At 71.3% G+C, this 230,686-nt stretch carries 192 protein-coding genes, 1 tRNA gene, 2 pseudogenes and 1 riboswitch (1 of these 196 cut by a window edge); of the genes and pseudogenes, 131 read left to right on the top strand and 64 right to left on the bottom strand.

What is annotated here, in order from left to right:
- Positions 1-113 precede the first annotated feature (113 nt).
- Positions 114-776, top strand: a complete 663-nt coding sequence (locus K7G59_RS03185; protein WP_225830734.1) for a DegT/DnrJ/EryC1/StrS family aminotransferase — start codon at positions 114-116, stop codon at positions 774-776.
- A 95-nt stretch (positions 777-871) separates the two neighbouring features.
- Positions 872-944 (top strand) — tRNA-Thr (locus tag K7G59_RS03190).
- 76 nt (positions 945-1,020) lie between these two features.
- Here K7G59_RS03190 and K7G59_RS03195 read toward each other — a convergent pair.
- The gene (locus tag K7G59_RS03195) at positions 1,021-3,777 is read right to left on the bottom strand and encodes a SpoIIE family protein phosphatase (RefSeq protein ID WP_225830271.1); all 2,757 of its coding nucleotides are present in this window, start codon (positions 3,775-3,777) and stop codon (positions 1,021-1,023) included.
- A 408-nt stretch (positions 3,778-4,185) separates the two neighbouring features.
- Here K7G59_RS03195 and K7G59_RS03200 point away from each other — a divergent pair, with 408 nt between their 5' ends.
- The 10 genes from K7G59_RS03200 to K7G59_RS03245 all read left to right on the top strand — a co-directional run bounded on the left by K7G59_RS03200 (position 4,186) and on the right by K7G59_RS03245 (position 19,123).
- A complete protein-coding gene (locus tag K7G59_RS03200) occupies positions 4,186-9,642 on the top strand; it encodes a HAMP domain-containing protein (RefSeq protein ID WP_225830272.1) in 5,457 nt (1,818 codons plus the stop codon).
- Between the two features lie 297 nt (positions 9,643-9,939).
- Positions 9,940-10,620 (top strand): two-component system response regulator, encoded by a 681-nt coding sequence (locus tag K7G59_RS03205; RefSeq protein WP_225830273.1) that lies wholly within the window; start codon positions 9,940-9,942, stop codon positions 10,618-10,620.
- Between the two features lie 123 nt (positions 10,621-10,743).
- Positions 10,744-13,533 carry a DNA translocase FtsK gene (locus K7G59_RS03210; protein WP_225830274.1) on the top strand — a complete coding sequence of 930 codons (2,790 nt, stop codon included), beginning with the start codon at positions 10,744-10,746 and terminating at the stop codon, positions 13,531-13,533.
- Positions 13,534-13,837: 304 nt separating this feature from the next.
- Complete coding sequence (locus K7G59_RS03215) at positions 13,838-14,680, top strand: RodZ domain-containing protein (RefSeq protein ID WP_225830275.1); 843 nt, start codon at positions 13,838-13,840, stop codon at positions 14,678-14,680.
- Between the two features lie 90 nt (positions 14,681-14,770).
- Positions 14,771-16,249: a 30S ribosomal protein S12 methylthiotransferase RimO gene (rimO, locus tag K7G59_RS03220; RefSeq protein WP_225830276.1), complete on the top strand. Its 1,479-nt coding sequence runs from the start codon at positions 14,771-14,773 to the stop codon at positions 16,247-16,249.
- A complete protein-coding gene (gene pgsA, locus K7G59_RS03225) occupies positions 16,246-17,019 on the top strand; it encodes a CDP-diacylglycerol--glycerol-3-phosphate 3-phosphatidyltransferase (protein ID WP_225830277.1) in 774 nt (257 codons plus the stop codon). Before rimO ends, pgsA begins: the two co-directional genes overlap by 4 nt.
- On the top strand, positions 17,016-17,561 hold the full coding sequence (locus K7G59_RS03230; RefSeq protein ID WP_225830278.1) for a CinA family protein: 546 nt from the start codon (positions 17,016-17,018) through the stop codon (positions 17,559-17,561). The genes pgsA and K7G59_RS03230 overlap by 4 nt, the downstream gene beginning before the upstream one ends.
- Before the next feature lie 109 nt (positions 17,562-17,670).
- Positions 17,671-18,045, top strand: coding sequence for a helix-turn-helix domain-containing protein (locus K7G59_RS03235; protein ID WP_127177649.1), 375 nt, complete (start codon positions 17,671-17,673; stop codon positions 18,043-18,045).
- Positions 18,046-18,266: 221 nt separating this feature from the next.
- Entirely contained in the window at positions 18,267-18,737 is a 471-nt protein-coding gene (locus K7G59_RS03240; protein WP_225830279.1) for a Dps family protein, read from the top strand.
- Positions 18,738-18,844: 107 nt separating this feature from the next.
- Entirely contained in the window at positions 18,845-19,123 is a 279-nt protein-coding gene (locus K7G59_RS03245; protein ID WP_225830280.1) for a hypothetical protein, read from the top strand.
- On the opposite strand, the pseudogene K7G59_RS03250 reads toward K7G59_RS03245, so the two are convergent.
- From K7G59_RS03250 to K7G59_RS03260, 3 genes and pseudogenes are all read right to left on the bottom strand, one after another.
- Positions 19,071-19,875, bottom strand: a pseudogene (locus K7G59_RS03250) (SDR family NAD(P)-dependent oxidoreductase). The gene K7G59_RS03245 and the pseudogene K7G59_RS03250 sit on opposite strands and share 53 nt — an antisense overlap.
- Positions 19,872-20,717 (bottom strand): Fpg/Nei family DNA glycosylase, encoded by an 846-nt coding sequence (locus K7G59_RS03255; RefSeq protein ID WP_225830281.1) that lies wholly within the window; start codon positions 20,715-20,717, stop codon positions 19,872-19,874. The pseudogene K7G59_RS03250 and the gene K7G59_RS03255 overlap by 4 nt, the downstream one beginning before the upstream one ends.
- 67 nt (positions 20,718-20,784) lie before the next feature.
- Positions 20,785-25,824, bottom strand: a complete 5,040-nt coding sequence (locus K7G59_RS03260) for an ATP-dependent helicase (protein ID WP_225830282.1) — start codon at positions 25,822-25,824, stop codon at positions 20,785-20,787.
- Positions 25,825-25,948: 124 nt separating this feature from the next.
- On the opposite strand from K7G59_RS03260, the gene K7G59_RS03265 reads away from it, so the two are divergent.
- Genes K7G59_RS03265 through K7G59_RS03275 form a run of 3 tightly spaced genes read left to right on the top strand, consistent with a single transcriptional unit; the run spans position 25,949 to position 27,937 of the window.
- Positions 25,949-26,788, top strand: a complete 840-nt coding sequence (locus K7G59_RS03265) for an AraC family transcriptional regulator (protein WP_225830283.1) — start codon at positions 25,949-25,951, stop codon at positions 26,786-26,788.
- Between the two features lie 22 nt (positions 26,789-26,810).
- Entirely contained in the window at positions 26,811-27,632 is an 822-nt protein-coding gene (locus tag K7G59_RS03270) for an AzlC family ABC transporter permease (RefSeq protein ID WP_225830284.1), read from the top strand.
- Positions 27,629-27,937: an AzlD domain-containing protein gene (locus K7G59_RS03275; protein ID WP_225830285.1), complete on the top strand. Its 309-nt coding sequence runs from the start codon at positions 27,629-27,631 to the stop codon at positions 27,935-27,937. Before K7G59_RS03270 ends, K7G59_RS03275 begins: the two co-directional genes overlap by 4 nt.
- An 11-nt stretch (positions 27,938-27,948) precedes the next feature.
- On the opposite strand, the gene K7G59_RS03280 is transcribed toward K7G59_RS03275, so the two are convergent.
- Positions 27,949-28,893, bottom strand: a complete 945-nt coding sequence (locus tag K7G59_RS03280) for a hypothetical protein (protein ID WP_225830286.1) — start codon at positions 28,891-28,893, stop codon at positions 27,949-27,951.
- A gap of 81 nt (positions 28,894-28,974) precedes the next feature.
- Here K7G59_RS03280 and K7G59_RS03285 point away from each other — a divergent pair, with 81 nt between their 5' ends.
- Positions 28,975-29,169 carry a DUF3046 domain-containing protein gene (locus tag K7G59_RS03285; RefSeq protein WP_225830287.1) on the top strand — a complete coding sequence of 65 codons (195 nt, stop codon included), beginning with the start codon at positions 28,975-28,977 and terminating at the stop codon, positions 29,167-29,169.
- A 119-nt stretch (positions 29,170-29,288) separates the two neighbouring features.
- Positions 29,289-30,407, top strand: coding sequence for an AI-2E family transporter (locus tag K7G59_RS03290; protein WP_308294997.1), 1,119 nt, complete (start codon positions 29,289-29,291; stop codon positions 30,405-30,407).
- 79 nt (positions 30,408-30,486) lie between these two features.
- Here the strand turns inward: K7G59_RS03290 and K7G59_RS03295 are convergent, their stop codons facing one another.
- A complete protein-coding gene (locus tag K7G59_RS03295; RefSeq protein WP_225830289.1) occupies positions 30,487-31,230 on the bottom strand; it encodes a hypothetical protein in 744 nt (247 codons plus the stop codon).
- Between the two features lie 325 nt (positions 31,231-31,555).
- On the opposite strand from K7G59_RS03295, the gene recA reads away from it, so the two are divergent.
- Positions 31,556-32,680 carry a recombinase RecA gene (gene recA, locus K7G59_RS03300; protein ID WP_225830290.1) on the top strand — a complete coding sequence of 375 codons (1,125 nt, stop codon included), beginning with the start codon at positions 31,556-31,558 and terminating at the stop codon, positions 32,678-32,680.
- A gap of 3 nt (positions 32,681-32,683) precedes the next feature.
- Positions 32,684-33,532: a recombination regulator RecX gene (recX, locus tag K7G59_RS03305; protein WP_225830291.1), complete on the top strand. Its 849-nt coding sequence runs from the start codon at positions 32,684-32,686 to the stop codon at positions 33,530-33,532.
- A gap of 52 nt (positions 33,533-33,584) precedes the next feature.
- On the opposite strand, the gene K7G59_RS03310 is transcribed toward recX, so the two are convergent.
- From K7G59_RS03310 to K7G59_RS03340, 8 genes are all read right to left on the bottom strand, one after another.
- A complete protein-coding gene (locus K7G59_RS03310; RefSeq protein WP_225830735.1) occupies positions 33,585-34,001 on the bottom strand; it encodes a rhodanese-like domain-containing protein in 417 nt (138 codons plus the stop codon).
- A complete protein-coding gene (locus tag K7G59_RS03315; protein ID WP_225830292.1) occupies positions 33,992-34,549 on the bottom strand; it encodes a cysteine dioxygenase in 558 nt (185 codons plus the stop codon). Before K7G59_RS03315 ends, K7G59_RS03310 begins: the two co-directional genes overlap by 10 nt.
- A 70-nt stretch (positions 34,550-34,619) precedes the next feature.
- Positions 34,620-34,706 (bottom strand): putative leader peptide, encoded by an 87-nt coding sequence (locus K7G59_RS35240; protein WP_313960178.1) that lies wholly within the window; start codon positions 34,704-34,706, stop codon positions 34,620-34,622.
- A 75-nt stretch (positions 34,707-34,781) separates the two neighbouring features.
- The gene (locus tag K7G59_RS03320) at positions 34,782-36,398 is read right to left on the bottom strand and encodes an FAD-dependent monooxygenase (RefSeq protein WP_225830293.1); all 1,617 of its coding nucleotides are present in this window, start codon (positions 36,396-36,398) and stop codon (positions 34,782-34,784) included.
- Positions 36,399-36,580: 182 nt separating this feature from the next.
- Positions 36,581-37,492: an amino acid ABC transporter permease gene (locus K7G59_RS03325; RefSeq protein ID WP_225830294.1), complete on the bottom strand. Its 912-nt coding sequence runs from the start codon at positions 37,490-37,492 to the stop codon at positions 36,581-36,583.
- Positions 37,489-38,154 (bottom strand): amino acid ABC transporter permease, encoded by a 666-nt coding sequence (locus K7G59_RS03330; protein WP_308294983.1) that lies wholly within the window; start codon positions 38,152-38,154, stop codon positions 37,489-37,491. The genes K7G59_RS03325 and K7G59_RS03330 overlap by 4 nt, the downstream gene beginning before the upstream one ends.
- 125 nt (positions 38,155-38,279) lie before the next feature.
- A complete protein-coding gene (locus K7G59_RS03335) occupies positions 38,280-39,113 on the bottom strand; it encodes a glutamate ABC transporter substrate-binding protein (RefSeq protein WP_225830296.1) in 834 nt (277 codons plus the stop codon).
- A gap of 256 nt (positions 39,114-39,369) precedes the next feature.
- The gene (locus K7G59_RS03340; protein WP_225830297.1) at positions 39,370-40,146 is read right to left on the bottom strand and encodes an amino acid ABC transporter ATP-binding protein; all 777 of its coding nucleotides are present in this window, start codon (positions 40,144-40,146) and stop codon (positions 39,370-39,372) included.
- 294 nt (positions 40,147-40,440) lie between these two features.
- Between K7G59_RS03340 and K7G59_RS03345 the strand changes: the two genes are divergently transcribed.
- Together K7G59_RS03345 and K7G59_RS03350 are read left to right on the top strand one after the other, a co-directional pair.
- Positions 40,441-41,127 carry a response regulator transcription factor gene (locus K7G59_RS03345; RefSeq protein ID WP_225830298.1) on the top strand — a complete coding sequence of 229 codons (687 nt, stop codon included), beginning with the start codon at positions 40,441-40,443 and terminating at the stop codon, positions 41,125-41,127.
- A 9-nt stretch (positions 41,128-41,136) separates the two neighbouring features.
- Entirely contained in the window at positions 41,137-42,570 is a 1,434-nt protein-coding gene (locus K7G59_RS03350; protein ID WP_225830299.1) for a HAMP domain-containing sensor histidine kinase, read from the top strand.
- On the opposite strand, the gene K7G59_RS03355 is transcribed toward K7G59_RS03350, so the two are convergent.
- Complete coding sequence (locus K7G59_RS03355; RefSeq protein ID WP_225830300.1) at positions 42,549-43,547, bottom strand: TAXI family TRAP transporter solute-binding subunit; 999 nt, start codon at positions 43,545-43,547, stop codon at positions 42,549-42,551. The two genes, K7G59_RS03350 and K7G59_RS03355, sit on opposite strands and share 22 nt — an antisense overlap.
- Before the next feature lie 187 nt (positions 43,548-43,734).
- On the opposite strand from K7G59_RS03355, the gene K7G59_RS03360 reads away from it, so the two are divergent.
- A complete protein-coding gene (locus K7G59_RS03360) occupies positions 43,735-44,178 on the top strand; it encodes a MazG nucleotide pyrophosphohydrolase domain-containing protein (protein ID WP_225830301.1) in 444 nt (147 codons plus the stop codon).
- Positions 44,179-44,442: 264 nt separating this feature from the next.
- On the opposite strand, the gene K7G59_RS03365 is transcribed toward K7G59_RS03360, so the two are convergent.
- The 4 genes from K7G59_RS03365 to K7G59_RS03380 form a co-directional block, all read right to left on the bottom strand.
- Positions 44,443-44,895, bottom strand: coding sequence for a YbhB/YbcL family Raf kinase inhibitor-like protein (locus K7G59_RS03365; protein WP_225830302.1), 453 nt, complete (start codon positions 44,893-44,895; stop codon positions 44,443-44,445).
- Positions 44,896-45,088: 193 nt separating this feature from the next.
- Entirely contained in the window at positions 45,089-45,745 is a 657-nt protein-coding gene (locus K7G59_RS03370; protein WP_225830303.1) for a dienelactone hydrolase family protein, read from the bottom strand.
- Between the two features lie 394 nt (positions 45,746-46,139).
- On the bottom strand, positions 46,140-46,469 hold the full coding sequence (locus tag K7G59_RS03375; protein WP_225830736.1) for a hypothetical protein: 330 nt from the start codon (positions 46,467-46,469) through the stop codon (positions 46,140-46,142).
- A gap of 23 nt (positions 46,470-46,492) precedes the next feature.
- On the bottom strand, positions 46,493-47,083 hold the full coding sequence (locus K7G59_RS03380) for an RNA polymerase sigma factor (protein ID WP_225830304.1): 591 nt from the start codon (positions 47,081-47,083) through the stop codon (positions 46,493-46,495).
- Between the two features lie 302 nt (positions 47,084-47,385).
- On the opposite strand from K7G59_RS03380, the gene miaB reads away from it, so the two are divergent.
- Both miaB and K7G59_RS03390 read left to right on the top strand, forming a co-directional pair.
- Positions 47,386-48,903, top strand: a complete 1,518-nt coding sequence (gene miaB, locus K7G59_RS03385; RefSeq protein ID WP_225830305.1) for a tRNA (N6-isopentenyl adenosine(37)-C2)-methylthiotransferase MiaB — start codon at positions 47,386-47,388, stop codon at positions 48,901-48,903.
- Positions 48,904-48,988: 85 nt separating this feature from the next.
- Positions 48,989-49,702, top strand: coding sequence for a class III extradiol dioxygenase subunit B-like domain-containing protein (locus tag K7G59_RS03390; RefSeq protein ID WP_225830306.1), 714 nt, complete (start codon positions 48,989-48,991; stop codon positions 49,700-49,702).
- A gap of 186 nt (positions 49,703-49,888) precedes the next feature.
- Here K7G59_RS03390 and K7G59_RS03395 read toward each other — a convergent pair whose 3' ends face one another.
- The gene (locus K7G59_RS03395; protein ID WP_225830307.1) at positions 49,889-50,152 is read right to left on the bottom strand and encodes an antitoxin; all 264 of its coding nucleotides are present in this window, start codon (positions 50,150-50,152) and stop codon (positions 49,889-49,891) included.
- 476 nt (positions 50,153-50,628) lie between these two features.
- On the opposite strand from K7G59_RS03395, the gene miaA reads away from it, so the two are divergent.
- The 6 genes from miaA to hflX all read left to right on the top strand — a co-directional run bounded on the left by miaA (position 50,629) and on the right by hflX (position 58,973).
- On the top strand, positions 50,629-51,567 hold the full coding sequence (miaA, locus tag K7G59_RS03400) for a tRNA (adenosine(37)-N6)-dimethylallyltransferase MiaA (RefSeq protein WP_225830308.1): 939 nt from the start codon (positions 50,629-50,631) through the stop codon (positions 51,565-51,567).
- Positions 51,568-51,675: 108 nt separating this feature from the next.
- Positions 51,676-52,212, top strand: a complete 537-nt coding sequence (locus K7G59_RS03405; RefSeq protein WP_225830737.1) for a hypothetical protein — start codon at positions 51,676-51,678, stop codon at positions 52,210-52,212.
- Between the two features lie 102 nt (positions 52,213-52,314).
- Positions 52,315-53,184: a diaminopimelate epimerase gene (gene dapF / locus K7G59_RS03410; protein ID WP_225830309.1), complete on the top strand. Its 870-nt coding sequence runs from the start codon at positions 52,315-52,317 to the stop codon at positions 53,182-53,184.
- A gap of 242 nt (positions 53,185-53,426) precedes the next feature.
- Complete coding sequence (locus K7G59_RS03415; protein ID WP_225830310.1) at positions 53,427-55,688, top strand: bifunctional (p)ppGpp synthetase/guanosine-3',5'-bis(diphosphate) 3'-pyrophosphohydrolase; 2,262 nt, start codon at positions 53,427-53,429, stop codon at positions 55,686-55,688.
- Between the two features lie 114 nt (positions 55,689-55,802).
- Positions 55,803-57,290: a M1 family metallopeptidase gene (locus K7G59_RS03420; RefSeq protein WP_225830311.1), complete on the top strand. Its 1,488-nt coding sequence runs from the start codon at positions 55,803-55,805 to the stop codon at positions 57,288-57,290.
- A gap of 192 nt (positions 57,291-57,482) precedes the next feature.
- A complete protein-coding gene (hflX, locus tag K7G59_RS03425; protein WP_225830312.1) occupies positions 57,483-58,973 on the top strand; it encodes a GTPase HflX in 1,491 nt (496 codons plus the stop codon).
- 200 nt (positions 58,974-59,173) lie between these two features.
- Here hflX and K7G59_RS03430 read toward each other — a convergent pair whose 3' ends face one another.
- Complete coding sequence (locus tag K7G59_RS03430; RefSeq protein ID WP_225830313.1) at positions 59,174-60,400, bottom strand: serine protease; 1,227 nt, start codon at positions 60,398-60,400, stop codon at positions 59,174-59,176.
- A 239-nt stretch (positions 60,401-60,639) separates the two neighbouring features.
- Here K7G59_RS03430 and K7G59_RS03435 point away from each other — a divergent pair.
- Positions 60,640-60,810, top strand: a pseudogene (locus tag K7G59_RS03435) (TetR family transcriptional regulator); the annotation flags it as partial.
- On the opposite strand, the gene K7G59_RS03440 reads toward K7G59_RS03435, so the two are convergent.
- Positions 60,771-61,049, bottom strand: a complete 279-nt coding sequence (locus K7G59_RS03440; protein ID WP_225830758.1) for a hypothetical protein — start codon at positions 61,047-61,049, stop codon at positions 60,771-60,773. The pseudogene K7G59_RS03435 and the gene K7G59_RS03440 sit on opposite strands and share 40 nt — an antisense overlap.
- 6 nt (positions 61,050-61,055) lie before the next feature.
- Here K7G59_RS03440 and K7G59_RS03445 point away from each other — a divergent pair, with 6 nt between their 5' ends.
- Positions 61,056-61,277 (top strand): hypothetical protein, encoded by a 222-nt coding sequence (locus tag K7G59_RS03445; RefSeq protein ID WP_263975849.1) that lies wholly within the window; start codon positions 61,056-61,058, stop codon positions 61,275-61,277.
- A 173-nt stretch (positions 61,278-61,450) separates the two neighbouring features.
- Here K7G59_RS03445 and K7G59_RS03450 read toward each other — a convergent pair whose 3' ends face one another.
- Entirely contained in the window at positions 61,451-62,371 is a 921-nt protein-coding gene (locus tag K7G59_RS03450) for an NAD(P)-dependent oxidoreductase (RefSeq protein ID WP_225830315.1), read from the bottom strand.
- Positions 62,372-62,632: 261 nt separating this feature from the next.
- Between K7G59_RS03450 and K7G59_RS03455 the strand changes: the two genes are divergently transcribed.
- The 4 genes from K7G59_RS03455 (at position 62,633) to K7G59_RS03470 (ending at position 68,953) form a co-directional block, all read left to right on the top strand.
- Positions 62,633-64,168 (top strand): aminotransferase class III-fold pyridoxal phosphate-dependent enzyme, encoded by a 1,536-nt coding sequence (locus K7G59_RS03455; RefSeq protein WP_225830738.1) that lies wholly within the window; start codon positions 62,633-62,635, stop codon positions 64,166-64,168.
- Between the two features lie 64 nt (positions 64,169-64,232).
- On the top strand, positions 64,233-66,170 hold the full coding sequence (locus K7G59_RS03460; protein WP_225830316.1) for an IucA/IucC family siderophore biosynthesis protein: 1,938 nt from the start codon (positions 64,233-64,235) through the stop codon (positions 66,168-66,170).
- Positions 66,065-66,793: a GNAT family N-acetyltransferase gene (locus K7G59_RS03465; RefSeq protein WP_225830739.1), complete on the top strand. Its 729-nt coding sequence runs from the start codon at positions 66,065-66,067 to the stop codon at positions 66,791-66,793. Before K7G59_RS03460 ends, K7G59_RS03465 begins: the two co-directional genes overlap by 106 nt.
- Positions 66,794-66,976: 183 nt before the next feature.
- On the top strand, positions 66,977-68,953 hold the full coding sequence (locus K7G59_RS03470; RefSeq protein WP_225830317.1) for an ATP-dependent DNA helicase: 1,977 nt from the start codon (positions 66,977-66,979) through the stop codon (positions 68,951-68,953).
- A 91-nt stretch (positions 68,954-69,044) separates the two neighbouring features.
- Here the strand turns inward: K7G59_RS03470 and lexA are convergent, their stop codons facing one another.
- Complete coding sequence (lexA, locus tag K7G59_RS03475; RefSeq protein ID WP_225830318.1) at positions 69,045-69,824, bottom strand: transcriptional repressor LexA; 780 nt, start codon at positions 69,822-69,824, stop codon at positions 69,045-69,047.
- Between the two features lie 515 nt (positions 69,825-70,339).
- Between lexA and nrdR the strand changes: the two genes are divergently transcribed.
- Both nrdR and K7G59_RS03485 read left to right on the top strand, forming a co-directional pair.
- On the top strand, positions 70,340-70,888 hold the full coding sequence (nrdR, locus tag K7G59_RS03480) for a transcriptional regulator NrdR (RefSeq protein ID WP_225830319.1): 549 nt from the start codon (positions 70,340-70,342) through the stop codon (positions 70,886-70,888).
- 164 nt (positions 70,889-71,052) lie between these two features.
- The gene (locus K7G59_RS03485; protein WP_225830320.1) at positions 71,053-73,941 is read left to right on the top strand and encodes a vitamin B12-dependent ribonucleotide reductase; all 2,889 of its coding nucleotides are present in this window, start codon (positions 71,053-71,055) and stop codon (positions 73,939-73,941) included.
- Positions 73,942-74,005: 64 nt separating this feature from the next.
- Here the strand turns inward: K7G59_RS03485 and K7G59_RS03490 are convergent, their stop codons facing one another.
- Positions 74,006-74,539, bottom strand: coding sequence for a TerD family protein (locus K7G59_RS03490; RefSeq protein ID WP_374114186.1), 534 nt, complete (start codon positions 74,537-74,539; stop codon positions 74,006-74,008).
- Positions 74,540-74,690: 151 nt separating this feature from the next.
- On the opposite strand from K7G59_RS03490, the gene K7G59_RS03495 reads away from it, so the two are divergent.
- The 5 genes from K7G59_RS03495 to K7G59_RS03515 all read left to right on the top strand — a co-directional run bounded on the left by K7G59_RS03495 (position 74,691) and on the right by K7G59_RS03515 (position 78,466).
- Positions 74,691-75,296, top strand: a complete 606-nt coding sequence (locus K7G59_RS03495; protein WP_225830321.1) for a YdbC family protein — start codon at positions 74,691-74,693, stop codon at positions 75,294-75,296.
- A 74-nt stretch (positions 75,297-75,370) separates the two neighbouring features.
- Entirely contained in the window at positions 75,371-76,030 is a 660-nt protein-coding gene (locus K7G59_RS03500) for a histidine phosphatase family protein (RefSeq protein ID WP_225830322.1), read from the top strand.
- A gap of 12 nt (positions 76,031-76,042) precedes the next feature.
- Complete coding sequence (locus K7G59_RS03505; RefSeq protein ID WP_225830323.1) at positions 76,043-76,948, top strand: ADP-ribosylglycohydrolase family protein; 906 nt, start codon at positions 76,043-76,045, stop codon at positions 76,946-76,948.
- 118 nt (positions 76,949-77,066) lie between these two features.
- Complete coding sequence (locus K7G59_RS03510; protein ID WP_225830324.1) at positions 77,067-77,768, top strand: ribonuclease HII; 702 nt, start codon at positions 77,067-77,069, stop codon at positions 77,766-77,768.
- Positions 77,769-77,836: 68 nt separating this feature from the next.
- Positions 77,837-78,466: a hypothetical protein gene (locus K7G59_RS03515; protein WP_225830325.1), complete on the top strand. Its 630-nt coding sequence runs from the start codon at positions 77,837-77,839 to the stop codon at positions 78,464-78,466.
- Between the two features lie 218 nt (positions 78,467-78,684).
- Here K7G59_RS03515 and K7G59_RS03520 read toward each other — a convergent pair whose 3' ends face one another.
- Complete coding sequence (locus K7G59_RS03520; RefSeq protein ID WP_225830326.1) at positions 78,685-79,305, bottom strand: hypothetical protein; 621 nt, start codon at positions 79,303-79,305, stop codon at positions 78,685-78,687.
- A gap of 306 nt (positions 79,306-79,611) precedes the next feature.
- Between K7G59_RS03520 and K7G59_RS03525 the strand changes: the two genes are divergently transcribed.
- Both K7G59_RS03525 and K7G59_RS03530 read left to right on the top strand, forming a co-directional pair.
- A complete protein-coding gene (locus tag K7G59_RS03525; RefSeq protein ID WP_225830327.1) occupies positions 79,612-81,771 on the top strand; it encodes a RecQ family ATP-dependent DNA helicase in 2,160 nt (719 codons plus the stop codon).
- Positions 81,772-82,231: 460 nt separating this feature from the next.
- Positions 82,232-83,743: a DUF4192 domain-containing protein gene (locus K7G59_RS03530; RefSeq protein ID WP_225830328.1), complete on the top strand. Its 1,512-nt coding sequence runs from the start codon at positions 82,232-82,234 to the stop codon at positions 83,741-83,743.
- Between the two features lie 233 nt (positions 83,744-83,976).
- Here K7G59_RS03530 and K7G59_RS03535 read toward each other — a convergent pair whose 3' ends face one another.
- Complete coding sequence (locus K7G59_RS03535; protein ID WP_225830759.1) at positions 83,977-84,180, bottom strand: hypothetical protein; 204 nt, start codon at positions 84,178-84,180, stop codon at positions 83,977-83,979.
- Positions 84,181-84,703: 523 nt separating this feature from the next.
- On the opposite strand from K7G59_RS03535, the gene K7G59_RS03545 reads away from it, so the two are divergent.
- From K7G59_RS03545 to K7G59_RS03565, 5 genes are all read left to right on the top strand, one after another.
- Positions 84,704-85,462 (top strand): NUDIX domain-containing protein, encoded by a 759-nt coding sequence (locus tag K7G59_RS03545; protein WP_225830329.1) that lies wholly within the window; start codon positions 84,704-84,706, stop codon positions 85,460-85,462.
- A 69-nt stretch (positions 85,463-85,531) separates the two neighbouring features.
- Entirely contained in the window at positions 85,532-88,087 is a 2,556-nt protein-coding gene (locus tag K7G59_RS03550; protein WP_225830330.1) for an ATP-binding cassette domain-containing protein, read from the top strand.
- 162 nt (positions 88,088-88,249) lie between these two features.
- Positions 88,250-89,137: a FadR/GntR family transcriptional regulator gene (locus tag K7G59_RS03555; RefSeq protein WP_225830331.1), complete on the top strand. Its 888-nt coding sequence runs from the start codon at positions 88,250-88,252 to the stop codon at positions 89,135-89,137.
- A 466-nt stretch (positions 89,138-89,603) separates the two neighbouring features.
- Positions 89,604-91,148 carry an RNA polymerase sigma factor gene (locus tag K7G59_RS03560; protein WP_308294984.1) on the top strand — a complete coding sequence of 515 codons (1,545 nt, stop codon included), beginning with the start codon at positions 89,604-89,606 and terminating at the stop codon, positions 91,146-91,148.
- A gap of 120 nt (positions 91,149-91,268) precedes the next feature.
- Entirely contained in the window at positions 91,269-92,129 is an 861-nt protein-coding gene (locus tag K7G59_RS03565; RefSeq protein ID WP_225830332.1) for a serine protease, read from the top strand.
- A gap of 133 nt (positions 92,130-92,262) precedes the next feature.
- Here the strand turns inward: K7G59_RS03565 and K7G59_RS03570 are convergent, their stop codons facing one another.
- Positions 92,263-92,493, bottom strand: a complete 231-nt coding sequence (locus K7G59_RS03570) for a hypothetical protein (RefSeq protein WP_225830333.1) — start codon at positions 92,491-92,493, stop codon at positions 92,263-92,265.
- A gap of 440 nt (positions 92,494-92,933) precedes the next feature.
- Here K7G59_RS03570 and K7G59_RS03575 point away from each other — a divergent pair, with 440 nt between their 5' ends.
- The 6 genes from K7G59_RS03575 to K7G59_RS03600 all read left to right on the top strand — a co-directional run bounded on the left by K7G59_RS03575 (position 92,934) and on the right by K7G59_RS03600 (position 99,733).
- A complete protein-coding gene (locus K7G59_RS03575; protein ID WP_225830334.1) occupies positions 92,934-95,057 on the top strand; it encodes a type IIA DNA topoisomerase subunit B in 2,124 nt (707 codons plus the stop codon).
- Positions 95,058-95,227: 170 nt separating this feature from the next.
- Positions 95,228-95,749: a DUF1453 domain-containing protein gene (locus tag K7G59_RS03580; RefSeq protein ID WP_225830335.1), complete on the top strand. Its 522-nt coding sequence runs from the start codon at positions 95,228-95,230 to the stop codon at positions 95,747-95,749.
- Positions 95,746-96,897, top strand: a complete 1,152-nt coding sequence (locus K7G59_RS03585; RefSeq protein WP_225830336.1) for a histidine kinase — start codon at positions 95,746-95,748, stop codon at positions 96,895-96,897. Before K7G59_RS03580 ends, K7G59_RS03585 begins: the two co-directional genes overlap by 4 nt.
- A complete protein-coding gene (locus K7G59_RS03590; protein WP_225830337.1) occupies positions 96,894-97,577 on the top strand; it encodes a response regulator transcription factor in 684 nt (227 codons plus the stop codon). Before K7G59_RS03585 ends, K7G59_RS03590 begins: the two co-directional genes overlap by 4 nt.
- A gap of 69 nt (positions 97,578-97,646) precedes the next feature.
- Positions 97,647-98,144 (top strand): DUF485 domain-containing protein, encoded by a 498-nt coding sequence (locus K7G59_RS03595; RefSeq protein ID WP_225830338.1) that lies wholly within the window; start codon positions 97,647-97,649, stop codon positions 98,142-98,144.
- Complete coding sequence (locus tag K7G59_RS03600) at positions 98,141-99,733, top strand: cation acetate symporter (RefSeq protein ID WP_225830339.1); 1,593 nt, start codon at positions 98,141-98,143, stop codon at positions 99,731-99,733. The genes K7G59_RS03595 and K7G59_RS03600 overlap by 4 nt, the downstream gene beginning before the upstream one ends.
- A 66-nt stretch (positions 99,734-99,799) precedes the next feature.
- Here K7G59_RS03600 and K7G59_RS03605 read toward each other — a convergent pair whose 3' ends face one another.
- A complete protein-coding gene (locus tag K7G59_RS03605) occupies positions 99,800-100,492 on the bottom strand; it encodes a response regulator (RefSeq protein ID WP_225830340.1) in 693 nt (230 codons plus the stop codon).
- Between the two features lie 157 nt (positions 100,493-100,649).
- Here K7G59_RS03605 and K7G59_RS03610 point away from each other — a divergent pair, with 157 nt between their 5' ends.
- From K7G59_RS03610 to K7G59_RS03620, 3 genes are all read left to right on the top strand, one after another.
- Complete coding sequence (locus K7G59_RS03610; protein WP_225830341.1) at positions 100,650-101,465, top strand: ABC transporter ATP-binding protein; 816 nt, start codon at positions 100,650-100,652, stop codon at positions 101,463-101,465.
- The gene (locus tag K7G59_RS03615) at positions 101,455-102,336 is read left to right on the top strand and encodes an ABC transporter permease (protein ID WP_225830342.1); all 882 of its coding nucleotides are present in this window, start codon (positions 101,455-101,457) and stop codon (positions 102,334-102,336) included. Before K7G59_RS03610 ends, K7G59_RS03615 begins: the two co-directional genes overlap by 11 nt.
- A gap of 81 nt (positions 102,337-102,417) precedes the next feature.
- Entirely contained in the window at positions 102,418-103,479 is a 1,062-nt protein-coding gene (locus K7G59_RS03620; RefSeq protein ID WP_225830343.1) for an ABC transporter substrate-binding protein, read from the top strand.
- Positions 103,480-103,506: 27 nt separating this feature from the next.
- Here K7G59_RS03620 and K7G59_RS03625 read toward each other — a convergent pair whose 3' ends face one another.
- From K7G59_RS03625 to K7G59_RS03640, 4 genes are all read right to left on the bottom strand, one after another.
- Positions 103,507-104,187 (bottom strand): response regulator, encoded by a 681-nt coding sequence (locus tag K7G59_RS03625; RefSeq protein ID WP_225830344.1) that lies wholly within the window; start codon positions 104,185-104,187, stop codon positions 103,507-103,509.
- A complete protein-coding gene (locus tag K7G59_RS03630) occupies positions 104,184-105,857 on the bottom strand; it encodes a sensor histidine kinase (protein ID WP_225830345.1) in 1,674 nt (557 codons plus the stop codon). Before K7G59_RS03630 ends, K7G59_RS03625 begins: the two co-directional genes overlap by 4 nt.
- 168 nt (positions 105,858-106,025) lie before the next feature.
- A complete protein-coding gene (locus tag K7G59_RS03635) occupies positions 106,026-106,964 on the bottom strand; it encodes a sucrase ferredoxin (RefSeq protein ID WP_225830346.1) in 939 nt (312 codons plus the stop codon).
- Positions 106,965-106,974: 10 nt separating this feature from the next.
- Positions 106,975-108,297: a citrate synthase gene (locus K7G59_RS03640; RefSeq protein ID WP_225830347.1), complete on the bottom strand. Its 1,323-nt coding sequence runs from the start codon at positions 108,295-108,297 to the stop codon at positions 106,975-106,977.
- A 121-nt stretch (positions 108,298-108,418) separates the two neighbouring features.
- On the opposite strand from K7G59_RS03640, the gene K7G59_RS03645 reads away from it, so the two are divergent.
- Positions 108,419-109,600 carry a citrate synthase/methylcitrate synthase gene (locus K7G59_RS03645; RefSeq protein ID WP_225830348.1) on the top strand — a complete coding sequence of 394 codons (1,182 nt, stop codon included), beginning with the start codon at positions 108,419-108,421 and terminating at the stop codon, positions 109,598-109,600.
- Between the two features lie 66 nt (positions 109,601-109,666).
- Positions 109,667-110,731, top strand: a complete 1,065-nt coding sequence (locus K7G59_RS03650) for a GTP-binding protein (RefSeq protein ID WP_225830349.1) — start codon at positions 109,667-109,669, stop codon at positions 110,729-110,731.
- Here the strand turns inward: K7G59_RS03650 and K7G59_RS03655 are convergent.
- Positions 110,728-113,187: a DNA topoisomerase (ATP-hydrolyzing) subunit A gene (locus K7G59_RS03655; RefSeq protein WP_225830350.1), complete on the bottom strand. Its 2,460-nt coding sequence runs from the start codon at positions 113,185-113,187 to the stop codon at positions 110,728-110,730. The two genes, K7G59_RS03650 and K7G59_RS03655, sit on opposite strands and share 4 nt — an antisense overlap.
- A gap of 280 nt (positions 113,188-113,467) precedes the next feature.
- Between K7G59_RS03655 and K7G59_RS03660 the strand changes: the two genes are divergently transcribed.
- The 4 genes from K7G59_RS03660 (at position 113,468) to K7G59_RS03675 (ending at position 118,382) form a co-directional block, all read left to right on the top strand.
- On the top strand, positions 113,468-114,880 hold the full coding sequence (locus K7G59_RS03660) for a pitrilysin family protein (RefSeq protein WP_225830351.1): 1,413 nt from the start codon (positions 113,468-113,470) through the stop codon (positions 114,878-114,880).
- The gene (locus K7G59_RS03665) at positions 114,877-116,265 is read left to right on the top strand and encodes a pitrilysin family protein (RefSeq protein ID WP_225830352.1); all 1,389 of its coding nucleotides are present in this window, start codon (positions 114,877-114,879) and stop codon (positions 116,263-116,265) included. The genes K7G59_RS03660 and K7G59_RS03665 overlap by 4 nt, the downstream gene beginning before the upstream one ends.
- Positions 116,266-116,532: 267 nt before the next feature.
- A riboswitch (cyclic di-AMP (ydaO/yuaA leader) is annotated at positions 116,533-116,727 on the top strand.
- 12 nt (positions 116,728-116,739) lie between these two features.
- Positions 116,740-117,492, top strand: a complete 753-nt coding sequence (locus tag K7G59_RS03670; RefSeq protein WP_225830353.1) for a M23 family metallopeptidase — start codon at positions 116,740-116,742, stop codon at positions 117,490-117,492.
- A 194-nt stretch (positions 117,493-117,686) separates the two neighbouring features.
- The gene (locus tag K7G59_RS03675) at positions 117,687-118,382 is read left to right on the top strand and encodes a GntR family transcriptional regulator (RefSeq protein WP_225830354.1); all 696 of its coding nucleotides are present in this window, start codon (positions 117,687-117,689) and stop codon (positions 118,380-118,382) included.
- A 174-nt stretch (positions 118,383-118,556) separates the two neighbouring features.
- On the opposite strand, the gene K7G59_RS03680 is transcribed toward K7G59_RS03675, so the two are convergent.
- Positions 118,557-118,838, bottom strand: coding sequence for an HPr family phosphocarrier protein (locus tag K7G59_RS03680; protein WP_225830355.1), 282 nt, complete (start codon positions 118,836-118,838; stop codon positions 118,557-118,559).
- A gap of 179 nt (positions 118,839-119,017) precedes the next feature.
- Here K7G59_RS03680 and K7G59_RS03685 point away from each other — a divergent pair, with 179 nt between their 5' ends.
- Genes K7G59_RS03685 through K7G59_RS03705 form a run of 5 tightly spaced genes read left to right on the top strand, consistent with a single transcriptional unit; the run spans position 119,018 to position 124,815 of the window.
- On the top strand, positions 119,018-121,891 hold the full coding sequence (locus K7G59_RS03685; protein ID WP_225830356.1) for a GNAT family N-acetyltransferase: 2,874 nt from the start codon (positions 119,018-119,020) through the stop codon (positions 121,889-121,891).
- A gap of 17 nt (positions 121,892-121,908) precedes the next feature.
- On the top strand, positions 121,909-122,322 hold the full coding sequence (locus K7G59_RS03690; protein WP_225830357.1) for a hypothetical protein: 414 nt from the start codon (positions 121,909-121,911) through the stop codon (positions 122,320-122,322).
- A gap of 1 nt (position 122,323) precedes the next feature.
- The gene (locus K7G59_RS03695) at positions 122,324-122,920 is read left to right on the top strand and encodes a DUF5998 family protein (protein ID WP_225830358.1); all 597 of its coding nucleotides are present in this window, start codon (positions 122,324-122,326) and stop codon (positions 122,918-122,920) included.
- On the top strand, positions 122,920-124,110 hold the full coding sequence (locus K7G59_RS03700; protein WP_225830359.1) for an alkaline phosphatase family protein: 1,191 nt from the start codon (positions 122,920-122,922) through the stop codon (positions 124,108-124,110). Before K7G59_RS03695 ends, K7G59_RS03700 begins: the two co-directional genes overlap by 1 nt.
- A gap of 54 nt (positions 124,111-124,164) precedes the next feature.
- Positions 124,165-124,815: a thymidine kinase gene (locus K7G59_RS03705; RefSeq protein ID WP_225830360.1), complete on the top strand. Its 651-nt coding sequence runs from the start codon at positions 124,165-124,167 to the stop codon at positions 124,813-124,815.
- A 4-nt stretch (positions 124,816-124,819) separates the two neighbouring features.
- Here the strand turns inward: K7G59_RS03705 and K7G59_RS03710 are convergent, their stop codons facing one another.
- A complete protein-coding gene (locus tag K7G59_RS03710; RefSeq protein ID WP_225830361.1) occupies positions 124,820-125,611 on the bottom strand; it encodes a VOC family protein in 792 nt (263 codons plus the stop codon).
- Between the two features lie 321 nt (positions 125,612-125,932).
- Here K7G59_RS03710 and K7G59_RS03715 point away from each other — a divergent pair, with 321 nt between their 5' ends.
- The gene (locus tag K7G59_RS03715) at positions 125,933-126,784 is read left to right on the top strand and encodes a sulfurtransferase (protein WP_225830362.1); all 852 of its coding nucleotides are present in this window, start codon (positions 125,933-125,935) and stop codon (positions 126,782-126,784) included.
- A 91-nt stretch (positions 126,785-126,875) separates the two neighbouring features.
- On the opposite strand, the gene sepH is transcribed toward K7G59_RS03715, so the two are convergent.
- From sepH to K7G59_RS03730, 3 genes are all read right to left on the bottom strand, one after another.
- Positions 126,876-127,928 carry a septation protein SepH gene (sepH, locus tag K7G59_RS03720; protein ID WP_225830363.1) on the bottom strand — a complete coding sequence of 351 codons (1,053 nt, stop codon included), beginning with the start codon at positions 127,926-127,928 and terminating at the stop codon, positions 126,876-126,878.
- A gap of 439 nt (positions 127,929-128,367) precedes the next feature.
- Positions 128,368-129,696 carry a D-arabinono-1,4-lactone oxidase gene (locus K7G59_RS03725; RefSeq protein WP_225830364.1) on the bottom strand — a complete coding sequence of 443 codons (1,329 nt, stop codon included), beginning with the start codon at positions 129,694-129,696 and terminating at the stop codon, positions 128,368-128,370.
- Complete coding sequence (locus tag K7G59_RS03730; protein WP_225830365.1) at positions 129,656-130,894, bottom strand: MFS transporter; 1,239 nt, start codon at positions 130,892-130,894, stop codon at positions 129,656-129,658. The genes K7G59_RS03725 and K7G59_RS03730 overlap by 41 nt, the downstream gene beginning before the upstream one ends.
- A gap of 105 nt (positions 130,895-130,999) precedes the next feature.
- Between K7G59_RS03730 and K7G59_RS03735 the strand changes: the two genes are divergently transcribed.
- On the top strand, positions 131,000-132,127 hold the full coding sequence (locus K7G59_RS03735) for a ferrochelatase (protein ID WP_225830366.1): 1,128 nt from the start codon (positions 131,000-131,002) through the stop codon (positions 132,125-132,127).
- A gap of 11 nt (positions 132,128-132,138) precedes the next feature.
- Complete coding sequence (locus K7G59_RS03740; RefSeq protein ID WP_225830367.1) at positions 132,139-132,954, top strand: inositol monophosphatase family protein; 816 nt, start codon at positions 132,139-132,141, stop codon at positions 132,952-132,954.
- A gap of 147 nt (positions 132,955-133,101) precedes the next feature.
- On the opposite strand, the gene K7G59_RS03745 is transcribed toward K7G59_RS03740, so the two are convergent.
- A complete protein-coding gene (locus K7G59_RS03745; RefSeq protein WP_225830368.1) occupies positions 133,102-133,275 on the bottom strand; it encodes a hypothetical protein in 174 nt (57 codons plus the stop codon).
- A gap of 412 nt (positions 133,276-133,687) precedes the next feature.
- Here K7G59_RS03745 and K7G59_RS03750 point away from each other — a divergent pair, with 412 nt between their 5' ends.
- From K7G59_RS03750 to K7G59_RS03765, 4 genes are all read left to right on the top strand, one after another.
- Entirely contained in the window at positions 133,688-134,341 is a 654-nt protein-coding gene (locus K7G59_RS03750; RefSeq protein WP_161297296.1) for a response regulator transcription factor, read from the top strand.
- 5 nt (positions 134,342-134,346) lie between these two features.
- On the top strand, positions 134,347-135,594 hold the full coding sequence (locus K7G59_RS03755; RefSeq protein ID WP_225830369.1) for a HAMP domain-containing sensor histidine kinase: 1,248 nt from the start codon (positions 134,347-134,349) through the stop codon (positions 135,592-135,594).
- Between the two features lie 451 nt (positions 135,595-136,045).
- Positions 136,046-136,342 (top strand): DUF4193 domain-containing protein, encoded by a 297-nt coding sequence (locus K7G59_RS03760; protein WP_005481602.1) that lies wholly within the window; start codon positions 136,046-136,048, stop codon positions 136,340-136,342.
- A 13-nt stretch (positions 136,343-136,355) separates the two neighbouring features.
- A complete protein-coding gene (locus K7G59_RS03765) occupies positions 136,356-137,261 on the top strand; it encodes an EcsC family protein (RefSeq protein ID WP_225830370.1) in 906 nt (301 codons plus the stop codon).
- 8 nt (positions 137,262-137,269) lie between these two features.
- On the opposite strand, the gene K7G59_RS03770 is transcribed toward K7G59_RS03765, so the two are convergent.
- Entirely contained in the window at positions 137,270-137,734 is a 465-nt protein-coding gene (locus tag K7G59_RS03770; protein WP_225830371.1) for a DUF3093 domain-containing protein, read from the bottom strand.
- 112 nt (positions 137,735-137,846) lie between these two features.
- Here K7G59_RS03770 and K7G59_RS03775 point away from each other — a divergent pair, with 112 nt between their 5' ends.
- The 8 genes from K7G59_RS03775 (at position 137,847) to K7G59_RS03810 (ending at position 145,653) form a co-directional block, all read left to right on the top strand.
- Complete coding sequence (locus K7G59_RS03775) at positions 137,847-138,431, top strand: PaaI family thioesterase (protein ID WP_225830372.1); 585 nt, start codon at positions 137,847-137,849, stop codon at positions 138,429-138,431.
- Positions 138,428-138,979: a dUTP diphosphatase gene (dut, locus tag K7G59_RS03780; protein WP_225830373.1), complete on the top strand. Its 552-nt coding sequence runs from the start codon at positions 138,428-138,430 to the stop codon at positions 138,977-138,979. The genes K7G59_RS03775 and dut overlap by 4 nt, the downstream gene beginning before the upstream one ends.
- Position 138,980: 1 nt before the next feature.
- Positions 138,981-139,745 carry a DUF3710 domain-containing protein gene (locus K7G59_RS03785; protein ID WP_225830374.1) on the top strand — a complete coding sequence of 255 codons (765 nt, stop codon included), beginning with the start codon at positions 138,981-138,983 and terminating at the stop codon, positions 139,743-139,745.
- A 602-nt stretch (positions 139,746-140,347) separates the two neighbouring features.
- Positions 140,348-141,040 (top strand): ABC transporter ATP-binding protein, encoded by a 693-nt coding sequence (locus tag K7G59_RS03790; protein WP_225830375.1) that lies wholly within the window; start codon positions 140,348-140,350, stop codon positions 141,038-141,040.
- Positions 141,041-141,210: 170 nt separating this feature from the next.
- Positions 141,211-143,754 carry a sensor histidine kinase KdpD gene (locus K7G59_RS03795; protein ID WP_225830376.1) on the top strand — a complete coding sequence of 848 codons (2,544 nt, stop codon included), beginning with the start codon at positions 141,211-141,213 and terminating at the stop codon, positions 143,752-143,754.
- Entirely contained in the window at positions 143,751-144,440 is a 690-nt protein-coding gene (locus K7G59_RS03800) for a response regulator (protein WP_225830377.1), read from the top strand. The genes K7G59_RS03795 and K7G59_RS03800 overlap by 4 nt, the downstream gene beginning before the upstream one ends.
- Before the next feature lie 43 nt (positions 144,441-144,483).
- A complete protein-coding gene (locus tag K7G59_RS03805) occupies positions 144,484-144,882 on the top strand; it encodes an OB-fold nucleic acid binding domain-containing protein (RefSeq protein WP_225830378.1) in 399 nt (132 codons plus the stop codon).
- A gap of 3 nt (positions 144,883-144,885) precedes the next feature.
- A complete protein-coding gene (locus K7G59_RS03810; RefSeq protein ID WP_225830379.1) occupies positions 144,886-145,653 on the top strand; it encodes a DUF3159 domain-containing protein in 768 nt (255 codons plus the stop codon).
- A gap of 68 nt (positions 145,654-145,721) precedes the next feature.
- Here the strand turns inward: K7G59_RS03810 and K7G59_RS03815 are convergent, their stop codons facing one another.
- Entirely contained in the window at positions 145,722-146,393 is a 672-nt protein-coding gene (locus K7G59_RS03815; RefSeq protein ID WP_225830380.1) for a TrkA family potassium uptake protein, read from the bottom strand.
- A complete protein-coding gene (locus tag K7G59_RS03820; RefSeq protein WP_225830381.1) occupies positions 146,393-147,064 on the bottom strand; it encodes a TrkA family potassium uptake protein in 672 nt (223 codons plus the stop codon). The genes K7G59_RS03815 and K7G59_RS03820 overlap by 1 nt, the downstream gene beginning before the upstream one ends.
- Before the next feature lie 372 nt (positions 147,065-147,436).
- On the opposite strand from K7G59_RS03820, the gene K7G59_RS03825 reads away from it, so the two are divergent.
- From K7G59_RS03825 to K7G59_RS34925, 4 genes are all read left to right on the top strand, one after another.
- On the top strand, positions 147,437-149,488 hold the full coding sequence (locus K7G59_RS03825; protein ID WP_225830382.1) for an APC family permease: 2,052 nt from the start codon (positions 147,437-147,439) through the stop codon (positions 149,486-149,488).
- A 100-nt stretch (positions 149,489-149,588) separates the two neighbouring features.
- A complete protein-coding gene (locus K7G59_RS03830) occupies positions 149,589-150,920 on the top strand; it encodes a class I SAM-dependent RNA methyltransferase (protein WP_225830383.1) in 1,332 nt (443 codons plus the stop codon).
- 784 nt (positions 150,921-151,704) lie between these two features.
- The gene (locus K7G59_RS03840) at positions 151,705-152,028 is read left to right on the top strand and encodes an IPT/TIG domain-containing protein (protein ID WP_225830384.1); all 324 of its coding nucleotides are present in this window, start codon (positions 151,705-151,707) and stop codon (positions 152,026-152,028) included.
- A gap of 102 nt (positions 152,029-152,130) precedes the next feature.
- The gene (locus tag K7G59_RS34925; RefSeq protein WP_308294987.1) at positions 152,131-152,469 is read left to right on the top strand and encodes a sigma factor-like helix-turn-helix DNA-binding protein; all 339 of its coding nucleotides are present in this window, start codon (positions 152,131-152,133) and stop codon (positions 152,467-152,469) included.
- A gap of 41 nt (positions 152,470-152,510) precedes the next feature.
- Here the strand turns inward: K7G59_RS34925 and K7G59_RS03850 are convergent, their stop codons facing one another.
- Positions 152,511-153,854, bottom strand: a complete 1,344-nt coding sequence (locus K7G59_RS03850; protein ID WP_225830385.1) for a hydrolytic protein — start codon at positions 153,852-153,854, stop codon at positions 152,511-152,513.
- Between the two features lie 235 nt (positions 153,855-154,089).
- Between K7G59_RS03850 and K7G59_RS03855 the strand changes: the two genes are divergently transcribed.
- From K7G59_RS03855 to K7G59_RS03870, 4 genes are all read left to right on the top strand, one after another.
- Positions 154,090-154,782: a LuxR C-terminal-related transcriptional regulator gene (locus tag K7G59_RS03855; protein ID WP_225830386.1), complete on the top strand. Its 693-nt coding sequence runs from the start codon at positions 154,090-154,092 to the stop codon at positions 154,780-154,782.
- A gap of 169 nt (positions 154,783-154,951) precedes the next feature.
- On the top strand, positions 154,952-158,155 hold the full coding sequence (locus K7G59_RS03860) for a DUF11 domain-containing protein (protein ID WP_225830387.1): 3,204 nt from the start codon (positions 154,952-154,954) through the stop codon (positions 158,153-158,155).
- Positions 158,152-158,859 carry a DUF4255 domain-containing protein gene (locus K7G59_RS03865; protein WP_225830388.1) on the top strand — a complete coding sequence of 236 codons (708 nt, stop codon included), beginning with the start codon at positions 158,152-158,154 and terminating at the stop codon, positions 158,857-158,859. Before K7G59_RS03860 ends, K7G59_RS03865 begins: the two co-directional genes overlap by 4 nt.
- On the top strand, positions 158,856-160,952 hold the full coding sequence (locus K7G59_RS03870; protein WP_374114187.1) for an AAA family ATPase: 2,097 nt from the start codon (positions 158,856-158,858) through the stop codon (positions 160,950-160,952). Before K7G59_RS03865 ends, K7G59_RS03870 begins: the two co-directional genes overlap by 4 nt.
- A gap of 16 nt (positions 160,953-160,968) precedes the next feature.
- On the opposite strand, the gene K7G59_RS34930 is transcribed toward K7G59_RS03870, so the two are convergent.
- The gene (locus tag K7G59_RS34930) at positions 160,969-162,999 is read right to left on the bottom strand and encodes a DUF4157 domain-containing protein (protein ID WP_225830389.1); all 2,031 of its coding nucleotides are present in this window, start codon (positions 162,997-162,999) and stop codon (positions 160,969-160,971) included.
- Between the two features lie 244 nt (positions 163,000-163,243).
- Between K7G59_RS34930 and K7G59_RS03880 the strand changes: the two genes are divergently transcribed.
- From K7G59_RS03880 to K7G59_RS03945, 13 genes are all read left to right on the top strand, one after another.
- A complete protein-coding gene (locus tag K7G59_RS03880) occupies positions 163,244-164,797 on the top strand; it encodes a phage tail sheath family protein (protein ID WP_225830390.1) in 1,554 nt (517 codons plus the stop codon).
- Positions 164,798-164,838: 41 nt separating this feature from the next.
- A complete protein-coding gene (locus K7G59_RS03885; RefSeq protein WP_041127466.1) occupies positions 164,839-165,279 on the top strand; it encodes a phage tail protein in 441 nt (146 codons plus the stop codon).
- The gene (locus tag K7G59_RS03890; protein ID WP_225830391.1) at positions 165,276-165,776 is read left to right on the top strand and encodes a zinc-ribbon domain-containing protein; all 501 of its coding nucleotides are present in this window, start codon (positions 165,276-165,278) and stop codon (positions 165,774-165,776) included. The genes K7G59_RS03885 and K7G59_RS03890 overlap by 4 nt, the downstream gene beginning before the upstream one ends.
- Positions 165,773-165,931, top strand: coding sequence for a DUF6760 family protein (locus K7G59_RS03895; RefSeq protein ID WP_175439233.1), 159 nt, complete (start codon positions 165,773-165,775; stop codon positions 165,929-165,931). Before K7G59_RS03890 ends, K7G59_RS03895 begins: the two co-directional genes overlap by 4 nt.
- A 2,773-nt stretch (positions 165,932-168,704) precedes the next feature.
- Positions 168,705-169,001 carry a hypothetical protein gene (locus K7G59_RS03900; RefSeq protein WP_225830392.1) on the top strand — a complete coding sequence of 99 codons (297 nt, stop codon included), beginning with the start codon at positions 168,705-168,707 and terminating at the stop codon, positions 168,999-169,001.
- A gap of 29 nt (positions 169,002-169,030) precedes the next feature.
- Positions 169,031-169,456: a phage tail protein gene (locus tag K7G59_RS03905; RefSeq protein WP_137992814.1), complete on the top strand. Its 426-nt coding sequence runs from the start codon at positions 169,031-169,033 to the stop codon at positions 169,454-169,456.
- 52 nt (positions 169,457-169,508) lie between these two features.
- Positions 169,509-170,231 carry a LysM peptidoglycan-binding domain-containing protein gene (locus tag K7G59_RS03910; protein ID WP_225830393.1) on the top strand — a complete coding sequence of 241 codons (723 nt, stop codon included), beginning with the start codon at positions 169,509-169,511 and terminating at the stop codon, positions 170,229-170,231.
- The gene (locus tag K7G59_RS03915; RefSeq protein WP_225830394.1) at positions 170,228-172,051 is read left to right on the top strand and encodes a VgrG-related protein; all 1,824 of its coding nucleotides are present in this window, start codon (positions 170,228-170,230) and stop codon (positions 172,049-172,051) included. Before K7G59_RS03910 ends, K7G59_RS03915 begins: the two co-directional genes overlap by 4 nt.
- A 23-nt stretch (positions 172,052-172,074) precedes the next feature.
- A complete protein-coding gene (locus K7G59_RS03920) occupies positions 172,075-172,392 on the top strand; it encodes a PAAR domain-containing protein (RefSeq protein ID WP_225830395.1) in 318 nt (105 codons plus the stop codon).
- Positions 172,392-172,814 carry a GPW/gp25 family protein gene (locus tag K7G59_RS03925; RefSeq protein WP_041127460.1) on the top strand — a complete coding sequence of 141 codons (423 nt, stop codon included), beginning with the start codon at positions 172,392-172,394 and terminating at the stop codon, positions 172,812-172,814. The genes K7G59_RS03920 and K7G59_RS03925 overlap by 1 nt, the downstream gene beginning before the upstream one ends.
- Positions 172,814-174,775 carry a putative baseplate assembly protein gene (locus K7G59_RS03930; RefSeq protein ID WP_225830396.1) on the top strand — a complete coding sequence of 654 codons (1,962 nt, stop codon included), beginning with the start codon at positions 172,814-172,816 and terminating at the stop codon, positions 174,773-174,775. The genes K7G59_RS03925 and K7G59_RS03930 overlap by 1 nt, the downstream gene beginning before the upstream one ends.
- Entirely contained in the window at positions 174,772-175,344 is a 573-nt protein-coding gene (locus K7G59_RS03935; protein WP_225830397.1) for a phage tail protein, read from the top strand. Before K7G59_RS03930 ends, K7G59_RS03935 begins: the two co-directional genes overlap by 4 nt.
- A gap of 1,164 nt (positions 175,345-176,508) precedes the next feature.
- The gene (locus K7G59_RS03945; RefSeq protein ID WP_225830398.1) at positions 176,509-177,123 is read left to right on the top strand and encodes a zinc ribbon domain-containing protein; all 615 of its coding nucleotides are present in this window, start codon (positions 176,509-176,511) and stop codon (positions 177,121-177,123) included.
- Between the two features lie 179 nt (positions 177,124-177,302).
- On the opposite strand, the gene K7G59_RS03950 is transcribed toward K7G59_RS03945, so the two are convergent.
- Positions 177,303-177,602, bottom strand: a complete 300-nt coding sequence (locus K7G59_RS03950) for a cytochrome ubiquinol oxidase subunit I (RefSeq protein ID WP_374114188.1) — start codon at positions 177,600-177,602, stop codon at positions 177,303-177,305.
- Positions 177,603-177,847: 245 nt separating this feature from the next.
- Between K7G59_RS03950 and K7G59_RS03960 the strand changes: the two genes are divergently transcribed.
- The 8 genes from K7G59_RS03960 (at position 177,848) to K7G59_RS03995 (ending at position 187,598) form a co-directional block, all read left to right on the top strand.
- Positions 177,848-178,933 (top strand): LLM class flavin-dependent oxidoreductase, encoded by a 1,086-nt coding sequence (locus K7G59_RS03960; protein ID WP_225830399.1) that lies wholly within the window; start codon positions 177,848-177,850, stop codon positions 178,931-178,933.
- Positions 178,930-179,547, top strand: a complete 618-nt coding sequence (locus tag K7G59_RS03965) for an FMN reductase (protein ID WP_225830400.1) — start codon at positions 178,930-178,932, stop codon at positions 179,545-179,547. The genes K7G59_RS03960 and K7G59_RS03965 overlap by 4 nt, the downstream gene beginning before the upstream one ends.
- A 119-nt stretch (positions 179,548-179,666) precedes the next feature.
- Entirely contained in the window at positions 179,667-180,692 is a 1,026-nt protein-coding gene (locus K7G59_RS03970; protein WP_225830401.1) for a helix-turn-helix domain-containing protein, read from the top strand.
- A gap of 182 nt (positions 180,693-180,874) precedes the next feature.
- On the top strand, positions 180,875-183,619 hold the full coding sequence (locus K7G59_RS03975) for a LuxR family transcriptional regulator (protein ID WP_225830402.1): 2,745 nt from the start codon (positions 180,875-180,877) through the stop codon (positions 183,617-183,619).
- A gap of 107 nt (positions 183,620-183,726) precedes the next feature.
- Positions 183,727-184,491: an alpha/beta fold hydrolase gene (locus K7G59_RS03980; RefSeq protein ID WP_225830403.1), complete on the top strand. Its 765-nt coding sequence runs from the start codon at positions 183,727-183,729 to the stop codon at positions 184,489-184,491.
- A 118-nt stretch (positions 184,492-184,609) separates the two neighbouring features.
- Entirely contained in the window at positions 184,610-185,863 is a 1,254-nt protein-coding gene (locus tag K7G59_RS03985) for a sugar ABC transporter substrate-binding protein (RefSeq protein WP_225830404.1), read from the top strand.
- Positions 185,860-186,771 (top strand): carbohydrate ABC transporter permease, encoded by a 912-nt coding sequence (locus K7G59_RS03990; protein ID WP_225830405.1) that lies wholly within the window; start codon positions 185,860-185,862, stop codon positions 186,769-186,771. The genes K7G59_RS03985 and K7G59_RS03990 overlap by 4 nt, the downstream gene beginning before the upstream one ends.
- Positions 186,768-187,598, top strand: a complete 831-nt coding sequence (locus K7G59_RS03995) for a carbohydrate ABC transporter permease (protein ID WP_225830406.1) — start codon at positions 186,768-186,770, stop codon at positions 187,596-187,598. The genes K7G59_RS03990 and K7G59_RS03995 overlap by 4 nt, the downstream gene beginning before the upstream one ends.
- Here K7G59_RS03995 and K7G59_RS04000 read toward each other — a convergent pair.
- The 5 genes from K7G59_RS04000 to K7G59_RS04020 all read right to left on the bottom strand — a co-directional run bounded on the left by K7G59_RS04000 (position 187,591) and on the right by K7G59_RS04020 (position 191,987).
- Positions 187,591-187,938 (bottom strand): GNAT family N-acetyltransferase, encoded by a 348-nt coding sequence (locus K7G59_RS04000; protein ID WP_225830407.1) that lies wholly within the window; start codon positions 187,936-187,938, stop codon positions 187,591-187,593. The two genes, K7G59_RS03995 and K7G59_RS04000, sit on opposite strands and share 8 nt — an antisense overlap.
- 118 nt (positions 187,939-188,056) lie before the next feature.
- Positions 188,057-188,794, bottom strand: coding sequence for a YoaK family protein (locus K7G59_RS04005; RefSeq protein WP_225830408.1), 738 nt, complete (start codon positions 188,792-188,794; stop codon positions 188,057-188,059).
- Complete coding sequence (locus tag K7G59_RS04010) at positions 188,775-189,299, bottom strand: DoxX family protein (RefSeq protein WP_225830409.1); 525 nt, start codon at positions 189,297-189,299, stop codon at positions 188,775-188,777. The genes K7G59_RS04005 and K7G59_RS04010 overlap by 20 nt, the downstream gene beginning before the upstream one ends.
- A 37-nt stretch (positions 189,300-189,336) precedes the next feature.
- Positions 189,337-189,999: a hydrolase gene (locus K7G59_RS04015; RefSeq protein ID WP_225830410.1), complete on the bottom strand. Its 663-nt coding sequence runs from the start codon at positions 189,997-189,999 to the stop codon at positions 189,337-189,339.
- A gap of 101 nt (positions 190,000-190,100) precedes the next feature.
- The gene (locus K7G59_RS04020) at positions 190,101-191,987 is read right to left on the bottom strand and encodes an amidohydrolase (RefSeq protein ID WP_225830411.1); all 1,887 of its coding nucleotides are present in this window, start codon (positions 191,985-191,987) and stop codon (positions 190,101-190,103) included.
- Positions 191,988-192,348: 361 nt separating this feature from the next.
- Between K7G59_RS04020 and K7G59_RS04025 the strand changes: the two genes are divergently transcribed.
- Together K7G59_RS04025 and K7G59_RS04030 are read left to right on the top strand one after the other, a co-directional pair.
- Entirely contained in the window at positions 192,349-193,320 is a 972-nt protein-coding gene (locus K7G59_RS04025) for an alpha/beta hydrolase (protein WP_225830412.1), read from the top strand.
- Positions 193,321-193,341: 21 nt separating this feature from the next.
- On the top strand, positions 193,342-194,061 hold the full coding sequence (locus K7G59_RS04030; protein ID WP_225830413.1) for an alpha/beta fold hydrolase: 720 nt from the start codon (positions 193,342-193,344) through the stop codon (positions 194,059-194,061).
- A 55-nt stretch (positions 194,062-194,116) separates the two neighbouring features.
- Here K7G59_RS04030 and K7G59_RS04035 read toward each other — a convergent pair whose 3' ends face one another.
- Entirely contained in the window at positions 194,117-195,364 is a 1,248-nt protein-coding gene (locus tag K7G59_RS04035) for a low temperature requirement protein A (RefSeq protein WP_225830414.1), read from the bottom strand.
- Positions 195,365-195,562: 198 nt separating this feature from the next.
- On the opposite strand from K7G59_RS04035, the gene K7G59_RS04040 reads away from it, so the two are divergent.
- Positions 195,563-196,144, top strand: a complete 582-nt coding sequence (locus tag K7G59_RS04040; protein WP_225830415.1) for a Dps family protein — start codon at positions 195,563-195,565, stop codon at positions 196,142-196,144.
- A 412-nt stretch (positions 196,145-196,556) separates the two neighbouring features.
- Here K7G59_RS04040 and K7G59_RS04045 read toward each other — a convergent pair whose 3' ends face one another.
- Positions 196,557-197,516: a LysR family transcriptional regulator gene (locus tag K7G59_RS04045; protein ID WP_225830416.1), complete on the bottom strand. Its 960-nt coding sequence runs from the start codon at positions 197,514-197,516 to the stop codon at positions 196,557-196,559.
- 146 nt (positions 197,517-197,662) lie between these two features.
- Between K7G59_RS04045 and K7G59_RS04050 the strand changes: the two genes are divergently transcribed.
- Entirely contained in the window at positions 197,663-200,044 is a 2,382-nt protein-coding gene (locus K7G59_RS04050) for a M4 family metallopeptidase (RefSeq protein WP_225830417.1), read from the top strand.
- Between the two features lie 343 nt (positions 200,045-200,387).
- Positions 200,388-201,644, top strand: a complete 1,257-nt coding sequence (locus K7G59_RS04055; protein ID WP_225830418.1) for an ATP-grasp domain-containing protein — start codon at positions 200,388-200,390, stop codon at positions 201,642-201,644.
- Positions 201,645-202,296: 652 nt separating this feature from the next.
- Here K7G59_RS04055 and K7G59_RS04060 read toward each other — a convergent pair.
- On the bottom strand, positions 202,297-203,454 hold the full coding sequence (locus K7G59_RS04060) for a Dyp-type peroxidase (protein ID WP_225830419.1): 1,158 nt from the start codon (positions 203,452-203,454) through the stop codon (positions 202,297-202,299).
- Between the two features lie 87 nt (positions 203,455-203,541).
- On the opposite strand from K7G59_RS04060, the gene K7G59_RS04065 reads away from it, so the two are divergent.
- On the top strand, positions 203,542-204,879 hold the full coding sequence (locus tag K7G59_RS04065) for a nitrous oxide reductase family maturation protein NosD (RefSeq protein ID WP_225830743.1): 1,338 nt from the start codon (positions 203,542-203,544) through the stop codon (positions 204,877-204,879).
- 7 nt (positions 204,880-204,886) lie between these two features.
- Here K7G59_RS04065 and K7G59_RS04070 read toward each other — a convergent pair whose 3' ends face one another.
- From K7G59_RS04070 to K7G59_RS04080, 3 genes are all read right to left on the bottom strand, one after another.
- Complete coding sequence (locus tag K7G59_RS04070) at positions 204,887-205,567, bottom strand: hypothetical protein (protein ID WP_225830420.1); 681 nt, start codon at positions 205,565-205,567, stop codon at positions 204,887-204,889.
- 274 nt (positions 205,568-205,841) lie between these two features.
- Entirely contained in the window at positions 205,842-208,253 is a 2,412-nt protein-coding gene (locus tag K7G59_RS04075; RefSeq protein ID WP_225830421.1) for an SdrD B-like domain-containing protein, read from the bottom strand.
- Between the two features lie 1,485 nt (positions 208,254-209,738).
- Entirely contained in the window at positions 209,739-210,209 is a 471-nt protein-coding gene (locus tag K7G59_RS04080; protein ID WP_225830422.1) for an ATP-binding protein, read from the bottom strand.
- A gap of 146 nt (positions 210,210-210,355) precedes the next feature.
- On the opposite strand from K7G59_RS04080, the gene K7G59_RS04085 reads away from it, so the two are divergent.
- Together K7G59_RS04085 and K7G59_RS04090 are read left to right on the top strand one after the other, a co-directional pair.
- A complete protein-coding gene (locus tag K7G59_RS04085; protein ID WP_225830423.1) occupies positions 210,356-211,228 on the top strand; it encodes a helix-turn-helix transcriptional regulator in 873 nt (290 codons plus the stop codon).
- A complete protein-coding gene (locus K7G59_RS04090; protein ID WP_225830424.1) occupies positions 211,225-211,416 on the top strand; it encodes a DUF397 domain-containing protein in 192 nt (63 codons plus the stop codon). The genes K7G59_RS04085 and K7G59_RS04090 overlap by 4 nt, the downstream gene beginning before the upstream one ends.
- Before the next feature lie 137 nt (positions 211,417-211,553).
- Here K7G59_RS04090 and K7G59_RS04095 read toward each other — a convergent pair whose 3' ends face one another.
- Positions 211,554-212,147 (bottom strand): hypothetical protein, encoded by a 594-nt coding sequence (locus K7G59_RS04095; RefSeq protein WP_225830425.1) that lies wholly within the window; start codon positions 212,145-212,147, stop codon positions 211,554-211,556.
- Between the two features lie 402 nt (positions 212,148-212,549).
- Here K7G59_RS04095 and K7G59_RS04100 point away from each other — a divergent pair, with 402 nt between their 5' ends.
- The 3 genes from K7G59_RS04100 (at position 212,550) to K7G59_RS04110 (ending at position 217,014) form a co-directional block, all read left to right on the top strand.
- The gene (locus K7G59_RS04100; protein ID WP_225830426.1) at positions 212,550-214,406 is read left to right on the top strand and encodes a DUF4357 domain-containing protein; all 1,857 of its coding nucleotides are present in this window, start codon (positions 212,550-212,552) and stop codon (positions 214,404-214,406) included.
- On the top strand, positions 214,403-215,635 hold the full coding sequence (locus K7G59_RS04105; protein WP_225830427.1) for an McrC family protein: 1,233 nt from the start codon (positions 214,403-214,405) through the stop codon (positions 215,633-215,635). Before K7G59_RS04100 ends, K7G59_RS04105 begins: the two co-directional genes overlap by 4 nt.
- Before the next feature lie 425 nt (positions 215,636-216,060).
- Positions 216,061-217,014, top strand: a complete 954-nt coding sequence (locus tag K7G59_RS04110; protein ID WP_225830744.1) for an SDR family oxidoreductase — start codon at positions 216,061-216,063, stop codon at positions 217,012-217,014.
- Positions 217,015-217,026: 12 nt separating this feature from the next.
- Here the strand turns inward: K7G59_RS04110 and K7G59_RS04115 are convergent, their stop codons facing one another.
- Both K7G59_RS04115 and K7G59_RS04120 read right to left on the bottom strand, forming a co-directional pair.
- On the bottom strand, positions 217,027-217,533 hold the full coding sequence (locus K7G59_RS04115; RefSeq protein ID WP_225830428.1) for a TspO/MBR family protein: 507 nt from the start codon (positions 217,531-217,533) through the stop codon (positions 217,027-217,029).
- A 248-nt stretch (positions 217,534-217,781) separates the two neighbouring features.
- The gene (locus K7G59_RS04120) at positions 217,782-220,088 is read right to left on the bottom strand and encodes a helix-turn-helix domain-containing protein (protein WP_225830429.1); all 2,307 of its coding nucleotides are present in this window, start codon (positions 220,086-220,088) and stop codon (positions 217,782-217,784) included.
- 379 nt (positions 220,089-220,467) lie between these two features.
- Here K7G59_RS04120 and K7G59_RS04125 point away from each other — a divergent pair, with 379 nt between their 5' ends.
- Positions 220,468-221,202: a DUF4232 domain-containing protein gene (locus K7G59_RS04125; RefSeq protein WP_225830430.1), complete on the top strand. Its 735-nt coding sequence runs from the start codon at positions 220,468-220,470 to the stop codon at positions 221,200-221,202.
- A gap of 176 nt (positions 221,203-221,378) precedes the next feature.
- Positions 221,379-222,122: a FadR/GntR family transcriptional regulator gene (locus tag K7G59_RS04130; RefSeq protein WP_225830431.1), complete on the top strand. Its 744-nt coding sequence runs from the start codon at positions 221,379-221,381 to the stop codon at positions 222,120-222,122.
- A gap of 109 nt (positions 222,123-222,231) precedes the next feature.
- Here K7G59_RS04130 and K7G59_RS04135 read toward each other — a convergent pair whose 3' ends face one another.
- Positions 222,232-223,905 (bottom strand): L-lactate permease, encoded by a 1,674-nt coding sequence (locus tag K7G59_RS04135; protein ID WP_225830432.1) that lies wholly within the window; start codon positions 223,903-223,905, stop codon positions 222,232-222,234.
- 199 nt (positions 223,906-224,104) lie between these two features.
- Between K7G59_RS04135 and K7G59_RS04140 the strand changes: the two genes are divergently transcribed.
- From K7G59_RS04140 to K7G59_RS04150, 3 genes are read left to right on the top strand one after another with little or no spacing between them, the layout of a single operon-like run.
- A complete protein-coding gene (locus tag K7G59_RS04140) occupies positions 224,105-224,878 on the top strand; it encodes a (Fe-S)-binding protein (protein ID WP_225830433.1) in 774 nt (257 codons plus the stop codon).
- Positions 224,875-226,428: a LutB/LldF family L-lactate oxidation iron-sulfur protein gene (locus K7G59_RS04145; protein ID WP_225830434.1), complete on the top strand. Its 1,554-nt coding sequence runs from the start codon at positions 224,875-224,877 to the stop codon at positions 226,426-226,428. The genes K7G59_RS04140 and K7G59_RS04145 overlap by 4 nt, the downstream gene beginning before the upstream one ends.
- A complete protein-coding gene (locus K7G59_RS04150) occupies positions 226,425-227,060 on the top strand; it encodes an LUD domain-containing protein (RefSeq protein WP_225830435.1) in 636 nt (211 codons plus the stop codon). Before K7G59_RS04145 ends, K7G59_RS04150 begins: the two co-directional genes overlap by 4 nt.
- A gap of 333 nt (positions 227,061-227,393) precedes the next feature.
- On the opposite strand, the gene K7G59_RS04155 is transcribed toward K7G59_RS04150, so the two are convergent.
- Both K7G59_RS04155 and K7G59_RS04160 read right to left on the bottom strand, forming a co-directional pair.
- Positions 227,394-227,873, bottom strand: a complete 480-nt coding sequence (locus K7G59_RS04155; protein ID WP_225830436.1) for a hemerythrin domain-containing protein — start codon at positions 227,871-227,873, stop codon at positions 227,394-227,396.
- A gap of 334 nt (positions 227,874-228,207) precedes the next feature.
- A complete protein-coding gene (locus K7G59_RS04160; protein WP_225830437.1) occupies positions 228,208-228,693 on the bottom strand; it encodes a MarR family winged helix-turn-helix transcriptional regulator in 486 nt (161 codons plus the stop codon).
- 97 nt (positions 228,694-228,790) lie between these two features.
- On the opposite strand from K7G59_RS04160, the gene K7G59_RS04165 reads away from it, so the two are divergent.
- The gene (locus tag K7G59_RS04165) at positions 228,791-229,897 is read left to right on the top strand and encodes an epoxide hydrolase family protein (protein ID WP_225830745.1); all 1,107 of its coding nucleotides are present in this window, start codon (positions 228,791-228,793) and stop codon (positions 229,895-229,897) included.
- 98 nt (positions 229,898-229,995) lie between these two features.
- On the opposite strand, the gene K7G59_RS04170 is transcribed toward K7G59_RS04165, so the two are convergent.
- Positions 229,996-230,686 carry the end of a LamG-like jellyroll fold domain-containing protein gene (locus K7G59_RS04170; protein ID WP_225830438.1) on the bottom strand. 5,471 nt of this gene lie beyond the right edge of the window, so only the last 691 of its 6,162 coding nucleotides appear in the window; the start codon falls outside the window, past its right edge; its stop codon occupies positions 229,996-229,998.

The raw sequence follows: 230,686 nt of genomic DNA on the forward strand, positions 1-230,686 counted from the left end.
AAATTGTGAAAGGGCGGACCCTGAACTTCGGTTCATGGTCCGCCCTTTTTTTGGTTTGCGTAACGCGTCGTTCACGTTGCGCCCCGAGCATCCAGCACATGGGTACTGCTGCAATGCTCAGGGCCGCCGGCGTCGGAGTCGGTGACGAGGTCGTCGTACCAGCCTTCGGGAACGTCGAGATCGCCGAGGCCGTGACCCTGGCGGGCGCGCTCCCGGTGTTCGCCGACATAGATCCCGTCACCTACTGCCTGGACCCTTCCTCCGTGGAAGCGTCCATAACCTCCCACACAGCAGCCGTCGTTGTCGTACACCGCTTCGGACGGCGTGCGGACATCGGGCGGTTGCACGCACTCGGGCGGCGTCATGAGCTGCTGGTGCTGGAGCGGGGCGAGTCCGAGGCGCCGTACGACGAGATCGCCCAGCGCAGGGAGCGGGCCGCGTACCTCGACAGCAAGCTCAAGGGCGTACGGACACCGGACGGCGGCGACGGGCACACCTATCAGCAGTACGTCGTGCGTGTGTCCGGCAACGGCCGGCCGGACCGGGACGCCTTCGCTCGGGCCCTGCGCGCCAGGGGGGTCGAGTGTCGGGTGCCCGTGAAGACACCCGTGCACCGGTTGCCCGAGTTCCGGCGCTGTGTGACGCTGCCGGAAACGGAACAGGCCGCAGACGAGACGCTGGCCCTGCCCGTGGAGGCCACGCTCACGAAGCGGGAGATGCAGCGGATCGTGTCCGCCTGCAACGCCCTCGGAGGACTGCTCCAGCCCGCCTTCTGACCGTACACCGTCGGTCGCCGAACGAATTTGGGAAATCGCGCCTGTTCAGGGTATGGTTTTCCTGTCGCCGCGAGGGAAACCTCGAAAACGACAAGGCCCCTATAGCTCAGTCGGCAGAGCGTCTCCATGGTAAGGAGAAGGTCAACGGTTCGATTCCGTTTGGGGGCTCGACAAAAAGGCTCCACCCTAAAGGGTGGGGCCTTTTCGTATGCCCGGACGGACCCGGGCGGGCGAGCCCCGGGCCTCAGTCCGTGGGGAGGCCCGGAACGCGCATCGCCAGAATCGCCATGTCGTCCGAGGGGGCGTCCGACGCGAAGCGTTCCACCGCGCGCATGACGCGGGCCGCGACCGCACCGGCCGTCAGACCCGTACAGGTGGTGAGCACGTCGGCGAGGCCGTCGTCGCCCAACATACGCGTGCCCTCCCGACGCTCCGTCACGCCGTCGGTGACGCACAGCAGGACATCGCCCGGATCGAGCGTGACCGTCTGCTCGTACAGCTCCAGGTCCTCGATGACGCCGAGCAGCGGCTGTGGTTCGGCCGCCGCCATCACCGTGCCGTCCTGGCGCAGACGCAAGGGAAGCGGATGGCCGGCGCAGACCACCTTCAGCTCGGCACTGCCGTCCTCCTGCGTCCGCAACTCGCCGTACAGCAGGGTCAGGAAGCGGCTGCGGTCGCCCTCGTCGAGAATGGCGGAGTTCAGACGCTCCAGGACCGCCGGGCCGCTCAGCCCCTCGCGGGCCAGCAGACGCAGCGCGTGCCGGGCCAGGCCCGTGACCGCCGCGGCGTTCGGCCCCGTGCCGCAGACGTCGCCGATGGCGAAGCCGTAGGCCCCGTTGCCGATGGGGAAGACGTCGTAGAAGTCGCCGCCGACCTCGTTGCCCTCGCCTGCCGCGCGGTAGATGACTTCCACCTCGACACCGTCGATGTGCGGCGGGCCGGGCGGCAGCAGGCTGCGCTGGAGGGCCTGGCTGATGGCCGTGCGCTCCGAGTACAGGCGGGCGTTGTCCAGGGCCAGGGCGGCCCGGCGGGACAGGTCCTCGGCCAGTTCCAGGATTTCCTGCCGGAAGTGCTCGTCGGTGGGTTTGCCGAGGGTGAGCATGCCGATCACGCGGTTGCGCGCGACCAGCGGCAGGACGACCGTCTCGCCGCCGACCGCGGAGGCCGTGGCGAGGGTCGGACCGATACCCGAGGAGACCTGGTGCGTGGGCCCGCCGGTCAGGCCGAGACTGCGCATCGAGCTGCGCAGGGCCGCCTGGTGCGCCACCTCACCGGGGGCCGTCCACACCCGGGCGCCGGGCGTCGGAACCGGATCGGGCGGCGGGATCTTCGAGAGCAACGACTTGATGCCGTCGATGAGTTCCTCGTCCTCGTGCAGGACGTACGACAGATACGGGTCCGAGGCCTGGTCGGCGATCGTGTAGACAGCACACCAGGTGGCCAGGGTGGGCACCGTCATCTGGGCCATCAGGGCCAGCGTCTGGTCCCGGTCCAGGGTGCCGGCCAGCAGGTCGGAGGCCTCGACCAGGAAGCTGAGGGAGCCACGGCGCAGCCGCTCCAGCTCGCCCAGGCGGGCCGACTCGACAGCCAGGGCGATGCGGTCGGCGGCGAACTGCAGACGCAACGCCTCTTCGTTGGAGTACCGGCCGGGTGCCTCCGCGGCGACACCGAGGGAGCCGGTGAGGCGGCCCTCGACCTTCAGCGGGACGGTGACGACCGAGCGCATGCCGGTGCCTGACAGCAGGGGGACGGCTCCCGGTACGGCCGCGAGGTCGTCGTGGACGGCGGGCATGCGCGCGGAGCCGTAGCGGCCGGGGCCCGCCTCGACGGGGACGCGGGCGAAGCGCTGGCGGGCGGAGGGCAGGCCGGTGGAGGCCCGGACCTCCAGCTCCGTCTCGTCGTCGGTGGCCAGCAGCAGGAACGCGGAGTCGGCGTCGAGCATGTCGCGGGCGCGTTCCACCGTGCGCTGCAGGAGGCCGTCGAGATCGTCCGGGGCGGGGGAGCCGATGAACACCTCGAAGGGGTCGGCGCTCTGGCCGTCCGGGGACGGAGCCGGGTCGGTGGCCGGGACGCGCAACGGCGTCTGCAGAACGGCGCGTTCGTGGTCCCGTACCAGGAGACAGACGGTGGAGGGTTCGCCACCGGTGTCGCGGACCCTGAGATGGGAGGCGTACACCGGGGACACCCGGCCGTCGGCGCCGCGGATGCCGTAACTGCCCTCCCAGCGTGAGAGCTGGAGGGCCTCGGCGACGCCGGTGCCGGTGCCAGGGGTGTGCGGCCAGGCGGCGAGGTCGGTCAGGGGCTTGCCGATGACCTCGGGTGCGGGGTAGCCGAAGAGTTCCTCCGCGTCCTCGTTCCAAGCGGTGAGGGAGCCCTTCCGGTCGACCTGGAGGACGGCGACGCGGACCCGGCCGTCGGCCAGCGGGAGCAGGTCGGCGGGCAGGGAGGGGCCGGCGGCGCGGGTGCCCACGGGGCGCTCGGGCAGCGTGAGCTGGAACCAGACGTTCTTGTGGGTGGGCGTGTAGTCCACGCCCCAGCGGGAGGCGAGCGCCGCGCAGAGCTGGAGGCCGCGGCCACCCTCGCGGTCAGGGCTGCCCATGGTGGCGGGGGAGGACTGGAGCGGCACCTCGCGCTCCGGGTAGCGGTCGGAGACCTCGATGCGTACGCCGCTCTCGGTGCGCAGGCACAGCACCTCCGCGTGCGTGCCCGCGTGGACGACGGCGTTGGTCACCAGTTCGCTGGTGAGGACGACGGCGTCGTCGACGATGTCGGCGAACCCCCAGCCCTGGAGGGTGTCCCGGACGAAGGACCGGGCGGTCGCGACCGATCGCCCGACGGGCTCGAAGCTGGCAGCCGCGCGGGCGGTGATCACGGAACTCCTCGGCCGGTTGTCGACGTACAGGGCTGAGTGGCCGGCCGGCTCGCACCGCTGTTGCGGCATCAGCTCGCCCGTCGGCTGTGGCTCCGGGGGCTGTCCCCCGGGGATCAGTCCGGTGGTCATGGTCTGGGCCGCCCCTCCGATGCCCGCTCGTGCTCGTACCACCGCCCAGGCCGGACGGACCGGTGCAGCTGGACAGCCGCATGCAAGGTTACTTACCTTCACCGTCCGAGCGGACGCCGGTCGCCGGTGTTTACCCCCCAGGGTGTGCGGACGATGCGTGAAGCTGCCGAACTGTTATGGCCTGGTTCGGCGGGGGTGAAACACTGGGCAAGCTTCTGATGAAGGTCGGGTTGGCTTGCGTGTGTTCCGTGTAGGACGGGCAGCAGCACGTGGTGTGGCTGGATCTCGTCTGGCAGAAATACGCAGCAGTAACCGCTACCCGGAAGTAGCCGGTATGCCGAGTGAACGGCGTGCCGGGCCGAGTGGCCGAGCAGAGCCGTAACGGTCGACCCCTGCGGGAGGGACACAGTGGAGTCTGGCGCAGCGACGCGGGGCACGAGGACGCGCGCGAAAGGCGGACCGTCCCTGGGCAAGAGCGGTGGCACCACCGCCGTGGACACGGCTGCCCTGAACCGGCTGATGGCAGCTCTGGTGGCGATGCGCGACGGCAACTTCCGCAAGCGGCTCACGGTGTCCGGTGACGGCGTGATGTCGGAGATCGCGGCGGTCTTCAACGAAGTGGCCGACCGCAACATGCATCTGACGGGCGAGCTGTCGAGGGTGCGGCGCATGGTCGGGCGGGAGGGAAAGCTCACGGAGCGGCTGGAGACGGGCGTCTGCGAGGGTTCCTGGGCGGCTGCCATCGACGCCTCCAACGCGCTGGTCGACGATCTCGTATGGCCGGTTTCCGAGGTCAGTCGGGTGCTGACGGCGGTGGCCGAGGGTGATCTGTCGCCGCGGATGGACCTGCGTACGCAGGCCCCGGACGGCACCGGGCATCCGCTGCGCGGTGAGTTCCTGAAGGTCGGCCGTACCGTCAACAACCTGGTCGACCAGCTCTCGACGTTCACGGACGAGGTCACGCGCGTGGCCAGCGAGGTCGGCACCGAGGGCAAGCTCGGCGGTCAGGCGCGGGTGCGCGGGATGTCGGGTTCGTGGAAGGACCTGACCGAGTCCGTCAACACGATGGCGAACCGGCTGACGGCGCAGGTACGGGACATCGCCCTGGTGACGACAGCCGTGGCCCGGGGCGACCTGTCGCGCAAGGTGACCGTTCATGTCGCCGGCGAGATGCTGGAGCTGAAGAACACCGTCAACACGATGGTGGAGCAGCTGTCCTCGTTCTCGTCCGAGGTGACCCGGGTGGCCCGCGAGGTCGGCACCGAGGGCATCCTCGGCGGGCAGGCGCAAGTGCCCGGGGTCGCGGGCGTCTGGAAGGAACTGACCGACTCCGTCAACACGATGGCGGGCAACCTGACCGCTCAGGTGCGGGGGATCTCCCAGGTCACCACGGCGGTCGCCAACGGCGACCTGTCGCAGAAGGTGACGGTTCCGGCGCGCGGTGAGGTCGCGCAGCTCGCTGAGACGATCAACCAGATGACCGAGACGCTGCGGATCTTCGCGGACGAGGTCACGCGCGTGGCGAACGAGGTTGGCGGGGAGGGCCGGCTCGGCGGTCAGGCGAACGTGCCGGGCGCGGCGGGCACGTGGAAGGACCTGACCGACTCCGTCAACACGGTGTTCCGGAACCTGACCACGCAGGTGCGGGACATCGCGGCGGTGACGACGGCCGTGGCGAGCGGTGACCTGTCCCAGAAGGTCACCGTGGACGTGGCCGGCGAGATGCTGGAGCTGAAGAACACCGTCAACGGCATGGTGGACCAGCTGTCGGCGTTCGGTGCGGAGGTGACCCGGGTCGCGCGGGAGATCGGCGTCGAGGGCGAGCTCGGCGGCCAGGCGCAGGTGTCGGGCGCGGCCGGTACCTGGAAGGACCTGACGGACTCCGTCAACACTGCATTCCGCAACCTCACCGGTCAGGTGCGCAACATCGCCCAGGTGACGACGGCGGTGGCGAACGGCGACCTCTCCCAGAAGGTCACCGTGGACGTCTCCGGCGAGATGCTCCAGCTGAAGAACACCGTCAACACGATGGTGGACCAGCTGTCGAGCTTCGCCGACCAGGTGACCCGGATGGCGCGGGACGTGGGCACGGAGGGCCGACTGGGCGGTCAGGCCCGGGTGGACGGCGTGTCGGGCACCTGGAAGGAGCTGACGGACTCCGTCAACTTCATGGCCGGCAACCTGACTTCCCAGGTGCGGCAGATCGCCCAGGTGACGACGGCCGTGGCGCGCGGTGACCTGTCCCAGAAGATCGACGTCGACGCGCGCGGCGAGATTCTCGAGCTGAAGAACACCATCAACACGATGGTCGACCAGCTGTCCGCCTTCGCCGACCAGGTCACCCGGGTCGCCCGTGACGTGGGCACCGAGGGGCGGCTCGGCGGTCAGGCGCAGGTGCCGGGCGTGGCCGGTGTGTGGCGGGACCTGACCGACTCCGTGAACGGCATGGCGGGCAACCTGACCGCCCAGGTGCGCAACATCGCCCAGGTCGCCACCGCTGTGGCGCGCGGTGACCTGTCCCAGAAGATCACCGTGGACGCCCGCGGGGAGATCCTGGAGCTGAAGAACACCCTGAACACGATGGTCGACCAGCTGTCGTCGTTCGCCCAGGAGGTCACACGTGTGGCCCGTGAGGTGGGCACGGAGGGCATCCTCGGAGGTCAGGCCGAGGTCCAGGGCGTCTCCGGCACCTGGAAGGACCTCACGCAGTCCGTGAACTTCATGGCGAACAACCTGACGATCCAGGTGCGCAACATCGCCGAGGTCACGACCGCGGTCGCCAAGGGCGACCTGTCCAAGAAGATCACCGTTGACGCCAAGGGCGAGATTCTTGAGCTGGTCACGACGGTCAACACCATGGTTGATCAGCTGTCCAGCTTTGCCGAGCAGGTGCTCCGCGTGGCCCGTGAGGTGGGCACCGAGGGCATCCTGGGCGGACAGGCGCACGTGCCGGGCGTCACCGGCATCTGGAAGGACCTGAGCAACAACGTCAACCTGATGGCCAACAACCTGACCATGCAGGTGCGCAACATCTCGCAGGTGGCGGCGGCGGTCGCCAACGGCGACCTGACCCGGCAGGTGACGATCGAGGCCCGCGGCGAGGTCGCCCAGCTCGCCGACACCATCAACACGATGGTCAAGACGCTGAGTTCGTTCGCCGACCAGGTCACCAAGGTGGCCCGTGAGGTGGGCACGGACGGCATCCTGGGCGGGCAGGCGCACGTGCCGGGTGTGGCGGGCACGTGGAAGGACCTCACCGAGTCCGTGAACCAGATGGCGTCCAACCTGACCGGTCAGGTGCGCAACATCGCCATGGTCACCACGGCGATCGCCAAGGGTGACCTGACGAAGAAGATCGACATTGACGCGCGCGGTGAGATCCTTGAGCTGAAGACGACGATCAACACGATGGTTGACCAGCTGTCCAGCTTCGCCGAGGAGGTCACGCGCGTGGCCCGCGAGGTGGGCACCGAGGGGCAGCTCGGCGGCCAGGCACGCGTGCGTGACGTCGACGGCACCTGGCGCGACCTCACCGAGTCGGTGAACGAGATGGCCGGGAACCTGACCCGGCAGGTGCGTGCCATCGCGCGCGTGGCGACCGCGGTGACCCGCGGCGACCTGAACCTGAAGATCGACGTCGACGCGTCCGGCGAGATCCAGGAACTGCAGGACTACATCAACAAGATGATCGCCAACCTGCGCGACACCACGATCGCCAACAAGGAGCAGGACTGGCTCAAGGGCAACCTCGCCCGTATCTCGGCGCTGATGCAGGGCCGCCGCGACCTGGACGACGTCGCCTCCCTGATCATGAGCGAACTGACGCCGGTGGTCTCCGCGCAGCACGGCGCCTTCTTCCTGGCGATGCCGACCGTCGACGGCAAGGACGTGGGTGACGGCAAGGAGAGCTACGAGCTGCGGATGCTGGGCTCGTACGGCTATTCGATGGGTTCCATGCCGACGTCGTTCCGCCCCGGCGAGGCGCTGATCGGAACCGCCGCCCAGGAGAAGCGCACGATCCTGGTGGACAGGGCGCCCAGCGGTTACCTGAAGATCTCCTCGGGGCTCGGCGAGGCCCCGCCCGCGCAGGTGATCGTGCTGCCGGTGCTCTTCGAGGGCAAGGTGCTCGGCGTGATCGAGCTGGCTTCCTTCACGCCGTTCACGCAGATCCAGAAGGACTTCCTCAACCAGATCGCCGAGATGATCGCGACGAGCGTCAACACCATCTCGGTCAACACCAAGACCGAGCAGCTGCTGAAGCAGTCGCAGGAGCTGACCGAGCAGCTGCGTGAGCGATCCGCCGAGTTGGAGAACCGGCAGAAGGCCCTCCAGGCCTCCAACGCCGAACTGGAGGAGAAGGCCGAGCTGCTGGCCCGGCAGAACCGGGACATCGAGGTGAAGAACACCGAGATCGAGGAGGCCCGGCAGGTCCTGGAGGAGCGTGCCGAGCAGCTCGCGGTGTCGATGCGTTACAAGAGCGAGTTCCTCGCCAACATGTCGCACGAGCTGCGTACGCCGCTCAACTCGCTGCTGATCCTGGCCAAGCTGCTCGCCGACAACGCCGAGGGCAACCTCTCGCCGAAGCAGGTGGAGTTCGCCGAGACCATCCACGGCGCCGGCTCCGACCTGCTCCAGCTGATCAACGACATCCTGGACCTGTCGAAGGTCGAGGCGGGCAAGATGGACGTCTCCCCGACGCGCATCGCGCTCGTCCAGCTCGTGGACTACGTGGAGGCCACCTTCCGGCCGCTGACCGCGGAGAAGGGCCTGGACCTGTCCGTGCGCGTCTCCCCGGAGCTGCCCGCGACCCTGCACACCGACGAGCAGCGCCTCCTGCAGGTGCTGCGCAACCTGCTGTCCAACGCGGTGAAGTTCACCGACTCCGGGTCGGTGGAGCTGGTGATCCGGCCCGCGAGCGCGGATGTGCCGCAGACCATCCGGGAGCAGCTGCTCGAGGCCGGTTCGCTGACCGATCCGGACGCGCCGCTGATCGCCTTCTCGGTGACCGACACCGGCATCGGCATCGCGGCGGGCAAGATGCGGGTGATCTTCGAGGCGTTCAAGCAGGCGGACGGTACGACCAGCCGCAAGTACGGCGGCACCGGACTCGGCCTGTCGATCTCCCGGGAGATCGCGCAGCTGCTCGGCGGTGAGATCCACGCGCAGAGCGAGCCGGGCCGCGGTTCGACGTTCACGCTGTACCTGCCGCTGCACCCGAGCGAACTGCCGCCGCAGGGCTACCAGCAGTCCGTGCCGCCGCTGGAGGCCGGCGAGCTGGTCGCCTCCGAGACCCGGCTGTCCTCGGAGCTGTCCGCCGTGGAGATCGAGATGCCGGCCGAGGTGAAGTCGTACCGGGAGACGCAGAACGGTCCCGCCGCGCTCTTCAGGCGCCGCCGCCGGGGCCTGCCGCAGGGTGAGTACCGGCCCGAGCCGTGGTCGGCGCTGCCCGAGCAGGAGAGCGGACCGCAGCCGGGCCGCTCGGTGCGGTTCCACGGGGAGAAGGTGCTGATCGTCGACGACGACATCCGTAACGTCTTCGCGCTCACCAGCGTCCTGGAACAGCACGGGCTGTCGGTGCTGTACGCCGAGAACGGCCGTGAGGGCATCGAGGTGCTGGAGCAGCACGACGACGTGGCGGTCGTGCTGATGGACATCATGATGCCCGAGATGGACGGGTATGCCACGACCACGGCGATCCGCAGGATGCCGCAGTTCGCCGGGCTGCCGATCATCGCGCTGACCGCGAAGGCGATGAAGGGCGACCGGGAGAAGGCGATCGAGTCGGGCGCCTCCGACTACGTGACCAAGCCGGTCGACCCGGATCATCTGCTGACGGTCATGGGGCAGTGGATGGGGGCGGAGTGAGGGAAGCCGGTGAGGCGCCTGGGCGAGGGAACTTTCCGGCCGGCGGTGGACGTTGCCGGAACGCCGGGTGTGTGCGCAGCCGTCGGCGCGCAACCGCCGGAAGGGCGATGGAATCTGGCATTCCGGGAACCTTCGGGGCTCTGCCCCCGTTTCCCCTATGTGCACAGTGACATCGCGGTGACAGGGTGTGGCGACAGGCGGGGTGCGGCTACGATGACCGGCACAAGGACGGGCGGCGACAGGGAGTCGTCCCCTGGGGCGGCGCCCGGTGTACCGCCGGGGCGAGGAGGGCGGGCCATGGTGCAGAAGGCCAAGATCCTCCTGGTCGATGACCGGCCGGAGAATCTGCTGGCGCTGGAGGCCATCCTCTCTGCGCTCGATCAGACGCTGGTGCGGGCATCGTCCGGGGAGGAAGCGCTCAAAGCACTGCTCACGGACGATTTCGCGGTCATCCTGCTGGACGTCCAGATGCCGGGCATGGATGGTTTCGAGACCGCCGCCCACATCAAGCGGCGCGAGCGGACCCGGGACATCCCGATCATCTTCCTCACCGCGATCAACCACGGCCCGCACCACACGTTCCGGGGCTACGCGGCGGGCGCGGTCGACTACATCTCCAAGCCGTTCGACCCGTGGGTGCTGCGCGCGAAGGTCTCGGTGTTCGTCGAGCTCTACATGAAGAACTGCCAGCTGCGGGAGCAGGCGGCGCTGCTGCGGCTCCAGCTGGAGGGCGGCGGCAAGGGTGCGGTCGCCGGCAAGGAGTCGGCCGGGCTGCTCGCCGAGCTGTCCGCGCGGCTCGCGGCCGTCGAGGAGCAGGCCGAAGCGCTGTCCAAGCAGCTGGACGACGAGTCCGCCGACGCGGCGGCGGTCGCCACGGCGGCTCATCTGGAACGCAAGCTCACCGGGCTGCGCCGCGCGCTCGACGCCCTGGAGCCGGGTGCGGGCGGCAGCGGAGCGTCGGTGCCGACCCGGAACTGATGTGTGCAGCCGGCCCGTTGCCCATGAAGGTGCGTCAGTTCCACGCCCCGGCAAGGCCGACACGAACGGGTGAAGCCCTGGGCACACGTGTCCGCTGTCGTCTCCCCCGGTAACCTCACACCCATGGCCTCACGTCCCTCCGCAGCCAAGAAGCAGCCCGCGAAGAAGGCGGCCTCTCCCGCGAAGGGCCCGGCGAAGAAAGCCGCCGCGAAGAAGGCCCCGGCCAAGAAAGCGCCCGCCAAGAAGGCGCCCGCGAAGAAGGCCGCGCCGCCGGGCCCGGCCCCCAGCCCCACCGGGGGCATCTACCGGCTCGTGCGCGCCCTCTGGCTCGGCGTCGCACACGCGGTCGGCGCCGTCTTCCGCGGCATAGGGCAGGGCGCCAAGAACCTCGACCCGGCACACCGCAAGGACGGCGTCGCGCTGCTGCTGTTCGGTGTCGCGCTGATCGTCGCCGCCGGGACCTGGGCCGACCTGAAGGGCCCGGTCGGCGATCTGGTGGAGATCCTGGTCACCGGTGCCTTCGGCCGGCTCGACCTGCTGGTGCCGATACTGCTCGCGACGATCGCCGTACGGTTCATCCGGCACCCGGAGAAGCCGGAGGCCAACGGCCGGATCGTGATCGGCCTGTCCGCGCTCGTCATCGGCGTGCTCGGCCAGGTCCACATCGCCTGCGGCTCACCCGCCCGCAGCGATGGCATGCAGGGCATAAGGGACGCAGGCGGCCTCATCGGCTGGGCGGCGGCGACCCCGCTGACGTATGCCATGACCGAGGTGCTGGCCGTCCCCCTCCTGGTGCTGCTGACGGTCTTCGGGCTGCTCGTGGTCACCGCGACCCCGGTCAACGCCATCCCGCAACGGCTGCGCGCGCTCGGCGTGCGCCTGGGCGTCCTGCACGACCACGAGGCCGAGGAGTTCACCGAGGACGACGAGCGCTACGAGGATCAGTGGCGCGAGGCGCTGCCCGCGCGCCCCCGCCGACGCCGGAGCGCCCCCCAGGCGTACGACCCCGCAGACGCCGAGGAGGAGGCCCTCGCACAGCGCCGTGGCCGCCCCAGGCGCTCGGCCGTGCCGCAGCCCGACCCGCGACGGCAGATGGACGCCGTGGACGTCGCCGCCGCAGCCGCAGCCGCGCTCGACGGCGCCGTGCTGCACGGCATGCCGCCGTCCCCGCTCGTCGCCGACCTCACCCAGGGCGTCGCCGTGGGCGAGCGTGAGGACACCACCCCGGTGCCCGCGCCGCCCGCGGTGCCGGCCGCTCGCCCCCGGCAGGACATCCTCGACAAGGACGAGCTCGAGCAGGACCAGCGGGGGGAGAGCGCCCCCGCCCCGGCCAAGAACGTCCCGGACCTGACCAAGTCCGTTCCCGACCTCACCAAGAAGGCCCCCGAGCAACCGCGCGACCTGCCTCCGCGCGCGGAACAGCTCCAGCTGTCCGGGGACATCACCTACGCGCTGCCCTCCCTGGACCTGCTCACGCGCGGCGGCCCCGGCAAGGCCCGCAGCGCGGCCAACGACGCCGTCGTCGCCTCGCTCACCCAGGTCTTCTCCGAGTTCAAGGTCGACGCGGCCGTCACCGGCTTCACGCGCGGCCCGACGGTCACGCGCTACGAGGTCGAACTCGGCCCCGCCGTGAAAGTCGAGCGGATCACCGCGCTGACCAAGAACATCGCCTACGCGGTCGCCAGCCCTGATGTGCGGATCATCAGCCCCATCCCCGGCAAGTCCGCGGTGGGCATCGAGATCCCCAACACCGACCGGGAGATGGTCAACCTCGGGGACGTGCTGCGTCTCGCCGAGTCCGCCGAGGACGACGACCCGATGCTGGTCGCCTTCGGCAAGGACGTCGAGGGCGGGTACGTCATGCACTCACTGGCGAAGATGCCCCACATGCTGGTCGCCGGCGCCACCGGCTCCGGCAAGTCGTCGTGCATCAACTGCCTGATCACCTCGGTCATGATGCGGGCGACCCCGGAGGACGTCCGGTTGATCCTGGTCGACCCCAAGCGCGTCGAACTCACCGCCTACGAGGGCATCCCGCACCTGATCACGCCGATCATCACCAACCCCAAGCGGGCCGCCGAGGCGCTGCAGTGGGTCGTGCGCGAGATGGACCTCCGCTACGACGACCTGGCCGCCTATGGATACCGGCACATCGACGACTTCAACCGCGCGGTGCGCGAGGGCAAGGTCAAGCCGCCCGAGGGCAGCGAGCGGGAACTGCAGCCGTACCCGTACCTGCTGGTGATCGTGGACGAGCTGGCCGACCTGATGATGGTCGCCCCGCGCGACGTCGAGGACGCGATCGTGCGCATCACGCAGCTCGCGCGCGCGGCCGGCATCCACCTGGTGCTCGCCACCCAGCGCCCCTCCGTGGACGTCGTCACCGGCCTGATCAAGGCCAACGTGCCCTCGCGGCTGGCCTTCGCCACCTCCTCGCTCGCCGACTCCCGGGTCATCCTCGACCAGCCCGGCGCCGAGAAGCTGATCGGCAAGGGTGACGGCCTGTTCCTGCCGATGGGCGCGAACAAGCCGACCCGTATGCAGGGCGCGTTCGTCACCGAGGCCGAGGTCGCGGCCGTCGTACAGCACTGCAAGGACCAGATGGCGCCGGTCTTCCGGGACGACGTCACCGTGGGCAGCAAGCAGAAGAAGGAGATCGACGAGGACATCGGCGACGACCTCGACCTGCTGTGCCAGGCGGCAGAACTGGTCGTATCCACCCAGTTCGGTTCGACCTCCATGCTCCAGCGCAAGCTGCGCGTCGGCTTCGCCAAGGCCGGGCGGCTCATGGACCTCATGGAGTCCCGGAACATCGTCGGGCCGAGCGAGGGTTCCAAGGCGCGTGACGTCCTTGTGAAGCCCGACGAGTTGGACGGCGTGCTCGCTCTGATCCGCGGGGAGTCCGACGGGTAAGGGGGAGTCCGGCGGGTAGGCGAAGGACCGTGCGGCCGTCCGGCGCGCCTGGGTTACGCCGGGTGGCGGCACCGTCGTGATCCACCCGTTAGAGAGTGGTGAGCAACCGTTTCCCTTTGCCGTACGTCAAGTTGAGCGAAAGGAAAGGCACCTGTCCCATGCTGGGACGCGTGCCCGACCGGCCACCGGGATGACCGGCCATTCCGATGGCGTACAAAGTCCACCGCCCGGTTGCCCCACCCTTTCGCACCCCCCCTAGACTGAGCTTCCAGCACAGGTGGCTACACGCTCGAAAGGCGCCCCCGTGTCCATCGGCAACTCCCCTGAAGACGAGCGTCCGTTCCCCGACGAGTCCCAGGAGGCCCGCACCTCCGTGGGCCGCGCCCTGAAGGAGGCGCGGATCGCGGCCGGGCTCACGCTGGACGACGTCAGCAGTGCCACTCGTGTCCGTATCGCCATCGTGCACGCCATCGAGGCGGACGACTTCGCCCCCTGCGGCGGCGACGTGTACGCCCGCGGGCACATCCGGACCCTGGCCAGGGCCGTGCACCTGGATCCCGCTGAACTGATCGCGCAGTACGACGCCGAGCACGGCGGGCGTCCCGCCCCCACCCCGGCCGCGCCCCTGTTCGAGGCGGAGCGGATCCGTCCCGACCGGCGGGGGCCCAACTGGACCGCGGCCATGGTCGCCGCGATCGTCGTCGTGATCGGTTTCGTCGGGTTCACCGCGGTCAGGGGCGGCGACGACGGGGGCGACTCTAAGTCACAGCTCGCCGAGGGCAGCTCGCCCACGAAGACCAGGTCCGCCTCGGCGAGGCCGAAGAAGGACACGCCGGCCTCGCCGACCGCCGCGCCGTCCGACAGCGCCATCGCCGCCGCCCCGCAGGACAAGGTCACCGTCCAGGTCAGTGCGGCGAACGGACGCAGCTGGGTCTCCGCCAAGGATCACAACGGCCGGATGCTCTTCGACGGGCTGCTGAAGACGGGCGAGTCCAAGACCTTCCAGGACAGCTCGAAGATCAATCTCATCCTGGGCGACGCCGGCGCCATCCAGCTCTACGTCAACGGCAAGAAGATCGAGGACGACTTCCGGCCGGGCGCGGTGGAACGCCTCACCTACACCAAGGGCGACCCCGAGGTCGGATAGGGGACCTCCGGGAGCGAGTCCGACGGGGGTGGCCGGGACCGACAACCCCGTCGACGTCGGGTGTCGGACAGACAAAGTAGTCTTGAGCCCATGCCTGAACGCCGTACCGTCGCACTCGTCACTCTCGGCTGCGCCCGTAACGAGGTGGACTCGGAGGAGCTCGCAGGTCGTTTGGAGGCGGACGGCTGGCAGCTCGTCGAGGACGCCTCGGACGCCGATGTCGCCGTGGTCAACACCTGTGGCTTCGTGGAGGCCGCCAAGAAGGACTCCGTCGACGCCCTGCTCGAGGCCAATGACCTCAAGGGCCACGGCAGAACCCAGGCCGTCGTGGCGGTGGGCTGCATGGCCGAGCGGTACGGAAAGGAGCTCGCCGAGGCGCTGCCCGAGGCCGACGGCGTGCTCGGTTTCGACGACTACGCGGACATCTCCGACCGTCTGCAGACCATCCTGTCCGGCGGCATCCACGCCGCACACACCCCGCGCGACCGCCGCAAGCTGCTGCCGATCAGCCCGGCCGAGCGGCAGGAGTCCGCCGCGTCCGTGGCGTTGCCCGGCCACGCCCCCAGCGATCTCCCGGACGGCCTGGCGCCCGCCTCCGGCCCCCGCGCGCCCCTGCGCCGCCGGCTGGACGGCGCCCCGGTCGCCTCGGTCAAGCTCGCCTCCGGCTGCGACCGTCGCTGCTCGTTCTGCGCCATCCCGTCCTTCCGTGGCTCCTTCATCTCCCGCCGACCCAGCGACGTGCTCAACGAGACGCGCTGGCTCGCCGAGCAGGGCGTCAAGGAGATCATGCTGGTCTCCGAGAACAACACCTCCTACGGCAAGGACCTGGGCGACATCCGTCTGCTGGAGTCCCTGCTGCCCGAGCTGGCCGAGGTCGACGGCATCGAGCGGGTGCGCGTCAGCTACCTCCAGCCGGCCGAGATGCGCCCCGGCCTCATCGACGTACTGACCTCCACCCCGAAGGTCGCCCCGTACTTCGACCTGTCCTTCCAGCACTCCGCGCCCGGCGTGCTGCGCGCGATGCGCCGCTTCGGCGACACCGACCGCTTCCTTGAGCTGCTCGACACCATCCGGAGCAAGGCCCCCGAGGCCGGTGTGCGCTCCAACTTCATCGTCGGCTTCCCCGGCGAGACCGAGGCCGACCTCGCCGAACTGGAGCGCTTCCTGACCGGCGCCCGCCTGGACGCCGTCGGCGTCTTCGGATACTCGGACGAGGAGGGCACCGAGGCGGCGACCTACGACAACAAGCTCGACGAGGACGTCGTCGCCGAGCGCCTCGCCCACATCTCCCGGCTTGCCGAGGAACTGGTCTCGCAGCGCGCCGAGGAGCGCGTCGGGCAGACCGTGCGGGTCCTCGTGGAGTCCGTGGACGACGAGGACGAGGACGGCGTGTACGGCCGCGCGGCCCACCAGGCCCCGGAGACGGACGGCCAGGTGCTGTTCACGAGCGGCGAGGGCCTGAGCGTCGGACGTATGGTCGAGGCGAAGGTGGTCGGTACGCAAGGTGTCGACCTGGTGGCCGAGCCGCTCACCGGCTCGGCCGGGTGCAGTGAGGAGGCGGGCAGATGACCGGAGTCCCGGCATCCGCCGCGGGCGGCTCCTCCGGCGGGCAGGGCGCACGGGGCTCCGCCGCCGCTGCCGACGGTGCTCCCCAGGCCTCCGGTGCCGCTTCCGGTCCCGCCGGTCCGGCTCCCGACCCGCAGGCCGGCGGCCGGCCCGCGCGCGGCGGGAAGCTGGCCGCCGCGGCCGTCAACCAGGCCAGCGTGTGGAACGTCGCCAACCTGCTGACCATGCTCCGGCTGGTCCTGGTCCCCGGCTTCGTGGCGCTGATGCTGGCGGGCGGCGGCTATGACCCGGCCTGGCGCTCGCTGGCCTGGGCGGCGTTCGCCATCGCCATGATCACAGACCTGTTCGACGGGCACCTGGCGCGCACCTACAACCTGGTCACGGACTTCGGGAAGATCGCCGACCCCATCGCCGACAAGGCGATCATGGGGGCGGCGCTCATCTGTCTGTCCGCCCTGGATGACCTGCCGTGGTGGGTGACGACCGTGATCCTCGGCAGGGAACTCGGGATCACCCTGCTGCGTTTCCTGGTCATCCGCTACGGCGTGATCCCGGCGAGCCGGGGCGGCAAGCTCAAGACGCTCACCCAGGGCGTCGCCGTCGGAATGTACGTCCTGCCACTGACGGGGTGGCTGGCGACGCTGAGGTTCTGGGTGATGGCTGCGGCCGTCGTCCTGACCGTCGTCACCGGCCTCGACTATGTAAGACAGGCCATTGTGCTGCGGCGCCGGGGAATTGCCGAGCGCGCGGCAGCGTTGGAGGAGGAAGTGTGAGTTCCATGGCCACCGAACTGGTGCGGCTACTGACCGTGAGGGGCGAGACCCTCGCCGTCGCGGAGTCGCTCACCGGTGGCCTGGTCGCGGCTGAGATCACGGCGGTCCCCGGAGCGTCGAAGGTCCTCCAGGGTTCGGTCACCGCCTACGCCACCAGGCTGAAGCACGAGCTGCTGGGCGTCGACGCCGCCCTGCTGGCCGCGCACGGAGCGGTGGATCCGCAGGTCGCAGCCCAGATGGCGGCAGGAGTGCGCAAGGCGCTGGGCGCCGACTGGGGTATCGCGACGACCGGTGTCGCCGGCCCGGACCCACAGGACGGCAAGCCCGTCGGGACGGTGTTCGTGGCCGTCGACGGCCCGCTCACCGGGGGCCCCGGTTCTGCCGGTGGCGGAAAAGTCGAGGCCCTGCGGTTGAACGGCGGCCGTGCGGAAATCCGTATGGAGAGTGTACGGAGCGTACTCGCACTGCTTCTGAAGGAGCTTGCGGGCGAACAGACCGGAAATGAGCGGGCACAGGATACGGAACGGAACGGGGGGTTTTGATGTTTGCAGCCCTGAGTGAACACGACATCGCTCCCCGCACGGCCGCGGCGCAAGGCGGTACGGTGGGGCGAGAAGGATGCGGCTACGCGGTCCGAGGAGGGAGCCACCGATGATTCTGCTCCGTCGCCTGCTGGGTGACGTGCTGCGTCGGCAGCGCCAACGCCAGGGCCGTACTCTGCGCGAAGTCTCCTCGTCCGCCCGAGTCTCGCTCGGCTATCTCTCCGAGGTGGAGCGGGGGCAGAAGGAGGCTTCCTCCGAACTGCTCGCCGCCATCTGCGACGCGCTGGACGTACGGATGTCGGAACTCATGCGAGAGGTGAGCGACGAACTGGCGCTCGCCGAGCTGGCCCAGTCCGCCGCGGCCACCGAGCCCGTGCCCGCGCCGGTCCGTCCGATGCTGGGTTCTGTGTCGGTGACCGGTGTGCCACCGGAACGAGTGACCATCAAGGCGCCTGCCGAGGCGGTGGACGTCGTCGCCGCGTGAGGTTCGCCCGCGCGGCTCAACCGTCCGACAGCGGCCTGACGGCCCCATGTGAGTGAAGCCCTGGCCAGGCTCTCCGGGAAGACCCGGGGAGTCCGGCCAGGGCTTTCGTGTCGCTGCCGACACCTGCCCCGTTCAAACCCTTTGCGTCCGTTTGCTGGTATTCGGTGGGGCGGTCATCGTGAAAGGCGTCATGTGATGGCAGCGAGGTACGGAGGAAGCGGATGTACGTGGTGAAGAGCCCGTTGACCGATGCGGACCTGAAAACCGTGTCCGAGGCGCTGCAGGGCGCACTCGTGGACTTGGTGGACCTCGCCCTGGTCGCCAAGCAGATCCACTGGAACGTCGTCGGGCCCCGCTTCCGCTCCATCCACCTCCAGCTCGACGAGGTGGTCGACACTGCGCGTGGCTACTCCGACACGATGGCCGAGCGGGCCTCGGCGCTGGGGGTACCGCCCGACGGGCGCGCGGCGACGGTGTCCTCCAGCAGCGGCATCGGGAACACCCCGGCCGGCTGGATCAAGGACACCGACGCGGTCGGGACGATGGTGGAGGCGCTCGGCCTTGTGATCGTTCGGATGCGGGAGCGGGTGGCGGCGACCGCCGAGGCGGATCCGGTCTCCCAGGACATCTTCATCGGGGCCACGGCGGACCTGGAGAAGCATCACTGGATGTTCCAGGCCGAACACGCCTAGCGGTCCTGTCCCATGATCTGGCGTTGCACCGGTGAGCCGCTGGTGCGCCCTACGGGACGGGCGGGCGACCTCCTAGCGTCCGGGACTGGAGGGCTGGAGGTGGTGCCATGGTGGGGCGGACAGCGCGCTGGGGGGCCGGACTGACGCTGGGCGCGGTGTGGTGGTGGGCCGTGCTGCGCCTCGCACTGGGGGAGGGCGCGGGAGTGGTCGAGGGGGCCGTCGCCGTCGGCGGGTGGGGGCTGAGTCTGCTCCCCGTGCACTGTGTGCCCAAGGGGCGGGCGGCAGGGGCCGTGCAGACGGGGCGGTGGAAGGCCGCCTGGCGGGTGGGGGACGTCACCAGGGCATCGCCGCACCCCCGTTCGGGCGAAGCGTCTGGCCGGTCGTGAACGCCGACGCGCCCGACGCCAGAGACACCGACGCCAGAGACAGCACCGCGTGCGCCACGCCCCGGGCACGCCGGCCCGGTCCAGCGGCGACATCGGGGAAAGCGCCGCCTCTGGTGCGCGCACACCCTCGCGGTCGGGGCGGGTGGTCAGGGGGCGCACCCCGGCGTGATCGTGTTGAGCGGATGCCGTGCCGGCCGACCTCGATGGCCAGCGTGCTGGTCGGCTGTGCCACTGCCGCCTTCGCTGCGCCGTGGCAGAGCCGCCCGGCCGCCGGTGTCGATCGCGCCGGAGGCCATCGTGACGATGCTGTCCCGGGTGCCGCCGGCGGTCATCAGCGGGTCGCCTCCTGGCACGTGTACAGCAGGCCCTTGAAAATGATGTTCAGCACCCGGTCGAGATCCTCGTCCCGGGTCCTGACAACGGGGCTGCTGTGCATGGGCCCGACGACGGCCGCCGGCACGTCCAGGCGCCCGCGGGACCGCACGGCCTCGCCGGGCCGGGCCCGGTCGGTCACGTCGAGGACGGGCAGGTGTGCTGTGCCGCCGCGGTCCCGGACCGGCTCCGCCGTGCCGTGCAGGCTGTTCGCGTCCCGGTCGGCGCAGTGCACCGTAGCGCCCGCCTCGGCGAGCAGGACGGGGCAGGCCCGGCCGATGCCGCCGACGGCTCCGGTGACGAACGCGGTGCGCCCGGTGAGGTCGTACGCCGTGAGGGGCGTGCGGGGAACCGTACGGAGGTTTCTGACGGGACGTCAGTCAATGCGGCGGGGATACCGCTCCCGCCATCTCTGTGGTGCTCCCATCGCGGGAGCCGGGCCCGCCTGGCAGGCCGGGCACCAGTAGGTGGGGCGGTCCTGGGAGCCGTCTCCCTGGTCGGCCACCCGGACGGAGGTGCCACAGCGCAGGCAGGGGCGGGGTGCGCGGCCGTAGACGAACAGGTCGTGGCCGCGCAGGCCCGTCGTCTGCCGGACCGGGCGGTCGCGGTTGGTCTCCAGCAGTTTCCGGGCGAGGGCCGGCAATTTCCGGGCACGGTCCGCGGGCAGTGCGCCGACCGGCAGCCAGGGCGTCACGCCGAGAAGGAAGCACAGCTCGCTCTTGTAGACATTGCCGACGCCGGCCAGGTTGCGCTGGTCGAGCAGGGCCTCGCCGAGCGGGCGGACGGGGTCCGCGAGGAGGTTGGCCAGGGCGCGGTCGGGGTCCCAGTCCGGGCCGAGCAGGTCGGGGCCGAGATGGCCGACGGCACCCTCCTCCTCCGCGGTGCGCAGCAGCTCCAGCAGCTGAAGGCGGTAGCCGACGGCCGCGCGGTCGGCGGTGCCGAGGATCACGCGGATCTGGTGCGCCGGCCCGCCGCGCCAACGCTCGCCCGCGCCGTACACCTTCCACGACCCCTCCATCCGCAGGTGCGTGTGCAGCGTCAGGCCGCCCTCGAAGCGGGTGAGCAGGTGTTTACCGCGCGGCACCGTGTTCAGCACGGCCCGGCCGGTGAGGTCGACCGTCGCGTACTGCGGCACCCGGAAGTCGCTGCGGGTCAGCGACTTGCCCGCGAGGGCCTCGTGCAGCCGCCGCGCGGCCTGCCAGACCGTGTCACCTTCGGGCATGCGTCAAGGGTGCCACGTGCGGGTGACGCCCGCGGGGCCCCGGTGGACCGGCCGTGGCGCGCGCTCGTCACGGTCTGAGCCGCAGCCCGCGCGGGGTCGCCACGAAGCCCGCTCCCTCCAGGAGCGTGCCTATCGGCGAGGTCAGCGCCTGGACGCCGTTGATCCGCTCCACGGTGACCGTGCCGAGGGTGCCCGCCCGGGCGGCGGCTGCCAGGGCCTCCGCTGCCGTACGCAGGCGGAAGTCGTCGGTGACGGCGGTGTCCGGGGCGGCCGGCCAGGCCAGGAGTGTCTTGCCGCCGCGCTCCATGTACAGCGTGAGTTCGCCCTCCATCAGGACCACGAGCGAGCCCGCCTTGCGGCCCGGCTTGTGCCCCGCCCCGGTCGGTGGCTCGGGCCAGGGCAGGGCCGCGCCGTAGGCGTTCGCGGGGTCGGCCGCCGCGAGGACGACGGCGCGCGGGTCGGGGGACGAGCCATGGGTGCGGTGGCCGCCGACACCCCGGTGCGCGCCTGGGCCGTATGAGGAGGCAGCGCCGTAGGAGGAGGCGGCATTGTGGGAGGGGGCCGAGCCGTACGGGGAAGTGGGGCCGTACGCGGAGGTGGGGCCGGTGCCTCGGGGACCACCGTGGCCCGGGGAGGCGAAGGGGTCGGGGAGATCGCGCGGGGAGACGTGCTCGCCGGGGACGGTGGGCTGCTCCGGCGGCCAGGTGAAGTCGCCGTCGAGGCCGGGGTGGGCGAAACCGCCGGCGTCGTCGAGGACGCCGGGTGCCGTGTGGCCGTGGAGGCCGCCGCCGGCCGGTGCGAAGCCGTTTTCCGGGCCGCTCCCGTCGCCGAGGAAGGCCGGAGCAGGCAGGCCCTCGCCGCGGTCGCGGGCGTTGGACACCGCGCGGAGTCGGTCCACGGCGCCGTCCATCGCGAACTGGGCCGCGCCCAGCCCCTCGACCACGTAACCGCGCCGGGCCTGGCCGCTCTCCTCGAAGGCGGACAACACCCGGTACACCGCCGAGAATCCGCCCTCGACACCCTCTGCCGCCACCGCTCCCCGGGTGACCACGCCATGCCGGTCGAGGAGGATGCGGGCCAGCGCGTGCGCGCGCACGGTGGGGTCCGGCTCGGCCGCGGGCAGCAGCGACCAGCGGCCGGCCACGGTCGGCGGGCCGGTGCGGGAGGTGGCACGGGCGGCGGCCGTCAGGGAGCCGTAGCGCCCACGCGGCACGGAGCGTTTGGCGCGGTGGGCCGTCGACCCCGCCGTACGGCCGGAGCCCAGCAGCGAACGCATCGGTGCGAGGGTGTCGTTGGTGAGCCGGCCCGTCCAGGCCAGGTCCCAGAGCGCATCGGCCAGTTGGGGATCGGTGACATCGGGGTGCGTGGTGGCGCGTACCTGATCGGCTATCTGACGGAAGAACAGGCCGTAGCCGCCGGAGAGGGCGTCCAGGACGGACTGGTGGAGCGCGGTCTGCTCCAGCGGGTGCGGCGGCGGGAGCAGCAGCGGTGCGGCGTCCGCCAGATACAGCGACACCCAGCCGTCCTTGCCGGGCAGTGCGCCCGCGCCGGCCCACACCACCTCGCCGGCGGCGGTCAGTTCGTCGAGCATGGACGGCGTGTAGCCGGCCACGCGGGAGGGCAGGACCAGCTTCTCCAGTGCGGAGGCGGGCACGGACGCCCCCTGCAACTGCTCGATCGCGCGCACCAGTCCGTCGATGCCGCGCAGACCGTGTCCCTTGCCGATGTGCTGCCACTGCGGCAGGAACTGGGCGAGAGCGGGCGCGGGCACGGGCTCCAGCTCATGGCGCAGGGCCGCCAGGGAGCGGCGGCGCAGACGGCGCAGGACGGCCGCGTCGCACCACTCCTGGCCGATGCCCGCGGGATGGAACTCGCCCTGCACGACCCGGCCGCCCGCGGCCAGCCGCTGCAGGGCACCCTCGGTGACCGCCACGCCGAGGCCGAAGCGGGCCGCCGCCGTGGCCGACGTGAACGGGCCGTGAGTGCGGGCATAGCGCGCGAGGAGGTCACCGAGCGGGTCCTTCACCGGTTCGGTGAAGGCCTCGGGGACGCCCACCGGCAGCGCCGTGCCGAGCGCATCGCGCAGCCGGCCCGCGTCCTCGACGGCCGCCCAGTGGTCGGCGCCGGCGATACGCACCCGGATGGCCCGGCGGGCGGCGGCCAGCTCCCGCGCCCACCGCGGCTCGGCACCCCGCTCGGCCAGCTCGGTGTCGGTCAGCGGGCCGAGCAGCCGCAGGACGTCGGCGACACCCTCGACGTCCTTGACCCGCCTGTCCTCCGTCAGCCACTGCAGCTCGCGCTCCAGCTCGGCCAGGACGTCCGCGTCCAGCAGCTCCCGCAGCTCCGCCTGGCCCAGCAGCTCGGCCAGCAGCCGCGAGTCCAGGGACAGCGCGGCGGCGCGGCGCTCGGCGAGTGGGGAGTCGCCCTCGTACAGGAACTGGGCGACGTAGCCGAAGAGGAGGGAGCGGGCGAACGGCGACGGCTCCGGCGTGGTGACCTCGACCAGGCGCACCCTGCGGGACTCGATGTCCCCCATCAGCTCCACGAGACCGGGGACGTCGAAGACGTCCTGGAGGCACTCGCGGACCGCTTCCAGGACGATCGGGAACGAACCGTACTCGCTCGCCACCTGGAGCAGTTGCGCGGCCCGCTGGCGCTGCTGCCACAGCGGGGTGCGCCTGCCGGGGTTGCGGCGCGGCAGCAGCAGCGCGCGGGCGGCGCACTCGCGGAACCGGGAGGCGAACAGCGCGGAGCCACCGACCTGGTCGGTGACGATCTGGTCGACCTCGCCCTTGTCGAAGGCGACGTCCGCCGCGCCCACCGGCGCCTGCTCGCTGTCGGCCGCCGTGCCGAGGGGGCTGCCCGCCTTCATGGGCTCCTGGTCGAGGAGGTCCAGGCCCATCAGGTCGGCGTCGGGCAGGCGCAGCACGATGCCGTCGTCGGCGTGCATGACCTGCGCGTCCATGCCGTAGCGCTCGGAGAGGCGGGCGCCGAGGGCGAGTGCCCAGGGGGCGTGGACCTGGGCGCCGAACGGGGAGTGCACCACGACCCGCCAGTCACCCAGCTCGTCACGGAAGCGCTCGACCACGATCGTACGGTCGTCCGGGACATGGCCGCAGGCCTCGCGCTGCTCGTCCACATAAGACAGCACGTTGTCCGCCGCCCACGCGTCCAGACCCGCCGCGAGCAGACGCAGCCGGGCGTCGTCCCTGGCCAGCGCGCCGACCTCGCGCAGGAACGCACCCACCGCGCGGCCCAGCTCGAGCGGGCGGCCCAGCTGGTCGCCCTTCCAGAACGGCAACCGGCCCGGCACGCCAGGTGCAGGGGACACCAGGACGCGATCGCGCGTGATGTCCTCGATCCGCCAGGAGCTGGTGCCGAGCGTGAAGACGTCCCCGACCCGGGACTCGTACACCATCTCCTCGTCCAGCTCGCCGACCCGGCCACCGCCCTTCTTGGGGTCGGAACCGGCGAGGAACACCCCGAAGAGGCCGCGGTCCGGGATCGTGCCGCCGGAGGTGACGGCGAGGCGCTGGGCGCCCGGCCGGCCGGTGACGGTGCCCGCCACCCGGTCCCACACCACGCGCGGACGCAACTCCGCGAACGCGTCGGACGGGTAGCGGCCCGCGAGCATGTCCAGCACCGCCGTGAACGCGGACTCGGGGAGCGCGGCGAAGGGCGCCGCGCGGCGGACCGTGGCGAGCAGGTCGTCGAACTGCCAGGTGTCCAGTGCCGTCATGGCGACGAGCTGCTGCGCGAGCACGTCCAGTGGGTTGGCCGGCACCTTCAGGGACTCGATGGAGCCCGAGCGCATCCGCTCGGTGACCACGGCCGCCTGGACCAGGTCACCCCGGTACTTGGGGAAGACGACACCGGTGGACACGGCCCCCACCTGGTGCCCCGCGCGGCCCACGCGCTGGAGCCCGGAGGCGACCGAGGGCGGGGACTCGACCTGGACGACCAGGTCGACGGCGCCCATGTCGATGCCCAACTCGAGGCTGGAGGTGGCGACCACGGCGGGCAGCCGGCCCGCCTTCAGATCCTCCTCGACCAAGGCGCGCTGCTCCTTGGAGACCGAGCCGTGGTGCGCACGGGCGATCACCGGGGGTGCGCCCTGGGCGGCGCCCGAGCCGCCCATCAGCTGGGCGGGGGAGTGATGTTCCTGCAGCGTCTCGCCGGTCGCGCGTTCGTAGGCGATCTCGTTGAGCCGGTTGCACAGCCGCTCCGCGAGGCGCCGGGAGTTGGCGAACACGATCGTGGAGCGGTGCGCCTGCACCAGGTCGGTGATCCGCTCCTCCACATGCGGCCAGATCGACGGCCGCTGCGCGCCCTCGTCGGCCACGGGAGAACCGCCCAGCTCGCCCATGTCCTCGACCGGGACGACGACGGACAGGTCGAACTCCTTGCCGGACTCCGGCTGGACGATCTCCACCTTGCGGCGCGGCGAGAGATAGCGGGCGACCTCGTCCACCGGGCGCACGGTCGCCGACAGGCCGATCCGGCGGGCCGGCCTGGGCAGCAGCTCGTCCAGGCGTTCCAGGGAGAGCGCGAGATGGGCGCCGCGTTTGGTGCCCGCGACCGCGTGCACCTCGTCCAGGATCACCGTCTCCACGCCCGTCAGCGCGTCACGCGTGGCCGACGTGAGCATCAGGAAGAGCGACTCGGGGGTGGTGATCAGGATGTCCGGTGGCCGCGTGGACAGGGCACGGCGCTCGGCGGCCGGGGTGTCGCCGGAACGGATTCCGACCCGCACCTCGGGCTCCGGCAGGCCGAGGCGCACGGACTCCTGGCGGATGCCGGTCAGCGGGCTGCGCAGGTTGCGCTCGACATCCACCGCGAGGGCCTTCAGCGGGGACACGTACAGCACCCGGCAACGCTTCTTCGGATCGGCCGGGGGAGGGGTCGAGGCCAGCTGGTCCAGGGCGGCGAGGAACGCAGCCAGCGTCTTGCCCGAGCCGGTCGGGGCCACCACCAGCACGTCCGAGCCCTCCCGGATGGCCCGCCATGCGCCCGCCTGGGCCGCGGTGGGCGCGGAAAAGGCCCCCGTGAACCAGCCGCGGGTCGCGGGGGAGAAGCCGTCGAGGGCCCAGTGTGCGGAGCTGACCATGCGTCCATCCTGCACCCGGCCACTGACAATCGGTCCGACCTGGGGAAAGGGGGCGGTGCAGGGGCGGGGGCACCCCGAGGGGCCGACCGGTCACGGTCCGTCGGCGGGGCGGACAATGGACCGTATGGCGGGTTCAGCGGAGCGGGCACGGCACTGGCGGTACGAGGAGCTTCCCGGGGTCGACCTGCTGCGGGCCCGGTACGTCGGCAAGACCTTCTCCCGGCACACCCATGAGCACTTCGTGATCGCGGCCATCGCCGAAGGCGCCGAGGTCTTCGCCCACCGCGGCACCGACGTCTTCGCCGGTGCGGGCGCCCTCGCCCTGGTCAACCCGGACACCCCGCACACGGGCCGGGCCGGCGTCCCCGAGGGCTGGCGGTACGGTGCGCTCTACCCCTCGCCCGAGGTGGTCGGCGCGATAGCCGCCGAGATCACCACCCTGCGCGGCACCCCCGGTTTCGTCAGTCCCGTCCTGGACGATCCGTACACCGTCCGCCTGGTCCACCAGGTGCTGCGCGCCGCCGACGAGGGCAACGCGCTGGCCGCGGACACCCTGCTGCGGGTCGCCGTGACCAGGCTGCTGCGGCTGAACGGGGGCCCGCTGCCGCAGCGGCGGTCACGGACGGCCGGAGCCGTGATCGCCGCACGCGCGCGTGCGGTGCTGCAGGATCGGATGGCCGCCCCGCCGACCCTCGAGCAACTGGCCGGCGACCTCGGCACCAGCCCCTTCGCGCTACTGCGTGCCTTCCGCGCCGCGTACGGCATGCCGCCGCACACCTGGCTGACCGACGCGCGCGTGCGCCGCGCACGATTCCTCCTGGACGGCGGTACGGCCCCGGCGGAAGCTGCCGTCGCGGTCGGCTTCAGCGACCAGCCCCACCTCACCCGGCACTTCACCAGGATCGTCGGCGTGCCTCCGGGGGCCTATCAGCGCGAGCGCAAGAACGTACAAGACCCGAGGTGAGCGCCGCCCGTACGGTCCAGGCGTGACACAGCGGACACCCATCACGGACCGGGCAGGCGACGCGGCAGCGGGCAAGCCCGACGCAGCCGTCGTACGCGACGCCCTGGGAGTCGGAGTCGCCGTCGGGCTCTCCGGGCTCGCGTTCGGGGTGACCTCGGCCGGCAGCGGGCTCGGGCTGCTCCAGACCTGCGCCCTCAGCCTGCTGGTGTTCACCGGCGCCTCCCAGTTCGCCCTGGTGGGAGCGCTCGCCGCGGGCGGCAGCCCGTTCACGGCCGCCGCCGGTGCCTTCTTCCTGGGGGTGCGCAACGCGTTCTACGGGCTGCGTCTGTCCCAGTTGCTCGACGTCCCACGCGCGGTGCGGCCGTTCGCCGCGCAGTGGGTGATCGACGAGACCACGGCGGTCACCCTGGCCCAGCCCACCCGGCGCGCCGCCAGGATCGGCTTCACCGTGACCGGGCTCAGCCTGTACCTGCTGTGGAACCTCACCACGCTGCTCGGCGTGCTGGGCGCGAAGGCCATCGGGGACACCGGCGCCTGGGGCCTGGATGCGGCCGGTCCGGCCGTCTTCCTGGCCCTGCTCGCCCCCATGCTCAAGACACCCACCGAGCGCGCGGTCGCGGGCCTCGCCGTGCTGCTGGGGCTCGGGTCGCTGCCCGTGCTGCCGGCGGGCGTACCGGTCCTGGTGTCGGCCCTGGCGGCCCCGCTCGCGCTGTACGCCGAGGGCCGCCGCGGCGGTCGTACCCAGCCGGCGGCACAGGGTTCGACGGACCTGACGCACGCGGCGGAAATCACGGATACAGCGGATACGGCGGACATCGCGGACGGACGGGAGCAGGGCTGGTGAACACCTGGATCGCGATCGGCGTCACCGCCCTCGGCTGCTACGCCCTCAAGCTCGCCGGACTGCTCGTGCCCGCCGGCGCCGTGGAACGGCCGCTCGTCCGGCGACTCGCCGCGCTGCTGCCCGTCGCCCTCCTGGCCGCGCTGACGGCCCAGCAGACCTTCGCGCACGGCCAGAGCCTCGTCCTGGACGCCAGAGCCGCCGGGCTCGGCGCAGCCGCCGTGGCGCTGCTGCTGCGCGCACCGTTCCTGCTGGTCGTCACGGCGGCCGTGGTGGTCACGGCCGCGGTGCGCGCCCTCGGCGGTTGAGCGCGCCGGGGTCAGCCCACGAAGCGGCCGTACTCCCTGAGAGTGCGCAGCGCCTCGATCGTCACGATGGGACGCGATTCCAGGGTCGGCGCCGGTGCCCACTGGCGTCGGCGGACGGGCCAGCCGCCGTCATCGCGCTGCTCGGCGGCGAGGAAGTCCAGGGAGCGCTCCATCTCGTCGTCCGTGAACCACGCGCGAGCGAGCGACCGCGGGCTCTTCGCGAAGTCGTGCGGGAAGTGGTGCTCGCCCGGGGCATAACCGGGCGCGACCGGCCAGGCGTCGAGGTGCTCGGTGTCCAGGGCCGCGAGCCGCTGCTCGCGCACCAGCCGGCCGAGCCGGTCGGCGGCGGCCTCCGCGCGCGGGCGGTCGGGAGCGGAGTCCAGGAAGGCCACGGCGGCCTCGACCTCATAGGGGTGGGACTTCTCCAGGCACTCCACGGCCTGCCAGCAGAAGTCGGTGGCTCGGAACAGCCAGGCGTGCCACACCTCGTTGCGGTGCAGCAGCCCCACGACCGGACCGGTGGCGAGCAGCTCGCTGGGTGGGTCGTCCACGACCGGGACGAACGGCGCCGCCGGATGTCCGCGCCGGCCGGGACGGACCATGGGCAGCGCGCCGTCCGGGGCGGAGGCGGAGGTCAGATACCGGCACACGCGCTCCACGCGCTGTCCGGCGCAGCGTCCGACGGCGTCGAGCACGCGCAGCGCGTGACCGGTGTGCAGGGGCTGGCTCACGGGACCGCGCAGATCGGGCTCCAGCGCGTGACCGTACCCGCCGTCCTCGTTGCGGTAGGCGGCCAGCGCGGCCTCCACCGCGTCCGGTGCGCCGTTCAGGAAGTGGTACGCGAAGAGGCGTTGCTCCAGCACGCGCGCGGTGAGCCAGACGAACTGTTCGGCGCGGAAGAGCGCAGAGCGCGCCGGGGGCGTGGGGGGTGGTGGGGAAACTCCTGTTTCGGCCATGGGTGAGACCGTAGGACGCACGGCGGCCTCGGCGAGCGGGCCCCGGGCGGGTCCCACCCCCAGGGGCGGGATACTGAAGTCATGCGGTTGACGGTCTTCTGGCAGCGGATGGCGGAACACTTCGGTCCGGAGTACGCCGACACCTTCGCGCGCGATCACGTCATGACGGAGCTGGGCGGGCGCACGGTGCACGAGGCCCTGGACGCAGGCTGGGAGGCCAAGGACGTGTGGCGCGTGGTCTGCTCGGTCATGGACGTGCCGGGGGAGAAGCGCTGACCGTGACACCCGCTGACGACGACACCGAGCCGTTCCCCCCGAACTCGGCGCCGACCGGTGCGACGGCGCCCGCCGCAGCTCCGTCCGCCGCGCCTCCGCCCATCCTGGACGGCAGCCGCATGCCGCGCTGGCTGCCGCGTGCCATGGTGCTCGCGCTCGCACTGGTCGCAGCGTTCCAGCTGGGCATCTGGGCCTTCCACCAGCTGACCGGACTGTTGATCAACATATTGATCGCGTTCTTCCTGGCCCTCGCGATCGAGCCCGCGGTGAGCCGGATGGCCGCGCGCGGTATGCGCCGGGGGGGCGCGACCTTCCTGGTCTTCCTGGGTCTGGCGATCGTCACCGCCGGGTTCGTCACCCTGCTCGGCTCGATGCTGGCGGGCCAGATCATCAAGATGATCGAGGACTTCCCGGACTATCTGGACTCGGTCATCAACTGGATCAACCAGACCTTCCACTCGGACCTGAGAAGGGTCGACGTCCAGGAGGGCCTGCTCCACTCCGACTGGCTGCGCAAGTACGCGCAGAACAGCGCGGCCGGCGTGCTCGACGTGTCCGCGCAGGTGCTCGGGGGACTGTTCCAGCTGCTGACGGTCGTCCTGTTCTCGTTCTACTTCGCCGCGGACGGCCCGCGCCTGCGGCGCGCCCTGTGTTCCGTGCTGCCGCCCCAGCGTCAGGCCGAGGTGCTGCGCGCCTGGGAGATCGCAGTCGACAAGACGGGCGGCTACATGTACTCGCGCGGGCTGATGGCACTCATCTCCGGCGTTGCGCACTACATCCTGCTCCTGGCCCTGGGCGTGCCGTACGCGCCCGTGCTCGGTGTGTGGGTGGGGCTGGTCTCGCAGTTCATCCCGACCATCGGCACCTACCTGGCGGGCGCGCTGCCGATGCTGATCGCGTTCACCGTCGACCCCTGGTACGCGGTCTGGGTGCTGGTCTTCGTCGTGCTCTACGTGCTCCAGCCCAAGCTGACCTCCAAGACCGTCGACATCCACCCTGCCGTCGCCTTCGGCTCGGTCATCGCCGGCACCGCGCTGCTCGGCGCCGTCGGCGCGCTGATCGCCATCCCGGCCGTCGCCACGCTCCAGGCGTTCCTGGGGGCGTATGTCAAGCGGTACGCCGTCACGGACGACCCTCGGGTGCACGGCCACCGCGGCAGAGGGTCGGGTGGTCCCGGGACGTTCACCCGCATACGGCGGCGGCTGGACCGGCGGCCGGGCGCACAGGAGCACTCCTAGCACCCGCTTCGGTACGTCAGGGGCCGTCCCGTACGTCAAGGCCGCTCGGTATGTCGTGAACGCTCGGTCCCCGGACCGCTCAGTACGTCAACACCGCCCACACCCCGGCCCCGGCGACAGCCGTCGCGTAAAGGCCCACCGCCGCGGCCACGATCCGTTGGCGCGCGCCCTCGCTCCATGTGGTGCGCGACAGCAGCCAGGCCAGCAGCGGCAGAACCAGGACGGCGTGCAGGCTCACCCCGTGCAGTGGCTTCAGCGGGGCGGTCGAGTGGTAGGCGGCCTCCTGGTGGCCGGTCCGGGTCAGCACGACCCCGCGCGCGATCATCGCCGCGCCCGAGGCCAGTGCCACGAGCAGGATCGCGAAGCCGGAGCGCACCGCGAGAGCCATGCCCGCCGGACCTGTCGGCCGGTACCGGAAGGACGCGACGGCGAACACCGTGAGCAGCGTCACGAGCACCCCGCCGCCCATCGCGAGCGTCATGGACACCGCCGTGTCGAAGGGCGTCTCCATGTTCAGGTGTGAGGGCACCCGGCGCCATGCCTGAAGGGTGATGCCGCCGACCTCCACCAGGCAGTCGGCGGCGAGGACGACGAGCAGGACGGTGCGCAGCCGGGCTCCGACACGCAGGTACGACGTGACCCAGGTGACCGCGATCAGGGTCGCCCCGAAGGAGAGCCCGAACGTCACGGGCTTGCCCCAGGAGACGGGACCGTCCCAGGGGCCGCCGTCGACCGTGAACACCATCAGGTGCACGAGCCCGCTCAGGACGAGGAACAGCCCGACGGCATGGCAGAGCCGGTCGACGGCGCGCGGATTCTCCATGGCGCCAAGGTTTCCTGGACCGGCTGCCGCCGTCGTCGTCCGGCCGGAGACACCGGTGATACGCCCCTGGGAGTAGCGCCCGCGCCCCGTCCCGCCGATGCGGATGCGAAGCCCTGGGGGACGCCGGCGGTGCACTTGACACGAAAATCGAACATCTATTCTCATGAAGGCTCAGGCAAGGCCTACGGCGGAGATTTCGATCCGTTTTGGTGCGATAAGTTCCCTGGTTATCCACAGGCAGGGCCTGCGTCAGGGCGCATTGTCAGTGGTAGGCGTTAGCGTCTTTGACGTGAAGCGATCGACTCAAGCAAACCGGGTGGAACCCATGGCAGGAACCGACCGCGAGAAGGCGCTCGACGCCGCGCTCGCACAGATTGAGCGACAGTTCGGCAAGGGCGCGGTCATGCGCATGGGCGAGCGGTCGAAGGAGCCCATCGAGGTCATCCCGACCGGGTCGACCGCGCTCGACGTCGCCCTCGGCGTCGGCGGCCTGCCGCGCGGCCGTGTCGTGGAAATTTACGGGCCGGAGTCCTCCGGTAAGACCACGCTGACCCTGCACGCCGTGGCCAATGCCCAGAAGGCCGGCGGCCAGGTCGCCTTCGTGGACGCGGAGCACGCCCTCGACCCCGAGTACGCGCGCAAGCTGGGCGTCGACATCGACAACCTGATCCTCTCCCAGCCGGACAACGGCGAGCAGGCCCTGGAGATCGTGGACATGCTGGTCCGCTCCGGTGCCCTCGACCTCATCGTCATCGACTCCGTGGCCGCGCTCGTCCCGCGTGCGGAGATCGAGGGCGAGATGGGCGACAGCCACGTCGGTCTGCAGGCCCGCCTGATGAGCCAGGCGCTGCGGAAGATCACCAGCGCGCTCAACCAGTCCAAGACCACCGCGATCTTCATCAACCAGCTCCGCGAGAAGATCGGCGTGATGTTCGGCTCCCCGGAGACGACGACCGGTGGCCGGGCGCTGAAGTTCTATGCCTCGGTGCGCATCGACATCCGCCGCATCGAGACGCTGAAGGACGGCACGGAGGCGGTCGGTAACCGCACCCGTTGCAAGGTCGTCAAGAACAAGGTCGCCCCGCCCTTCAAGCAGGCCGAGTTCGACATCCTGTACGGCCAGGGCATCAGCCGTGAGGGCGGCCTGATCGACATGGGCGTGGAGCACGGCTTCGTCCGCAAGGCCGGCGCCTGGTACACGTACGAGGGCGACCAGCTCGGCCAGGGCAAGGAGAACGCCCGCAACTTCCTCAAGGACAACCCCGATCTGGCCAACGAGATCGAGAAGAAGATCAAGGAGAAGCTGGGCGTGGGTGTCCGGCCGGAGGAGCCCGCCGCCGAGCCGGGCGCGGACGCGGCGGTCACCACCGCCGGCGGCGACGCCAAGACGGCGACCGCCCCGGCCGCCGGCAAGGCCGCCAAGCCCAAGGCCGCCACGGCCAAGAGCTGACCCGTGACACGACGAACCGACTGGGCCGAGTACGAGTACGTCACTCCCGGTGCCCCACGGGGGAAGGGCGCCGATGGCGACACGGGCTTCGCTCCGGCCGGTGACGAGGGACACGGGACCGAGTACGGCGGGTACGGGGGCGACAGGTACGCCGGACACGGGGGGTCCGGCGGCCCCGGCGGCCCCGGCCGGTACGAGGACCGCGGTGGTCGCCCGGGCGGCGGCAGGAGCGACGAGCCCCACGGGGGTGGCTCGTACGGTCGTGGGCGGCGCGGATTCGGGGAGCCGCGCGGTGAGGACGAAGGCGCCCCCTCCTCGTCGAGGGCCGAGCGGGGGGAGTCTTCGGGGGACCCGGCTGAGCGGGCGCGGGCGATCTGTCTGCGCCTGCTCACCGGGACCCCACGCACCCGCAAGCAGCTCGCGGACGCCCTGCAGAAGCGGGACATCCCCGAGGACGTGACCGAGGAGGTGCTGTCGAGGTTCGAGGAGGTCGGACTGATCGACGACAGCGCCTTCGCGGACGCCTGGGTGGAGTCCCGGCACCACGGGCGGGGACTCGCCCGGCGTGCTCTCGCCCAGGAACTGCGCACCAAGGGCGTCGACTCAGCGCTGATCGACGAGGCCGTCGGTCGGCTCGACTCCGAGCAGGAGGAGACGACCGCCCGCGACCTCGTGGCCCGCAAGCTGCGTGCCACCCGCGGCCTGGACCGTGACAAGCGCATCCGCCGCCTCGCCGGCATGCTGGCTCGCAAGGGCTACCCCGAAGGCATGGCTCTCCGCGTAGTCCGCCGGGCACTGGAGGAGGAGGGCGAGGACACCGAGTTCCTCGGCGACGAGGGCGGGGACTTCTGACGGCCCATCCCCGGGACCCTGCGGATCGTCCGCGCCCGGGTCACCGGTCCGCTCAGGACACCGGCTCCACCGGCAACCCCGCCGCCCGCCAGGCCTGGAAGCCGCCCACCAGGTCCGTCGCCCGGTGCAGACCCAGTCGGTGGAGGGAGGCGGCGGCGAGGCTGGAGGCGTAACCCTCGTCGCAGACCACCACGACGGGCAGGTCGTGACCGGTGGCCTCGGGCACGCGGTGGCTGCCCTGCGGATCCAGGCGCCACTCCAGCTCATTGCGCTCGATGACGAGGGCGCCGGGGATCAGCCCATCCCGCTCGCGCAGGGCCGCGTACCGGATGTCCACCAGCAGGGCCGCGCCGGTGCGCGCCGCCGCGTACGCCTCCCGTGCCCCGATACGCCGGTATCCCGCGCGCACCCGCTCCAGCAACTCGTCCACACCGAGCGGCCGTTCGCCCGTCGCGCCGCTCACTGCCAGTCCTCCGCGTACTCGACCTGCTCCAGACGCAGCACCTGGCCCGTACGGCTGTACCGGCGGATGCGCGGCAGGGGCGGGTAATAGGCGTGGACCGAGATCGCGTGCCGGTCGGGAGACTCGTTGAACACCTCGTGCACATGATGGCGGCCGAAGGCCCGGCCCTGCCCCGCGGGCAGCCGGCGTTCGCGGTCCACACCCTCGGTCAGTTCCAGGGTCTTCCAGCCGTCGGTGGGCAGCCGGGCGGCGAGCGAGTACTCCCTGAGTTCGCCCGCCGCCGCGACGAACGCGCCGATCGAGTCGGCATGGTCGTGCCAGCCGGTGCCGGTGCCGGGCGGCCAGCCGATCAGCCAGGCCTCGCTGCCACCGGGCCCGTCGAGCCGCACCCAGGTACGGCCATCCGGGTCGAGCGGCAAGGAGGAGATCAGCGCGGTGTCGGCGGCCGAACGCCGGACGAAGTCGAGGAGTTCCGCCTGGGTCGGCGCGCAGCCGACGGCACCGGCGGAGGCATCGGGGGACGCCGAGGGGGGCCCAGCGGGGGAGACAGACACGTGCACCGTCCTGAAGAAGGTTCGCCGAACGGGCGCGCGACGACGCCCGGGGAAAGAAGGGGATGGGAACTCAGCAGGACGGACGACACACACAGCCCGCGTAGCGGACGAGGTCCATGTGGACCCGCCGCCACAGGCGCACACAGGTGTCGGTCATGGCCGGGAGTACAGCACGTCGGTGCGCGGTGGTCAACTCTCCGTCACCCTGCGGACAGGGCGACCGCAGCGGTGGTCAACGCGCGCTGGAGCCCGCCTCCGCGGCCTCCTCCGCCGTCTCCTCCTTCGCCGTGCCGCCCAGCGTGGCCTCGGCCGCCGCGTACAGGTCGGCCGGGCGGACCCCGCCGAACGCCGCGACCAGGTGGCCGTCGGGGCGCACGAGCAGCACGCTGTGCGCCGGTGCCCCCGGGTACTCCTCGGCGACCAGCAGCTCGGCGGGGTGCGGCAGTGCCGTCACCGCCGCCGCGAGCCGGGGCATCACCCCGGCCGACACCCAGTGCTTGCGGTCCCACACTCCCGTGCCCGGCGCGATCAGCACGACGAGCAGTGCCCCACGGCCGAGCCGGTCGTGCAGCCGTACGAAAGAGCCGTCCTCCGCGGTGACCCGCACATCGGTGACGGGCGCGCCCGGTGGGGTGGCGACCGGGATCGCACCCTCCAGCTGCCGGGGTGCGAGCGGCGAGTCGGCGTACGCCCCCGGCGCGCCCAGCGGGCCGCGCCCCAGGTGGCCGTCGACGAGGAGCGCGTCGTGGCCCCGGGCGGCGCCCGGGACGTAGTGGCGCAGGCCGCCGCCTCCGCGCAGCACCGGCAGCGCCTGGTCGGCGGCGCGCAGCCGGGCGGCGACGACCGCGCGTCGCTCGGCCTGATAACTGTCCAGCAGCGCCTCGTGCGGGCCGTGGTGCCAGGCCGGGGCCAGCTTCCAGGCTAGGTTGTCGGCGTCCCGCAGGCCCTCGTCGAGCCCCTGGGTGCCGAGTGCGCCGAGCAGGTGGGCCGCGTCCCCGGCGAGGAAGACCCGGCCGGCGCGCCACCGGCGGGCCAGCCGGTGGTGCACGGTGTGGACGCCGGTGTCGAGCAGGTCGTACGTCGCCGGGGTGCCGTCCGACCAGCCCGCGAGGGTCTCACGGATCCGGGCCACCAGGCTCTCGGGCGTGACCAGGTCCTTGCCCGGCGGCAGCAGCCAGTCCAGGCGCCACACGCCGTCCGGGAGGGGGCGGGCGGTCACCTCCCCGGCCGAGGGCACGGACGACCGCCACGGTGGCATCCGGTGGAGCAAGGCCCGGCCTTCCCACGTAAGTTCCGTGCGCAGCGCGGCGACCGCGTGCCGCTCCACCGCCGTACGGCCCGGGAAACGGATGTCCTGGAGCTTGCGCACGGTCGAGCGGGGGCCGTCGCAGCCGACCAGGTAACTGCCGCGCCACCAGGTGCCCTTGGGGCCCCGGGTGTGCGCGGTGACGCCGGAACGCTCCTGCTCGATCGAGTCGAGCCTGCTGTCCACGGCGACCTTGACGAGCGGCTCTCCCGCGACGGCCGCGCGCAGGGCGTTGGTGACGGCATGCTGGGTGATGTGCAGCGGGGCGTGGCCGGCCTCCTCGAAAGTGATGTCGCTCATCACCTGCCTGCGCCGCAGTGACCGCCATCCGGCCCAGCGGACGCCCAGGTTCCCGAGGGCCGCCCCGGTCAGCCGCTCCAGCAGGGCCGCCGTGTCCTCGTGGAGCACTATCGTGCGCGCCAGGCGTGCTTCCTCCTTGCCGGGGCCCTCGTCGAGGAGGACGGACGGCACCTCCTGGCGGGCCAGCGCCAGGGCGAGCGTGAGCCCGACGGGCCCCGCTCCGACGATGATCACCGGGTCCACGGCGCGGCGCCCTCTGCTCGCAGCGGTGCCCTGACGGGCCTGGGTGAACAGGAAGGTGGAGCGGGGTGCACGATCACAGAATGTATGCAACCCATTGGTGGAGTATGCGTCAAGTGACAAGGGGCAGTGGCGAACACGCCACTGCCCCGGTTGCCACACAGATGGCCTGACCGCTTGTCAGGTCAGAACGCCGTGTCGGAGGCTCCGGTCGCGAAGGTGCCGCCCACGGCCGCGGGGTTCAGCTCCTCCATGTCCTCGGCGCCGAGCACCGCACCCGTGCCGCGCTTGCTGCGCCGCAGCCGGCCCTCCAGCCAGCTCGCGAAGGAGGTCAGGGCGAAGTTGAGCACGATGTAGATGACCGCCACGCCGACGAAGCTGGCGAAGACGTTGGCGTAGTTCGCCGCGAACGTGCCGCGCTGGTTGAGCAGTTCCGTGAAACCGATCATCACGCCGCCCAGCGCGGTGTCCTTCACGATGACCACGAGCTGGCTGACGATCGCCGGCAGCATGGCGGTGACCGCCTGCGGGAGCAGGATGCTGGTCATCGTCTGGCCTTTGCGCAGGCCGATCGCGTACGCCGCCTCGGACTGGCCCCTGGGCAGGGCCAGGATGCCGGCCTGGACCACCTCGGCGAGCACCGACGCGTTGTAGAGCACCAGGGCGGTGACCACCGCGTAGAGGGGCCGGTCATCGCTGGTGACCTGGGTGTAGCGGCTGTAGAACTCGTTGGCGAACAGCATCAGCAGCAGCACCGGGATCGCCCGGAAGAACTCGACGACCACACCCGCCACGATCCGCACCGAACGGTGGTCGGACAGACGGGCGATGCCGAAGACGGCGCCGAGCGGAAGCGCGATGACCATGGACAGCGCCGCGGCCTTCAGGGTGTTGACAAGTCCCGGGAGAAGGTAGGTCGTCCAGGCCTCGGACGTGGTGAACGGCTGCCACAGGGACCACCGCAGCTGCTGCTTGTCGTCCAGTGTGCGCCACAGCCACCAGACCAGTGCGACGAGCGCGGCGAAGAAGACGACGGTGATGAGCACGTTGCGCCGCTTGGCGCGCGGGCCCGGCGTGTCGTACAGGACGGAACTCATCGCTTCACCGCCAGTCGCTTGGCGAGCCGGCCCAGGAGCAGGCCGGTGGGCAGGGTCAGGAGCACGAAGCCGAGGGCGAAGACGGCACCGATGGCCAGCGTCTGGGCCTCGTTCTCCATCATCGTCTTCATCAGGGTCGCGGCCTCGGCGACGCCGATGGCAGCCGCGACGGTGGTGTTCTTCGTCAGGGCGATCAGCACGTTGGCCAGCGGGCCGATGACCGCGCGGAACGCCTGGGGCAGCACGATCATGCGCAGCGTCTGGCTGAAGTTCAGCCCGATCGCGCGGGCGGCCTCGGCCTGGCCGAGCGGCACGGTGTTGATGCCGGCGCGGATCGCCTCGCAGACGAAGGCGGCCGTGTAGGCGACGAGACCGAGGACCGCCAGGCGGAAGCCCTGGGTCTTGAAGTCGGAGGTGCCCATCGTCACGCCGAAGACGTCGGCGAGCCCGAGGGAGCTGAACAGGATGATGATCGTCAGCGGGATGTTGCGGACGATGTTCACATAGACGGCACCGAATCCGCGCATGAGCGGGACGGGACTGACCCGCATCGCGGCCAGCAGGGTGCCCCAGACCAGGGAGCCGACGGCGGAGAGGGCGGTGAGTTTCACCGTCATCCAGAACGCCCCTAGGACGTCATAACCTTGAAGAAAGTCGAACACGATGTCCCGCGCTTCCGGGTGTGTGGTGTACGAGGAGGGCCGGGCGCGCCGCCGGGAAGGCGGTGGCGGCGCGCCGTGCGGAACCCTGCGTCACCCGCCGGAGTGAGCGCCGGCGGAGTTCCGCGTTACTTGGTGATCTGGCCGATCTTCGGCGCGGGCTCGTTCTTGTAGCTGGCGGGGCCGAAGTTCTTGTCGACCGCCTTCTGCCAGGAGCCGTCGCTCACCATCTGCTCCAGCGCCTTGTTGATCTTGTTGACCAGCTCGGTGTCGCCCTTCTTGACGCCGATGCCGTAGTTCTCGTTGCTCAGCTTCAGACCGGCGAGCTTGAACTGGCCCTTGTACTTGTCCTGTGCGGCGAAGCCCGCGAGGATCGAGTCGTCGGTGGTCACCGCGTTCACCGCGCCGCTCTGCAGGCCGGCGATGCACTCCGAGTAGGTGCTGTACTCGCGCAGGTTGGCCTTCGGGGCGATCGTCTTCTGGATGTTCTGCGCCGAGGTGGAGCCGGTCACGGAACACAGCTTCTTGCCGTTGAGGTCCGTGCCCTTGGAGATCGTCGAGTCCTTCTTGACCAGCAGGTCCTGGTGGGCCAGCAGGTAGGGGCCGCCGAAGTCGACCTTCTGCTGGCGCTCCGGGGTGATCGAGTAGGTGGCCGCGATGAACTTCACGTCCCCGCGCTGCAGCGCGTTCTCACGGTCGGCGCTCTTGGTCTCCACGAACTGGATCTGGTCCGGCTTGTAGCCGAGCTTGCCGGCGACATAGGTCGCCACGTCCACGTCGAAGCCCGAGAAGGAGCCGTCGGGCTGCTTCAGGCCGAGACCGGGCTGGTCGAACTTGATACCGATCTTGATCTTCTTGCCGCCGTCCGAGCTGTTGTCGGAGTCGCCGCCGCCGCACGCGGTGGCGCCCACCGTGAGGGCGATTACGGCGGCCGAGGCGGCGGTGACCTTGCGGAGCTTCATGGTGAACTTCCTTCGAGTGGTGAGAACGGCGGTCCGTGGCGGACGGCGCATACGGCTCGTGCGGGCGCCGGTGCCCTGCGCCGTCAGCCGGAGAGGTACCTGCCGTCGGTCGGGGCGGGACCCGCCGTCAGTGGGAGCGGGACCTGCCGGGAGATCGGGCGGGATCTGCAGTCGGTGGCGCAGGGACATGCCGTCGGTGGTGCGGGGATGTTCCGTCAGTGATGCAGGAACATGCCGTCGGCGGGCAGGGATACCGTCAGTGGTGCAGGATCTTGGACAGGAAGTCCTTGGCCCGGTCACTGCGCGGGTTGCTGAAGAACTGGTCCGGCGCAGCCTGTTCGACGATGCGGCCGTCGGCCATGAAGACCACGCGGTTCGCGGCCGAACGCGCGAAGCCCATCTCATGGGTGACGACGATCATCGTCATGCCCTCACGGGCGAGCTGCTGCATGACCTCGAGGACCTCGTTGATCATCTCGGGGTCGAGGGCGGAGGTCGGCTCGTCGAAGAGCATGACCTTCGGGTCCATCGCCAGCGCCCGGGCGATGGCGACGCGCTGCTGCTGGCCGCCGGACAGCTGTGCGGGGTACTTGTCGGCCTGGCTGCCCACACCGACGCGGTCGAGCAGGGTGCGGGCCTTCGCCTCGGCCTGCTTCTTGTCCGCCTTGCGGACCTTGACCTGGCCGAGCATCACATTGTCGAGCACGGTCTTGTGCGCGAAGAGATTGAAGGACTGGAAGACCATCCCGACGTCGGCGCGCAGCCGCGCCAGCTCCTTGCCCTCCTGGGGCAGGGGCCTGCCGTCGATCGTGATGCTGCCCGAGTCGATGGTCTCCAGGCGGTTGATGGTGCGGCACAGGGTCGACTTTCCGGACCCGGAGGGTCCGATGACCACGACGACCTCGCCGCGGGCGATCGTCAGGTCGATGTCCTGGAGCACATGCAACGCGCCGTAGTGCTTGTTGACGCTCTTCAGGACGACCAGTTCGTCGGATGCGGCCACGTTCTCCTTGGCCACCGATACTGCGGTCATCGCTCTCAGGCTCCGTCCTCCTCGGTTTCGGTGGACAGTAGTGAGGCGCGATGACCTGCGTCATCACATCTGAGGGGAATCTGAGCATCACGATCCGATAGCAATCGGACACGTGTCGTAACAGGGCCGCCCGGGAGCGTATCGGCCGGATAACGGAAGTCACGGGCAACCGGAAGCCTCTTGACGCCGTCCTTGTCCATCGGCGTCACTGCCATGGTGCACACCCGCGTGCACGTGATCCACAAAGCGAACGTAAACCGAGACCGTACGGACACCGAACCGGAGGGAGACGCGGTGAGGCTGCTGCTCGTCGAGGACGACAACCATGTCGCCGCCGCCCTGTCCGCGGTGCTCATGCGGCACGGATTCGACGTCACCCATGCGCGCAGCGGCGAGGAGGCCCTCCGGGCACTCGTCCCCGAGGGGCCCGGCTTCGGCGTGGTCCTGCTCGACCTCGGCCTGCCCGACCAGGACGGCTACGAGGTGTGCGGCAAGATCCGCAAGCGCACCAGCACCCCGGTGATCATGGTCACCGCGCGCTCCGACGTCCGCTCCCGCATCCACGGGCTCAACCTGGGCGCCGACGACTACGTGGTGAAGCCGTACGACACCGGGGAACTGCTCGCCCGGATCCACGCGGTCAGCCGGCGCACCGCCCACGAGGACGCCGGGGCCCGCGGTGAGAGCGCCCTGCGGCTCGGCCCCGTACGCATCGAACTGCCCACACGGCAGGTCACCGTCGAGGGTTCGGTCGTCCAACTGACCCGCAAGGAGTTCGACCTGCTCGCGCTGCTCGCCCAGCGCCCCGGGGTGGTCTTCCGCCGGGAACAGATCATCAGCGAGGTGTGGCGCACCAGCTGGGAGGGCACCGGACGCACCCTGGAGGTGCACGTCGCCTCCCTGCGCGCCAAGCTGCGCATGCCCGCGCTGATCGAGACCGTACGCGGCGTCGGCTACCGGCTCGTCGCCCCGGCCGCCTAGCGGGGACGGGTGCGCACCCGGCTCCTGCCGCTGCTCATCGTCCTGATGGCGGCCGTACTCCTCGCCCTCGGCGTCCCGCTCGCCGTCAGCGTGGCCGCCGCCCAGCAGCAGAAGGTCGTCGTCGACCGGATCGACGACACCGCGCGGTTCGCCGCCCTCGCCCAGTTCGTCGCCGACGGACCCAGCGGCTCCCGCCGTACCGCCCCGGACGAGCGCCTGGAGACGCTCCGCCGCGAACTGGACAGCTACTACGGCGTCTACGGCATACGCGCGGGCGTCTTCTACCGCAACGGGTCGGCGATGGCCAACGCCCCCGTCGACTGGTTCGTACCCACCACGGGGGAGATGCGGGGGGCCTTCGACGAGGCGCTGCTGAGCCGGCGCAGCCACGACCCGCGGCAGGTGTGGCCCTGGCAGCGCAGCCGGCTGATCGTGGCCTCGCCCGTGATCCGGGACGGGGATGTCGTGGCCGTCGTCGTCACCGACTCGCCCACCGGGCAGATGCGCTCGCGGACCCTGCGCGGCTGGCTGTTCATCGGCGCAGGCGAGATCGCCGCCATGCTGCTCGCCGTCGGCGCCGCGCTGCGGCTGACGGGTTGGGTTCTCAAACCCGTACGCATCCTCGACGCCACCACCCACGACATCGCCACCGGGCGCCTGAAGTCCCGGGTCGCGTTCGGCAGCGGGCCGCCGGAACTCAGACGCCTGGCCCGCTCGTTCAACGAGATGGCGGACAACGTCGAGGACGTGCTGGAGCAGCAGCGCGCCTTCGTCGCCGACGCCTCGCACCAGCTGCGCAACCCGCTCTCGGCGCTGCTGCTGCGCATCGAACTGCTCGCCCTGGAACTGCCCGAGGACAACGAGGAGATCGCCTCGGTGCGCACCGAGGGCAAGCGCCTCGCCCAGGTGCTGGACGACCTGCTCGACCTGGCGCTCGCCGAGCACGTCGAGGCCGACCTCGGACTGACCGACATCGGCGCCCTCGCCGAGGAGCGGGTGGCCGCCTGGTCACCGGCCGCCGGGGCCAAGGGCGTCCGGCTCACGGGCGACTGCCCGCCCACCACCGCCTGGGCCGACCCGATCACCCTGTCCAGCGCGCTGGACGCCGTCATCGACAACGCCGTGAAATTCACCCCCGAGGGGGGCACCGTCGAGGTCGCCGTCTCCGCCGACGGCGACACCTCCACGGTCGTGGTCACCGACACCGGCCCAGGCCTCACCGACGAGGAACTCGCGCGCGTGGGCGACCGTTTCTGGCGCAGCGGACGCCACCAGAACGTCAAGGGCTCCGGCCTGGGCCTGTCCATCACCCGGGCCCTGCTCGCGGCGGGCGGCGGCTCCATCGGCTACGCCCACCACGAGCCGCGCGGACTCCGGGTGACCGTCACCGTGCCCCGGCACGCGGAGACCGGCCAGGACGCTCAGGGCTTCACCGAACGGTAGTAACGCCGGGCGCCCTCGTGCAGGACCAGCGGGTCGGTGTAGATCGCGGTGCGCAGGTCGACCAGCTGCGCGGAGTGGACGTGCGCACCGATGCCGTCCCGGCTCTTGATCACCGTACGGGTCACCCACTCGGTCAGCCGCGGATCCATGTCCTTGCGGGTCATCAGCAGGTTGGCCACGGCGATCGTCGGCACGGCAGAGCCCTGCTGCACGGACGGATAGGCCGACTCGGGCATGTTCGTGGTCCGGTAGTAGCGCGCGGCATCCCCTTCGGAGTGCAGTCTGGTCACGAGTTCGCCCTCGATCGGCACGAACCTGACGGCGGATGTCCGCGCCAGCTCGACCAGGCCCTTGGTGGGCAGGCCGCCCGACCAGAAGAAGGCGTCGATCGTGCCCTGCCGCAGCTTGTCCGGCCCGGTGTCGATGCCCTCCGGCATCGGGCTGATGTCCTTGTGGGGATCGATCCCCGCGGCCTGAAGCACCCGGTTCGCGATCAGCCGCACCCCGGAGTCGGGCAGCCCGACGGCCACCCGCTTGTGCCGCAGGTCCGCGACGCTCCGGATGTCCGAGTCGCGTGCCACGACGAGCTGCACGTAGTCGTCGTAGAGCCGGGCCACCCCGCGCAGCCGGCCCGCACCGCGGCCGTGCCGCAGCTCGTACTCCTCCACCGCGTCGGCCGCCGCGATCGTGAAGTCGGCCTTGCCGGTCGCGACCCTCTGCACGTTCTCCTGGGAACCGTCGCTGTTGAGCAGTTTCACGCGCAGACCGGGCATGTCCCTGCCCAGCTCGGTGCGCAGCCGCTCCCCGTACTCCTGGTAGACGCCCCGGGGCGTACCGGTGCTGAAGACGATCGTCCCGCTCGGCGGCTTCTCGCCCAGCGGCAGCAGCCACCACAGCAGCAGGCCGAGGGCCACGACGCCGACGGCCGTGCCCTGGAGAGCCCGGTGCCTGCTGATACGGGGGAACGGTCTGGACATGCGGGCGATCCTGCCAGGCCGTGACCGGGGCTGACCAGGGCAGGGGGCGCCTCGGGCACGCTCAGGCTCGGGGACTTCTCCTGGACCGCTCCGACTCCTGAGCTGCCCTGTGGACAAGTCATGGGTCCATTCCTGGGCCCTGTGGACAACTCCGGGCGCTGTCGGCGCCCGCCGCTAGAGTCGCCGTATGAGCCACTCCTCCGCCGGTCACTCTCCCGCCGGCCTCGTCCGTGAGTTCCACCTCGCCTTCGGCCTCGACGCCCGCAGCACGCCGGCCGAGGTGTCCCCCGAACTGGCCGCGCATCGCGGGGAGCTGCTCGCCGAGGAGGCCGCGGAGGTGGCCGAGGTCGCGGTCGAGGGACCGCTGGACCGGCTCGCGCACGAGCTGGCGGACGTGGTCTACGTGGCGTACGGCACGGCCCTGGTGCACGGCATCGACCTCGACCAGGTGATCGCCGAGATCCACCGCGCCAACATGAGCAAGATCGGGCCGGACGGGCAGGTCGCCCGGCGGGCCGACGGCAAGGTCCTCAAGGGCGAGCATTACCGGGCGCCGGGCGTCGCCGCGGTGCTGCGCCGCCAAGGCTGGATACCGGCGGCTCGACCGGACGCCTCCGGACCGCGTGCGTAGGGTGACGCCGAGCAGGGGCGCTCCACAGGCTCCGCCGGGTCCACGCGGCGCACCCACGCCCACCGGGCGCCTGCCCGAGGCGCAATACCCCGTCCAGGCTGCTCATCCGCGCGGTGGACCGCAGGACAGGCGGAGCCTGGACGCGGACGAGCCTTCAGGCTACGTCCGGAGCCTCCAGCCCCCACCCGCGCGGCAGCGGCCAGACGTGCGGCAGCGGCCAGGCGTGCGGCGATCGGGTTCCGGGGCTGGGTGGGCGCCTGGGGGTCAGCGCCGGTAGAGGCCGACGATGGTGCCGCTGGCCAGCTCCTGCCGGTCGAGCGCCGCGTGTACCTCGGAGGCATCGGCCCGGTCCGGGAGGGACACGTGCGCGGGGAGGGCGTAGAGGCGGAAGACGTAGTGATGCGCGTCGTCGCCGACCGGGGGCCGCGGCCCGCCCCAGCCCTGTTCCCCGAAACCGTTGCGGTGCGAATGGCTGCCCGAGGGCGCCTCACCGGCGTCCAGCCCGCCGGTGTGCGGGTCGATGCCGGTGACGAGCCAGTGCACGAAGCTTCCCGAGGGCGCGTCGGGGTCTTCGCACAACAGGGCCAGCTCCGCGGTGCCGTCCGGCAGTCCGGACCAGCTCAGCGGCGGAGAGAGGTTCTCCGCGTCCTTGGCGTGGCGGCGCGGGATCATGCTGTGATCGTTGAACGCCGTGCTTCTGAGTTCGATACCGGCCATGCGCCCCGGAGTACCCCTCGCACAGGGGCTCACGCGCCCCCGAGGACGGCCTGCTGGCGGCTCGGCCGGATCCCGCGGCCTGACCCGTCGAGCCCCAAGAGCCACAGCGGCACGTCCAGCCAGGCTCCGCGGCGTGCAGCAGGCGCATGTTCCTCGACCAGGAACGGGCACCTCCTGGTCAACCCGGACCGTGTCACGCCGGCACCGTGCGCAGGCGTTCCTCGCACCACTCCCGGGCCGTCTCGGCGACCTGCTCCAGCGCGCCGGGCTCCTCGAAGAGATGCGTGGCTCCCGGGATCACCCGCAGCGAGTTGGCGGCGCGCATCCGCCGGGCGGCCTGCTCGTTGAGCCGGAGCACCTCCTGGTCCCGGCCGCCGACGATCAGCAGTACGGGGGCGCGTACCGCGGGGAGCGCGTCGTCCGCCAGATCGGGCCGTCCGCCGCGCGATATGACGGTCAGCACCCGGCCCGGGTGCTCGGCGGCGGCCACCAGGGCGGCAGCGGCGCCGGTGCTGGCGCCGAAGAGGACGACGGGCAGGTCACGGGTGCCGGGCCGAGCGCCGAGCCAGTCCAGCGTGGCCACGAGCCGGCGCCCCAGCAACGGAATGTCGAAACGGTGCTCGGCGGTGAGCACGTCCCGGCGCTCCTCCGCCTCGGTGAGCAGGTCGATCAGCAGGGTGCCCATCCCGGCGTCGCGCAACTCGGCTGCGACCGCCCGGTTCCGTGGGCTGTGCCGGGAGCTACCGCTGCCGTGCGCGAACAGCACCACGGCCCGCGCCTGCTCCGGCAGCACAAGATCCCCGGAGAGAACGGCGCCGTCGACAGGCACGTGTACGGATTCGGACTTCATCGCGATCAGCTTCTTCAACACGAGTCGAAAGAACTTCCGTCTCCCCAACCCGCGTACCCCGTGCTGGACGGACGTGCACGTCACGTCGATGGCATCGCTGGTGCTGTGACCGCAGGGGTTCACCGGACGGTGCCGGTGAACCCCACGCGTTGTGCCCGCGGCCGGCATCGGCTGCCTGCGCGCGGAACGTCACCAGCCCGACGTCTTGGGGGCGCCCCCGCTCTTTGAGCGCCCCCAAGTGCCCCGTGCCGCTGCGCGTCCAGGGTCCCTGGCGCCCCGACGGCAGCACGGCGAGAGCTGCCGGAGGTGGTACCGGGGGCGAGGAGTGCGCCGGAGGGAGCGGGGTGGGCCAGGCCCCGCCCGTTGCCCCGGCCCCGCTTGGCTGACGTGCCCCTCAACGGTGGTGTCGGCTGTCGGCACGTCCGCGGCCTTCTGCCTTGGCGAGGGTGCAGACGCCGGCCGCACACTTTCGCTCCAGGCGGCCACGGGAGACGGTCTGGGCCAGGCCGACCATCCAGCAGGTGGGGCAGCCGCGGAAGGCGATCAGGCCCAGGGGAGCCACCAGCAGGATCGCCGGGCCGGCGATGGGCACCAGGGCGATCGAGCCGATGATCAGCCCGAAGCCGATGACGCCGCGCGCCAGGTGGCGCGGGACGGACTTGCTCGCGAAGTTCCTCTCGGCGGCCGTGGGCACTTCGGTGGCCGGGGCGTCCTCGCTCTTCATGGACCTCACGGTGTTCACGGTCGTCACGCTCCTTTGACTGATTGATCCCCTGTGCCATCAGATGGTTGATCGGTCACTGCCAGCGAGTGACGCAGTGCCGCGCGGGCCCTGTGCAGCCGCGACTTCATCGCGGCGTTGCTCAGACCGAGTGACCGGGCGACGACATTGCCGGGCAGGCCCTGGACGTCCCGCATGATCAGGACCTGCCGCTGGTCACGGGCAAGGGCGCTGACCGCGGCCGCGATCCGCTCCGCCTGCATCCTGCGCAGCACCGCTTCCTCGGCGGACTGCTCCACACCTGCCTCCGGTTCGGCCGCGGCCTCGTCGCTCCGCGAGACGAGCAGCCGCACCTGCCGGAGGCATTCGTTGCGCACGATCCGGAACATCCATGAGGCGAGCGCGCCCGTGGCGCGCAGGGTGCCGATCTTCCGGTAGAGGATGATCAGCGCCTCCTGCGCCGCGTCCTCCGCGTCCTGCGGTGAAGCGCACAGCGATATGGCGAACTTGCGCACATGAGGCTGTGATTCCATGACGACGGCCGTGAGTGAAGCGAGATCGCCGTCCTGGGCAGCCTTGATCAGCCGCTCGTCCGGCCAGGGGAAGCGTCGCGTCATGTGTCCTCCTCGTATCCGGATGGCATCGTGCGTGACGTCACTCGTCAGTACGGCTCGTCAGCCACGGCTCCTCCTGCGCCTCATCAGGTGCACGCTGCACGCGCTCACCAGCAGCACGCCGATCACCACGGCGCCAATGATCATGGGATTCCTCCTGGTATCCGCCGGCTCAAGCGGCCGGTGCACGGATAAGAGGCGGGGAAGCCCCAAAAGGATTCGCCCCGGCCGGCTCCCGGTGGACCGGATCTTGCGTTGCGGCGACGGAGGCGAAGGCCGCCCGGCACACCCCCTACCCTTATGGCATGAGCAGCATCGACCGGAGCCAGCCCGTGGACGTCCAGCGAACATATGAGGTGCGCACCTACGGGTGCCAGATGAACGTTCACGATTCCGAGCGATTGGCCGGGCTGCTGGAAGATGCCGGGTACGTGCGGGCGCCCGAGGGGTCGGACGGGGACGCCGACGTCGTCGTCTTCAACACCTGCGCCGTGCGGGAGAACGCCGACAACCGGCTGTACGGCAACCTCGGCCACCTCGCGCCGAAGAAGGCGAGCCGGCCGGGCATGCAGATCGCGGTCGGTGGCTGTCTCGCGCAGAAGGACCGCGACACCATCGTGAAGAAGGCGCCCTGGGTGGACGTCGTCTTCGGCACGCACAACATCGGCAAGCTGCCGGTCCTGCTGGAGCGCGCCCGCGTCCAGGAGGAGGCGCAGGTCGAGATCGCCGAGTCGCTGGAGGAGTTTCCCTCCACGCTGCCGACGCGGCGCGAGAGCGCGTACGCGGCGTGGGTGTCGATCTCCGTCGGCTGCAACAACACCTGCACCTTCTGTATCGTCCCGGCCCTGCGTGGCAAGGAGAAGGACCGACGGCCGGGGGACATCCTCGCCGAGGTCGAGGCCCTGGTCGCCGAGGGCGTCTCCGAGATCACCCTGCTCGGGCAGAACGTGAACGCGTACGGCTCCGACATCGGCGACCGCGAGGCCTTCAGCAAGCTGCTGCGCGCCTGCGGGAACATCGAGGGCCTGGAGCGGGTCAGGTTCACCTCCCCGCACCCGCGCGACTTCACCGATGACGTCATCGCCGCCATGGCCGAGACGCCGAACGTCATGCCGCAGCTGCACATGCCGCTCCAGTCCGGTTCGGACACCGTCCTGAAGGCGATGCGCCGCTCCTACCGGCAGGACCGTTACCTCGGGATCATCGAGAAGGTGCGGGCCGCCATCCCGCACGCCGCGATCACCACCGACATCATCGTGGGCTTCCCCGGCGAGACCGAGGAGGACTTCGAGCAGACGCTGCACGTGGTGCGCGAGGCGCGGTTCGCGCAGGCGTTCACCTTCCAGTACTCCAAGCGGCCCGGCACCCCGGCCGCGACGATGGACAACCAGATCCCCAAGAAGGTCGTCCAGGCGCGCTACGAGCGGCTCGTCGCCCTCCAGGAGGAGATCTCCTGGGACGAGAACAAGAAGCAGGTCGGCCGCACGCTGGAGCTGATGGTCGCCGAAGGAGAGGGTCGCAAGGACGACGCCACGCACCGGCTGTCCGGGCGCGCCCCCGACAACCGGCTCGTCCACTTCACCAAGCCGGACCAGCACGTCCGGCCCGGCGACGTGGTCACCGTCGAGGTGACGTACGCCGCCCCGCACCATCTCCTCGCCGAGGGCCCGGTCCTCGACGTGCGCCGCACGCGTGCGGGGGATGCCTGGGAGAAGCGCCAGGCCGAGGCCGCGGCCAAGCCGGCGGGGGTCATGCTCGGCCTGCCGACGATCGGCGTGCCCGAGTCGCGGCCTGCCGCCGCGAGCGGCTGCGGCTGCGACTAGCGGCCCCCGCGGGGAGCCCCCGCAGGCCGCATGACGTTCGGCGTGGGGTGACGGCAGGGCGTCGTACGGCGTTACCCTGCCGATCATGCTTGTCGCCGCCGCTGTCTGCCCCTGCCCGCCGCTGCTCGTGCCCGAGGTCGCCGCGGGTGCCGCACCCGAGATGGATGCCGCACGCGCGGCCTGTGTGGACGCCCTCGGAGTGCTCGCCGCCGCCCGTCCCGGCAGGCTCGTGGTCGTCGGGCCTGCCGAAGAGAGCGGGCGCGGACCGCACCCGCAGGGCGCCCCGGGATCCTTCCGGGGCTTCGGCGTCGACCTGGACGTACGGCTGGGGCCCGCCACGGGCACCGTCCCCGAGCGCGAGCTGCCCCCGTCGCTGGCCGTCGCCGCCTGGCTGCTGCAGTGGACCGGCTGGGCGGACGCGCCGGTCGAGGGGCTCGGTGTCGGGGAGGCGCTGGCCCCCGAGCGGTGTGCCGAAACCGGGCGGGACATCGCCGCGCGGGCGGACCGGGTGGCGCTGCTGGTGATGGGAGACGCCAGCGCGTGCCGCACGCTCAAGGCACCGGGCTACCTGGACGAGCGGGCCGCCCCCTTCGACGCGGAGGCCGCGCGCGCGTTGGGCGCGGCGGACCTGGCGGCCGTCCGGGCGCTGGACGCCGAGCTGGCGTACGAGCTGAAGGCCTCCGGACGAGCGCCCTGGCAGATCCTCGCGGGCGCCGCGGAGGGAGCCGGCCTCGGCGGCAGCCTCCTCTACGACGACGCCCCGTACGGCGTGGGCTATCTCGTCGCCACCTGGTCCTAGCGGTGAACACGGCCGGCCGCGGGCGGCCGTAGCGTACGACGTCGTACGCTACGGCCGTACGCCGTCGTACGCCGTCGTACGCAGGCGTCGGCGCCGGTGGAAACGTGATCCGAACGGCGGACGGCCGGGAGCACTGTCGCTCTCGGCCGTCCGCCGATCCGTGTGCCGTCCGGCAGCCCAGGACGGTCAGGAAGCCGGAGGCGGGCCTTCCGGGTGCGTCGGGCCGCCGCGCTCCGGGCTCTGCATGTGCGCCAGGCGGTCCATCGCCTCCCTGGCCTTGCCCGTGCCCGCCTGGATCTTGTCGCTGTACTTGTGCTTGGTCCGGTCGTCGACGACCTTCGCGGCCCTGTCGATGCCGTGCTGCACCTTGTCCCCGTGCTGTCGCGCGAGGTCCGACACCTTGTCCTTGGCGGGGGCGAGCTTGGCCTTCACATTCTCGAACATACCCATGGTCCACCTTCCCTCACGGGACAGTTGCGTGCGGGCGCCCTCGCCGGTCTCGCTGTCGGCGGCCTCCGTGGCGGACTGCGGAAATGCCGGCACCGTCGGCCGCGCCGACGGAGGTGTCCGGATCCGTCACCACGCCTTCGCGCGCCTCCTGGACCGGGTCCGTCGCCTCCGCCTCCGCTGCCGTGTCCGCCGACTCGGCCGCTCCCGGGCTCGGGGCCGGCCTGAGCCTCGGCGGGCGATGCCTCCCGAACCGTCCCCGACCTGCCGAGGAGCCGTGCAATAACGCCCATATCCACTCCATACGGTACTCGTGCGGGCGAAATCCCGCGTCACCCGGTGCGTCGGGTTGCGCCGCACCGGGTCACCGTCTCCGGCGGTCCGGCGGGCCGCACCTCGCCCCGGGCGACGACCCGGGACCGGTCCCCTGGCACCTGACTCGTTCGAGGCCCCGCCCGGAGGTTTGCGAGACTGGTGGGATGAGCAGCGCAGCCCCCGCCCCCCGCGTCATCGCCGTCGTCGGACCCACCGCGGCCGGAAAGTCCGATCTCGGCGTCTTCCTGGCCCAGCGGCTCGGCGGTGAGGTCGTCAACGCCGACTCCATGCAGCTCTACCGTGGGATGGACATCGGCACCGCCAAGTTGACGCCCGAGGAGCGCGGCGGCGTCCCGCACCACCTGCTGGACATCTGGGACGTGACGGTCGCCGCCTCGGTCGCCGAGTACCAGAAGCTGGCCCGCGCACGGATCGATGCGCTGCTGGCCGAGGGCCGCTGGCCGATCCTGGTCGGCGGTTCCGGTCTGTACGTCCGCGGTGCGGTGGACAACCTGGAGTTCCCCGGCACCGACCCGGAGGTCAGGGCCCGGCTGGAGGGCGAGCTGGTGCTGCGCGGCCCGGGCGCCCTGCACGCCCGGCTGGCCGCCGCCGACCCCGAGGCCGGCCGCGCGATCCTGCCCAGCAACGGCCGCCGTATCGTCCGGGCCCTGGAGGTGATCGAGATCACCGGCCAGCCTTTCACCGCCAATCTGCCCGGCCACGACTCCGTGTACGACACCGTCCAGATCGGCGTCGACGTGGCCCGTCCGGAGCTGGACGAGCGCATCGCGAGGCGCGTCGACCGGATGTGGGAGGCCGGGCTCGTGGACGAGGTGCGCGCGCTGGAGGCGCAGGGGCTGCGCGAGGGGCGCACGGCGTCGCGCGCGCTGGGCTACCAGCAGGTGCTTGCGGCGCTCGCCGGTGAGTGCACCGAAGCGGAAGCCCGGGACGAGACCGTACGCGCCACCAAGCGCTTCGCGCGCCGCCAGGACTCATGGTTCAGACGTGATCCCCGGGTGCACTGGCTGAGTGGGGCACAGGCGGACCGCGGGGAACTTCCGCGGCTGGCTCTGGCGTTGGTCGAACGACCGGTTACAGCCTGATCACGTGATGGCATCGGGATGCGCCGCGGGTCATCGCGGCCATCGGCGGCGTGCCATCATCGAGCTTCGATCGACCAAGTGGAGTCCTAGTTGGGAGGGCGCGTGGCGATGGAGGCCGGCCCTCGCGACACCGCACAGAGCACCGAGCCCGTCACTGCCGACGGTCCTGTCGGCACGGACAGTGACGAGCTGGGCGGCCAGGCCGAGGAGCGCCTGGAGGACCGGCTGGCCGACGACGGGCCGGACGAGACGCCGGGCGGCGTGACCGCCGACGGGCCCGAGCCCGAGGAGATGTACGCGGGCGGACCGGAGGTCGAGGTCGAGCTGCGTCCGCAGCGGCGGCTGCGCATCTGGCAGCTCGCGCCGATCGTGGGACTGGCTGCCGTCGGCTCCCTGATGTTCGCCTTCCCACTCGCCTTCGACTTCGGCGACAGCGGCGCGGTCATCGCCATGCTGGGCCTGCTGATCTGTTCCTGCGCCGCGGGCTGGGGCATGATGGCCGCCCGCCGGGTGGGCTACACCTGGCCGGGGCTGCCCCCGCGCGGCTCCGGACGCCGGGCCGACTGGCGGGTCGTCCTCGCCTATGTGCTGCTCGTCGCCGTGGCGGTCGTCCTCGCCGTGTGGCGGGTGGCCCGGCTGCGCTGACGGCGCCGGGTGGGGCGAGGAGAGCGGCGCGGGGCCGGGCAGCGGCACGGCCGGACGCAGCCGGACGCAGAGCGTGTCGCAGCGACCCCGTACGATCGAGGCATGAGCACGCGGATCGCCTTCCTCAAGGGTCACGGCACCGAGAACGACTTCGTGATCGTCCCGGACCCCGAGAACGCCCTTGACCTGAGCCCGGCCGCCGTCGCCGCCCTGTGCGACCGCCGGGCCGGCATCGGCGCCGACGGCGTGCTGCACGTGGTGCGGTCCGCCGCGCACCCGGAGGCCCGGGAGATGGCCGCCGAGGCGGAGTGGTTCATGGACTACCGCAACGGCGACGGCTCGGTCGCGGAGATGTGCGGCAACGGCGTACGCGTGTTCGCTCGCTACCTCCAGCACGCCGGGCATGTGAGCGAAGGGGACACCGCGATCGCCACGCGCGGGGGCGTGAAGACCGTCCACATCGCCAAGGACGGCGACATCACCGTCGGCATGGGCCGTGCCCGCCTCCCCGAAGGGGACGTCACGGTGAGCGTCGGCGAGCGCAGTTGGCCCGCGCGCAACGTGAACATGGGCAACCCGCACGCCGTCGCCTTCGTGGACGACCTCGCCCATGCCGGCGACCTCTACGCCCCGCCGCCCGTCAGCCCGGCGACGTCCTACCCGGAAGGTGTCAACGTCGAGTTCGTCGTGGACCGCGGCCCACGCCACGTGGCCTTGCGCGTGCATGAGCGCGGCTCCGGCGAGACCCGCTCGTGCGGCACGGGCGCGTGCGCCGTCGCCGTGGCCACCGCCCGCCGCGACGGCGCCGACCCGGCCGTCACCGGCACCCCGGTGACGTACACCGTGGACGTGCCCGGCGGACGCCTCGTCATCACCGAACGCCCCGACGGCGAGATCGAGATGACCGGACCCGCCGTGCTCGTCGCCGAGGGCGAGATCGACGGCGAGTGGCTGGCAGCCGCGGTCCGCTGACCCGGCAGGAGCGCGCCGCGACGGCCCCGCGCGTCCGGGCGAGTCCAGGCCACGTGGCGCAAACCTTGCACCTTGTCACCATCGCTCGAATGGGTGATCCGTTTCACGCTCGGCGGGAGGCGGTCAGTCGCACGTGGTGGGCTCGGTAGCATCAAGCACCGGCACGGACGGGGGAACGTCGCCATCCCTGAGCCGCGTGTGCCCTGGAGCCCCGTCCGCCGGTCCACGAGCCGGAGGTGCCCATGAGTGCGGAGGCCACGAACCCTGCGACCCCTGGCCCGGTAGCGCCCACCGCGGCTGCAGCGCCCAAGACGGCCACAGGGCCCACAGCGTCAGCTTCCGCAGCGGCCACCGCGCCCCCGGCTTCCGCGGCGCCGACGGCCGTCCGCAGGAAGTCCCGGCCGCGTATCGACCTGCGCCGGCTGGGCCGGGCCGCGCTGCTGGGCCCCGCCGCCCGCGGCAGGCTGCCGGACGCGATCAGCCATGTCGTGGACGCGCACCGGGCCCACCACCCCGACGCGAACCTCGAACCCCTGCGCCGCGCCTACGTCCTCGCGGAGTCCTCGCACCGCGGCCAGATGCGCAAGAGCGGCGAGCCGTACATCACCCACCCCCTCGCCGTCACCCTCATCCTCGCCGAACTCGGCGCGGAGACCACCACCTTGACCGCGTCGCTGCTCCACGACACCGTCGAGGACACCGATGTGACGCTCGATCAGGTGGGGGAGCAGTTCGGCGAGGAGGTCCGTTACCTGGTCGACGGCGTCACGAAGCTGGAGAAGGTGGACTACGGAGCCGCTGCCGAGCCCGAGACCTTCCGCAAGATGCTCGTCGCCACGGGCAACGACGTGCGCGTGATGTCGATCAAACTCGCCGACCGCCTGCACAACATGCGCACCCTCGGCGTGATGCGCCCCGAGAAACAGGCCCGGATCGCCAAGGTCACCCGCGACGTCCTCATCCCGCTCGCCGAACGCCTCGGCGTACAGGCCCTGAAGACCGAACTCGAGGATCTCGTCTTCGCCATCCTCCACCCCGAGGAGTACGAGCACACGCGGGCACTCATCGCCGAGAACGCCGCCCGCCCCGACGACCCCCTCGCCGAGATCGCCGACGAGGTCCGCGGTGTGCTGCGCGAGGCCGATATCCCGGCCGAAGTCCTCATCCGGCCACGGCACTTCGTCTCCGTCCACCGCGTGGCCCGCAAACGCGGACAACTGCGCGGCGCCGACTTCGGCCGGCTGCTGGTACTCGTGAACGAGGACGCCGACTGCTACGGCGTGCTCGGCGAACTGCACACCTGTATGACGCCGGTGGTCTCGGAGTTCAAGGACTTCATCGCCGTACCGAAGTTCAACCTCTACCAGTCGCTGCACACCGCCGTCGCCCGCAAGGACGGGCAGGTGGCCGAAGTCCTCATCCGCACCCACCAGATGCACAGGGCCGCCGAAGCCGGCGTCATCGCGCTCGGCAATCCCTACGCCCCCGCCTCCGACGACCTGGCCGACGGCGAGCGCGCCGACCCGACCCGCCCCGGCTGGCTCTCCCGGCTGCTCGAATGGCAGCGGGCGGCCCCCGACCCCGACACCTTCTGGTCCACCCTGCGCGCGGACCTCGCCCAGGACCGCGAGATCACCGTCTTCCGCCCCGACGGCGGCACCCTGGGCCTGCCCGAGGGCGCCACCTGCGTCGACGCCGCCTATGCGCAGTACGGCGACGACGCGCACGCCTGCATCGGCGCGAGCGTCAACGGCCGCCTGGCCACCCTCAGCACCGTCCTGCGGGACGGCGACACCGTCCAACTCCTCATGGGCCAGGACCCGGCCTCCGAGCCCTCCCGCGAGTGGCTGGAGCACGCCCACACCCCGGCCGCCCGTATCGCCATCCAGCGCTGGCTGGCCGCACACCCCTTCGCCGGCGCGGAGGAGGCGAACGGGGAGACCTCCGCCGGTGCGGCCCACGGGACGGCGGCGACGAGCGGCACCCGCCTCGAACCCGCGCAGGGCCCCGCCGCCCGGCCCGCCGAGGGTGCCCCCGCACCCCGCCCGAGGGGCGCCGACGTCCTGGTGGACCGGCCCGGGGCCACCGTGCGGCTCGCCGGGTGCTGTACGCCGGTACCGCCCGACGCCATCACCGGCTTCGCCGTGCGCGGGGGAGCGGTCGCCGTGCACCGCGTGGAGTGCGCGGCGGTGGCGCACATGAAAGAGCGGGGGCGTGCGGAGATCGGCGTGCGCTGGGGGGACACCACCGAGTGCCGGGTCACGCTCGTCGCTGAATCGTTCGGCCGGCCCCACCTGCTCGCCGACCTCACCGAGGCGATCGCCCTCGCGGGCGTCGACATCGTCTCCGCCACCGTCGAACCGCCCACCCAGCAACGGGTCCGCCACACCTACACCCTCCAGCTCCCCGATGCGGCCCACCTGCCGGCACTCATGCGCGCCATGCGCGACGTGCCCGGCGTCTACGACGTGAGCCGCGCCCAGCACCAGACGCCGGCCTCCTGAAAGGCCCTGCACACCAGGCCCGCCATGCCCAGAAGGCCCCCCGGGCCAACCCGTTCGGGTGGGCCGGGCGCGCGCCGTCGCCGGGCGGCGCGGGTGCGCTGGTAGCGGTGGTGCATGCTGCTCAACTCGCGCCCCCGGCCAAGGCCAAGGCTCCTCCGGCACCGGAAGGCGGCCCTGCTCGCCTCCGCCGTCTCCCTCTGCCTCCTCGCCGCCGGTGCCCCGGCCGAGCCCCTGGGTGTCGGCGACCGGCTGTACCCGTACCTGGGCAACCCGGGATACGACGTGGCGTCGTACGACCTGTCCTTCACCTATTCCGGCTCCAACGACAAACCGCTGCAAGCCGTCACCACCATCGACGCCTGGACCACCACCGAACTTGACCGCCTCAACCTCGACTTCGCGCACGGCACCGTCGAGTCCGTCGAGGTCGACGGGCACCCCGCGGACTTCGCCCGTGCCGGTGACGATCTCGTCGTCACGCCGGACCACCCACTGCCCCCGGGCAGCTGGAACCGGATCACGGTCCGGCACACCAGTGACCCCGTACCCGCCAAGGGTCAGGACGGCGGCTGGGTGCGCACCTCCGACGGGCTCGCGATGGCCAACCAGGCCGACGCCGCCCACCTGGTCTTCCCCTGCAACGACCACCCGTCCGACAAGGCGAGGTTCACCTTCCGGATCACCGCCCCGAACGACTACGCCGTCGTCGCCAACGGACTGCCCTCGGGCGCGGAACGGGTCGGCCGCACCACCACGTGGACCTACCGCACCCAGCACCCCATGGCCACCGAACTCGCCCAGGTGTCCATCGGCCGCTCCGCCGTCCTGCACCGCACCGGACCGCACGGACTCCCCGTCCGTGACGTCGTACCCAGCTCCGACCGCAGGGCGCTCGAACCCTGGCTCGCCAGGACGCCCGACCAGATCGCCTGGCTGGAGAGCAAGATCGGGCCCTACCCGTTCGAGACGTACGGCCTGCTCATCGCCCAGGCGGAGACCGGATTCGAACTGGAGACACAGACCCTCTCGCTCTTCGAGAAGGATCTGTTCACCGAGCCCGCCTACCCCAAGTGGTACATCGAGTCGATCATGGTGCACGAGCTGTCCCACCAGTGGTTCGGCGACAGCGTCAGCCCGCGCACCTGGTCCGATGTGTGGCTGAACGAAGGGCACGCCACCTGGTACGAGGAGCTGTACGCGCAGGAGAAGGCGCACAAGCCCATGGAGGACCGGATGAAGGCCGCCTACAGCGCCTCCGACCGCTGGCGCGAGGACGGTGGGCCGCCCGCCCTGCCCAAGCCGCCGGCACCCGGCCGGAAGATCGGGATCTTCCGCCCCAACGTCTACGACGGCGCCGCGCTCGCGCTGTACGCCCTGCGCCAGGAGATCGGCCGGGAGAAGTTCGAGCGCCTGGAGCGGATCTGGATCCAGGAACACCGGGACTCCACGGCCGGCACCGCCGACTACGTCCGCCTCGCCTCGGCCGTCGCCGGGCGCGACCTGACCGGCTTCTTCAAGGGCTGGCTGTACGGCGAGAAGACACCGCCGATGCCCGGCCACCCGGAGTGGAAGACCAGGCACGCGTCCCATCACGCACGGTGACGGAGCCGGGCCAGGAACGGGAATAAGGCGGTGACGAGGCGGGCCGTGCCGTGCGACCATCTTCGGGTCGGCGCGGCGCGGGACGGCACGGCACGGCACGGCGCCCGGGAATCTCCCGGTCCGTTCGTGCGTTGCACATCACGAGCGATCCCCTCAAGGACCGCAAGGCTCATTCATCGACGTAAGGATCCAATGACCTCCTCTTCTTCCCCTTCCCAGGACACCAAGCGCCTCGCGCACGCCTATCCCGAGGGTCTTCGGGCCGATGCCCTGATGGAAGAGGACGTCGCCTGGAGCTACGAGATCGACGGCGAGCGGGACGGCGACCAGTTCGACCGCTCCGAGCGCGCGGCCCTGCGCCGCGTGGCCGGACTCTCCACGGAGCTGGAGGACGTCACCGAGGTCGAGTACCGACAGCTCCGCCTGGAGCGGGTCGTCCTCGTCGGCGTGTGGACCTCCGGCACCGCACAGGACGCCGACAACTCCCTCGCGGAACTGGCCGCTCTCGCGGAGACCGCGGGCGCCCTCGTGCTCGACGGCGTCATCCAGCGCCGCGACAAGCCCGACGCGGCCACCTATATCGGCTCCGGCAAGGCGGTCGAACTGCGGGACATCGTCCTCGAGACGGGCGCGGACACCGTCATCTGCGACGGTGAGCTGAGCCCCGGCCAGCTGATCCAGCTCGAGGACGTCGTCAAGGTCAAGGTCATCGACCGTACGGCCCTGATCCTCGACATCTTCGCCCAGCACGCCAAGTCCCGCGAGGGCAAGGCACAGGTCGCGCTCGCCCAGATGCAGTACATGCTGCCGCGGCTGCGCGGCTGGGGTCAGTCGCTGTCCCGGCAGATGGGTGGCGGTCGCGGCGGCCTCGCCACGCGTGGCCCCGGTGAGACCAAGATCGAGACGGACCGGCGCCGGATCCGCGAGAAGATGGCGAAGATGCGCCGGGAGATCGCGGAGATGAAGACCGGCCGCGAGGTCAAGCGCCAGGAGCGCCGACGCCACAAGGTGCCGTCCGTCGCCATCGCCGGCTACACCAACGCCGGCAAGTCCTCCCTGCTCAACCGCCTCACGGGCGCGGGCGTGCTGGTCGAGAACGCCCTGTTCGCGACCCTCGACCCGACCGTACGGCGCGCGCAGACCCCGAGCGGCCGGCTGTACACGCTGGCCGACACCGTGGGCTTCGTGCGGCACCTGCCGCACCACCTGGTCGAGGCGTTCCGCTCCACCATGGAGGAGGTCGGCGACTCCGACCTGATCCTGCACGTGGTGGACGGCTCGCACCCGGTGCCGGAGGAGCAGCTGGCCGCCGTGCGCGAGGTCATCCGGGACGTCGGCGCCACCGACGTACCCGAGATTGTCGTGATCAACAAGGCGGACGCGGCGGACCCGCTGGTCCTCCAGCGGCTGCTGCGCACCGAGAAGCGCTCCATCGCGGTCTCGGCCCGCACCGGCCAGGGCATCGACGAACTGCTCGCGCTCATCGACAACGAGCTGCCGCGGCCGGCGGTCGAGATCGAGGCACTCGTGCCGTACACGCACGGCAAGCTGGTCGCCCGCGCCCACACCGAAGGCGAGGTGATCTCCGAGGAGCACACCGCGGAGGGCACCCTGCTCAAGGTCCGGGTGCACGAGGAACTGGCGGCCGACCTGGCACCGTACGTTCCGGCACAGCTCGCCTGAGCCCCCTCAGAGAACAGGCCGAAGGCCCGCCCCTTTCGCAAGGGGTGGGCCTTCGGCCTGTGGGATCGGCACCCCGCGCTGCCCGGGGCCGGGGACGGACGGTGGCGAGACGGAAGAAGGCTCCCGTGAGACGCCCGGCCACCGCCCGTGACCCGTTGTGCATGGAGTCGGCCGTGCGGTGATGGTATGGCCGTCGCGGTCTACTGCCCGGCGAACTTCTTACTCACCGACAGGTACACGGCCTTGGCCACCGTGCCGAGCCGGGGACCGGCCAGCCAGCCCGAAGTCACCGGTCCGATGGAGGTGTTGGACACCAGAGCCGGCTTGCCGTCCGAGCCCGTCTCCACCCAGCCGCCGCCGGAGGAACCGCCGGTCATGGTGCACCCGATGCGGTACATCGTCGGGGCCGAGGCGTCGATGGACAGCCGGCCCGGCTTGTCCTGGCACTGGTACAGCAGCTGACCGTCGTACGGCGGTGCCGCCGGGTACCCGCTCGCCGTGATGCTCTGCACCTTCGGCACGGCCGGGGCGTCGAAGTTCACCGGCAGCGCGCCGCCGACCGTCTCCTCCAGCGACTTGCCGGCGTGACCCTGCTCCGGCGTCACGTGAATCACGGCGTAGTCGTACGACGCCCCGTTCCCGCCGGTCTCGCCGCCCTGGTCGATCCACTGCTGGGACGTCTTCGCCGCGTCGGCCCACCAGACGCCGTACGGGGCGATCTCGGACCGGGTGGCGTGCTGCAGATCATCGGCCGACTTCGCCGCGTTGTTGTACGACGGCACGAAGGCGAGGTTGCGGTACCAGCCGCCCTTCTTGCCGGCGTGCACGCAGTGGCCCGCCGTCCAGATGAGGTTGGACTTGCCCGGGTGCGCCGGGTCCTCGACGACCGTCGCCGAGCACACCATCGTGCCCTCGGGGGAGTCGAAGAACAGCTTGCCCGAGGTGGCCGCGCTGGTGTGGTACGGCGGCTGGACCGCCTTCGCCTGCACCACCGCCGGAGTCGGGTCCGTCACGCCCTGGTCACCGGAGATGTCGTTGTCGTCGACGCCCTTGTCCGGGTCGTTGGCGTGCCGCATCCGGTCCGGGTCCCACAAGCCCTTGATGATCGGGTTGATGAAGTCGTTGGCCTCGCGCAGCCAGTCCTTCTGGTTCCAGTTCTTCCAGGCGCCGTTCTTCCACTTGTCGATGTCGATCCCGTGCTCCTTGAGCCGCTGCCGGAGGTCGTCCGGGATCTTGAACTTGCCGTCGCTCGAGCCGGCCGCCGTCGCGGAGGCCGCCGGCTTGCCGTCGGCGTTGTCGTCGCCGTTGCAGGCGGTGGCGGTCAGCGCCAGCGCCGAGGCGAGGGCGACCGCCGCCAGCGCGGGGGAGGTCCTGCGAGACGCGCCCCTCCCTCGGCGAACGGTGAACGACGGTCGTATGGATCGCATGGTGTTGACTCCCCCTGCTATGAAGGAAACTTGGCGCTGGGCATGGGTCACCGGCGTTGGACCCCTGGAGAGTTCATGCCGGTCCCACTCCCGTTCGGGAACGGCATCACACACTATGCGCTCGCCGTGGGGGAGTTCCGATGGAACGGCAACGGTTCGGCTACAGCCGTCTGACCTGGCGACGGTGACGCCGTGGAGTCGGCCGACCCCATGGACCACCGCGCACGACACCGGCGGCCATGCCCCTTGCGGAACCGTCCGCACCACACCATCCGCCGCCGACGGCGGCTCTGAGCCTGCGTGAGCGCAGGAAGGTGCGCACCCAACGGACCATCCGCGCGTCGGCCTTCCGGCTCCTCGAGGAACAGGGCTACGAAACCACCGTCGAGCAGATCGCTGCGGGCGCGGAGGTCTCCCCGAGCACGGTGTTCGGGTACGTCGCCACCAAGGAGGACATCGTCCTCGAGGCCGCGTACGTCCCGGTGCCGGCCCAGGCAGTCCGGGACCGCCGCACCGGGGAGCCGCCGATGGTCGCCGTGCGCGAGGCGGTCGTCCGAGCGGTGCGCGGGCTGTGCCAGAAGCCGATCGCGAAGCTGCTGCTGCGGATGAGGCTCATCAGCGAGTGCCAGCGCTGCGGGCGCAGCTGCACCGGAGCATGGACCGGAACGTCGAGCCGGTCTGCCATGCGCTCGCGGAGCGGACCGGCCGGTCGGCGGACGGCCTGGAGTTGCGGGTCGTGGTCGGCGCGATCCTCGGTGGTCTCACCCGGGTGATGCTCGACTGGGCCGACCGCGGCCAGGAGGAGGGCCTGCTGGAGACCGTCGCCCGGGCGCCGGCGGCGGCACGGGAGCGCGGTCCGGCCGGCCTGGCGCTCTGAGCAGGCTCACGTACGTCTCGGCTTCCCTGCCGTGATCTTTTCCACCTGTGATCCCCCCGTGAGCACTCCCGGTCCTGATCTCCCGGTTCTGATATCTCTTCTCGCTCCTCGCCCGTGGCCTCCGCGATGTGTCCCTCCGCCATCTCCTCGGCTCGCCAACTCCTCGGCGCGCGTCAGCCGAAACTCTCCTGGAAACCCTGCCGCCACGACGGATAGCGCAGCTCCCAGCCGAGTTCCCGCTTGGCCTTGGCGTTGGAGAAGCCGCGGCCCTCGGTCATCATGATCACGGCCGTGTCCCCGGCCAGCAGCCGGGCCAGCCAGACCGGGATCCGCATCGGCCGCTTCGCCCCCGCGCACGCGGCCAGATGGGGCAGCCACTCACTGGCCGGGGCGGGTTCGTCGTCGACGATGTTGAACACGCCCCTGGCCTTCTGCTCCACGGCCAGGACCGTCGCGCCCGCCGCGTCGTCCAGATGCACCCACGAGGAGTAGCCGGTGCCGCGCCCGACGAGCGGGAACTGCCGCCTGCGCACGAGTTCGACCTGGTCGTCGGTGGCGCCTGGACCGTAGAGCCCGCCGTAGCGCAGGACCGCACCGTCGGCCTTGAGGACGACCTCCTCGACGTGGTGAATGGCCTGTGTCACCGTCTCCATCCTCGTCCCCTTCTCCAGGGGGAGCGGATCCTCCTCGGTCTTCACCCATCCGCCCTCGCGGATGCCGTTCCAACTGCCGTAACTCTGCGCGACGATGTGGGACACGCCGTTCGCCTCGGCAGCGGCCAGCAGATGATCCGTCCCCTCGGTGCGCAGCCTGTTGGTGAGGGCGAACCACTGGTCGATGTACTTCATGTCCGGATTGGCGGAGATCGCGGTCATCTGGTGCACGATCGTGTCCGGCCGGGCCTTCCCCACCGCCTCGTCGACCGAGGCCGCGTCCAGGCCGTCCATGACGACGCCCTCGGCGCCCAGCTCTTCGAGCAGGCCCAGCTTGGCCGCACTCGTCGTCGTCGCCGTCACCTGGTGGCCCCGGGCCACGAGCTGAGGCACCAGCCGCCGCCCCAAGACCCCGGTCCCACCCGCCACGAACACCCGCATGACGCTCACCTTCCCGATCCGGAAACCGGCTCCCGGCCCGAATCGGGCCAAAGCCATGCAGGTTGCTACCAGCAGGTTCCCGTCTTCACGCGTCCGCCACGGGAAAGATCACCCGATCCGGGATCCCTTCAAGGATCTGGAGGCAACCCGTAACCCGGTCGGCGGTCCGCTGTTGGTAGCGGTGGGGGGCCTGCTGCCCGTGTCCCGGTCCCCACGGATCAACTCGCCTCTGGACAGCAGGGAGGACAGCGAGCCGTGGCCATGACCGAATCGGTGGCCGAAGGCGCGTACCGAGGAGCGCGTGCCGTGCACGAGGGGATTCTGAGGCGCCAGTCGGCGCGCGAGTCGGCCGCGCGCACCTACGCCCGGGCCCTGCCCATCGTGCCGGTACGCGCGAGAGGGCTGACCATCGAGGGCGCCGACGGCCGCCGCTACCTGGACTGCCTCTCCAGCGCCGGCACCCTCGCCCTGGGCCACAACCACCCGGTCGTGCTGGAGGCCATCCGCAAGGTCCTCGACTCCGGCGCCCCACTGTCCGTCCTCGACCTGGCGACCCCGGTCAAGGACGCATTCCTCACCGAGCTGTTCCGCACGCTCCCGTCCGGCCTCGCCGAGCGCGCCCGCGTCCAGTTCTGCGGACCGGCCGGCACCGACGCCGTCGAGGCCGCGCTCAGGCTCGTGCGGGTTGCCACCGGGCGCACCGGCCTCCTCGCCTTCACCAGCGCCTACCGCGGCGTCACCGCCGACGGCGCCCGTGACGCACAGGTCGTCCGGCTGCCGTATCCGCAGGCCTACCGCTGCCCCTTCGGCGTGGACGGCCCGGCCGACGCCGAACGTGCCGCCCGCTGGGCCGAGTCCCTCCTGGACGACCCGAAGTCCGGTGTACCGCTGCCGGCCGGGCTGATCCTCGAGCCCGTCCAGGGTGAGGGCGGCGTGATTCCCGCGCCGGACGACTGGCTGCGCCGCATGCGGCGGCTCACGGCCGACCGGTCCATCCCGCTCGTCGTCGACGAGATCCAGACCGGCGTCGGCCGCACCGGCGCCTTCTGGGCCGTCGACCACAGCGGAATCACCCCCGACGTCATGGTTCTCTCCAAGGCCATCGGCGGCAGCCTTCCGCTCGCCGTGATGGTCTACCGCGACGATCTCGACATCGCGCCGCCCGGCACCCAGGAGGGCACCTTCCGAGGCAACCAGCTCGCCATGGCCGCCGGCACCGCCACCCTGGCCTACGTCCGTGAGCAGGGCCTCGCTGCACGAGCCGCCGACCTCGGCTCCCGCATGCTGTCCCGGCTCCGCGGCATCACGGAGGAGTTCTCCTGCGTGGGGGGCGTGCGGGGGCGCGGGCTGATGATCGGGGTCGAACTGGTGCAGCCCGAAGGACTGCAAGGGTCGGAAGGACTGCAGGAGCCAGGACCGGAAGGGCCTGAAGCGCAGGCTGGGCGGGGAGGGGCGCAAGCCGCACCGGGCGAAGGCGCCTGCCCCGGTGAACCCTTCCTCGCCGCATCCGGACGGGCGCTCACCCGCGTCCCACGTCCCGCCGCGCCCGAACTCGCCGCGGCCGTGCAGCGGGAGTGTCTGGAGCGCGGTCTGATCGTGGAACTCGGTGGCCGCCACGCCGGCGTCATCCGCCTGCTGCCCCCGCTCACGATCAGCGACGAACAGGCGGAGGCGGTACTGGACCGTCTGACCGACGCCATCGCAGCGGTGTCCCGCAACGCCGAGGACCGCAGACCACGGCAGGACCACGCCCTGCAGCGCCGCCGACACCATGGCCCTGCCGTAAGCACCGGCTGACCGCAACCGTGCCCCGTCTCCACCACACCTCCTTGCCTCTCGCACCACCACCCGAGGAGCCGCTTTGACCGCCACCCCCGCACCCGAGGGCCGTTCCGGGGCGCCCGACGGGCCGACAGACCCCGCCGGTTCAGCCGCTCCCGTGCCGGTCGCCGAGTCGCTGCCGCAGCAGAAGCGACGCGATCCCGCCACCGCGCGCCCCGCAGATCCCGGCCCCGACCCCCTGGAGCACCCCGACCCCCACACCGCGGCCCAGGCCGCCGCCGTGGAGAACCTCCTGCGCTGCTGGGCGCGCGAGACGAACCTTCCCGCGCCCGACTCCGGCGCCCTCCGCATCCCGCTGCCCGCCAGCGGCACCTCCTTGATCGCACCGGTCCGCACCTGGTCCCCGACCGGCTGGCACCGCTTCGGCCCGGTGCGCCTCGCCGACGCCCCCGAAGCCGCACCGCCCGTCGACGCCGTCACCCTCGCCGCCCTGCTCGCCAGGGAGAGGCCCGGCAACCCGGACGGCACCACCAGCGCCCCGCAGGCCACCTCCGCGGGCGACGGCGGCGACCTCGTGGCCCGAGTCGCCGACTCCCTCCGGCGCACCGTGACCTTCCTCCGCGACCGGCGGGCGCACCCTGCCGACGGTCCCGACCTCTTCCTCAGCGCCGAGCAGGCCCTCCTGCTCGGCCACCCGCTGCACCCGACCCCGAAGAGCCGCGAGGGTCTGACCGATGCCGAAGCCCGGCTCTGCTCACCGGAGTTGCGCGGCTCCTTTCCCCTGCACTGGCTGGCTGTCGCCCCCTCTGTGCTCGCGACCGACTCGGCCTGGACCGAGCGCGGCCGTCCGGTGCCCGCCGCCCACCTCACCCGGCAGCTCGCCGAAACCGAACTGCCGCTGCCCGACGGATACGTGGCCCTGCCACTGCACCCCTGGCAGGCGCGTGACGTCCGGCACCGCGAAGCCGTCGCCGCCCTGCTCGACTCCGGACTCCTGCGTGACCTCGGCCCCCTCGGCACTCGCTGGCACCCCACCTCCTCCGTACGAACCGTCCAGCGATCCGGCGCCCCCGCGATGCTCAAACTGTCGCTGGGGCTGCGCATCACCAACTCCCGCCGGGAGAACCTGCGCAAGGAACTCCACCGCGGAGTCGAGGTCCACCGGCTGCTGCGCGCGGGCCTGTCCGAGCAGTGGCAGGCCGTACACCCCCGCTTCGACATCGTCCGCGACCCGGCCTGGCTCGCCGTGGACACCCCGGACGGCCGGCCCGCGCTCGGACTCGACGTGGTGATCCGGCACAACCCGTTCGCCCCGGCCGACGACGTGAGCTGTGTCGCCGGGCTGGTCTCGCCCCGCCCTGTGCCAGGCCCCCGGACCCATGAGGACACCTGGCAGACCAAGTCCCGTCTCGCCCAGCTCGTCGAACGCCTCGCCGCCCACACCGGCCGCCCCGTCACCGCTGTCGCCGCCGAGTGGTTCCTGCGCTACCTCCAGCAGGTCGTCCGACCGGTGCTGTGGCTGGACGGCGAGGCCGGTGTCGCCCTGGAGGCCCACCAGCAGAACACGCTGGTCCTGCTGGACGGCGACGGCTGGCCCGTCGCCGGCCGCTACCGTGACAACCAGGGCTACTACTTCCGCGAATCCCGGCGGGACGAACTCGACGCCCGGCTGCCCGGCATCGGCGAGCGCAGCGACACCTTCGTCTCCGACGAGGTCATCGACGAACGCTTCACGTACTACCTCGCCATCAACAACGTGCTGGGCCTGATCGGCGCGTTCGGATCCCAGCGTCTCGCCGACGAGCGGCTGCTCCTCGCCGCCTTCCGCCGCTTTCTCACCGATGTGGTCTCGGGACCCGAGGCACTGCGCACCTCCCTGCCCGGCCTGCTGCTCGACTCACCCGACCTGCGCTGCAAGGCCAACATGCTGACCCGGCTGCACGGCCTGGACGAACTCGTCGGCCCGGTCGCCACACAGTCCGTCTACGTCACCATCGCCAACCCCCTTCTTCGCTGACCGAATCCCTTGACACATCCCTGAGCCGATCCCTGAGCCGAACTCTGAGCGATCCCCGAGAGGAGCGCACCGTGCCTGCCTGGGGGCCCTCCGCCACGCCCGTCGGCTCCTTCGAGCTGGTGCCCGTGTCCGTCGCGCGTGACCTGCCACTCATCCACCGGTGGATGAACGACCCCGCCGTCGCCGCGTACTGGGAGCTGGCCGGGCCCCAGGGCCGGACAGAGGACCATCTGCGGACTCAACTCGACGGTGACGGGCGCAGCATGCCGTGCCTCGGTGTCCTGGACGACACCCCGATGAGCTACTGGGAGATCTACCAGGCAAACCTGGACCCGTTGGCCCGCCACTATCCGGCCCGTCTGCACGACACCGGAATCCACCTCCTCATCGGCACTGCCGCGGACCGCGGGCGGGGGCTGGGCTCCGCCCTGCTCAGGGCCGTGGCCGACCTCGTCCTTGCCCGGCGCCCCGCCTCACGCGTCGTCGCCGAGCCTGATCTTCGCAACACCCCCTCCGTGGCCGCGTTCCTGAACGCCGGCTTTCGGTTCACGGCCGAGGTGGACCTTCCCGGCAAGCGGGCCGCCCTCATGATCCGGGACCGAGTCCTGCGTGATGTGTCGTAGCGCCGAGTGATTCCCTGTTCACAGTGAGATACGAACGATGGATCGCTGGTGTTCCCGTCGGCACCGAAAAACCCGATCGAGTTTCTCCACCCGTCCCGCCCCAGGAGTTCCGGCAGTGACCCCACCCCCTGTCCCCGCCTTGGTCGCCCGTTTGTCAGTCCCGGGTCGTAGGGTGGTCGGGCTATGACGAAGCCCTCCCTCTCCGAACTCCTGCATGCCGCCGTCGCAGCCGTCGGCGGTACGGAGCGCCCCGGCCAGGTGACCATGGCCGAATCCGTCGCCGAGGCGATCGACGACGGATCCCACCTGCTGGTCCAGGCCGGCACCGGCACCGGAAAGTCGCTGGGCTATCTCGTGCCCGCGCTCGCGCACGGAGAGCCTGTGGTGGTCGCGACGGCCACGCTCGCCCTGCAGCGCCAGCTCGTGGAGCGCGACCTGCCGCGCACGGTCGACGCCCTGCATCCGCTGCTGCGCCGCCGCCCGGAGTTCGCGATGCTCAAGGGCAGGTCGAACTATCTGTGTCTGCACCGCCTGCACGAAGGCATGCCGCAGGACGAGGAGGACGGTCTCTTCGACCAGTTCGAGGCCGCCGCCCCCACGAGCAGGCTCGGTCAGGATCTGCTGCGCATGCGGGACTGGGCGGACGAGACGGAGACCGGTGACCGCGACGACCTGACCCCCGGAGTCTCGGACCGTGCCTGGGCGCAGGTGTCGGTGTCGTCCCGGGAGTGCCTGGGCGCGTCGAAGTGCGCGTACGGCGCCGAGTGCTTCGCGGAGATGGCGCGCGAGCGGGCCAAGCTCGCCGAGGTCGTCGTCACCAACCACGCCCTGCTGGCCATCGACGCCATCGAAGGTGCCCCGGTGCTGCCGCAGCACGAGGTGCTGATCGTGGACGAGGCGCACGAACTCGTCTCGCGGGTCACCGGCGTCGCCACCGGGGAACTCACTCCCGGCCAGGTCAACCGCGCGGTGCGACGCGCCGCGAAGCTCGTGGACGAGAAGGCCGCCGACCAGCTCCAGACCGCTGCCGAGGGCTTCGAACGGCTGATGGAGCTGGCCCTGCCGGGTCGCCTGGAAGAGATCCCGGAAGACCTCGGCTACGCCCTGATGGCGCTGCGGGACGCCGCCCGTACGGTGATCACCGCGCTCGGCGCGACCCGTGACAAATCCGTGCAGGACGAGGACGCGGTCCGCAAGCAGGCGCTGGCCTCGGTGGAGACGGTGCACGAGGTGGCGGAGCGGATCCTGAACGGCTCGGAGTGGGACGTCGTCTGGTACGAGCGCCACGACCGGTTCGGCGCCTCGCTGCGCATCGCCCCCATGTCGGTGGCCGGGCTGCTCAGGGAGAAGCTCTTCGCGGACCGGTCCGTCGTCCTCGCCTCCGCGACCCTCAAGCTGGGCGGCGACTTCAACGGCGTCGGCGCCTCCCTGGGGCTCGGCCCCGAAGGAGCGGAGGGGGAGGACCTGCCGAAATGGAAGGGCGTCGACGTCGGCTCGCCCTTCGACTACCCCAAGCAGGGCATCCTGTACGTCGCCAAGCATCTGGCGCGCCCCGCACGGGACGGCGAGCGAGCCGACATGCTCGACGAGCTGACCGAGCTGATCCAGGCGGCCGGCGGCCGTACCCTCGGCCTGTTCTCGTCCATGCGGGCCGCCCAGCTCGCCGCGGAGGAACTGCGCTCCCGGATCCCCGAGTTCCCGATCCTGCTCCAGGGGGAGGAGACGCTCGGCGAACTGATCAAGAACTTCGCGGCCGATCCCAGGACGTGCCTGTTCGGCACCCTGTCGCTGTGGCAGGGCGTAGACGTCCCGGGTCCCAGCTGCCAGCTGGTCGTCATGGACAAGATCCCGTTCCCGCGTCCCGACGATCCACTGATGAGCGCGCGCCAGAAGGCGGTGGAGGAAGCAGGCGGCAACGGCTTCATGGCGGTGGCGGCAACCCACGCGGCCCTGCTCATGGCCCAGGGAGCCGGCCGTCTGGTGCGGGCGTCGGGGGACCGAGGAGTGGTCGCCGTACTGGATCAGCGGCTGGCCACCGCGCGCTACGGCGGCTATCTGAAGGCGTCGCTGCCCGACTTCTGGTACACGACGGACCGCAACCAGGTGCGCCGGTCGCTCGCGGCGATCGACGCGGCGGCGAAGCAGGCGGAAGCCCGCTAGGAGGCGCAGCGCATGCACAGGGCCCCGGAACCGGCGCAGAGGTTCCGGGGCCCGGTCAGGGGGGCGAGCCGTCCGGCTCGCCCGGCGGCCGTCACACGCGCCGCAGCACGGCGACGACTTTGCCCAGAATGGTCGCGTCGTCGCCGGGGATCGGCTCGTAGGCCGCGTTGTGCGGGAGAAGCCAGACGTGGCCGTCCTCGCGCTTGAAGCGCTTGACGGTGGCCTCGCCGTCGAGCATGGCCGCCACGATGTCGCCGTTCTCGGCGACGGGCTGGCGGCGGACGGTGACCCAGTCTCCGTCGCAGATCGCGGCCTCGATCATGGAGTCGCCGACGACCTTGAGGACGAACAGCTCGCCGTCACCGACGAGCTGGCGGGGGAGGGGGAAGACATCCTCGACGGACTCCTCCGCGAGGATCGGACCGCCGGCGGCGATCCGGCCGACCAGCGGGACGTACGACGCGGCGGGCTTGCCGGCGGTGTCCGTGGGCTGCACGCTCACGGCCTGGTCGGAGCCGCGCACCTCGTACGCGCGCGGCCGGTGCGGGTCGCGGCGCAGGAAGCCCTTGCGCTCCAGCGCCATCAGCTGGTGCGCCACGGAGGACGTGCTGGAGAGGCCGACGGCCTGGCCGATCTCCCGCATCGACGGCGGGTAGCCGCGCCGCTGCACCGAATCCCTGATGACCTCGATCACCCGGCGCTGCCGGTCGGTGAGCCCGGAGCTGTCCGCCCGGATACCTGGAGGTCGGCCCGGCAGGGAACGCTTGGGCCCCTCGGGATTCGTGGCTTCATTCATCGCATGTACCGGCTCGACTCGGCCCTGGGAGCGGTCCTGGGCAGTGATGGTGGCACTGTCTGCGGTGGTGGTCACGTCGGCCCCTCTCGATGGTCTCCCTGCTGGACAACGGTAGTTGCTTTCGAAAGGTTGCGCCAAACACACGTTCGAGTGAAAAAGTGCGTTTTGCCTGACGCGATCACGTGTCTAGGTGTATGGCTGACATGCGGCCCGGCGGACAAAAGTGACCATTGTTGTACTCTTCACCGCCGGTGCTGCCGCCTCGTGGGCGGCCTTCACAGTCTGCCATCCGGAGCCGCGCCGGCCGGGTTCCGGGTCGCGTTCTGCGCCGGAGTCGCACGCGTCCTCCCTGTGGCGCCCACGGTATCTCCGTAACCGCCCCGTGTACCTGCGGCGACACGCGTGTCCTTCTCGGCGTATGAGTCAATCCCTACATGTAGTGGTTGCATGGCTACCGCATCCCAGAAGTTGTGTTTTCGTGGTGCCCCCCGGTCTTCGGCACCTCCGCGATCGCCTATGCTTGAGGCTGCTTCGAGGGGCCCATGGGTCCAGCGAGGCTGTTGAGTCTGCTGTGAGGAGGGTTGGAGATCATGCACTGCCCCTTCTGCAGGCACCCCGACAGCCGCGTCGTCGACAGTCGTACGACCGACGACGGCACGTCGATCCGCAGGCGCCGCCAGTGTCCTGACTGCTCCCGTCGTTTCACGACCGTGGAGACGTGCTCGCTCATGGTGGTGAAGCGGTCCGGAGTCACCGAGCCGTTCAGTCGTACCAAGGTCATCAATGGTGTGCGGAAGGCATGCCAGGGGCGACCTGTCACCGAGGACGCACTCGCCCAGCTCGGCCAGCGGGTCGAGGAGGCGGTGCGGGCCACGGGAAGCGCCGAGCTGACCACCCATGACGTGGGTCTGGCCATACTCGGCCCGCTGCAGGAGCTGGACCTCGTCGCCTTTCTGCGGTTCGCCTCCGTCTATCGGGCGTTCGACTCGCTCGAGGACTTCGAGGCCGCCATCGCGGAGCTGAGGGAGGCGACGCGGGGCCCCGCCGCCGACGTGGAGGACGCGGGAGCGGGGAGCCGGGAAGACGAACACGGGCCCGGAGGGACCAAGGTCCCGGTGCCCGCTCACGCCGCCGACTGACCGGCGGGCCGGAACGGGTCGGAGCCCCGGGTTCCGGCCGGTAGGCGGCGAACGAAGACCTGTTGCGGGCGTGGCTGAGGGTGCCCGCAACGCCAGACAGAACACCGTGCCACGGGAACAAACGGGGCACTTCAGGGCGTTTTCGCCCGTATCAGGGAGGCGGCATGACAGAGACGGCGAGCGGTCCGGTACGAGGTTCCCGCACCAAGGGCGCCAAGGCCACCAAGGGGCTGCGTATCGAGCGCGTCCACACCACCCCCGGCGTACACCCGTACGACGAGGTGGCCTGGGAGCGCCGTGACGTCGTCATGACCAACTGGCGCGACGGCTCGGTCAACTTCGAGCAGCGTGGCGTCGAGTTCCCCGACTTCTGGTCGGTGAACGCGGTCAACATCGTCACCAGCAAGTACTTCCGCGGTGCCGTCGGCACCCCGCAGCGCGAGACCAGCCTCAAGCAGCTGATCGACCGCATCGTGAAGACGTACCGAAAGGCCGGTGAGGACTACAAGTACTTCGCCTCGCCCGCCGACGCGGAGATCTTCGAGCACGAGCTGGCCTACGCCCTTCTGCACCAGATCTTCAGCTTCAACAGCCCCGTCTGGTTCAACGTCGGCACCCCGCAGCCCCAGCAGGTCTCCGCCTGCTTCATCCTGTCCGTCGACGACTCCATGGAGTCGATCCTCGACTGGTACAAGGAAGAGGGCATGATCTTCAAGGGCGGCTCCGGCGCCGGCCTGAACCTCTCCCGCATCCGCTCCTCCAAGGAGCTGCTCTCCTCCGGGGGCAACGCCTCCGGCCCGGTCTCCTTCATGCGCGGCGCCGACGCCTCCGCCGGCACCATCAAGTCCGGTGGTGCCACCCGCCGCGCGGCCAAGATGGTCGTTCTCGACGTCGACCACCCCGACATCGAGGACTTCATCGAGACCAAGGTCAAGGAGGAGGAGAAGATCCGCGTCCTGCGTGACGCGGGCTTCGACATGGACCTGGGCGGCGACGACATCACGTCCGTCCAGTACCAGAACGCCAACAACTCGGTCCGCGTGAACGACGAGTTCATGAAGGCGGTCGAAGCGGGCGGCCAGTTCGGCCTGCGGGCCCGCATGACCGGCGAGGTCATCGAGGAGGTCGACGCCAAGGCGCTCTTCCGCAAGATCGCCGAGGCCGCCTGGGCCTGCGCCGACCCCGGCATCCAGTACGACGACACCATCAACAACTGGCACACCTGCCCCGAGTCCGGCCGGATCACCGCGTCGAACCCGTGCAGCGAGTACATGCACCTGGACAACACGTCCTGCAACCTGGCCTCGCTGAACCTGATGAAGTTCCTCAAGGACGACGGCAAGGGCAGCCAGTCCTTCGACGTCGAGCGCTTCCAGAAGGTCGTCGAGCTGGTCATCACCGCGATGGACATCTCCATCTGCTTCGCGGACTTCCCGACGCAGAAGATCGGCGAGAACACGCGCGCGTTCCGCCAGCTGGGCATCGGCTACGCCAACCTCGGCGCTCTGCTCATGGCCACCGGCCACGCCTACGACTCCGACGGCGGCCGTGCTCTGGCCGGCGCCATCACCTCCCTGATGACGGGCACGGCCTACCGGCGCTCCGCCGAACTCGCCGCGGTCGTCGGCTCGTACGACGGTTACGCCCGCAACGCCGAGGCCCACCAGCGCGTCATGAGCCAGCACGCGGACGCCAACGGCGCGGCCGTCCGCATGGACGACCTGGACACCCCGGTGTGGGCCGCCGCCACGGAGGCCTGGCAGGACGTGCTGCGCCTCGGCGAGCAGAACGGTTTCCGTAACTCCCAGGCGTCCGTCCTCGCCCCGACCGGCACCATCGGTCTGGCGATGTCCTGCGACACCACCGGTGTCGAGCCCGACCTCGCGCTGGTGAAGTTCAAGAAGCTCGTCGGCGGCGGCTCGATGCAGATCGTCAACGGCACCGTTCCGCAGGCCCTGCGCCGCCTGGGCTACCAGGAGGAGCAGATCGAGGCGATCGTCGCCCACATCGCCGAGCACGGCAACGTGATCGACGCTCCCGGCCTCAAGCACGAGCACTACGAGGTGTTCGACTGCGCCATGGGCGAGCGCGCCATCTCCCCGATGGGCCACGTCCGCATGATGGCCGCGATCCAGCCGTGGATCTCCGGCGCCATCTCCAAGACGGTCAACATGCCGGAGACGGCGACCGTCGAGGAGGTCGAGGAGATCTACTACGAGGCGTGGAAGCTGGGCGTCAAGGCGCTCGCGATCTACCGCGACAACTGCAAGGTCGGCCAGCCGCTCTCCGCCAAGAAGAAGGACTCCGCGCAGGAGAAGACCGAGACGCAGGCCGCCGTCGAGCCCAAGGTCGAGAAGGTCGTCGAGTACCGCCCGGTCCGCAAGCGCCTTCCCAAGGGCCGCCCGGGGATCACCACCTCCTTCACGGTGGGCGGTGCCGAGGGCTACATGACCGCCAACTCCTACCCGGACGACGGTCTCGGCGAGGTCTTCCTGAAGATGTCCAAGCAGGGTTCGACCCTCGCGGGCATGATGGACGCCTTCTCCATCGCGGTCTCCGTCGGCCTCCAGTACGGCGTGCCGCTGGAGACGTACGTCTCGAAGTTCACGAACATGCGCTTCGAGCCGGCCGGCATGACGGACGACCCGGACGTGCGGATGGCGCAGTCGATCGTCGACTACATCTTCCGCCGCCTGGCGCTGGACTTCCTGCCCTTCGAGACCCGCTCGGCGCTCGGCATCCACTCCGCCGAGGAACGCCAGCGCCACCTGGAGACGGGCTCGTACGAGCCGGCCGACGACGAGGTCGACGTCGAGGGCCTGGCCCAGTCCGCGCCGCGCGCCCAGGAGCTGAAGGCCGTCGCCACGCCGAAGGCCGAGCCCGAGGCGGCCAAGCCCGCTCCGAAGCAGGCGCACACCAGCGCCGAGCTGGTGGAGATGCAGCTGGGTATCCAGGCGGACGCCCCGCTGTGCTTCTCCTGCGGCACGAAGATGCAGCGCGCCGGTTCCTGCTACATCTGCGAGGGCTGCGGCTCGACCAGCGGCTGCAGCTGACGACTCGCGGCTCCTGAGTCACGCGGTTGCTGAAGCAAGGGGCGCCGGCAAAGGCCGGCGCCCCTCACGCGTGGCTTCTGCCCATGACCCGGGTGAAGGACGCCGGGTCCTCGTCGAAGCCGTGGACACCGGCCCGGAAGAGCCAGGCTCCGGACGCGTCCCGCGTGAACGTGGCGAACGTGGCCGCCGTCGCCTCGGGGACCGATGCGAAGTCGTCCTCGGCGAGTACGGTGTAGCGGCCTTCGCGGACGCGCATGGCCGGATTCAGTACGTCGGCGAACGTCTTGCGGGCGGCCTGCTGCTGGATGACGACACCCACCACCACGCGCGCGTACCGGCTGTCGAGGCGGTCCAGTTCGAGCGTCATGACCTCGTCCCAGCCGAATCCCCTGCCGTCCGTGCTGTCGCGGTTCAGGAAGATCGTGCCGTCCGGCGAGCGGCTGTCGAAGTGCACCAGGTAGGCGGGAGCCCCGTAGGGGTCGTCCACCGTGAACGTCGCCGCGATGATGTCCAGATCCGTCGGCGGCAGGCCGGCCGGACTGGGGTCCCATTTGAGCCCGACCTCGACCTTACCGATCCCCTTGCTGAAGTCGCCCACCGGGCTTCCCTCCCCCTTTGCAGACGCCTGTCCCCAACTCCGAAGCAGTCAGGGCTCCTTGTCCATCGTGCCATGTGCGCGGGGGTGCATGCGCGGGTGATCTCCGCCGGAGCGTGACCGGCGCCACGCCCGGTGGCCTTACGATGGCGCGGTGCTGGTCAAGTGGATTCGCTGCACCGTGGTGGACCGCCGCGCGTTCGAGCGGGGGCAGCGGAAATGGGCGGGGCTTCTGGGGGAGCCGGGTTTTCGCGGGCAGGGCGGAGGCTGGAGCCGGCGGCGGCCCGGCGTGGCGCACATCTTCGCCTTCTGGGAGAGCCGTGCCTTCTACGACTCCTTCATGGCCCGCTCCCACGACCGGCTCGCGGCGGCCCAGTCCGGCACGTTCAAGGATTCCCAGGTCAAGCTGTTCGAGTACCGCTTCGACGTGAAGACCGGGTTCGAGCCCCGGTTCACCGACGCAGATCTCGTCCGGGTGGCCCTGTGCCGCGTCCACGAGGAACGGATCGAGCACTTCACGCTCATGCAGGAGAAGGTCTGGAACCCCGCCATGGCCGGCTCGCCCGGCATGATCCGCGGCATGTTCGCCGAGGCGCCCGAGCAGGAGTTCCTGGTCCTGTCCATGTGGCGGTCGGCCGCGGAACACGGCAAGTACCGCACCGAGAGGGTGGAGCGGCTGGCCCTGCGGGCCCAGACCGAGGCCGACGTGGCCGCCCTGTCCGGAGACATCGTGGATCTGGAGCCGTCCTGGACGGTCTGACACCGACGGCGACGGCTCGAGAACCCGACCGGACGTGGATCGCATCCGTCGCATGCGCGAACTAGGGTTCTGGCATGGCGCGACCACGGCGAATCGTCCTTGTCCGGCACGGCGAGTCGACGGGCAACATCGACGACACCGTGTACGAGCGGGAGCCCGACCATGCGATCGGGCTGACCGAGCTCGGCATGCGGCAGGCGGAGGAGACCGGGAAGGCGCTCCGGGGGCTCTTCGGGCGGGAACGCGTGAGCGTGTACGTCTCCCCGTACCGTCGTACGCACGAGACCCTGCGCGCGTTCCACCTCGACCCCGAGCTGATACGGGTGCGGGAGGAGCCCAGACTGCGTGAGCAGGACTGGGGGAACTGGCAGGACCGCGAGGACGTCCGCCTGCAGAAGGCCTACCGGGACGCATACGGGCACTTCTTCTTCCGCTTCCCGCAAGGAGAGTCCGGCGCCGACGTGTACGACCGGGTCGGTGGCTTCCTGGAGAGCCTGTACCGCAGCTTCGAGGCTCCCGACCATCCGCCGAACGTGCTCCTGGTGACGCACGGGCTCGCGATGCGGTTGTTCTGCATGCGCTGGTTCCACTGGACGGTCGCGGAATTCGAGTCGCTGTCGAACCCCGGGAACGCGGAGATGCGGATGCTCGTTCTCGGGGAGGACGGCAGGTACACGCTCGACCGTCCTTTCGAGCGTTGGCGGGAGCCGCTGCCGTACTGGGTCACCGGATAAGGTGGGAGGGCGATGACCGCTGATTCCAGTTCTCTCGGGCGCCTTGACCGCGCCCTGGCCAGCCTGCGCGGCCTGGCGGTGGGCGACGCGCTGGGCTCTCAATTCTTCGTTCCGGCGAACTATCCCCTGCTGAAGCGGCGCGAGCTGCCCGCCGGCCCCTGGCAGTGGACCGACGACACCGAGATGGCCTGCTCCGTCGTGGCCGTCCTCGCCGCCCACCACCGCGTCGACCAGGACGCCCTGGCCCGCTCCTTCGCGGAACACCACGACTTCGACCGGGGCTACGGCCCTGCCGTCAACCGGCTGCTCCGCCTCGTCCGGGAGGGTGGCGACTGGCGCGAGCTGGCCGCCGGGCTCTTCAAGGGGCAGGGCTCCTGGGGCAACGGCGCGGCGATGCGGATCGCACCTCTGGGCGCCTGGTACGCGGACGATCCGGAGCAGGCGACCCACCAGGCGGAGATCTCCGCCTATCCCACGCACCAGCACCGTGAGGCCGTGGTCGGAGCCATGGCCGTCGCCGCCGCCGCGGCCTTCGTGGGCTCGCCGGACGGCCCGCCCCGCCCGGAGGTCCTTCTCGACGGCGTCGTCGCCCTGGTGCCGAAGAGCGCCGTCGGCCAGGGGCTGCGCCGCGCCCGGGACATGCTCGACTACGGCGACGCGGCCACCGTGGCGGCCGTTCTGGGCTGCGGACGCCGTACGACCGCCCATGACACGGTCCCCTTCGCCCTGTGGTCCGCCGCGCGCGCCCTCGGTGACTACGAGACGGCGTTCTGGACGACCGCCCAGGTGGGCGGCGACGTGGACACGACCTGTGCGATCGTCGGCGGCATCCTCGCCTCCGGCAAGGCCGGGGCGCCCCCCGGCGAGTGGGTGGAACGGACCGAGGAACTTCCTGGCTGGATACCCGTGGGGGGCTAGAAGAGCGTTCCGGCGCCGTCCCGATGGGGCCGCCGTACCGTTCGAGGACCTGCTCGGGGATACGCGCACCCCGCCGGGGTGTCGGAGGATGATCCCGGCGGCGTACGCTTAGGGCGCCATGCCGTACGAACCGCCTACCCACACCGTCGAGCGCTCCCTGCGCGCCACGACCGGAGCGAAGGTCATTGCCGGTCTCGACGAGGTGGGGCGCGGCGCCTGGGCCGGGCCTGTCACCGTCTGTGCCGCGATCACCGGACTCCGTCGTCCGCCCGAGGGGCTGACCGACTCCAAGCTGCTGACCGTCAAGCGTCGTACGGCGCTGGCCGAACTCCTGCGGGGGTGGGTGACGGCCTACGCGCTGGGGCATGCCTCCCCGGAGGAGATCGACGACCTGGGGATGACGGCGGCGCTTCGGCTCGCCGCGGTCCGTGCCCTGGACGCTCTGCCGATCCGCCCCGACGCCGTCATCCTCGACGGGAAGCACGACTACCTCGGTGCCCCCTGGAAGGTGCGCACGGTGATCAAGGGTGACCGGACCTGCGTCGCCGTCGCGGCGGCGTCGGTGATCGCCAAGGTTCAGCGAGACAAAATGATGGCCGAACTGGGTGTCGACCATGCAGACTTCGGGTTTGCGGACAATGCCGGGTATCCGTCGCCCGTGCACAAGGCCGCACTGGAGGAGCGGGGCCCCACCCCGTACCACCGATTGTCGTGGGCGTATCTTGATGCGCTGCCCCAGTGGCGGCACCTCAAGAAGGTCCGCAGCTGGGCGGACGGAAGCGTTCCGGAGATCGAGGGCCAGCTCGGCTTCGATTTCTGACGGTTCCGCTCGCACTGATGTGCCACCCGGTCATCCGCACCGCTCCAACGTTTGATAAAAATCAGCTCATGCCTCTCATTCCCGAGGAGCCTCAGATTCACGAGAGTGCCCAGGGTCCCCGCGCCACGCCGGCCAGCGGCCGTACCGCGCCGACCCCCCGCCCCGTACCCGGCCCCCGTCCTGCGGCTCCGTCCCGCCCCGGTCGTCCGGGCCCCCCGCGGCCCGCGCCGCCCGTGCAGCGCACGCCCCGTGACGCCGCTCCGGTCACTCCGGGCCCGTCGGGCCCGGCCTCTGCCGCCACCACGGCGACTCCGCAGATCCAGCTGATCCCGGCCTCGGCCGAGGGTGCCCTGGACGCCGCCGAGGAGGCCGTGGACCTCCTGCTGGAGTCGGGCCGCGCCCCCGGCGACGTGCTCGTGCTCACCACGGGCGCCCAGCACCCGTGGGCCGAACACGAGCTGTCCTTCGGCGAGGCCGCCTACTGGGCTCAGCACGACGCCGGCGACGACGTCTTCTACGCGGACGCCACCGTCGCCTCCCGCGCCGCGACCCGCCCCGTGGTCGTGGTGGCCGTCAACGGCGGTCCCGCCTCCGCTGCTGCCGCCGCCCTCCCGCTGGCCCACACGCGGGCCGCGGCCCTGCTGATCGTCTGCGGCGACCCGCAGCAGATCAACTCGCTGCTGGGCACGGGCGTCTGAGCCGCGTACGTCCCCCGGGACACCGGGGTGACGAAGGGAGCCGCGCCGACGGCATCGGTTGTTCGGTGCGGCTTTTGGCGTGCCCGGACGACTGACGGTGGCCGTCCCCGTAACGGGGCGGCCCTCCGGCCGTCGGGCGCACCGGCGGTCGCCTTCGCAGGAGGCGGCCGAGGGCGTCGTGGGCAGCGGACCTGCCGTCGACCCGTGGGCCGTGCGTGTCAGCGGGCCGCCGCGCGGCGCAGCACCTCCGAGACCGGGCCGCCGGTGCGAGGCGTCTGCGGCGGGGCCTGCGACAGGGCGAAGGGCTCCGGCGGCGAGCTGGCGCTCGGACGCCGCCCGCCACGCCCCTCACCGAGTACCTGCCACCCCTCATGGGTCAACGTGATGTACGCCCCGCAGCGCAGCCCGTGCAACGTGCAGGCGTCGCGCAGCCCCCACATCCAGGCTCCGTCCTCCTCCGTCCAGCGCGCGTCGCCCTCACGGCAGTACAGCAGGACAGCGGTGCGTATCGGAGTACGGCGGCGCAGGTCGTGCGGGATGACCCGGCGCAGCTGGTCCAGCAGCGCGTTGCGGAACATCCAGCCGTCGGCCGGGGCGGAGCGGCGCGTGAACGAGGCGCTCGCGCACAGCCGCTCCTCCGGATCGAGGACGGCCACGATCACGGTGGAGGGGCTGGGACGATGGCGGGCGTGCAGCCCGCTGACGACCTCACGAGGGTTGCGCAGCAGGGGGATTCCGGCGGCGGCCCACTCCGCGGGTTCGAGCAGGCGGCTGGCGGAAGCGGCGGACGCGGACGTCGACAAGGAGGCCGCCGAGGACGAGGTGAATCCGAAGGTCACGTTCCTCCCTTCGGCTACGCGCCCATACTTCGGGCGAGGTCGGATTCGGGGGGCGCGCACCACAGCAGAGCCCGGCAGTAATACGAACGAGCCGTGCGGGGAGCGGACCTCAATTCTTCCTCTCGAACTGGGATGCGGCAACGAGCAAATGGGCCCACCGGAAGTTATCTGACGGTGCGTGGCTTATATCCCTACCCGGAGGACCGGCGATCGACCCCTGGGCCGCCCGACGGTTCCGGTGCGGGCGGCAGCGGTGTCCGGCTGGGCGAATTGGTCGACAGACCTCGCATCGGGTTGCATGGAGGCATGGACAACCTGGAGCTTCGAGCCGAAGCCGATGCCCTCCTCGCCCAGCTGATCGGCGCCTCGGCGGGTTCGGCGCGGCTGCGGGAGGATCAGTGGCAGGCGGTGGCCGCCCTGGTGGAGGAGCGCCGGCGCGCCCTGGTGGTGCAGCGCACCGGCTGGGGCAAGTCGGCGGTGTACTTCGTCGCCACCGCTCTGCTGCGCCGGCGTGGATCGGGCCCCACCACCATCGTCTCGCCTTTGCTGGCGTTGATGCGCAATCAGGTCGAGGCGGCCCAGCGGGCCGGAATCCGGGCGCGCACCATCAACTCGGCCAATCCGGAGGAGTGGGAGGCCATTCACCAGGAGGTCGAGCGCGGCGAGACCGACGTTCTCCTCGTGAGTCCGGAACGCCTCAATTCCGTTGAGTTCCGTGAGCAGCTCCTGCCCCGGCTCGCGGCCACGACCGGTCTGCTGGTGGTCGACGAGGCGCACTGCATCTCCGACTGGGGGCACGACTTCCGCCCCGACTACCGACGGTTGCGCACGATGCTGGCGGAGCTGCCGGCGGATGTGCCGGTCCTGGCCACGACGGCGACCGCGAACGCGCGCGTGACCGCAGACGTGGCGGAGCAGCTGGGGACAGGGGTCGGGGACGCCCTGGTTCTACGGGGGCCGCTGGACCGGGAGAGCCTGCGGCTGGGGGTGCTGAAGTTGCCGGACGCGGCGCATCGGCTCGCGTGGCTGGGCGAGCGGCTGGAGGACCTGCCCGGTTCGGGGATCATCTACACACTCACGGTGGCGGCGGCGGAGGAGGTCGCGGGGTTCCTGCGGCAGCGCGGGTATCCGGTGGCCGCCTACACGGGTAAGACGGAGAACGCCGACAGATTGCAGGCGGAGGAGGACCTGCTGGCCAACCGGGTGAAGGCGCTGGTGGCGACCTCGGCGCTGGGCATGGGATTCGACAAGCCGGACCTCGGGTTCGTGGTGCACCTGGGGTCGCCCTCCTCGCCCATCGCCTACTACCAGCAGGTGGGGCGTGCGGGGCGTGGCGTGGACCACGCCGACGTGCTGCTGCTGCCCGGCCGGGAGGACGAGGCGATCTGGGCGTACTTCGCCTCCGTGGGCTTCCCGCCCGAGGAACAGGTGCGGCGCACCCTGGCCGTTCTGGAACAGTCGGACCGGCCGTTGTCGCTGCCGGCGCTGGAGCCGCTGGTGGACCTTCGGCGTTCGCGGCTGGAGACGATGCTGAAGGTCCTGGACGTGGACGGGGCGGTCAAGCGCGTCAAGGGCGGCTGGACCGCCACCGGGCGGCCGTGGGCGTACGACGCCGAGCGGTATGCGCGTGTGGCCCGGCAACGCGAGGAGGAGCAGCAGGCCATGCGGGACTACGCGGCGACCACCGGGTGCCGGATGGAGTTCCTGCGGCGGCAGCTCGACGACGAGAAGGCGGCGCCGTGCGGACGCTGCGACTCCTGTGCCGGGCCCTGGCTCGATCCCGCGGTCTCACCGGAGGCCCTCGCGGCGGCGACCGGCGCGCTGGACCGCCCTGGGGTCGAGGTCGAGCCGCGCCGCATGTGGCCCTCGGGCATGCCTGCGGTCGGGATCGATCTCAAGGGCCGTATCCCCGTGAACCAGCAGGCGGCCACCGGGCGTGCGCTGGGCAGGCTGTCCGACATCGGCTGGGGCAACCGCCTGCGTCCGCTCCTGTCGGCACAGGCCCCGGACGGCCCGGTTCCGGACGACGTGCTGGCCGCCGTCGTGACGGTGGTGGCCGACTGGGCACGCTCGCCCGGCGGCTGGGCGAGTGGCTCCCGCGACGCGGTGGCTCGGCCGGTCGGAGTCGTCGCCATGCCGTCCCGCAGCCACCCCCGGCTGGTGGCCTCACTGGCCGAAGGTCTGGCCCGGGTCGGCAGGCTCCCACTGCTGGGCGGCCTCGCCTACACCGCGCAGGCCGGCGAGCACGCGGCGCACCGCAGCAACTCCGCCCAGCGGCTGCGCGCCCTGGCCGCCTCGTTCACCGTGCCCGACGACCTCGCCGATGCCCTGGCCGGCAACCCCGGCCCGGTCCTGCTCGTCGACGACTACACCGAATCCGGCTGGACCCTGGCCGTAGCCGCACGCCTCCTGCGCCAGGCCGGGGCCGACCAGGTACTCCCGCTCGTCCTGGCTGTGGCCGGGTAGCAGCCGGCAGGGGCGAACGAGCCGGTCAGCACCCCCTGCCTGGTTCTTTGTCGCCAGCTGCACTCTGCGCCGGCTTCCTCACGGCACTGCTGGACGGCGATCGTCCATAGCGCCACCCCTGACGTGGCGGCAGGGCTCGCCGCGTTGCCGGCTCGCGGTCTTCACCACGGCCCGGCGGTGTCCGGCCAAGGCCTGAGCGCAGGCTGCAGGCGTGGCCCTTGCCCAGGTGTGCGTCAGCGCCGCGCAGGAGGAGATCTTGGTTCGGCTCCCTTGCCGCGCCGTGCCGTGGTGCACGGGGAGCGGGTCCCGCCCTGGACGGTCGACTACGCGAGCATGTCATGCGCATGCCGCGACCGGGAGAGCACGGTGCATCCTGGCGTGTGCCCGAGCCACATTGTCCACAGGGCTGAGTTATCCACAGCCTCAAGCGGAATTTCGTGATCCGCGAGATCGTCTGCACATGACGAATCACAGCGAAACGACTGGATCACCTGAAAACGGTGAATCCGCCGGACTCTCTGACCCCACCAGCGAAACGACCGAGCCCTGGGACAACGGCGACCTCGCGGATCACACCACCCAGGTCACTCTGCGCACCCCGGCCGAGCTGGCCGATGCCCTGCCCTATCTGCTCGGCTACCGGCCCGAGGACAGCATGGTGCTCGTCGGCCTCCATGACCGGGAAGGGCGGGGGAGGTTCGGCGGCCGGGCCCGGCTCGCAATCCCCGTCGACCAGGAGGACTGGAGGGCCGCCGCGGGTCAGCTGGTCCGCGGCCTCATCGCCGGCAGCGAGCGCCGAGGTGCCCGCCCCGAGCAGATCGTCGCCTATGTGTGCCAGGAACCGGCACCGGGGGAGTCGGGCCAGGACGTCATGCGCCGCCTCCAGCCGCTCGCCCAGCTGTTGCGCACCGAGTGCGGCGCTCTCGACGTGCCGGTGATCGAGGCACTGTGCATCTCGGACGGCCGTTTCTGGTCGTACTGCTGCCCGACCGCCGAGTGCTGCCCCGGGGACGGCTCGCCGATGGGCCTGCCCGGCACGTCGGTACTCGCGGCGGCGGCCACCTACGCCGGAATCCAGGTGCGCGGCAGCTTGCGGGAGTTGCGAGCCAGGCTGCTGCCCTGGGAGGCCGCAGCGGCTCTGGAGCAGGAGGTCGCCCTGGACGCGGCCGGCATGTCGCTGGCGCCGCGCATCCTGGACGAGGCGACGCGTGCGCAGGTGGCGGAGGAGACCCTCGGCCTTGCCGAACGGGTCATCCGCCGGTTCGCCGCGGCTGCCCCGGTGTCCGGTGCGCACCCGGCGGACGTGCGCGACGACGGCCTGCTCGCACACGACGAGGCGGCCACGCTCATCCTCGGGCTCCAGGACCGTACGACCCGTGACCGCGCGGCGGCGTGGATGGAGGGCGACGAGGCGGGCCCGGCCCTGCGGCTCTGGCGGGCCCTGGCCCGCCGCTGCGTCGGGCCGTACGGGGAGCACGCCGCAGCCCCGCTGACCCTGGCGGGCTGGGTCGCCTGGTCGACCGGGGACGAGCTGGAGGCCCGGGAGGCCCTGGCGATGGCGCTGGGCGCGGACCCCGACTATCTCTTCGCCCGCCTGCTCCATCAAGCCTGCAACGAAGGGCTCGACCCCGGGGCGATCCGCCGCTGTCTGCGGGTGGAACGGGAGGAACGGGCGGAACAGAAGGGACCAGGGAAGGCCGGAACCCCGGGAGCGGAGGGAGCCGAGTCGAGCCCCGACGGTCCCCGGCGTCGTCGCCGCGTGCGGTCCACCGGTAAGAGCGACAACGGATCGCGCCCGCTCCGAGCCGAGGCTGGACGACGACGGCCGGCCGGCTCCCGCTCCCGCCCGTCGACCACGGGCCAGACACGGCCCGGCATCGCGAGCACGCGGGACACGCGTACACGTACGCGTACGCGTGCAGCGGGCGCGGATGACGGCCCGGCAGGAGACACCCCCCGGAGCCAGGCGTGACCCGGAGGAGCCCGGTGCCCGTTCACATCAGTGGCGCAGCACCCGTAGCAGTCCTGCCGCCGCACGACCTTTGTTGCCCGGCACGTCCGAGGCGGACCGTGCGCCCGGGAAGCGACCCCATGCAGCAGCCGGCGTCGCCCCCTTCCCCGACGTCCGTCCGCCGTCCCGGCCCCGGCCCCAGCCCCCGGCCATGGGCCGGGGGCGCCGGGTCGCCGCTCCACCCGCGGACACCCTCACGCGCACATCACCGCCCAGCCCACGACCCACGACCCGCGCCCCGCCCACCCGCCACGCACACCGCCCTGACCTGTGTCGCCCTGCCCGCCCTCGTCGTCTCCGGCGAGCGGGGACAGCCGGCCTGCGGCGGCGGGCGACCGGCCGCGGGCCTGGCCCCCGGCGGTCGCGGCCTGCCGCACCTCCGCTGCGGTGTCGCCCACATCCTCGACACCGGCCTGCTCGGCGGTGGCCGGCCGGCCTCGGGCCTGTTGGACAAGGTGCAGACCAAACGGATCGCCCGGCTGCTCGGCGGCCCGGCCATGCACGCGGGCCGGGGACGGCGGAGTCTTGGGACCAAGGAGGCACGCCGTCTGCTGCGGAGCACTTCGGATACCGGTTGCCGAGACGTTCGCCGCAGGGCAGTGGTCCGCCGGGACCGCTCCGCTTCCGCACCCGGCCGACTGCCGACCGGCCGCCACCGCGGCGGCCTCCGCGGGGCTGCCGCTCACCGCGCTCGCCGGGGTCCGGCCCGCTGCCTCCGCCGGTGCGGTCACCCTGCGCCCCCTGTGGAGCGCGCCCCTCGGCGAGATCGGCCTGACCGGAGTGCTGATCAGCGGTGCCCCCTTCGCGGTGCGTCAGCCGCATGGGACTCGTCATGGCCGAGGAGGCTGCGGAAGGTCCTCGAAGGGGGGTGTGACCGAGGAAGGAGGTGTTTATCGTCAGGCAGACGACTATGATCGCGGCATGCCCTACGACCCGTCAGCCTTTCCGCCCTTCGCCGTCACCGTGGACCTGGTCGTGCTGACCGTACGCCGCCATGCCCTGTGCGCGCTGGCGGTGCGCAGGGGCGAGCCGCCCTTCCAGGGGTGCTGGGCACTGCCCGGCGGCTTCGTACGGGCCGAAGAGGACCTCACCCAGGCGGCGGCACGGGAACTGGCGGAGGAGACCGGGCTGTGCGTCCATGATCCCGCGAGCCCGACCCAGGACAACGGCGCCCATCTCGAACAGCTGGCCACCTACGGCGACCCCAAGCGGGACCCACGGATGCGCGTGGTCAGCGTCGCCCACCTCGTCCTCGCCCCGGACCTGCCCGCACCCCGCGCGGGCGGCGACGCGAGCAACGCCCGCTGGGCACCGGTCGAGGAACTGCTTCAGCAGGGCGCCTACGGCCGCGACGGCGAGCCCCTCGCCCCCCTCGCCTTCGATCACGCCCAGATCCTCGCGGACGGTGTCGAGCGGGCCCGGTCCAAGATCGAGTACTCCTCGCTGGCCACCGCCTTCTGTCCGCCCGAGTTCACCGTAGGGGAGCTGCGCCGGGTCTACGAGGCGGTGTGGGGCGTGGCTCTCGACCCGCGCAACTTCCACCGCAAGGTCACCGGTACGCCGGGATTCCTCGTCCCCACAGGCGGCACGACCACCCGTCAGGGCGGCCGGCCGGCCCAGCTCTTCCGGGCGGGCGGTGCCACGCTGCTCAACCCGCCGATGCTGCGTCCCGAGGTCTGAGGCGCGCCCCACGTGCAGTAAACAGAACGATCCCCGAAAAAACGGACATTCCGCGCTATCTTTCTGCAGGTGATCCAGGCCTTCGGACTGACCAGCAACCCCCGCAAGGCGCATCCGCCCGCCGTGGACGACGTCTCCTTCGAAGCGCGCGCCGGCCGTGTCACCGCGCTCCTCGGAAGCAAGGGCGCGGGCAAGACGACGGTGCTCAGGCTGATGCTCGAACTTCAACAGGGGCGCGGCATCACCTACTTCAGGGGGCGGCCCCTGCACCGGATCGCCCACCCCGCACGAGAAGTCGGCGTGCTCCTCGGTGACGTGCCCGGCCATCCGTCCCGCTCCGTCCGCGGTCACCTGCGCATGCTGTGCGCGGCGGCGGGAGTTCCGGCCCGGCGCGCCGACGAGGTCCTCGAAGTGCTCGGTCTCGTCAGCCTTCGCGAGGAGCGCCTCGGCACGCTGTCCCGCGGCATGGACCGCCGACTCGGCCTGGCCTGTGCCCTGCTGCCCGACCCGCACACACTCGTCCTCGACGAGCCCGCCCGCGGCCTCTCCCGCCGCGAGGCGCGTTGGCTGCACGGCATGCTGCGGGCGCACGCCACCCAGGGCGGCACGGTGCTCTTCAGTACTGCCGACCCCAAGGAGGCCGCGCGCGCCGCCGACCACGTCGTCACCCTCGACGGCGGCCGGATCGCCGCAGACCAGGAGGTGCGGCGCTTCGCCCGCACCCGGCTGCGTCCGCGCGTGGCCGTCCGCAGCCCCCATGCCGCGCGTCTGGCGACCCTGCTCACCAAGGAGGCCCGCGCCGCCCACCGCTCCGTCGAAGTCGTACGGGAGAACGGCAACCGGCTCTCGGTGTACGGCACCACGACCGCCGACATCGGCGAGACGGCGTTCCGTCACGGCATCCTCATCCATCAACTGGCCGACGAAGTAGGGGACATGGGGCCGGACGCCGGAGCGGACCCCCACGACGAGAGGGATGCCGGGACGGAGCCGTCGCCATCCGGACCCGATCAGTGTGCAGCGGCTGCCGCATCAGGGGCCGGGTCACAGGCTGAGCCGGTCCTGCCGTGGATCGGTCGGACGCCGAGCGAGCTGAGCCTGTCCCGCACAGAGCCGTCACAGGCTGAGCCGAGCCCGTCCCGCAGGGACCAGGTGCCGGCGGTGCAGGGCTCCGGGCCGTCGGACAACGGGTCGGCGGCGCCGGGCTCGTCGGTGGCGTGGCGGGGTGCACCGCAGACCCCGGCGGCGCCTGGTTCTTCGCCGCTCGAACGCGACCCGGAGGCCGTGCCCGGTGGCATGCCGACCGAGCGTGAGGAGGCGGCCGTGTCCGCAGTCGCCGCCGGCGAACACGAGCAGGCGGGGGTGGGACTCCTGTCGATGAAGGATCCGCAGGGCTCCGACGGCGGGCCCAGGCGGCCGGGGGAGGCCGTCGGGCACCATCACGGGGCGGATCCGGTCGAGACCGCCGACCAGGTTTCGCATGATGGCCCGGCGCCGGCCGTCGTGACGTCAGGAACCGGCACCGCCACCTGCGAGGTCGCCGACCCGGCGGCGGGTGTCGGCGCGGGTGTCGGCGACCGCGTCCCCGCCGAGGCCCTCGCGCGTGCCGACGGCCCCCGGCCCGTCGGGGCCGCAGCCGGCCCCGACGCCGGACGTGCCACGAACTCCGTCATGCCGGAGGCGTACGCCGACACCACGAGCAGCTCCGCGGCCGGCGTTCCCACCACCCGCGCCCACCTACCCGGCGCCCGGAACCCCGGCAGCCGCCGACCTCAGCCCGAGCGCTCCGCGCGCCCCGACGCCGTCCGCACCCTCGACGCGCTGCCCTCCCTTCCGCCCCCCATCTCCGTCCGCACCGCCCCCGGCCCCCTGCGTCCCCTGCGTTACGAACTCCGGCGTGCCACCGGCATCGGTACCGGTTTCCTCACCTGTGGGGCCGTGCTGGTGGTGTCCGCGCTCACCGCCGTACTCCTGGCCCGCCTGGGCCACACCCCGCAGGCGCGGCTGTTCGCGGCCTGGCCGAGGGAGCTCCCCCTGCCGCCCACCGCGCTTGCGGCAGGACTGCTCGGTGCGCTGGCCTTCGGGGACGAGTTCCGCCACCCCGCCCTGGCGGCGGACCGCGGCACCGTGCCGCGTCGGCTGGGGCTGCTGACCGCCAAGCTCCTCGTCTCCGGGGCCACCGCCGTGATGCTGGCCTTCCTCACCGTGGGCTGCGACGCCGAGATGCTTTATCTCGTATACGGACGGGAGCTGACCCAGGTTCCCGGGGACTGGCTTTCGCTGACCGCAAGTTGGTTCGGGCTGGTGGTCGGCTGCGCCTGGGCCGGTGTGCTCGCGGCCGGTGTCTTCCGGTCCACCACGGCCGGGCTCGCCGCCGTGCTCGCCGTACCCGTCCTCGTCGTACCGCTCGTGCAGGCGCTGCCGGGACCGGCCGTGCGAATGGCGGCCGGTCTCCCCGCCCGGATGCGGGAGGTGTTCCTGCTGCAGTGGCCCTTCGGAGGTGAGCGGTATCTGCTCGGCGTGGCCCGGATCGTCGCCCAACCCCTGGGCGGGGCACTGGCGTTGTCGCTGACGGCACTGCTCTGTGCGTATCTGCTCACAACACTGCGGACCAGGGTCCGATGACGGCCGTCCGTGCATTTCCTGTCCCGCTGTGCGCACAACTCCCCGAAGAAAGCCCATTTCTTTCCGATAAGGCGTCAATTGCGACGGGGTGAGCGATCACCCTTTCGTGTGCTTTTCACCAAAGACCTCAAGGGAGTTGAGGGCGGCGCCGACAAAGGATCCGTGAGTACCCTTGCGCACACCATGATGACCGCCGCCCGCTCCACAGACTCAGGTCTGGTCGGCCCGGGCGAACTCGACCGCTACCCCTACGCGGACGCCCCGCTGGCCGATCGCGTCTCAGTGCCCGCCTGGGAAGGCGCGGACCCCGAGCTGGGCCGTGTCGGCCGGCGTGCCGCGGGCAGCCGCGGACGCGGGCTGCACGGCCAACTCGTCCAGCAGCTGGGGCAGATGATCGTCTCCGGCGACCTGGGCGCGGACCGCCCGCTGGTGCCCGAGGAGATCGGCCAGCGCTTCGAGGTCTCCCGCACCGTCGTCCGCGAGTCCCTCCGTGTCCTGGAGGCCAAGGGCCTCGTCAGTGCCCGTCCCAACGTCGGCACGCGCGTGCGACCCGTCAGTGACTGGAACCTCCTCGACCCGGACATCATCGAGTGGCGGGCCTTCGGGCCGCAGCGCGACGACCAGCGCCGTGAGCTGAGCGAGCTGCGCTGGACGATCGAGCCCCTCGCCGCCCGCCTCGCCGCCGGGCACGGCCGCGAGGAGGTGCAGCAGCGCCTCAGCGACATGGTCGAGATCATGAGCCACGCCATGGGGCAGGGCGACGCACTGACCTACTCGCGCGCCGACACCGAGTTCCACGCGCTGCTGATTCAGATCGCCGGCAACCGCATGCTGGAGCACCTCTCCGGCATCGTGTCGGCCGCCCTCCAGGTCTCCGGGGGGCCGGTCACCGGCTGTGACCGGCCGAACGAGGCGTCCCTCGCGCAGCACGCGCGGATCGTCGACGCGCTCGGCACCGGCGACGGCGCGGCGGCCGAGACGGCCATGCGGCAACTGCTGACGGTCCACCCCGAGGTGGAGCGCGTGGTACCCGCCCCGCGCGAGCATTGAGGTTCGCGTGGCGGCGCCGGGTCCCGGTGCCGGACGTTGCCGGGCTCCAGCACCGGACGCCGCCGGACCCCGCCGGATCCCGCAAGGACCGGCGGCGTCCGGCGGGGTTCGGCGGGGTCAGGCAAGTCCGGCGGTACTCGACAGGGCTCGGTGGACGGACGGGATCGGCCACCGCTGCCGCCGAAGCGCCCGAACCGCCACTTCAGCGGCCTCTTCTGTCCGCATCTGACAGGTTTTGGTCGCTTACGGGGTGTGACTCGGGCCACGTAGATTGGGCGTAACGCTCGGGGAAACAGCGCGATGACCTAAGAGGTGACAGCCGCGGAGGGAATACGGATGCCATGCAAGGCGCTGTGCATCTCCCCGGCCCCGCCCGCGCCGTCGGCCCATCCCCAGGCCGGTGGTCGGCTCCTGTCCGCAGTGGACGGTGCCGGAAGCCGTTTTCCAACGTTCCGAGAGGTTGTTCGTGTCGGCCAGCACATCCCGTACGCTCCCGCCGGAGATCGCCGAGTCCGTCTCTGTCATGGCGCTCATTGAGCGGGGAAAGGCTGAGGGGCAGATCGCCGGCGACGATGTGCGTCGGGCCTTCGAAGCTGACCAGATTCCGGCCACTCAGTGGAAGAACGTACTGCGCAGCCTCAACCAGATTCTTGAGGAAGAGGGTGTGACGCTGATGGTCAGTGCCGCAGAGCCCAAGCGCACCCGAAAGAGCGTCGCAGCGAAGAGTCCGGCGAAGCGCACCGCCACCAAGACGGTCGCGGCGAAGACGGTGACCACCCGCAAGGCCACCGTCGGCACGGCCGCCACGGCCGCGCCCGCCACCCCGGTCCCCGCCGATTCCGCCGAGGAAGCCGCAACCGCCGCCAAGAAGGCCGCGGCCAAGAAGACGGCCGTCAAGAAGACGACCGCCAAGAAGACCGTCGCCAAGAAGACGACCGCCAAGAAGGCCACGGCCAAGAAGGACGACGTCGAGCTGCTCGACGACGAGGTCCTCGAGGACACCAAGGTCGCCGACGAGCCGGAGGGTGCCGAGAGCGCCGGCTTCGTCCTGTCCGACGAGGACGAGGACGACGCGCCCGCTCAGCAGGTCGCCGCCGCGGGTGCCACCGCCGACCCGGTCAAGGACTACCTGAAGCAGATCGGCAAGGTCCCCCTGCTCAACGCGGAGCAGGAGGTCGAACTGGCCAAGCGCATCGAGGCGGGTCTGTTCGCCGAGGACAAGCTCGCCAACGCCGACAAGCTCGCGCCGAAGCTGAAGCGTGAGCTGGAGATCATCGCCGAGGACGGCCGCCGCGCCAAGAACCACCTCTTGGAGGCCAACCTCCGTCTGGTGGTCTCCCTGGCCAAGCGCTACACCGGCCGCGGCATGCTCTTCCTGGACCTCATCCAGGAGGGCAACCTCGGTCTGATCCGCGCGGTCGAGAAGTTCGACTACACCAAGGGCTACAAGTTCTCCACGTACGCCACCTGGTGGATCCGTCAGGCGATCACCCGGGCCATGGCCGACCAGGCTCGCACCATCCGTATCCCGGTGCACATGGTCGAGGTCATCAACAAGCTGGCGCGCGTGCAGCGCCAGATGCTCCAGGACCTGGGCCGCGAGCCCACCCCGGAGGAGCTGGCCAAGGAGCTCGACATGACCCCGGAGAAGGTCATCGAGGTCCAGAAGTACGGCCGTGAACCCATCTCGCTGCACACGCCTCTGGGCGAGGACGGCGACAGCGAGTTCGGTGACCTCATCGAGGACTCGGAGGCCGTCGTCCCGGCCGACGCGGTCAGCTTCACGCTTCTGCAGGAGCAGTTGCACTCCGTTCTCGACACCCTGTCCGAGCGTGAGGCGGGCGTCGTCTCCATGCGCTTCGGTCTCACCGACGGTCAGCCGAAGACCCTCGACGAGATCGGCAAGGTGTACGGCGTGACGCGTGAGCGCATCCGTCAGATCGAGTCGAAGACCATGTCGAAGCTGCGCCACCCGTCGCGTTCCCAGGTGCTGCGCGACTACCTCGACTAGGTCGGTTCCTACGCGGCGAAGGCCCGGTTCCCCTCGCGGGGGCCGGGCCTTCGTGCTGCGAGCGGCGGCGCCGTGCATGACTCTGGGTGTCCCGGCACCACCCGAGAGTGAGGATCCTGCATGCGTCGTTCCGTTGCCCGGGCCCTGGTCCGGCCGCTGGCCATGGCAGCCGCGGTGACCGCTCTGCCCCTGGTGGGCGGGGCTCCGGTGGCCGCCGACAGCGTCGTGGTCGGAGGCTTCCCGATAGACGTGTCCCAGGCCCCGTGGACGGTGGCACTGGCCAGCCGTGACCGGTTCGGGGGTACGCGGGCGGGACAGTTCTGCGGCGGTGTGGCCATCGCGCGGACCATGGTGCTCACGGCGGCCCACTGCCTGGCCGAGGAGGTCCTGGGAGCGCCGCCGAGCCTCCTGCGGGACCTCAAGGTCATCGCGGGCCGTACGGACCTGCTCTCGGCCGAGGGCGATGAGATCGCCGTCCGGGACGCCCGGGTCAACCCGCGCTACGACGTCATGGCCAACTCCGGCGACTTCGCCGTGCTCACCCTCGCCAAGCCGCTGCCACAGAGCGCCGTCGTGACCATGGCGGCCCCGGGGGACGCGGCGTACGCGCCCGGGACGCAGGCTCTGGTCTCCGGCTGGGGTGACACGACCGGCGGCGGCGCCTACACCCGCCGACTCCATGCGGCACGCGTGCGCGTGCTGGCCGACGACCTGTGCGCCCGCGCCTACCCCGGCGGCCCGGACGGCACGTACCGCGCCGACACCATGCTCTGTGCCGGCGAGGCAGCCGGCGGGCCCGACGCCTGTCAGGGCGACAGCGGCGGCCCTCTGGTGGCCAGGGGGCGGCTGATCGGACTGGTGTCCTGGGGGCACGGCTGCGGGCGGCTCGGAAACCCCGGTGTCTACACGAGGGTCTCGGAGGCCGTACAGGCGCTGGAACCGGCTGTGAGCGGTCCGCCTCGCCCCCTCGGGCGCTCCTGAGAAGGGCACCGGGCACCGGCAAGGAGGAGCCGGCAGGGGGAAGGGAGGCACGAGCACGGGCGGTCGCTCCAGGAGAGGAGCGACCGCCCGTTCACCGGCCTGCGCCGGGGCTGGCTCGTCGTGTCTGCGAGATTCAGCGCTCTTCGTCGGAAACGGTGTTGGGGACGGCCGTCAGCCGCTCCGTCTCGTCCTGTATCTCAGCGGCGATCTTCTTGAGTTCCGGCTCGAACTTGCGACCGTGGTGGGCGCAGAAGAGCAGTTCTCCGCCGCTCGCCAAGACGACGCGCAGGTATGCCTGGGCGCCGCAGCGGTCGCAGCGATCGGCGGCCGTCAACGGGCTCGCGGGGGTCAGAACAGTAGTCACGTCGCCTCTTCTCTAGCTCGACGAGCTGTCGTACCAGGGTCAACATCCAACCAGCCCGAAAACGTTCCCGCTCGTGGCTTTTCCTCGAAAGATTTTTTCCGAGACGGCTGTCTGCTGCCGGTTGGCGGCGAATGTGCCGTAGTGCGTGTCTTGTGTGCGTACGGTTTCGCGCTGTCTTGGTCTAGGCCCTCCCGGCCGGGTTGCCGGTTGTTCATGAGGACGTGCCCGGAGCCTAAATGGTTCATGCCTCCAAGGGAACGTGATGTGTGCTTCACTCCATCGAGGGATCGAACGCGCATACGACTCTGGACTAGTCTGAGTTTCCCGACGAGGGTGGCGTTACAACGGCTCTACCAGGCCTCGGTACCCTCTGAGCGGCGACCGAAGCCGCCCCCCTACCCACCGGGGGGCCACTTGAAATTCAGCGAGGAGCGAACCGCGTGACCGCCGACACGTCCGTGCCGTCCACAGCGCTGCTGGCAGGAGCAGACCGGGACGGTTCCAACTACACCGCGCGGCACCTGCTCGTCCTTGAGGGCCTCGAGGCCGTGCGCAAGCGCCCGGGCATGTACATCGGCTCGACCGACAGCCGCGGTCTCATGCACTGCCTGTGGGAGATCATCGACAACGCCGTGGACGAGGCCCTCGGCGGCTACTGCGACCACATCGACGTGATCCTCCACGACGACGGCTCTGTGGAGGTGCGGGACAACGGCCGCGGCATCCCCGTGGACGTGGAGCCCAAGACGGGTCTGTCAGGCGTCGAGGTCGTCATGACCAAGCTCCACGCGGGCGGCAAGTTCGGCGGCGGCTCGTACGCCGCTTCCGGCGGCCTGCACGGCGTCGGCGCCTCCGTGGTCAACGCCCTCTCCGCGCGCCTCGACGTCGAGGTGGACCGCGGTGGCCACACCCACGCCATCAGCTTCCGGCGCGGCGTCCCGGGTGCCTTCGCGGCGGATGGCGCGAACGCCGGGTTCGAGGCCGGGAGCGGCCTGCGCAAGACCAAGAGGGTCCCCAAGACGCGCAGCGGCACGCGCGTGCGCTACTGGGCCGATCGGCAGATCTTCCTCAAGGACGCCAAGCTCTCCCTGGAGACCCTGCACCAGCGCGCCCGTCAGACTGCGTTCCTGGTGCCCGGCCTGACCATCGTCGTCCGCGACGAGTACGGTCTGGGTGAGGGCGGCAGCAAGGGTGAGGAGTCCTTCCGCTTCGACGGCGGCATCAGCGAGTTCTGCGAGTTCCTGGCGAAAGACAAGCCGGTCTGCGACATCCTCCGCTTCTCGGGCCATGGCACCTTCAAGGAGACGGTCCCGGTCCTGGACGAGCACGGCCAGATGACCCCGACCGAGGTCACGCGCGAACTGGGCGTGGACGTGGCGCTGCGCTGGGGCACGGGCTATGACACCACGCTGCGCTCCTTCGTCAACATCATCGCCACCCCCAAGGGCGGCACCCACGTGGCCGGCTTCGAGCAGGCCGTCACCAAGACGCTGCTCGAGGCGGTACGCGCCAAGAAGCTGCTGCGTGTGGCCGAGGACGACATCGTCAAGGACGACGCTCTCGAAGGCCTGACCGCCGTCGTCACCGTGCGTCTGGCGGAACCGCAGTTCGAGGGGCAGACCAAGGAGGTCCTCGGTACCTCGGCGGCCCGCCGCATCGTGTTCAACGTGGTCTCCAAGGAACTCAAGGCGTTCCTGACCAGCACCAAGCGGGACGCTGCCGCGCAGGCCCGCGTCGTCATGGAGAAGGTGGTCGCCGCCGCCCGCACGCGCGTCGCTGCCCGCCAGCACAAGGACGCCCAGCGCCGGAAGACCGCCCTGGAGTCCTCGTCCCTGCCGGCCAAGCTCGCCGACTGCCGCAGCGACGACGTCGACCGCAGCGAGCTGTTCATCGTCGAGGGCGACTCCGCGCTCGGTACGGCCAAGCTGGCGCGCAACTCCGAGTTCCAGGCGCTGCTGCCGATCCGGGGCAAGATCCTCAACGTGCAGCGGTCGTCCGTGACCGACATGCTCAAGAACGCCGAGTGCGGCGCGATCATCCAGGTCATAGGAGCGGGCTCGGGCCGCACCTTCGACATCGACCAGGCCCGCTACGGCAAGATCATCATGATGACCGACGCCGATGTGGACGGCTCCCACATCCGCTGTCTGCTCCTGACGCTGTTCCAGCGCTACATGCGGCCCATGGTCGAGGCCGGACGGGTCTTCGCCGCCGTGCCGCCGCTGCACCGCGTGGAGATCGTCCAGCCGAAGAAGGGCCAGGACAAGTACGTCTACACGTACTCGGACCGGGAGCTGCGCGACAAACTCATGGAGTTCCAGAGCAAGGGCATCCGGTACAAGGACTCCATCCAGCGCTACAAGGGTCTGGGCGAGATGGACGCCGACCAGCTGGCCGAGACCACGATGGACCCGCGCCATCGCACCCTGCGCCGCATCAACCTCTCCGACCTGGAAGCCGCCGAACAGGTCTTCGACCTGCTCATGGGCAACGACGTGGCGCCCCGCAAGGAGTTCATCTCCAGCTCGGCGGCGACGCTCGACCGCTCGCGGATCGACGCGTAGCCGCCGGGACGACCGTACGAGCTCTCCACCCCAGGGTGGAGGCGGACAGGTCGCACGGTTCAACCCGTGATCCACCCTGGATCCGATCCCCTGACCTGCGCGTTTCCGTAGCGTCGAAGGCGTCGGGCAGCACTCGCTCCCGGCGCTTTCTTCCGCTCACGGAGGCTCCGATGCCCGGGCTGGTCAACGCGTTGGTGATGGTGGCCGTGGTCGCCGTCGTGCTCGTCCGTCAGTTCCGTGCCCGCCCGATCAGCACCGACCGGCGCTGGTGGCTGCTGCCAGGGATTCTCATGGTCGTCGCGCTGCGCCAGCCCGGCGCGTTCGACGTCCACCACCGTGCCGCCTCGGCCGTGATACTGACCGCCGAGCTGCTGATCAGCCTGGCGACCGGCGCGGGCTGGGCCTGGACCAGCCGCATCTGGACGGAACCGGACGGCGTCGTCTGGACCAGGAGCACCAAGGCGAGCATCGCCGTATGGGCCGTCGGCATAGCCGCGCGCATCGGTATCCTCGCCCTCGGCACCACGTTCGGTGTGCACCAGGACAGCTCGGCCCTGATGCTCGGATTCGCCGGCACCTTGCTGGTCCGCGCCGGGATCATGGTCTGGCGGGCCCGGTCGCTCGGCTCCTCGAGCAGCTCCGCGGCGGCGTACGGTGACGCCACCCGGTCGGCGTGGAAGGAGCACGTGTGACGGAGAACCACTGGACCCGCTGGCCGTCGCGAGAGGCGCTCGGCCGCGCGGGCACCACCCGGCCCCGGCGTCTGCTCGCCTGGGCGGTCCGGATCCTGGTGCTCGGCTTGCTGCTCTGGGGTGCCTTCACCCAGAACCAGGTGAATGCGTGGGGCGCGATCGCCGCCGCGGCCGGTGTCCTGCTGGCCGCCCTCCTCTCCTGGGCCTTCTTCCGCACGACCTACGAGCACCGGCTGGTGCCGTCCCTGGTCCTCATCTGCGTGCTCCTGGCCGTCGCGGTCGCCGCTCACACGACGGGCTTCACGGGACCGGCCCTGGTCATCTGGTGCGGCTGCGGAATCGCTGCCCTGGAACGGCTGCCGCTCGCGGCTGCCCTGCCCGTGGCATCGGTGGCACTGTCCTCGTACTCCGCCGTCAACAACGACGTCTGGCTGACCACCGCCGCCACCGTGGTGGGCATGGCCCTCGCCGGATACGTGCTGAGACTGGACGCGGAGGCCCGGGGCAGCGCGCAGCGGCTGCTCGACCAGGAACGGGCCGCCCGCGTGGCCGAGGCGGAGTCGGCGGCCCTCGCCGAGCGCGCCAGGATCGCCCGCGAGATCCACGACGTCCTGGCCCACAGCCTCTCGGCGCAGCTCGTGCACCTGGAGGCGGCCCGGCTGCTCATCGAGCGCGGCGCCGACCGGGAGCAGATCCTTGAGCGGGTCGTGGCCGCCCGGGGCATGGCCCGCGACGGCCTCGCCGAGACCAGACAGGCGCTGTCCGCGCTGCGCGGCGAACTGACCCCGCTGGAGGATTTCTTGACCGAACTCGTCAGCGCGGCCGACGGCGCCGAGGTCACCGTCACGGGTGAGCGTAGATTCCTGTCGGCCGAGGCGTCCCAGACCGTGCGCCGGGTCGCGCAGGAGGCGCTGACGAACGTCCGCAAGCATGCGCACGGTGCCGAGGTCCACCTGCGGCTCGACTACAGCGAGCACGAGGTGACCCTGAACGTACGGGACTCCGGCGGTCGTCCGGGTGAACTCGCCGGTGCCGGCGGCGGGTACGGTCTGCTGGGTATGCGCGAGCGAGCCGAACTGCTGGGCGGTTCGCTCGCGGCGGGGCCGGACGAGGAAGGGTTCGTGGTGACGCTGAGGGTGCCCGTATGACGCAGGCGGAAGGGGAGAAGAAACCCGCGCGCGTGGTGGTCGCCGACGACCAGACCGTGGTCCGGGAGGGCATCGCGATGCTGCTCGGGCTGCTGCCCGGTGTCGAGGTCGTCGGGGCCGCCGCAGACGGCGAGGAGGCGGTGCGGCTGGTCGGGGAACTCGCTCCGGACGTGGTCCTGATGGACCTGCGCATGCCCCGCTGCGACGGGGTGGAGGCCACCCGGCGGATCCGCGCGCAGTACCCCGGGACCCAGGTCGTGGTGCTCACGACCTTCGCGGACGACGACTCCCTCTTCCCGGCACTGCGCGCCGGAGCCCGGGGATATCTCACCAAGGACGCGGGCGGGGACGAGATTGTGCGCGCTGTGGAGAGCGTCCTGTCGGGAGAGGCCGGCCTGTCGCCGAGCGTGCAACGCCGGCTGCTGGAACGGCTGTCGGAACCCGAGCCCCGGCCGGCCGCGACCGAGTCGCCCGACGGGCTGACCGCGCGGGAGACAGAGGTCCTGGTGCTGATCGCCGAGGGCCTCAGCAACCAGGAGATCGCCCGCAAGCTGCACGTCTCCACCGCGACCGTGAAGACACACATCAACAATCTGTTCGCCAAGACGGGGCTCAAGGACCGGGCGCAGGCGGTGCGTTACGCGTACGCGAAGGGACTCGTGCCGCCACCGGTGGCGTGAGTCACCTGATGGGGTGAAGCGCTGCGGGAAGAAGAGCCAGGGGTCTTCCCGGTCTGTCCATCCTTGGGCATGCAGTCAAGTAACGGCCGTGCCCACTCAGCCGGGGACGGTCCCGAGAGTTCGGACCCTTGGTACGACCCGCTGGCCTCCGGCTGGGGCGAGCTGGACGGCACCGGTGTGCCGGCGCAGATGGTGCCGTCCGCGCACGGGGAGCGCGACGGAGCGGCCGTCCGCGCCCGCGACGTGTACGCCGAGGTCCAGCGCAGTGCGGCCTTCCAGGAGGTGCGCAGCCGCTACCGGAGGTTCGTGGTGCCGGGCGTGGCCGCCTTCCTCGCCTGGTACGTGGGGTACGTGGTCACCGCGACGGTCGCGCCCGCGGTCATGGCGAGGCCCGTGGCGGGGGCGGTGAACGTGGGGATGCTCGCGGGGCTCGGCCAGTTCCTCAGCACTTTCCTGCTGACGTGGGCCTACGCCCGGCACGCACGGCTGCGCCGGGACCGGGCCGCCCTGGAACTGCGCTGGGACACCCAGGAACTGACACGCGGAGTCCAGGGAGGCGACCTGTGACCGGCCACCATCAGACCCTTGCCCTGGTGCTGTTCAGCGGGTTCGTGGCCGTCACTCTGGGGATCACGACCTGGGTCAGCCGCAGGCGGCATGGTTCGGCGGAGGAGTTCTACGCCGGAGGGCGGCTGTTCTCCCCGATGGAGAATGGTTTTGCCATCGCGGGCGACTACATGTCGGCCGCCTCGTTCCTCGGCGTCACCGGGCTCATTGCGCTGTACGGCTACGACGGGATGCTGTACGTCGTGGGCTTCCTCGTGGCCTGGCTGGTCGTGCTGTTCCTGGTGGCCGAACTGGTCCGCAACTGCGGGCGGTTCACGCTCGCCGACGTGGTGGCGGCACGGATGAGCGAGCGGCCGGTGCGGATCGCGGCGGGAACGTCCTCGGTCACGGTGTCCATTCTGTATCTCGTGGCCCAAATGGTCGGCGCGGGCAGTCTGGTGGCGCTGCTGCTGGGACGGACGAGCGGGGCGGCCCAGGTCTGGACCGTCATCGGGGTCGGAGCGCTCATGGTGATCTATGTGACGCTGGGAGGGATGCGCGCCACGACCTGGATCCAGATCGTGAAGGCGGTCCTCCTGCTGAGCGGGACGATCGCACTGACCGTGCTGGTCCTCGTACGGTTCCACGGCGACGTCGACCGGCTGCTCGTCACGGCTGCCCGGCGCAGCGGGCACGGGGACGCGTTCCTGGCTCCGGGCCTGAAGTACGGCGGGAGCTGGACCGCGCGCCTGGACTTCATCAGCCTGGGGCTCGCACTGGTGCTGGGCACGGCGGGACTGCCGCACATCCTGTCCCGCTTCTACACCGTGCCGACCGCGAAGGCGGCCCGCCGCTCGGCCGTGTGGTCCATCGGGTTGATCGGCGGCTTCTACCTGATGACGATCGTCCTCGGGTTCGCGGCGGCGGCGATCGTCGGCCCGCAGGCCGTGCGCGGCTCGAACGCGGCCGGGAACACCGCCGTTCCGCTGCTCGCCCTCGACCTGGGAGGTGGCGCCGGCTCCACCGGCGGAACGGTTCTGTTCGCCGTCGTCGCCGCCGTGGCCTTCGCGACCATCCTCGCGGTGGTCGCCGGGATCACGCTCGCGTCCTCCGCCTCCGTGGCGCACGATCTGTACGCATCGCTGCGGCGGCCCCACGCCGAGCCGCGCAGCGAAGTGGCGGTGGCACGCGTGGCGGCGGCCGGTATCGGTGTCGTCGCGATCGCGCTCGGCCTGCTGGCCCGCGACCTCAACGTCGCTTTCCTGGTCGGCCTCGCCTTCGCCGTCGCCGCGTCGGCCAACCTGCCGGTGCTGATGTACTCGCTGTTCTGGCGCGGCTTCACGACACGCGGCGCGGTATGGGCCGTGTACGGCGGGCTGGTCCCGGCACTCGGGCTGGTGCTGCTGTCCCCGGTGGTGTCCGGCAGCCCCGGGGCGCTGTTCCCGGACGTCGACTTCCAGTACTTCCCGTTGCAGAACCCCGGCATCGTCTCCATCCCCCTCGGATTCCTCTCCGGCTGGCTGGGCACGGTCACCTCGGACGAGGTTGCCGACGAGGCCAAGTACGCGGAAACCGAGGTGCGGTCGCTCACCGGCGCCGGAGCGGTGTAGCGGCGGCTCCTTCACCGCCGATGCGGCTCGGTGGCGGTGCCTACGGCACCATGGCCACCGGTGAGGTCAGGGAGCCAACCAGGCGTACCGGTGTTCCGGGCGGCCCGTGTCGCCGTACTTCAGGGACAGGCGCAGACGGCCCGCCTGTTCCAGGTGGCGCAGGTAGCGCTGGGCCGTGGAGCGGCTCAGGCCCGTGCGGGTTGCGACCTCATGGGCGGACAGCGGCTGGTCGGCGCGGTGCAGGACACCGCAGATCAGGTCCGTCGTGGGCTCCGACTGCCCGCTGGGCAGGCCTGGTGCGGACGGTGCCGGGGCCGTCCGCAGCGCGCCGAAGATCCGGTCGACCTGCTCCTGGCCGGTCAGGCCCCGGTCGGCCACCCGGTCCACGGTGCGGCGCAGGGCCGCGTAGGAGTCCAGACGGCTGCGCAGGGCCACGAAGGTGAAAGGCTTGACCAGGTAATGCAGCGCCCCCAGGCGCATTGCCTTCTGCACCGTGGTCACGTCGCCGGCGGCCGTGATCATGATGACGTCGGTGCCGTGGCCCTGCTCCCGCATGCGATGGACGAGGTCGAGACCGGTCTGGTCCGGCAGGTAGTGGTCGAGCAGCACCAGGTCGACCCCACCGCGTTCGACGGCAGTCAGGGCCTGGGCAGCGCTGTGCGCCCGGGCGGTCACCCGGAAGCCGGGAACCTTTCCCACGTACTTGGCGTTTATCTCAGCGACGCGGAAGTCGTCGTCCACCACCAGGACGTCAATCATCGGGCCTCTCCTTCAAGGCCGACGGGCGTTGAGCCCGTGTTTCGGCTCCGCAGTTGTAACGCGAGCAAAATGAGCACAACAGGTGCTTGCGAGCAAAAGAACAGCTAGTGCTCACAAGACTGCTGCTGCGGCCCGGGCCAGATCTACCGTCCCGGCCATGAGCGCAGACACCAGCCCCGCCATCGAGCTACGGGGCGCCAGCAAGACCTTCAGGACCCCGTCCGGGGCTCTGCACACCGCCGTACGCGGCCTCGACCTCACGGTGCGGCGCGGCGAGTTCGTGGCCGTCGTGGGGCCGACCGGCTGCGGGAAGTCCACCACGCTTACCCTGGTCAGCGGCCTGGAGGAGCCCACTGAGGGCGAGGTGCTGGTGGCCGGTGAGCCGGTCGACGGCGTCGGCGGCAAGGTCGGCTTCGTCTTCCAGCAGGACGCGACCTTCCCGTGGCGGACAGTCCTGTCCAATGTCATGGCCGGACCCCGGTTCCGGGGCGTGCCCAAGGCGGAAGCCAAGCAGAAGGCCCGCGAGTGGCTGGCCCGGGTCGGCCTCGCCGCCTTCGAGGACCGCTATCCGCACCAGCTCTCCGGCGGTCAGCGCAAGCGCGTCGCCCTTGCCGCCACCTTCGTCAACGACCCCGAGATCCTGCTGATGGACGAGCCGTTCTCGGCGCTCGACGTGCAGACCCGTGCGCTGATGTCGGACGAGCTGCTGGAGCTGTGGGAGGGGACGGGCGCCTCCGTCATCTTCGTCACCCACGACCTGGAGGAGTCCATCGCGCTGGCCGACAGGGTCGTCGTGATGACGGCCGGGCCCGCGACCGTCAAGCAGGTCTTCGACATCGACCTGCCCCGCCCGCGCAAGGTCGAGTCGGTGCGCCTGGAGCCGCGGTTCATCGAGATCTACCGCGAGATCTGGGAGTCCCTCGGCGAAGAGGTCCGCATCACCCGCGAGAGGGGTGCCGCTCATGTCGCGTGACGAGGTCGTGCTCGAGGCTCAGGTCCCCCTCACGGTGACCGAGCCCGGCAACAAGACGGACCGCGCGCACTCGCGCGCGCGTGCCGCCCGTAGACGCAGGATCGTCGTCACGGCCGCCCGCGGACTGCTCCTGGTCGCCGTTCTCGGTCTGTGGGAGTCACTCTCCCGGGCGAAAGTCATTGATCCGTTCAACTTCTCGATGCCCTCCAAGATCTGGGACCAGATCTGGACCTGGGTGACGCACGGCACCGCGCTCGGCCCTCTCGGCGAGCAGATCTGGGCCACGCTCCACGAGGCGCTGCTCGGCTGGGTGCTCGGTGTGGTCGCCGGTGTCCTGTTCGGTATCGCCCTGGGACGGATCTCCTTCCTCGCCGACGTCCTTGGTCCGTACATCAAGGTGCTCAACTCGATACCCAGGATCGTCCTCGCCCCGATCTTCGTGATCTGGTTCGGACTCGGCCCCGCCTCCAAGATCGCGTCGGCCGTCGTGCTGGTGTTCTTCCCGGTGTTCTTCAACGCCTTCCAGGGCGCCCGCGAAGTCGACCGCAACCTGGTCTCCAACGCCCGGATCCTCGGCGCGAGCGACCGCAGGGTGACGCTCCAGGTCGTCATCCCGTCGGCCACCTCATGGATCTTCACCAGCCTCCACGTCAGCTTCGGCTTCGCCCTCATCGGCGCCATCGTCGGCGAGTACATCGGCGCCACGAAGGGCATCGGTCTGCTCGTCGCGCAGTCGCAGGGCACCTTCAACGCGGCCGGTGTGTACGCCGCGATGGTCATCCTCGCCGTCGTCGCGCTCGTCGCCGAAGGGCTGCTCACCTTCGCCGAGCGCCGCATCTTCCGCTGGAAGCCGACGGGCTCCGACAGCTGAAGGCGTGGACGACGCAGCTGAACGCCTCGAACCCACCCCCCTTTCTCCCCGCACCGCCCTCTCACAAGGACGTGAACCGCCATGCGCAAGTCCGCCAGATACACCACCCTGGCCGTCGCCGGCCTGCTCGCCCTCTCCTCCCTCACCGCCTGCGCCAATGACGCGGCGAGCACCGCCTCCACCGGCTCCGGCAGCAAGGGCGACGGCAAGGGCACGAAGGTCAAGATCATGGTCGGCGGCCTGGACAAGGTCATCTACCTGCCCGCAATGCTCACCCAGCGGCTCGGATACTTCGACGCCGAGGGCCTCGACGTCGAGCTGCTGAGCGAGCCCGCCGGCGTCCAGGCCGAGACAGCGCTCGTCTCCGGGCAGGTGCAGGGCGCGGTCGGCTTCTACGACCACACCCTCGACCTCCAGACGAAGGGCAAGGCGGTGGAGTCCGTCGTGCAGTTCTCGCACGCGCCCGGAGAGGTCGAGGTCGTCTCCACCAAGGCGGCCGGCGACATCACCTCGCCCAAGGACTTCAAGGGCAAGAAGCTTGGCGTGACGGGCCTGGGCGCCTCGACCGACTTCCTCACCAAGTACCTCGCCGTCAAGAACGGCGTGAAGATCAGCGAGTTCACGCCGGTCGCCGTCGGTGCCGGTCCGACCTTCATCTCGGCGCTCCAGAAGGGCGCGATCGACGGCGGCATGACGACCGACCCCACCGTCGCCACGATCCTGGCCAAGAAGGCGGGCAAGGTTCTGCTCGACATGCGCACCCCCGAGGGGTCGCAGGCGGCGCTCGGCGGGCCGTACCCGTCGTCCAGTCTGTACATGCAGACGGACTGGGTGAACGGACACAAGGAGACCGTCCAGAAGCTGGTCAATGCACTCGTCAAGACGCTCAACTGGATGTCCACCCACAGCGCAGACGAGATCGCGGCCAAGATGCCCGCGGACTACTCCCAGGGCGACAAGGCCCTCTACGCCGAGGCGATCAAGAGCACGCTGCCCATGTTCACCACGGACGGCGTGATGCCCGCCAACGGCCCCGAGACCGTCGAGAAGGTCCTCAAGGCGTTCAACCCCAACATCAAGAACGCCGACGTGGACCTCAGCAAGACGTACACGACCGAGTTCGTCGACAAGGCCGCCAAGTGACCGCACGCTGAAGCGCGCGCTCGGAACTCAGACGCGGGTCGCCCACACGTAACGGTGTTCGGGGCGGCCCGCGTCGCCGTACTTGAGGGTCAGCCGGGCCTGTCCGGTGCGCTCCAGGAACTTCAGACAGCGCTGGGCGGTCTGCCGGCTCAGCCCGGTCCGGTCGGCGATCTGCTGGGCGGACAGCGGCCCCTCCGCGTCCATCAGCATCTGGCGCACCAGCCCGGCGGTCGTCGGGGAGTGTCCCTTGGGCAGTTCGGGCTCCGGTGCGGCGGACAGGGTGCCGAAGATGCGGTCCACCTCGGCCTGTTCGGCCTCGCCGCCGCCGTCCAGGGTGCGACGCAGGCGCGCGTACGCCTCCAGCTTGGCGCGCAGCCCGGCGAAGGCGAACGGTTTCACGAGGTACTGCAGGGCCCCGTGCCGCATGGCTGCCTGGACGGTCGACACGTCCCGCGCGGCCGTCACCATGATCACATCGGCCTGGTGGCCGCGCCGGCGCATCTCCCGGACGACGGCGAGACCGGTGTCGTCGGGCAGGTGGTGGTCCATGAGGACCAGGTCGAGGTGGGGCAGCGTCTGCAGCTGCCACAGTGCCTCGGCCGCGTTGTGCGCCTCGCCCGCCACGTGGAAGCCGGGCACCTTCTCGACGTAGGCGGCGTGGACCCGGGCGACCCGGGTGTCGTCGTCGACGACCAGGACCTCGATCATCGTGCCTCCTCGGCGAGGGGGGTCTGCGGGGACACGTCGACTGCCGCAGGCGCCGGCCCCGGCTCGGCCAGCGCCTCGGGCAGGACGATGCTGAACTCCGCGCCCCCGCCGTCCGCGGCACTCACGGTCGCGCTCCCGCCCTGCCGTTCGGCGAGCCTGCGCACCAGTGACAGCCCGATGCCCCGTTTGCCGTGCGCGGGCGGCTTCTTGGTGGACCACCCCTCCGTGAAGACAAGCTCCCGCTGGTCCTCGGGGATCCCGGGTCCGGTGTCGCGCACCCTGAGCACGACCGTGCGGCCCTCCGCGCGCAGTTCGACCTCCACGCGCGCGTGCACAGTCCCGGCGACCGCGTCGAGCGCGTTGTCCACGAGGTTGCCGACGACCGTGACCAGCCCGCGCGGATCGATCAGCCGGTCCGGCAGCCGGGTGCGCTCCGACACCCACAGCGCCACGCCCCGCTCGGCCGCCACGGTCGCCTTGCCGACCAGCAGGGCGGCCAGCAAGGGGTCCCGGATCTTCTCGGTGACCTGCTCGGCCGTGACCCGGTGGTCGCCGACCACCTCGCCGACGAACTCCACGGCGTCCTCGTACATCTCCAGCTCCAGCAGGCCGAGCAGGGTGTGCATGCGGTTGGCGTGCTCGTGGTCCTGGGCGCGCAGGGCGTCGATCAGGCCGCGCGTGGAGTCGAGTTCGCGGCCAAGCTGCTCCAGCTCCGTGCGGTCGCGCAGGGTGGCCACGGCGCCGCCGTCGTCCGTGGGCATGCGGTTGGCGACCAGGACCCGCTGGCCGCGCACGGTCAGCAGGTCGGTGCCGGTGACCCGCCCGGCCAGCACGTCCGTCGTCCGACCCGGGCCCAGACCCTCGTCCGGGGTCAGCCCCACGGCCTCGTCGCCGATGCCCAGCAGTCGCCGGGCCTCGTCGTTGAGCAGACGGATCCGGCCCGCGCGGTCGAGGGCGACCACGCCCTCCCGGATGCCGTGCAGCATCGCCTCGCGCTCCGCGAGCAGCGCCGAGATGTCGGAGAAGGCCAGGTCCCGGGTCTGCCGCTGCACCCTGCGGGAGATCAGCCAGGCGGCCAGCGCGCCCACCGCGAGAGCGCCTCCGGCGTAGGCGAACAGTCCCGGGATGGCACTGATCAGCCGCGCCCGCACACTGTCGTAGGCGATGCCGACGGACACCGCCCCGATGATCCGGTGGTCGGCGTCGTACAGCGGCACCTTGCCGCGCGCCGAGCGGCCCAGGGTGCCCTTGTCGATCTCCATGACCTCCTTGCCGGCCAGGGCGTCGGCGGGGCTGGTGGAGACGACCTTGCCGATCTGCGAGGGGACGGGATGCGACCAGCGCACCCAGTTCTGGTCCAGCACCACGATGTACTCGGCGTGGGTGGCGTGCCGGATCCGCTCGGCCTCCCGCTGGACCGGGCCGTTCCTGGTCGGCGGGGTGTTCCGGACGCCCTCGGCGATCTGCGGGTCCTGGGCCGTGGTCTGGGCGATGGCCAGCGCACGGCGCATGGCCTCATGGTCCAGCTGCCTGCTCAGCGGCGCCAGGAACAGCCCGGTCGCGAGCACCGCGACTCCCGCGGCGATCGCCACCTGCATCAGCAGCACCTGGGAGAAGACCCGCCGGGGCAGACCGAGGCGCAGACGGCGGGCGGGGGGAGTGGGGCTCATGCACACGACGGTACGTGGGCGGCCGGACGTCCCCCAGGGGTGTGTGGCATGGATCTCTGGACCGCCTCCGGAGAGAGCCCGGACGCGCCCTGCCCGGCCGGTACCGCCCTGGGCCGCTCTCCCCGGCCGGTGTCACCCTGCCCGGCCGACGGCGGTCACCGCCCGCCGTCAGCTCGCCAGCGCTGTCGTCCCCAGTGCGCGTACCGCCACCACGTCCATGCGCGGCGGCGCGCCGAGCGCCGTGCCGCAGCTTTCCGGACGCGGCGGCAGTGACCTGCCCTGGGCCACGGTGACCCGCCACCGGCGGCCGTCGGCGTGGGCGACGGTGATCTGCCGGAGCGAGGCACCGCCCTCGGTGCGCACCACGCTCAGCACGCCCGCCCGGTACTCGCCCACGGCCTCGCGGACAGCCAGCTCGGCCGCCTGGCCGGGCCGGTCCCACGCGGAGCACCCACGGCACCCCTCGACGACCACGCGTCCCTCCCGGACGCCGTGCAGGGCCTCCTTGACGGTATGGGACTCCGCGCGGCCGTAGGCATATCCGTACGGCAGCACGAGCACCGTCGGCGCGAACCGATGACCACCCAGATGGGTGACCTCCCAGACGCCGCGCACGCCGGAAGCGCACAGCTCGGCGGCGAGGGGGCGGCCCATGAGGGCGCAACAGCGGTCGCGCTTGCCGTTGGTGCACACCAGCGCCAGCGGGTCGCCCTGGTGCGGCCGTCCGTCGAGGGCCGCACCGAAGGAACGGTGGTCGCCCGCTCCGAGGGCGGCGAAGTCGAGGTCCAGCAGGTTGTGCGGATCGCGGGTGGTGGCCGCGTGCAGCCAGACGTTCCCGGGCACCACATGGGCCGCGTACACCTGCCGGACCGAGGGCCTGCCCGGGTCGGCGTGGCGTCCGGGGCGCCGGATGAGCGCGACGCGCACGCCGGTCCCCTCCGCGGCGGCCTCCAGCGCACGGCCGAGCGCAGGGTCCAGATGGCTCGAAGTGAGCGCCTTGGCACCCCAGGGGCCGGGCTGTTCGAGCAGCAGCCATGTCGTCGCCGTGGCCGCCGTACCGGAGACGGGCTCGTCAAGGATCCGGGAGACGGTCGCGCACCTACTCACAGAGGCGAGCCTAACCTGACATTCCCCAGGGCGACTTCCGGCCGGGGTTGTGTCCTGGCCCGGCAGCGGCTGGGTCCTCGTCCGGGAGCGGCTGGGGCGGCCGTGGGCCGACGTAGTGGCCGCTGGGGCGCATGCGCAGCGGGCGCTCGCCGTACTCCTCCAGGGCGTGCGCGATCCAGCCCGCCGAACGCGCGACGGCGAAGATCGTCTCGCCGGCCGTGGCGGGCATGCCGGAGGAGACCGTGAACACGGCCAGGGCAAGGTCGACGTTGGCGTGCAGCGGGGTGTGGCGGGCGGTCGTGGCGACGATGTCGCGGGCCGCGAGCAGGGCGGACTCCGCGTGCGGGATCTGCTCCAGGAGTGCGAACAGCACCCGCGCGCGCGGGTCCTCGCCCGGGTAGAGCCGGTGACCGAGCCCGGGGATCCGGCGGCCCGCGCGCAGCTCGTCCGCGATCACCGGGACGGCGGTGCCCTGGTCCAGCACGTCGAGCAGCATCCGATGGGCCAGGCCGCTGGCCGCGCCGTGCAGCGGGCCCTCCAGGACGCCGAGTCCGGCCGAGACGGCCGCGTAGGCGTGCGCGCGGGCCGAGGCGGCGACCCGTACCGCGAGCGTGGAGACGGCCAGGTCGTGGTCGGCGAGCAGGGCGAGGGCGGTGTCCAGGACCCGCAGCGAGGCCGGGTCGGCGGGACGTCCGGTCAGCCGGCCCCAGAGACGGTGCGCGAGCGGGCCCTCGTCCTTGTGGTCGAGCCGGGCGGGCGGCAGTGCGGCCACGAGCGTCGGGATCAGGGTGCGTGCTGTGCCCAGCACGGCCGGTTCGGACAGGTCGAAGCGGAGCGGGTCCTCGGCCGCCGCGGCGATCGCCGCCACCCTCAGTCGGTCCGTGGGGGTGGTGTGCTCGGGCAGGGCGTTCACCGCGCGGCGGGCGGCCCTGACGGTGGCCGTGGGCGCCGTGAAGGCCGCGCCGGGGGCCGGCCGCCCCGTCCACAGCCACTCCGCGACCTCTTCATAGGGATGCCGGGCGGCCAGTGCGGTGGCGTCGACCCCCCGGTAGTAGTAGCGGTCCTTCTCGATCAGCGTGATCCGGGTCCGTACGGACAGCTCGCCGCCGGAGCCCGAGGGCCCCGCGGCCTCACGACGGTTGCGCCGGGCGAGGGCCTCCACCTCCTTGGCGTCGAAGGTGCTGGCCCGGCCGCCGGGTTCGCGCCTGCTGCCGAGCAGGCCCCGGCTGACGTAGGCGTAGACCGTCTCGGGCTTCACGCCGAGGAACTCGGCGGTCTCCTTGGTGGTCAGCCTTCGCCCGGGAGCGCCGGGAGCGGGTTCGTGATCGCGCATGGGGGTCACCGTAGCGGCACCTGGACATCTGGATGCCCGCCTGCATGACATTGATTCAATCAATATTGACAGAGAGAGAGTCAAGCATGGACAGTCTGATCAAGTTCAGGGAAGGAACATCATGTCCAGCAACAGGACCACCGGCCCCCTCATCGACGTGCCGCGCGGCCTCGCGGGCGTCGTCGTCGCCGACACCGAGATCGGTGACGTCCGAGGGCGCGAGGGCTTCTACCACTACCGCCAGTACTCCGCCGTCGACCTCGCGCGGACCCGCGGCTTCGAGGACGTCTGGCACCTCCTCGTGCACGGCACACTCCCCGGCGCGGAACGCAGCGCCGCATTCACCGCCGAGACCGCGGCGCTGCGCACGCTGCCCGCGGACGTCCGCGCCGCCCTGCCCGCGATCGCCGCCGCCGGCCGCACCTCCGGGCCGCTGGCCGGACTGCGCACCGCCCTGTCGCTGCTCGGAGCCGCGCAGGGGTTCCGCCCGGTCTATGACATCGACGCCGACCGGCGCCGCGCCGACACCGTTGCCGCCGGCGCGGCCGTCCCCACGCTGCTGACCGCGCTGTACCGGCTCGGTCAGGGGCTTCGCCCCGTCGAGCCGCGCGCGGACCTCTCCCACGCGGCCAACTACCTCTACATGCTCACGGGCGAGGAACCCGACCCACGAAGGGCCCGTGCGGTCGAGCAATACCTGATCTCAACCATTGATCACGGATTCAACGCGTCAACCTTCACCGCACGGGTCATCGCGTCCACCGGTGCCGATGTCGCCGCCTGCCTGAGCGGTGCCGTGGGCGCGCTGTCCGGGCCGCTGCACGGAGGGGCGCCGAGCCGGGCACTGGACACGCTGGACGCCATCGGCACGCCCGACCGGATCGACCCCTGGATACGGGAACGGGTCCTTGCCGGGGACCGCATCATGGGCTTCGGACACGCCGTCTACCGCACGGAAGATCCCCGTTCGCGCATGCTGCGCGAGATCGCGCTCGGCTTCGGCGGCCCGCGCGTCGGGTTCGCGGTCGAGGTCGAGCGCCGGGTCGAGGCGATCCTGGCCGAGCTGAAGCCCGGCCGCGAACTGCACACGAACGTCGAGTTCTACGCCGGTGTCGTCATGGAACTGTGCGGACTGCCGCGCGAGATGTTCACCCCCACCTTCGCGGCGGCACGCGTGGTCGGCTGGAGCGCCAACCTCCTGGAACAGGCGGCGGACTCGAAGATCATCCGTCCGGTGGCGCGGTACGTGGGGCCACAGGCTCCCGCGGCGGTGCCGCCGACGCCGGTGCCGGCTCAGCCGTGAGCCCGCCCCGGGGCGCACCGCTCTTATCCTGGTCCGGCAGTCGGTCCACGCAAGAGAGGGCGCCCGTTGGGCAACAGCCGCACCCCCCAGCAGATCCCGGTCGTCGTGCTCGCCGGGTTCCTCGGCTCCGGGAAGACGACGCTCCTCAACCACCTCCTGCACCGCAGCGGAGGCAGCCGCATCGGGGCGATCGTCAACGACTTCGGGGCCATCGAGATCGACGCCATGGCGGTCGCGGGCGCCCTCGGCGACTCCACCGTCTCCCTCGGCAACGGCTGCCTGTGCTGTGCCGTCGACGCCAGCGAACTCGACGTCTACCTCGAACGGCTCGCCGCGCCCGCCACCGGCATCGACGTCATCGTCATCGAGGCCAGCGGCCTCGCCGAGCCCCAGGAACTGGTCCGGATGGTGCTCGCCAGCGAGCATCCGGGGATCGTCTACGGCGGGCTCGTCGAGGTCGTCGACGCCGCCGAGTTCGACGACACCCGGGCCAGACACCCCGAGATCGGCCGGCATCTCGCCCTCGCCGACCTCGTCGTCGTCAACAAGCTCGACCGGGCGCCGGACACCGGCCGTGTGCTCGACCTCGTCCGATCGCTCACCGACCGCGCCGCCGTCGTCCCCGCGACCTACGGCCGCATCGACCCCGAGTTCCTCTTCGACTGCAAGCCCAGCGAGGAGCGCATCGGGCAGCTGTCCTTCGACGACCTGCACGAACACGGCGATGACGACGCCGACGGGCATCTGCACTTCGGCTACGACAGCCTGTCCTTCGTCTCCGGCGTGCCGATGGAACCGCGCCGTCTCATGCGGTTCCTGGACAGCCGTCCCCAGGGGCTGTACCGCATCAAGGGGTACGTCGATTTCGGGCTCCACGACACCGGCAACCGGTACTCGGTGCACTCCGTCGGGCGTTTTCTGCGCTTCTACCCCGAGCCCTGGACGCCCGCCGACGCCCGCCTCACCCAGCTGGTCCTGATCGGCCGCGGCATCGACACGGGCGCCCTCGGCGAGGAACTGCGGGCGTGTGAGAACGACGCCCCACACGCCGACGAACACGGCATGTGGGGCGTTCTGCGCTACGTACAGGGCTCCGAGGACGAGCCCGACGCGCAGGCGTACGCGTCCTAGAGCACCGGCCCCGCGACCACCGACACCGTCTTCGGCAGCGACGTGCCCGAGCCGTCGCGGCGCGGGTCCGGGTCCGGCAGCTCCACCGGGGAGCCGTTCTTCTGCGCTGCGCGCCCCGGAGTCGGACCCGCCCAGGCCAGGGACAGACAGTCCTCACCCTTCAGGAACCGCTGGCACCGCACGCCGCCGGTGGCCCGGCCCTTGCGCGGATACTGGTCGAACGGGGTCAGCTTCGCCGTCGTCTGCACGGAGTCGTCCAGCGTGCCGCGCGAGCCCGCCACCGTGAAGACCACCGCGTCGGCGGCCGGGTCGACCGCCGTGAACGAGATCACCTTGGCGCCCTCGGTGAGCTTGATGCCCGCCATGCCGCCCGCCGGGCGGCCCTGCGGGCGGACGATGGACGCCTGGAAGCGCAGCAGCTGCGCGTCGTCGGTGATGAAGACCAGGTCCTCCTCGCCGGTGCGCAGCTCGACCGCGCCGACGATCCTGTCGCCGTCCTTGAGCGTGATGACCTCCAGCTCGTCCTTGTTGGACGGGTAGTCCGGCACCACACGCTTGACCACACCCTGCTCGGTGCCGAGCGCCAGGCCCGGGGACGACTCGTCCAGCGTGGTCAGGCAGACCACCGTCTCGTCGTCCTCCAGGGAGACGAACTCCGCCAGCGGCGCCCCTCCGGAGAGGTTCGGCGCCGTCGCGGCCTCCGGCAGCTGCGGCAGGTCGACCACGTTGATCCGCAACAGCCGGCCTGCCGAGGTCACCGCGCCGATCTCGCCACGCGCGGTCGACGGCACCGCCGAGACGATCACGTCGTGCTTGACCCGCTTGGCGCGGGCCTGCTGCGGGAACGGCTCGGCGGTCGCCGTACGCGCCAGCAGACCCGTGGAGGACAGCATCACCCGGCACGGGTCGTCGGCCACCTGCAGCGGCACGGTGGCCGCCGGGGCGCCCGCGGACTCCAGCAGGACGGTGCGCCGGTCGGTACCGAACTGCTTGGCGACGGCGGCCAGTTCCGCCGAGACCAGCTTGCGCAGCTCGGCGTCGGACTCCAGGACCCGGGTCAGCTCCTCGATCTCCGAGGTGAGCCTTTCCTTCTCCGCCTCCAGCTCGATGCGGTCGTACTTGGTGAGCCGGCGCAGCGGCGTGTCGAGGATGTACTGCGTCTGCACCTCGCTCAGCGAGAAGCGCTCCATCAGGCGCTCCTTGGCCTGCGCGGAGTTCTCGCTGGAGCGGATCAGCCGGATGACCTCGTCGATGTCGACCAGCGCGGTGAGCAGGCCCTCGACCAGGTGCAGCCGGTCACGGCGCTTGCCGCGGCGGAACTCGCTGCGGCGCCGGACCACGTCGAAGCGGTGGTCGAGATAGACCTCCAGCAGCTCCTTCAGGCCCAGGGTGAGCGGCTGGCCGTCCACCAGGGCCACGTTGTTGATACCGAAGGACTCCTCCATCGGCGTCAGCTTGTAGAGCTGTTCCAGGACCGCCTCCGGCACGAAGCCGTTCTTGATCTCGATGACCAGGCGCAGGCCGTGCTCTCGGTCGGTGAGGTCCTTGACGTCGGCGATGCCCTGGATCTTCTTCGCGTTGACCAGGTCCTTGATCTTCGCGATCACCTTCTCCGGGCCGACCGTGAAGGGCAGTTCGGTGACGATCAGCCCCTTGCGGCGGGCGGTCACGGTCTCCACCGTGACCGTCGCGCGCATTCTGAAGGTGCCGCGACCGCTCGCGTACGCGTCCCGGATGCCGTCCAGGCCGACGATCCGGCCGCCGGTGGGCAGGTCGGGGCCCGGCACGTGCTTCATCAGCGCGTCCAGGTCGGCGTTCGGGTACCTGATCAGGTGGCGGGCCGCCGCGATGACCTCGCGCAGGTTGTGCGGCGGCATGTTCGTCGCCATGCCGACCGCGATGCCCGAGGAGCCGTTGACCAGCAGGTTCGGGAAGGCGGCCGGCAGCGCCACCGGCTCCCGCTCCTGGCCGTCGTAGTTCGGCGCGAAATCGACCGTGTCCTCGTCGATCGACTCGGTCATCAGGTTCGTCGCCGCGGCCATCCGGCACTCGGTGTACCGCATGGCGGCCGGCGGGTCGTCATTGCCCAGCGAGCCGAAGTTGCCGTGGCCGTCCACCAGCGGCACGCGCATCGAGAAGGGCTGCGCCAGGCGCACCAGGGCGTCGTAGATCGACGCGTCGCCGTGCGGGTGCAGCTTGCCCATGACCTCGCCGACGACGCGGGCGCACTTCACGTACCCGCGGTCGGGGCGCAGGCCCATCTCGTTCATCTGGTAGACGATCCGGCGGTGCACCGGCTTGAGACCGTCACGGGCGTCCGGCAGGGCGCGCGAGTAGATGACCGAGTACGCGTACTCGAGGTAGGAGCCACGCATCTCGTCCACGACGTCGATGTCGAGGATCCTCTCCTCGAACGAATCGTCGGGCGGCGGGGTCTTCGTGCTGCGGCGGGCCATCGCTGCCGGCTCCTCTTTTCTGGTCGCTCGCCTACGGGGCGCTCAGTCGTGCTGAAGCGATTGACGGATCTGACGCGGACCATTGTGGACCGCGGCACCGACAACCGGGCCACCACCTCGTCTCCACTCGTGGTCTCCACGCCTGACGCAGGCTACGTGATCCGCTGTGGGCGTACGTCGGGCGGGAACTTCGCCGCCGCTGCGCGCGCTTGCATACAGTGGCAGGACCGGCAGGAAAACCGCGGTTTCTCCGACCGCTTCCGCTCGCGAAGGGACGTACATGCCCATGGGTCACACGACCACAGCCGAGGCAGGCTCCGGGGGCCTGACAGCGACCGAGCACCGCCTGGCCAACGGTCTGCGCGTGGTGCTCTCCGAGGACCACCTGACCCCGGTGGCGGCGGTCTGCCTCTGGTACGACGTCGGCTCGCGCCACGAAGTCAAGGGGCGTACCGGCCTGGCTCACCTTTTCGAGCACCTCATGTTCCAGGGCTCCGCCCAGGTGACGGGCAACGGCCACTTCGAGCTGGTCCAGGGCGCCGGCGGCTCCCTCAACGGCACGACCAGTTTCGAGCGCACCAACTACTTCGAGACCATGCCCGCCCACCAGCTGGAGCTGGCGCTGTGGCTCGAGGCCGACCGCATGGGCTCACTGCTCGCCGCCCTGGACGACGAGTCCATGGAGAACCAGCGGGACGTCGTCAAGAACGAGCGCCGCCAGCGCTACGACAACGTGCCCTACGGCACCGCCTTCGAGAAGCTGACCGCCCTCGCCTACCCGGAGGGCCACCCCTACCACCACACGCCGATCGGCTCGATGGCGGACCTGGACGCGGCCACCCTGGAGGACGCGCGCCAGTTCTTCCGCACCTACTACGCGCCCAACAACGCGGTGCTCTCCGTGGTCGGCGACATCGACCCCGTGCAGACGCTCGCCTGGATCGAGAAGTACTTCGGGTCCATCCCGGCGCACGACGGCAAGCCCGAGCCGCGCGACGGCTCCCTGCCGGACATCATCGGCGAGCAGCTGCGCGAGGTCGTCGTGGAGGAGGTTCCGGCACGCGCTCTGATGGCCGCCTACCGGCTCCCGCACGACGGGACGCGCGCGTGCGACGCGGCCGACGTGGCCCTGACGATCCTCGGCGGCGGCGAGTCCTCCCGCCTGTACAACCGGCTCGTACGCCGCGACCGCACGGCCGTGGCGGCCGGCTTCGGCATGCTGCGCCTGGCCGGCGCCCCGTCGCTGGGCTGGCTGGACGTGAAGACCTCCGGTGACGTCGAGGTGCCGGTCATCGAGACCGCCATCGACGAGGAGCTGGCCCGGTTCGCGGAGGAGGGCCCCACGCCCGAGGAGATGGAGCGCGCCCAGGCCCAGTTGGAGCGCGAGTGGCTGGACCGGCTCGGCACGGTCGCCGGCCGTGCCGACGAACTGTGCCGGTACGCCGTCCTCTTCGGCGACCCGCAGCTCGCCCTCACCGCCGTACAGCGCCTCCTGGCGGTGACCCCCGAGGAGGTCAAGGAGGTGGCCCAGGCCCGTCTGCGCCCGGACAACCGCGCCGTCCTCGTCTACGAACCGCTGTCCGCCGAGTCGGCGCAGCACACCGAGGAGGCGGGGCGCGGCGAGGACCCGGAGGAAGAAGCGACCGTAGAGGCGGGCCGCGACGAGACCGAGAACGAGGAGACGGCCAAGTGACCGAGCTCGCCACGATGGACTTCCACCCCCAGCCGCAGCCCGGCCAGGCCAGGCCCTGGGCGTTCCCCGCCCCCGAGCGCGGCACGCTGGACAACGGCCTGACCGTGCTGCGCTGCCACCGACCCGGCCAGCAGGTCGTCGCCGTGGAGGTGCTGCTGGACGCGCCCCTGGACGCCGAGCCGGCCGGCCTGGACGGCGTCGCCACGATCATGGCGCGGGCCTTTTCCGAGGGCACCGACAAGCACTCCGCCGAGGAGTTCGCCGCCGAGCTCGAGCGCGCCGGTGCCACGCTGGACGCGCACGCCGACCACTCCGGCGTCCGGCTCAGCCTGGAGGTCCCCGCCTCCCGCCTGACCAAGGGCCTCGGCCTGCTCGCCGACGCCCTGCGCGCGCCCGCCTTCGCCGGGAGCGAGATCGAACGGCTGGTCCGCAACCGCCTGGACGAGATCCCGCACGAGCTGGCCAGCCCGTCGCGCCGGGCCGGCAAGGAACTCTCCAAGGAACTCTTCCCGGCGACCGCGCGCATGTCCCGTCCGCGCCAGGGCACCGAGGAGACGGTCGAGAAGATCGACGCGGCGGCCGTACGCGCCTTCTACGACCGGCACGTACGCCCCGCCACCGCCACCGTGGTCGTCGTCGGCGACCTCACCGGCACTGACCTGGACGAGCTGCTCGGCGACACCCTGGGCGCCTGGACGGGCACCCCGGGCAGCCCGCGGCCCGTGCCGCCGGTCACCGCCGACGACACCGGCCGCGTGGTCATCGTGGACCGGCCCGGCGCCGTGCAGACGCAGTTGCTGATCGGCCGGATCGGACCCGACCGGCACGACCGTGTCTGGCCGGCCCAGGTGCTCGGCACCTACTGCCTCGGCGGCACCCTCACCTCCCGCCTGGACCGCGTCCTGCGCGAGGAGAAGGGCTACACCTACGGCGTGCGCGCCTTCGGCCAGGTGCTGAGGTCGGCTCCGGACGGCACGGGCGCCGCGATGCTCGCCATCAGCGGTTCCGTGGACACCCCGAACACCGGCCCGGCGCTCGAGGACCTGTGGACGGTGCTGCGCACGCTCGCGGCGGAGGGTCTGACCGACGCCGAGCGGGACGTCGCCGTGCAGAACCTCGTCGGGGTCGCGCCGCTGAAGTACGAGACCGCTGCGGCCGTCGCGGCCACCCTGGCCGACCAGGTCGAGCAGCACCTGCCCGACGACTTCCAGGCCGCCCTTTACCAGCAGCTCGCCGCCACCGGCACCGTGGAAGCCACCGCGGCGGTCGTGAATGCCTTCCCGGTGGACCGTCTGGTGACCGTCCTCGTCGGTGACGCCGCCAAGATCAAGGAGCCGGTCGAGGCGCTCGGCATCGGGGAAGTCACCGTCGTGGCGGCCGAGTAGAGCCCGAGCGGAGCCCGCCCGGACTCCGGGCGGACTCCGGGCGGACGCACGCGCGCGTGGGGGCCCTGACGGCTTACGGGCCGTCAGGGCCCCCACGTTCGTTCCCCAGCCGTTCCAGCTGCTCCCCGGATGTCTGGATTGGGGTGGAGATTCCTGTCTGACCTGTGGGATGCGCTACAAAAGTCCGGATCCGTTTGGGTATGGAAAGCAGGCCCCCTTAGCGTCGTCCGGGCTGTCCGTCAGGCAGTGCGCCGCACCCGCGGCACCGGACAGTCATCGCCGAGTCCCCGTACGGCGCGAGCCAGGGGAGCCGGGGACCCGCCCTCCTGTCGCCGCCTTCGCGGCCGGAGGGGCTCAGTCCCTGGGGTGAATCGGGCGCCCGCGTGCATGCGAGGGGGTCCGTAGGAGACCTTCCTGCTCCGAACCCGTCAGCTAACCCGGTAGGCGAGAGGGAAGGAAAGGACCAGCCACTACATGGCGTTCATGTGCGCCACCGGGAAGCACCGCAGGCCCGGCCGGGTCCAGCGCGCCACCGCTCGGGCGGCCGGCGTCGCGGCCCTGACCACCGGTGTCGTCGGCACCCTCGCGGCCACCCCGGCGCTCGCCGCCGAGAACTCCGTCGAGCAGACCGGCCTCATCCCGGTCATCACCGTGAGTGACGACGTCGCCGAGCAGATCGACGCGCAGGCCACCACGCAGCAGCGGGCCGCCGACCGGAAGGCGGCCGAGCAGGCAGCGGCCAAGGCCGCCGCAGAGCGGGCGATGAAGGAGCGTGAGGTCAGGGTGCGCGCCGCCCGAGAGGCCGAGCGCAAGCGCCTGAACGCCTTCGTCCTGCCGGTCGCGGACTCCTATGTCTCCACCGGCTACCGCGCCAGCAGCTCCCTGTGGTCCTCCGGCTCCCACACCGGCATCGACTTCCATGCGGCCGGCGGAACCCCGGTGCACGCGGTCGGCACGGGCACGGTCGTCTCGGCCGGCTGGGGCGGTGCCTACGGCAACCAGATCGTGATCCGGATGACCGACGGCATGTACACCCAGTACGGGCACCTGTCGTCCATCGGCGTCACCGTGGGCCAGCAGGTCGTCCCGGGCCAGCAGATCGGCCTGTCCGGCGCGACGGGCAACGTCACCGGCCCGCATCTGCACTTCGAGGCCCGTACGACCCCGGAGTACGGCTCGGACGTCGACCCCGTCGCTTACCTGCGCCGGCACGGCCTGAACGTCTGACGGCAGGCGCGCCCCCCGGCCCCGGCTCACCGAGCCGGGGCTTTTTGCCGTTTTTCACGCCGTCCGTGATGCCCGCTGACCAAAAAATATCCATGGATTCCAGGCCGCCGTCGGAAATTCCTGCTCATTGCAATAGAGTCACGGAACACGCGTCCATCGTCGACGTTTCACGGGGATTAAGGCGGAGGTCGGTCATGCGTATTCCGGCACACTCGGTGTGCACGGCGATCCGGGACGACATCGTGGCCGGTGTCCACGAGCGCGGCAGCCGCCTCACCGAGGAAGTGCTGGCCCGCCGCTACGGCGTCTCGCGCGTTCCCGTCCGCGAGGCGCTGCGCACCCTGGAGGCGGAGGGCTTCGTGGTGACCCGGCGGCACGCGGGTGCGTGCGTCGCCGAGCCGACCGAGCGGGAGGCCGCCGACCTGCTGGAGATGCGCATGCTCCTGGAGCCCCTCGGTGCCTCGCGGGCCGCCCAGCGGCGCACGGAGGCCCATCTGAAGGTGCTGCGCGGCCTGGTGCGGCTGGGGCAGGAGCGGGCCAGGCGGGGCGGCAGCGAGGAACTGCGGTCGCTGGACGGCTGGTTCCACGAGACGCTCGCCCAGGCCTCGGGCAGCCAGTCACTGACCTCGATGCTCACCCAGTTGCGGCACAAGATCGCCTGGATGTACGCGGTGGAGGCCCCGGCCAGCCCGGTGGAGTCATGGGCCGAGCGCGGTGTCATCGTGGACGCGGTGGCGCGCGGCGACAGTGAGCGCGCCCGGGCGGTCACGGCCGTGCACACCGAACGCGCGGCCGGCGCGTACCGGCTGCGGATCGTCTCCGGCGCGGACCGCGCCGCGCGTGTGAGGGACTCGCAACACGCCGTAAACATGCCGAGCCTGCGGCATTAACAAGGGCACTGTATACAAAGAAGAGGCATTCGGCGGAGGTGTATTTCTGCTGCCCTTTTCCGGCTGTGTCGCGAATTCGTCGGCAAGGTGAATACGCCCGACGCCCGGGGAATCCGTCGGAAAACGCGGAAGCCGCGCCGCCCCATTCCGGGCGACGCGGCTCACCGGCGCGACTCAGACGGTCTCGGGCAGCTCCTCGAGGCCCTCGGTGACCAGCTTGGCCAGCCGGTCCAGGGCGGCGTCCGCGCCCTCGGCGTCGGAGGCGAGGACGATCTCCTCGCCGCCCTGGGCGCCCAGGCCGAGGACGGCCAGCATGGAGGCCGCGTTGACGGGGTTGCCGTCAGCCTTGGCGACCGTCACCGGGACGCCTGCGGCCGTGGCGGCCCGGACGAAGATGGAGGCGGGGCGGGCATGGAGGCCCTCGGCCCAGCCGACGTTGACGCGGCGCTCAGCCATGTGATGCTGCCCTTCAGGTTCTCAGGGTTGTCTAGACCAGTTTCCCACACGGTGAAGCAGGCCCGGAGCGGGACTGCCGTCCCCCTCCGTCGTGTCGCCGGACCGCGGCCCCGGTCCGGCTTCCGTCCTCCACAGACTGCCTCGCGCCGTTGTCAGGGGCGAGCCTTACGCTGGGGCTCATGCAGACCCCGGCGGACCGGCAGAACCGGCACGAGTACCCCGCCCACTGGGAGGCGGACGTGGTGCTGCGCGACGGCGGCACCGCACGCGTGCGGCCCATCACCGTCGATGACGCCGACCGCCTGGTCAGCTTCTACGAACAGGTCTCGGACGAGTCGAAGTACTACCGCTTCTTCGCGCCGTACCCCCGGCTCTCCGCCAAGGACGTCCACCGCTTCACGCACCACGACTTCGTGGACCGGGTGGGGCTCGCGGCCACCATCGGCGGCGAGTTCATCGCCACCGTCCGCTACGACCGCATAGGGCCCGGCGGCACGCCCGCCTCCGCACCGGCCGACGAGGCAGAGGTCGCCTTCCTCGTGCAGGACGCCCATCAGGGCCGCGGGGTCGCCTCCGCCCTCCTGGAGCACATCGCCGCCGTGGCACGAGAGCGCGGCATCCGCCGCTTCGCCGCCGAGGTGCTGCCCGCCAACACCAAGATGATCAAGGTGTTCACGGACGCCGGGTACACGCAGAAGCGCAGCTTCGAGGACGGCGTCGTACGCCTGGAGTTCGACCTGGAGCCCACCGACCGCTCCCTCGCCGTGCAACGCGCGCGCGAACAGCGCGCGGAGGCCCGGTCGGTGCGACGACTGCTGGCGCCCGGCTCCGTGGCCGTCGTCGGCGTCGGCCGCGCGCCCGGCGGAGTCGGCCGCAGCATCCTGTCCAACATCAGGGACGCCGGCTACACGGGCCGCCTGTACGCCGTGAACCAGGCCTTCCCCGAGGACCTCAAGGACGTCGACGGGGCGCCCGCGCACCGGTCGGTGCGGGAGATCGAGGGGGACGTCGACCTCGCGGTCGTCGCCGTCCCGGCCGAGTACGTGCCCGCGGTGGTCGCCGAGTGCGGCGAACACGGCGTCCAGGGACTCGTCGTCCTCTCCGCCGGCTATGCGGAGAGCGGAGCCGAGGGGCGCGAGCGGCAACGCGCGCTCGTGCAGCAGGCACGCGCGCACGGCATGCGGCTCGTCGGCCCGAACGCCTTCGGGATCATCAACACCGCCCCGGACGTCCTGCTGAACGCCTCGCTCGCCCCCGAGATGCCCCGCCCGGGGCGCATCGGCATGTTCGCCCAGTCCGGCGCCATCGGCATCGCCCTGCTGTCCCGGCTGCACCGGCGCGGGGGAGGGGTCACCGGGGTCACCGGCGTCTCGACGTTCGTGTCCGCCGGCAACCGGGCGGACGTCTCCGGCAACGACGTGCTTCAGTACTGGTACGACGACCCCGAGACCGACGTCGTCCTCATGTACCTGGAGTCCCTCGGCAACCCGCGCAAGTTCACCCGCCTCGCCCGGCGGACGGCGGCGGCGAAGCCACTGGTCGTGGTGCAGGGAGTCGGCTCGGCACCCCAGGGACACGCGGTCCGGGCCACCCGGCTGCCCCCCGCGACCGTCTCCGCGCTGCTCAGGCAGGCCGGCGTGATCCGGGTGGACACGATCACCGAACTGGTCGACGCAGGCCTGCTGCTCGCCCGCCAGCCCCTGCCCCGGGGGCCGCGCGTGGCCATCCTCGGGAACTCGGAGTCGCTGGGCGTGCTGACGTACGACCGGTGCCTCGCCGAGGGGCTGCGGCCGTCGCCCCCGCTGGACCTGACGACCGGGGCGAGCGCGCAGGACTTCCACCGGGCACTGGCCGCTGCCCTGGCCGACGACACGTGCGACGCGGTCGTGGTCACCGCGATCCCCGCGATCGGGGAGGGGTCGCCGGGGGACGCGGAGCTGGCGGAGGCGTTGCGGTCCGCGGCGGCGGAGGTCCCGGGCAAGCCGGTCCTGGTGGTCCATGTGGAGCTGGGCGGACTGGCGGAGGCGTTGTCGGCCGCGGCGAGCACCGCACCACAGGCCGTCGCGAAGGCACCCGGCGCCGAGGGCGGCGCCCGCCCCGCCCCGCCGGAGCGGGCAGACCCCCGTCGCCCTGCGGAACGTCCGCCGGCCGCCGGGGCCGTCCTGCCGCAGACCCCGGCTCCTGGGGAAAGGCGCCTCATCCCCGCCTACCCCGCCGCCGAGCGGGCCGTGCGGGCTCTCGCCGAAGCCGTGAAGTACGGGCAGTGGCGGCGGGAGGCCGCCGATCCCGGCAAGGTTCCGGAGTACGACGACATCGACGAGAAGGGTGCCGCCGAGCTGATCGGCGAGCTGCTCGCGCGCGGGGAGGGGCTCACCATCCCCGCGGAGGAGACCTGCGCTCTGCTCGCCAGGTACGGCATCCACGTCCGCCGGGCGCTGCCCGCCCCCACCGCCGACGCCGCCGCAGAGGCCGCCCGCTCGCTGGGCTACCCGGTGGCCCTCAAGGCCACCGCCCCGCACCTCCGACACCGCGCCGACCTGGGCGGCGTACGGCTCGACCTGGCGGACGAGGAGCAACTGCGCCGCGCTTACGCGGAATTGTCCGAACTGTTCGGGGACCCGCAGGCGCTGCGCCCGGTGGTGCAGGGGATGGCACCCCGGGGTGTCGACACGGTCGTACGGTCGGTGATCGACCCGGCGGCCGGGGCCGTGCTGTCCTTCGGGCTTGCCGGGGCCGCCTCGCAACTGCTCGGGGACATGGCGCACCGGCTGATCCCGGTCACCGACCGGGAGGCGACGTCTCTGGTGCGCTCGATCCGGACGGCACCGCTGCTCTTCGGCTGGCGCGGCTCCACGCCCGTCGACACACCCGCCCTGGAGGAGCTGCTGCTGCGCGTGTCCCGGCTGGTCGACGACCACCCGGAGGTCGTCGCCGTCACCCTGGAGCCGGTCGTCGTGGCCGCACGCGGCGTGAGCGTCCTCGGCGCCACCGTCCGCCTCGCACCTCCGCCCGTCCGCGACGACCTCGGCCCGCGCACCATGCCGGCCTACTGAGCGGCGAAGGGGGACGGATGGAGATCGCCGGACGGGAGCTGCCCGAGGGCAGCTGGTGGGACTGGGAAGTGATCGTCTGGGACGTGGGACAGCTGCGGCTGGCCGCCGGACACGACCTCACCCACCATCACGGCCTGGAGCTGGTCTTCGCCGATCCGGTGTTCGTCTGCTGTCCGCACGCCTTCCAGGACCCCGTCTTCCGCGCGCCCACGGCCGAGGAGACGGCCCGCCTCACCCGGTCCCTGGGCGGCACGCCACCCGTCGTGGTCGCCTTCGAGGCCGACGGCGGCGGGCCGGAACCGGTCTCCTGCCTGGTCGCCGCCGAGCGGCTGGACATCCTTCCCGGGTTCGTCCCGAGGCACCCGGGCGCGGGTGCGCGGGCCGCCCCCGCTCCCCGCGACTGGCCCGGAGCCCCCTTGCCCACGGACTAGGATGGACGCCATGGCCAAGACCAGTACGACGACCCAGGGGCTGCGCGCGGCGATCGAGCGCAGCGGCTACTACCCGGCCCTCGTGGCCGAGGCGGTGGAGGCCGCTGTGGGCGGCGAGCCCATCCGGTCGTACCTGGTCCACCAGGAGACGACGTTCGACCAGAACGAGGTGCGCCGCCATGTGACGGTGCTGGTCCTGACCGGGAACCGTTTCATCGTCAGCCACACCGACGAGCAGGCGGCCGACAGCACCTCCCCGACGCCGTACGCCACCACCTCCACCGAATCCGTGAAGCTCGGCCGGATCTCCTCCGTCGTGCTCAGCCGGGTGGTCTCCAACCCGGAGCAGTACACCCCGGGCACCCTGCCCCGCGAGGTCGTGCTGACCATCGGCTGGGGCGCGGTCAACCGCATCGACCTGGAGCCCGCCGCCTGCGGCGACCCCAACTGCGACGCCGACCACGGCTACACGGGCAACTCCACGGCGGACGACCTCAGCCTGCGCGTCAGCGAGGCCGGGGACGGCCCCGAGACGGTGCGCCAGGCGCTCTCCTTCGCGCAGGCCCTCTCCGAGGCCACCGCGGACCTGACGCGCTGATGTCCCAGCTCTCCGCCTGGGACCACCCGGAACCCCTCGCCCTGGACACGGCGCCGCTGCCCGCGTACGGCACCGGCTCCCTCTCCGACCTGCTGCCCACCCTGGCCTCCGGGATGGGTGTGCCCGGCATGACCGCCGCGATCCCCGAACTGGCCCCGGCCGACCGGGTCTGTGTGTTCCTGGTCGACGGGCTCGGCTGGGAGCAGATCGCGTCCCACCCCGACGAGGCCCCCTTCCTGACCTCGCTGCTCGGCAGCTCCCGCGGTGGCACCGGGCGCCCGCTCACTGCCGGCTATCCGGCGACCACCGCCGCCTCCCTCGCCTCCGTGGGCACCGGACTGCCGCCGGGCGCCCACGGCCTGCCCGGCTACACCGTCCGTGACCCGGCCACCGGCGCGCTGATGAACCAGCTCCGCTGGCAGCCGTACACCGATCCGCGCTCCTGGCAGCCGTACCCGACGGTCTTCCAGCTGGCCCACGAGGCCGGCGTGCACACCGCCCAGGTGTCCTCGCCCGCCTTCGAGCACACCCCCCTCACCAAGATCGCGCTCAGCGGCGGCACCTTCCACGGCCGGCTCACCGGCGAGGAGCGCATGGACCTCGCCGCCGAGCAACTCGCGGCCGGGGACCGCTCCCTGGTGTACACGTACTACGCCGAGCTGGACGGTGCCGGACACCGCTACGGCGTCGCCTCCGACACCTGGCGCGGCCAGCTCATGTACGTCGACCGGCTCGTCCAGCGCCTCGCCGAGCAGCTGCCGCCGCGCAGCGCGCTGTACGTCACCGCCGACCACGGCATGGTCGACATCCCCTTCGACGAGCGGCACCGCATCGACTTCGACGAGGACTGGGAGCTGCGCGCCGGGGTCGCCCTGCTGGGCGGCGAGGGCCGGGCCCGGCACGTGTACGCGGTGCCGGGCGCCGAGAACGACGTGCTGACCTGCTGGCGCGAGGTGCTCGGTGAACAGTTCTGGGTGGCCTCGCGGGACGAGGCGATCGCGGCGGGCTGGTTCGGGCCGCGGGTGGACGCGCGGGTGTACCCGAGGATCGGCGACGTGGTCGCGGCGGCGCACGACAATGTCCTGATCGTCGCCTCGGAGCGGGAGCCGAAGGAGTCCGCCATGGTCGGCAACCACGGCTCTATGACTCCGGCGGAGCAGCTGGTCCCGCTGCTCGAAGTCCGCTCCTGAACCGCTGCTGACCCCGCCCGCTGTCCCTCCTCACCGAAAGGTGCTCAACTCCTCATGCCCGAGCTGGTGTTCTTCTCCGGAACGATGGACTGCGGGAAGTCGACGCTGGCTCTGCAGATCGAGCACAACCGCTCGGCGAGAGGCCTCGTCGGCATGATCTTCACCCGGGACGACCGCGCGGGCCAGGGGAAGCTGTCCTCCCGGCTGGGCCTGGTCACCGACGCGGTGGAGGTCGAGGACGGCCAGGACCTGTACGCCTCCCTCGTGGACCACCTCTCGCAGGGCGGCCGGGCCGACTACGTGATCGCGGACGAGGCCCAGTTCCTCGCGCCCGAGCAGATCGACCAGCTCGCGCGTGTGGTCGACGACCTCGGCCTGGACGTCTACGCCTTCGGGATCACCACCGACTTCCGCTCCAAGCTCTTCCCCGGATCGCAGCGCCTGGTGGAACTCGCCGACCGCATCGAGGTGCTCCAAGTGGAGGCGCTGTGCTGGTGCGGCGCCCGCGCCACCCACAACGCCCGCACGATAGACGGCCAGATGGTCGTCGAGGGCGCCCAGGTGGTCGTCGGCGATGTCAACCAGTCCGCGGGTGAGGTCGGCTACGAGGTGCTGTGCCGCCGCCACCACCGGCGGCGTATGACGAGCGCCTCCGCACGCGCCGCGGCGCTGTCCCCGGACGTCCTGCCCGTTCCGCCCGCCTGAGTCCTCACCGCGGGCTCTGGACCACCGAGAACACCGCCCCTTCCGGGTCCGCGACCGTCGCGACCCGGCCGTATGCGCTGTCGTGGGCCGGACGCAGTACCCGGCCGCCCAGTTCGACCACCCGTTCAAGGGTCTCGTCGGTGTCCGCGACCTCGAAGTACGTCAGCCAGTGCGGCCCCCGGTCGCGGGGAAGGGCGTGGCCCACGCCGTGCAGGCCGACCACCGGGCGCCCACCGATGTGCAGGGTCACGTAGTCGAAGTCGGCGCAGACCAACGGCTCCTCCTCGTGACCGAACACGGTTTCGTAGAACTTGGCGACGCCGGTCGTCTCGAAAGTGAGCAGCTCGTTCCACACGGGCGTGCCGGGCGCTCCGGTGACCGCCGTGGCGAGTCCGGCAGCCTCCTGGCAGAGCCCGAACACCGCGCCGGACGGGTCGGCGGCGATGGCGATGCGGCCGGCCTCGGCCGCGTCCAGCGGGCCGACGGCCACCGTGCCACCGCACAGCCGTACGGAGTCGGCCGTCCGGTCCACGTCGTCCGAGGCGAGGTAGGGCGTCCAGGCGACCGGCAGCCGGTAGTCCGGGGGCAGCTGGCCGATGCCCGCCACCTCGTGTCCGTCGAGCAGCGCCCGTACGTACGGGCCGAGCTGCTGCGGGCCCGGCCGGAACTCCCAGCCGAACAGCTCCCCGTAGAACTCCTCGGTGGTGCCCAGTTCGTGCACCATCAGGCTCACCCAGCAGGGCGTGCCGGGCGCATGCCGCACGTACGGCCCGGCCGACTCCCGTGCCTCGGTCATCGATCACTCTCTCCCCGGCCCCTTGCGGTGGCCGTGTCGCTTCCGCTCCCCGGAAGGGGCGTGCCGCTGCCGCGCGCACGCCCGTGCCGGTGCCGCACCCTTCCGCGGTGCCGCGTGCCGAGCAGTGCCGCAGCCCGGTGGTGTCTTCCGGGAGGATGCCCGATCTGCCGCTCTCTCGCCGCTTCTTGGCGATGTGCGACACGTGTCCATCAGATTTACGGCATGTGTCCGGCCCCGTACGCCCCGTGATCGAGGCCGTGTGGCCGAGCAGAGTAGCCGGACCTGGACGCAGCGGCCACCCCTGGCGTATGCATGGACGTCATGACAGCCATCATCACCGCAACCGAACTGGCACATGACCTGGCCGGAGCGAACCCACCCGTCCTGCTGGACGTCCGCTGGCAACTGAGCATGGCGAAGGCGGCGGGGGCCCCGGCCTTCGACGGGCGGGCCGAGTACGCGGCCGGTCACATCCCCGGCGCGGTCTTCGTCGATCTGGACCAGGAGCTGACCTCGGCCCCCGGCAAGCAGGGCAGGCATCCGCTGCCCGATCTCGCGGAGTTCGGCGCGGTCATGCGCCGCGCCGGTGTGTCGGCCGCCCGGCCGGTCGTCGTGTACGACGGCGGGCAGTGCTGGGCCGCGGCGCGCGCCTGGTGGATGCTGCGCTGGACGGGTCACCCGGACGTGCGGGTACTCGACGGCGGGTTGCCTTCCTGGGAGGGCGAGTTGTCGACCGAGGTGCCGTCCCCGGCGGCGGGTGACTTCGTGCCCGAGCCGGACGCCGCGGGCTTCCTCGACGCGGACGGTGCCGCCGCGCTGGCGCGTTCCGGTCTGCTGCTCGACGCGCGCGCGGGCGAACGGTACCGCGGCGAGGTCGAGCCGATCGACCGGATCGGCGGACACATCCCGGGGGCGGTGTCGGCGCCGACGACGGAGAACGTGGGCCCCGACGGCCGTTTCCTGCCCGCGGCCGAACTGCGGGACCGTTTCAAGGCCCTGGGGGCGCTCGAGGCGCCCGAGGTGGGCGTGTACTGCGGCTCCGGTATCTCGGGGGCGCACGAGGTGCTGGCCCTCGCGGTGGCGGGCGTTCCGGCGGCTCTCTACGTGGGCTCCTGGTCGGAGTGGTCCGCCGACCCGTCCCGCCCGGTGGCCGTGGGGCCCGACCCGCAGTAGCGGCAGGCGCGCAGCCGAGTGAGGGGGCGCAGGGCGTGCCCTCTCACTCGGCTGTCGTACGGCCGTACTCCTACTGCTCCGGATGCTCCCGCTACTCCCTCTGTTCCTGCTTCTTGCGCCGCGTCCCGAACACGATCTCGTCCCAGCTCGGGACGGCGGCCCGGCGGCCGGGGCGGACGCCGTCGGCCTCGGCCTGGCGGTCGGTGGCGCCGATGAGCCGGTCGCGGTGGCTGCCGACGGAGCGCGGCATGAGGACGTCCGCGTAGGCCGAGCCGGCCGAGGCCGCGGGTGCCGGGGGTTCCTCCGCCGCGGTCTGCTCGGCCGCCTCATCGGAGGCCTCCGAAGGGCGTTCGGGCACCACCAGGTCGCCGCGGAAGCTCGGCACCGCCTCCAGCAGGCTGGTCAGCGAGTCGCGTTCGCCCGTGGTGGTCTCCTCGGGGGGCTCAGACGACTGCGCGGGCAGGCTCGGCCGCTCCCGGTCCCCCCGGTCGAGGGCACGGTCCATCGAGCGGTCGCGCGGCAGCCGGGCGATGCGCGGCACGAACGGAAAGCTCGGCTCCGGTACGGCGAGGTCGTCGGACTCGCCGATCAGCGAGCGCGCTTCGGCGTCCACGGCCTGGACGAGCCGCCGTGGCGGGTCGTAGGTCCAGCTCGCCGAGTGCGGTTCGCCCGCGACCCGGTAGACGAGCATGACCTCCCAGGTGCCGTCGTCGCGGCGCCAGGAGTCCCACTGGACGGTGTCCTTCTCGGCGCCGCGCAGCACCAGCCGCTCCTGCACGGCCTCGCCGAGCAGGGGGCCGGAGTTCTCGCCGGGGCGGCGGACCGGGGTCTTGCGGGCCCGCTCGGCCATGAAGGCCCGCTCGGCCAGCACCGGACCCTCGAAGCGCCGGACCCGGTCGACGGGGATACCGGCGAGCTGGGCGACCTCTTCGGCGGTGGCACCGGCGCGTATACGCGCCTGGATGTCACGCGGGCGGAGATGGCTCTCCACCTCGATCTCGATCTGGCCGAGGCGGGGCCGGTCGCCGCGCACGGCGGCGCGGAGCCGTTCGTCGATCGGAAGCGTGTACTCCGTAGAGTCGGCAGCCTTCAGCACCAGCCGTGTGCCGTCATTGGAGACGGCCACGACACGCAGTTCGGGCATGGGGACCTCCCGGGTGGTGCCTGCCGACGTCACGTGCGTCGCTGCTTCCGCTAGTCGAGTGTGGCCTGCCCGGGTGCAGCCTGCCACAACCTTGCCGAGTTGCCCGGCGTGTCGGGCACGGGCCCTGGACCGCCGTTATGGCACGGTTACCTATTCGCAACGCTAAGTGACGAAATTCGTCACCCTGTGCAACTAGCCCCCTCCCGGCGGTCCTACAAGGCCGCGGGCACCCTGGTGGGAGACCGGACCCAGGGCTCGCAACAGTACTCCATTTGGACCACGTGCGTGGATTGGCGCGCCGCCCAACTTCTGGCAAGGCGTGCGACTTGGCCGCCCGCGACCGGGTTCCGCCGGTCACGAAGGTGGCGAACTTCACGCAGGCCCCGGAATCGGAACCAATGGTTTTCGTGCCGGCGCGCGGCCGGCGGACCTGTGGGTCCTACGCCCCCAGAACCCTCCTCAAGTAGTCGTTCTGGAACAGACGTTCCGGGTCGAGGCGGTCCCGAAGCGTCGTGAACTCGCCGAAACGCGGGTAGACCCGGGCGAAGTACTCGGCGTCCCGGGTGTGCACCTTGCCCCAGTGCGGCCGGCCCTCGTGCGCGGTGAAGATGCGCTCGGCGGCGGTGAAGTAGGCCTGGTACGGCGTGCCCCGGTACATGTGCACGGCGATGTACGCGCTGTCCCGGCCGGAGGCGGTGGACAAGGTGATGTCGTCGGCCGGGGCGGTGCGCACCTCCACCGGGAAGCTGACGCGCAGTCCGGAGCGGTCGACCATGGCCTTCAGCTCACGCAGTGTCTCCACCAGGGCCGCGCGCGGGACGGCGTACTCCATCTCCACGAAGCGCACTCTGCGCGGCGACGTGAAGACCTTGTAGGGGATGTCGGTGTACGTCCGCGCCGACAAGGCCTTGCTGGAGACCCGGGCGATCGCCGGAACGGCGGCGGGGGCCGCGCGCCCGACCCACTGGGCCACCTGGAAGACGCCGTTGGAGAGGAACTCGTCCTCGAACCAGCCGGCGAACTTCCCCATCGGCTGCTCGGGGCCCGCGCTGCGGTTGTTGCGCTTGGTGTTGGTGTTGCCGGTGTGCGGGAACCAGTAGAACTCGAAGTGCTCGTTCTCGGCCCAGAGTTCGTCGAACTCGGCGAGGACCCGGTCGAACGGCATCGGCTCCTCGCGTGCGGTGAGCAGGAAGAGGGGCTCCACGGCGAAGGTGATCGCGGTGACGATGCCGAGTGCGCCCAGGCCTGTGCGGGCTGCCGCGAAGACCGCGCGTTCGTCTTCGGTCCCGTTCTCCGAGCAGGTGAGCACCGAGCCGTCGGCGGTGACGAGTTCGAGTCCCTTGATCTGCGCCGCGATCGAGGCCGAGTCACGGCCCGTGCCGTGGGTGCCCGTGCTGGTGGCCCCGGAGACGGTCTGCTCCATGATGTCGCCCATGTTGGTGAGCGACAGGCCCTCGCGCGCCAGAGCCGCGTTGAGTCGCTTGAGCGGGGTGCCCGCCTCGACCGTGACGGTCATGGCCTGCCGGTCGATATTGCGGATACCGGTCAACAGTTGAGGGCGTATCAACAGTCCGTCGGTGGCAGCGATCGACGTGAAGGAATGCCCGGTGCCGACCGCCTTCACCTTCAGGCCGTCCTCACGGGCCCGGCGCACCGCCGCGGCCAGCTCCTCCACGGAGGCCGGCGCAACCTGCCGCGCGGGGCGCGCCGAGACATTGCCGCCCCAGTTACGCCACGTGCCGTTCTGTCCGCTCGCCGTGCTGCTCAACGGTGCCTCCCCGACCCGCGGCCGGCCTGCGCAGCCGGCGGTACCCGAGGAAACCGACCACGACCGCGACGGCACCGGACACAGCCGGAACCCCGTACCCGGCGTGCGCACCGGCCGAGTCGATCACCCGGCCGGCCACGGAGGAGCCGAGCGCGATTCCGACCGCCAGGCCGGTGCTCACCCAGGTCATGCCCTCGGTGAGCCGCGCGCGAGGTACGTGCTCTTCGACGAGGGACATCGTCGTGACCATCGTCGGCGCGATGGACAGCCCCGCAACGAACAGCGCCACGGCCAGAAGCGGCAGGTTTCCGACCAGTAGGAGGGGGATCATACTCACGGCCATCGCCGTCACACCCAGCAGCCACCGGCGTTCCGGTGCCCCCGCGAGCCGCAGCAGCCCGAAGACCACCCCGGCCGCACAGGAGCCCGCCGCGTACAGGGCGAGGACCACGCTCGCGGCGGCCTTGTGGCCGTGTTCGTCGGCGAAGGCCACGGTGACCACGTCGACCGCCCCGAAGATCGCCCCCGTGGCCATGAAGGTCGCCACCAGCACCTGGAGGGCGCCCGAGCGCAGCGCCGAACCGCCGCCGTCCCGCGCGCGCGGGTGCGGCTCGGGCTCGGTGGCGCGCTGGGCGGTCAGCCAGAAGACGCCGACGGCCAGGAACGAGGCTGCCAGCAGGGGGCCCGCCTCCGGGAACCAGGCTGTGGACAGGCCGATGGAGGCGATCGGCCCGACGATGAAGCAGACCTCGTCGACGACCGACTCGAACGAGTACGCGGTGTGCAGTTTCGGCGTGCCCCGGTACAGGGCCGCCCAGCGAGCCCGGACCATCGCCCCCACGCTCGGCACCGAGCCGATGCCGCCGGCGCACACGAACAGCAGCCAGTCCGGCCACCGCCGGTGCGCGGCCAGCAGCAGCCCGGCCGCCGAGGTGAGGGCGACCAGGGCCGCGGGGCGCAGCACCCGCCGCTGCCCGTGCCGGTCCACCAGCCGGGATATCTGCGGTCCGATCGCCGCGGCGGACAGGGCGAGGGTGGCCGACAGCGCGCCCGCGAGCCCGTACCGCCCGGTGAGCTGCGAGACCATCGTGACGACCCCGATGCCCATCATCGACATCGGCAGCCGGCCCAGGAACCCGGCGGTGGAGAAGGCTCTGGTGCCGGGCTGGGCGAACAGGGCGCGGTAGGGGCTGGGCACGCGGCGCTCCGTAAGGCGTGAAAGGTGTCGACACAGCTTACGGGCGGGTCACCCTCAGCGCACCCGGTTTTCCCGGCCGTCACTGCCGGGTGGCAGGATCGAGACATGCCAGACGCGCTCGATGCCACCCCGTACGACGCCCTGCTCCTGCTCTCCTTCGGCGGCCCCGAAGGCCCGGACGACGTGGTCCCGTTCCTGGAGAACGTCACGCGTGGGCGCGGTATCCCCAAGGAACGCCTCAAGGAAGTCGGACAGCACTACTTCCGGTTCGGCGGGGTCAGCCCCATCAACGACCAGAACCGCGCCCTGCTGGACGCCCTCCGCAAGGACTTCGCCGAGCACGGCCTGGGCCTGCCGGTCTACTGGGGCAACCGCAACTGGGCGCCGTACCTCACGGACACCCTGCGCGAGATGGTCGCCGACGGCCGCCGCCGCATCCTGGTGCTCGCCACCAGTGCCTACGCCTCCTACTCGGGCTGCCGTCAGTACCGCGAGAACCTCGCCGACGCGCTGGCCGCCCTGGAGAGCGAGGGCCTGCAGCTGCCCAGGATCGACAAGCTGCGGCACTACTTCAACCACCCGGGCTTCGTGGAGCCCATGATCGACGGGGTGCTCCGCGCCCTCGCCGACCTCCCCGAGCACGTCCGCGAGGGCGCCCACATCGCCTTCACCACCCACTCCGTACCGACCGCCGCAGCCGACACCTCCGGCCCCGTCGAGGCGCACGGCGAGGGCGGCGCCTACGTGGCGCAGCACCTGGACGTGGCCCGGCTGATCGCCGACGCCGTCCGGATGCGCACCGGCGTCGGCCACCCGTGGCGGCTCGTCTACCAGTCCCGCTCCGGGGCCCCGCACATCCCGTGGCTGGAGCCGGACATCTGCGACCACCTCGAGGAGCGGCACGCCGCCGGGGTTCCCGCGGTCGTCATGGCGCCCATCGGCTTCGTCTCCGACCACATGGAGGTCCTCTACGACCTCGACACCGAGGCCAAGGCCAAGGCGGAGGAGCTGGGCCTGCCCGTGCGCCGCTCGGCCACGGTCGGCGCCGACCCCCGGTTCGCCGCTGCCGTCCGCGAGCTGATCCTGGAGCGCGCCGCCGTGGAGCGGGGCGAGGACGTCACCCCCTGCGCCCTCGGCACCCTCGGCCCGAGCCACCAGCTGTGCCCGGCCGGCTGCTGCCCGGCCCGCACCCCGCACCCGGCCGCCGCGGGCTCCGACAGCCCCTACGCCTGATGAGGACACCCGTGACCGACGCCCTGCACAGGGAACTGCTCGAACTCGCCCAGGAGGCCGCCCGCCGCGCCGGGGAGCTGTTGCGCGACGGCCGCCCGGACGACCTCGCCGTGGCGAGGACCAAGTCCAGCCCGATCGATGTCGTCACCGAGATGGACATCGCGGCGGAGAAGCTGATCACCGACCTGATCTGCGGCGCCCGCCCCGACGACGGTTTCCTGGGGGAGGAGGGCGCTGCCGTCGAGGGCAGCAGCGGAGTCCGCTGGGTGATCGATCCGCTCGACGGCACCGTGAACTACCTGTACGGCCTGCCGACCTGGGCGGTGTCCATCGCCGCCGAGCGGGACGGCGAGGCCGTGGTCGGGGTCGTCGCGGCCCCGATGCGCGGTGAGACCTACCACGCGGTGCGCGGCGGGGGTGCCTGGGCCACGGGGGCGTGGGAGGGCGAGCGGGCGCTCGCCTGCCGTCCCGCACCCCCGCTGGAGCAGGCGCTCGTCTCCACCGGGTTCAACTACGTCGCCGAGGTCCGCGCCCACCAGGCCGAGGTGGCAGCCCGCCTCATTCCCCTGGTGCGGGACATCCGGCGCGGCGGCTCGGCGGCGATCGACCTGTGCGACGTGGCCTGCGGCCGGCTCGACGGGTACTACGAGCGGGGGCTGAACGCGTGGGACATGGCCGCGGGGGACCTGATCGCCAGGGAAGCGGGCGCACTGACCGGTGGACGGCCCCAAGGGCGTCCCTCACGTGATCTGACGGTGGCCGGCAGCCCGGGGGTCTTCGAGCCCCTCCAGCGCCTGCTGGAGGACTTCGGGGCCTGGCACGACTGAGAGCGGGCGCCGGCGCAGGAGAGGGCCGGCCTCGGAAACCGACGGACGCAAGCCCGAGGAGCCGCGGAGGCAAGCCGGAGGAGCCGCCGGACGCGAAGGGACCCCGACGCTGGATTCGCCGGGGTCCCTTCGCGCGCTTCTTGCCGGTCAGGCGTGTGACGCGCCGACCTCCACACCGTGTTCGGCGGCGAGGCGGCGCAGGTCCTCGAGTTCGGCCTGCTCCACCTCCACGAGGAAGTCGTCGCCCTCGTCACGCGCCCGCGACAGGTCGGACTCGGTCGCCCTTATGCGCTGCAGAAGTCCCGTGGTGAATGCGTCCATGCTGCGCCCCCTCGTCCTGGGTCGTGGGTCGGTGGCACGGGGGTGTGCCGTTCGGAAGGGACGATCACATCTCTCGCGGGTGCCCAGCGCTGCCCGGCCGGGCGGCGACGGTGCCGGACACCCGCGCCCACGCTGCGAAGCGGACGGGTGTGCCGCATGGTGCTGCGGCACATGCAGAGCGTGATCGCGGGGTGTAACACCCGTCCTCCCCCCGCTCTCTTCCGCGGAAACCTCCGCCGGAAGAGAAAAATCTCGCGTTTCCGCCCCGCCGCCTCGATCCCTTCGGTCGGCTACCCGTCTTACAGCCGACTTATGGCCGAAAAGGGCAGGATGGAGGTCACACCCGAGATCAGCCCTGCCCGCGCGCGCCCACGGCGCGCCCCCCGGGTTGGACACAGGAAGGACAAGCGACGTGCGCGTACTCGTCGTCGAAGACGAGCAGTTGCTCGCCGATGCGGTGGCCACCGGACTGCGCCGGGAGGCCATGGCCGTCGACGTCGTGTACGACGGTGCGGCTGCCCTGGAGCGCATCGGCGTCAACGACTACGACGTGGTCGTCCTCGACCGCGACCTCCCGCGCGTGCACGGCGACGACGTCTGCCGCAAGATCGTCGAGCTGGGCATGCCCACGCGTGTGCTCATGCTCACCGCGTCCGGAGACGTCAGCGACCGTGTCGAGGGCCTGGAGATCGGCGCCGACGACTATCTGCCCAAGCCGTTCGCCTTCAGCGAGCTGATCGCGCGCGTGCGCGCCCTCGGCCGCCGTACGAGCGTGCCGCTGCCGCCGGTCCTGGAGCGCGCCGGCATCAAGCTCGACCCCAACCGCCGCGAGGTCTTCCGCGACGGCAAGGAGGTCCAGCTCGCGCCCAAGGAGTTCGCGGTGCTGGAGGTGCTGATGCGCAGCGAGGGCGCTGTCGTGTCCGCCGAGCAGCTTCTGGAGAAGGCCTGGGACGAGAACACCGACCCGTTCACCAACGTGGTGCGGGTCACGGTCATGACGCTGCGCCGCAAGCTGGGCGAGCCGCCGGTCATCGTCACCGTCCCCGGCTCCGGCTACCGGATCTGATCCCCGTGGCCGCGACACCCGCGCCGCCCCAGGCGCCACCGAAACCCACCTGGGACCCGAGGAGGCCGCAGCCTCCCTTTCCCTGGCTGCGTCCGACCATCCGCATACGGCTCACGCTGCTGTACGGCGGCATGTTCCTGATCGCCGGCATCCTGCTGCTGTCGATCATCTACCTGCTGGCCGCACAGGCCATCAACACGGGCAACCAGCCGCTGTTCAAGATCGTCAGCTTCCAGGAGCTGAAGGTCTCCAGTGAGAACTGCCCCGCGATCAACACCACCAGCCTGCCGCTGGCGGACTTCAACGAGGCGATCAGCCGGTGCGTGGACCACCAGCGCCAGGCGGCCCTGGACGACCTGCTCAGCCGCTCCCTGCTGGCCCTGCTGGGACTCGCCGTGATCGCCTTCGCGTTCGGCTACGCGATGGCGGGCCGTGTGCTGTCCCCGCTCGGCCGGATCACCCGCACCGCCCGCCAGGTGGCCGGCTCCGACCTGTCCCGGCGGATCGAGCTGGACGGCCCGGACGACGAGCTGAAGGAGCTGGCCGACACCTTCGACGACATGCTGGAGCGCCTGCAGCGGGCCTTCACCGCCCAGCAGCGCTTCGTCGCCAACGCCTCCCACGAGCTGCGCACGCCGCTCGCGATCAACCGCACGCTGCTGGAGGTGCACCTGTCCGATCCGGACGCGCCGGTGGAACTGCAGCAGCTCGGCAAGACGCTGCTGGCCACCAACGAGCGCAGCGAGCAGCTGGTCGAGGGCCTGCTGCTGCTCGCCCGCAGCGACAACCAGATCATCGAGCGGGGGCCCGTCGATCTGGCCGAGGTGGCCGGGCAGGCCATCGACCAGGTGCATGGCGAGGCGGAGGCCAAGGGAGTCGAGATACGCGGCGAGCGCAAGCCCGCCGTGGTGCAGGGCAATGGCGTGCTGCTGGAGCGGATCGCGCTGAACCTCGTCCAGAACGCGGTGCGCTACAACGTGCCGGAGTCCGGCTGGGTCGAGGTCACCACCGAGGTGGCGCACGGGCAGGCCGTGCTGACCGTGTCGAACACCGGGCCGGTGGTGCCGGCGTACGAGATCGACAACCTCTTCGAGCCGTTCAGACGGCTGCGTACGGAGCGCACAGGCAGCGACAAGGGGGTGGGCCTCGGTCTGTCCATCGTCCGTTCCGTGGCCCGCGCGCACGGCGGCCACATCGCGGCGCGGCCCAGGGAGGGCGGCGGTCTGGTGATGCGTGTCACCTTGCCGTTGTGACCGGGTCTGTGGTCCGTCCGTGATCCACCACCTGATCCGTTCCGTGCCAGGTTCTGTAGTCTGTGCCGACACACCCGGAAGCTGTTCGCTTTACGCGGAATTTTCCGGACCTCTCACGAGGTTCTCACTGTGTGATCGATCACATGGGCGGATTTCCGGCCATGTACTGTCCGTGATCATGGCGCGGCATGGAAACCCGGGAAAATCGGGGTTTTCAGGACTCCTGATCACGGGAAGTACACGGTGGGGCGCCTTTGAGGTGCGGCATTCGAACCGTGTACGGTCCTCACCGCCATCCAAGCCGATCACTCTTGAGAGATCGGATTGGGTGTCGATTGAGTAACAGACCTTGATGTGAGGCAAAATCTCCGCCTCGGGTCGGGCACAAGTCCGGCCTCTCACGCGTTACGTGCGCTGGAGACACCGCAGACACCCAGAGGGGGAGAGCGACATGGCAACCGATTACGACACTCCACGCAAGACCGATGACGACGTCGACTCGGACAGTCTTGAAGAGCTGAAGGCCCGAAGGAACGACAAGTCCACCTCCGCGGTGGACGTCGACGAGTTCGAGGCGGCCGAGGGCCTCGAGCTGCCGGGCGCCGATCTCTCGAACGAGGAGCTGGCCGTCCGTGTACTGCCGAAGCAGCAGGACGAGTTCACCTGCATGAGCTGCTTCCTGGTGCACCACCGCAGCCAGCTTGCCCGGGAGAAGAACGGTCAGCCGATCTGCCGCGACTGCGACTGAGGACGGGTCGGCCGTGACTGGCTCGACCCCTCCGCGGAAGCGCCGCTTCCCCCTGCTGGGAGCGGACCAAGGGCCGTCCGACGGCTCGCACGGCGCGCGTGACGACGAGCGGGGCTCACCCGATGCGGGAGCCTCGCTCGAACCGGCGACCGGGCGTCAGGGCGCCTCGGCGTCGGGAAGGCCGGCGCCCATCGCCTGGCGCCAGGCCGCGGTGGTGCGGGACAAGGCGCGGGGGCTGGCCCGCGAAGGCGTCCGTATGGGCGGCAGCCGCGCCCGCGCGGGCCTGGCGTACCTCACGGACCGGATCATCGAGATCGCCCCGCGTGTCCTCGTACGCGACCTCGACACCCTGCGTCGGCAGTTCCCGGGCCTCGGGCCCGAGCAGCTCGCCGACAAGCTCGTCGCGGGCGCGGCGACCGGGACCTCCACGGTCGGGGCCGGAATCGGAGCGGCGGCCATGCTGCCGGTGCCGCCGGCCATGCCGACCGAGCTGGCCGCGGAGATCACCGGAGTCGCGGCGATAGAGCTGAAGCTCATCGCCGAACTGCACGAGGTGTACGGCGTACGACCGCCCGGGAACCTCAAGGCGCGCAGCACCGCGTATCTGTCCTCCTGGTCGGGGGAGCGCGGCATCGACGTGATGAAACCGTCGACGATCAACACGGCCCTCGGGGGCCAGATGAAACGCGAGCTGCGTCAGCAGATCATGAAGCGGATGGTCCGGGACATGCCCAACCTGATGCCGTTCATGGTCGGCGCGGTGGTGGGCGCGGTCATGAACCGCCGCGACACCAGGAGACTCGCAGCACGCATCCGCGCGGACCTCAGAAAGATCCAGGTCCCCTGGGACGAGCTGCCCGAACTCCCACCCCTGGAGCAGCCGGCGGACCCCCTGGAGCCGGGCACCGAACTGGGTTAGGGGCCGGGCTAGGCCTGCTGTCCCCGCGCCGCCTCGATCGCCGCCGCCAGCCGCTCGGGCTCCCGCGTCGACAGGTACAGGTAGGGCGTCGGGTCCTGCGGGTCCGTGACCTCCACGCGCAGCGCCGTGGGGATGTAGGAACGCAGCAGGAGGAAGGCGCGGGTGTCGGCCTTGTAGGTGCGCCAGGCGCGGGCCTCCTCGGCGTCCAGGATCTCCGACCCGCCCAGCGCCGACACCGGGATCTTCGCCTCGCCCGCGATCAGGGATCCGCCCACGACCCGGATCCGCAGCGACCCGTAGGAACTGGCCGCGACCGCGGCGGCAGCCGTGCCGCCGGCCAGGCCCCCGAGCATCGGCAGGGTGCCGTAGGGGAGCAGGATCAGGGCGAGGGAGAAGCCCACGAGGAAGCTGATCAGCCACCACGAGCGGGGGGCGGTGAGGCGTTCTTCGTAGGGGGTGGCGGAGTGCTGCATGGAGCCAAGCTTGGCACGGGATCGAGACAGGGCCGGAGCCGGGGCAGCCGGTGCGAAGCGCTGTCGGGCAGGGCGGTGGCGGGTGACGGGCGGGCGGGTAAGGTCTGCGGCTGTGAGTGGTAGTTCCGCAGCTCTTCAGCCTCCGGCCGACGCCGTGACACCGGTTCGGCATCCCGACGCGCCCGCCCCCGGGCAGCCTCTCGGCGCCCACTACGAACACTGTTTCGGTTGTGGCCCCGGGCAGCCGCACGGCCTGCACCTGGAGGCACGGGCCGGTGAGGGTGTCTCCCTCACCGCCGAGTTCACCGTCCAGCCCGCCCACCAGGGCGCTCCCGGCCTTGCCCACGGCGGTGTGCTGGCCACCGCCCTCGACGAGACCCTCGGCTCGCTGAACTGGCTGCTGCGGACCATCGCCGTCACCGGCCGGCTGGAGACCGACTTCCTCCGGCCGGTCCCGGTGGGCACCACGCTCCACCTGGAGGCCGAGGTCACCGCCGTCGCCGGGCGGAAGATCTACTCCACCGCGACCGGGCGCATCGGCGGCCCCGACGGGCCCGTCGCCGTCCGCGCCGACGCCCTGTTCATCGAGGTGAAGGTCGACCACTTCATCGACCACGGCCGCAAGGAGGAGATCCAGGCCGCCATGAGCGACCCGGACCAGATCCGGCGGGTCCGCGCCTTCGAGGTGAACCCGTGAGCCGCGACCTCCTCAACGTGCTCATCCGGCGTGTCGACCCGGACGTACCGCTTCCGGCGTACGAGCACCCCGGTGACGCCGGTGCCGATCTGCGCACCACCGAGGCGTGCGAACTGGCGCCCGGCGAGCGGGCCGTCCTGCCCACGGGGGTGTCGATCGCCCTCCCGGAGGGGTACGCGGCATTCGTGCACCCACGTTCCGGACTCGCCGCCCGCTGCGGTGTCGCCCTCGTGAATGCCCCAGGGACGGTTGATGCCGGGTACCGTGGGGAGATCAAGGTGATCGTGGTGAATCTCGACCCGCGCGAGTCCGTGCGGTTCGAGCGCTTCGACCGGATTGCCCAACTGGTCGTCCAGCAGGTCGAGAGGGTCCGCTTCCAGGAGGTGGCGGAACTTCCCGGCTCGGCGCGGGCCGAGGGGGGCTTCGGGTCCACCGGCGGCCATGCCGCGGTGGGCGACGAGAGCGGCACAAGCGGTCAGGCCGTCGTGGACGGCCCGACGGGTGGGAATCGATACGCTTCGGTCGTATCCGACCGGGAAGGACAGTGACGTGTTCGGACGTCGCAAGAAGAAGGGTGCCGCCGAGGACGCGGCCGGCGAGGCCGAGCAGGTCGTCGACAACGTCGACACCGAGGCGGACGAGGAAGAAGAGGGCGAGCGCGAGCGCGTCCGCCTTGAGCCCGAGCCCCGGCCCGACGGGCCGTGGGACAGCAGCGAGGTGCGCGAACCGGCCGAAGGCCGGGTCGACCTCGGCGGCCTGTTCGTGCCGGGCGTCGACGGCATGGAGCTGCGGGTCGAGGTGGCCGGTGACGCGATCGTCGCCGCGACCGTCGTGCTGCGCGACAGCGCCATCCAGCTCCAGGCGTTCGCCGCGCCCAAGCGCGAGGGCATCTGGGGCGAGGTCCGCGAGGAGATCGCGTCCGGCATCACCCAGCAGGGCGGCATCGTCGACGAGGTCGAGGGGCCGCTGGGCTGGGAGCTGCGCGCCCAGGTGCCGGTGCAGCTGCCGGACGGCACGGGTGGTTTCCAGGTCGTGCGGTTCGTCGGCGTGGACGGTCCGCGCTGGTTCCTGCGCGGTGTGATCTCCGGCCAGGGCGCGGTGCAGCCGCAGGCCGCCGGCCTGCTGGAGCAGATCTTCCGGGACACGGTCGTGGTCCGCGGCGAGGGCCCGATGGCGCCCCGCGACCCGATCGTCCTCAAGCTGCCGAACGACGCCCAGATGGTTCCCGAGGGCGTCCAGCAGGAGGAGTCCTCGCGCTTCTCCGGCGGCATGGGCCAGCTGCAGCGCGGACCGGAGATCACCGAGGTCCGCTAGCCGGCCCCGCTCGGCAGGGATTCGACGGGCCGCACCCCAGCCCCGGGGTGCGGCCCTTTCACGTACGTGACGTCCGTGCGGGAACGCATGCGCGCCCGCCTCCTGGCAGGGCCGGTCCGTGTTCGTCACCGGTCCCGCCCAGGAGGCCTGCCGCGACCCCACGCGCCCCGGGTACGACATCCCGGCGATCTCCCCATCGCCGAGACCAGCCGGGTCCAGGGCCACGACCTGTACGGCACCGACATCGGTGAACGGCTACGCCGGCGCTCGCCTGCCCGTCCCGTCGACCGGCTCGGGGCGCTCGCCTGCCCGTCCCGTCGACCGGCTCGGAGCGGCATGTCCCCGGTCGTCGGCCGTGCGGCGGCTGTCCCGAGCTCGGCCCCGGCCGCCGGGTCGATCACCGGGGACGGCCTCAACGCCCTGCACGACCGGCGGCGCCACCACGGCCGGCACCCGCACGGCCGGCCCCGGACCTCCTTGCCGGCCCCAAAAGCCTCTTCGCCGCCTGAAAGACCCCACGGCGACAACCCAGACCGCTCCCGAACGTTGTCCCACCGGGCCCGCTGCGGTGATACTGGCGCCCGGCCCGCGGGGGAGGCGAGATGACCGATGTGATCACCGAAACCATGGTGCGCGTCACGGACGTGCACAAGTCGTACGGGCGTGGCGCCGCCGCCGTCCATGCCCTGCGCGGGGTCTCCTTCGAGGTCCCGCGCGGCGAACTCGTCGCCCTCAAGGGGCGCTCGGGCTCCGGCAAGACCACCCTGCTGAACATCGTCGGCGGCCTCGACGCACCCGACCGGGGACACGTCGAGATCGAGGGGCGGGACCTCGCCGAGCTGGGTGAGAGCGGCCTGCTGGAGCTGCGCCGGGACCACATCGGGTTCGTCTTCCAGTCCTTCGGGCTCATCCCGATCCTCAGCGCCGCCGAGAACGTCGGCGTGCCGCTGCGGCTGCGCCGCGCCGACCCCCGCGAGCGCGAGGAGCGGGTCGAGCTGCTGCTCTCCCTCGTCGGGCTCGCCGATCACGCCGCCCAGCGGCCCGGCGAGCTGTCCGGCGGCCAGCAGCAGCGGGTCGCCATCGCCCGCGCCCTCGCCAACCGCCCCGCCCTGCTCATCGCCGACGAGCCGACCGGCCAGCTGGACGCCGAGACCGGGCACGCCGTCATGGAGCTGCTGCGGGCCGTGGTCCGCAGCGAGGGGGTCACCGCTCTGGTCGCCACGCACGACGCGACCCTCCTCGACCTGGCCGACCGGGTGCTGGAGCTGAACGACGGCGAGATCACCGAGCACTGAGCGGCTCCGCCGGCACCGAGCCGCCGTACCGGGCGCTCTGTGCCGCGGCCGGAGCCGTCAGAGGTGCATCAAAGACCCCCCGCCGACCCGGTCCTCACCTCCTTTGCCCACATCATTGGTCGTAAGGTCGACGCTGCATACGCAGCAGTAGACCGGAAGACAATGAGGACATGGGACGCGGCAAGCTTCGGATCTATCTCGGCGCGGCACCCGGCGTGGGCAAGACCTACGCCATGCTGGCCGAGGCGCACCGCCGTGTGGAGCGGGGCACCGACTGCGTCGTGGCCTACGTGGAGCACCACGACCGCCCGCGCACCGAGGCGCTGCTGCACGGCCTGGAGCAGGTCCCGCGCAGGCGCCTGGAGCACCGGGGCACCACGTCCGGCGAGATGGACGTCGACGCCGTGCTGCGCCGCGGGCCCGCCGTCGCCCTCGTGGACGAACTCGCCCACACCAACATCCCCGGCTCGCGCAACGCCAAGCGCTGGCAGGACGTGGAGGAGCTGCTGGCCGGCGGGATCGACGTCATCTCGACCGTCAACATCCAGCACCTGGAGTCGCTCGGCGACATCGTCGAGTCGATCACCGGGGTGCGGCAGTGGGAGACCGTGCCCGACGAGGTCGTCCGCCGGGCCGATCAGATCGAGCTGGTCGACATGTCCCCGGAGGCGCTGCGCCGCCGTATGGCCCACGGAAACATCTACCGGCCGGACGAGATCGACGCGGCCCTCGGCAACTACTTCCGGCCCGGCAACCTCACCGCCCTGCGCGAGCTGGCGCTGCTGTGGGTGGCCGACCGGGTCGACGAGTACCTGAACGAGTACCGCACCGACCACCGGGTCTCCACGATCTGGGGCTCGCGCGAGCGGATCGTGGTCGGGCTGACCGGCGGCCCGGAGGGACGGACGCTGATCCGCCGGGCCGCGCGGCTCGCGGAGAAGGGCGCCGGCGGCGAGGTCCTCGCCGTCTACATAGCCCGCAGCGACGGCCTGACCGCCGCCTCCCCGAAGGAACTCGCTCTCCAGCGCACCCTCGTCGAGGACCTCGGCGGCACCTTCCACCACGTCGTCGGCGACGACGTACCCGCCGCCCTGCTCGACTTCGCGCGCGGCGTCAACGCCACCCAGATCGTGCTCGGCTCCTCGCGCCGCAAGACCTGGCAGTACGTCTTCGGGCCCGGCGTGGGCGCGACGGTCGCCCGGGACTCCGGCCCCGACCTCGACGTGCACATCGTCACCCACGACGAGGTCGCCAAGGGCCGCGGACTGCCCGTGGCCCGGGGCGCGCGGCTCGGCCGCTCCCGGATCGTCTCGGGCTGGCTGGCCGGGCTCGTCGGCCCGGCGGTGCTCGCGGTGCTGCTGAACACCGTCGACATCGGCCTCGCCAACGACATGCTGCTGTTCCTGGCCGTCACGGTCGCCGCGGCCCTGCTCGGCGGCCTGCTGCCCGCGCTGGCCTCCGTGGCCTTCGGGTCCCTGCTGCTGAACTACTTCTACACCCCGCCCCTGCACCGGCTGACCATCGCCGACCCCAGGAACATCGTCGCCATAGTGATCTTCTTCGGGGTCGCCGTGTCCGTCGCATCCGTGGTCGACCTCGCGGCCCGGCGCACCCACCAGGCGGCCCGGCTGCGCGCCGAGTCCGAGATCCTGTCCTTCCTCGCCGGGAACGTGCTGCGCGGCGAGACCAGCCTGGAAGCGCTGCTGGAACGGGTCCGCGAGACCTTCGGCATGGACTTCGCGGCCCTGCTGGAACGCGAGAGCGACGTGGCGCCCTGGACGTGCGCCGGCCGCGCGGGCTCGGGGCCCGAGCCGGCCCGGCCCGAGGACGCCGATGTCGACATCCCGGTCGGTGATCGCCTGGCACTGGCCCTCACCGGCCGGGTGCTGCCCGCCGAGGACCGCCGGGTGCTCGCCGCCTTCGGCGCGCAGGCCGCCGTCGTCCTCGACCGCAGGCGCCTGCAGGAGGAGGCCGACCAGGCCCGCGCGCTCGCCGAGGGCAACCGCATCCGCACCGCCCTGCTCGCCGCCGTCAGCCACGACCTGCGCACCCCCCTCGCCGGCATCAAGGCCGCCGTCTCCTCGCTGCGCTCCGACGACGTGGCCTGGTCCGAGGAGGACCGGGCGGAGCTGCTGAAGGGCATCGAGGAGGGCGCCGACCGGCTCGGCCACCTCGTGGGCAACCTGCTCGACATGTCCCGCCTGCACACCGGCACCGTCGCCCCGGTCATCCGCGAGGTCGACGTCGACGAGGTCGTGCCGATGGCGCTCGTCGGCGTGCCTGAGGACAGCGTCGAGCTGGACGTGCCCGAGACGCTGCCCATGGTCGCCGTCGACCCCGGGCTGCTGGAGCGGTGCGTGGCCAACCTGGTGGAGAACGCCGTCAAGTACAGCCCGCCCGGCCGGCGCGTCCTCGTCTCCGCCAGCGCGATCAGCGACCGGGTCGAGGTACGGGTCGTCGACCGCGGGCCGGGCGTCCCGGACGAGGCGAAGAACCGTATCTTCGAACCCTTCCAGCGATACGGCGACGCGCCGCGCGGCGCCGGAGTGGGCCTCGGCCTCGCGGTCGCCCGCGGCTTCGCCGAGGCGATGGGCGGCACCCTCAACGCCGAGGACACGCCGGGCGGCGGACTCACCATGGTTCTCAGCCTGCGCGCGGCGCCGTCGCTCTGCGCACAGCTCATCCCCGCAGCACCAGAAAGGCAGGCCCCATGACGACCCGGGTGCTCGTGGTCGACGACGAGCCGCAGATCGTGCGCGCCCTCGTGATCAACCTCAAGGCACGCGAGTACGAGGTGGACTCGGCCCCCGACGGCAGGACCGCCCTCGACCTCGCCGCCTCCCGCCACCCCGACGTGGTCGTCCTCGACCTCGGCCTGCCCGACATGGACGGCGTGGAAGTGATCAGGGGGCTGCGCGGCTGGACCCGCGTACCCATCCTGGTGCTGTCCGCCCGGCACTCCTCCGACGAGAAGGTCCAGGCGCTGGACGCGGGCGCCGACGACTACGTCACCAAGCCCTTCGGCATGGACGAGCTGCTGGCCCGGCTGCGGGCCGCCGTCCGCCGGGCCGAGCCGGCCGGGGCGGGCGAGGACGAGGTGACGACCGTGGAGACCGAGGGCTTCACCGTCGACCTGGCCGCGAAGAAGGTCAACCGGGCGGGCAAGGACGTACGCCTCACCCCGACCGAATGGCACCTGCTGGAGGTGCTGGTCCGCAACACCGGCCGCCTGGTCGGCCAGAGACAGCTGCTCCAGGAGGTGTGGGGCCCGTCGTACGGGACGGAGAGCAACTACCTGCGCGTCTACATGGCCCAGCTGCGCAGGAAGCTGGAGGCGGACCCGTCGCACCCGAAGCACTTCATCACCGAGCCGGGGATGGGGTATCGGTTCGAGAAGTGAGCTGCGCTACGGCGCTGTCGGCGGGTCCCGGTACGCTGCTGATATGAGTGCTGTTTCTCGTTCAGAAAAGCCAGCCGGCCGGTTCCGCCGTATGCTCGGCCGGCTCTCCTCCTCGCAGGAGGATCTGGAGTCCGAGGAGCTGCGCGAGGACGCCGACACGGCGGGCTGTACCAGGATCTGCGACTGTCACGACCGGCAGATCGTCACGGTAACTGGTACCTTGCGCACGGTCACCCTGCGCCCGCGTGCCGGTGTACCGGCCCTGGAGGCCGAGTTGTTCGACGGCTCGGCCGCGCTGGACGTGGTGTGGCTCGGCAGGCGCTCCATCGTGGGCATAGAACCGGGGCGCAGGCTGATCGCATCGGGCCGGATCTCGATGAGCCGGGGCCGCCGGGTGCTGTTCAATCCGAAGTACGAACTACGACCCCTCGGACGGGAGTAGCCGGTGACGTCCCTCGACAAGCCGACCCAAGACACCGGACAGGACCGGACCGACGACACCCGGGCGGTGACCGAGGCCGCTCTGGTCGAGGCGTTCGGCGGCATCCGCGGCATGGTCGAGACGGTCGTTCCGGGCCTCCTCTTCGTCGCGATCTTCACGGTCGACAAGAACCTGCACGTCTCGGCGATCGCCGCGCTGGCCGTCTCCGTGGTCCTCGTCGTGGTCCGGCTGGCCATGAAGGACACCGTCAAGCACGCCTTCAGCGGCGTCTTCGGCGTGGTCTTCGGTGTCGTCTTCGCGATGTTCACCGGGAACGCCAAGGACTTCTACCTCCCCGGCATGCTCTACACCCTGGGCCTGGCGCTGGCGTACATCATCACGACCCTCGCCGGAGTGCCCCTGATCGGCCTCGTCCTCGGCCCGGTCTTCAAGGAGAACCTCTCCTGGCGCACCCGCAACCCCGGCCGCAAGAAGGCTTATGCGAAGGCCAGTTGGGCCTGGGGCCTGATCCTGCTCGCCAAGTGCGCGATCCTCTTCCCGCTGTACTGGTGGGCCGACACCACCCAGCTCGGCTGGATCCTGGTCGCCCTGAAGATCCCGCCGTTCCTGCTGGCCGTATGGCTGACCTGGGTCTTCCTCGCGAAGGCGCCCGCGCCCATCGACGTGTTCGCGGAGATGGAGGCGCAGGAGCAGGCGGAGGAGGAGCGCAGGGCCGCGCTGGCGGCCGAGGGCGGCGAGCCGGCAGGGGGACGCCACCGCCGGGAGGCGTAGACAGCCGTTCCACGACGAAAAGGGCGCCCTTGCTGCCAAGGGCGCCCTTTTCCCGTGCGGCCGGTCGGTCAGCCCTCGTCCCGCCGCACCGACAGCAGTTCCTCCAGCTGTTGCTCCCGGGCCGGCGCGGCCACGAACAGCAGCTCGTCGCCCGGCTCCAGGGAGTCCTCCTTGGAGGGGGTCAGCACCCGGGTGCCGCGGATGATGGTGACCAGGGACGTGTCCTCGGGCCACTGGACCGTGCCGACCTGGGTGCCGGCCAGGGCCGACTCCTCGGGCAGCGTCAGCTCGACCAGGTTGGCGTCGCCGTGGCTGAAGCGGAGCAGGCGGACCAGGTCGCCGACGCTCACCGCCTCCTCGACCAGGGCGGACATCAGACGCGGGGTGGACACGGCGACGTCCACGCCCCAGGCCTCGTTGAACAGCCACTCGTTCTTGGGGTTGTTCACCCGGGCCACGACGCGCGGAACGCCGTACTCCGTCTTCGCGAGCAGCGAGACGACCAGGTTGACCTTGTCGTCACCGGTCGCGGCGATCACGACGTTGCAGCGCTGCAGCGCGGCCTCGTCCAGGGACGTGATCTCGCAGGCGTCGGCCAGGAGCCACTCCGCCTGCGGGACGCGCTCGACCGAGATGGCGGTCGGCGCCTTGTCGACGAGCAGGACCTCGTGGCCGTTCTCCAGCAGCTCGCCCGCGATCGAGCGGCCGACGGCACCGGCCCCGGCAATGGCGACCCTCATCAGTGACCGCCCTCCTCTTCCGGCCCCCCGGCGAACGCCGTCTCGACCTTCTCCACGTCGTCCGTCCGCATCATCACGTGCACGAGGTCACCCTCCTGCAGCACCGTCTGCGAGGACGGCAGGATCGCCTCGCCCAGGCGGGTCAGGAACGCCACCCGGACGCCCGTCTCCTCCTGCAGCTTGCTGACCTTGTGGCCGACCCACTTCGCGGAGGCGTGCACCTCCGCCAGCTGCACCCCGCCGGTGGGGTCGCGCCACAGCGGCTCGGCACCCGAGGGCAGCAGCCGGCGCAGCATCTGGTCCGCGGTCCAGCGGACCGTGGCCACGGTGGGGATGCCCAGGCGCTGGTAGACCTCGGCACGGCGCGGGTCGTAGATCCGGGCGGCCACGTTCTCCACACCGAACATCTCGCGCGCCACCCGCGCGGAGATGATGTTCGAGTTGTCACCGCTGGACACGGCGGCGAAGGCACCCGCCTCCTCGATCCCCGCCTCGCGCAGGGTGTCCTGGTCGTAGCCGACGCCGGTGACGCGGCGGCCACCGAATCCGGGGCCCAGCCGTCGGAAGGCGGTGGGGTCCTGGTCGATCACAGCGACCGTGTGGCCCTGTTGTTCCAGGGCCTGGGCGAGAGTGGAGCCCACTCTCCCGCAGCCCATGATGACGATGTGCACGACCGTCCTTCCGGTGTCAAGAGATGCCGACTTGGCCTTAACAGGTTCTCAGACTGCGGCCCAAGCTACACACGCACCGTCCGGGAAAGGCACCCCCGTGCCGGAGCTGTCACAATCACCTGCGCGTGATACTGCGCACGCTGCACAGAGTCAGGATTCCGAGGCCGGTCAGGGCGACCATGGCCCCGATCAGCTCTGCGGTCGCGGGCATGAGACCTCCGAAGTGCGGTGACGGGCGGGGTTTGCCATCTAGTCACGGCGAGCGGCGCCGCCACGGAATCCGCAGTTCCGTCGGTCGTCGAGTTCACCCGTGGGGCAGATAGCGGTGACCGGCTGGGCGGCAGCGTCCTCGACGCCTTACGATCCTCTCTCGTGTCCAAACTGACCGACGTGCCCAAACGGATCCTGATCGGGCGCGCTCTGCGCAGTGACCGGCTGGGCGAGACCCTGCTGCCGAAGCGCATCGCCCTCCCCGTCTTCGCCTCCGACCCGCTGTCCTCCGTCGCGTACGCGCCCGGCGAGGTTCTGCTGGTGCTCTCCATCGCGGGAGTGTCGGCGTACCACTTCAGCCCCTGGATCGCCGTCGCGGTCATCGTGCTGATGTTCACCGTGGTCGCCTCCTACCGGCAGAACGTGCACGCGTACCCGAGTGGCGGCGGCGACTACGAGGTGGCCACCACCAACCTCGGCCCCAGGGCCGGCCTCACCGTCGCCAGCGCCCTGCTCGTCGACTACGTCCTCACCGTCGCCGTCTCCATCGCCTCCGGCATCGAGAACCTCGGCTCCGCGATCCCCTTCGTGGTCCAGCACAAGGTGCTGTGCGCGATCGCCGTGATCCTGCTGCTGACGCTGATGAACCTGCGGGGCGTGAAGGAGTCCGGCAAGCTCTTCGCGATCCCGACGTACGTGTTCGTCGGCGGCGTCTTCATCATGATCACGTGGGGTGCCGTCCGCGGTCTGGTCCTCGGCGACACCATGCGAGCCCCGACGGCCGCCTACCACATCAGGGCCGAACACCAGGGCCTCGCGGGCTTCGCCCTGGTCTTCCTCCTCCTGCGGGCCTTCTCCTCCGGCTGTGCCGCGCTCACCGGCGTGGAGGCCATCTCCAACGGCGTCCCGGCCTTCCGCAAGCCCAAGTCGAAGAACGCGGCGACCACGCTCGCACTGATGGGCGGGCTCGCCGTCACCATGTTCTGCGGCATCATCGCCCTCGCCATGGCGACCAAGGTGCGCATGGCCGAGAACCCCGCCACCGACCTGATCCACAACGGCCACCCGATCGGCTCCGGCTACGTCCAGAACCCGGTCATCTCCCAGGTCGCCGAGGCCGTGTTCGGCAAGGGCAGCCTCCTGTTCGTCGTCCTCGCCGCCTCGACGGCCCTGGTCCTGTTCCTCGCGGCCAACACCGCGTACAACGGCTTCCCGCTGCTCGGCTCGATCCTCGCCCAGGACCGCTACCTGCCGCGCCAGCTGCACACCCGCGGCGACCGCCTGGCCTTCTCCAACGGCATCGTGCTGCTCGCGAGCGCCGCGGCGCTGCTGGTGTTCATCTACGGCGCCGACTCCACGCGCCTGATCCAGCTGTACATCGTCGGCGTGTTCGTGTCCTTCACACTCAGCCAGACCGGCATGGTCCGGCACTGGAACCGCCACCTGGCCGCCGAGCAGGACCCGGTCAAGCGCGGCCACATGGTCCGCTCCCGGGCGATCAACGCGTTCGGTGCCTTCTTCACCGGCCTGGTGCTGGTCGTCGTGCTGGTCACGAAGTTCACGCACGGCGCCTGGGTCGCCCTCATGGGCATGGGCATCTTCTACGTGACGATGACCGCGATCCGTAAGCACTACGACCGCGTCGCCGACGAGATCGCGGCCCCCGAGGGACCGACCGACGACAGTGTCCGCCCCTCCCGCGTCCACTCGGTGGTCCTCATCTCCAAGATCCACCGCCCCACCCTGCGCGCCCTGGCCTACGCCAAGCTGATGCGCTCGGACACCCTGGAGGCGGTGACCGTCAACGTCGACCCGATGGAGACCAAGGCGCTGCACGAGGAGTGGGAGCGTCGCGGCATCGACGTGCCGCTGAAGGTCCTCGACTCGCCGTACCGCGAGATCACCCGCCCGGTGATCGAGTACGTCAAGAGCCTGCGCGCGGAGTCCCCGCGCGACGCGGTGTCCGTGATCATCCCCGAGTACGTGGTCGGCCACTGGTACGAGCACCTGCTGCACAACCAGAGCGCCCTGCGTCTGAAGGGCCGCCTGCTCTTCACAGCCGGCGTGATGGTCACCTCGGTGCCCTACCAGCTCGCCTCCTCCGAGGCGGCCCGCGCCCGCGCCCGCAAGCGCCAGGAGTGGAGTGCGCCCGGCGCCGTACGCCGCGGACCGGCGGCGGAGCGGTCCAAGGAGCCGTCGGCGGGCAAGGGCTGACCCCAGGGTTCGGCCCGTGGTGAACGGCCGGACGACAGCCACGTAGACTGGTGGGCTGTTGTCCGGCCGTTTCCCGTTCCCGATCTGGAGTCACCCCACCATGCCCGCAGAACCGAAGAAGTCGCTGGTGGGGGAGGAGTACGAGGTCGAGATCGGCCCCGTCGCCCACGGCGGCCACTGCATCGCCCGTACGGCCGAGGGCCAGGTGCTGTTCGTCCGGCACGCCCTGCCCGGTGAGCAGGTCGTGGCCCGGGTCACAGAGGGCGAGGAAGGCGCGCGGTTCCTGCGCGCGGACGCCGTACGGATCCTGGAGCCCTCCAAGGACCGCATCGAGGCCCCCTGCCCCTACGCGGGCCCTGGCCGCTGCGGCGGCTGCGACTGGCAGCACGCCAAGCCGGGCGCCCAGCGCCGTCTGAAGGGGGAGGTCATCGCCGAGCAGCTCAAGCGGCTCGCGGGCCTCACGCCGGAGGAGGCCGGCTGGGACGGCACGGTCGTGCCGGCCGAGGGCGACAAGCTGCCCGCCGGACAGGTGCCGCAGTGGCGCACCCGCGTCCAGTACGCGGTCGACGCCGCGACGGGCAAGGCGGGCCTGCGCCGCCACCGCTCCCACGAGGTCGAGCCGATCGACCACTGCCTGATCGCGGCCGAGGGCGTGAGCGAGCTGGGCATCGAGCGGCGTGACTGGACCGGCATGGAGTCGGTGGAGGCGATCGCGGCGACGGGCTCGCAGGACCGCCAGGTCATCCTCACCCCGCGCCCCGGCGCACGCCTCCCTCTCGTCGAACTGGACAAGCCGGTCTCCGTCCTCCGGGTCGACGAGAAGTCCGGCGGCGTCCACCGGGTCCACGGCCGCCCCTTCGTCCGCGAACGCGCCGACGGCCGCACCTACCGGGTGGGCAACGGCGGCTTCTGGCAGGTCCACCCGAAGTCGGCGGACACCCTGGTGACGGCGGTCATGCAGGGCCTGCTCCCGCGCAAGGGCGAGACAGCCCTGGACCTCTACTGCGGCGCCGGCCTCTTCGCGGGCGCCCTCGCCGACCGCCTCGGCGAGAAGGGCGCCGTCCTCGGCATCGAGTCGGGCAAGCGCGCGGTGGAGGACGCCCGCCACAACCTCGCCGACTTCCCGCGCGTCCGCATCGAACAGGGCAAGGTCGAATCCGTCCTCCCGCGCACCGGCATCACCGAGGTCGACCTCATCGTCCTGGACCCGCCCCGCGCGGGCGCGGGCCGCACCACGGTCGAGCACCTCACCTCCCTCGGCGCCCGCCGCATCGCCTACGTCGCCTGCGACCCCGCCGCGCTGGCCAGGGACCTCGGCTACTTCCGCGAGGGCGGGTACCGGGTGCGGACGCTTCGGGCGTTCGATCTGTTCCCGATGACGCATCATGTGGAGTGCGTGGCGATTCTGGAGCCTGCGCAAAAGGGCTCCTGACCTGCTGCTTTGTGGGCGAGGTTGATTGATGACGAGTCGAGTCGATCTGTTTCCGGGAGTCCACCGCGTGGAGCGTGTCGCAGGTTCCTGCCACGTGTCTCACCTGCGGCTTCGCGAACGGGCACAGGGTGGGAGCGCTCCGTCTCACCTCCGTGAGGGGCGGCTGGGGAACGTCTTGACGCTCGTTCGACGCTGATTCTGACGAGGCGTCATGACGTTCGCTCGGTCGGTTGTCGGCCAAGTCGAGCACCCCGTCGATGCCGAGTTCGAGCGAGACATGGGGGGTTGCCGAACGGGTCTCCTGCGCGCTCACCCGCGGCGTCGCAGAAGGGCCGTGTGGCCGACGTCCTGAGCGCCGAGGGCTCGTCGGTCCGGCTACAGGCGGCCCTGGCGGTCGGGTCGACCCCCGACCCAGGTTTCCTGGAGATCCTCATCGAGCGGTGCGCGGTCGAGCCAAGACGTCGGAGACGTGACCAGGCCGCGTACGCGCGGGTCAGTCGTTGAGCGCGGGACTGGACGCAGAGCCACTGACAGCGACACCCCCTCAGCACGAGACCGAGCGCGTGCGTCACCCTGTCCATGTTCAGCTTCCCCGCCGTTGTCGGCGACTTCAGTGCCTCCTTCGTGGCCTCTCCTGCCTCGCGATCTGCTTCGGCAGGGGAGGTGGTGGAGATGTCGCGCTGGATGAGGGCACGGTGCGATTGTTCCCACCTGCACCTCACGTCGGCGTCTCTGGGGACTTCCTCCGCGGCCGTGGCGGCCTGCGAGGCCCTGAACCGGGTCGGTGTCCGCCGACGGCTCGTACACCTACACCCTGCCGAGCGGGACGTCGGCGGTGTTCACCACGCAGAAGCTGTCAAGCTTCCCCGCACCGGTCTTCGGAAGCCTGAAGCCGAAGCAAGGCATACCGCGTGCCAAGTTCACGATCAGCGGTTCTCATTTCGGTGACACGCAGGGGCTCGGTACAGTGCGTTTCCGGAAGCTTTTCGCCGAAATTGACAGCTGGTCGGACACGAGCATCAGCGCGTACGTGCCGAGCGGGCTTCCGGTGGGGACGTACAAGGTCTCGGTGAACGGAGCCGGCGGAGCAGACGCAGGTGGAGGCTGATGACAAACCTGCCCTGGCGAAACTGCTGGAGTTGCATCTGCACGACTTCTCCGAGTTTCTGCCGTTGGAGTTGTCGGCGGAGGGCACATTCGGTATTGCTGGTTGGACAGCTACTTCACGGCCCCGGACCGCGAGGCCTGCTCGATCACCATGGGTGGCCAGTTGGCAGGGTTCGCCCTGGCCCCGCTGCGACGTCGGTCAGGGGGCCGTGCCCTGCCGGGGCCCGCGACCCGTGGTGGTTCGGGCGCCCGGCTGGTGCTGATGCTGCGGCGCTTCAGCGGCATCAACGCCTACCAGGAAATCGCCGACGTCTGCGAGGTACCGGTCGGCACCGTGCGCAGCCGACTCAACCAGGCCCGCAGGAAGCCGGCGCAGGTGCTGCTTTTGAGACCTGGGTTATCGATTTCCGGCCGAAAGGGATGCCGAGCTTTACAGATGTAGGGACTAATGGTCGACAATGAGCCGGAAGAAGAACGTCCGATTCACTCGGTGGTGCGGCTGAGCGATCCGCTCACATTGAGGACCTCGTGGCATTCCTGCGCCTGCTGGCCCGTGGCCGGTGTACCGGGCTTCGCACAGGTCACGTTGATGGTCACCGTGTCGTTCTCGGGGATCTTGATGGGGGTGACCCAGTGGTAGTCCTGGTTGCGGAACGTCTCCAGCGCGATCGTGGTGATCTTGCGGTCGCCGAAGGTGATCGTCATCACCCCTTCGTCGCCCTGGAAGTTGGCGACGACGATGTCCGTGACCCCGAAGATGCTGTTCTCCGGCACCTTGTAGGTGCCGGTCTTGGTCTGCCCGGTGCCCGTCTTCAGGTCGATGGTCGCCGAGCTCTGCTGACCGGCGCCGGTCGCGGTGCCGCCCTCGGCCGAGGAGCCCCCGCCCGCGCCCGATCCGGTCGCCGCCCCCGACTCCTGGCCGCCGCCGGGCTGGTTGTTCGTGCCGGTGCCGGGGGACTCTCCGCCCGCCTGGTCGCCGGGCGGGGTGGTACGCGGCTGTACCGCCTTGGTGGCCGCCTCCTTGGCGGCGCTGCGCACCGCGGGACGGACCAGCGCGAACCAGGCGAGCAACAGCGCGAGCAGCGCGGCGAGCACTGCGAGCAGCCACTTCGGGAAGATCGGCATCTGGACGAACTCCGCGTCCAGCGGCGGCCGGACGACGGGCTCGTCCCAGCGGGCCTCCGCCGTCTCCTCCTGCTCGCCGCTCTCGCGGGTGTCCACGGTGAACGGCCGGACCACGGGGTTGCCGAACCACACCGGCTTGGCGGTACGGACCCGCAGCCGGACCTCCGTCGACTCCCCGGGTTCCAGCTTCGGCTCCGCCGGGGCGAAGGTGAACCCCAGTTCCTCGCCGGCCTGGCCGGGGGCGAAGCGTACCTGCACCGGGGTGTTGCCCTGGTTGCGCACGGCCAGCAGATAGCGGCCGCGCAGCCAGCCACGCCGGCGGCGCGGGGCGAGCTCGGTCTTCAGCTCGTGGAACTCCCCGACGTGCACGGTGGTTTCGAGGACCTTGACCGACTCGGGGTGCTCGTTCGGAAGGACCCGTACGCCGAGGGGCATCTCGCCGGCCCGGATCTCCGGGGAGCGCGGCGGCGCCAGACGGAGCGTCACCGTCTCGGAGGTGCCGGGGTAGAGGGAGACGCGCTCGGGTTCCACGGTGGTCCAGGCGGCGCAGTCGCCGACGACCTTCAGGTCGTACGCCTCGACGATGTCGCTGTCGTTGCGCACGGTCAGGCTGGTGGTGGCGATGTCACCCGGGGTCACGGTCACGGCCGGGATGTCGAGGCCGGGCGCACCGGGACCGGAAGAGGCTGCGGAAGGCGTCACGCCCTCACCGTAGGAAGGTGCCCGGGAGGCGGGGGAGGGACGGGAGGGCAATGCGCGGGCAGTGACGCTGCCCGGCAAGCCACTGTCAACTCCCGGGTAACGGCGGCCTCTTACGGTGGTGAGCCGCCTTCGGTGCACCACTGACCCGTGATCGCCTCGCGCTGTATCACTCAACCCCCCACTGGCTCATGAAAACAGGTGTCCCATGTTCCGCGCAGAGGAGAACGGTCCTGCCATGTCCGACACCACGACACGTGATCTCCTCCGGACCGGCTCGATCCACCGCACCTCTCGCTCCGGTGGCCCGACCCGGGCAAGCGTGGCCGTCTACGCCGCCGACCCCGTGCTGCGGGTCGGTGTCGTCCAGCAACTGCGCCAGCGCCCCGAGGTCGAACTGGTGGAGGACGCCGACGCGGAGTGGGCCCAGGTCTCGCTGGTCGTCGTGGACGGCCTCGACGACGACGTGGCCGCCCTGCTGAACCGGCTGCGGTACAACAGCGCCACCCGCACCGGCCTGGTGGTAGGCACCCTCGGGGCCGGCGGGCTGCAACGCGTCATCGAGTGCGGTGTGTCGGCGGTGTTGCGCCGCGCCGAGGCCGATCAGGACCAGCTCGTGCGGCTGGTCCTGGCGGCGGCCAACGGTGAGGGGGTGCTGCCCGGCGATCTGCTCGGCGAACTGCTCAGCCACGTCGGCAATCTCCAGCGCTCGGCGCTCGACCCCGGGGCCCTGTCCCTGTCCACGCTCACCACGCGCGAGGCGGGCATGCTGCGCCTGGTGTCGGAGGGCCTGGACACCGCGGAGATCGCCCGCAAGACCTCGTACTCCGAGAGAACCGTCAAGAACGTCCTGCACGAGATCATCACGCGACTCCAACTGCGCAACCGGGCCCACGCGGTGGGTTACGCGCTGCGCAATGGGCTGATCTGACAGGCCCGTTCGACGGACGCCCAACGATGGAGGGGAAGGCGGTGGTGCCCGAAAGCACACCGCGTGCTTCCCCCGGGTGCGGCCCCCGAGCCCTGCCGTCTCGCGCGCGGCCGGTAGATGGTGGCGGGGGCATATCCAGATGCCGCACCAGACTGCGAAGGGGACCGTGATGGAAACCGCTGGCCCCGGCGGGCGGTACCGCCTGGGGAGACTCGGCACCTCGCTCCTGCTGCTGATCCCCCTGCTCGGGGTGACAGCGGCGGCCGGGCCGGGCAGCGCCGAGCCCGCGGCGGCTGCCGACGCCGCGGAAACCCGGGTCGCGTACGCGGGCACCGGCCACCGCAGCCTCGGTGAGGTCGCCTCCACCACCTCCAGCACCCCGCTGTTCGGTGACGGCCCGGTCCACTACGACACGCAGCCGTCCGCCCTCGGCGACCAGATGGTCTTCGCCAGCCGCCGCGACGAGAAGGACCCGCAGGTCTATCTGCGGGCCGCCGACGGTTCGGTACGACGGCTCACCAGCGGCATGGACGCGGCGCACCCTCAACTGACCCCCGACGGCCAGTCGGTGGTGTTCGACGCGGCCGAGTCCGCAGGACTGGGCGGCGGGACCCAGCGCGACCTGTGGCTGGTGCGCACCGACGGCACCGGCCTGACCCGGCTGACCGACACGTCCGCGAACGAGGAGGACCCGACGGTCTCCCCCGACGGGCAGCGCATCGCGTACGCCGACGACAGCGACCCGCTGGTCGGCCCGCAGATCTACGTACGGGCCCTGAGCGGTGGCACCGCCACCCGGATCACCGATCCCGCCAACGGCACGGCCTCCGAGCCGGCCTGGAACCCGGTCGACGACGACGTCAACCGCGACTGGATCGCGTACACCGCCACCACGACCGTCGACGGGCAGCCCGTGACCCGGCTGCGGATCACGAACGGGACCGCCGACGAGCCGCTGTTCGGGGGCGCGCAGGCAACCTGGCGGGCCCACGGGGCAGCGTGGCTGCCCGACGGGGACGGTGTGCTGTTCCTCAGCCCCGAGATCACCTGTCAGTGCGAGGGCGACTGGGACCATGTGTTCCGCTCGACCGCCCACTCCGACCAGATCCCCTCGCTGGTGCTCAACGAGGACCGGAACGTCCTGTCGCCCACCTGGCTCGGCTCCATGGACCGCGGCAGGGCGGTGGTGGAGCGCACCTCGGCGGCCAACCCGCACGTGGTGACACTCCAGGACGCCCGGGCGGACGGCTCCGACCCACGCGACCTGGGTCTGACGATCCTCAACGAGGATCCCGCGGCCGACACCAACACCGACCCCGCCAAGGACCCGCTGTTCCAGCCCGCGGCCGGCCACGACCCGTGGACCGAGCGGCAGAACTACACGCCCGACGGCCGCCGGATCGTCCTCACCCGCTTCGAGGACGGCGCCGACGGCCGGATCGAGCGGATCTGGATGGCCGACGCCGACGGCTCCAACGCGGCGCCGCTGCCGCTCGCGGGACGCGGCGCGAACGACTGGGACACCGACCCGACGTTCTCCCCGGACGGCAAGTACCTCGCCTTCACCCGGACTTCGCCGGGCGGCGTCGGCGATGCCGCCGGAGCCAGCCGCATCCTCATCGCGGATGTCGCCACCGGCGCGATCACCGGCGAGATCGTGCCGCCGGCCGGGCAGCTCCAGGGCCAGGACGCCCAGCCCACCTGGTCGTCCGACGGCACCACCCTGGCCTTCACCCGCAACATGGAGATCAACGGGGGCGGCGGCAACAAGCACGTGTGGACCGTGCCCGTGAACGACCTGACCCGGCAGCGCGACCTGAGCGCCGCCAACTGCCCGGGCGACTGCGCGGTCATCGACGACAGCCCGGCGTTCTCACCGGACGGGCGCAGCATCGCCTTCAACCGCAAGAACGGCGCCGGCCGGATCGACGAGGAGAACGGCATCCTCCTGACGTCCGTGTCCGGCGGCGACTGCCAGGTGCTGCTGCCCACCGCCGCCCGCGGCCAGTCCGGCGCCTGCGGCCGGGAGCTGCCGGACACCACGACCACCGGACCGCACCAGCCGCGCGACGCCGCCTGGACCGCCGACGGCAAGAGCCTGGTATTCAGCTCCCGTGCCGAAGCCGCGGTCAACAGCCCCGAGAAGCTGAGCCTCCTGGACGTCGACTCCGGCGACATCACCCCGCTCACCACCGAACTCGCGGGCCGCCAGAAGGAACCCACCGTCCAGCAGTCCGTGGACCTCGCCGTCCGTGCGCCCGGCACCACGCCGGAGGTCACCGTCGGCGACTCCACCACGGTCCGCGTCGACGTGGTCAACAACGGCCCCGCCGCCTCGCCCGGCACCCGCCTGACCGTCGCGCCGCCGACCGGCGTGCAGGTCACCGGGATCAGCCGGCCCGGCGGCACCTGCGACGCCTCCTCGCTCCAGTGTGACCTGGGCGTGGTGGAACCCGGCACCACCGTGCCGGTGGACGTCACGCTCACCGGAGTCACCCCCGGCGACGCCCCGGTCGACTGGTCGGTCACCGGCACGGTCCTGGACCCGCAGCCCAGCGACAACACGGGCCGGACCGTGGTGCCGGTGCGCGAGGCGACACCGCCCCCCTCGACGCCGCCCCCGAGCTCCACGCCCACCCCGACCCCCACCACGCCGCCCTCGAGCTCCACGCCCACCCCGACCCCCACCACGCCGCCCACGGTGCCCCCGGAGCCCGAGGAGCCGAAGGCCGGGCCCGGGGTGCGGGTCACGGCCCAGCCGAACCCCGGCTATGTCGGCGGGCGCGTCGTGGTGACGTACACCGTTCGCAACGGCCGCAACGCGCTGGCCACCGGACTGCGGCTGAAGATCGGCCTGCCCTCGGGGCTGCCCAACAGCGGGCCGCCCGAGGGCTGCGACCAGAACTGGGTGTGCGCGCTGCCCGACCTCACGCCGGGCGCGAGCACCGTCGTACGGGTCGTGCTCAGCCCGAAGAAGGCGATGACCGGCCAGGTCACCGGCGTGCTCACCACCACCGGCACGGACGCGAACAAGAACGACAACACGGCCAAGGAGCGGCTGCGCATCCTCCAGCCGCGCATCGTCGCGGTGCCGGACATCGGCAAGCCCGGCTTCGTCACCTCCGTGCGCGGCAAGGACTTCCCGCCAGGGGTGCCGGTGAAGTTCAAGTGGAACCCGGGGATCACCGCGGCGGCAGCGCCCACGATCCCGAAGACCGACGGCACGTTCATCGGCCAGCTGCTCATCCTCGCCAAGGACCAGACCGGGCCGCGCACCATCATCGCCAGCGGTTCCGGATTCTCCCCGGTGAAGACCGACTTCCTGGTCGTCAACGGCAGTGTGCAGCCGCCGGACGAGGTGACCCGCCGGTGATCCACGAGGTCGACGAGGGCCTGCGGCGGCTGCTCGCCGAGAGCGGTCTGGAGGCATCGGGCATCGAGGTGGTCTTCGACGCCCCCACCCGGGACTGGGCGGCCCGCCGCAGCGCCCCGACGGTCTGCGTCTTCCTGTACGACATCCGCGAGGACGCCGTACGACGCGGTACCGGTGCCGGGGAGGTGTACGACGAGGATGGACACCTCGTCGCCCGGCGCTCCCCGCCGCGCTGGTTCCAGCTGGCCTATCTGGTCACGGCGTGGGCGAGTCGCCCGCAGGACGAGCACCGGCTGCTGTCCCAGGTGCTCGGCGCGCTGGTCGCCCACGACACGCTGCCCGCCGGGCTGCTCACCGGCTCGCTCGCCGAACTCGGCCTGACTGTGGGCCTGGAGACCGCCGGGACGGGCATGGACGCGCCGACCGCCGCGGACGTCTGGTCGGCGCTCGGCGGAGAGATGAAGGCGTCGCTCGGGGTACGGGTGCGGGCACCGCTCGCCGGTGTGACCAGGGCCGCCGCGCCGCCCGTCACCGAAGGTCTCGTCGTGCGCTCCGCCGCCGCCCGCGAGGGTGAGGAGACGAGCCCGGGCCGCCGGCTGCGCTACACGGAGGCCACTGACCCCGGCCGCGATGGGTTCACCGGGCCCCGTGAACGGCCGCCGGCCCCGGCGCGCAGGCGGCGCAGGGGGGATCGGCAGGCGTGACGTACACCGTGGAACCCGAGGTCGGGGGCGGTGTCGGCGCGGGAGGGGACACCGGTGTGGATCACCTGTGGGAGCGGCTCGGTGCCGTCGAGGCGCGGGTACGGGAGGCCGTGGCGGTACGACGGTCCGTGGACCCCGATCCCGACGATCCCTACCGGGGCCAGTACCTCACCCCGGAAGCGGCGGCGCGGATCCTGGACGAGCCGGGTGGGCTAGTGCCCGCCCAGGGACTCTGGCAGCCGCCGGCGGGGTCTGTGCTCGACGGACTCGTCCGGCGGTTCGGGCTGTCCTCGCTCGACCTGGACCTGCTGCTGGTCGCGATGGCACCCGACCTGGACGCGCGGTTCGAGCGACTCTACGGCTACCTCAACGACGACCTGACACGCCGTCGGCCCACGGTCGGGCTCGCGCTGGAGCTGTGCGGACTCGGCGGCGCCTCGCCCGCCCGGTTCCGCCTCGCCCCCGGGGCGCCGCTGATCGCACACGGTCTGCTGGAGGTCACCGAACCGGAGCGGCCGCCGCTGTCCCGTGTCCTGGCCGTCCCTGACCGGGTCACCGCGCACCTCCTGGGCGGCACACGGCCCGATGCCCGGCTCACCGGTGTGCTCGGCGAGGCCCGGGAGGACCCGACCGCCGAGGCCGCGGACGTCCACCGCGCGGCGGCCGCGGCCGGCACCGGCGTCGGTCTCGTCCATCTGCGCAGCCGGGGCGGCGACGCCGAGGGGCTGGCCACCGCCGCCCTGCACGCGGCCGGACTCGGCCCGCTCGTCCTGGACGCGGTGGCGCTCGCCCGGCGCTCGGCCGACGTGCCGGCACTGGCCCGGGTGATCGCCCTCGAAGCCCGGCTGACCGGCGCCGGTGTGGTCCTCGGCCCGCTGACCGCGTTGCCCGGAGAACCCGCCGAACGAGCCCGAACCCTCTCGTCGTTGTGCGCCGAACTACGCGGCATCCCCCTGTTCACCCACGGCACGACCGGCTGGGATCCGGCATGGGCGGCCGACACCCCCGTCGTGCTGAACGTCGAGGCACCCTCCCCGGAACGACAGGCCGCACGCTGGCGCCACGCGCTGGACCGGGCCGCCGGTGACGCCGTGACCGGTGACGTCGAGGCGCTCGCCCGGGCCGTCGCCGCGCATCGCCTGGACTCCGGGCAGTTGCGCCGGGCCGCCGACGCGGCGGTGCGGACAGCCACCATCGAGGGACGGCAGGTGGGTCCCGACGATCTGCGTACCGCCGTACGGGCGCAGAACGGCGCCGGGCTGGACCGGCTCGCCCGGCGCGTTGAGCCGGGGGTCGGCTGGGACGATCTGGTGCTGCCGCCGACCACCCACCGCCGGCTGCGTGAACTCGCGCTGCGCGCCCGCCACCGCGAGCAGGTGCTCGGGCAGTGGGGGATGCGGCCCGGCGGCGGCCGGGGCCGCGGTGTCATCGCGCTGTTCGCCGGCGAGTCGGGCACCGGCAAGACCATGTCCGCCGAGGTCGTCGCCGCAGACCTGGGCATGGACCTGTACGTGGTGGATCTGTCCACGGTCGTCGACAAGTACATCGGGGAGACCGAGAAGAACCTGGAGCGGATCTTCACCGAGGCGTCGGCGGTCAACGCGGTGCTGCTCTTCGACGAGGCCGACGCGATATTCGGCAAGCGCTCGGAGGTGAAGGACGCCCACGACCGGCACGCCAACATCGAGTCGGCGTATCTGCTCCAGCGCATGGAGTCGTTCGACGGGATCGCGGTGCTGACCACCAACCTGCGGGCCAACCTGGACGAGGCGTTCACCCGCCGCCTCGACGTGGTCGCGGACTTCCCGGTGCCGGACGCCGGCCAGCGCCTTGCCCTGTGGGACCGGTGCCTGGGCGACCGACTGCCCCGGGGCGACGACCTGGACCTCGCCTTCTGCGCCGACCGCTTCGAACTGGCCGGCGGCTCGATCCGCGCCTGCGCGGTCACCGCCGCCTACCTCGCGGCCGAGTCCGGTGAGCCGCTCACCATGCGGCAGACGGTGACCGCGATCGCCCAGGAGTACCGCAAGCTCGGACGGCTGGTCCTGGAGAGCGAGTTCGGGCCGTACCTGGCGCAGGCCGCCGGCGTGTGAGGCGACCGGCCCGAGGTCAGGGCTTGGACCTTCTCGTGGCCTTGCTGAGATCCACGCTGTTGGGCAGCATCGCCTGCGGACGCAGGAGGTCCTTGAGGAGGAACTTCATCAGTTCCGCGCCGGACATGCTCTTCAGCCGGTTCGCCAAGGCGGGATTGGCGTCCTCCATCCGCATGATCTCCAGCACCGCGCGGTCCACCAGGCCGGGAATGATGTCCCTGCCCCTCAGGGTGTTGGAGCGGATCCGCTCCTTGTACTCCTTCTCCTTCCGGTGGCCGGCGCCGTAGGTCATCGTGCTGAACTCGTCCGCCGCGACCTCGCTCTTGACGACGGGGAGCAGGTTGGCCCGCTCCGGGTCCGTCTCCTGTGCCTTGGCCTGCATGATGAGTTCCATCATGTCGAGGTCCGTCTTGTTCATCCCGCGGTCGAAATTCCGCACGGGCTGGGAGAACTGCTTGGGCATCTTGTCCATGCGGGTGGGCAGTTCACTCTTGAAGGCCGTGGGTTCGGTGGGGTCGGCCTTGATCACCGGATACTCACGCTGGGCGAAGTCGCTGAGCATGAGCCAGCCCTGGGACTCCAGGGGCGAGTCCGCGAGCGGGATCTCGAACCGGACCTTTCCGAACCGGGTGTCGCGGAACTCGCTGCCCGGTGCCTCCAGGAAGAAGAAGACGAAGCCCTCGTTCGCCAGGACGTGTGCGTCGTAGCCCTCGGAGTTGTTGGCCGCGTCGGGGTTGTCCTTCAGCAGCTCCGTCTTCGACTTGATCTGGTTCGCCTGCGACAGCAGGTCAGCCCGGGCCTCGTCCTTGGTGTAGTGGCACAGCACGCTCTGCCGCAGCGCGGCTGTCAGGTTTCGCTCGACGCCGCTCACCCAGTCCTTGCGCCCGCGGGTATTGATCTCGTTGGCCATACTGGCCCGGTTCATCTCGGAGAGTTCGCGGAAATAGCTCGGCCCGTTCATGGCGAACGCCACGGCGCTGTCGGCCCAGGTCTCCTCGTTCCAGAGCAGGCCGCGCGCGGTCATCGCCTCGAAGGGGGCGCGTGCTTCGGCGGGGAAGTCGCTGTCCCTGCCGATCTGTTCGGTCACCAGGTTGTTCTCGGCCTTGAGAGCCGTGCGGGCCTCGGTCAGGAAGTGCCGGGCGGCGGTCCCGGACTCCTTGGTGAGGTTCTCCTCGGCGCTGCCGACCGCCAACAGCAGTGTCATCAGCACCTGCGCACAGTGCATCGGGTCACGCTTGGGATCCGCGTCGTACGCCTTGATGCCCTCGCGGATCTCCGCCAGCTCGGGTGACTCCTGCGCGGGCGTGCTCCCCCAGGACTTGAGGAAGGACTTCAGGGGGTTGCCGTCGGACCCGACCGCCGGCAGCTTGTCCGAGAGCGCCTCATGGCCCTTGCGCTGGATCACCGCCGCCCCGGAGGACACCGGCCCGGAGTGCTCCGCGGTGCACGCTTCCGCCCGCTGCACGGGTGCGGGCCCCGCCATGATCCGGTGCGCGTTCGCCTCGGCCTCCCGTTCGAACCGGTCCGAGGGGTCGGACACGCGCAGGCCGTTGCCGTGGTCGGTGCCCGCGACCGGCCCCTGCCGCTGCTGGACGACGTGGGTGAGTTCATGCGCGAGGGTGTGCTTGTCGCCGCCGCCTTCGCCGATGACGACATGGCTGCCGGAGGTGTAGGCACGCGCGCCGACGGAACGGGCCGAGCGGGCCGCCGAGGCGCCGGTGTGCAGCCGTACGTCGGAGAAGTCGGTGTCGAACCGGGACTCCATCTCCTGGCGCACCGGACCTGCAAGGGGTTTGCCGGCGGAGCGCAGGACGTCGTGCACCTCGGTGCCGGGCTGCTCCGGGGCTTTTGTGGTGCGCGCGCGGCGGGCGATCATGCCGGTCACCGCGGCGTTGCCCGCCGTTCCCTGGGCGGCCTGGAGCGCGGCGGCCGTGAGCGGGGGCGGTACGGCGGCGCCGTTCCCGGACGCCTCCCGTCGGGCGCCGGCCTGGCCGCGCGCCGATTCCTGGTCCTCGCTCCGGCCGGTGCGCGGCTTGGAAGTCTGCACCTGCTGCCTCCTCGTCGGCGCCCATGCTGCGGCTCTCCAGTTCATCGCGGGGGCGAGCGGGGCGTCCAGGCCCGAAGGGGCAGCACGAGGGCAACGGTGGGTGACGTCGGGACGGTCAACCTGGGGCGTCCGTAAAGGCAGATGTATTGCCCCCGGGCAGGTCCGCAGGTCCCTGCCGCTGTGCCGGTACGCCGCGCAGACTCGGCCTGGACACAGGTGACCGTAAGGACGTTAAGGAGCGAGCATGCCGACGTACCTCACCCCGGGCGTATACGTGGAGGAGGTGCAGTCCGGTGCCCGACCGATCGAAGGGGTCGGCACGGCGGTCGCCGCGTTCGTCGGCTTCGCCGAGAAGGGGCCGTTCCACGCGCCGACGCTGGTCACCAGCTGGGACCAGTACTCCCAGGTGTTCGGCGGCTTCACCGAGGGCACCTATCTCGCCCACGCGCTCTACGGGTACTTCTCCAACGGCGGCGGTGCCGCGTACGTGGTGCGCATCGGAGGGGCCGCCGAGGCTGCCTCGGGCCCGTCGGTCAATGGCGGCCGGCAGCCGAAGGCGGCTGCGCCGGTCGAACTCGGCGGCTTCCTGATCGCGGCCAAGCCGGGCATGACCGGGGTGTCGGTGGAGGTCGCCGACGTGGACGGCGAGAACCCGCCGGAGGACCGCTTCAAGGTCCTGGTCCGGCGCGGCGACGAGGTGGTGGAGACGTACGACGCCTCCACCCGCAAGAACGTCAAGGGCTACCTGGTCACCCAGGCCCGCGCCTCCAAGCTGATCGAGGTCACCGAGCAGCGCGGCGCGTCCCAGACCAAGCCCGCCGCCCAGACCGTCGCGATCCCCGACGCCGTCGGCGCCCCCGCCTCGAACGGCTCCGGTGAGCTGGCCCGCATCGACCCCGCCGAGTACGTCGGCGACGCGGCGGCCCGTACCGGGTTCGGCGGTCTGGAGACCATCGACGAGATCACCATGGTCGCGGTGCCCGACCTGATGGGCGCCTACCAGCGCGGCGACATCGATGCCGAGGGCGTGCGCACCGTGCAACTCGCAGTCATCTCGCACTGCGAGCAGATGGGCGACCGCGTGGCCGTCCTCGACGCTCCGCCCGGGCTCAACGCCCAGCAGGTGCGCACCTGGCGCAACGACGAGGCGGGCTACGACTCCCGCTACGTCACCCTCTACTACCCGTGGGTGCGGGTCTTCGACCCGGCCCTCGGACGCAACACCACCGTCCCGCCGAGCGGTCACATCGCCGGTGTGTGGGCGCGCAGCGACGCCGAGCGCGGGGTGCACAAGGCGCCGGCGAACGAGGTGATCCGCGGCGCGGTCGACCTGGAGCTCCGCCTCAGCAAGGGCGAGCAGGACCTGCTGAACCCGATCGGCGTGAACTGCATCCGGGCCTTCCCCGGCCGCGGCATCCGGATCTGGGGGGCCCGCACGCTCTCCTCCGACCCGGCCTGGCGCTACCTGAACGTGCGCCGCCTGTTCAACTACCTGGAGGAGTCCATCCTCCTGGGCACCCAGTGGGTCGTGTTCGAGCCCAACGACGACCGGCTGTGGTCCAGCATCCGCCGCAATGTCACCGCGTTCCTCACCGAGGAATGGCGCCGGGGCGCGCTGTTCGGTCGTACCGCCGACGAGGCGTTCTATGTGAAGTGCGACCGCGACAACAACCCGCAGGAGTCCATCGACCAGGGCCGGGTCGTCTGCGAGATCGGCGTCTCGCCGGTCAAGCCCGCCGAGTTCGTGGTCTTCCGGCTGGCCCAGTTCTCCGACACCACCAGCCTCATCGACGAGTGATCCGCGAGTCCGGTTCTGTAAGGAAAGGTTGACAGACAGTCATGGCAACGGGCGATGCTCTTTCCACTCACGTCTTCGGCGTGCAGCTCGGCGGATACCTGGTGGAGTCCATCCAGGAGATCAGCGGGTTCACCGTCGAAGAGGATGTCGTCGAGGTCAAGCAGGTCACCGCGGAGGGCAAGCAGATCATCCGCAAGCAGCCGGGTGCCCGGCAGGCCGGTGAGATCACGATCACGCGGGGACTCGACCAGAGCAGCGAGTTCACCCAGTGGATCAAGGAGACCCTGAACAACGGGGCCGTCAACACCGCGCGGCAGAACCTCACCATCGAGATCAAGGACACCGAGGGCAACACCGTCCGCCGTATCCAGCTGATGCAGGGCTGGGCCTCCAAGTGGGAGGGCCCCTCCCTGAAGGCGGGCGAGTCGTCCCCGGCCACCGAGTCGGTCACGATCACGTTCGAGGAGATCGTCGTCGAATGAGACGCCGTACGGTGACGGCGGGCAACCTGGAGGATCTCCTCCAGGTGACGGCGCCCGCCCAGGCGTCGGAGCAGCAGGTGGCGGCCACCCCGGCCGCCGCCCCGCCGCGCCGTGAGGACAACAGCGGATTGCGCACGGAGTTCGAGTTCGAGCTGCCGCGCGGGTACGTGGACGAGGCGGGCACCGTGCACCGGTACGGCGCGATGCGGCTGGCCACGGCCCGCGACGAGCTGCGGCCCCAGATCGACCTGCGGGTCAAGGAGAACCCGGCGTATCTGAGCGTGGTGCTGCTGAGCCAGGTGATCACCCGGCTCGGCACGATCACGGATGTGCACGCCGGGATCGTCGAGCGGATGTACGCCACAGACGTGGCGTTCCTCCAGGACTTCTACCGCCGCGTCAACAGCGAGGGCCACACCCGCGCGGCGGTCACCTGCCCGCACTGCGAGGGCGGCTTCGAGGTCGACCTCTCGGGTGGGCGCCTGGGGGAATCGTGACGTACGCCCTTCCCCGGCTCCGGGAGGAGATCGCGTACATCGCCTACCACTTCCACTGGGAGCGCGAGGAGATCCTCGATCTCACGCATGGTGAACGCCAGCAGTGGGTGGCCGAGATCGCCCGTATCAACACCCGTATGAACGAAAGCGGTTGAGTAGATGGCATGGCGGGACAGGCTGCGCCGCCGCGCCGGGGCGGGCAGGTCGGGGGCCCGGGGCTCTGCCGTGCCTGGGGGCTCGGATGCCGGTGGCGACGGCGGTTCGGGTTCTTCGGATCCTTCGGGTGCATCGGGTGCATCAGGTCCTGTGGGTTCCTCCATGCCTGACGACTGGGACGGCGGTTGGCGCCGCACCGCCCCACCTCAACTGACCGTCTCCCGTGCTCCGTTGGGCGTGAGTGACGGCCTCACCTTCCGTGCGGCGCTCGCCGCCTGGCAGAACCCCTCCTTCGACAGCGGGCTCGGGCATGCGCTGCTGCCGACGGCTCCGGCTGGGCTGGTGCGGGGTGTGGCTCGCCCGGCCGGCCCGCGCGCTGTGAGCGTTGGCGGGGGGCCGCTGCTGCTTCGGGTGGTGCGGACGGAAGGGGGCGAGGGGTCGGAGGACGGGGCGCAGGGGGATTCTCGCTCGGCGTCGACGTCGGCGTCGGTACGTCCAGCTCGTGGTGGCTCCTCCGGTGCCAACCGCACTGTGGGGAAGGGGAGGTCGGGCGGAACTTCGCAGAGTCGTGACATCACGTCGTCCGTGGGTTCCCCCGCTGTCCCTTCCTCCCCGACTCCCGCTGTCCAACGGCCCGTTGCCCCGTCGGCCGCCGCGCCGGTTCCGCTCGTGCGACGCGTCGCGGTGATCCCGGGGGCGGTCGGACCGTCCGTCCAGCGTGCCGCGAAGGAGGCGCCGGAGACGGGTGCGCAGCCCGCGCCGAGCGGAAGTCGGTCGGAGGTGTCCCTCCCCGCCGTCCAGCCACGGTCGGTGGGGCCCCACTTGACGGTCGCCCCCCGGGTGACGGGGCCTGTACGCCATGTCCCTGCCCTGAGGTCTGCGGTGGTCGCCGAGACGGCCGCATCGAGCACGCCCGTACAACGTGCGGGAAGCCGCCCGCCGTTGGGGGCGTCGTCGGTGGAGGATGCCTCCGTCGTGTCCGCTGCGGGACCCGTGCCCGGTCCGGTGCTTCCCGTGGTTCAGCGGCAGGCCGAGGACGCCCAGGGTTCCTCCGACAGCCCTTCGCCGAGTGCCGCCGTACAACGTGCGGGAAGCCGGCCGCCGTTGGGGGCGTCGTCGGTGGAGGATGCCTCCGTCGTGTCCGCTGCGGGACCCGTGCCCGGTCCGGTGCTTCCCGTGGTTCAGCGGCAGGCCGAGGACGCCCAGGGTTCCTCCGTGAGCCCTTCGCCGAGTGCCGCCGTACAACGTGCGGGAAGCCGGCCGCCGTTGGGGGCGTCGTCGGTGGAGGATGCCTCCGTCGTGTCCGCTGCGGGACCCGTGCCCGGTCCGGTGCTTCCCGTGGTTCAGCGGCAGGCCGAGGACGCCCAGAGTTCCTCCGTGAGCCCTTCGCCGAGCGCCGCCGTACAACGTACGGGAAGCCGACCGACGTTGGGTGCGCCTCCGGTGGAGGACGCCCAGCGTTCCTCCAACAGCCCTGCGCCGAGCGCCCCCGTGCAGCGCACTGGAAGCCGACCTCCGTTGGGTGCGCCGCTCGCTGAACTGCCCTCCACGGCCGCACCGTTGGTGAAGGACGCCCCTGCCGCGCCCGTATCCGGTCCGGTGCTTCCCGTGGTTCAGCGGCAGGCCGAGGACACCCAGGGTGCCCCCAGCGTCCCCGCCCCGGGCCCGTCTTCGGGTCCGCAGCGTTCCGGTGCGCGTGCGCGCGGCGGCCTGGGGGCGCCTCTGCCCGCGATGCCGGCCAGCGCTGGTCTGCCCGGCTCCGCCGCGTCCGGGGCCCGAGCCTCCCGTACGGCATCCGGGCCCGACATCCAGCGCACACCGGCATCGCCCGCGCCGGGCGGGGACCGTACGCCGCCCACGGAGCCCGCCTCGGATACGGCACGCCACGCACCGTTGCTGGGGACGGTCGACGTCCAGCGCCACCTCGCGGACCACCCGGCGCCCCAGGGCGGCAGCCCCACGGACCACGGAACCGGCCCTGCCACGCCGTTGGTGACGCCGTCCCAGGGCGCGGCGTCTCAGGCTCCGGCGGGCACAGTCGTACGGCCCGAGGCGATGCACCCCGGTCCCGGTCCCGGCGACGGACGTCCCCAAAGCCCCAGCAGCCCAGCCCCGGTCGTCGTAGCCCGCCGCGCGGCCGAACCCATGGCAGGCGCTCGCCCCGCGACCGCATCCACCGGCGGCCCCCGCCCCGCAACCCCCTCCATCCCGGTAGCCCGCCGCACCCTCGCGCTGCTGCCCGCACGGCCCCTCACCCTCAACACCCTGGCGCCGGAAGGCCTGGCACCGTCCGCCGCGTCGCGCCCCGTCGGCGGCCCTCCCGTGGTGGCGGCGCGTTGGAGCGGGGCGCCGGACATCCCCGGCGGCGGCACCCCCGCACCGTCCACCCGGTCGCCCGCGCACCCTGCACACCCCACGTCGGCACCGTCCGCGGGCGCCGCTGCGACCCCGCCGGCCCAACGGGCCGTAACCGCGCACGCGCCGCACCACCCGGGCGTACCGGCAACCGGCTCGGCCGTACGAGCGACCGGCGCCCCCGGTGTCGTCCAGCGAGTCGTCCCGCTCGTCAAGCCCGCGCCGCCTAGCGGGGGAGTGCCCGGTACGGCGGCGGTCCCCCCGGCGCGGCCCCTGCCGGTCACGCCCCCGTTGACGCCGCCCCTCGCGAATGGCCCGTCGACAGCCGTGGCACAGGCGGCGGCCATCCCCGTGGTCCGGCCGCGGGTCGTGACGCCGGGCGCCCGATCGGCGAGCGGCGGCGGCAACAGCCCTGCGGTGCCCGAGGTCCAGCGTGCGATCTCCGGCGCGGGGAAGGCCGTACCCGACGTACCCGGCGTATCCAAGGGCGTACCGGCGAAGGCGGTGCCCGCGGCGCGTGGCAAGCAGCAGTACTCCGGGACGGCCTCCGCGTCCGGCCGGCGCACGGAGCGGTCCGCCGACGCGGCGCAGGACCCCGGTCTCGACCTGGACGACCTCGCGCGTCGCCTGCTCGACCCGATGGCCCGCCTGCTGCGCACGGAACTGCGGCGCGGCCGGGAGCGTACGGGTCGCCCCTACGACGGACGCCGCTGAGGGCGCGGCACGGAACGGATGACGGACGGATGACGGACAACATCTTCGCGAGCAGCGTGTTCTTCCGGCTCGCGATCGGCGGCAATGATCTGGGCGCCTTCCACACCTGCTCCGGCATGGGTGCCGAGGTGGAGATCGAGACCTATGCCGAGGGTGGCAACAACGGCTTCACCCATAACCTGCCAGGCCGGGTGACCTGGTCAAACATCACGCTCACCCGGCCGGTCACCGCCGACACCGCGAAGATCGCCCGCTGGCTCGACGAGACGCTGAAGCGGGTGGAGCCCAAGGACGGCGAGATCGTGGCGCTGCGGCCGGATCTGTCGCGGATCATCAGCTGGCAGGTGTTCGGGATCGTCCCGGTGCGCTGGCAGGGCCCGTCCTTCGACCCCAGCAGCTCGCAGGCGGCGGTGGAGACCCTGGAGATCGCCCACGAGGGACTGCGCCCTTCCTGACCATCCCTCAAGTCGCATTCTCCGCACAGCGCCTTAGAAAGGAATCCCAGCCATGTCCCCAGCGTCCCGCTCCAGTCGGGCCAGGGCCCAGCTGACGTTGAAGGAGCCCCCGGCCTCCGTCGGCGCCAAGCCCGGCGGGACGCTCGCGCGGCTGAACCTCCAGTTCAACCCGTCCACCTTGGAGTTGCGCAAGACCACCGAGTGGCGGCGTTCTCCGTCGCGGATGGCAGCGGAGTCGGCGCTGCCCGAGTTCGTCGGCAGTGGCCCGCGCGAGCTGAGTCTCGAGGTGTTCCTGGACGCCACCGCCACCCACGACAACTCCGTGGAGCAGGCGGTGGAGAAGCTGATGAAGGCGTGTGTGCCGACGAAGGCGAGCCTGGGGCGCAAGAAGCCGGCGAGCCCATGGGTGCGGTTCGAGTGGGGCAGTGCGCGGACGACGTCGTTCGACGGGGTGCTGTCCAGCCTGTCGGTGACGTACACGCTGTTCGACGTGGACGGCAAGCCGCTGCGGGCGACCTGCCGGCTGTCGATCGAGGAGGCGAGCGTCGGTCCGGCGGGGCAGAACCCGACGTCCGGCTCGCGCACCGGGCGCAGTACGCACATCGTCGTGGCGGGCGACAGCCTGGCGCTGCTGGCGTGGCGGGAGTACGGCGACGCGACGGCCTGGCGGGTCATCGCGGAGGCCAATGACATCGACGACCCGATGGCGCTCGTGCCCGGCAGCGAACTGGTGCTGCCGGCGATGAGCGACGCGAGCGCTGAGGAGGAGCAGTGAGTGGCGGGGCACGGGACGGCCGGTCCTTCGCGGCGGACCCCATCGTGGAGACGCCCGGCGAGCTGCCGCCCGTCTGGGCCGCCCAGCTGGTGAGTTGTGTGGTCGACGAGAACGTGGGCCTGCCGGACGCGGCGGTTCTCACGTTCCGCGATCCCGATCACGAGTTCCTGAAGGAGACCGGCATCACCATCGGCACCCCGCTCAGGGTCTCCGTGGTCACCGTGACCGGGCAGGCGCGCGAGCGGCTGTTCAACGGTGAGGTGACGGCCCTGGAGGTGGACCGGGACCGCACCGGCTCGTTCACGGTGGTGCGTGCCTTCTCCAAGGCGCACCGCCTCCAGCGCGGCCGGAAGGTGGTGGCGTACCGGAACATGACGGCGGCGGCCATCGTCCGCAAGGTGGCCGCCGGGGCGGGCCTGGCCTGCGGCACCGTGCAGGCCGCGCCGGTCACCTACAAGCAGCTGTCCCAGGCGAACGTCTCCGACTGGGACTTCCTTCAGTTCCTGGCCGCCGAGAGCGGCGCGCAGGTGCGTGTCGACGACAAGGGGCTGCTCCAGTTCACCAAGCCCCAGAAGGCGTCCGGGGCGCCCGCGCCGTCCACGTCGGCTGCCCAGAACCCGATGGTGCTGGAGTACGGGCGCAATCTGCTGGCGCTGCGGGCCTCCTTGTCGGCGGCGGACGGCGCGCAGCAGGTGGAGGTGCGCGGCTGGGACGTCACCACCAAGCGGCCCCTGGTGGCCCGGCAGCCGTCGGTCGACAGCGACACGGTGGTGCCGGGGCTGAGCCCGGCGCTCGCCGCCCGGTTCGGCAAGTCGTCGAAGCTGACCGTCACCGACACCCCGTACCGCACCCAGGCCGAGACGAAGGCGGTCGCGGACGCGGTGGCCAGCCAAGTCAGTGCGGGCTTTGGCGAGTTGGAGGTGCTGGCCGAGGGCAACCCCATGCTGCGGGCGGGCAAGCCCATCGCGCTCGGCAACGTCGGGCAGGCCTTCTCCGGCAAGTACACGGCGACGGCGGTGCAGCATGTCCTCGAACCGCACGGCGGATACCGTACGACGGTGTGGGTGAGCGCCAGCCCGGACCGCTCCCTGACCGGCCTGGTCACCGGCGCCAACGCGCCCTCCCGGGGTCCGCGCATGCCGGGCCTGGCGATCGGCGTCGTGACGGACGTGCGCGAGCCGGCCGGCTCCGAGCGCGGCGCCGTGAAGGTCAAGTTCCCCTGGCTGGACGACACGTACGTCACCGACTGGGTGCGCACCGTGCAGTGGGGCGGCAAGGGCGGCGGCGGGGTGGTGAGCCCCGAGGTCAACGACGAGGTGCTGGTCGGCTTCGAACAGGGCCTGCTGGACAGCCCGTACGTCATCGGAGGGCTCTACAACGGCGTGGACAAGCCCTCGCCGCACGACGTCCCGCTGATCGACAAGACGACTGGAAAGGTCAACCGCCGTTCCATCGTGTCGCGTTCGGGGCATCGGGTGGAGCTGCTGGACGCGCGGGCACCGGGGCGCTCCGGGGTGCGGATGATGTCCGCCGACGAGCGCCTCGAAGTTTTCCTCGACAACCGGCGGGACCGGATCGAGATGACGGTGTACGCGGGCAAGGGCCGGCAGGTGCTCAGCTCCGTCGTGCTCGACAAGCAGGGCATCACCCTGGACGCGGGACGGGGGAACGTGAACGTGTCGGGCGCCAACGTGGACATCAACGGCAGGGTCGGGGTGAAGATCGGCGGCCGCACGGTGGATGTCACCGGCGCCACGGGCGTCACCGTCGACGGCGGTCTGCTCGGCGTCCTCAAGGCCAAGCTCATCCGCATCAACTGATCACCTTTCGAGAGGAGTTCCCCATGCCCGCCGCAGCCCGTACCGGCGACCCCACCAACCACGGCGGGGTGATCGCCACCCCGCCGCCCGCCGCCGCCAGGGCGGTGGCGACCGTGCTGATCGGTGGCCGGCCCGCCGCCGTCGTAGGCAGCCTGCACACGTGTGCGATGCCGCCGCACCTTGCCCTGGGACCGGCCAACGTGATCATGCCCAACCCAGCCGGGCTCGCCTCGGGACAGGTCCTCATCGGCGGGCTGCCGGCGGCGCGGGCCCGCGACCAGACGGCGTGCGGCGCGCTGATCGTCACCGGCGCCCCCAACGTTCTGATCGGAGGCGTGTGATGAGCGAGCGGTTCATCGGCCGTGGCTGGGCGTTCCCGCTGCGCGTCGGGCCGACCGGCGGGATCGCCCTGGTCGAACGGGAGCGGGAGATCGAGGAGGCGATCCGCTTGGTGCTCGGCACCGCGCCCGGCGAACGCCCCATGCGCCCCGAGTTCGGCTGCGGCATCCACGACTACGTCTTCGCCCCCGGCGACGGCGCCACCGCCGGCCGTATCGCGCAGCAGGTGCGCGAGGCACTGGAGCGGTGGGAGCCGCGGATTTCGGTCGACGACGTGGTCGTCGCCTTCGACGCGGTCGAGGACGGCACCCTCTACATCGACGTGCACTACACCCTGCGTTCCACCAACGACCGGCGCAACCTGGTCTTTCCCTTCTACACGATCCCCTCCGAGGAGGGGGCCGAGGAAGCAGGCGCGGACTGATGGCGCTGCCCTCCCCGAACCTGGACGACCGGCGGTTCCAGCAACTCGTCGACGAGGCGAAGCGATATGTGCAGCAGCGCGCCCCGGAGTGGACCGACCACAACGTCTCCGACCCGGGCGTCACTCTGATCGAGACGTTCGCCTACCTGGTGGACCAGTTGCTGTACCGGCTGAACAGGGTCCCTGACAAGAACTACACCGCGTTCCTGGACCTGTTGGGCATCCGTCTGTTCCCGCCGACCGCGGCCGGCGCCGACGTCGACTTCTGGCTCTCGGCGCCGCAGCCCGACACTGTCGCGCTGCCGCCGGGCACCGAGGTGACCACCGCGGGCGCCGAGAGCGACGAGGCGGTGGTGTTCACGACCACGGAGGAACTGCGCATCCTGCCCAGCGAGTTGACCCGTCTGGTCACCGCTCCCCGGACCGGTGAGCAGAGCGACCGGACCGGCATGCTCGCCGACGGCCTCGACATCCCCTGCTTCCAGACGACGCCGGAGCCCGGCGACGCGCTGCTGTTCGGACTGCCGACGGCGGTGCCGCGCTGCATCGTCGCCGTACGCCTGGACAGCCGTGTGGAGGGCATCGGTGTGGACCCGCGCCAGCCTCCGCTGGTGTGGGAGGCATGGGACGGCGGCGGCTGGCAGCGGTGCGAGACCGGCGACGACACCACCGGCGGCCTCAACCGGCCCGGCGAGATCACCGTGTACGTGCCGGCCAGGCACACGGCGTCGGTGATCGGCGGGACCCGGGCCGGCTGGTTGCGCTGCCGGGTCACCGAGGCGGAGCCGGGCCAGCCGTTCTACTCGGAGTCCCCGACGGTGCGCGAGGCGGCGGTGTTCACCGTCGGCGGCACCATGTCCGTCGAGCACGCCGAGACGGTGACCGACGTACCGCTGGGCACCTCGGAGGGGGTCGCCGGGCAGACCTTCCGGCTCGGCCGCCCGCCGATCCTGCTCGACGCCGAGCCCCCCATGGTGGAGGTGTCCTCCGACGAGGGGTGGCAGCGCTGGGAGGTGGTCGAGCACTTCGGCCGCTCCGGACCCGACGACCGGCACGTCCGCGTCGACGCCACCACCGGCGAGTTCTGTTTCCCCCCGGCGCTGCGCGAACCGGACGGCACGCTGCGGCAGTGCGGTGCCGTGCCGCCCAAGGGCGCCCAGATCCGGGTCGCCCGCTACCGCACCGGCGGCGGCCCTGCGGGAAACGTCGCCCCCGGTGCGATCTCCGTACTGCTCAGCTCCGTTCCGTACATCGCCCAGGTCACCAACCGGGAGGCGGCGAGCGGCGGGGTCGCCGGGGAGACCGTCGAGAACGCCCGGCGGCGCGCGCCTCAGGCGCTGCGGATGCAGGACCGCGCGGTGACCGCCGAGGACTACGAGATCATCAGCCGCCAGGCCGCGCCCTCGGTGCGCCGGGTCCGCTGTCTGCCGGCCGCGGACGCGCCGGGTGCGGTACGGGTCCTGGTGGTGCCGGACGCGGTGGCCGACGAGGGCGACGACCGGCTGCGCTTCGAGCAGCTGATCCCGTCCGACCAGGTGCTCTCGGCGATCACCGCGAGCCTCGACGAACGGCGTCTGATCGGCACGCGTCTCGTGGTGGAGCCGCCGGTCTACCAGGGCATCACCGTGGTGGCCCGCCTCTCGGCGGCCCCCAGCGACACCGACAAGGTCCGCGAGGCGGCGCTGGACGCCCTGTTCCGCCACCTCAACCCGCTGGTCGGCGGCCCGGACGGCACCGGGTGGCCGTTCGGGCGACCGGTCCAGTACGGCGAGATCTTCGGTGTCCTGCAACGCGCCAACGGCAACGCGCTGGTCGAGGAGATCCGCCTGTTCCCGGCCGACCCCGTCACCGGCCGCCGCGGCGCTCCGACGGACCGCATCGACGTGGGTCCGGGCGCCCTGGTCTTCTCGTACCAGCACCAGGTGGTCGTGACGGGGGTCGGGGCGGAGGGGCGGGGATGAGCCGCGCCGCGATACCCGGGCTGCCGAGCAGGTATCCGATCGGGGAGCAACTGCCCGCACTGTACGCCGACGACGACTTCGCGCAGCGGTTCACCGCCGGGCTCGACACCGTTCTCGCGCCGGTGTTCTCGACGCTCGACAACCTGCCCGCCTACCTCGACCCCCGGGTGACGCCGGTCGACTTCCTTCAGTGGCTGGCGTCGTGGGTGGGTGCCCTGGACGATCCGCAGTGGCCTGTGGAACTGCGCCGACAGGCGGTCGTCCGCGCGGTGGAGCTGCACCGGTGGCGGGGCACGAAGCGGGGGCTGGCCGAGGCCCTGCGTCTCGCGCTGGGCGTGCATGCCGAGGTGAGCGGCGACGCCGGGGCGGCGTGGTCGAACACCGCGGGCTCCGACCTGCCGCCGGAGCCCGCCGCCGAGCTCCTGATCCGCGTCCTTCCGGACCGCGAGTCGGGGACCGGACGGCTGGACGTGGACAGGGTGCACGAGATCGTCCGGGCCATGTGCCCGGTGCACGTCGCGTTTCGGGTGGAGGTCCTCCCCGGCCCGCCCACCGAGGAAGGGAACTGACGCATGCGAGCATGTCCCGCATGCGGGGCCTCCAACGACCCCGCGGACGACTTCTGCGGCAACTGCGGCACGTATCTGGGCTGGTCGGACTCGTCGGCGAGCACAGGTACGCCGACCTCCACGGACACGTCGGCGAGCACGCAGGCGCCCGCGAACCCGCCCACGGTCGCCTCGGCGGCGACGGGATCCACGGAGGCCTCGAACTCTCCGGCTGCCCCGGAATCGCAGCCGAACGCGGACCGTGCGGCGGTCCCGACGCCCATGGATCCTCCGACGGCGTCCCCGGCCGACACTCCGCCGAGGGCTTCCGCGGCGCCGTCCGCGACGCCTGCGGCAGCCGCCTCGGGGGAGGGGGCCGCGTCGGCTGCACGCGGCCTCGGGTCGTCGTTGCGGTCCCGGCTGACGGGTCGTGGGCGTGGTGACGCGAGGGGGACGAGCACCACGGATGCCCCGGCTGCGGTTACCTCGGCGTCGGCTTCTGCGGCTCCGGACGCCCCGGCCGCGGTTACCTCGGCACCGACCGCCACGGGCCCGGACGCCCCGGGCACGGATGCCGCGGACTCACGCCCGGGCACCGGCACCGGCCCCGACGCGGCTCCCCCCACCGGCGAGGGCCCCAGCAGTGCCCCCGCTCGGCCGGAGCCCACGAACTCTCCGCGCCAGCCCGCATCGGACGCCGCCCGCACCGACTCCCCGACCGGCGGGTCCGCAGGCGAGACCCCCGCCGAGGAAGCTCCCCCCGCCCCGACCCCAGGGCTTTCCGAATCCGTACGACCCACCGCCCCCGCATCCGGAACAGCCGCCCGGCCCCCGCAAGCCCCGCCCGTCCCCAGCACTCCGCCCTCGCCACCCACCGCCTCGCCCTCGCCGACCACCCCTCGGCCCCCGGCGGCCCCTGCCACCCCGTCTTCCCCGACCACCCCCGGGCCCCCGTCCGCCTCCACTGCCTCGCCCCCGCCCACCACTCCCCGCTCCCCGACCAGCCCCGCCCCCGACCCCGACCCGATCCTGCCCGTCCTCCCCGCAAAGGCCGTCGCCCCCCGTCCCGTCGTACGTCCCGCGGCCGCGCAGGACGAGGGCACCGGGCGGCCCTGTCCCGTGTGCGGGACGCTCAATCGGCCGGAGCGGAAGTTCTGCCGGCGGTGTGCTGCGGAGTTGAGGCCGGTGGAGAAGGCCGCGCCGTTGCCGTGGTGGCGGACGGTGTGGCCGTTCCGGCGTCGGGTGCGGGCGGGTTCGGGGCGGGGTGTGCGGCTCATCGTGATCCTCGTCGTCGTGGTCGCGCTGTGCGCCGCCGGACTCTTTCTGCTCCCCGCCGGACGCGCCCTGTTCGAGGACACCCGGGACAAACTGAGCAAGGCCACGCCCGTGACCCCGGTGGACATCAAGGCGAGCGGCGCGCTCCCCGGGCACCCCGCGACGAACACCACGGACGGGCTGAACAACAAGTACTGGGGTGTCCCCGGACCGGGCGCCTCGGTGACGTACACCTTCCGCAAGCCGTTCCGCCTCGTCGACCTGATCATCACCAACGGCGCGTCCACGTCCCCGGAGGCGTACGCCCGCCAGGCCCGCGCCCTCCAGGTCGACCTGGAGGTGACGACGGCCGACGGCACACGGCACGACAAGCAGCTCACCCTCAGCGACAAGCCGGGCCCGCAGACGATCCAGACCGGGATCAGCGACGCGAAGACGGTACGCCTGACACTGCGCTCACCCGTCGACCTGTCCCGGGGACGTCATCTGGCCCTGGCGGAGGTGGAGTTCTTCCAACGGAGCTGAACCCGGCGTCGTTCCGCTCCACGAATGACCCTGTGACATACGGGAGTTGACGTATCCGGTGTCTTTCTCGGTGTGCGGGTGCTGGTCCACAGGCGGGACACGCGGCGGTCAGGCGTTCCGGAGGGCTGCGAGGACTTCCTTCGCTGTGGTCACACTGGACTGCGGGTTCTGCCCGGTGATCAGGTTGCCGTCGACGACGACAGTGTCCGACCACGGTGCGCCCGCCTTGAAGTGCGCCCCGCGCTCGACGAGGCGGTCTTCGACCAGCCACGGCGCAGCGTCGCCGAGGCCGCCCTGGCGCTCTTCTTCGTTGGTGAAACCGGTGAGGCCGCGGCCGGCGAACAGGAACGTGCCGGTGGCAGTGGTCGCACCGCGAGGAGCACGGACAGGCCGACGGTGAGCGCGGGGAAGGTCAGATGGAAGATCGCGGTGATCGCGAACTGCCATCGGGACAGTTCGACGACGGTTGCGGAAGCCATGGGTCCTCCGGGGAGGCAGAGGGGACTGCCACGCTAGGCAGCCGACCGGGTACGGCGATTGCCTCTCAGCGCCCGTGCAGTGGCCCCACGCTGCACAGTCGCGGACGGAAAGGCGGCAGCTCACCCCGGGGGCCGCAGGAGGGCACTGAGGGACCAGCACCGCTGCACTCACGGACAAGGGGCATCGCCCGAGCCGTGCCTACATTTCCGGCATCCACACAGCTCGCCGGAACGAAGAGGCGCCCATGCAGTTCGGAATATTCTCGGTGGGGGACGTCACCCCCGACCCGACCAACGGCCGTACCCCCTCGGAGCACGAGCGCATCAAGGCGATGGTCGCCATCGCGCTCAAGGCGGAGGAGGTCGGCCTGGACGTCTTCGCCACCGGCGAGCACCACAACCCGCCGTTCGTGCCGTCGTCGCCGACCACGATGCTCGGCTACATCGCGGCCCGCACCGAGAAGTTGATCCTCTCCACGGCCACGACACTGATCACCACCAACGACCCGGTGAAGATCGCCGAGGACTACGCGATGCTCCAGCACCTGGCCGACGGCCGGGTGGACCTGATGATGGGGCGGGGCAACACCGGCCCGGTCTACCCCTGGTTCGGTCAGGACATCCGGCAGGGCATCAACCTCGCCAAGGAGAACTACGCGCTGCTGCGCCGGCTGTGGCGCGACGACGTCGTCGACTGGGAGGGGACGTTCCGCACTCCCCTGCAGGGTTTCACGTCCACGCCCCGCCCGCTGGACGGCGTACCCCCGTTCGTGTGGCACGGCTCGATCCGCTCGCCCGAGATCGCCGAACAGGCCGCCTTCTACGGCGACGGCTTCTTCCACAACAACATCTTCTGGCCTGCCGACCACACGCGACGGATGGTCCAGCTGTACCGGCGCAGGTACGCCCACCACGGTCACGGCCGGCCCGAGGAGGCCATCGTCGGCCTCGGCGGCCAGGTGTTCATGCGGAAGAACTCCCAGGACGCCGTACGCGAGTTCCGCCCGTACTTCGACAACGCGCCGGTCTACGGCCACGGGCCGTCCCTGGAGGACTTCACCGAGCAGACCCCGCTGACGGTGGGCTCCCCGCAGCAGGTCATCGAGCGGACGCTGTCCTTCCGCGAGACCGTCGGCGACTACCAGCGGCAGCTGTTCCTGATGGACCACGCGGGCCTGCCGCTGAAGACCGTGCTGGAGCAGCTCGACATCCTCGGCGAGGAGGTCGTACCGGTGCTGCGCAAGGAGTTCGCGATCGGCCGCCCGGCCGACGTGCCGGACGCGCCCACCCACGAGTCCCTGCGGACCGCGCTGGAGGTGGCCGCCGCGTGAAGCTCGTCGCCGTCTCGGCGGGGCTGAGCACCCCGTCGTCCACCCGCCTGCTCGCCGACCGGCTCGCCGAGTCGGTCCGCGCCGACCTGGCCGCCGAGGGCCACGATGTGCGGACCGAGGTCATCGAGCTGCGCGAACTGGCCGTCGCCGTCGCCAACCATCTCGTGACCGGTTTCCCACCGCCCCAGCTGGCGTCCGCGATCGACGCGGTGACGGGCGCGGACGGCCTGATCGCAGTGACGCCCGTGTTCACCGCCTCCTACAGCGGGCTGTTCAAGTCCTTCTTCGACCTCATCGACCCGGACGCCCTCACCGGCACGCCGGTCCTGATCGCGGCGACGGGAGGGACGGCCCGCCACTCCCTGGTTCTGGAGCACGCGCTGCGCCCGCTCTTCGCCTACCTGCGAGCCGGTGTCGTCCCCACCGCGGTGTACGCGGCGTCCGAGGACTGGGGGTCCGGCGGCGACGACTACACCGAGGGCCTGCCCGCCCGCATCCAGCGGGCGGCCGGTGAACTGGCCGTCGCCATGGCGGCCCGCCCGGCGTCGGAGACGACGCCCGACGACGAGGTCACCGTCCTCGAACGGCAGCTCTCCGACCTGCGCTTCGACTGAGGCCCCGCGGTTCCCCGTATCTCCGCCCCGTATCCCGGATCTAGTGCGTTCACTCGATGCGCCCCCCGTGCCTCGCTGGCACGGTGTCCGCAGCGCACATCGGCTGAAGGGCGGAGATCATGTCGGACGTATCGGTGAAGGGGGCGGGGAAGCAGCCCGCGGGCATCTTCTACACCACGGACGGGGTGCCCAGGGAGCGACGACGGACCTACTGGCGCGACGCCGTGGCCCACACCTTCGGAGCCGTGGACGTCAAGCTCGCCGAGGAGGTGTTCTCCGGCACGATCCATGCGTCACCGGCGGGCCGGACACGGGGCGTCACGGTGGACAGCGAAGCCCTGCAGACCGTGCGCACACCGCGGCTCATCGCGGGGTCCACCGGCGACGACCACGTGGTCGTGATGCTGCTGAGCAGAGGGCTCGCCCGGGTCGAGCAGGACGCGCGCGACGCGTATGTCGAGCCCGGGCAGCTCTTCGTCTACGACCGGGCGCGTCCCATGCGGCTGACCTTCCCCGACACCTTCCAGACGAAGGCTCTCGTCCTGCCCCGGCACCTGCTGAGTCTGAGGGAGTCGGACCTGTGCCGGATCACGGCCTCTCCCCTCGACTCCACGACGCCCCTCGGCCACCTGCTGTCCCCCTTCCTGTCCCGCCTCGTGGACACCGCGGGCGCGTATCCGCAGCACGTCGGCGACCTGATCACCCGCAACGTCCTGGACCTGCTCACGGTGCTGGCCGACGAGCGACGCGGCGGTGACACCACGGGCACACCGAGCGCCGCCCGCGTGCTGCTGATGCGGGTCCAGGCGTACATCGACCGTCACCTGGCGGACCCCGACCTGGCCCCGGAGGCCATCGCCCGGGCCAATCGGATCTCCCTGCGTTACCTGTACAGCCTCTTCCAGAACGAGGGCACCACCGTCCGCCGGTGGATCCAGGGCCGCCGGCTGGAGCAGTGCCGACGTGAGCTGGCCCGCCGGGACGCGGCGAGCCGGACCGTCGCCGCGGTGGGCCGACGGTGGGGCTTCGTCAGCGCCGCCCACTTCAGCCGGGCGTTCCGGGCCGCCTACGGGATGTCCCCCGTCGAGTGGCGGGACTCCGCGGCACTCGAGCGTCGTACGCACACGTCGCCACTGGGCGCCTAGAGCCACCTCACGGTCCCGGACGCACCCCCGGGGTATGCACTGAGCTGCGGTTCTTGCGATAGTGGACACGCGGAGCGCCGTCCGCGCCCCGGCCGGACAGGCGGGGGACGGCGAAGGGCGACAGCGCCGCTCCGCATGGCCTGGACCGGAGGCGGTTGGCGAGTGCGGACAGAGGGGCGTGGGTGGAGCGGTCGGACGGGTCGCTGTCCCGGCGCGGTCTGCGTGGCCGAGAGACCGAACTCGAGCAGCTGCGCGCAGTGCTCACATCGGTCGTCCGCACCGAAAGCGGCGCGTTGGTCCTGCTCCGAGGGGAGCCGGGCATCGGCAAGACCGCGCTGCTCGGCGAGGTCGTCACCACGGCCGGTGCGGCGGGCTTCTCGGTCGGTCTGGGCAAGGCCGACGAACTGCACCACATCGTCCCGCTCTCCTCGCTGGCGGCCTGCCTCCTGTACGGTGACCGGCCGCTGCTGTCCAGTGACGCGTTCGCCGACCTCACCCGCCACCACGACCAGCGGATCTGGCTGGTCGAGCGCGTGGCGGAAGCGATCGAGGCCAGGGCCGCCGAGATGCCCGTGCTGATCGCCCTGGACGACGTGCAGTGGGCCGACCCACTGAGCAGATTCGCCCTGAAACAGCTCCCGACACGCCTGCGGACATCGCCGGTTCTGTGGGTGCTCACCGGGCGGCAGGATCCCGCCGGGCCGGCGCAGGAGATCGTCGCGGTGGCCAAGGGCGGGCTCCCGTCGGTCACCGTGCCCCTGGGACCGCTCTCCGCCACGGCGATCGGCCAGCTGGCCGACGACACCCTGGGCGCGGCTGTCGACGACCGGGTACGGCAGCTGCTCGACGGAGCCGGCGGGAACCCGTTCCTGGCGGTCGAGATGCTCATGGGACTGGGGACCACCGGCCCGTCGGGGGAGCCCGTGCCCGAGGGGCTCGTGGTGGGCGTGCGCGGCAGGCTCAGGTCACTTGAGCCCAGCACCCTGCGCTTCCTGCAGATGGGAGCGGTGCTGGGACGCAGATTCGGCTTCCTCGACGCCGCCGCGCTCTACGGCCGACCGTCCGCCGGTTTGCTCGCGGAGCTGGAGGAGGCGGTGCGCGCCGGGCTCCTGGACGACGACGGCGAACAGCTGGTCTTCCGGCACGACCTGCTGCGCCAGGCCGTCTACGTGGACATCCCGCCGTCGGCCCGCAAGGCTCTGCACCGGGAGGCCGCGGGACACCTGGTCGCGGCCGGGCACCGGCCGATCGACGCGGTGTCGCACATTCTCCGGGGCGCCCAGGCCGGAGACGACGAAGCGGTGACGCTGCTGCGGCAGGCCGCCGACGACGTCCTGTCGGTCACGCCGGGCCTCGCGGCCGACCTGATGACGCGCGCCCTGGAACTGGTGCCTCCCGGACGGCCGTTGTGGTACGACGTCGGTGTGCAGGCGATCGTCTGTCTGACCCGGGCCGGCCGGAACCGCGAGGCGCTGGAGACCGGCGACCGGCTGCTGGCCGCCCGGCCGCCTCTGGAGACGTTCGGCCGGATCCAGGCCGCCCTCGGCGGGACGCTCTGGAACCTGGACGTCGCCGAGGAGTTGCGCCGCCGCGCCGAGACAGCCCTCGCGCTCGGCGGTGCCGCCCCGGAGGTCGAGGCGCGGCTCACCGCCCTGCGTGCGCTGGCCCTCTCCCGGGGCGAGGATCTCGGCGCGGCACTGGAGGCCGGCGAGAACGCCCTGCGTGCGGCCATCGCGACCGGTGACCGGGAGGCACACGTGCTGGCCCTGTTCGGTCTGGGGGAGAGCGCTCTGAACGCCGGTGCGAACGCCGTCGCGCTGGAACGCTTCACCGCGCTCAGCGCCGTCGAGCCCGCCTTCCTTCCCGAGGAGATCGTCGCGCACCAGCACATGGACGACTTCGAGGCCGGCCGGCGGCTGCTGCTGCGGGCGGCGGACGACGGCGGCTCGGTGCCGCAGACCATGCTGCTGTGGGCACAGGCCTCGCAGCATCTGGGGCTGGGCGACCTCGACGACGCGGAGTCCGACCTGGTCACCATGGAGCGCCTGGAGAACGACGTGCACATCTGCGTCCAGCAGGTGAACGCCCGGGTGATCCGCTCCTGGATCGCCCTGCTGCGCGGCGACCGGGAAGCGGCGCGGCACCAGCTGACCGCCGCGCGGGAACGACGTGCGACCAAACCGAACCCTGGCAACACGGCGGCGGTGCGCTTCCTGGAGGCGCTCATCGCCGACGACGAGGGGAACACCGCGCTCGCGCTCGACAGGATCCGGCAGGTGCAGCAGGAAGGTCCCTTCATGCGCTGGCGGCTGCTGCGCACCTGGGTCGACTCCGCGATACGCATGGCCCTCAGCGGCGCGGACCGGGCGCTGGCCGAGGATCTGGCCGCACAGGCCGAGGCGCACGGCGCTCGCAACCCGGCCGTGCCCACCGCCACGGGCATCGCCGCCCAGGCCGCGGGCCTGGTGCGCAACGACCTCACCCTGCTGGAACGCGCGGTGGCCCTCCTCGAGGAGAGTCCGCGCCCGTTGGTCCGGGCCGGGGCCCAAGCCGACCTCGGCCGGGCACTGCTGACGGCAGACCGGGGAGCCGAGGCCAATGCCGCCCTGACCCGCGCCCACGACCTGTTCGTCGAGTCGGGTGCCCATGCCGCGGCGGCACGCGTGCAGCGCGATCTGGACCGTGCCGGGGCCGGCAGCCGCAGGGCGACCACGCCGCGCCCGGTCCAGGGCTGGGAGGCCCTTACGGCCTCGGAGAAGAAGATCGCGCGCCTGGTCGCCGCCGGCCACACCAACCGGTCGGCCGCCGATCTGCTCGTCGTCTCCCCGCACACGGTCAACACGCACCTGACCTCCGCCTTCCGCAAACTGTCGGTCAACTCGAGGGTCCAGTTGGCCCATGTGGTCATGGCCTTGCCCGAGGACTGAGCGGATCCGCCGGTACGTCCGGCACGTCTTGGTACGTTCACGCGATGCCCGCGGTAACCGGATGCGCTTGGCTGGAACGCCAGGACTCATTCGGAGGTCATCGGAACGTGAACGGACCCGCTCCCCACCCGCCGACCGTCGTGCTCGTGCACGGGGCGTTCACCGACGCCTCCTCCTGGGCGGGTGTCATCACCCTCCTGCAGGCCGCCGGCCTGACCGTGCTCGCCCCGGCGAACCCGCTGCGCGGACTGGCGCAGGACGCCGCCTACATCAGGAGCGTGGTGCGCCAGATCGACGCCCCGGTCGTCCTGGTCGGACACGGTTACGGAGGCGCTGTCATCACCCATGCCGCCGGCGACTGCGACCAGATTGTGGCCCTGTGCTACGTCGCGGCGTTCGGCCTGGACGCCGGAGAGTCCGTCCTGGACATCCTGAGCCGTTTCGCCTCTGCCCCGGTGACCGACACCACCATCACGGCAGCGCTGCCCGCCCGGTTCACCGGTGGCCCGGAGGGCGAGATGTACCTCATCGAGGAACAGTTCGGGCCGACGTTCGCCGCCGACCTGTCACCGCACGTCACAGATGTCCTGGCCGTGACCCAACGCCCGATCGCGCGAGGCGCGTTGACCGGTACGTCGGGGCCGCCGGCCTGGGCCTGCAAGCCGTCGTGGTACGCCATCGCGGCCGCCGACCGGATGCTCGCCCCCACGGCCCAGCGCTTCATGGCCCAGCGCATGGCGGCCACCGAGTACTCGGTGGCCGCTTCGCACGGCGTCGTCCTGTCACAGCCCGGCGCCGTGGCGGCGATGATCCGGGAAGCCGCCGAACAGGGCACGGACCGCGGCGACGGCTACGGGCTCCCGCGCGGCTGATGCGCAGGTCAATCAGCTAGCATCCCTGTTCGATCGGTAAGACGCCGGTGTCAAAGCCTCTCCTCGGCGACGCGGGACGCCTGGCCTCGACCACAGGCTCGCTCGGGAAGGCACCACCTTGAACTCACCGGCCCCCAGACCGTCGGCGCGGCGGATCACCACCCTTCTCGGGACCGTCGCCCTCGCACTGGCTGCCACCGGCTGCGGCGGGGGAACCGGCGCCGCGTCGGCCCCGGACAAGGTGACCTCCATCACGGCGCTCGACTACTACACCGACGCGACCGAGCACGCCCAGTGGAGCAAGCGGCTCACCGACTGCGGCAGGACCGCCGGCGTCAAGGTCGAGCACACCAGTGTCCCGTTGCCGTCGCTCATCCCCCGGGTCCTGCGACAGGCGTCGTCACGCACCCTGCCCGACCTGCTGATGCTCGACAACCCCGACCTCCAGCAGATCGCGAGCACCGGCGCACTGACGCCGCTGGACCGCTACCGCATCGACACCACCGGCTTCGCCGAGGGCATTCTCTCGGCGGGCACCTACCGCGGAAAGGTGTACGGGCTGGCGCCCACCGTCAACACGATCGCCCTCATCTACAACAAGGACATGCTCGCCGAGGCCGGTGTCGCCGTGCCACAGACCTGGAACGAGCTGAAGACGGCGGCCGCCCGCCTGACCCGCCCGGGGCGCTACGGCATCGCCGTCTCCGCCAACGCCACCCCCGAAAGCACCTGGCAGTTCCTGCCCTTCCTGTGGTCCGACGGCGGGGACGAGAAGCACCTGGACACCCCGCAGGCCGCTCAGGCCCTCCGGTTGTGGACCGACCTGGTGAAGAGCGGATCCATGTCGAGGTCGGCACTGAACTGGACCCAGGCCGACCTCCACGACCAGTTCGCCGCTGGAAAGACCGCCATGATGGTCAACGGACCCTGGCGGATTCCCGCGCTGAACAAGGACCATGACCTGCACTGGGGAGTGGCCCCCCTCCCCGTCCGCCAGAAGGGGCAGAAGCTCGTCACGCCCCTCGGCGGCGAGGTGTGGACGGTGCCGCAGAACTCTTCCCCGTCCCGGCAGGAGAAGGCCGCCCGGGTGCTGGCCTGCCTGAACGACCCCACGACCATGCTGGCCGTGGCGAAGGATCACCTCACCGTGCCCTCCCGCACCGCGGTGGCGGCCCGGTACGCCGAGCAGGTCCCGTCGATGTCCGGCTTCGTCACCAGCGTGGAGGGGGCCCGCTCCCGTACCGCCGAACTCGGCGTCAAGTGGCCCGGAACGGCGACGGCGATATCCACGGCGATCCAGTCCGCGCTGACGGGCCGGCAGACGCCGGAGGAAGCACTCGCCCGCGCGCAGCGGCTCGCGACCGCTTCATGACCTGTCCGCCGGCCCCCACCCGGACCCGCTTGCGGGCACTGCTCGCCCGGTGGGGGTTCGTCGTGCCCGCCGCGGTCTACCTGCTGCTGTTCTTCGGCTACCCGATCGTCGAGAACGTGGTGATGAGCTTCCAGCAGTACACGCCCGCCACCTTCTACACCGGGGCCGCGCCGTTCGTCGGGCTGCGGAACTACGCGGAGATCCTGGCGTCGGGCCTGTTCTCCCAGGCACTGCTGACCACGGTCCTGTTCACCGCGGGTTCGGTCGCCGGGCAGTTCCTGCTCGGTCTCGCCCTGGCCCTGTTCTTCCGCCGCAGCTTCCCGCTCGGCGGCCTGTTGCGCTCGCTCCTGCTGCTGCCGTGGCTGCTGCCGCTCGTCGTCTCGGCCACGACGTGGAAGTGGATGCTCGACACCGACGACGGAGTCGTCAACAACGCACTGCGCGCCCTCCACCTCGTGTCGTCCGGCATCCCCTGGCTCACCGGCACCTCACAGGCACTCGTGTCGGTGACCCTCGTCAACATCTGGGTGGGAATCCCCTTCAACACCGCGATCCTGTACAGCGGCCTGCGGAACATCCCGGCCCAGCTGTACGAGGCGGCAGACCTGGACGGCGCCGGTCCGGTGGCGTCGTTCCGCCACATCACGTGGCCGCTGCTGCGGCCCGCCGTGAGCGTCGTGCTGGTGCTGGGCGTGGTCTACACCCTCAAGGTGCTGGACATCATCCTCGTCGTGACGGGCGGAGGACCGGCCGACGCCACGCAGACCCTCGCCACCCAGTCCTACGAACTGTCCTTCCAGCAGTTCGAGTTCGGGCGCGGCGCCGCCATGGGCAACGTACTCATCATCCTCTCGCTCGTCCTCGCCCTCGTCTTCCTGCGCGCCGACCGGCGCGCCGCGCACCCATGAGGGGCGGGCCGGCGCGGCGCGGACGCCGCCGTGGCCTGCTCTCCACCGTCGTCGGGACAGTCCTGCTCGCGGTGATGCTGTTTCCCGTCTACTGGATGGTGAACGCCTCTCTGCAGCCGACGGGCACCACACTGCGGGCGGGCTGGTTCCCTTCCCACCCGGACTTCAGCGGCTACGCCACAGCACTGCGCGATCAGGGCCCCAACCTGGTCACCAGCCTCGTCGTGGCCCTCGGCAGCGTCGCGCTCAGCCTCGGGCTCGCCGCTCCGGCTGCCTACGCCCTGGCCCGGTTCTCCCTGCGGGGAACCCGCCTCGTACTCTTCGGGGTCCTGATCACGCAGATGGTGCCGGGCATCGTCGTGGCGAACGCGCTCTACGGCGCCTACAACGACCTGGGACTGCTGAACTCCCGCCTGGGACTCGTCCTCGCGGACTCCACCGCCGGGGTCCCGTTCGCCGTCATCGTCCTGCACTCGTTCATGCGGGGCATTCCCAGGGAGATCATCGAAGCCGCGCGCGTGGACGGCGCCGGGAGGCTGCGCACCTTCTGCGCCGTGGTGCTGCCGCTGAGCCGGAACGCACTGGTCACCGCTGCTCTCTTCACCTTCCTCTTCGCCTGGAGCGACTTCCTCTTCGGCCTCACACTGACCACCACCGAGACGGTCCGGCCGGTCACCCTGGGCATCTACGAGTACATCGGTGCTCACACGACCCAGTGGAACGCGGTGATGGCCACCGCGGTCCTGGCGTCGGTGCCGGCGGCGGTGCTGCTGGTCGTCGCCCAGCGCTTCCTCACCGTCGACGCCACCAGCGGCGCGGTCAGGTGAGGGTCCGCAGCTCCGTCTTGAGCCAGTCCAGGATCTCCGGGGTCACCGGGTCGGTGATGTCCGCGAACTCCTCATGCTTCTCCAGGTACTTGGCCACATAGGGACAGACCGGCACGATGCGCATGCCTGAGCGGCGTACGTCGGTGAGGGCCTCCTGGACCAGGCGCGCGGCCAGCCCCTGTCCGGCGAAGGCGTCGTCGACTTCCGTGTGGTAGAAGACCCGCTGCTCACCATGGTCGCGATAGGCGGTCAGACCGGCGAGCCGGCCGCCGGCCAGAATCTCGTAACGGTGCCTGTCGTCCGCCCGTTCGACGGCCGGGGCGGGGGAGGGCCGGTTCATCGGGTTCCTTTCGGTGGGTGCGGGTCGGTGGTGCGCCGGGCCTCCATGGACGAGGGGTCCCGAGGAGGCGCCGAAGGTCCGGCTCCGGCGTCCGCGCCGGGGGTGGTCACCGCCGTGTTCACGGCCGTGGCCACAGCCAGGGGGCGTCGGCGGCGGAGAGGCGGTGGGTGGTCACGGAGGTGACCGCGAGCAGGACCAGGGTGAGGCTCAGGACGACGACCAGGTGGCCGTGCAGCAGGAGCGCGGCTCCGATCAGGGCGCCGAGGAACATGGCGAGCACGGACAGGATTCGGCGGCCGGGGCGCGGCGCCTCGCCGCCGGCCGCCGTGGAGTCGGCGGCCAGACCCGTCAGCGTCAGGGTCAGCACGGTGGTGGTGAGGTCCGGCACGCCGAGGCGCCGGGCGACCGCGTTCTGCAGTCCCATGGCGAGCCCCAGGAACACGATCAGCGTGTACTGGACGGAGGTGGTGACCCGGCCGTCGGCCACCGCGGCGACCACCACGGTGACCGCGACCAGCACCGTCTGCACCGCCGTCGCCGCTCTCAACATGTGCCCTCGATGCGTGGCGAACCGGGTGCCGAGCCTGCCACCCGCGAGCGCGCCGAGGAGGAACGCGGTCATCGAGACGACGGACGCGAGCGCGGACAGGCTGCCGGCGCCTCCCAGGGCGAACCCCAGAAAGACCACGTTGCCGGTCATGTTGGCGACGAAGACGTGTCCGAGGGCCAGGTAGCTCACCGAGTCCACCAGGCCGGTGACCACCGTCATGGTCAGCAGCAGCGGGGGCAGCGGACCGTGGCGTTCCTCGCCCCGGGGCACCAGCGTGCCGACGGCGTCACTCAGCAGCTTGCGCATGTCGCGTCCCTTCTACCTCGGAGTCCGTCCGGTGCAGCACCACGCGGGTGAGCAGTCCGCTCATCGGGCCGAGCACGATCGCGGCGACGGCGATCCACAGCGGCCAGGGGGTGGTGCCCAGCGCGTGGTCCACGGACCACCGTCCGGGCCCGGTGAGGGCCAGCGAGGCCGAGACGACGACGAGGACCATCGGGTACTCGTAGCCGTCGTTCTGCACCCACAGGCCCTTGTGCCACTTGACGGTGCCCGCGACCGTCATCACGCCCATGGCGGCCATCGTGGCCAGGGGCGTGAGCAGCCCGAGGGCCAGGAACAGGCCGGCACCGATCTGACTGGCTCCCGCGACGAGTGCGGTCAGCACTCCGCCGCGGAATCCGTCGCGGCGGAATTCCTCGGTTCCGCCAGCCAAGCCGTTGCCCCCGAGCCGGAAGCTCACCTTCTGCACCCCGTGACCGGCGATGAGCAAGCCCGCCACCAGCCGCAGGACCAACAGTCCAGCGTCCATCGTGTTCCTGCCTGTTCCTGGATCAGAATCGGTGCGGTCAGCCGGCGGCGTGGGCGCCGATGACGGACTGCGCGTACACCACACCGAGGCCGTAGGCGCCGGCGTGCTCCTTGACGACCTCGGTGACCGGGACGTACGTCTCCGTGCGCGCCCAGTCCCGCTGGAGCTCCAGGAGCACCTGCACCCACGTCACCGGAATCGCGCCGGCCCGGAGCATGCGCTGGACGGCGTGCTCGTGGGCCTGCGGGCTGACACCGCCGGACGCGTCGGTGACGACGTAGACCTCGTAGCCCTGGGCGAGGGCCGACAGCGTCGGCAGGACGACACAGACCTCGGTCCACAGGCCGGCGATGACCAGCTTCTTGCGGCCTGTCGCCTTGACGGCCTCGACGAAGGGCACGTCCTCCCAGGCGTTCATCGAGGTGCGGTCGATGATCTTCTGGTCGGGGAAGACCGCGGCCAGCTGCGGCATGATCGGGCCGGAGAAGGACTCGGCGGCCACGGTGCTGAGCACGGTCGGCACGTCGAAGACCTTGGCGGCCTTCGCCAGGCCCACGGTTGCGTTCATGATCGAGGTGCGGTCGCCGCTGGCGGCGGCGAAGAACATCTGCGGCTGGTGGTCCACGAAGAGCACGGCGCAGTTGTCGGGGGTGAGCAGGTCGGGGCTGGGGGCGGCGGTGACGTCGGAGATGTTGACCATGAGGATGAACCTTTCCTGTCCAGGTAGAACCGTCCGTGTGCGGACGGAGTCGGTGGGTGTCCCGGCAGGGGCGCTCAACGGCCCGGCCCCTGCCGGGTGTTCTAGAGGTCGAAGCAGGGATCGAAGGGCGTGCTCGCGGTCTCTGGGGTGAGGCCACGGGCGATGCGCCACTGGCGGTGCTGCTCCGATTCGGCGACGGCCTGGCCGAGGGACTCCGCCTGGCGGGCGCCGGCCGCTGAGGGAGACGCCTGGTAGCCGCCGAAATGCGCCACCGGGCTCCAGGCGGGGCTGACGGGCGGCAGTTCCTCGTCGAGCCCCTCGTAGGTGCCGGCGGCGTAGACGATCCGCCCGCCGGTCACCGTCAGCAGCGACTCGATGTGCCCGATCTCAGGCTCGGGTACGGTGAAGTAGTCCTCGGACAGCATCGCCAGGTCCGCGTAGCAGCCCGGCCGCAGGACGCCCTTGACCTCGTCCTCGCCGGTCAGTACGGCGCCGGCGCGGGTGAACATCGTCAGCGCGCACTGCCGGTCGACGCGGTTGGCCGGCGGGCGCAGCGTCAGGTCGCCGACGGTGCGGCCGCTGACCAGCCAGTGCAGGGCCACCCACGGGTTGTAGGAGGACACCCGGGTGGCGTCGGTGCCGGCGGCCACGGTCAGCCCGCGGTCCAGCATGGCCCGGATCGGCGGGGCGTCCGCGGCGGCGCCGGGACCGTAGCGGCGCAGGAACGCCTCACCCTGGAAAGACAAACGATTCTGCACGGACATCGCGCCGCCGAGCGCGGCGATGCGGTCGAGGCTGTCCGTGGAGACGGTTTCCGCGTGGTCGAACAGCCACCGGTTCCCGGCCGGGAAAAGCCCGTCCGCGGCGAGTTTCTCGAAGACCGCGAGGTCCCGGCGGATGGTCTCGTCGTAGGTGGCGTGCAGCCGGAAGCCCCACCCGTTCTCCATGAGGAGACGGACGGCCTTCTCGAACTCGACCTCGTAGTCCGACGTGAGTTCTGGACGCGGCTCGGCGAAGTTCTCGAAGTCCGCGGCGGCCCAGGTGAGATTCTCGCCCGCGCCGTTCAGGCGCAGCCATTCGTCCCCGTCCTCGGGGCGGGCCATCTCGATCCAGCGGGCGAGATCGTCGACCTCCTGGCCCGGAGTCTGCGGGAAGAGATGATAGGCGATGCGCATCGAGAGCTGGCCGGCCTTGGCCAGTTCGATGACGGTGGCGTAGTTGTCGGGGAAGTTCTGGAATCCGCCGGCGGCGTCGATCGCCGAGGTCAGTCCGAACCTGTTCAGCTCGCGCAGGAAATGACGGGTGGAGGTCTTCTTGTCCTCCTCGCTCTCCAGGACCGGCGCCTTGGCGAGGGTCGAGTAGAGGATGAGGGCGCTGGGCGCGGCCAGCAGCATGCCGGTCGGTTCCCCGTCCCGGCCGCGCATGATCTGGCCGCCCTTGGGGTCGGGCGTGTCCTTGGTGAAGCCGGCGGCCTTGAGCGCCGCACGGTTCAGCACGGCCGAGTGGTACAGGTGCAGCACGAACACCGGGGTGTCCGGGGCGGCCGCGTTCAGTTCGGCGACGGTTGGCAGCCGGCGCTCGGCGAACTGCTCGACGGACCAGCCGCCCACCACCCGCACCCACTGGCCCTTCGGGGTACGCGCGGCCTGCTCACGCAGCATCACCAGCCCCTGCCGCAGGCTGCGCACCCCGTCCCAGCGCAGCTCCAGTACGTAGTTCAGACCCCCGCGGATCACGTGCAGGTGGGCGTCGTTGAGGCCGGGGACGACCCGGCGGCCGCATGCGTCGACCACCTTGGTGGCCGTACCGATGTGCGGGGCCACGTCGTTGTCGTCGCCGACGACGGTGATGACGCCGTCCCGGACCGCGATGGCCTCGGCGTGCGGGCGCCTCGGGTCGGCTGTGTAGATCTTCGCGTTGCGGACGACGAGGTCTGCGGCATCGTCGGAGGCATGCGGAACGAGCCCGCCGACCGGCATTGTCGACATCTCTTGAAGTCCTTTCCGGGACAGGGGAGTTCGGTTCCGTCCACTCGCGGCGCGCCAAGGCGAAGTCCGGGATACGCGCCGCGCCGGCAGGATGGAGGGCAGACGCGGCAAGGGGCCGCGGTCTCGCTCGGGCCCTCACGATAGGCACGGCCGACCTGCGGCAATGTCTCCGCAGTGCACCGGACTTGGTCCCACAGTGCACTGCGTCGCTCTACTCCGCACGCTCGCGAGACGGGCGGAAGCCCGCAGTGCGCTGGGGGAACAGCGCTGGTGCGCTCACGGAGAACCCCGACCTGGCGACGCTCACTAGCGTGACCGGCGCACCACACGAAACAGCCCCTTGGAACATCGGGAGAGGCACATGTCCCACACCGTCGAGCCGGTTCAGCCGGTACTGGAACCCGCGGCGGCCGCCTTCGCGGAGGCGACCGCCAACCCGCCCTACCTCTTCGACCTGCCCCCGGCGGAGGGACGCAAGGCCGTCGACGAGGTGCAGTCCGGCGAGATCGACAAGCCGGCGATCGACGAGGAGTGGATCACCGTCTCCGGCGGCCCCACGGGCAGTGTCCGGGCCCGCATCGTCAAGCCCGCCGGGGCCACCGGCACCCTCCCGGTGATCCTCTACATCCACGGCGCCGGCTGGGTGTTCGGCAACGCCCACACCCACGACCGCCTGGTGCGCGAACTCGCCGTCGGCGCGGAGGCCGCGGTGGTCTTCCCCGAGTACGACCTCTCGCCCGAGCACCGATACCCGGTCGCCATCGAGCAGAACTACGCGGTCGCGCGGTGGGTCGTGCAGGAGGGCGCCGCCAAGGGCCTGGACGGCACACGGCTGGCCGTGGCCGGGGACTCCGTCGGCGGCAACATGAGCGCCGCCCTCACCCTGATGGCCAAGGAGCGCGGCGACGTCTCCCTGGTGCAGCAGGTGCTGTTCTACCCGGTGACGGACGCGAACTTCGACACGCCGTCCTACCACCAGTTCGCCACCGGTTACTTCCTGCGCCGCGACGGCATGCAGTGGTTCTGGGACCAGTACACGACCGACGAGGCCGAGCGCGCCCGGATCACCGCCTCCCCGTTGCGCGCCACCACCGAGCAGCTCACCGGCCTGCCCCCGGCCCTGGTCATCACCGGCGAGGCCGACGTCCTGCGCGACGAGGGCGAGGCGTACGCCAACAAGCTTCGCGAGGCCGGCGTCCCCGTCACCGCCGTGCGCTTCCAGGGCATCATCCACGACTTCGTGATGCTCAACGCCCTGCGCGGGACCCACGCCGCCGAGGCCGCCATCACGATGGCCGCCGGCACCCTGCGCGCCGCCCTGCACACCGCCTGACCGCAAGGAGATCCGGCAGACATGAGCACCACCACTCCCACCGTCGTCCTCGTCCACGGCGCCTTCGCCGACGCGGCCAGCTGGTCCGGCGTCATCGAGGAGCTCCAGCGCCACGACATCCCGGTCATCGCCCCGCCCAACCCGCTGCGCGGCCTGGCCTCGGACGCCGCGTACGTCGCCTCCGTGGCCGCCCAGATCGACGGCCCCGTCGTGCTGGTCGGCCACTCCTACGGCGGTGCGCTGATCACCGTCGCCGGCACCACGGAGAACGTCGTCGGGCTGGTCTACGTGGCCGCCTACGTCCTCGAAGAGGGCGAGAGCCTCGGCGAGCTGCAGGGCCGCTTCGCCCTCTCCCCGCTGGTGAGCAACCTCAAGCAGTGGACGTACCCCGTCGCGGACGGCGACCCGGCCGTCGAGGTGACCATCGCCGCGGACGCCTTCCCCTCGGTCTTCGCCGCCGACGTGCCCGCAGACGTCACGAAGGTGCTGGCCGTGGCGCAGCGCCCGCTGGCCGCCGCCGCCTTCGAGGAGACGGCCTCCGCCGCTGCCTGGAAGACCAAGCCGTCCTGGGCGCTGGTCGCGGGCGCCGACACCGCGATCAACCCCGAGGTGGAGCGCTTCGGCGCGAAGCGCGCGGGGGCGACCGTCGTCGAGATCGAGGGCGCCTCGCACGCGGTCGCCGTCTCCCAGCCGAAGCAGGTCGCCGAGCTGATCCGCGAGGCGGTGCGCGCCACGAGCTGACCAGGGGAAAGGGGTGCTGCGCGGAGAAAGACTCCGGGCGGCACCCCATTCCGTCTCACGGCCCCTCTCGCCGTACCCGCTCGGCCCGCTCGGCCCGGTCGACCAGCGTGACCACGACGACCAGGGCCGCCGCCGCCAGAGCGGCGAGGAGGGCCGGCGCCGGCGAGCGGGCAGCCATCAGGACTGCCACCGCCACCGCGGGAAACGCAAGCTGTTCGACCCGGCTCCGCCGGTGCGGCCGGACATGCACAGCCCACACGGTGATGAGGAAGACCGCCGCCGGCACCGTGACCGCGCCACCCGCCGACAACGGCGGGGCACCGGTGCGCCCGGTGATCAGCTGGGCGTACGCCGCCAGACCGGCTCCCTCGGCGGCTGCCGAGGCCAAGATCAGATAGTGGCCGTACGCCCAGGTGAACCTCCTGCGATGGGCCTGGTGCGAGGTGGCGAGCAGGGTGTGGGCCGGCCGGGCGAAGTACAGCCACCACAGGGCGAAGACGAGCAGCAGGCCGCCCGCCGCCAGCAGATACAGCGCCGCGGTGTCATGGTCTCGGTTCAGGGCACCGCGGACCGCCGCCGCGGCGGCCGCGACGGACTCACCCAGCACGATGAGGACGAACAGCCCGTACCGCTCGGCGATGTGGTGCGGATGCCACGGGGTCATTCCGGCGGACTGCGCCCACACCGGAACACAGACCTCGGCGACGATCAACGCGATGATGGCCGGCAGGCGCGCCGGGACCGGGAGGAAAAGCACCCCGAGCCAGCCGACCTGACAACTCGTCACTCCCGTGGCGAAGCGGAGCGCGGTCCGCCGCCGAGGGGGATCCGATCGTGCGACACGCAGCCACAGCGTGGTCAGCGTCGTACGCAGGACGACGTATCCGAGCGTGACGACGCGCAGATCGCCTTCCTCGAACGCGCTGGGGACACCGGCGGCGAGGATGAGAGAGCCCGCGATCTGGACCAGCACCGTCAACCGGTAGGGGACGTCGTCAGGGTCATAGGCGGATGCGAACCAGGTGAAGTTCATCCAGGCCCACCAGATCGTGAAGAAGGCCAGCGCGAAGCGCAGGGCGCCGGTGAGCCAGTGCCCGCTCGTCACCGCCGTGTTCAGACACGCGGACGCCTGCGCGACCGCGATGACGAAGCACAGGTCGAAAAAGCACTCCAGCGTCGTGGCGGTTCTGTGCGCTTCCCTCGGGTCCCGCCCCCGCAGGCTCAGCGCGGGGCTCCCGGAGCGCAGTCCACCCTCCGCTGCTCGCTCGGCATCATGCCTCTCCTCGTCGTTTTCCGGGCCCACGTCGTCAGCGACGTTAGGCGGGACGAGGTGCTGAGCCGTGCCCGCCGGCGCACGGGGGCTTGCCCGAGAGTGAACAAGGGCACGCACGGATCGTTCCGTGCGCTCACGAGCACGTGCATGTGCGCTTCAGGGCAACCCACCCGCCGTGCCGGCACCTAGCGTCACTCGTGTCCACGGCCACTCAGCAGGAGGCGGAACATGACCATCGAATCCCAGCACGTCGGCAGCCAGCCGTGGCTGCACCAGAAGGGCGAGATCATCCAGGAGTTCGGGACCGTGAAGCAGTTCCCCCTCGGCCTGTCCTACGAGACGCGCATGTACTCCTGCCAGCGCCTCAACAAGGTCCTCGCGGACACCCAGATCCTTCACGGCCTCTACAAGAAGCACCACTGGCTGATGCGCGGGGCGACCTTCTACCAGCTCCACCTGGTGCTGGACAAGCACGCGGCGGAACAGCTGGAACTCGTCGACGCCCTTGCCGAGCGGGTCCAGACCCTGGGCGGTGTCGCTGTGGGCGATTCGCGGCACGTCGCCGAGATCACGTCGATCCCGCGCCCTCCGGACGGTGTGGAGGAGGTCCCCGCGATGCTCTCGCGACTGCTGGAGGCCCACGAGGTCATCCTGACGGAGGCCCATGACGCGGCTGCCCGCACCGCCGAGCTGGGCGACGACGGCACCAACGACCTGCTCGTCTCCCAGGTGATCCGGACCGGCGAACTCCAGGCGTGGTTCCTCGCCGAACACCTGGTCGATACGCCCTTGGTCCGTGTCCGTGCCTGAGCGATGACTTCCTCACCGCCCTTTGAATCGCCCGCCCCGCGGTTCGTGCGCCGCGGGCGTATGAGGACAGGTTGCACCGCGGGCGACATCGACGGCGACCTCCATCGCGACGTCGTGTCGTACCAGATGCACATCGAGCTGGCTGCGTTCCCCACCCCGCACTGAACGCCCACCCGGGCCAGGGATGGACACTCGAGGGCGGGGTTCATCAGGCCGGTCAGGTGCGGACGGCGGTCTGGGACAGCGTGGTGGGCCGGCCGGCGTTCTGCGCCCGACGGCAGCATCGATTCAGCGTGCTCGACCCACCCCACGGCGAACCGGCTGGCCTGCGCCTGTGTCCGCTGCGCCGTCGCCCAGACCGTCCAGCCTCTGGAGTCCTCCTCGCCGCGAGGCCCGCATCCTGCGGGTGCGCTCAGTCAAGGACCGGGTGCAGCTCGGGGCGGGATTCCCACCAGGTGCGGTAGAAGGTGTTGTTGGGGATGCTGTCGAGGTACGCGCGTCCCGCTGCCCGGTACAGCAGGCCGGCGCGCCGTTCGGAAAGTGCGGCCCGGTTCCAGGCGATCCGGATGCGTTCGGTGAGCGGGTCGCCGGCCAGCGGGCGCAGGACCGTTCCCTCGACATGCGGAGAGGTGGGCTGGCACAGGGAGATGGCCCGTCCGGCGGCGATCAGTTCCCAACGCATCTTGCGGTCGGCGATCCGGTAGCGCAGTTTCGGCGTGAAGCCGGCCTGGAGGCAGACGTCGGTCATGGCCTCCGGGCCGCCGTCGTCGTCGTCGGTCAGCGCCGTCCAGGTCTCGCCCGCCAGGTCGGCGAGTTTGATCTCCTCCTGCCCGGCCAGAGGATGGGTGGCCGACAGGCGCACGCAGGCGGGTTCCTTCGGGATGAGGGTGCGGGCAGCCACGCCGTCGGGGAGCGGCACTTCGTGGTCGCCGACCTCTCCGTACAGGATCGCGTCGTACTTCCCGGCACCGAGCATGCGGGTGAGCGTGGTCGCCGAGTGCTCGGTGGCGATGTCGACCTCGTGGCCGGGCAGTTCCTTCTCCAGGTGTTCGAACAGGCGGTCCACCAGGACGAGCAGGACGCAGCCGAGCCGCAGCGTCGGATGGGGTGCGGCGGCTCGCGTTCCGGCGGTCAGGGCGTCCATCTCGCCGAGCACCCGGCGTGCCACGGACAGCACGAACTCGCCCAGCGGGGTGGGCTCGACGCCGCTCCTGCCGCGGACGAACAGCTCGCCGCCGGTGACCCGTTCGATACGCCGCAGCTGCGCGGAGAGAGCCGGCTGGGACACGCCGAGCTGAACCGCCGCACGCCCGAGACTGCCCGCCTCCGCTATCCGGCGGACAGCTTCCAGATGCCTCAACTCCAACTGCATTTCACCAGCATATGCGGGCCCGGAGGGATCCGGGAGGGCCGGTCATAACACCGGTCTTATGAGCGGTGGGATGTCCCTTTCTTGCCATGTTCACGCTCATACTCGGCGCATCCCACCGACTCCCCCCTTACGGATCTGGAGCAGACGTGCACCCCACCAGACTCACGGCGGCCCTCACCGCGCTCGCACTGACGGCGGGCCTCGCCGGCACCCTCGCGAGCACCGCCGCCGCGGCCGACCGGGCCGCGAACAGCGGACTTCACGGTCTGCGCCACGGCGCCCTGGAGGCCAAGCTCAGCCCGGCCCAGCACAAGGCCCTGATCCAGAACGCCCAGGACAAGACGGCCGACACCGCCCGCACCCTCGGCCTCGGAGCCAAGGAGAAGCTGGTCGTCAAGGACGTCGTCAAGGACAACGACGGCACGCTGCACACCCACTACGAGCGCACCTACGACGGCCTGCCCGTCCTCGGCGGTGACCTTGTGGTCCACACCCCGTCGGCCTCCCTGGCCAAGGGCACGGTGAGCACGACCTTCAACAACAAGCACCGGATCAAGGTCACTTCCACCACCGCGACCTTCACCAAGGCCGCCGCCCAGGCCAAGGCGCTCAAGGCCGCGAAGGCCCTGGACGCCACGAAGCCCACCGCGGACAGCGCCCGCAAGGTGATCTGGGCCGGCCAGGGCACCCCGAAGCTCGCCTGGGAGACCGTCATCGGCGGCTTCCAGGACGACGGCACGCCCAGCAAGCTGCACGTCATCACCGACGCCACCACCGGCAAGGAGCTGTACCGCTACCAGGCGATCGAGACCGGCGTCGGCAACACCCACTACAGCGGCCAGGTGTCGCTGACCACGACCCAGTCCGGCTCGTCGTACACCCTGACCGACAGCACGCGCGGCGGCCACAAGACGTACAACCTGAACCACGCCACCTCCGGCACCGGCACCCTGTTCTCCCAGACCAGCGACACCTGGGGCGACGGCACCAACTCCACCGCCACCACGGCCGGCGCGGACGCCACCTACGGTGCCCAGGAGACCTGGGACTTCTTCAAGAACACCTTCGGGCGCAGCGGCATCAAGAACGACGGTGTCGCCGCCTACTCCCGCGTGCACTACGGCAACGCGTACGCGAACGCGTACTGGGACGACAGCTGCTTCTGCATGACCTACGGGGACGGCACCGGGGACAACGACCCGCTGACCTCGCTGGACATCGCCGGCCACGAGATGACCCACGGCGTCACCTCCAACACCGCGGGCCTCACCTACAGCGGCGAGTCCGGCGGCCTGAACGAGGCCACCTCCGACATCTTCGGCACCGGCGTGGAGTTCTACGCCAACAACAGCTCGGACCCCGGTGACTACCTCATCGGCGAGAAGGTCGACATCAACGGCAACGGCACCCCGCTGCGCTACATGGACAAGCCCAGCAAGGACGGCAATTCGGCCGACAGCTGGTCCTCCTCCGTCGGCAACCTCGACGTGCACTACTCCTCGGGTCCGGCGAACCACATGTTCTACCTGCTCTCCGAGGGCAGCGGCACCAAGACCATCAACGGGGTCACCTACAACAGCCCGACCTCCGACGGCGTCGCCGTCACCGGCATCGGCCGGGCCGCAGCCCTGCAGATCTGGTACAAGGCGCTGACGTCGTACATGACGTCCAGCACCAACTACGCCGGTGCCCGCACCGCCGCCCTCAACGCCGCCTCCGCGCTCTACGGCACCAACTCCGCCCAGTACGCGGCCGTCGGCAACGCCTTCGCCGGCATCAACGTCGGCAGCCACATCAACCCGCCGGCCAGCGGCGTGACCGTCACCAACCCCGGCAGCCAGTCCTCCACCGCGGGCACCGCCGTCAGCCTCCAGGTCCAGGCGAGCAGCACCAACAGCGGCTCCCTGACCTACAGCGCCTCCGGCCTGCCCACCGGCCTGTCGGTCAACGCCTCCACCGGCGTGATCTCCGGTACGCCCACCACGGCCGGGACCTACAGCACCACCGTCACGGTGACCGACTCCACCGGTGCCACCGGCACCGCGACCTTCACCTGGACGGTCAGCACCAGCGGCGGCGGCTGCACCTCGACCCAACTGCTGGCCAACCCGGGCTTCGAGTCCGGCGACACCGGCTGGACCAACAGCGGCGTCATCAACAACGACACCCGTGAGCCGGCCCACAGCGGCTCCTACACGGCCTGGCTCAACGGCTGGGGCTCCGCACACACCGACACCCTGTCCCAGTCGGTGGCGATCCCCGCGGGCTGCAAGGCGACCCTGACCTTCTACCTGCACATCGACACCGATGAGATCGGCAGTACCGCCTACGACAAGCTGACGGTCACCGCCGGTTCGAAGACCCTCGCGACGTACTCGAACGCCAACGCGGCCTCCGGCTACAGCCAGAAGTCCTTCGACCTGTCCTCGCTGGCGGGCCAGACGGTCACGCTGAAGTTCACCGGCGTCGAGGACGCCTACCTCGCGACCGACTTCGTCGTGGACGACACCGCCCTGACGACCAGCTGAGCACGCACTCGCCGACATGGTCCCGCAGCCCCTTCCCCGGGTGCGGGACCATGCCACGTCAGCTCAGCTGGTCCGCAGCGGCATTGGTCTACGGTGACCGCTGCGGCCTGCGGTGCGGCCGCTACCGAGCGCACCCGGGACCGGGTGTTGGGCCTTTACGGCGCGGCCGTGGCCGGCGGCAACGCCCTCGGCGCCCCCTTGGCCGGCCTGGCGATGGCCGCGGCCGGACCGGCCGACGGTTTTCTCGCGGTCGGCACGGCGGCGGTCCTGGTGACCCTGGCTTGCCGGGTCCTCCTTGCCCGAACGGGCCGCGCCCGTCCTCTCCCTCCGCAGAAAGGCTGACATGCACGCCACTCCCCTCGTGTGCGTCGTCGACTCCTACGGACTGTCGAAGCTCCTGGTCGACGAGTTCCTCCGGCGCGGTGCGGCCGTGGTGCGAGTGCAGAGCACCCCGGACGTCCCTGCCGCCTGTCGGGGCCCGTTCGACCTGTCGGACTACCGCGACAACATCGTCCACCGAGGAGACCTCGCTGCCACGGCCCGGGCGGTCGCGGCCCACCGGCCCGTCGCCGTGGTCCCTGGTGGGGAGGCCGGAGTCGAACTGGCCGACGCGCTCAGCGAGTTGCTGGGCCTGCCCACCAACGGCACCGCGCTGAGCGCCGCGCGCCGCAACAAATACCTCATGATCGAGACGGTCAGGCAGGCCGGGCTCGCCGCAGCTCGGCAAGCGTTCGTGACCGACGAGCGGGCGGTGCGTGCCTGGCACGGTTCCATGGGCGGCCGGATCGTAGTCAAACCGCTGCGCAGCGCGGCGGGCAACGGCGTCCACTTCTGCGACACCCCCGAGGAGTCGGCGGCCGCCGCCCGCGCGGTCATCGGCTCCAAGAACGTCATCTCCGAACGGAACACCGCCGCCGTGGCCAAGGAGTACCTGCGCGGCACCGAGTACATGGTGAACACGGTCAGCCGGGACAGAGTCCACCGGGTCTGCGAGATCTGGCGCACCACCCGGATCACGGCCAACGGCGTGGCCGACCTCCCCGACACCATGTACCTGATGCCGCGCCGTGGTGAGGTGCAGGACCGGCTGACCGCGTACGCCGGTGAGGTGCTGGACGCACTCGGCGTCCGGCACGGTCCCGCGCACGTCGAGATCAAGATCACGGCCTCCGGTCCCGTTCTGGTGGAGGCGGGGGCCGGGATAGGAACTCTTCCGCACTACGCGCATCTCGCGCGCGGGGCCTCGCAGCTCGACTGGACGGTCGACGCCTATCTGGACCCCGACCGGTTCCTGGCGCGGCACAAGGACGACGACCCGCGTGCCCTGCACTGCGCGTTCGTCGGTCTGGTGTCCCCGTTCTCCGGTACCTTGCGCGGTTACCCGCACCTGGAACAGCTGCGCGCACTGGAGAGCTTCCACGAGGTGCGGGTATCGGTGGCGCCGGGGCAGCGGATCCGCCGCACGGTGGACGACCTGAGCTATCCCGCGACCGTGCTGCTGCTGCACGACAGCGAGGAGACCGTCCTGCGGGACGCCAACACGATCCGTTATCTGGACGGCCCGTCGTTCTACGACGTGACCGACCTGGGCCTGGAGTAGCCCGGCCCGCTCCCTGTCACCAGCTGCCACGCCCGTCACGCACAAGGAACCTCCGCCTCGTCTCCGTGGACGCCGTCCCCGTGCTCATCGCCTTCGGCCGCGGCGCGCACAGCGACGTGCGCGGCTTGAGAATTCTGCCTGCGCACCACCCTCTACAACGTCGAGCGCTGCCTCGGCTTCGTCGCCCGGGCAGCGGACCTCCTCACGGCCGTACGTGACGCGACGGTCACCGTACCGGGCAGGGGTTCCAGCTGCCCGAGGAAGAGCTGGCGTCGGAAGGGTGACAGGCGTGTGGTGGCGGACGTCGAGCACCTGAAAGCCCTCGTGCGAGCGCAGGCCGAAGCCGACAACGGCCTCTTCGACAGCGTCGCCCTGAAGGTGGCGGCAGAGTCTGCTCGCCGGGGGCGAGGAACGTACCCGGTGGGTTCGTCCGCATCCTCACTCCCTCGGAGCCGAGTTGCCTATGAGCCTCCGGGTCGCTCTCGGCGACACCCATCTCCACGACGGCCACGTGCGGTCGTTGCGTAGCCCAGAACGAGCCCCTGCGGGTCGGGCGACTGGCTGTGCCAGGAAGGTCAGTTGTGCGTCGGCGTTTGTCAATCGAAAGGCAGTGTGAGCCAGTGAGGTCCCCCTGCCTTCAAGTTGATCCTGATCACCCGAACAGCTGGGAACCGAGCGGGCGTTGCCGGTCGAAGCCGGGGAGGATCAGGAATGTCGCGCTGGCGGTCGTGGTGGTGAAGGGCAGCAGTGCGTCGGAGGTGTCCATGTGGGTGAGGGTGGCGGTGAAGGTCCGCAGGTCGTTCTGGAAGCTGATGAAGAGCAGGCCGGGGGCGGGCTGGTCGGTGCTGTAGGAGCGGCGGAGCATGAGACCGACGCCGACCACGGTGGCGTGCGCTCTGCGCACGTGGGCGTCCGCGGGGACGAGATAGCGCCCGTCCGGTGTCTTGGCTCCGAGTTCCGGGCCCGAGGCGGCGGTGCCGCCGGAGAGGGGTACGCCGCTGGCCCGGCGTCGCCCGAAGACCGCTTCCTGTTCGGCTACGGACAGGGCGGCGAACCGCGGCAGGTCGAGTTCCATACGCCGCAGTACGGCAAGGGTGCCGCCGGCGACCGCAGGGGGCCCGGCCAGCCACAGGTCACGTTGTTGTTCGGCGGTCGTGTGCGGGCCCACGATGCCGTCGATGAAACCGAGCGGGTTGCGTGGCGCGGTAAGGCCGTTGCCGACGGGCACGTTCGTACCGCGGCGTGCGGACTGGCGCCAGCGTTCGTGGATGCGGTCACCGGCGTGGTCCAGGAGCGCGGCGGCGACGACCGGTAAGAGCAGCGCGTCGCTGGCGCAGATCTGTATCAGCAGGTCACCGCCGCGTGCTTGCGGGGCGATCCGCTCGCGGGAGAATCGCGGGAGGTCGGCCGCGCCGGGCAGCGAGGCACCGGCCGTGCGCACCAGCCGAGGGCCCACGCCGACGGTCACGGTGAGGTCGCCCGGCGGCAGGCCCAGCAGCCGCGTGTCGGTGCCCGCTGTGAGTGTGCGGATGGCTTGGCCGAGTTCGGCCAGTAACGGCCCGGGTGCCACGGTGGCACCGAGGTCGGCCACCACGGCGAGCAGGTTGGGCTGGGCCGGCTGGGGGAGCGTGATGCCTGCCTGATGGCGGCCCGTCGCCGGAATCGACACGGGCGCGGCCCCCGGGGCAGGGGCGTGCCGGCCTGGCCGGGTGGAGTCCGATGTGCACCCGGCGGTCAGGCCGGCGGCCATCATGGCGCCGGTGACATCGAGGAACGTGCGGCGTGACGGATGGCGATCGGCTCGGCGCATGGGGTGCAGAGTGCCACACCCGAATCGTGCATGCCGGTCATTCTCGCGCTTTTGGCCCGGGGTTGGGCGTCATGCCAGACTGGGATCATGCCTCGATTAGCTCTTCGCGGGTTGGCGGCGGTAGTGGGCACGCTGACACTGGTGGCAGGCTGCGTCGGCGATGGTGGATCGGACGACGGCCGGCGTCCGGCCGGTTCGCATGTGACGATCCGAGTACCTGCCGATGCCCCGACGATCTCGGATGCGGTGTCCTTGGCTCGGTCCGGTGACCTGGTGCTGGTCGCGCCGGGCGTGTACCACGAGTCGGTGAAGATCGGTACGGCGCGCATCACTCTTCGCGGTCTGTCCCGGGACAAGGTTGTCATCGACGGGCGGTTGCAGCAGCCGAACGGCGTCGTCGTCTCGGCGCCCGGGGTGGCCGTGGAGAACCTGACCGTGGAGAACAACACGCAGAACGGGGTCCTGGTCACCGGTTCGGCGAAGGCGGCCGCCGGCCTGCCAGGGGGAAGCGGCGGCTACGACACCGGCGACGAGCCCGTCACCTTCCTGAAGTCGTTCCTGGTCTCCCACGTGACCGCGACCCGAAACGGTCTGTACGGCATCTATGTGTTCTCCGCCCAGAACGGTGTCATCGAGCACTCGTACGCGTCGGGCGGCGCCGACTCAGGGATCTATGTCGGCCAGTGCAAGCCCTGCAACATCGTGGTGCGGGACAATGTCGCCGAACTCAACGCGGTCGGTTACGAAGGCACCAACGCCAGCGAGGACATGTATGTGGTCGGCAACCGCCTGGTCGGCAACCGGGTCGGACTCACCACCAACTCCGACCACCAGGAGAAACTGGTCCCGCAGAAGGGCTCCGTGATCGCGGGCAATCTCATCGCCGCCAACCAGCGGACGGCCACCCCGGAGCAGGCCGACGGCGGGTGGGGCATCGGCGCCGGTATCGATGGCGGCAGCGACAACCGGTTCGTCCGCAACCGCATCGCCGGCAACCGCAACGCCGGGTTGGTGATCACGGCGACCACCGACATACCTCCGGTCGGCAACCAGATCGTGGACAACACGTTCACCGGCAACGGCGTCGACGTCGGATGGACGTTTCCCACCGCCACGCGGGGACGGGGCAACTGCCTGCGGGGCAACGATCTGCGCACCACCGTGCCCGCCCGGCTCGCGACGGCGGCGGCCTGCCCGGTTCCGGCCGGGGCGTCCTCACCGGCCGGCACGTGGGCGGTGCCGACGGCACCCGGTGGCATCCCGTTCACCGAGGTCGCGGCGCCTGCTCCGCAGCCGCAGTTCCCCCACGCCGCCACCGCGGGCGCCACCGCCGTCCCGCCCGTCCCGGCCCTGCCGAAGACGGAGGGCATCCAGCTGCCGCCGGCGTCCCTGCTCGCCGCGAACGCGCGGGTGCAGACATCCTGAACAGTGGCTACCGGGTCGGGGTGGTTCCGGGTACCGGCTCGACCGGAACGTACCTGTGGCTCCCGAAATCGATGACCACCGGCTCCGGCTGCGAACCCACGCTGACACGGACCCGGTACATGGTGCCGTCGGAGCCGATCCAGTAGCGCACGTTGCCCGCCGTACCGGAGCGGTGGGGGGCGGACGGTCCGGTCATGACGTCCACCCAGCGCCCGTCCACCTGCTCCCGCCCCCACCAGGCAGCGCCGTTCTGCGGCAGCAGTTCGGCGTTGTCCGGCCGGTCGCCGCCGAGACCGAGCGTGATGGACAGGGAGGTGTCCAGCGCGCTGCCGGACGACAGCAGCGGACGGTCGTACCAGCCCGAACGGGGCGGCGACGCGGGTGCGTGCGCCGGGACGTCCGTCATCGGGCGGACGTGCACCGAAGTGGGCGTCCACTGGATCAGCCCGTTGCTGGACTCGTCGCGCCCGGTACCGTGCACCACGCCGTAACCGACCTTGTGCCGGTAGTCGACGGACCCGGTGACGGTCAGCCCGCCGGCAGCGCCCGGCACGGTGATCGTCACCGCGCGGCCCTGCGCCTGGTAGTTACGGAATCGCGTGATCGCGAGCCGGCCCGCCTCCTCCGTCGTCAGCGAACGCGGACCGCCGTGGCCGGAGCCGCCGTCGGCCATCAGAAACGCGGCCATCGCGGCCACGGCGACGGCCGCGATGCCGATGACGGCCGCGGCCCGGCGGGACCGCGGCCATGGGCGCCGGTCAGCCGGACGACCCGGTGGGGCTTGCCGGATTCTCACGCTCCGCACGCGGTTCGACGCTGACACTCTCCGCTCCATCCTCTCGCTCAGCAACCGTCCGGCGGCAGACCATGCCGAGGCCGGCCCCCGGGGACCGGCCGGGACGTGATCCGCCCGTCCGCGCCGTCCGGATCGCGGACGGGCGGATCACTGTTGGGCGGTTCGTTCAGTGTTGCCGGGCGCGACGACTCCGGGTCACGAACGTGATGACCAGGCCCGCACCCACCAGCAGACCGACGGTGCCGATCATCTCCGCCAGCCCGGACGTACCGGTGTTCGCCAGCGAACCCCCGCCTCCACCGGCCGGGGCCGGGTGGTTGGCAGGCGGCGCGGGCGCCGGCGGAGTGGAGGCCGGAGGCGGCGTCGGGGTCGGGGTCGGTGTGGGAGTCGGTGTCGGGGTCGGGGCCGGCGCCTTCTTCGGGATGTACACCCCGGCGTCGATCGTGTGATCGACCCCGCCCGGCTTGTCCGGCGCCGTGACAGGTGCGTAGCCGTTGCACAACGGTCCGGTGGTCGGCGGGGTCACATTGGAGTCGTGCGCACGGTTGCCACCGGCCCGCGGGAGCGTGAACCTCAGCCTGCTCGCCGGGGGCTGCTCGGGCACCTGGCTGGTGTCCGCGGTGCACACGTCGAACTGCACCGTGTACTTCGCGCCCGGCGTGAGCTCGTACGCGGCGCCGACACCGCCGAAGTAGTACTCGCCGGCGGCATTGGTCCTCGTCGTGGCGACCTGTTTGCCGTCCGCGTCCAGCAGGTTGATCGTCGCCCCCGGCAGCAGTACGTGCCCCGGGTCCTGGCTCCCGTTGTGGTCGCCGTCGAACCACACGACGTTGCCGATCTGGATCGGCGCGTTCGCCGCCGCGTACGCGATGTCACCGAGCCCGCCGGCCTTGCCGAACCCGCCCTGTTCCCGGCTGACGAACTGGAACCCGTTGGCGGCCGGGTTGTTGCCCGGGCCCTGACCGGTCGTGATGTCGAAGTACCCGGTCCCTGATGTCGCGACGTTGACGACCGGGTCGAACTCCGTGCTGACGACCCACTGCTGCTGCGGGATGTAGGCCACCGACCCCAGCGCGGTTTCCCGGTGCGCGTTGGCGTAGAAGTCGCCCGGGAAGTACTCGACGACATCGGCGGGCTGGCCACCGTTGTTGGCGGGGGTGGCGTGGTTGGGGCAGTTCCCCGTGCCTTCCCACTGGTACTCACCGGTGGGAGTGGCGCAGACCATGGTGATGTCACCACCGGACATGGCGTTCTCCGCCGTGTCGTTCCCCGGGCGGGGGTCCAGCCCTCCCCAGCTGAGCACGTCCATGAACCGGTCGCGGAAACCCAGGATCATCGAGCCGTCGCGGGCGAAGGCGAGGGAGGCCAGCTCCGGTTGCGGATCGATGAAGACGTTGCCCGACTTGCGGTCGTCCCACGTGTCGAGGCTGGTGTTCCACGGGTTCCAGTGGGTGGCCTTGTCGCCGGAACCGAAGACGGTGCCGCGTTCGTACGTGAGCGGGTGGCTCAGCACCGTGGTGAACCGCTTGCCGTCGTAGGTGGAGACGAAGGCCTTCAGGTCCGTGCGCTGCTGCGTGCTCTCCGCGCTGCAGACGCCGCCGACGTACAGGGTGTTGTCGTGGACCTGGAGACCGAACGGCCGCCAGTCGTCGGGGCTCGCGCACCCCGGGTCCGGGATGGGGACCGTCGACTTGGGCGCCGCGGCGGTGGCCCCTGTCGCGTCGAAGCTCACCAGGCTGCGGGTCCGCAGGTTCACCGCGTACAGCGTGGAGCCGTCCTCCGACAGGGCCAGGCCACCGATGCTCTCCTTGCCCGGCGCGTCGGTGAACCCGGCATCCTTGATCATGTTGCCGGTGTCGTGCCGTGTCTCCGCGGCGTCCGGCACGCGGGCGAACAACTGCGGCGCCCCGGAGCCGTTGACCGGCACCGTGTAGATCGCGTTCCCGCCCTGCGGCCCGTACGGGGCGTACCGGCGGGCGAACGCGCCCTGGAACAGCCGGGTCCGTTGCGTGTCGTACGCCAACCCGAAGGTCGTGCCCACCTGGTCCTGCGTGGCCAGCGTGGTCGGGCACGCCACATCGGTGGGACACGTGCCCCGGGTCTTCGTCCCGAACGCCACCAACGCCCGGTTGTCGGTGCTGTTGGCGCCGCTGTGGACCGGCACGAAGTACCGGGAGTCCGGCAGCGCGTAGTCGGCCGGATCCCACACCCCCGTCACCACTGAGGCGTTCTTTCCGTCCGACACATCCACGAACGACGTGAAGCTGTCGAAGTGGTTCTCGCTCGTCGACGCGGGCGCCGCCCGCAGATAGCCGTTGTACGGCGCCGGGACACTGACGTCGACGCGGTACCGGCCGCCGCTCAGCACGGTCGACCGCGACACCACGACCTTTCCGGTGGCATCCGTGACGCCGGTGACACTGTGCCCGGCGGGGTCGGAGATCTCCACCCTCATGCCCCGCTGCGGCATGTCCATCGTCGCGTTGACCACCCCGGTGCCGAAGAAGTCGCGCAGCACCTCAACCGTCAGCGTGCCGTCGGCGGTCGAAGCGGCGGCCGGTCCAGCCGTCGCTCCCACGGCGCCCCCTGCCAGCAAGAGAACAGATAGCGCGACGCGCGCCGACGGCTCCGCAAGTCTCCAGGCTGACCGGCGCGAGTTCCTGCCGAGTCGATTCATGGCATCACACTCCACACTTCTCTTGTCGTGAAAACGAAGCACTCGCTTCTCCCTGCACGTCCACTTCGTGGCCCCAGGCGCGGACGTCGGTCGCGAACGTCTGTCGCGAACGTCGCGGAATAAAAAGGGCCCACTGCTGTTGCGTGGGCCGCTTTATGGTGATCATGTGAGGATAAGTTGTAAGCGCCGCGAGCCTGAAAGGTAAACGCGCGTTCACGACCTCGGGCAGGACCGCCCTGGGTTGCCTGTTTTTCCAGCTCAATCACGGTACCGTCGCCCCCATTCCCGACCTCGCAGACCGCCATCGCGAGCAACGCGCGATATCCTATCCCCGGGAGTCTCGCCCTCACTAGCAGAACCTCTCAAATTCATCAGGATCCGCGATAGCCTCCGAGCGCTCAGAGAAGGGCGATCGGAAAAATGTACGACTGTGAAATGTGGCCGAATCCGGTCGCGTCGGGTCCGTGCCGTCCGGATGACGCGTCTGGGACGGGCTCGTCATACAGGGGCGTTGCATAGTCGAGATTGGTCCGGTTCGCCTGCTGCACGACCGACCTGGCGTGATAATCGGTATGCGGATTCGGACAGCAGCCTGCGCACCCGGCCCTCCCGGCTCCTGGCCGACCGAGCGCATTCCTCCTGGGAGATCCGCGAGTTCCTGCGCGAGCGAGTCCGGGCGAGTCGGCCGCCCGGCTGCGCTGCTGCCACCACGCCGCAGGCTTTCGCGAAGCGTCTCAGCGAACGCGATGAGAAGCCGTATCGATCACGAGGAAGGTCCTGGCCGAACACGGTCCTTGGCCGGATGGTCTCGGCCGGGTGGATGCGTGAGTACAGGGTCCTTGGTAGCCCGGGTTCGCGACCACTCGCGCGCCAAGAGGCCCTGTTGTTCCCGTCACCCTGGGCGACGCTGCCCGTGCCCACGCCTTCGCTGTCGCCGTAGCGCTGCGCTCGACTACCAGGCCCTGGCCGCGCTGCTGACAGACCGCTGCGCGGCGGCCGGGAAAGCGGCTCTGGACGGGCTGCGGCCGTCCCGCCAGACGGGGCAGCCCAATCTCGCCGTGGATCACCTGGCGGTGCTCGCGCTGGTGTCGGCGCCGCAGGGCAACGGGGAAGACGCGGCGGCCCGGCCGCGGTCCATCACACATCAGGTGTCCATGTGTGTGGCTCGCGCGCCTCCTTTCGGGCGCGCCGCGGGTCCTCGTCGACGACGGAGATCCGGTGTCCGGTGTGGATGTTGGGAATGGCGGTCTCGTGCTCTCCCCGAGTTCGCCGGCTCCCTGCCGGGCGAACGACACAAGCGCCCGGCACTGACATCGAAGGCCCCATGGGGCTCTGCGCTCACGGCCGTTGGTGTGAAGGCGGTTCGCGATGGCCGAGTCCCGTGTCTCACGCCAGGCGCAGTTCCGCCCAGACCGTCTTGCCCGGCGCGGCCTCGCGCGGGGCGACCGCCCAGCGGGTCGCCAGTCCCGCGACGATCAGCAGACCCCGGCCGGACTCCGTGTCGCCGGGCGGTTGTCGGTCGGGAAGCACGGGGATGCGTTCGGTCCGGGTGTCGGTGACCTCGACGCGCAGGATGTCGGTGCCGTGGGTGAGCCGGACGTGGAAGTCCCGTCCGGCGACGTGCCCGTGCCGTACGGCGTTGGCGGCCAGCTCTGCGGTGATCAGCGTGAGGGTGTCGTTGACCCGGCCGCCGTAAGGGTGCCCCCACGCGTCGAGCCGGTGAGAGACCAGCCTGCGGGCGAGGCGCGCGCCCCGAGGGGAGGAGGTGAAGGCCATCGCGAACTCGTGGAGGCTGCGGGCGGTTTCGGCCTCGGCGCCCGGGGCGTGCACCCAGGGGGTGGAGATTCGGCTGTTCATGGGGCCCACGCTGCCGGTGCCGTCCTAGCGTGACCAGATACGGCGCGCGCACGGAGGGTTGCTGTAAGTGGCCGGTGTGCGGGTGTAGGCGGGACGGGGCGTGACGGCCGGCGCGGGGGTGCGTTGGCCGGGGGAGGTGGTACGGGATGAGTGAACCGACAGGGCTGGTGGACGAGGCGTCCGGGAGCGGCGACGGCGACGAGCGGCGGCCTGAACCGGACGCCGGCTCCGGTGTCCTGCGGGTCTTCGGGCGCCAGCTCAAGCGGTTCCGGGTGCGGGCGGGCCTGGAGCGGCACGAGTTCGGCGCGCTGACGGGGTATTCGGTCTCGACCATCGCCGCGTACGAGCAGGGCCGCCGGGTTCCACCGCCGAGGTTCATCGACCAGGCGGACGAGGTGCTGGACGCGGGCGGGGTCCTCCAGGAGATGAAGGAAGAGGTGGCTCGGGCCCAGTACCCGGCGTTCTTCCGGGACGCGGCGCGGTTGGAGGGGGAGGCGGTTGAGCTGCATGTCTACGACACACACCTCATCAATGGGCTCTTGCAGACGGAGGAGTACGCGCGGGCCGTGTTCACCATGCGACGGCCGCTGCTCAGCGACGAGACGATCGAAGAGAGGGTCGCCGCACGTCTCGCAAGGCAGAAGATCTTCAGCCGCCTGCCGATGCCGACCCTCAGCTTCGTCATCGAACAGTCCGTGGTCACGAGGCCCTTGGGCGGCACCTATGTGATGCGCGGGCAACTGGAGCAACTTCTGCTGTGCGGGCAGCGACGCAACGTGGAGATTCAGATCATGCCGAACGCGCGTGACGAGCACGCCGGTCTGGCTGGCCCCTTCACCTTGATCGAGACGCAGGATGCGCGGAGGATCGCTTACGTGGAGGTGTACAAGCAGAGCCGCCTCTACACGGACCGGGGAACCGTCCGTGAGCTCGAAGAGCAGTACGGTCTGCTACGAGCGCAAGCTCTCACGCCCCGCGAGTCGTTGGCCCTCATCGAGGAACTGCTGGGAGAGACATGAACATCGATGTCGAGGAAGTTGTTACGTGGCGCACAAGCAGCTACAGCAGTGGTGAGGGCGGCCAGTGCGTCGAAGTGGCTGTGCAGCCTCACGTCGTCTGTGTAAGAGACTCCAAGGACATCGACCAGCCCGCCATCCCCGTTACTGCTGCCGCGTGGGCGGCTTTCGTCTGCTTCGCGGCCCAGTAGGACATAGGTCTGCCCCCGGTTTCCGCACCGGGGGCAGACCTGTGTCAGGCCGTGTCGGCCACCGCTCCCTTCCGGCGTGCTGTTCGGCTCGGAGTCTGCCCATGCCGGAAACGGAAGGCTTTGCCGGGTCGGCACTCCTAACTGAGGTCCCGTCGACGTTCGGCCAGGCATCGCTGCCACAGTTCGTACGAGCGCCGCGCCTCGTGAAGTGACTCACTGGCGAATCGCCTGTCCGCGAAACCGACGGCGGCGACCTGTTCCACCACGGCCAGCAGGTGTGAGGCCACCCGAGCGACGCGCTCCGCGTGCACGAGTTTCAGCTGGGGCCTCAGCTGCTCTTCGCGGCCGGCCACCGCGAGCAGGTCCGCATAGTCGTCCGGCTCGGCGTAGGCAGAGGGGAGCTTGGGGAGGTCGTCGGCGGTGAGGCGGACGACCGCGGCGGGCGTGACAGCATCGCGGTCCTCCCTGCCCAGTACGCGGTTCAGCAGCCGACGGGTTTCTTCGGTGCTTCGCACGCGGGCGGCGACGGTTTCCAGCTCCTCCAGATCAGCGGCAATGTCCGCTGTGGACTCCGACGCGAGATGTGCACGCAGACGGTCCACGACCTCCGCCCCGGCCTCCGAGGCCTTGTCGATCACGTCGTCGCACGCGTCGAGTTCGGCGAACGCACGCTCGGCCGTCCGGACCGAGGCCCGCACCATCTCGGCCGGGTCGCATTCGAAGCCGCCCACCGCATGTACGAGTTCCTGCACGGACATGCCCAGCGCCGTGGGCAGAGCCTCCGCCTGCGACTTTCCCGTCACCGCCGTCGCTCCGCTTCTCACCGTTCCCCCTCATGACCATTCCCCACCGGAACAGATCATGGACGCAGCACGCTTCGGAGGGCAATCCGGGCTTCAACTGTCGGCCGGAAACGCTGCTGTGGCTGTGATTCCGCCACGCGCCACCTGGAGAATGCCCGCATGTCATGTCAGGGGCCGCCGTGGCGCTGCCCGGGCCGGAGCGCCGCCCTTCGCCGCCGTTCCCGACGAGGGGGACCCGCCGTTGCCGAGGTCGTCCGGCTGCCCCATGAGGGCGGCCAGGACCTTGTTCGAGTAAGTTCCTGCCGCTGACCCGAGCGACTGAGGAGACGAATGGCCGAGGAGTACCCGGAGTTCCTGCTGCGCCTGCCGCACGGCGGGCCGTCGGCACGCGGGCGGCTGCTCGCAGAGAAGGGGACCAACGGCAGCCAGAAGATGGTGGTCCTGGCCGGTTCACCGGCCCGCCCTGAGGTCGTCCCCTCCTTTCCCTTGCGGATGCCCTCCTCGCACCGGCTGCGGGAACAGCTGCGTGAGGAAGGCAGGATCAGGGAGACGACGACCTGGCCCGGGTGGCTCGAGGTGGTCAGTGACGTCGAATGCAACTCACCGTCCGCCGCGGCAGAGATACTCCTCGGGCGCAGCGCCAACGGCTGGCTGGAGTGGAAGACAACCGACGGTCGGCCGCTCGCCGATTTCCTGGAACAGGCGTCGGCCGGCCCCAGCCGCGCCTGGCTGGTCCGCGATCCCAACGTCACCGGCTTCGATCCGGTCGACCGGGAGCGGCTGGCCGAGGGGCGTGTGACGCTCGCCGCGGACCGGCTGAGGCCTGGGGTGGCCCCGGGCATCAGCAAGGAGCAGTTGCGCGCCATCGTGGACGCGGACTACGAGTCGGCGGTCGCCTACAGCCAGAAGGCCCGTTTCGTCGATGAGTTCCACGCGTTCCTCTCCCGGATGAGACCAGGCGACACTGTCTGTGTGTTCCCCGGCGGAAAGCTGTATGTGGGTGAGATCACCGGGAACGCCGAGCAGGTCGCCTCCGAGGACGGGCGGAGCATTCTGCGGCGCCCGGTGGAGTGGGGCGAGGGCTACCCGTACGACAAGCTCCCGGAGGAGCTCCAGCAGAAGCTGAACACGGGACACGACCTGGTCGATCTGACGGCGGTCAAGGGAATCCTCGACGGGCTCTGGCTCTCCGACGAGGAACTGAAGAAGGCGGCCAGGGAATCCGCCGACACCTCCGGTGTCACGATCCAGGCCATCACCGCCCGCCGTGAACTGGACTTCCCCCAGCCCGACGAGGCGCTGCGCAAGAAGCTCAACGTCCACAGCCTCGAATGGCTGCGCGAGGTGCGCGACCTGCTCTGGGACGAACGGCAGCTGATCTTCTACGGGCCGCCCGGAACCGGCAAGACGTACCTCGCGCAGGAGCTCGCCGAATTCCTTGGCGGCGGTCCGGAGCAGGTCAAGCTGGTCCAGTTCCACCCCAGCTACGCCTACGAGGACTTCTTCGAGGGATTCCGTCCCCGGGAGGACCCGGACACACACGAGGTCGCGTTCCGGCTGACCCCCGGCCCGCTGCGCGAACTGGCCGACCTCGCCCGCCTGGAGGGCAACCGGCACATCCCGCACTTTCTGATCATCGACGAGATCAACCGGGCCAATCTGGCCAAGGTCTTCGGTGAGCTGTACTTCCTGCTGGAGTACCGCAAGAAGTCGGTTCGGCTCACCTACTCGGGCGAGGACTTCGCCCTGCCCCGGAACCTGTTCGTCATCGGGACGATGAACACCGCCGACCGGTCCATCGCACTGGTGGACGCAGCGATGCGACGGCGTTTCGCGTTCGTGGAGCTCTCTCCGAGAACGGAGCCCACGAGCGGACTTCTGCGGCGCTGGCTGAAAAGCGAGGGAAGGGATGCCGCACCGGCCGATCTGCTCGAAGCGCTCAACGCCCGCATCGACGACGCCGACTTCCGCATCGGCCCGTCGTACCTGATGAAACCCGGCGTCTACCGCGAGGGCGGACTGGAGCGCACCTGGCGGACAAAGATTCTGCCCCTCCTGGAGGAGCACCATTACGGGGAAGGGGTGGACATCGAGAAGCGGTACGGGCTGGAGGCACTCCAGGCTTCTGTGGCTGCGCGCAGGACACCGGAATCGGATGGCGCAGGGGAAGGCCCCGGCACGCCGTGACCGAAGTTCACCTCGTCGAACACGCCGCGGCGAAACTTGTGCCCCTCCCGGACGAAGCAGGGCGGGCCCTGGCCATCTCGAAGATCGTGGACGCCGTCCCCGATCCGTACGAGTCGGGGCTGTGGCGACTGAGGGCGGGGAGCAAGGTGGGGGCCATGGAGCTCCACGTCCCGGGAGGCGAGACCGTTCGGCTGCGCATCACGCCCAAAGTGCCCGTCGGCCGCCTGTTCTTCCTGCTCGGCTACAGCCTTGACCCGCGGGGTTGGCGGGATGGAGCGGTTGACGTCGCGGGATACGACGAACTGATGCCCGCCTTCGCCCACACAGTGGAGCGGCAGACGGACCAGGCACTACGGAAGGGGCTTCTGCAGGGCTACCGGCCCACCGAATCCACGGCATTCGTCGTCCGAGGCCGGATCCGGGAAGCGGAGCAGATCCGGCGCCGATTCGGCGCCCCGCTGCCGGTGGAGACCGCGTACGACGAGTTCACCACGGACATCGCCGAGAACCGCATCCTGCGGGCTGCGGTGGACCGACTACTGCGCCTGCCCGGCGTACCCCGGGCCGTGCGCACGCGCCTGATGCACCAACAGGCCAGACTCACCGGAGTCACCCCACTCGTGAAGGGGCAGGTGGTCCCGGGATGGCAGCCGAACCGTCTCAACGCTCGGTATCACCAGGCCCTCCATCTGGCAGGCCTCGTGCTGGACGGGGCGTCGGCGGAACACCTGCCGGGCGGGCTGCGGATGAACGGCTTCCTCTTCGACATGAACAAGGTCTTCGAGGACTTCGTATGCGCGGCACTGCGCGAAGCCCTGACCCCTTACGGCGGGCGAGGCGTACTCCAGGCCAGGGGTGTCTACCTGGACGAGGACGACACCATCCGCATGCGGCCGGATCTCGTCTGGTATTCGGAGTCGGGAAGACCGCTGATCGTCGCGGATGCCAAGTACAAGGCGGGCAAGCCGCATGGTTACCCTGACGCCGACCTGTACCAGATGTTGGCGTACTGCACCGCTCTCGGGCTGCAGAACGGGCACCTGGTGTACGCGAAAGGCAACGCACCCCACGCGGGCCACATAGTGCGCCGTTCCGGGACCGCACTCCACCAGCATGCACTCGACCTGGATCGCAACCCGTCGGTACTCCTCAGCGAGATAAGAGCTCTGGCCGCGCTCATGACGAGACAGCGACAGCATCGCCGGGGCGTGGAGCCGCATGAGCTGTGACACTCGTTCGACGCTGGGTATGGGCGTCGCGCGTGGATCAGCCGAAGATGTCGTGCCGGGGCCGCGCCGGGCCCCGGGCCCCGGGCCGGGGGCGAGCAGTACCGCCGTGTTCTCGCCGGCGTCGGTGAACAGCAGGTCCACCGGGGGTCCGCCCACCAGCAGCGTCCGCCTCCAGATCGGTGATGCCGCGTCCGGTGAGGTACTGCTGCTGCAGGCGGGCGGATCGCGTCCGGCCGGCACGGGTAGTCGAGTGGCCGCCCGACGAGGCCGCCGACGCGTACTTCCCGCGCCCCGGTGAGTGAGTACCGCGGAGGCCACGCGGGTACCCGTCGCCCAGCGCGCGTGACGTCCGTCGGGGCGGAGCGCGGGCGATGAGCCCCGCCCCTGGCCCGGCACTCCGGCAGCCGAGGAACAGCGAGAACCCCATGGACAGCGTCACCACCCGCCCTGCAGCCGCGCCCCAGGGCTCGCCCCTGCGAGGGCGTGTCGCCGTCGTCACCGGAGCCGCCCGCGGCATCGGGGAGGCCCTCGCGCGGCGGCTTTCCCAGGACGGCATGCGCGTGGCCCTGCTCGGCCGTGAGGCCGAGACGCTGCGGCAGGCCGCGTCCTCGCTCGGCGCCCCGAGCCTGTGCGTCGAGGCTGATGTCACCGACCAGACGGCACTCCACAGCGCCGCACGGCAGGTGGCGGACCGGCTCGGCGACGCGGCCGTGGTCGTGGCCAACGCGGGTGTCGCGGCCGGTGGCCCCTTCCGCCGCACCGACGCCGACCTGTGGCGGCGCGTCGTCGACGTCAACCTGGTCGGGTCGGCGAACACCGCCCGCGCCTTCCTTCCCCAGCTCGCCCGCACCCGCGGCTACTTCCTGCAGATCGCCTCGACCGCCGCCTTCGGCGCGGCACCGATGATGAGCGCCTACTGCGCCTCCAAGGCGGGCGCCGAGTCGTTCGCCCGGGCCCTGCGCGGCGAGGTGGAGCCCGATGGTGTCGCCGTGGGCATCGCCTACCTCCACTGGACCGGCACCGACATGATCAGCGGCGTGGACGACCATCCAGTGCTGCGCGCCCTGCGCGCCAACCAGCCGTGGTTCGCCCGCCGCGTGCACAGCCCGGACGAGGTGGCCGACTGGCTCGCCGCCGGCGTGCGGCGTCGCGCCCACCAGATCTACGCGCCGCCCTGGCTGCGTCTGTGCCAGCCACTGCGGCCGCTGTTCCCCACGCTGGTCGCCCGTGCGGCCCGGCGGGAGCTGCGCCGTATGTCCGCCGCCGAACTCGCGGTCGCCACCGGGGTCATGGGCGCGGGCGGACGCGCCGACTGGGAGGCGTACAGGTCCGCGGCGCACTGGCCGGCGGGCGGCCCGCACGAGGAGCCGTCCGGATAGCCCGCCGGCCGCTCAGCGGTTGCGGCGGGCGATGGAGGCGTTCAGGGCGGTCGCGAAGCAGCACCAGGCGGCGTACGGCAGGAGGACGCGGGCGGCCCTGCGGTCGACGCGTGCGGTGCGGCGCAGCAGGTCGGCGTTGCTGAGGTCGAGCAGCAGGGTGCCGGCCAGCCCGGCCGCGGGGCTGCGGCGGGCGAAGAAGAGCCAGTTCCATGCCGCGTTCAGTGTCAGGTTGATCGCCAGGCTCCCCGCGAGTCGCCTGCGCAGGCGAACGTCGTCGGCGCGGCCGAACGCATGGCCTGCCGCGTACGCGATCGTGGCGTACAGCGGCGTCCACACGGCGCCGAACGCCCAGGGCGATGGTTGCCAGTCCGGCTTGCGCAGCGCGCGGTACCAGGCGCTGTCCGCGTCGACCGCTCGCGCGCCGGCCGCGGCCGTGGTGGCCACCGCTGTCGCCGCCGCTCCGTAGCGCCGCCAGGGCCGGGAGTCAGCGGGGCCGCGGTGTACATGTGCCGGTCTCATGGTGCCCGTGTGCCCCGAAGGGCGGTCGGCCTCACCCGGCAGGACGGAGCCGGCGCGCCGGCGAGGCGTCCTCACCGACCGCCAGGGCATCCGACTCCCCGTGTCGCCGACCGGCGGCGACACGGGGACGGCGTCACCGGCTGCCGGCCCCGCTCGGCAGAACGGCGTACCGCGGCGAGCGTCGCACCCCTGTCGGCAGGGCCCTGGCTGCGCCTGGGGGCAGCCGGTGCGCAGGCAACGTCCGGGCCTCACATGGGGGCGGCGGCCTCGTCGAGCGCCGCGAGTGCGGCGACGGCCTCGGCCTGGCGCGGGCTCTTCAGCGCGGCGAGGGCGTCGCGGGCGGCGAGCAGTGTCTCCCGGGCCTGCGGGTGCCCCATGGCACTGAGCACCTGGCCCAGGTCGAGCCGGGCCGGTCCGGCCCAGGCCGGCATCTGCGCGGCCTCGAAGGCGGTGAGGGCCTGCCGGAGCGACGGTTCGGCCTCGGTCCAGCGTTCCAGGGCCGCCAGGTCGTTGCCGATCTGCTGCCGGGCGACCGCGTGGTACAACGCGATCAGCTCGTCCGTCCGGCCCGGGATTCCCGCGCGGCAGATCCGCTCGCTGCGGCGGTGGATCTCCAGGGCTTCCGCCGCCAGGCCGGCCTGGCGGAGCAGGGTGCCGAGGGAGTTGAGGATCGTCAGCTCGGCCAGCCGGGCCTGCGGGGACTCCTGCGAGGCCAGGCAGCGGGCCGCCTCGTGCAGCCGGGACTGAGCCTCCTGCGCCCGGCCCAGCCGGTGGACCGCGCCCGCGCCGTAGCCGAGTGCCCAGCCTTCCTGAAGCCCGTCCCCGCAGTCGCGGGCCGCCACGAGCGCGGCGTCGGCGGCCGTCAGGGCGGCGTGGGGATCGGCGACGCAGAGGTTGTAGGCCCAGGCGAGGTAGTTGAGGTGGAGTGCCTCCTCCCGCCTGCTGTCCAGCGCGCGGGCGGAGTCGACGGAGAGCTGGAACACCTCCACCCACTGCTCCCAGTGCTGGTTGAGGTCGGAGAACCAGTGCATCGCCTCCGCCGTGTCCAGGACCTGCCGGTGGCGGCCGGTGCCATGGGCCCGGCGCAGCGAGGCGAGCCACTGGGCGCGCTCGGCCTCCAGCCAGGCCCGCGCCTCCTCCCGGCCGGTGGGCGCCGTGTCCGGGTCCGGGTCGTCGTGCGAAGCGGTCCGGTCGTGGTCCACGTCGAAGTTCAGCGCGGCGGCGGTGGCCCGGCGCAGCATCCACTGTGCGGCCCGGTCGAGAGCGGCGTCGCGGCCGGCGGGGCCGTCCTCGGCCGCGACCTGCTCGGCCGCGTAGAGCCTGAGCAGGTCGTGGAAGCGGTAACGCTCGGTGGCGGCATCGCTCTGGAGCAGCCCGGCGTCGGTCAGTTCCTCGGCGCAGGCGACCGCCTCGTCGTAGGGCAGGCCGGCCAGGAGGGCGCCGGTCTCGGCGCTGAAGTCCGCTCCTGCGGCCAGCGAGGCACGGCGCAGAAACGTCCGGGACTCCTGGGGCAGTTGCCGGTACGAGAGCGCGAAGGCGGCACGCACCCGCAGGCTTCCGGCCTGGAGGCCGTCCAGCCGCCTGCCCTCGGCGGCGAGGCGGGTGACGAGTTTGCCCAGGCGTTCGTGGGGGCGGCTGAGGAGGCGCTGGCCGGCGATCCGGACGGCCAGCGGCAGGTGTCCGCACAGGTCGGCGAGGTCGCGTGCGGCCTGTGCCTCCGCCTGGACCCGTTCCGGGCCGATGATCCGGGTCAGGAGTTCGACCGCCTCCTCGCGCCGCAGCAGGGCCAGATCGCTGCGGTGGACGGATTCCAGACCCGCCAGGAGGTGCCGGCTGGTGACGATGGTCAGCGACGGGCCGGCGCCGGGCAGCAGGGGGCTGACCTGGGCCTCGTCGGCGGCGTTGTCCAGCAGCAGGAGCACACGCCGGTCGCCGACCAGGGATCGCCACAGGCCCGCCCGGTCGTCGGTGCCGGCCGGTATCGCGGCGTCGGCGACCCCCATCGCGCCCAGCAGCCGGGCGAGCGCGTCCCGCGGTGTGGTCGGCTCGGGGTCCATGCCGTGCAGGTCCAGGGCGAACTGCCCGTCCGGGAAGTGCGGGGCGAGGCGGTGCGCGGCGTGCACCGCGAACGCGGTCTTGCCCAGACCTGGCTGCCCGGCGACCACGGTGACCAGGGGCCGGCCCGGATCGGCGTCCTGCGCCAGGTCCAGCAGCCGGGCGAGGGCCGGGACGCGGGCGGTGAAGTCCTGGATGTCGCGTGGCAGGGCCAAGGTGACGGGGGCGGCCGGGCCGGTGGCCGTCCGTGGGCGCGGACGGCCCAGGGCGGCGGACTTCTCCAGGTCCGCCGCCTCGTCGTCGTCCAGTCCCAGTGCCTCGGCCAGAACCTGGACCGTACGGCGCTGTGGCCCCCGGGTGCGCCCGCGTTCCATGTCGGCCAGGGCCCGGATGCTCACCCCGGCCGCGTGCGAGAGAGCCTCCTGGCTCAGTCCGGCACGTGCCCGCAGGTGGCGCAGCCGCTGTCCGAAGTCGCCCGTGAGAGGCGTGCCAGCGCGCACCGTCGATGTCCCCCGATCGTTCGGCTCGTCCGGATGAGAGCCTCCGGCAGAAGTATGGCGAAGGGCATTTCTGCCGGGAGAACCGCCTGGGACGCGGAGACCGGAGGTGATCAAATCGAGGCATGCGCGGGCCGCCCCGGGCACACGAGGTCCGGGCAACGAAGCCTCAGCGGACGGATCCGTCAGGGGACGGACGCCGTGCGGCCCGGGAGCGGCACAGACCACCCGCTGCCGAACGACCACGGCATGCACGTGTCGTGTGCACCCACTGTCCGGCTACCGGCCGGGGCCAGGGCGACTGAGCACCGCGGAACACCAGCAGAACGATTTCGGCCGACGGCACCGAGCCGCGGCCCCTACCACTCACGGGGGACTCTCCATGAACACGCTTCGTCACCGCTCCGCCCTGCTCGCTGTCGCGGGCGCGGCCCTCGTCCTGTCCCTCACCGCCTGCCAGAGCGATGCGGACACCAAATCGGCGCCCGCGGGCACTTCGGCGAGCGCGCAAGCGCAGGACGGCAAGGGCACCGGCACGTCCGACCCGGCAGGTTCGACCGACTCGGCGGGCTCGACGGGCTCGAGCACCTCGACGGGACCGAACAACTCGACGGGCTCGAAGGGCTCGAAGGGCTCCACCGCCGCCGGCGGCTCCGCGGGGACGACCGGCTCGTCCGGCGAGCAGGTGACCGCCTCAACCCCGGTCTGCGCCGCGCGGGACGTCACCGTCACCGCCGCCACGCAGGACGGTCCGCCCTACACCCACCTCGTCCTCACGGCGAAGAACACCTCCGGGCACTCCTGCCGGCTGACGGGCTTTCCGCACATCCAGTTCCTGGAGAGCCACAAGCAGGACGTTCCGGCCGTAGCCAAGAGCAAGCCGGCCTCGCCGGTCGTGCTCACGGCGGGGGCCCCGGCCTACGCGCTGGTCAAGCTGTCGGACGGCGGGGTCGACGAGGACAATGAGCCCGTGTCGGCGTTCTCCGTGATGCTCGAGGGCGACTCGACGGTCATCGCCGTCACCGCACCCGGCAGCGGCGGCATCGCCGTCGACCCGGCGAAGGCGCTCACCGGTTACTGGACCCCCGAGCTCCGCAACGGCGCGGACGACTTCTGAGACCCGCTGCGGGGCATGACGGGCCCGAACGGCAACGGCAACGGCACCGCGAGGCTCGTTCGGCGCTCCCTGGCACCTGCTGTCTCTGAGCACCCTGAGTGACGGCTTTGGTCCGACCACAAGCGATGTGTGACATAGTCGTTGCAGGGGCCTTCGATCAGGGAGGGAAGTGCGTCATGTCCGTCGAGTGGGAGCCGGTCCGGCAGTCCCGCACCCACGAACTCGTGCTGGAGAGCATCGAGGCGCGGGTGCTGGCCGGTGAGCTCAAGGCCGGTGACAGGTTGCCGCCCGAGCGGGAGCTGGCGCCCGTGCTGGGGGTGAGTCGCTCCGCTCTGCGTGAGGCGCTGCGTGTGCTCGAGACGATCGGCGTGCTGGTCGCCCAGTCCGGTCGAGGACCGGACGCCGGGGCGCGGATCGTGCGGCATCCCGACGACGCGCTCGGGCGGCTGCTGCGCCTGCACTTCGCCCTGGGCAGTTACAGCCTGGAGGACGTGCTGGAGGCGCGGGTCACGCTGGAGCGTTCCAGCTTCCAGGCCGCCGCCGACCATGCCTCGGCGGAGGAGCTCGAGGAGGCGGAGACGCTCCTGTGGAGGATGCGGGCGCCCGGTGTGGACGTCGCGGAGTTCAACGACCTCGACACCAGGTTCCATGTCCTGATCGCCCGGAGCTCCGGCAACCAGCTGACCTCCACCCTCACCTCGGCCGTACGCGAGTCCGTGCGCCCGCTGATCCTGCGCGCCCTGGAGGCGGTCGAGGACTGGCCGGCCGCGGCGGGTTGCCTGAACGACGAACACGCGGAACTCCTGCGTCTGGTACGGGTCGGGGAGGGCGCGGCGGCGGCGGATCTGGTCGAGAAGCACATCCGCGGCTTCCACGGCACGCTGGTCGACGACAAGAAGCCGGAGCCCGGCGGTCAGTAGCACGGTGGTGCAGGGCGGCGGCAGATGTGTGTGGGGGACCGGGGCGAGCAGCCCGGTCCCCCACATGCGTCGGGGTGCTGTTACGGCGGCGACGTGTGGCGTGGTGCTGTTACGGCAGCATCCAGGACAGGGCCGGCAACGACTGCAGGTAGACCAGCAGCCCCAGAACCGCCAGCATCGCGATGCTGTAGGCGACGACCTTGCGCAGCAGGATCCGTTCCGAGCCCGGCTGTCCCACCGCGGTCGCCGCGATGGTGAGGTTCTGCGGGCTGACCAGCTTGCCGACCACGCCGCCGGAGGTGTTCGCGGCCACCAGCAGGGTCGGGTCGATGCCCGCGCTCTTGCCCGCAGTCTGCTGGAGGGTGGCGAACAGGGCGTTCGCGGAGGTGTCGGAGCCGGTGACGGCGGTGCCGAGCCAGCCGAGGGCGGGCGAGAGCAGGGCGAAGATTCCGCCGACCGTGGCGAGCCAGGCGCCGATGGCGACGGTCTGGCCGGACTGGTTCATGACGTAGCCCAGTGCCAGCACGGTGGCGACCGTGGCTATGGCCGTGCGCATGTTCTTGAGCGTGCGGCCCGCGGCGAGCAGACCGGTACGGGCGGACATCGGGAACCGGTCGCGGTCGCTCGCGAGGCTGTAGACGAGGATCACCAGGAGGCCGGAGGCGATCAGCAGGGTGCCGGGGTTGCCGAGGACCTCCAGCTTGTAGATCGCGCTGCCGGCCGGGGAGCCGTCGCCGGCGAGCAGCCTGCCGTACAGTCCGGGCCACTTCAGCTCGATCCTGACTCTGCCGAGGAGTTCGGGGACGTCGAGCCCGCCGGTCTTGAGCTTGGCCAGTCCGAAGACCGTGATCACCAGGAGGTACGGCAGTACGGCCAGGGTGACCCGGCTCGGGGTCAGCGGTTCGGCCTCGACCTGGGAGCGCTGGTCGTCCGGGGTCTTCGGCGCCCAGAACCGCAGCATGGTCACCGCGGCGGCGAAGCCGGCCAGCGAGGAGACCACGTCGGTGAGCTCGTACGCGAAGTGGGAGGCGCACCAGAACTGGGTCGCGGCGAAGACGAATCCGGTGACCAGGGCGATGGGCCACAGCTGCCGGAAGCCGCGCACCCCGTCGACGAGGAAGAGCAGCAGCATCGGGACGAAGAGGGCGAGCAGCGGGGTCTGCCGGCCGACGACGGCGGCGATGTCCTCGGGGGCGATGCCGGTGAGGTTGCCGGCTGTGGTGATGGGGATGGCCATGGCGCCGAAGGCGACCGGTGCCGTGTTGGCGACGAGGACGGTCACGGCCGCCTTGAGTCTCGGCAGGCCGATCGCCATCAGCATGGCGGCGGTGATGGCGACGGGCGCGCCGAAGCCGGCCAGTGCCTCGAGGAGGCCGCCGAAGCAGAAGGCGATGAGCATCGCCTGGACGCGCAGGTCGCCACGGCCGACGGTGCTGAAGGAGCGGCGCAGGTCCTCGAACCGGTTGCTGACGACGGTGAGTTCGTAGAACCAGATGGCGGCGACGACGATCAGCATCACCGGGAACAGGCCGAAGACCATGCCCTGGGTGGCGGACAGGAGACCGAGCCCGACCGGCATCCCGTACCCCAGCACCGCGATCGCCAACGCGGTGACCAGGGCCCCGAGGGCTGACTGAAGTGCCGGGCGCCTGGCCGCCATCAGCAGCAGGAAGAAGACCGCGAGGGGCACAAGACCGAGCAGGGCGGTGGCGGTGAGACTGCCCCCGACGGCGGTCACATCAGGGGTGTAGGCCGCGAGGACGGCCGGGTGCGCTGTGATCACGTACGTGCTCCTCCTTGAGTACGGGCGCTGCGGTGGCGTCGCCGTCGGTGTCCCGTCCCGGCGGGCGTGCGCCCTTGGTGCTGCCGAAGCGGCCATCAGTAGGACACCAATGACCTCCCATGTCAATAAGGTCGGACCGAACTGTGGTGCAGGTAAGGGTCTGTGCCTACTATGGTCGGACCGAACTAGGGAGGCTCCCGTGCGCATAGGACTCTTCGCCACCTGTCTGGGGGACACACTGTTCCCCGACGCGGTGAAGGCGACCGCGGTGCTGCTCACCCGGCTGGGCCACGACGTGGTGTTTCCGCCGGAGCAGACCTGTTGCGGTCAGATGCACATCAACACCGGCTACCAGCGCGAACCGGTCCCGTTGGTGCGGGGCTTCGCCGAGCAGTTCGGTGACCCGTCGATCGAGGCGGTGGTCATGCCGTCCGGCTCCTGCGTGGGCTCGGTCCGCCACCAGCACGAGATCGTGGCCGAGCGGTACGGGGACGCGGCACTGCGCGACGGGGTCGCCACCGTCAAGGCCAAGACCTACGAGCTGTCGGAACTCCTCGTCGACGTACTCGGCATGACCGATGTCGGCGCCTGGTTCCCGCACCGGGTGACCTACCACCCGACCTGCCATTCGCTGCGGATGCTGCGGGTGGGGGACAAGCCGCTGACGCTGCTGCGCGCGGTCGACGGCATCGACCTGGTGGAGCTGCCGGAGGCGGACGCCTGCTGCGGGTTCGGCGGCACCTTCGCGGTCAAGAACGCCGACACCTCCGCCGCCATGCTCCAGGACAAGATGCACAACGTGCTGTCCACCGGCGCGGACGTGTGCACGGCCGGCGACTCCTCCTGCCTGATGCAGATCGGCGGAGGCCTGTCCCGCATCCAGGCCGGGACCCGCACCCTGCACCTCGCGCAGATCCTCGCCTCCACCCGCACCTCGCCCTGCGTCCTGCCGGAGCCGGAGGCCGCCCGATGAGCAGCACCTTTCTCGGCATGCCCGCCCCGCCGCCCCGCTCCCCGTACGGGACCGGCAATCTGCGCGGGGACCGGAAGTTCCCGAAGGCGGCCCACGACGAACTGCGCAACGAGCAGTTGCGCGGCAACCTCCGCAAGGCCACCCACTCCATCCGCGCCAAGCGGCTCGCCGTCACCGGCGAACTGCCCGACTGGGAGCGGCTGCGCGAAGCCGGCGCGGCGATCAAGACGGACACCATGAACCGGCTGCCCGAGCTGCTCGAACAGCTGGAGCGGAAGGTCACCGAGCACGGCGGCACCGTCCACTGGGCGCGCGACGGCGTCGAGGCCAACGAGATCGTCACCCGCCTGGTCAAGGAGACCGGCAGCGACGAGGTCATCAAGGTCAAGTCGATGGCCACCCAGGAGATCGGCCTCAACGAGCACCTTGCGACCCAGGGCATCACCGCGTACGAGACGGACCTCGCCGAGCTGATCGTGCAGCTCGCGGACGACAAGCCGTCGCACATCCTGGTCCCGGCGATCCACCGCAACCGCCACGAGATCAGGGACATCTTCCGTGCGGCCATCCCGGGCGTCGACTCCGACCTCGACTCCGTACCGGCCCATCTGGCCGCCGCGGCCCGGTCGTATCTGCGGGAGAAGTTCATGACGGTACGGGTGGCCGTCTCCGGCGCCAACTTCGGCATCGCCGAGACCGGCACCCTCTCCGTGGTCGAGTCCGAGGGCAACGGCCGCATGTGCCTGACCCTGCCCGACACCCTGATCACCGTCATGGGCATCGAGAAGGTGCTGCCGCGCTACCAGGACCTGGAAGTCTTCCTGCAACTGCTGCCACGCTCCTCGACCGGCGAGCGGATGAACCCGTACACCTCGATGTGGACCGGTGTGACCCCGGGCGACGGCCCGCAGGCGTTCCACCTGGTACTCCTCGACAACGGGCGTACCGCGGCGCTCGCCGACCGGATCGGGCGCGAGGCGCTCAGCTGCATCCGCTGCTCCGCCTGCCTCAACGTCTGTCCGGTGTACGAGCGGGCCGGCGGCTACGCCTACGGATCGACGTACCCCGGACCCATCGGCGCGGTGCTCACCCCGCAGCTCGCCGGAATGCACGCCGCGAAGGACGACCCGAACAGCTCGCTGCCGTACGCCTCCAGTCTGTGCGGCGCCTGCTTCGACGCCTGCCCGGTGAAGATCGACATCCCGTCGCTCCTGGTGGAGCTGCGGCACCAGCACACGGAGCAGTCCGGCACCACGGCGGAGAAGCTGGCGATGAAGGCCGCGGCGACGGTCATGAAGCGGCCCCGGCTGTTCACCGCCGCACAGAAGGCCGCCGGGCCCGGCGGCCGGCTGGTGGCCGGACGGGACCGGAAGATCTCGCGTCTGCCGGCACCGTTCGACGGCTGGACCGACAGCCGGGACGTCCCGGCCCCGCCCAGGCAGACCTTCCGCTCCTGGCTGGCGTCCGCGGAGGGACAGGCCACCCTGCGGGCCGCCGCCGCAGAGGGTGCCGACTCCGGGAGCGACCCTCGTGAGGAGGAGAACCAGTGACCGCTACCGCACGTGAGACGGTGCTCGGACGTGTCCGGGACGCCCTCGTCCTCTCCGGCCCAGCGCAGGTGACGGTCCCGCGCGAGTACCGCACCGGCCGTGTTCTGCCCGACGACGAACGGCGGGCCCTGTTCGTGGACCGCCTGGCCGACTACCAGGCGCATGTGCACACCTGCACCGCCGACCGGACCCCGGCCGTGATCGCCGAGGTGCTGCGCGAGCACGGGGCGCGCAGGATCGGTGCGCCCGCCGACCTCGACGCGTCCTGGCTCGCCGCCTACGACGGCCGGATCCAGTGGGACCGCGCGGACATCCCGGCTCACCGGCTCGGTGAGCTGGACGGGGTGGTGACCGCGTCCACGGTCAGCTGCGCGGAGACCGGCACCATTTTCCTGGACGGCTCCCGCGGGCAGGGCCGGCGCGCGCTGTCTCTCGTCCCCGATCTGCACGTCTGCGTCGTCGACCTGTCGTCGGTGGTGGCCGGTGTGCCGGAGGCGCTCGCCCGGCTCGTGCCGGAGCGCCCGACGACGCTGATCAGCGGCCCCTCGGCCACGTCCGACATCGAGCTGGAGCGCGTCGAGGGAGTGCACGGACCGCGCACCCTGGTGGTGGTGGTGCGCACCGACGCGTGAGCGGCCGCGGCCCCCGCCGGGAAGGAACAGCCGGGGGCGCCGTCGCGCCGGGGAACCGCCGGCGGGCTCCTGGCAGCTCACCCGCGTGCAACGCCGGGCCCTGGTGGAGGAGGAGCCGCCCGTGAGCCCGGCAGGACGGGCCGCAGGCCAGTGCCCTGCGGCGGGCGTGCGAGGAGCATCTGGTCCGGGTGCATGCGGGAGGCACCCGGACAAGGTGCACGTGAGCGGGCCGGACAACGGCCGTGGCACCGCCTCGCCGGCCTGCGGGCGCGCTTCACCCCCGCGACGACGTCGCACGCCACGCGCTCCGGGCCGGCCGCCGACCCCTGTGTCTCACCGGTGGGAATGCGCCAGCTCGGTGAGAAGCTGCTCCGTCTCCTGTGCGGAAAGCCGCTGGTCGAGCAACGGCAGGTAGATCTCCTCCTCTTTCGCGAAGTGGACCTTGACCAGCGTGTACAGGCCGTAGAGGACGCGTCGCAGTGCGGCCTTCCGCCGTTCGTCCAGCTCGTGCACCGTCGCGCGCAGTATGTCCAGCTCGCCTGCCAGGCGGCCGATCTCGACGTGTTCCCTGGACATCGTCGCGGTCGCTTCGGCGGCGCCCATCGCTCGGGCGACCGCCGGGTACAGCACTCGTTCCTCGGCTTCGGCGTGGGGGATGAGGTGCTCGGCCAGGAACGTATGGAGGCCGGCGAGTGCGGTGCCGAGTGTGTCCGGCGTGGTTCGACCCACCGAGTCGGCGGTGGTGCGCAGTGTCTCGATGTGCGGCAGCAGGTGCGCGTGCTCGTCGCGCAGTTTCTGGGTCAGCGTGCTCACGGTCTTCTCCTCTCGTGAACCGTCGGATCGCAGACCGGACGCGGGGATGCGCCTCCCGGTGGGCTGCAGGCATCTGCGAGGGACGGACGGCGTCGGCGGGTCGGGAGGGGGCGGACAAGGCCGTCACCGCGAAGCCGCAATGCGTCGGAATCTATCGGCCGGACCGTTCGCCGACACCGATTGACGACGCGAGTTGCCGACACCGATTGCCGACGCGAGTTGCCGGCACTCACCGCGCCTGGGACTGTCCTGGTCTTCGCGTGGGCCTCGGCCTGACCCGGTCGGCACAAGCCGTCGAAGGGCGGGGCGAGGCTCGCGACGGACGGACGGATGACTATGCCGCGTCGTCCGGGCGGGGGTGCGGGGGCCGGTGGTGCTCGGTCAGGAGGGTGAGCAGCCGGGTGAGTTCCTCCTGCTGACCGGGGGTGAGGGGAGCGAGGAGTTCGCGCTGGGCCTCGGTGACGAGCGTATCGAGGCGCTCCAGGCGGCGGCGGCCGGTGGCGGTGAGGGTGATGACGTTGCGGCGGCGGTCGGCGGGGTCGGGTTCGCGGCGGATGCATCCGGCGTCGGCCAGTTCGTTGAGGACGGCGACCATGTCGCTGCGGTAGATGCCGGTGCGGCGGCTGAGTTCGGCCTGGCTGGCGGCACCGGCCTCGGCGAGCCCGACCAGCACGGCGAAGTGCCATTTGCGAGCGCCTTCGGCGGCCAGGCGCTCGCCCACGAGCCGGTCGGCGACGGCCGCGGCCCCGGCGAGCAGGCGGCTGGGGATGGCGCGCAGCCGGGCCGGGGTGGGTTCTGGGGTCGGTCGGGTCGCGCTCATGAATTCCTCCACCTCTTGTGTTAGTGCCACTAACAGTCTACCCTCGTTAGTGTCACGAACGTTTGGCTGTCAAACGAATCTCTCCGGAGTGAAGACCATGATCAAGCCGTTCCGTATCGACATCCCCCAGGCCGACCTCGACGACCTGACCGACCGGCTCTCCCGCACCCGTTGGCCCAACGAGGTCGCCGGCGCCGGGTGGGACTACGGCTTCCCGCTGGCGCGGCTGAGGGAACTCGCCGAGTACTGGCGCACCGGCTACGACTGGCGTGCGCATGAGGCCGAGCTCAACGAGCTTCCCCACTTCACCACCGAGATCGACGGCCAGAACATCCACTTCGTCCACGTCCGGTCCTCGAAGCCGGACGCGCTCGCGCTGGTCCTCACCCATGGCTGGCCCGGTTCGTTCCTGGAGTTCCTCGACGTGATCGAGCCGCTGTCGCGCGACTTCCATCTGGTGATTCCGTCCATCCCGGGTTACGGCTTCTCCGGGCCGACCCACCAGCGCGGCTGGGACATCGTCCACGTCGCGCGGGCCTGGGCCGAACTGATGCGCCGTCTCGGGTACGAGCGCTACGGCGCGCAGGGCGGCGACTTCGGCTCGGGCATCTCCCTGGCGCTCGGCGCGGTGGCACCCGAGCAGGTCGTCGGAGTGCACGTCAACTACCTGCCGACCAGGCCGGACCCGGATGCCGGCATCGAACTGTCCGAAATGGATGAAGCCCGGCTGGACAGGATCAGGCAGCTGATGGCGAATCGGCCGCCGTACCAGGCCTTGCAGGCCACCACCCCGCAGACCATCGGCTACGCGCTGACCGACTCGCCGGTCGGCCAGCTGGCCTGGATCGCCGAGCGCTTCGCGCACTGGACCGATCCTCGCTCGACGATCAGCGACGAGCGGATGCTCACCGACGTCTCGCTGTACTGGCTGACCGCCACCGCCGCCTCGTCGGCGCGGCTGCACCGCGAGGCGCCGCGGCGGATCGAGCCGTGCCCGGTGCCGGTGGGGGTGGCGGTGTTCGCGCACGACATCACGCAGTCGGTGCGCCCGCTGGCCGAGCGGCTGTACGACATCAGGCACTGGTCGGAGTTCGAGCGCGGCGGTCACTTCGCCGCGATGGAGGTTCCGGAGCTGCTCGCCCAGGACGTCCGGGACTTCTTCCTCACCCGTATCAAGGAGGACCGGCAGGTCGCCACCCGCTGAGAGGCACTGCGGGCCGCGCCTCGCCGCGCATCCGGGAAGACGGTGGGCCCCCGCCCGCCCTGTCGGGAGCAGCCGGGGGCCCGTTGCGGTGGTGCCGGTCAGCGAAGGGTGCTCACCTCCGTCGCCGAGAGGGTTCGCGGGTAGACGTGGACGTCGGCGACGGAGCCGGGGAACGCCATGTACGGCGTCGTGGCCGAGGCGCTGTTGACGCAGCCGCCGATGGTCAGGGGCAGGGAGGAGTCGTACTGGGGGCTGAGATTGGTATCCGTTCCCATCAGGGTGCCGTCCTGGTAGAGGGCCATCACACCGGTGCTTGAGTCCCCGGCGACCGGTGCCCGGTAGGTGGCGACCAGGTGGGTCCAGGTGCCGACGACACCTGTGCCGTAGTCTCCTTCCGCCGTGGGGAAGTCGGCGCTCGCGTCGTTGCTGGTGGTGGTCTGGAACATCCAGCCCTTGTTGCCGCTGTCGTAGGCGATGTAGAACGCCTGGTGCTGGGTGGTTCCCTGACAGATGGCGCTGGTGTGGAGGGCCGAGTTGATCTTCACCCAGGCGGAGACGGTGTAGTCCCCGAGGGTGTTCACCGCGCTCTGCTTGCTCTTGAGGAAACCGGTGCTGCCGTCGAAGGCCGCGCTGCCGGACAGCCCGCTCGGTGCGTCCGGGCCGAAGCTGACGCTGCCGGCCGGGGTGAGCGGGTTGAGGGAGGCGGTGTCGGTGCCGTCCGAAGCGAGCTTCCACTCGTCCTCGGGCATGCCGTTGTTCCATCCGAGGGGCACGATCACGCTGTTCGCG

The organism is Streptomyces sp. NK08204, assembly GCF_020400585.1.
Lineage (GTDB): Bacteria > Actinomycetota > Actinomycetes > Streptomycetales > Streptomycetaceae > Streptomyces.

What these genes read in the sequence shown, in the direction of transcription:
- K7G59_RS03185 (WP_225830734.1), top strand. Translation starts at nt 114, where the DNA reads ATGCTCAGGGCCGCCGGCGTCGGAGTCGGTGACGAGGTCGTCGTACCA.
- K7G59_RS03590 (WP_225830337.1), top strand. Translation starts at nt 96,894, where the DNA reads ATGACGCAGGCGGAAGGGGAGAAGAAACCCGCGCGCGTGGTGGTCGCC.
- K7G59_RS04025 (WP_225830412.1), top strand. Translation starts at nt 192,349, where the DNA reads ATGTCCCACACCGTCGAGCCGGTTCAGCCGGTACTGGAACCCGCGGCG.
- K7G59_RS03265 (WP_225830283.1), top strand. Translation starts at nt 25,949, where the DNA reads ATGGCGGGTTCAGCGGAGCGGGCACGGCACTGGCGGTACGAGGAGCTT.
- K7G59_RS03595 (WP_225830338.1), top strand. Translation starts at nt 97,647, where the DNA reads ATGCAGTCAAGTAACGGCCGTGCCCACTCAGCCGGGGACGGTCCCGAG.
- K7G59_RS03455 (WP_225830738.1), top strand. Translation starts at nt 62,633, where the DNA reads ATGACCGAATCGGTGGCCGAAGGCGCGTACCGAGGAGCGCGTGCCGTG.
- K7G59_RS03760 (WP_005481602.1), top strand. Translation starts at nt 136,046, where the DNA reads ATGGCAACCGATTACGACACTCCACGCAAGACCGATGACGACGTCGAC.
- K7G59_RS03745 (WP_225830368.1), bottom strand. Translation starts at nt 133,275, where the DNA reads ATGGACGCATTCACCACGGGACTTCTGCAGCGCATAAGGGCGACCGAG.
- K7G59_RS03325 (WP_225830294.1), bottom strand. Translation starts at nt 37,492, where the DNA reads ATGAGTTCCGTCCTGTACGACACGCCGGGCCCGCGCGCCAAGCGGCGC.
- K7G59_RS03860 (WP_225830387.1), top strand. Translation starts at nt 154,952, where the DNA reads ATGGAAACCGCTGGCCCCGGCGGGCGGTACCGCCTGGGGAGACTCGGC.
- K7G59_RS03735 (WP_225830366.1), top strand. Translation starts at nt 131,000, where the DNA reads ATGCCAGACGCGCTCGATGCCACCCCGTACGACGCCCTGCTCCTGCTC.
- K7G59_RS03445 (WP_263975849.1), top strand. Translation starts at nt 61,056, where the DNA reads ATGGACCGGAACGTCGAGCCGGTCTGCCATGCGCTCGCGGAGCGGACC.
- K7G59_RS03210 (WP_225830274.1), top strand. Translation starts at nt 10,744, where the DNA reads ATGGCCTCACGTCCCTCCGCAGCCAAGAAGCAGCCCGCGAAGAAGGCG.
- K7G59_RS03885 (WP_041127466.1), top strand. Translation starts at nt 164,839, where the DNA reads ATGGCAACGGGCGATGCTCTTTCCACTCACGTCTTCGGCGTGCAGCTC.
- K7G59_RS04100 (WP_225830426.1), top strand. Translation starts at nt 212,550, where the DNA reads ATGGCCGAGGAGTACCCGGAGTTCCTGCTGCGCCTGCCGCACGGCGGG.
- K7G59_RS03380 (WP_225830304.1), bottom strand. Translation starts at nt 47,083, where the DNA reads ATGACGCGACGCTTCCCCTGGCCGGACGAGCGGCTGATCAAGGCTGCC.
- K7G59_RS04020 (WP_225830411.1), bottom strand. Translation starts at nt 191,987, where the DNA reads ATGTCGACAATGCCGGTCGGCGGGCTCGTTCCGCATGCCTCCGACGAT.
- K7G59_RS04145 (WP_225830434.1), top strand. Translation starts at nt 224,875, where the DNA reads ATGAGCAGCACCTTTCTCGGCATGCCCGCCCCGCCGCCCCGCTCCCCG.
- K7G59_RS03645 (WP_225830348.1), top strand. Translation starts at nt 108,419, where the DNA reads ATGTCCAGCAACAGGACCACCGGCCCCCTCATCGACGTGCCGCGCGGC.
- K7G59_RS03620 (WP_225830343.1), top strand. Translation starts at nt 102,418, where the DNA reads ATGCGCAAGTCCGCCAGATACACCACCCTGGCCGTCGCCGGCCTGCTC.
- K7G59_RS03365 (WP_225830302.1), bottom strand. Translation starts at nt 44,895, where the DNA reads ATGGCCGGTATCGAACTCAGAAGCACGGCGTTCAACGATCACAGCATG.
- K7G59_RS03795 (WP_225830376.1), top strand. Translation starts at nt 141,211, where the DNA reads ATGGGACGCGGCAAGCTTCGGATCTATCTCGGCGCGGCACCCGGCGTG.
- K7G59_RS03670 (WP_225830353.1), top strand. Translation starts at nt 116,740, where the DNA reads ATGGCGTTCATGTGCGCCACCGGGAAGCACCGCAGGCCCGGCCGGGTC.
- K7G59_RS03545 (WP_225830329.1), top strand. Translation starts at nt 84,704, where the DNA reads ATGCCCTACGACCCGTCAGCCTTTCCGCCCTTCGCCGTCACCGTGGAC.
- K7G59_RS03640 (WP_225830347.1), bottom strand. Translation starts at nt 108,297, where the DNA reads ATGCGCGATCACGAACCCGCTCCCGGCGCTCCCGGGCGAAGGCTGACC.
- K7G59_RS03485 (WP_225830320.1), top strand. Translation starts at nt 71,053, where the DNA reads ATGACAGAGACGGCGAGCGGTCCGGTACGAGGTTCCCGCACCAAGGGC.
- K7G59_RS03675 (WP_225830354.1), top strand. Translation starts at nt 117,687, where the DNA reads ATGCGTATTCCGGCACACTCGGTGTGCACGGCGATCCGGGACGACATC.
- K7G59_RS04165 (WP_225830745.1), top strand. Translation starts at nt 228,791, where the DNA reads ATGATCAAGCCGTTCCGTATCGACATCCCCCAGGCCGACCTCGACGAC.
- K7G59_RS03630 (WP_225830345.1), bottom strand. Translation starts at nt 105,857, where the DNA reads ATGAGCCCCACTCCCCCCGCCCGCCGTCTGCGCCTCGGTCTGCCCCGG.
- K7G59_RS03240 (WP_225830279.1), top strand. Translation starts at nt 18,267, where the DNA reads ATGTACGTGGTGAAGAGCCCGTTGACCGATGCGGACCTGAAAACCGTG.
- K7G59_RS03710 (WP_225830361.1), bottom strand. Translation starts at nt 125,611, where the DNA reads ATGACCGAGGCACGGGAGTCGGCCGGGCCGTACGTGCGGCATGCGCCC.
- K7G59_RS35240 (WP_313960178.1), bottom strand. Translation starts at nt 34,706, where the DNA reads ATGACCGACACCTGTGTGCGCCTGTGGCGGCGGGTCCACATGGACCTC.
- K7G59_RS03680 (WP_225830355.1), bottom strand. Translation starts at nt 118,838, where the DNA reads ATGGCTGAGCGCCGCGTCAACGTCGGCTGGGCCGAGGGCCTCCATGCC.
- K7G59_RS03805 (WP_225830378.1), top strand. Translation starts at nt 144,484, where the DNA reads ATGAGTGCTGTTTCTCGTTCAGAAAAGCCAGCCGGCCGGTTCCGCCGT.
- K7G59_RS03950 (WP_374114188.1), bottom strand. Translation starts at nt 177,602, where the DNA reads ATGGCTTCCGCAACCGTCGTCGAACTGTCCCGATGGCAGTTCGCGATC.
- K7G59_RS03790 (WP_225830375.1), top strand. Translation starts at nt 140,348, where the DNA reads ATGACCGATGTGATCACCGAAACCATGGTGCGCGTCACGGACGTGCAC.
- K7G59_RS03935 (WP_225830397.1), top strand. Translation starts at nt 174,772, where the DNA reads ATGAGCCGCGCCGCGATACCCGGGCTGCCGAGCAGGTATCCGATCGGG.
- K7G59_RS03430 (WP_225830313.1), bottom strand. Translation starts at nt 60,400, where the DNA reads ATGCGATCCATACGACCGTCGTTCACCGTTCGCCGAGGGAGGGGCGCG.
- K7G59_RS03530 (WP_225830328.1), top strand. Translation starts at nt 82,232, where the DNA reads ATGACGAATCACAGCGAAACGACTGGATCACCTGAAAACGGTGAATCC.
- dapF (WP_225830309.1), top strand. Translation starts at nt 52,315, where the DNA reads ATGAGCACGCGGATCGCCTTCCTCAAGGGTCACGGCACCGAGAACGAC.
- K7G59_RS03450 (WP_225830315.1), bottom strand. Translation starts at nt 62,371, where the DNA reads ATGCGGGTGTTCGTGGCGGGTGGGACCGGGGTCTTGGGGCGGCGGCTG.
- K7G59_RS04110 (WP_225830744.1), top strand. Translation starts at nt 216,061, where the DNA reads ATGGACAGCGTCACCACCCGCCCTGCAGCCGCGCCCCAGGGCTCGCCC.
- K7G59_RS04130 (WP_225830431.1), top strand. Translation starts at nt 221,379, where the DNA reads ATGTCCGTCGAGTGGGAGCCGGTCCGGCAGTCCCGCACCCACGAACTC.
- K7G59_RS04115 (WP_225830428.1), bottom strand. Translation starts at nt 217,533, where the DNA reads ATGAGACCGGCACATGTACACCGCGGCCCCGCTGACTCCCGGCCCTGG.
- K7G59_RS03285 (WP_225830287.1), top strand. Translation starts at nt 28,975, where the DNA reads ATGCGGTTGACGGTCTTCTGGCAGCGGATGGCGGAACACTTCGGTCCG.
- K7G59_RS03855 (WP_225830386.1), top strand. Translation starts at nt 154,090, where the DNA reads ATGTCCGACACCACGACACGTGATCTCCTCCGGACCGGCTCGATCCAC.
- K7G59_RS03340 (WP_225830297.1), bottom strand. Translation starts at nt 40,146, where the DNA reads ATGACCGCAGTATCGGTGGCCAAGGAGAACGTGGCCGCATCCGACGAA.
- K7G59_RS03690 (WP_225830357.1), top strand. Translation starts at nt 121,909, where the DNA reads ATGGAGATCGCCGGACGGGAGCTGCCCGAGGGCAGCTGGTGGGACTGG.
- miaB (WP_225830305.1), top strand. Translation starts at nt 47,386, where the DNA reads ATGAGCAGCATCGACCGGAGCCAGCCCGTGGACGTCCAGCGAACATAT.
- K7G59_RS03420 (WP_225830311.1), top strand. Translation starts at nt 55,803, where the DNA reads ATGCTGCTCAACTCGCGCCCCCGGCCAAGGCCAAGGCTCCTCCGGCAC.
- K7G59_RS03655 (WP_225830350.1), bottom strand. Translation starts at nt 113,187, where the DNA reads ATGGCCCGCCGCAGCACGAAGACCCCGCCGCCCGACGATTCGTTCGAG.
- K7G59_RS03960 (WP_225830399.1), top strand. Translation starts at nt 177,848, where the DNA reads ATGCAGTTCGGAATATTCTCGGTGGGGGACGTCACCCCCGACCCGACC.
- K7G59_RS03890 (WP_225830391.1), top strand. Translation starts at nt 165,276, where the DNA reads ATGAGACGCCGTACGGTGACGGCGGGCAACCTGGAGGATCTCCTCCAG.
- K7G59_RS03990 (WP_225830405.1), top strand. Translation starts at nt 185,860, where the DNA reads ATGACCTGTCCGCCGGCCCCCACCCGGACCCGCTTGCGGGCACTGCTC.
- K7G59_RS04040 (WP_225830415.1), top strand. Translation starts at nt 195,563, where the DNA reads ATGACCATCGAATCCCAGCACGTCGGCAGCCAGCCGTGGCTGCACCAG.
- K7G59_RS03800 (WP_225830377.1), top strand. Translation starts at nt 143,751, where the DNA reads ATGACGACCCGGGTGCTCGTGGTCGACGACGAGCCGCAGATCGTGCGC.
- K7G59_RS03660 (WP_225830351.1), top strand. Translation starts at nt 113,468, where the DNA reads ATGCCCATGGGTCACACGACCACAGCCGAGGCAGGCTCCGGGGGCCTG.
- K7G59_RS03880 (WP_225830390.1), top strand. Translation starts at nt 163,244, where the DNA reads ATGCCGACGTACCTCACCCCGGGCGTATACGTGGAGGAGGTGCAGTCC.
- K7G59_RS03295 (WP_225830289.1), bottom strand. Translation starts at nt 31,230, where the DNA reads ATGGAGAATCCGCGCGCCGTCGACCGGCTCTGCCATGCCGTCGGGCTG.
- K7G59_RS03195 (WP_225830271.1), bottom strand. Translation starts at nt 3,777, where the DNA reads ATGACCACCGGACTGATCCCCGGGGGACAGCCCCCGGAGCCACAGCCG.
- recA (WP_225830290.1), top strand. Translation starts at nt 31,556, where the DNA reads ATGGCAGGAACCGACCGCGAGAAGGCGCTCGACGCCGCGCTCGCACAG.
- K7G59_RS03695 (WP_225830358.1), top strand. Translation starts at nt 122,324, where the DNA reads ATGGACGCCATGGCCAAGACCAGTACGACGACCCAGGGGCTGCGCGCG.
- K7G59_RS03205 (WP_225830273.1), top strand. Translation starts at nt 9,940, where the DNA reads ATGGTGCAGAAGGCCAAGATCCTCCTGGTCGATGACCGGCCGGAGAAT.
- nrdR (WP_225830319.1), top strand. Translation starts at nt 70,340, where the DNA reads ATGCACTGCCCCTTCTGCAGGCACCCCGACAGCCGCGTCGTCGACAGT.
- K7G59_RS03580 (WP_225830335.1), top strand. Translation starts at nt 95,228, where the DNA reads ATGCCCGGGCTGGTCAACGCGTTGGTGATGGTGGCCGTGGTCGCCGTC.
- K7G59_RS03355 (WP_225830300.1), bottom strand. Translation starts at nt 43,547, where the DNA reads ATGTCCAGACCGTTCCCCCGTATCAGCAGGCACCGGGCTCTCCAGGGC.
- K7G59_RS03565 (WP_225830332.1), top strand. Translation starts at nt 91,269, where the DNA reads ATGCGTCGTTCCGTTGCCCGGGCCCTGGTCCGGCCGCTGGCCATGGCA.
- hflX (WP_225830312.1), top strand. Translation starts at nt 57,483, where the DNA reads ATGACCTCCTCTTCTTCCCCTTCCCAGGACACCAAGCGCCTCGCGCAC.
- pgsA (WP_225830277.1), top strand. Translation starts at nt 16,246, where the DNA reads ATGACCGGAGTCCCGGCATCCGCCGCGGGCGGCTCCTCCGGCGGGCAG.
- K7G59_RS03905 (WP_137992814.1), top strand. Translation starts at nt 169,031, where the DNA reads ATGACGGACAACATCTTCGCGAGCAGCGTGTTCTTCCGGCTCGCGATC.
- K7G59_RS03525 (WP_225830327.1), top strand. Translation starts at nt 79,612, where the DNA reads ATGGACAACCTGGAGCTTCGAGCCGAAGCCGATGCCCTCCTCGCCCAG.
- K7G59_RS03370 (WP_225830303.1), bottom strand. Translation starts at nt 45,745, where the DNA reads ATGAAGTCCGAATCCGTACACGTGCCTGTCGACGGCGCCGTTCTCTCC.
- K7G59_RS03375 (WP_225830736.1), bottom strand. Translation starts at nt 46,469, where the DNA reads ATGAAGAGCGAGGACGCCCCGGCCACCGAAGTGCCCACGGCCGCCGAG.
- K7G59_RS03700 (WP_225830359.1), top strand. Translation starts at nt 122,920, where the DNA reads ATGTCCCAGCTCTCCGCCTGGGACCACCCGGAACCCCTCGCCCTGGAC.
- K7G59_RS03405 (WP_225830737.1), top strand. Translation starts at nt 51,676, where the DNA reads ATGGAGGCCGGCCCTCGCGACACCGCACAGAGCACCGAGCCCGTCACT.
- K7G59_RS04005 (WP_225830408.1), bottom strand. Translation starts at nt 188,794, where the DNA reads ATGCGCAAGCTGCTGAGTGACGCCGTCGGCACGCTGGTGCCCCGGGGC.
- K7G59_RS03685 (WP_225830356.1), top strand. Translation starts at nt 119,018, where the DNA reads ATGCAGACCCCGGCGGACCGGCAGAACCGGCACGAGTACCCCGCCCAC.
- K7G59_RS03470 (WP_225830317.1), top strand. Translation starts at nt 66,977, where the DNA reads ATGACGAAGCCCTCCCTCTCCGAACTCCTGCATGCCGCCGTCGCAGCC.
- K7G59_RS04060 (WP_225830419.1), bottom strand. Translation starts at nt 203,454, where the DNA reads ATGCGCCGAGCCGATCGCCATCCGTCACGCCGCACGTTCCTCGATGTC.
- K7G59_RS04070 (WP_225830420.1), bottom strand. Translation starts at nt 205,567, where the DNA reads ATGGCCGCGTTTCTGATGGCCGACGGCGGCTCCGGCCACGGCGGTCCG.
- K7G59_RS04085 (WP_225830423.1), top strand. Translation starts at nt 210,356, where the DNA reads ATGAGTGAACCGACAGGGCTGGTGGACGAGGCGTCCGGGAGCGGCGAC.
- K7G59_RS03395 (WP_225830307.1), bottom strand. Translation starts at nt 50,152, where the DNA reads ATGGGTATGTTCGAGAATGTGAAGGCCAAGCTCGCCCCCGCCAAGGAC.
- K7G59_RS03920 (WP_225830395.1), top strand. Translation starts at nt 172,075, where the DNA reads ATGCCCGCCGCAGCCCGTACCGGCGACCCCACCAACCACGGCGGGGTG.
- K7G59_RS03625 (WP_225830344.1), bottom strand. Translation starts at nt 104,187, where the DNA reads ATGATCGAGGTCCTGGTCGTCGACGACGACACCCGGGTCGCCCGGGTC.
- K7G59_RS04010 (WP_225830409.1), bottom strand. Translation starts at nt 189,299, where the DNA reads ATGGACGCTGGACTGTTGGTCCTGCGGCTGGTGGCGGGCTTGCTCATC.
- K7G59_RS03235 (WP_127177649.1), top strand. Translation starts at nt 17,671, where the DNA reads ATGATTCTGCTCCGTCGCCTGCTGGGTGACGTGCTGCGTCGGCAGCGC.
- K7G59_RS03770 (WP_225830371.1), bottom strand. Translation starts at nt 137,734, where the DNA reads ATGCAGCACTCCGCCACCCCCTACGAAGAACGCCTCACCGCCCCCCGC.
- K7G59_RS03510 (WP_225830324.1), top strand. Translation starts at nt 77,067, where the DNA reads ATGCCGTACGAACCGCCTACCCACACCGTCGAGCGCTCCCTGCGCGCC.
- K7G59_RS03415 (WP_225830310.1), top strand. Translation starts at nt 53,427, where the DNA reads ATGAGTGCGGAGGCCACGAACCCTGCGACCCCTGGCCCGGTAGCGCCC.
- K7G59_RS03245 (WP_225830280.1), top strand. Translation starts at nt 18,845, where the DNA reads ATGGTGGGGCGGACAGCGCGCTGGGGGGCCGGACTGACGCTGGGCGCG.
- K7G59_RS03910 (WP_225830393.1), top strand. Translation starts at nt 169,509, where the DNA reads ATGTCCCCAGCGTCCCGCTCCAGTCGGGCCAGGGCCCAGCTGACGTTG.
- K7G59_RS03705 (WP_225830360.1), top strand. Translation starts at nt 124,165, where the DNA reads ATGCCCGAGCTGGTGTTCTTCTCCGGAACGATGGACTGCGGGAAGTCG.
- K7G59_RS04080 (WP_225830422.1), bottom strand. Translation starts at nt 210,209, where the DNA reads ATGAACAGCCGAATCTCCACCCCCTGGGTGCACGCCCCGGGCGCCGAG.
- K7G59_RS03280 (WP_225830286.1), bottom strand. Translation starts at nt 28,893, where the DNA reads ATGGCCGAAACAGGAGTTTCCCCACCACCCCCCACGCCCCCGGCGCGC.
- K7G59_RS04090 (WP_225830424.1), top strand. Translation starts at nt 211,225, where the DNA reads ATGAACATCGATGTCGAGGAAGTTGTTACGTGGCGCACAAGCAGCTAC.
- K7G59_RS03715 (WP_225830362.1), top strand. Translation starts at nt 125,933, where the DNA reads ATGACAGCCATCATCACCGCAACCGAACTGGCACATGACCTGGCCGGA.
- K7G59_RS03255 (WP_225830281.1), bottom strand. Translation starts at nt 20,717, where the DNA reads ATGCCCGAAGGTGACACGGTCTGGCAGGCCGCGCGGCGGCTGCACGAG.
- K7G59_RS04160 (WP_225830437.1), bottom strand. Translation starts at nt 228,693, where the DNA reads ATGAGCGCGACCCGACCGACCCCAGAACCCACCCCGGCCCGGCTGCGC.
- K7G59_RS04045 (WP_225830416.1), bottom strand. Translation starts at nt 197,516, where the DNA reads ATGCAGTTGGAGTTGAGGCATCTGGAAGCTGTCCGCCGGATAGCGGAG.
- K7G59_RS03360 (WP_225830301.1), top strand. Translation starts at nt 43,735, where the DNA reads ATGAGCCACTCCTCCGCCGGTCACTCTCCCGCCGGCCTCGTCCGTGAG.
- K7G59_RS03930 (WP_225830396.1), top strand. Translation starts at nt 172,814, where the DNA reads ATGGCGCTGCCCTCCCCGAACCTGGACGACCGGCGGTTCCAGCAACTC.
- K7G59_RS03815 (WP_225830380.1), bottom strand. Translation starts at nt 146,393, where the DNA reads ATGAGGGTCGCCATTGCCGGGGCCGGTGCCGTCGGCCGCTCGATCGCG.
- K7G59_RS04065 (WP_225830743.1), top strand. Translation starts at nt 203,542, where the DNA reads ATGCCTCGATTAGCTCTTCGCGGGTTGGCGGCGGTAGTGGGCACGCTG.
- K7G59_RS03830 (WP_225830383.1), top strand. Translation starts at nt 149,589, where the DNA reads ATGCCCGCAGAACCGAAGAAGTCGCTGGTGGGGGAGGAGTACGAGGTC.
- K7G59_RS03615 (WP_225830342.1), top strand. Translation starts at nt 101,455, where the DNA reads ATGTCGCGTGACGAGGTCGTGCTCGAGGCTCAGGTCCCCCTCACGGTG.
- rimO (WP_225830276.1), top strand. Translation starts at nt 14,771, where the DNA reads ATGCCTGAACGCCGTACCGTCGCACTCGTCACTCTCGGCTGCGCCCGT.
- K7G59_RS03515 (WP_225830325.1), top strand. Translation starts at nt 77,837, where the DNA reads ATGCCTCTCATTCCCGAGGAGCCTCAGATTCACGAGAGTGCCCAGGGT.
- sepH (WP_225830363.1), bottom strand. Translation starts at nt 127,928, where the DNA reads ATGCCCGAACTGCGTGTCGTGGCCGTCTCCAATGACGGCACACGGCTG.
- K7G59_RS03605 (WP_225830340.1), bottom strand. Translation starts at nt 100,492, where the DNA reads ATGATTGACGTCCTGGTGGTGGACGACGACTTCCGCGTCGCTGAGATA.
- K7G59_RS03925 (WP_041127460.1), top strand. Translation starts at nt 172,392, where the DNA reads ATGAGCGAGCGGTTCATCGGCCGTGGCTGGGCGTTCCCGCTGCGCGTC.
- miaA (WP_225830308.1), top strand. Translation starts at nt 50,629, where the DNA reads ATGAGCAGCGCAGCCCCCGCCCCCCGCGTCATCGCCGTCGTCGGACCC.
- K7G59_RS03505 (WP_225830323.1), top strand. Translation starts at nt 76,043, where the DNA reads ATGACCGCTGATTCCAGTTCTCTCGGGCGCCTTGACCGCGCCCTGGCC.
- K7G59_RS04125 (WP_225830430.1), top strand. Translation starts at nt 220,468, where the DNA reads ATGAACACGCTTCGTCACCGCTCCGCCCTGCTCGCTGTCGCGGGCGCG.
- K7G59_RS03390 (WP_225830306.1), top strand. Translation starts at nt 48,989, where the DNA reads ATGCTTGTCGCCGCCGCTGTCTGCCCCTGCCCGCCGCTGCTCGTGCCC.
- K7G59_RS03995 (WP_225830406.1), top strand. Translation starts at nt 186,768, where the DNA reads ATGAGGGGCGGGCCGGCGCGGCGCGGACGCCGCCGTGGCCTGCTCTCC.
- K7G59_RS04055 (WP_225830418.1), top strand. Translation starts at nt 200,388, where the DNA reads ATGCACGCCACTCCCCTCGTGTGCGTCGTCGACTCCTACGGACTGTCG.
- K7G59_RS03500 (WP_225830322.1), top strand. Translation starts at nt 75,371, where the DNA reads ATGGCGCGACCACGGCGAATCGTCCTTGTCCGGCACGGCGAGTCGACG.
- K7G59_RS03335 (WP_225830296.1), bottom strand. Translation starts at nt 39,113, where the DNA reads ATGAAGCTCCGCAAGGTCACCGCCGCCTCGGCCGCCGTAATCGCCCTC.
- K7G59_RS04015 (WP_225830410.1), bottom strand. Translation starts at nt 189,999, where the DNA reads ATGGTCAACATCTCCGACGTCACCGCCGCCCCCAGCCCCGACCTGCTC.
- K7G59_RS03970 (WP_225830401.1), top strand. Translation starts at nt 179,667, where the DNA reads ATGTCGGACGTATCGGTGAAGGGGGCGGGGAAGCAGCCCGCGGGCATC.
- K7G59_RS04030 (WP_225830413.1), top strand. Translation starts at nt 193,342, where the DNA reads ATGAGCACCACCACTCCCACCGTCGTCCTCGTCCACGGCGCCTTCGCC.
- K7G59_RS03610 (WP_225830341.1), top strand. Translation starts at nt 100,650, where the DNA reads ATGAGCGCAGACACCAGCCCCGCCATCGAGCTACGGGGCGCCAGCAAG.
- K7G59_RS03260 (WP_225830282.1), bottom strand. Translation starts at nt 25,824, where the DNA reads ATGGTCAGCTCCGCACACTGGGCCCTCGACGGCTTCTCCCCCGCGACC.
- K7G59_RS03290 (WP_308294997.1), top strand. Translation starts at nt 29,289, where the DNA reads ATGCCGCGCTGGCTGCCGCGTGCCATGGTGCTCGCGCTCGCACTGGTC.
- K7G59_RS04000 (WP_225830407.1), bottom strand. Translation starts at nt 187,938, where the DNA reads ATGAACCGGCCCTCCCCCGCCCCGGCCGTCGAACGGGCGGACGACAGG.